This is a genomic window from Streptomyces sp. NPDC008150 (genome assembly GCF_042956945.1).
Lineage (GTDB): Bacteria > Actinomycetota > Actinomycetes > Streptomycetales > Streptomycetaceae > Streptomyces.
On the sequence record NZ_JBIBHJ010000012.1, the window covers coordinates 115,344 to 305,547 of the forward strand.

Consider the following 190,204-nt stretch of genomic DNA (forward strand, 5'->3'; position numbering starts at 1 on the left):
GTCCCCGTGGTAATTCTGTTCTACGCAGCCGAGCGTCTCCTCACCGAGGGGCTCACCAGCGGCGCCGACAAGAGCTGAGGGGATCCTCCGATCGTGACATCGCAGAGCAGCGCGGGCCACCTCTTGCACCTGATCCGCAGCGGAAAGGCGAACACCCGCGCTGCACTGCAGCAGTTGACCGGTCTGTCGCGGTCGACGGTGGGGCACCGCCTGGACCAGCTCACGGGCGCGGGCTGGATCCACGAGGCCGGCTGGCAGGCCTCCACGGGCGGACGCCCCTCCACTCGGCTGGAGTTCGCCCATCGGCACGCCCTCGTCCTCACCGCCGACCTGGAGATCAGCCACTTCCAGATCGCGCTGACGGACCTTCAGGGAAACATCGTCGCCGAGCGCGTGGACCGGCAACTGCTCGCCGACGGCCCCGAGGCAACCCTCGACCACCTGGCCGTCCGCTTCGCGGCACTGCTGCGGGACACCGAGACCCCGCTGGAGAAGATCTGCGGCATCGGTCTCGCCGTCCCCGGCCCCGTCGACTGGGAGACCGGCCGCGTCGTGCTGCCGCCGATCATGCCCGGCTGGGACGGCTACCCCATCGCCGAACGTCTCAGACAGTCCCTCGCCGCACACGCCGGCGCACTCAGCCTGGAGGTGCCCGTCCTCGTCGACAACGACGCCCACCTCATGGCCTACGGCGAACAACGCCAACACCACCCCGATTCGGGCGCGTTCGTCCTCGTCAAGGTGTCCACCGGCATCGGCGCCGGAGTCATCATCGACGGCAGGGTCTACCGCGGCACCGACGGCGGAGCCGGCGACATCGGACACATCCGCCTGCACGACCGGCCCGACGCCCTCTGCATGTGCGGCTCCCACGGCTGCCTCGGCGCCGTCGCCAGCGGACGCGCCGTGGCGGCACAACTGTCCGAACTGGGCCTCACCGCCGAGTCCAGCGGCGACGTGCGCACCCTCCTCGCCAAGGGCCAGCCCGACGCCCTGCGGCTCTCCCGCCTGGCCGGCCGGCGCTGCGGCGAGGTGCTGGTCACCGTCATCACCCTGCTCAACCCCGGCGTCCTCGTGCTCGCCGGAGACCTCGCCGAGGACCAGTTCCTCACCGGCGTCCGCGAACTCCTCTACCAGCGCGCCCTGCCCCGCTCCACCCGCGGACTCCAGGTCGTCACCTCACGGCTCGGCGACCGCGCCGGACTGGTCGGGGCGGGGCTGACCGTGGTCGAGCACCTCTACGCGCCGGACCGCGCCGACGCCCGCCTCCGCGACAGCGCCTGAAGCCCACGGCGCGCTCAACTCGGCCCACGCAAAGCATCTTTGGAGCACCAACGTGAGCAACACCCCGGTAGCCGTCGGCCTGATAGGGGCCGGCCCGTGGGCCCGCACCATGCACGCGCGCATGCTGGCCGCCGGCCCCGAGACCACACTGACCTCCGTATGGGCCCGGCGCCCCGAGGCGGCGGCCGAGGTCGCTGCGGCGCACGGAGCCGTCCCCGCGGCCTCCTTCGACGAACTCCTCGACACCTGCGAGGCCGTCGCCTTCGCCGTCCCGCCCGCGGTCCAGGCCCACCTCGCACCCCTCGCCGCCCGCGCGGGCAAGGCCCTCCTGCTGGAGAAGCCGCTGGGCCCCGACCTCGCCGCGGCCCGCGCGGTCGCCGAGGCCGTCGCAGAGGCGGGTGTCGTCTCACGGATGGTGCTGACCAAGCGCTACCACCCCAGGACACGCGAATTCCTCGCCCAGGCACGCGAGTTGAACGTCACCGGGGCACGGTCCTGCTACCTGCACGGGGCGTTCCTCGGCGGCGAACAGGCAACGGCCTGGCGCCTGGAACACGGCGCCCTCCTCGACCTCGGCCCGCACCTCCTGGACCTGCTGGACAGCGCCGTCGGCCCCATCGCCTCGGTGCACGCCACCGGCGACCCGCGCCGGTGGACCGAGTTGACCTGCGAACACGTCAACGGCGCTGTCAGCCAGGCATCGTTGTCGGGCTCGGTGCGCCTGCCGCGGGCACGCACCCGCATCGAGCTGTTCGGCGACTTCGACGAACTCGTCTACGACACCGCCGAGATCGACCACGAGGAGTGCTGGCCGGTCCTGCGCCGCGAGTTCGCCGCGGCGGTACGCAACCAGGAGCCCGACCCCGGCGCCCCGAACCCCCCACTGGACGCGGCCCACGGCCTGCGCCTGCAGGAACTGCTCAGCCGGGCGCAGAGGGGGAAGTGAGCGGCTGCTCCGCCTCGCGGGGGACGGGGTCGCAGGCGCGGGGCGACGAGAGCCGGCATGCCCGCGCCGCACGAGCGCCCCGCCCTCGTCCACACTCCCCCCGGCCACGCCCGGGCGCGGTCATGCGTGAAGCGTCACGCACTCCCGCAGAAGGGGTTCCAGCCGAAGCTGTCCGTCCTCCCTGTCGAAGACCTGGAGGACGTCGAGACAGGAGATCGCCCACCGGGCCTCTCCCTCGTTCTCCAGACCGGCCACGGCCACCGCCACGGCCGTCACTGCGCTCTCCAGGTCGAACGGGTCCGCCTTGAACTCGGCGGCGAGCGCCTGATAACCCGCGGCGAGCAGGGGGTCCGCGAACACCCCCGTCGCCTCGGCGAAAGCACGAGCCTCGACCCGGTCCATGCGGACACCGGCCAGACGCCGGAGCGCCTCGTCGGGGTCGCCCAGTTCGCCGTGCAGGCGGTGGGCCCGGTCGACCAGAAGAGGCCAGCCGCCGGTCAGTTCGTGGAGCCGGTCGAGGCGATCCTCCGTGTGGAACATCTCCACGCGCTGCGCCCAGCCCCGCAGCCCGTTCCGGTCGTGGCGGCGCAGCACGACGGGCGCCGCCGTGGTGGGCTCGGTGCCCGTCAACAGGCTTCGCCAGAGCGCCAGTTGGTTGGGGTCGGTGACGAGGACGACGGCGCGGGTCACTCCCGGGGTGGCGGGCAGCAGTACCTCGGCCTGGTCGACGGCGTCCCGGCATGCCTCGGGACGTGCCGGGTAGTTGGCGAAGTCGCTGATGACGACGCGTCGTTCCCGGGGCTTTCCGCCCATCAGCTCCTGCCGGTAGACCCGGGCGTTGCCGACGGGCGGCAGCTTCCAGTCCGCGATGCGGCCCGCGACCCTGCGGAGAGTGTCACCGACGTCCCTCACCCCGGTCGCGGTAGTACCGAGGACGACCCGCGTCTGGTTGGACCGCTCGCCGAGCAGGTCGTCGAGCTGGGTGATGGTGAGCGGGGCGGGCCTGCCGTCGGGCAGTTCGGGACGGCCCTCCAGCACCTTGCTCTCCTGGAGTTCACAGTCCTGTTCGGCCCTGAGCAGCCGGGCTTCCACCTCGTGGGAGCTGCCGATCATCCGCAGGGCGCTCGGGCCGCGCAGGTGCCAGCCGAGGCCGTCGTGGTTGGGCGCCAGGATGCCGAGTCCGACCATCTCGGAGAGGTAGGCACGGAACCCCTCCGTGTCGAGCTGCTCGAAGCCCGTGCGCCAGTACGTCTCGCACTCCTCGCGCAGTTCGGTGTCGCTCAGCCGCACCTCCAGGCCACGCTGACGGGCGTGGTAGGCAAGCACGTTGGCGATCACGTCGTAGCGGTGGTCGAGGCTCAGCGTGTCCTTGAAGGCCGCCGAAATGCTGTCCCGGAGGTCGGTGTCGGACTCCACGACCTCGATGTCGGCGAGCTCCACCGCGTACAGCGGTCCCTTCGGTCCTTCAGGCCCGCGCCGTGCCCGCTTGCGGTGCATCACCTCGACCAGCCGGTGGCCGAACATCTGCAGCAGGAAGGGCTGGTACGAGCAATACCCGAGCACCCTGTTGACGAGGTCCAGGTCCAGGAACTCGAAACCGAGGGCACGCATGGGCTCGACCAGAAGCTCCGCGGCGAACTGCGGGGCGAGCGGGCCGATCACCTTGGGGGTCTGCGCGAGATGGCCGAACGGTCCGTTGCTGGCCAGTTTGGAGAACCGCTGCACCGAGTGCAGGCCGGCAAAGACGACCTTGGCCCGGTCCTTGGTGTTGTCCCCGAGTCCCTTGAGTTTCTTGGTCTGGTTGAACCGGGGAGCGTCCGCCTCGAAGAACTGGTCGCACTCGTCCAGCAGGATCAGCAGCCCTCGGCGCGAGTCCCCGTTGGTCCACGCCCGAATACCATCCCGCACCCTGTCGGAGATGTCCTTCACTGCCTTGCGGCTCTGCGGGGGACTCAGCACCTGCGCCTCGGTCAGCTTCCGGTCCAGGACGCTCCACAGGGTCTCCGGCCCGAGCGAACTGCCCTTGCCGATGTTCTCCTGGTCGAGGTTCACGTAGACCGACAGGTAGTAGCCGGGGCGCTGCTCCATGAACTTGTCCCCGGCGTCGGCCAGCAGCGCCGACTTGCCGAGGCCGCGACCGCCGAAGATGACCTGGGTGCCGCGCGGGTCGAGGATGCTCTTGCGCTCGGCATCACGCCCGTAGAACATCTCCCCGCCGATCCGGCCCCGCTTCTCCCTGATGTACGGGTTGACGCCTGAGAACGGCAGCAGGGTCTGGGTGGCGATGCTGATCTGGCGGTTGCCGTGCGCCGCGAGGTAGGCGAGGGCCGCATCGTCCACCACCAGCAGGGGCTGTGACAACCGGCCGGATCCGACGGCGAGTTCGACGCGGGCCTCACGGCTCAGCGTGCCGAAGTAGAGGACGACGAGTCCCGTTCCACTGGTGTCGCGCTCCGCCCAGCTCATGACGACCTTCGCGGGCGGCCGGCCCCAGACCATCATGACCCGCAGGTTGCCGCCCTGTTCGAGTATCTGCGAACCGAAGGCGGGTGCTTTGGCCCGGCCGTTGATCGCCACGTCGGTCGCCTCGAAGAGCCGGTACTCGCGCCTGTGCTGGGACCGATCGTCGAGCTGCCGTGCGCTCTTGGCGTCGTAGCCGAGCAGCTTCAGAAGCGGCGGCACTCGCCGCGTGTAGGCCACGTGGAGCCTGTCCTTCGGCTCGGTCGCCCCCATGAGCCGCCACTCGTCGAGAGCGTCGGCGGCCAGGGCCGCTTCGTCGGTGGACAGTGCGCTGTAGTCCAGCACCGGAATGGCCGGATGCGTTCCGCAGGAGCGGACGAGGTCCACGAGGTTGCGGTCGATCCCTCCGCGCAAGCCGTCGGACACCGCCGGGAAGAACTCGGCCAGGTGCGACTCGCCGTTCTCGATCTCGGGAACGTCCTCGCCGATCTCCAGGAAGTAGACGAGGTCTGCTGCGGTGGCCAGGTCGTTCGTCTCCAGGCGACGCACCACCTGGGCGCGCTGGTCCGCGGTGGTCTCCAGGACGTCGAGCCTGGCGCGGATCCGGTCGGCAGCCTCTTCCCGGAAGGCGGGCAGGCTGCTGCGCACGGTGTCGAGGCCACGCCGTACGGCGACCAGGTCGTGCGTGTCGGTTCCCTCGAGCCGCGCGTGCGCGTCCGCCAGCAGCTCCTGGAGACGCAGGTCCTGGTCGTCGGTCACTGCTCCGTCGGCCTGGGCCCGGTGCAGGTCGGTGACGAGTTCCTTGTGCTCCTTGCCCAACTTCGCACGCCGGCCCGCCTCTTGCTCCTCGATCTCGGCGAGCGCGGGCGGCTGGAACTCCCCGGCCCGCGATGCAGGCAGCACCCCCCGCTCGGCCAGCTCGATGATGGTGCGTACCGCGGTGAAGGCGTCGTGGGCCCGTCGCTCGGTGACGGCGTCCTGCCAGGTTTTCTCGACCGCGGTGAGGAGATCGTCGAGGGACAGTTGGTCGTGCTCCGTGTCGCGGACCTTGAGCAGTTCCGCGTCCAACACGGTCTCGGGGACGAGCGAGCCGCCCAGCCGCATGGGCGCCGCGTCACCGGTCAGCAGGGCGAACAGCTCCTCCATCGAGGCTCGGGCTGCCCACCCCGTGGCGGCGGCCAGCCCCTCCGAACGCCGCGCGATCTCGTCCAGTTCACTCAGAACGCTGTGCCTGCCCTCCAGGAGGGACTGACGCAGGGCGGAGATCTCCTTGACCGCCCGGTTGCGGTCGGAACGGTCGCCCCGGTGCGTGCCGTCGACAACGAGACACCACTCTTTGGCAAGTCCGACCACACGCTCCACGAGGTGCACCAGATCTTGCCGGCCCGCGCCCTGAAGCGGTTTCCCGCTGGGCGAACGGTACTTGCGGTCCATGCGGTCGATCTCGTTGTTGACCTCGGCCAGCTTGGACAGGCGTTCCGCCTGCTCGCGGACGTGCTGGACGGCTGCCCGGTCGTCGTTGACCACCGTGGTCAGCAGCGAGCCGAGCATGCCGCCCTCGGGCGCCAGCCAGCGCTTCGCGATCTCGGTCGCCCGCGCGAACCGCAGCCTCTGCGGTGCCAGCAGTCCGCCGCACTGGTCACGCAACTCGCCCATCCGTGCGTCGCGTTCGGCGTCGTTGGCGATGACGACCAGCGGCGAGGCGATCAGAGCCCCGCTGAGGGCGCGGTCGGCAACGTTCGTCGCCGCCTCGCCGAGCCCGTCGGGCAGGCGGGGCACCAGCGCCTTGAGCTGCGCGCCGGCCAGGTGGTCGCCGGTGATCAACGCAGTGCGCAACAGGGCTGGTAGCAGGAGGAGTTCGCAGCCTTCCGCGTCGCAGCCCGCGTAACTGCCGTAGCTCTCCAAGAGGTCCGTGGTCAGCCGGGCGCCCTGGCTGTCCCCCGAGCTGAGCAATGCGGCGGCACCGGCGAGCCGGAGCGCCGTCGTGTACGCCTCGGGATGACCGGCCGCGCGCGCCACCCGGTGGGCGAGCCCGAAGCGGCGCTGCACGATGAGGCCGGCGAGAGCCCGCTCGGCCACTGCCTCCACCGCGGTCTCGACGGAGGTCTCGACGGCGGCATCCTCGGCACCGTCCCCGTCCGTCGACTCAGTGTCCGCGCCGGCGGAAGGCTCCTGGTCGGAGGCGCCTTCGCGAGCCTCGTCGCGGGCCTCTTCGGGAGCCGGGGGCACCGGTGGCTCTCCGGGCGGGTCCGCGGATACGGCAACGGAGTTGGTCTTCGGTGCCCGTGCCTTCTCCGCGGGCACCGCGAGGTGTTCCCCGGCGGTCTCGCTCGGTGCGGAGGCGGGCGGTTGGGACGGTTCGGGCGCCGTGGCTTCCTGTACGGAGACGGGGTCGGCCAGGGGCTTCGGCGGGTGAGCGGCGACAAGGGCGTCCGCAGCGTCCGGCTCTGCCGCCTCGGCCGGCGGGGTTCCGTTCTCGGGTTCACCGGTCGTCGTCACGTGCGCGTGTTCGGTGGCCGCTGTCCCTGCCTTCGCGTCCGCGTCCGCGTCTGCGTCCGCAGCCGCGCCGTCTTCGTGCTCCGGCTGCGCGAACGAAAGATCGGAGGCGATGACGGCCGCCATGGCGCAGGCGGGCAGTACGCGGACGACCTGCTCCTGGAGCAGGAGGACCTCCGCCGCGGTGTCCGCCTGCCGTCCCAGGCGAACGATCCGGGCCAGCGCGGTGAGGGCGGCGCTCTCCTCCCGTTGCTCCTGCCCCCACACCGGCGTCTGCAGAAGACGACGCGCGGTTTCCCGTGCGGCCTCGGCGGCTGACGCGGCGGTGCTGCCGGACCTGCATACGACGTCCAGCAGTTCGCGCAGTGTCTCCCGCGCCGAAGCGTCGCGTTCGCGCGTCTCCCGGTGCGCGTCCGCAGCCTGCTTCATGTCCTCCAGGCGGCTGGGCACCCCTTTGATCCCGGCTGCGCCGAACGTCGCCTCGGCACGCTCGAAGACGGTGCCCAGGACGGTCAGCCGGGTCAGGTCCTCGTCCGCCGGCGGGCCGCCGGCCTCGACCGCGGCCGACACCTTCTCAGCGGCTTGCCGAGCCCTGTCGAGAGCCGCCTCGACCTCTCGGCAGACCTCGTCGAGCCCCTGCTCCGCCACCTCGGCAGCTTCTGATGTCACGTCGGGAGAAACGGACTTGGGCCCCTCGGGCGCAGTGCCCTCCGGCTCCGATGCCGGCTCGCCGGACCTGCCGGGCTCGAAGTCCGGGTATGCCGCCGTGACCCCCTTCGCCAGGTCACCGACAAGGGTGAAGCGCGCCTTCTCCTCCTCGTCGGCGCTCCCGGCGAACCAGTCCTGATCCGCGGCCCAGGCGAGAACGCGGGCATCTCCCACGGAAGCGTTGCACCAGGCGAAGACCGTGGCCCTGACCAGCGGCGCCCCCCACCGGGACACCGGGTCGGAAGTCTTTTCCCCCTCCGAGGTCCATACGTGCTGGACGAGCTGGCCCATCACGTTCTGGGTGAGTGTTCTGACCGCGTAGGTGCACGCGTTCTGCCGTGCCTCGCGCTGCAGTCTGCCCAGAACGTCCGCGCACAGGGACTTGCTCGCCCGGCGGGGGGCCGCGATACGGATTCCCAGACCGTTGAGGAGCTGCTGCCGGCCTTTGGGGGAAAGGGAGTTGAACGCCAGCTCCACCGCCGTGACCGGAAGGTCGTTCAGGGCGGTGACGGCCGGCGGAGTCAAGGCTTCCAGCGCGTCCGCAAGGGGTTCGAGCTCCTCGGCCGAGACATTCGACGGGGACAACGGTGGCCCCGTTACGACGTGGTAGCGGTCTCGCATCTACACGTACTCCGTTTCTTTGCCAACTCGAAGACAGGTTTTTTTGTTGCCGTGGAACGGCCGATGCGCGACTCAGTGGGGTGTGCGGAGTCGGCCGGTACGTGGAATCGGGGTCCCACAACCCCGGGCGAACGTCTCAGTGACCGCGGGTGTGTTCAGTGACGAACGTGTATCCGTAGGGCAGTTCCCAGCCGTCCGCCTTGCCGAGGCGACGGCAGTACTCGCGGAAGGCAACTCGCTGCACCTGGCTGGGAAAACACCCCGGCCGCAACCGGCGCAGATGACCGGGGACGAACTGGATGCCGCGCAGCTCGCCGCCCCCGTCCGTTCCGCCCCAGGGCCGGATCACCCGGCGCTGGACCGGGCGATAGCCGAGCAGCGGAATGATCTGCTGCCCGTCACGGGCCGGGTGGTGCGGCCGGCCCCAGGCGTCACGGCTGCCGAGGACCGGTTCGAGGAAGCGTTCCGCGAACAGCTCCGCGACGGCCGATTCGAGAGCCGCGGTCTGCGCCGGGATCGGCCGGTGCCCGTAGGCCGCGGTGGGCAGGGCCGCCCGGTCCATCAGTGCATGGCCGTCGGGTGTGAGCAGCCCGCAGCGCCGCACCGTGCGCACGACCAGCTGCCGCGGGCCGAGTCCGGCCGCGCTGTCGCCATGACGGTCGCTGCCCGGAACATCCTCTCGGGTCAGTACGCGCGGGTCGTAGCAGTGACCGGTCTCGCGGTCGCCGAACAGGACGCGTTCGCGCAGTCTCGTGGTGCCCATGTGGATCGTGGAACTGCCCGGTCGCCGCCGGACCTCGACCATCAGGCCGGGGAAGAAGTCCTCCGGCCAGAGAATCCCGGTCAGCCGCGCGAGGTCGTCCGAGAGTTCCACGGTCACGTCCTGCACGCCCTCCTTGTCCTCCAACTCCTGACCAGCGTGGTCGAGTTCGAGGCGCAGAAGGGAACACCGATCGTGCGATCGGCGAAGGTCGCGCACGACGTCCGGGTGCACGGGGAACCAGCCCCCGATGAGATGAGCGAGCCGCAGGGGCGCCCGCCAGACGACGTCATTCTCGTCGTTGCGCACGAGTTCGCCCGAGCCGAGGGAGGAGTCGTCGGCCAGGGGCAGATCGAGGGGCTCGGCGTCCGAGGTGGGTTCAGGTGCGGGGTCGGGCTCCGGGGCGGGCTCGGCGCGAGGCTCCGGCTCCGGTGTCGCGGGGAGCGTGGAGGCCCAGCCGCGCCCGGCCGGGACCAACGGATCTCCGGGAGGTTCTGCGTCCCCGGGGTGGTGGGACCGCCAGATGCCGCCGCCCTCGAAGGCGTCGTCAAGGGTGACCCGACAGCCGTTCTCGAAGCGGCCCTGGTCGCTGTCCCCCTGGACGACATCGGTCAGCGCCAGGTTTGCCCGGCACACCGCGGTGGCGTAGTCGAGCCCGGTCAGCAGGTCCGCCGCCTCGGTGACGGCGCGCAGCCTCGGCCCGATCGCCGTGTACACGGTGTGCGAAGTGGTGTGCGCATAGCGCCGCTTCCCCGGGAGCGCCGCGTGTTCCACCGCTGCCGCAAGGGACTTGAGGTCGTCTCCGCCCAACGGCCCGGTGTCCCGCCAGCACTCGGCCAGGGAGTCCCTGGTCATGGCGTACGAGCCCCACATACGGAGCTCGTCACTGGAACTGAGGATTCCGTGAACGGTGTCGAAGAGGCCGGACAGGCCGGCGCGCAATGCGTCGTCACCTGTGCCGCCGACGAGTTCGGCGAGGGAGACGGGAACGAAGGGGCTCAGCAGCTGTTCCCTTGCGGTGCCCAGCAGATGCTCCGTGTACGACGCCAGTTCGTCACGCCGGGCAGCCTCGGCAGAGGAGTAGCAGACGTCGACCAGAAGATGTCCGTCCGCGTTGATCCAGCGCCGCCGTGTACGCAGGCGGTGAAGCTGTATGGGAGTGAGGCTCAGGGCCGGTCCGAAGGCGTCGAAGTCCGGCACCAGCAGTTCCCTGCGCCGCGGTTCGGTCGCGTGACCCGGTTCGCCCGGACCCTCCGCACCCGCGGGCGCGCCCGACACCCACGGCGGAACGTCGCCGTGCGGGCTCAACTCCGGGTGGGCGCCCTCTCGGTAGACGATCTCGGCGAAGAGCGGATCCGAGCCGGTGGTGACGCAGACCATCGAGCCGACCGGCAGCACCGGAGCGCATTCGCCGAAGGTGATCACCGGGAAGTCCTCGGGGCGCAGCGGGCTCGCTCCGTAGCCCTCGCCCCCGAGGTCGTAACCGAAGTACACGGCGTTGAAGGCGACCGCGGTGTGCACGGGTACTCGACGGGCCGCCACGACGGCTTCGAGGTAGCTGCGCAACCGTTGTCGTTCGCGCTCGGGAACTGACCGGTAACCCGCCGCCATGGCGGGAGTCAGCAGCGCTTCCTCCCCATACGGATCGGGCACCTCCGCTTCATCGCGCGTGCTGCCCGTCCCCGTTTCATCAGGGTCTCCACCCATGACACCTCCGCCCCACCCCGAGCCCGCCCCCGGCTCTTCCGCGATGGGCTCGCAGAATATGCCCACACCTGGCGCCGCTGTGGTGCTTTCTTCACTTTGCAGTGGCCGACGCAGGCACAGTCTGCGCGAGCCCGTTCCGCCGATGACCGCCTCCGCGTTCACAGGCAGACTCACTCGGTGGCCGCTGCAACTTCCGGACCGCCCGGTGTCGGTGGCACGGTCTAGGATTTCTTCCGGGGAATTCAGCAGGGGTTGCCCGAGTCGCACCAGCAGGCTTGCGACCGGCGTTCACGCACATGAGCCGAGACGGGGCAGGAGTCGCATGGAGGATGGCCGGTGGACGACGGTCACCGAGTCCGAGTTCGAGCACGAGCGCCGCGGTCTTGAGGCGATCCGCAGGCTCCTGCCGAACGAGGAACCCTGGCGCGCCTGGTCGAACTTCACCTTCACCGCGAACAGTGGGCACGTCCGCGAGATCGACCTCATGGTCACCGCGCCGGCCGGTGTGTTCCTGGTCGAACTGAAGGACTGGCACGGCTCGGTGAGCGGCGGCGGCAACAGCTGGGTGCAGACGACGCCGGGCGGCTCGCAGCGCCGGCACGGCAATCCGCTGCACCTCACCAATCAGAAGGCCAAGGAACTGGCCGGCCTGATCGGGAACGTCGTGGGCCGTGGCCCCGGGCGGCCGAGGATCTGGGTGGGCGAGGCGGTCTGCTTCACCGACGACAAGTTCCGGGTGAATCTGACGGGCGCCGACCTGAACGGCGTCTTCACGATCAAGGAGCTGGTGAAGATGCTCGCCGCTCCGCCGCAGGACGCCCGGGGGCAGGTGACCGCCGCGGTCTCGCGTCAGGTCGACTCGGCCCTCAAGAAGCTCGGCATCGCGTCCGTCCGCCGTCAGCACGAGGTGGGTTCGTACCTCCTGGAGACGAAGTCGTTCGACTCCGGACCCACGTGGGCCGACTACCTGGGACGTCACACCCAGCTGCACGACCTGGCACGGGTGCGGGTCTTCCTCAGCGAGCGCGGCGCCTCGGACACCGATCGCGCCTCAGTGGAGAAGGCCGCGGCGCGCGAGGCCACGGTGCTCAGCCGGTTCCGGCACCCGGGTGTCGTCCAGCTGAAGAGCTACCTGCCGTCGGGGCATCCCGCGGGTCCGACGATCCTCTTCGACTACCACCCGGAGACCCTCCGACTCGACGACTACCTGGTGGAGCACGGTGAGCGCCTCGGCCTGCCGGGCCGGCTCGCCCTGGTTCGCCAGCTCGCCGAGACACTCCGTTCCGCGCACTCCAACCGGCTCCATCACCGCACGCTGTCGGCGCACGCGGTGCATGTGATCCCGCGCAACCGCGGTCCGCGCGGGCGCGAACTGGGCGAGGAGGAGCGCTGGTTGAGCCCCCGGCTGCAGATCGCGGACTGGCAGATCGCCTCCGGTTACAGCGCCAGCCAGGGCAAGCCGCTGACCCTGGCCACCTCCCATGTGTCCGGTCTGCACGTCTCCCAGCAGGCCGACCCGTATCTGGCGCCCGAGCTGCGGATCCCGAAGGCGGACCCGGTCCGGCTCGACGTGTACGGGCTCGGCGTCCTCACGTATCTCCTGGTCACCGGGCAGGCGCCGGGTGCGACCCAGAGCGAGGTCATGTCCCGCCTGGAGGCGGGTGAGACGCTCGCCCCGAGCGCGCTGGTGGACGGCCTCGACCCCGACATCGACGACCTGGTGGAGGCGTCCACCGCGTACGAGCCGAACCGCCGCCTCTCCACGATCGACGACTTCATGGAGATGCTGGAATTCGTCGAAGAGGCGTTCCGGGAACAGGACTCGTCCTTCGAGGACGCCGCGCAGGGAGAGCAGGCAGCCGGCGCTACTTCGACCCCGGATGCCGACGGAAAGCGGACCGAGCCGGAGAAGGACCCGCTGGAGGCCGTCGCCGGTGACGTGTTCGCCGGACGCTGGGAGATCGTGCGCCGTCTCGGCACCGGCTCGACGTCGCGCGCGTTCCTGGTCCGTGACCTGGCAGGTGAGCCCCGCCGCAGCGGCAGCCTGCCGGTCGCGGTGCTCAAGGTCGCGCTCAGCGAGGCCAAGCACGTGGTGCTCGACCGGGAAGCCGATGTCCTGGCCCGGATCCACCGGGACTCCAGCATCATCGCGCTGTACGAGCGAGAGCCGCTGACCCTCGCGGGCCGCAGGGTGCTCGCCCTGGAGTACGTGGGCGACAGCCGCGCCCTGGACACGGAGAGCACGGGCAAGCCCGCACGCCGACGCGAGGACACCGTCGCCCGTCAGTTGCGGGACTACGGCCGGCTGCGCATGGACCAGCTGGAGACGTACGGGAAGTACCTGTTCGGCGCGGTGGAACACCTGGAGGCCGAGGGCATCTGGCACCGGGACCTGAAGCCGGACAACATCGCGATCCGGATCCGGCCCAACGGCACCCGCCAGCTCGTGATGATCGACTTCTCGCTCGCCGGCTATCCCGCGAAGGAGATCGAGGCGGGCACCGAGGGCTACCTCGACCCCTTCGTCGGGATCATCACCCGCGGTTCGTACGACGGCCACGCCGAGCGGTACGCGCTGGCTGTCACGCTGCACGAGATGGCTTCCCGCGAGCTGCCCCGCTGGGGCGACGGCTCGGTCACGCCCCGGCAGACCGACCCGAAGGACTGGCCCTACCCGCAGCTGGCCTCCGACGCCTTCGACGACCCTGTGCGGGACGGCCTGGTGGCCTTCTTCCGCAAGGCCCTGGCCCGGGACGTCAAGGACCGCTTCCCGGACCTGAAACCGATGGAGCGCGCCTGGAACGCGATCTTCCTGGACGCCCAGCGGACGACGGCGCCGAGCAGTTCCGGCCACGGCAACAAGCCGGTGGCGGTGGAAAGCACCGCGCCGCAGATCGGCCAGGGCGACGATGACGAGATCTCGGCCGAGGCGATCCGCGACGAGCAGGCGGAGCGCGCCGACCGTTCCACGCCGCTTTCGGTGGCGGGCCTGACCCTCGCCGCCCAGTCCCAGCTGTTCGACCTCGGACTGAACACCGTGGGGGACGTCCTCGACTACTCGGTGCGCAAGTTCCTGACCGCCCCAGGCATGGGCGCGCGCACCCGCACGGAGATCCAGAACCGGCAGAAGCAGTGGAACCTGCGGCTGGTCAAGGCGCCGGCGCCGACGAGCAAGGAGGCGCTCAAGGCCGCCCGCGAGGAGACCACCGAGCTGGAGCAGGCGGTCGCCGCATCAGCTCCGGCAGGCGACGGCAGTGTCCGCACGGAAGTGCTGCGCGCGCTGAGCTTGGATGCCCTCGCCTCCCGCCTGGTGCCGCGCCCCTCGGGTGGCAATGCCCGCTCGAACGCGAAGGAACGCGAGGCCGTCCGGCTCCTGCTCCGGCTTCCCGACGAGAACGGCGAACTGCCCGCCGGGTTGCCCTGGGTGCGGCAGACGGACGTCGCCAAGACCCTCGGCCTCACGGTGGGCCGCATCCCGCAGATCGTGAAGAAATCGCGCGAGCGCTGGTACAACGATCCCGCGCTGAGCCTGCTGAGCGACGAACTGGTCGACCTGGTCGCCGAGCGCGGCCGGGTCGTGCCGGTGCTCGAACTCGCCGACGCGCTGATCGGCCGGCGCGCCAGCCCGGCACGCAGCCGACTGCGCGACCGGCGAGCGCTGGCGCTGTCCCTGCTGCGCGCTCTGGTGGAGCGTGAACAGTTCCGGGAGCAGTACGAGCAGACTCCGCCGCGGTTCCGCTACTTCCACGCCCGGCTTCCCAAGGGTGCCGACCCGGTCCTCGGGCTGATCGCCATCGACGTCCGCGACGGAAAGGACGGAGCGGAAAGCGGGGACGGGGCCGACACCCCGAGCCTGCCCGCCCTCCAGGAGTACGCGCTCAAACTGGGCTTCGTGGCCGACGAGTTGGCAGGCGAGGAGTCCCTGCCCACAGCGAGCACGGTCCTCACCAGGCTGGCCGCGGTACGGAAACCGCCGGGGGCGTTCGGCTGGGACGAGCGGCGGACCGCCGAGATCGCGGTCGCCGCTTCCCCCGGCGCCGCGCTCACCCCCCGCCTGGAGATCTATCCGCGCGATCTGGACCTCGTACGCGCGCTGCGGATCACCCAGGCCGGTGTGGTCGCCGTGCAGCCGGGTGTCGAGGAGGAGCGCCAGCCGGGGCTCACCGTCGACGCCCTGCACAAGCGGGTCATGACCCGCTTCCCCGACCTCGGCGAGGACCCCCTCGTCCCGCGCGAACTGCCGGTCGGCAGCGCCCTGGTGCGGTTGCTGAAGCAGGCCGGCTTCGAGCTGAAGCTGGCGACCCGCTACGACAAGACCCTCCGACTCGTCCCGGACCGGCCCGCCGGGGAGTTCACCAGCGGTCTGACGTCCGCGAGTTGGGGTGTCGCGGCATCGGCGACGCGGCGGTCCGCGCCCACGCAGTACGACGCGGATGCGGCGCTCGCAGCGGCGGCGAAGGCCCACCAGCGGCTCAAGCACTCGGCCGGGCAGGACGGGTTCCGGGTCCTGACGGTGCCGAGCGGGAGCGCAGAGAGGGCGGTACGAAAGCTGGCCGGGCAACCGTACGGAGCGACTGCCGTCTCGCTCACCGCACTGTTCCTGGCCGAGTTGCACGGCGTGATCGCCGAGACTCCCAGGCCGACCTGGGAAACCGTCCTCAAGGCGGACGCCGCCGAACCGGGCACACGGTCCCACCAGCAGCTGCGGGTCCGCACGGACAAGGCGTGGGGGCGCGTCGAACCGCTCCTCCGCGAGCGCCTGGCGCAGGGCAGCGGTCCGCTGCTCCTCACCGACACGGCAGCCCTCGCCCGCTACGACGCGTTCGACCTCCTGGGCCGGCTCGCGGAGGCGTCCCGGCACGGCGGCAACCCGCTGTGGCTCCTCGTCGCCCAGTCCGACCCTGCGCGGGCGCCGCGCCTGGCCGGGCAGAGCGTTCCGTATCTGGCAGCGTTCGACGAGTGGATCGTCGTGCCGGACGCGTGGGTGGCGGGGCGGCATCTCGCGCCGGATGCTGCCTGACGTACGGCGGATCGTCCGCCTCCCAGCCTCTTTCGCTTCTCGTCCCTTCTCGCCTTTCAGCCACCCCTTCGGGAGCCGTCCGTGATCGACCGCAAGAGCCTCCTCAGCGACCTGCAGAAGCAGGTCAAGGCGGCAGAGAGCGACCTGGACGCCCAGGTCAAGGCTGTTCCCAAGGTCGGGGCGCAACTGCGAAGCGAATACGACCAGGCGAAGAAGCTGGGGCGCACGGCGGCGACCTGGAACTCCTGGCTCGGTGAGCGGGTCACGCAGGTCGCGGTCGCATGGGTGCTCGGCACGGTCTTCGTCCGGTTCAGCGAGGACAACCAGTTGATCGCGGAGCCGTACATCACGGCACCGGACGTGGCGGGGCGCGAGGTCGCCCAGGCGCGGTACGAGGACTACATGGCCAAGGACGAGGACCCGACGTATCGCGGGTGGCTGGAGACGGCGTTCGCGGAGTTGGGCGCCGGGCAGGCGGGGCGGCTGCTGTTCGACCGGAAGCACAACCCGCTGTACCAGATTCCGCTGTCGCACGACGGGGCGGGAGCGCTGCTGGCGTTCTGGCGGGAGCAGAGGTCGGCGGAGGCGGACGGGGAGGGCGCGGGTGGTGGGTCGGTGCTGGTGCACGACTTCACCGACCCGCTGAGCGAGGACGGCACGAAGGGGTGGGACACCCGGTTCCTGGGCGACCTGTACCAGGACCTGAGCGAGGCGGCGCGGAAGACATACGCACTGCTCCAAACCCCTGAATTCGTCGAGGAGTTCATCCTCGACCGGACGATGACGCCGGCGGTCCGGGAGTTCGGCTTCGAAGAGCTGAAGATGATCGACCCGACGTGCGGGTCGGGGCACTTTGTGCTGGGCGCTTTCCGGCGGCTGGTGCGGATGTGGGGCGAGGAACGGCCGGAAGTGGGCCCGTACGAGCGGGTGCGGGCGGCGCTGGAGTCAGTGCACGGGGTGGACCTGAACCCGTTCGCGGTGGCGGTGGCGCGGTTCCGGCTGCTCGTGGCGGCGATGGCGGCGAGCGGGATGCGGACGTTCGCGGCGGCGCGGGAGTACGAGTGGCCGATCCAGCTGGCGGTGGGCGACTCGCTCATCAAGGACCGGCAGTTGGAGCTGCAACTGGGGCTCGGGGAGGAGGGGGCTCCGGGTGACCCGCTGGCGGAGTTCTCGTACGCGACGGAGGACGTGCAGGAGTATCCGGGGATTTTGCAGCAGGGGCGGTATCACTTGGTGGTGGGGAATCCGCCGTACATCACTGTCAGGGACAAGAAGCTCAACCAGCTCTATCGGGAGCTGTACGACGCGTGCGCGGGAACGTACGGACTTTCTGTGCCGTTTGCTCAGCGGTTCTTCGAGCTCGCCAAGCGGGGTAGTACCGATGTCAAGAGCTACGGCATGGTCGGCCAGATCACGGCGAATTCCTTTATGAAACGGGAGTTCGGTACGAAGCTGATCGAAGACTATTTCGCACACAAGGTCGAATTGACAGAAGTTATCGACACGTCCGGAGCAATCATCCCGGAACATGGAACACCGACTGTGATTCTCATCGGGCGCCCAAGAGAGGGATCAAAACGACAGTCGACGATCCGGACGGTACGAAGCGTGCAAGGGGAGCCAACGGCACCACCAGAGGGCAAGGAAGAAGAAGGGCACGTCTGGAGCGCGATCGTCGACTTGATCGACCGACCGGGCAACGCGGGACCATGGGTATCAGTGGACGATTTGGAGCGCACTCGACACTTCGGGAAGCAGCCGTGGATCCTCACTGATGGCGGGTTGGAGCTAAATGAATCCATCGAGGCTTCGGCACCTAATCGCTTGCGGAGCACCCTGTCTCGGCCAATCGGGTTCGCCAGCTTCCCTGGCCAGGATGATGCATTCATCAGCACACCCGACGCTTTGCAGCGCAGGGGAATTTCTGGTTCCGTAGCACGCGACTTCGTCACCGGCTCAGTGGTGCGAGACTGGTCCGAGAATTGTATCGAGTCTGCAATCACCCCGTACGCCGCAGACTTGAAGCCCCTGCCGTGGGACGAACACACTCCATGGGGGCGAGTCTTGTGGCCGCTGCGATCACAACTGAAATCAACGAAGGACTTCGACGGCACTTCTCATGCCGACTCAGGAAAGGAGTGGTGGGCATGGTATCGATGGGTTCCTCAGCGATATTCCACTCCTTTGTCGTTGACGTTCGCCTCGGTGGCGACGCACAACCAGTTTGCCCTAGATCGCGGCGGCAACGTCTTCAATAGGCACGCACCAGTGATTAAACTGCAGGGTGGGGCAGTCGAAGAGGAGCACGTACAGCTTCTCGGACTGCTTAACAGCTCCACGGCTGGGTTCTGGCTCAAGATGGTGAGCCATGGAAAGGGAAACGGCGGAGTCAACGAGGGATACCGAGGCGCCGCTTGGGAGGAGTTCTTTGAGTTCGCTGGCACCAAGGTCCAAGAGTTCCCCCTGCCCGCAGAATATCCCACCGCTCTCGCCACCTCCCTCGACGCCCTCGCCCATCAACTCACCGCCACCACCCCCACCGCTCTCGCCGCCAAGGCAGCCCCCACCGCCCCCGCCCTCCGTGACGCCGAATCCCACTACGCCTCCACCCGAGCCCGCATGGTCGCCCTCCAGGAAGAACTCGACTGGCAGGTCTACTCCCTCTACAACCTGCACTCCGAGGACCTCCGTCTGCCCGACTCCTCCGCCGTCCCCGAACTCGCCCTCGGTGAGCGCGCCTTCGAGATCGTGCTCGCGCGCCGGGTCAAGGCTGGCGAGGCCAGCGGTGAGTGGTTCAAGCGGCACGGGTCCACCCCCATCACCGAGATCCCCGCCCACTGGCCCGACGACTACCGCGCCCTCGTGCAGAGGCGCATCGACGTCATCGAGTCGAACCGGGCCATCGGCATGATCGAGCGCCCCGAGTACAAGCGCCGTTGGGCCACCGAGGGTTGGGACTCCATGCGCCAGAAGGCCTTGAAGTCCTGGCTGTTGGACCGGATCGAGGACCGCTCGTACTGGTTCGACGAGAGCGGCAACCCCACTGTCACCACCCTCGCCCGTCTCACCGAAAACCTGTCCGCCGACGAGGAGTTCACCTCCGTCGCCGACCTCTACGCGCCCCGCCAGGACCTCGCCAAGACCGTCCGCGATCTCCTCTCCGAGGAGCACGTCCCCTTCGTCTCCGCCCTCCGGTACAAGCCCGCCGCACTCAAGAAGCGGGCAGACTGGGAGCACGTCTGGGATCTTCAGCGCGAAGAGGACGCCGCGTCTGACGAGCCCGCCAAGCGGAAGATCCGGGAGCGGACGCCCGTACCGCCGAAGTACACCTCCGCCGACTTCCTCAAGCCCAGCTACTGGCGTGCCCGCGGCAAGCTCGACGTCCCCAAGGAACGCTTCGTCTCGTACGGCACGGTGAACGCGCAGTCCCCCGAGCTGTACGGCTGGGCCGGCTGGGACCACCTGGAGCAGGGGCTCGCGCTCGCCTCGTACATCCAGACCGCCGGTCTCGGCAACGAAGAGATCGTGCCGTTCCTGGCTGGGCTGTTGGAGCTCCAGCCCTGGCTGGACCAGTGGTACGGCGAGTACGACGCCGAGTTCGGTGCCTCCCCAGCCGCCGAGATCCTCGCGTTCCGTCAGCAGAAGCAGGGTGAACTCGGCCTGACAGACGACGCGTTGAGCGCCTGGCGCCCCTCCCCCGCCACCCGCGCGAAGAAGGCCGCCGCCCCGAAGAAGAAGGCGGCGGCCTCCGCAGAGTCCGACTGAGCGCTGCGTTGGTGGGGCGGCGAATCCGCCGCCCCACTGACGACGGTCAGGAACCCGACACGTGCGCGGTGAATGCCGCCCAGGCGCCGGAGGCAACGGCGAACGAGTCGCGGCCGAGGTCCTTGGAGTCCCGGATGCGGACCACTTCGGCGTCCAGTGCGACCTCGATGCAGTTGTCGCCTTCGCTTCCGCTGTAGCTGCTCTTGAACCAGTCCAGGTCTTCCGTGGTGCTCATAGCGCTCCTCGCATCTGTTCCAGCAAGCTCACCGTAGCCCGGCAATCCAGGGCCTGGGAACGCAGCTTGCCATAGCGCTGCAGGAGCACGCTTACGTCGTTCGGAGCGCTGATCAGGCTGCTACAACGCTGGCCTTCGACGTAACCGATCCACTGGTGGCCAGGCCGCTCAGCCAAGTACATCTGGCCGTCGACGCCGGTGTGATCCTCCTGCCGAAGCGGCATCACCTGGATCTCGACGTTGCGCTGACTCCCGACGACAAGCAGATGGTCAATGACATTGCGAGTGGCTTCGGCTCCTCCCAAGCGGCGTTCAAGGAGCGCTTGTTCGACGACAAAGGTGAAGGCGGTGTTCGGCCGCTGGGTGAGGAGCTGCTGACGGTCCAGTCGAGCAGCGACCTCGCGTTCCAACTGCTCCTCGGTGACGGGCGGGAGCCTGCGGTCGAACACTGCCCGGATGTATCCCTCCGGCTGCAACAACCCAGGAATCCCCCGGCACTCGTACGCATACAGCGTGATCGCCTCTTCCTCGATCCCCGCCCATTGCAGGAACCAGGACGCCAGCCCGGCCTTCCTCCGCAAGCTCTTCGCCGCTGCCGCGAGGACCTTGCCCGCGACCGGCCCCAGCACCTCGGACGTCCGGTCCGGAAGGTTCTCCGGAGGGAATCGCTTGCCCTGCTCGAATTTTGCGACGTACGCCGCCGAGTACCCCACCCGGACCGCGAACTCCTCCTGCGTGAGCCCTCCCGCCTCCCGCAGCGCCTTCAGGACGGCTCCGAACGTCCGCAAACTGTCCGACAGTTCGGCCTCACCCCCCGCCGCCGTACCGCCGCTGCCGTCCTGGTCCGCCGTCATCGCCGCCCCGCTCTCCGTGCCCCGCGCCGTGCGCCCCGTGCTTCGCGTCGGTCAACCTGCCCATGGTCACGGGGAGTCACCCGCCCAGTCCAGTGCGTGAACCAGTACAGACGGATCTGTATGGGCGCCGTTCCTGTCGGCGGCCCAGCCCGGCCGGAAGCCTTGCCCCATGACGACATCGCAGGTCGAACCGCCCCTGGACGTGCACGAGTTCACGCACACCTTTCCCACCACCCGGCTCGGCGCGAGCCTCGCCCGCCTGGCCGCTGTGGCCCAACTCGACGACTGGGGAGTCCCGTTCGGCAGTACGCTCTCCGACACCGTCGCGCTCATCGTCGCCGAGCTCGCGGCGAACGTGGTCCGCCATGGCCGTGTGCCGGGACGGAACTTCGGGCTCCGCCTCCGGTACGAGCGGGCGACGGCCGTCGCCCGCGTCGAGGTGTCCGACACCCACCCGCTCCGGCCCGACCCGGCGACAGTCGTCATGGCCGACGCGGACGCAGACGGCGGCCGGGGACTCGCCCTCGTGGCCGCCCTCGCCGACGACTGGGGCGTCGAGGACCGCACGGGTCCGGGCAAGACCGTATGGGCGCAGACCGGGCCCGCCGACCACCCGGAACCGAGCGAGCCGCACCCCCACGGCCTCCGTCCCGCCCGCCCCGGGACGACGTGCGGAGTGGAGGAACCGAGCAGCGGGGTGCCTGACCGGAAATCTCCCGCTCCCGGTGTCAGTGCCGCCCACTACGATTAATCGGGCAGCTCGATTCGTGATCGGGCTGAAGGACCGGCCGGGCGAGGAGCATCACAGACACCATGGCGTTCATGAGCAGGAACACCCCCCGTCCCGAAGACCGCCCCCTGCTGCGTGAGTTGATCCGCATCCCGGAGCGCGTGTCGACGTCCGACTACGTACTGAAGCTCGGTGAGGCCGTCACGCCCGAGGGCGCCGAGGCTGCGCTGCGGGACTATGTCGTCACCGACCGCCTGCGGGGCAACTTCGACGAGGCGCTGGACCTGATCAAAGCGGCGCTGGACAGCCATTCCTCCAAGGCCGCCTACCTGCACGGGTCGTTCGGTTCCGGTAAGTCGCACTTCATGGCGGTGCTCTACGCGCTGCTCTCCGGGCATCAGGCCGCTCGCATCAAGAAGGACCTCGACCCCGTCCGCGGCCACCACCCCTGGCTGGACGCGGGAGACCGCAAGTTCCTTCTCGTCCCGTACCACATGCTCGGCGCCAAGTCCCTTGAGCAGCGCATCCTCGGCAAGTACGTGGAGCACGTGCGCAAGGTGCACCCCGGCTGCGACCTGCCGCAGGTGTATCTGACCGACGGGCTCTTCGAGGACTTCGCCGCCCACCGCCGTGGCAGCGGCGACGACCGGGTGATCGCGCAGCTCGCCGAGGCGGACAGCGGCGAGGGCGACGCGTGGGGCGAGGCGTTCACCTGGACCACCGAGCTACTCGATCAGGCCGTGGCCGCGCAGGAGGAGCACGAGAACACCAAGGGCTTCGACCTGGACAACCCGACCACCCCGCAGGAGCTGCGGGCCCGGCTCGTCCAGGACCTGACCAAGACGCTCTTCCCGTCCTTCGCGCGCAACGCCTCGGAGAACGCCGACGGTTTCGTCTCCCTGGACAAGGGTCTCGGCATCATCGCCGCGCACGCCAAGTCCCTCGGTTACGACGGACTCGTCCTGTTCATGGACGAGTTGATCCTGTGGCTGGCCACCCTCATCCACGACCAGAAGGCGCTCGGGCGCGAGGCCGGCAAGGTCACCAACTTCGTGGAGGGCGCCGACGAGCGCCGTGCCATTCCCGTCGTCTCGTTCATCGCCCGCCAGCGCGACCTGCGCGAGCTGGTCGGCGAGGAGATGTCCGGCGCCGCTGAGGCCGCGGTGCAGGACACGCTGAAGCTCAACGGCGGACGATACGACTCGATCGTGCTGGAGGACCGTAACCTGCCGACGATCGCGCAGGCCCGTCTGCTGCGTCCCGTCGACGACGATGCCGAGGCGAAGATCGCGGCCGCCTTCGACGAGGCCAAGAAGCTCGGACCGGACGTCTGGCAGACCCTCCTCGGCCACAAGAACTCCACCACCGGCGCGGACGAGGACGCCTTCCGGCGCACCTACCCCTTCCCGCCGTCGTTCATGGACACCCTGGTGCACATCTCGGGGGCGCTGCAGCGCTCCCGCACCGGTCTGAAGCTGATGAGCCAGCTCCTGGTCGACCACCGGGACGACTGGCGGCTCGGCCAGTTGGTGCCGCTCGGCGACCTGTACCCGGCGATCGTCGGCGGCGGCGACAAGGCGTTCAGCGGCGAGACCAGCGTCCACTTCGAGGCGGCGGACAAGCTGTACCGCGAGAAGCTGCGCCCGTACCTGCTGAAGACCAACCAGGTCACCGAGGACGACGTGGAGACGTACCGGCGCCGCCCGGAGACGGTCAACGACCCGCAGCTGAAGGCCCGTTGCCGGGACTTCACCGGTGACAGCCGGCTGATCCAGACGCTGCTCCTCTCCGCGCTCGCGCCGAGCGTCCCCGCTCTGTCCGACCTGACCCTGGCCCGGCTCAACGCGCTCAACCACGGGTCCATCACCACCCGTATCGCCGGAACCGAGATCGGCCGCCTGGAACAGAAGGCGAAGGAATGGGCGGCGACCTTCCCCGAGATCAAGGTCGCCGGCACCGGTCCCGGCGCGGTCGTCCGCCTGGAACTGACCGGTGTCGACCTCGACGCGGTCCTCGCCAACGCGCAGGTCCACAACAACCTGGGCAACCGCCGGACCAAGATGCGCACCCTGCTCAAGGAGTCGCTCGGGGTCACCGACGGGAGCGGCGGGTTCGACCCGTACGACACCCTCGACCTGGTGTGGAAGGGCACCGAGCGGCAGGTCGAGGTGGTCTTCGGGAACGTCGCCGACGTCGACTCGCTCTCCGACGCGGCGCTGCGGCCCAGCCAGGAGGACGCCTGGCGGCTCGTCGTCGACTTCCCTTACGACGAGGGCGCGTACGGTCCGATGGACGACCTTCAGCGGCTGCGCAACCTGCGGGAGAAGACGGGCGGCGACTCGCGGACTCTTGCCTGGCTGCCCACCCACCTCACGGACGCCACCCGCGGCGACTTCGAGCGCCTCGTCGTCATCGACAAGGCACTGTCCGACGAGGCCCGCTTCGACTCCGAGTTCGCGCGCAGTCTCAACGCCGACGACACGGCCCGGGCCAAGGGCATGCTCCAGTCGCAGCGGGAGGTCCTCACCGAGCGGGTCCTGGGCGCGCTGAAGCAGGCGTACGGACTCGCTCAGAAGCAGGAAGGCGTCGTCGACCTCGGCTTCACCAACCACCTGGAGGCCCAACAGCAGGTGGCGGGCCTGCAGTTGCCGATCGGCGCGCAGATGGGCGACGCAGCACGCCAGCTCTGCGGGAAGCTGCTCGCCCACCAGTTCCCCGCGCATCCCGAGCTGGATCCGGAGGGCACCGGGAAGCCGCTGCGGGCCTCCGAGATCAAGACCGTCTTCGAGTACGTGCGCAAGGCCGCCGAGGACCGTGACGGGCAGGTGGAGGTCGAGTCCAAGGACCGTAAGGTCATGGCGCGGATCGCGGGCGGCCTGGGGCTCGGCGTGATGCAGGAGGCGTACTACCGGCAGTCCAACGCCTGGCTGGACCACTTCAACGCACAGGCCCGCCGGGACGGGGTCGCCGAGCCGACACTGGTCGGACTCGGCGACTGGAGCGACCGGCCCGACCCGCGCGGACTGCCCGACTCGCTGCGCCGGCTGCTCGCCGCCGCGTACGCGGAGATGTCCGACCGCGTGTGGGTGCGCGGCGGGGTCGCGGTCGAGCCCGCGCCGCTGCCGGCCGATATGAAGCGTGACTACGCGCTGCGGGAACAGCCGCGGCCCACCGAGGCGGACTGGGAAGAGGCCCGCAAGCGGTTCGAGACCGTGTTCGGCCTGCCCGCACCGCAGTTGCGGCGCGGCCGGATCGTGAACCAATTCGCCGGGGAGATCCGCAAGTCGGCGACCGCCGCCGCCCTCCATGCGGAACGGCTCGTCACCGAGTTGGAGAAGCACCGGGGGTTCCTGCACCTTGACGACGACTCGCCCCGCCTCGTACTCGCCCGGCGGGCAAGGGAGTTGGTGGACGCGCTGCGGGCGGAGAACCTCGGCGCCAAGGCCGTGGTGGACCGGCTCGCCGGCTTCGACCTCGGCGGGTTCACCGCGCAGCGGTACAGCATGTCCCTGACCAGTGCCCGGGCAGTGGCCGATGCACTGCAGGACACGAGCTGGGCCGAACAGCTGGGGCTGGCCGACACCCTCGACCTGGAGGGTCGGGCGATCCTGGAGCGGGTGCGCGACGCCGCGGTCGGCGACCCCGGCGACTACCCCGACCTGCCCGCCGTGCTGAAGAAGGGCAGCCGGGACGTGATGGCACTGTTGCGGTCCCGGCAGAGTCCGCCGGTGCAGCCGTCGCAGCCTGCCGCCCCGCCCAGCTCCGACACGGTTCCCCTGGACGGCGGCTCCGCCCATCCGCAGGTGCTGCCGACGCCGCCGCCCGCGCCGCGCGACCCGGCACTTCCGGTGGTCCGCTCCGGCGGCGGCCGGACGACTGCGGCCAGGGCGGCTGCGGAGCTGCAGGCCGAGATCGCAGCGCTGGCCGCGGCCCACCCCGACGCCACCGTCGAGGTGACCTGGAAGGTCGTCGACTGATGTCCGGCACGATCACCACCGCGTCCGCCGCCGGGCCGGAACCCTCGGCCGCGGGTCCCGCCCGTCTGTCGGTGAGCACGGTCCGCCAGTTCGTCGCCGCGCGCAGCGAGCTCTGCGACGGCACGGTCCGCGTCATGCTGCTGCGGGCCGCCCCGCAGTGGGACGGGGCTTCCCTACAGGCGACGGCGGGCGAGACCCAGGTGCGGGTGAGTGTCGCGCCGTCCGTCCTCGCGGTGCACGAGCAGATCCTGGACCACCTGGAGGCACAGGTCCCGCCGGAGCCGCGCGTCCTCGTCGTCCTCACCGACCGGGAGAACACCGAGCTCGACCCCGGTCTGCTCGCCCGCGTCTACAGTCACCGCATCAGGTCCGTCGACAACTGGGAGGTCGTGCAGGAGGCGTTCGGCGCGAGCGGTATCGACATCCGGCTGCGTGGGGAGACCTGGGCGGCCGAGGCGATCCTGGACGCGGCGGGCACCCGGGGCTGGCGCTCGATCGGCAGGGGCGTTCTCTCCCGCGACGAGGCCCTCACCCGGCTGGCCCGGCGACGTCTGCGCCTCGACGACAGCAGCGGCGACACCTCGGCAGGACGCGTCCCGCCGGCAGAGTCCGACCGGGTCGACCCCGTCACCCTGTTCCGCTGGACCCTCACCCCCGGAGGTCCCGACCTCCTGCGCGGACTGCGCGGACCGGAGAGGGCCGGCCTCGCCCGCTTCCTCGCCGCACCCGAACAGGGCGGCCCCACGGGCAGGGTGATCACCGCCCTGGTCAATGCCGAGCACGGCCCGGACGCAGCCGCGTACGCGGTGGTCTGCGCCGCCCTGTGGGGACACGCGGAGGGCGACCGCGACCTGTACCTCGCGCGGGGCCGGGCCGAACGGTGGCTCGGCGAGAAGCCGCCCGCCCAGGGCGACGAACTCGACCGGCTCCTGGCCTCCTTCGCCCGCAGCGGTGAGGCGTACGTACGCGATCTCATCGACCGCGGGGAGCACCGACTCGCCGACCCGGTCCTGACCCGGGCCGCACAGCTGGTCGCCCAGTTCGGGGCACAGTCAGCCGCCACCGCCAGTCCGCTCCTGCCCGCCGGGCTCGACGCCCGGTTCACCGCGGCCGGTCAGGCGCTGACCGACGGCTCCACCCAGGCGGTCACCGACTGCGTCACCGCGCTCCGCGCGCACGCCCTCGCCGACGGCGACGGCGAGACCCGGGCCCGGATCGAGCGGGTCCGGATGGCCGCCCGGCTGAGGGGGTGGCTGGCCGGGAAGCCGTCGGCCGAGATCGGGTCGGTGGCCGACGGGACGGACCGTCAGGTCCGTGAACTCGGCTGGGCCGACAGGGCACTTGAGCACCTGGAGGCCGGCGGCGACCCCGACTTCGTACTCGCCGGCGCATACAGCCGGATCGGCGACCGGGTGCGGCAGACCCGCCGCGCGCTCGACCACGCCTTCAGTGAACGGCTCGCGGTGTGGACGGCGGACGGCAGCTCCCCCGGCTCCCTGCTCACCGTCGAGTCCCTCCTGACGCGGGTCGTCGCGCCGGTCGTCGCCGAGCCGGGGCGCCGGGTCCTGCTGCTGCTCCTGGACGGGATGAGCGCGGCCATAGCTGCCGAGCTGGGACAGGAACTGCGCGAGCAGTGGGCCGAGTTCGACCCGCTTCCCGGGGCACACGGCGCCCCTGCGCGGCGTGCCGTGGCAGCGGCACTGCCGACCCTCACCGCCGTCTCGCGCACCTCGCTCTTCGCCGGAACCCTGATGAAGGGCGACCAGAACGACGAGAAGCGGCTCTTCCCCCAGCACTCCTGCTGGAAGGGCGCCCCGGCGGCCGTCTTCCACAAGGACGACCTGCGCGGCCCCGACACCGGCTCGCCCTTCTCCACCGCCCTCGTCGAGGCCCTCGCCGACGAGCGCATGCATGTCGCCGTCGTTCTCAACACCGTCGACGACCGGCTCGGCAAGGAACAGAAACTCGGGGACGGCGCCTGGCAGGCGAAGGAGATCGGCGGTCTCGAACCGCTGTTGCGGGCCGCGCGGGCGAACGGCATGACCGTGCTCCTGACCTCCGACCACGGTCATGTCGTCGAACGGCGGGGCAGCAAGCTCGACGCGCCCGCGGACACCATCGGTTCGGCCCGGCACCGCGGCCCCGGCGGCCCTCTCGCACCCTCCGAGATCGCCCTGTCCGGGCCGCGGGTGGTGTGGCCCGAGCCCGGCTCGTCCATCGTCGCGCTGCGCGATCACGATGTCCGGTACACCGCCCTCAAGGCGGGCTACCACGGCGGCGCGACCCTCGCCGAATTCACCATTCCGCTGCTCGCCCTGCTGCCCTTCGGCGCGGAACCACCCAGCGCCTGGCGGGAGTTGGGAGATCCGGCTCCGCTGTGGTGGTCGGACGAGACGGGCATCGGGACGGCTTCCGGCGCCGAGGCCGTCGCCTCGCCCGACACCGCTGCCCCCGTCGCCACACCGACCCGGCCGGGCGCCAAGCAGCCCAGGAAGGCCACGACGCCCGTGGCAGAGGGCGTCATCACTCTCTTCGACGAGGAGGAAGTCGCACCTCCCTCGTCAACGAAGGCCGCCGGCACCGCGCCGGAGACGGCAGCCTCCTCCCCCCGGGCCCCCCTGTCGCCCGCCGCCGCGCTCGTGGAACGTCTCGTCGCCACCGAGCTGTACGCGGCGCAGCTGGACCTGCTCGCCCGGAAGCCGCGGGAACCGTCCGTCCTGCCCAAGGCGCTGGTCGCCCTCGTCGAAGCGGGCACCCTGCCCATGACCGCGCTGGCCGAACGCGCGGGCCAGCCCGTCGGCCGGGCCCCGGGCTTCGCCGCAACCCTGGCCCAGCTCCTCAACTACGACGGCGCCCAGATCCTGGAGATCCTCCCCGACAACCGCACCCTGCGCCTGCACCGGGCCCAGCTGATCGAACAGTTCGGACTGCACACCTCGTGAGGGGGACGGACCGAATCCGTCCGCCGACATTCCGGCGACCTGGCGATCTCCCTGATGGGAGACTGTCCGGGTGAACGCGTTCGGATCCTCAACCCCTCGTCCCGGTACGCCCGTAGGTGCCGTGCGCCGCCGCGCCGTCGTGGACGCGCTGCGGCGCGGCGCCGTCCCCGAGAGCGGCCTCGACCTGCTCGCCACCGGCCTGGGCCGCTTCGAGCAGGCGGTCGACGAGGAGTTGGACACCGTCGCCGCGGGCGGCTCGGTGTTCAAGGCGGTGCGCGGTGAGTACGGCTCCGGCAAGACCTTCTTCACCCGCTGGCTCGGCGAGCGCGCCAAGCGGCGCACCTTCGCCGTGGCCGAGGTACAGGTGTCGGAGACCGAGACCCCGCTGCACAAACTGGAGACGGTCTACCGACGGCTCACCGAACGCCTGACCACCGCGAGCTTCCCGCCCAGCGCTCTGCGGCCCGTCGCCGACGCCTGGTTCTACGCCCTCGAGGAGGACGCTCTCGCCGACGGCGCCGCCGAGAGCGAACTGCCGCAGGCCGTCGACCGGTTGCTCACCGCCCGCCTGGCCGAGGTGTCCCGCCAGGCCCCCGCCTTCGCCACCGCCCTGCGCGGGTACAAGCAGTCCCTGGACGCCGGCGACGAGGCGACTGCCGCCGCGGTGATGGCCTGGCTCGGGGGCCAGCCGCACGTCGCCGCCGCAGCACGTCGCAGCGCGGGGGTGCGCGGCGACCTCGACCACTTCGGCGCCTTCGGCTTCCTGCAGGGCCTGTTGACCGTGCTCAAGGACGCGGGGCACACCGGGCTCGTCCTCGTCCTGGACGAGGTGGAGACCCTGCAGCGGGTCCGCTCCGACGCCCGTGACAAGGCCCTCAACGCCCTGCGCCAGCTCATCGACGAGGTGCATTCCGGCCGCTTCCCCGGTCTCTACCTCGTCATCACCGGCACGCCCGCCTTCTATGACGGACAGCAGGGCGTCCAGCGTCTCGCCCCGCTCGCCCAGCGCCTGGCCACCGACTTCACCACCGACCCGCGCTTCGACAACCCGCGTGCCGTGCAGATCCGGCTCTCCGGATTCACCGAGGAGTCGCTGACCGCCCTGGGCGCCACCATCCGTGACCTGTACGCGGACGGCGTCACCTCCCCCGACTCCGCGGAGCGGATCAAGCGGCTCGCCGACGACGCGTACCTCGCGGACCTGGCACGGGCCGTAGGCGGGGCGCTGGGCGGGAAGGTCGGAGTGGCACCGCGCCTGTACCTGAAGAAGCTGGTCGGGGACGTACTCGACCGAATCGATCAGTTCGACGACTTCGATCCGCGTCAGCACTACCGACTGACCCTCGGCAGCGGTGATCTCACTGCCACCGAACGCAATCTCGCCGCGCCCCCGGCAACCGCGGCCGACGATCTCGACCTCGACCTCTGATCCGTCAGGAAGCCACCGCCGTGCAGGAGCAGCCACCCGGCCCCGACCCGGTCGACCGCCCCGATCCGCTCGACCGCCTCGATCCGGTCGTGCTGCACCACATCGTCAACACGCTGGGATGGCCAGATCTGCGCCCGCTGCAGAAGGCCGCCGTGGATCCGCTGATGGACGGCGAGGACGCGGTCCTGCTCGCGCCGACCGCTGGCGGGAAGACGGAAGCCGCCACCTTTCCCGTCCTGTCCGCCATGCGGGAGCAGCACTGGACCGGCACCTCCGTCCTCTACCTGGCCCCGCTCAAAGCCCTCCTCAACAACCTCGTCCACCGCGTCGACACCTACGCCCAGTGGCTCGGTCGCCGCGCCGCACTCTGGCACGGCGACACCCCGGAGTCCGTACGCCGCCGTATCCGCACGGAGTCGCCGGACTTCCTGCTCACCACGCCCGAGTCGCTCGAAGCGATGCTGATCAGCGCCAAGACTGACCACGCGCACATGCTCGGCCGGGTCCGTGCCGTGATCATCGACGAGGTGCACGCCTTCGCGGGTGACGACCGCGGCTGGCACCTGCTCGCCGTACTCGAACGGCTTGAGGGGCTGACCGGTCACCGGATCCAGCGGATCGGGCTCTCCGCCACCGTCGGCAACCCGGACACCCTGCTCACCTGGCTTCAGGGGGCACGCCCCACCGAACGCCAGGGACAGGTGGTAGCACCAGGCGTCACCCTGCCTGGTATGACCGGTGACGCCCCACCACCGAGGCCCGCGGGAGACGTCGAACTCGACTACGTCGGCTCGCTCGCCAACGCCGCCAAGGTGATCTCCGCCCTGCACCGCGGCGAGAAGCGTCTGGTCTTCTGCGATTCCCGCAAGCAGGTCGAGGAACTCGGTGCGGCGCTCCGGGCCCGCGACGTCACCGTGTTCCTCTCGCACGCCTCGCTCTCCACCGATGAACGGGCGCGCTCCGAGCAGGCGTTCGCCGAGGCACGCGACTGCGTCATCGTGTCCACCTCCACTCTGGAGCTGGGCATCGACGTCGGCGACCTCGACCGAGTCGTCCAGATCGACTCCCCCCGCACGGTCGCCTCGTTCCTGCAGCGGATCGGCCGCACCGGGCGCCGCGCCGACACCTCCCGCAACTGTCTCTTCCTCGCCACCGAACCCCAGTCGTTACTGCAGGCCGCCGGGCTGCTCACCCTCTGGGCCCGGGGCTGGGTCGAGCCCGTCACCCCACCACCGTCGCCCCGTCACCTCGTCGCCCAGCAACTGCTCGCGCTCACCCTGCAAGAGCACCGCATCGGCGACCGGCTCTGGCCGGACCGGTGGAACGGCCTCGCGCCCTTCGACCGGTCGGCGGCCCCACTCCTGAAGCACTTGGTCGACGAGGGCTTCCTGGACAGCGACGACGGCATGCTCTTCATCGGCCCCGAGGCCGAGAAGCACTTCGGCCGCCGTCACTTCATGGAGCTCACCGCTTCGTTCACCGCGCCGCCCGAGTTCACCGTCCTCGCCGGCCGCACCGAGATCGGCACCACCGACCCCACCGTGCTCACCGAGGAACGCCCCGGCCCGCGCCGTCTCCTGCTCGCCGGGCGCAGCTGGCAGGTCACGTTCATCGACTGGGCCCGCCGTCGTGCCTTCGTCGAACCCGTCGAGGACGGCGGTGTGGCCAAGTGGCAGGGCAGCGCGGCGCGCGGTCTGTCGTTCACCCTCGCCCGCGCCATGCGCGACGTTCTCCTCGGCACTGACCCCGACGTCCGGCTCACCCGCCGCGCCAGCGCTGCCCTCGTCGAGTTGCGCACCGATCGCGCCCCCCACGAAGTGCACCAGGCCGGCACGCTCCTGGTGCGTGATGCCGATGCCACTCGCTGGTGGACCTGGGCCGGCTACCGCGCCAACGCGACTCTCGCCGCCTCCCTCGGCAACCTCGCCGATCCCGTCCAGCGGCCTTCAGACACTCATCTCCGCCTGCGCCAGGATCTCTCCCTCGCCGACTGGAAATCCGCCCGCGCCGAGCTCCCGGACTCCCTCACCCTGCCCACGGTCGATCCACGCGCCGTCCGCGGCCTGAAGTTCTCCGCCGCCCTCCCGCCGCGCGTGGCCACCGCCACTCTCGCCGAACGTCTCGCCGACTTCGACGGGGCACTGACAGCGGCACGAGAGCCGGTACGGCTCGACTGGGGAATGTGAACTCCCCTTCTGGCAGAGCGAGTTCTACGACCACCCCGGGTCTGCCCGCCTGGTTTCAGGCACCGCTACCACCTACGCCTCCGCCGGCGAGACCCGCGAAACTCCTCCTGCGCGAGCCCGGCTGGAACATGCGACTCCTCCGAGCGGCTGCGCACTGTCTTCGCCGGCGGCGTGCTGTGCCACGACGTGTACACCCTGGTCTGCGGCCATCGCGGTGAGGCGGGTGGCAGGTCAACAACACCCGTCGCCATAGGACATGGCCGCGGCTGCAAATGACTTTGGGATCGAGCAGATCGGTGGCCCGCTGCCCGGCATTCGGAAGGGTCCAGACCCGTGCCACAGTGATCCTCATGATTCCCGCGCACATCGTCGACGAGCCGCCGCTCACCTACGCCGACAGCTTCGACATACCGGTCTTGTTCCGTAACGGACCTGCGAACAAGCCCAAGAGGCAGTGGCGCACGGCGAAGCATGAGGCGTGGAACGCGTCGGACGGGTTCCCGGCAACCGATGGTTGGTACGCCCCGACCACCACGTGGCGGGAGATCATCAAGGCCGCCACCGAGGTCGGCCGCGACGTCACCCCGCACCTGCAGAACCAGCCCCGTTACGCGCACGGGGAACTCGTCGCCCGAGTCTCTCCGCTGTACGCCTACCTTGGGGCCCACGCCGTCACGCCCCGGCACCCCATACCGGGCGCAGAGGGCCGACGCCTGACCCTGAACCCGGTGTACGAACACGGCACGGAGCGCACCGCGAAGAACGCCGCCGCCTACCGGGTGGGCATGACGATGACCGAGTGGGCGTGCCGCTCCCTGCTGGGTCTCGGACAGACTCACCACCTCGAACTCGGCGGCCCCATCCCCGCCCTTAGTAACACCTTCAAGGACCCGAAGAGAACACTGCCCGACCTGTGGGGGCGGCACGAGGCAGAAGAGATGTACTGGCTGATCGAGGCCAAGGGCGGCAGTGTCGGCGTCGGCGAGCTCCGCAAGGGGTGGGCGCAGCTGGAGGCCGGCAGCAAGATTCTCAGCTCCTACAGGCACCGCATCGTCCTGGTCGGAGCGTCCGTGCGGCCCGGAGACGATCTCTTCCTCACGATCGACCATGACCTGCACTCCGGCGAGGCGCCCCTTCCCCCGGCCGGATCCGGCGCTGGCAACGCAGCGGTCGACCCCGGCAACCTCGAAGACCACGTCGGGGACAGCGACGACGCGCTCATGGGTGCGGCCCGCGCCCAGATGCTCGCTTACCTGGCACTGCGCTCCGCTCCCGCCTCTCAGTTGCGCACGGTACCGGTACCTGTCGACCGTGCTTCCCGCCACCGGCGTTCCGGGCTGACCACCCCCTTGGAAGACGACGACCTCACCCTCGCCATGCGGGCGGACGCCCGCGAAGCGGCGCTCCGCATCGAGTCGCGCACCCTGCGCGCCCAGATCCGCTCCCGGGGGCTCGACGACTTCCTCACCTGCCGCATCCCTGGAACTGAGGTCCACCTCGGCATGTCCAGAGAGCTGTTCGCCGCCTGCGCGCGCCTCCACGAAGAAGATCTGGCCATCGCCCAGCGCACCCCGGGACTGCGCGCCGAGGATCAGCCAGCCCTCGACCAGGGACTCAGCGACGAAGACCAGGAAGTACAACGGCTCACCCTGCGACGCATCTTCCGCGAGCAGCAGGAAAATGCCCGCCCACGACTGCGCCCCCTGCTTCGATACGCCTACGAGCAAGGCGCGACGAGCGACTGGAGCGACCTGCTGCGCCGCCCCCAGGAGCCGAAGCTCGACCTGGAGAACGACGAGGATCTCCTCGAAGCGGCCACGCCGGAAACGTACTTGGCCGTCAGCCGCTACAACCTGCCTCCCGCACGCGCCTAATCCGGCCCTGGCGACGTCCGGGGTGCTGCGTCTGTGGGTGGTCTGCTGTGTGGACGGGCACCGGCCACGGAGCACCAGCGTGGACATGGTCCCCGACCAGGACGTCCTCGCCACCATCGGGTAGCCGGCCGACTCAGAGGATGGCGACTGCTTGGCTGCGCAGCACTACCCGGCAGGCACGTGGTCTAGCAGGCTTCGGCAGTTCCGCGCTCGCGCCTGAAAAAGGCAACGACGGCCCTGCGCAGCTGCGCAGCCAATTTGCGGGCGCCGCGGAGATGACTGCGTGCTGCCTCGGCTTCCTTGTACGTCTTGGTCACCCCGCGCAGCGTTTTCGTCACCTTGTCACTGAACTGGGCGAGATGCTCAAGAAGCTTGATGCATGAGGACACGACGGAGGGGCGGGGTTCTGTAGCCATGCGATCAGTCTTATCGCTTATTAGGCATCTTGTCCGGGCATTACACAAAATAGGTGCTCCAGACTAGCGGGAGTGGAAGCATCGCGTTGAAGAGACGTCAGCACAGCAGCAAGTAGCGCCGGAACCGCCATGAGCGTCATCTCAGCGTCGGCACACGCCCGTAACGCCCACGCCCCACGTACCCGCACACCGCTCGAACCCGCAGGTCAGCCGCCCTTCCCTACGGATTCCAGGATCGCCACGCACTCCACATGGTGGGTAACCGGAAAATTTCAGAAGTGGTGACTCTAGGCGTAATCCCAGGTCAGATGGCATTTGCGACTCCGCAGAAGAGCCCCTTGAACGCTCGGAGGGGTCCGTCAACAAGCGTCAGAGCCGAGATGTGAGCCGCTCCGGGTTCGGTAGAGACTCGATGTGGCGTCTGTGTAGGTAGCGGCGGTTCCTGCGGGAGGAGCACGCCTTGTCCTCGCTCAGGTGTCCCGGCCGGGTGCGCGGGCGCCCCTCGCTCTTGCGGACCATGCGGATGCGTTCGTGCAGGGCGATCATCTGCGGTGCGTCGCCCCACCAGGCGGCCCGTCGCAGTGCGACAGAGTCCGGTGGCCAGATATTTATACCGTTGTGGACGGAAGGGGCGCGGCCCCCCGATTCCGCGCCCCCGGTCCGGTTTTCTCAGAAGAGAACGATCACCACCAGGTCGTGCACTTGGTGGGGGCGCCGTTCTTGAGGTGCCCGCAGGCCCGGAAGCGGTAGTCGGACGAAACGCTCGTGGTCTTGGCGGCGCTCGTCTTGGAGGTCGCCGGTCCGCGGTCGACGGCGAACGGTCCGCACTGGAGCCACGACGTGCCTCCGTTCCGGGTCCAGTCCATCCAGACCTCGTCGCCGTTCACGGTGCTGCCGTTGATCTTGGCCCAGCCGCGCTGCGCTCCGGCGATGAGGCCGTAGTGGAGCGTCACAGTGCGGCCGTACCCCATGTCAATCGTGCGCACGGTGGTTCCGGATGCGTCGTCGGAAATGTCGATGAACGCGTTGCGGCCGCCCGTGCAGTCGGCCGCTGTGGCGTGGGCGGTGGTGGCCGGGGCGGCGATCGCGAGCGCGGATCCCAGTAGGATCGCGGCCATGCCGGCTGTCAGGCGGGGGCGTAAGCGGTTTTCCACGGATGTCCCTTCGTTCTGCCGTCGACAACCGCGACGGCGATAGGCAAGGCGGGGCTCCCGCCCGCCGTGCGGGCCTACGACCAGTCCGGTGGGGCGTGGCGGATGCCGCGGCGAACGGCCTGCCTTTTCCTGCCGGTTCCGTCCGCACCTGTGATGCTTCCGGACGTGCCGCTCTGTCGCGATGCGCTTGGACGGTGTTCGAAATCCCGTGGTGGGACGCGTGGAAACTGTCCCACCACCGGGGCGAGATCCTGCTCAGTGCGAGGAATGTCGCTGGGTGCCGTGGACTAGCTGGGTTCCGAGTTGGGTGGGGGCGTGGTGGGCATGGGGTCCGGCACGGTGGGTGGAGATGAGGCCGGCGTCGCGGAGCGCGGTGGTGTGATGGGAGACCGTCGCCTGCGAAACGCCGGTGCGGTTGGCGAGGACGCTGGTAGTGAGGCCGTGCCCGGCGGTAATGGTCAGCAGCACGGTGGCGCGGGTGCGGCCCAGCAAAGCTGCCAGCGCGTGGGGGTCTGTCCGCGCCGGGGGTTCGTACGTCGGAGCCCAGACAGCGTCGTGGGATAGGGGGAATGCCAGTACGGGCGTGTCGTGGGAAGGCACGATGACCGGTTGGCGACCGCAGAACATGGACGGGACCAGGCGTAGTCCGCGACCGTTCAGGTGCAGGTCGGTATCCAGGTCGGGGCGCACGAGCTCGAGAACCGGCGGTGTCCAGCGCAGGCTGGGGTGCAGGCGGGAGAGCATAGCCCCCACCCCCTCCGCTATCAGAGTTCGCGCCGCGGACAGCCGTGCCTTTTCTGCGTTGTCCCGCAGGTGCGTGCGCACAGGCTCGATCGCTGACCGGTGCCAGTCCCGCAGTGCCTGCCCAACCGCCTCTAACACGCGTGGACTGCCGTCGGCCAGCGGGACGGTCCAGGACGGCAGCGGACGGCTGGTGATGGCCGCGAGTTCCTCCAGTTCTCTTCGCAGGACGGACTTCGGTGTGTACAGCAGCGCGTCCAGGCCCTCGTCCACGCCGGCTGTCTGTACCACCGGCGTCAGGAAATCGGGACATCCTCCCTGCGGGGGCACAAGGACCTGCAGAAGGTGTGCTGAGCTCGGCATCCTGTGGCGCGCCCAGCGCTGCCACGGCCCGAGCGAAGCACCAGGCCTTCTCCGCTGCAGTACCCGCAGACTGATCACGGTCTCGTAGAGGGGATCGTGCCCATCCCCCAGGGACACACGGAGAAGATCCTCACTGGTGAAGTGCACACGGAATGCCATCGGCGGTGATCCTCCGGAGAACGGGCCTGCACGCTCGTACGGATAAGCGTTTTCAGTGTGGCCGCTGATCGGGTGACGGGGCGGTCTGAAGGTCGAGGTACGCAACGGACAGGGCTCCCGTGCCGTTGAGGGAGATGTTCGACGTCTCAACTCAGCAACACGGGAGCCCTGTTGGCTCCGTATCCTGCCGTACTCGACCTGCCTCACGCCTTGGTCGAGTGGGTCACGATGGGCTTGATCCGATTTGACGGACACCCGAGATCAGGGGTTCTGCCCCGGGAGGATGTCCATCATCGATGAGCATGAGGAAGAAGAAGCCTCGGCCTCGCCGTTCGTTTCACGCCGGAGTTCAGGGCCGAGATCGTCAAGCTGCGCCGGCGGGGTGACCGCTCAGTCGGTCAGGTCGCCAGGGACTTCGACCTGACCGAGACCGCGGTGCGGCTGTGGGTCAGCCAGGCCGAGCTAGCGAGCGTCAAGACCCCTCCGAGAGCGTCATTTCAGCGTCAAGATATCGCCCGCAACGCCCATAGTGCACATCACCCGAACCCTCGGCTCAGGCGCCCTTGGCCGCCGGCTCCAAAATCGCCACGCACTCCACATGGTGCGTCACCGGGAACAGGTCGAACGCCCGCAGCGACCGCACCCGGTAGCCGCCCTCGCGGAAGTACGCGATGTCCCGGGCCAGGGCCGCCGGGTCGCAGGCCACGTAGGCGATGCGGCGGGCGCCCAGGGACGACAGGTGCTGGACCGTCTTGCGGCCCGCGCCCACGCGGGGCGGGTCCAGGACGATCAGGTCGGCCTCCGTGATGCCGGTGCGGGGCAGGACCGTCTCGACCTTGCCCTGCTCGACGCGGACGCGGTCGAAGCCGGCCAGGTTGTGCCGGGCGTCCTCCACCGCGCGCTTGCCGGACTCGATGCCGAGCACCGCGCCCTTCTCCCCCACCCGGTCGGCGAGGGCACCGGCGAACAGGCCGACGCCGCAGTACAGGTCGAGGGCCGTGTCGCCCTTGCGCGGGGTCAGGCCCTGCATGACCGCCAGGACCAGCGTCTCCGCCGCCTTCGGGTGGACCTGCCAGAAGCCGCCGCTGCCGACCCGGTAGGTGCGGCCGTCGGCCCGCTCGCGCACGAACGCGCGGCCGTGCACGCGGTGGATGCCGCCGTCGTTCTCCTCCACGCGCATGACGGAGGCGGGGCGGTCCAGTTCGACCAGGGGCAGCCGGGCGCCCGGGTGGGGTTCCAGGATGACCATGCGGTCCTGCGAGCCCGTCGCGGCGATCGCGTCGACCGACGCCATGCCGGACCAGTCGCGCTCCTCGATGCCCAGCTCGTCGACGCCGGGCGCCGCGATCATGCAGTGCTCGATCGGCTCGACCTCGTGCGAACGGTGCTTGCGCAGGCCCGCGTTGCCGTCGGCGTCCACCGCGTACTGCACGCGCGTACGCCAGGCCGGGACCTCGCCGGCGGGCAGCTTGTCGCCCTCCGCGGGCATGACCGTGCCGTCCCAGCCGGCCTCCTCCGGGGTGAGACCCGCGAGCCGCTGGAGCTGCTCGGTGATCACCTCGCCCTTGAGGCGGCGCTGCGCGCCGGGCTTCGCGTGCTGCCAGTCGCAGCCGCCGCAGCGGCCGGGTCCGGCGTACGGGCAGGGGGCGGGCACCCGGTCCTTGGACGCGTCGAGGATCTCCACCGCGTCGGCGCGCAGGAACCGCGCGCCCTCCTCGCCCTCGGTGACCCGCGCCACGACCCGCTCGCCGGGCAGCGTGTGCCGGACGAACAGGACCTGGCCCTCGTCGGTACGGGCGATGCAGTGGCCGCCGTGCGCGACGGGGCCGACCTCGACCTCGTACTCCGCGCCCACCAGCGACTTCTTCTCTCCCGCCAGCGGTTTGTTCTCTTCTGCCTGCATGGCGGGATGACTCCACAACGTCAAGGAAACAGCCGGCGGAACCGGCGGGACGGACAACAGCCCACCAGTCTACGTGGGTGTCGTCCGTCCCTTCACCACGAGCGCCGCGGCGGGCGGAGGCGCGCTCAGTGCGTGCCCGGCCCCGACGGCTCCTTGCTCTTGTCCTGCGCGGCCGGCCCCTGCCGCCCGGCGGCGGCCTGACCGTGACCGTGCCCGTGGGTGACCGGGCCCCGGCGCGCCGCACCCGGCGCGCTCCAGTTCTGGCGCTTGCGGGCCCGGAGGCGGGCCACCTCGGACGACTCCAGCTGGTACGGCACCGACGTCACCATCACGCCGGGCGTGAACAGCAGCCGGCTCTTGAGGCGCAGCGCGCTCTGGTTGTGCAGCAGGTGCTCGTACCAGTGGCCGACGACGTACTCCGGGATGATCACGGAGATCGCGTCGCGCGGGGACTCCTTGCGCAGCCCCTTCACGTACTCGATGACGGGCCGGGTGATCTCGCGGTAGGGCGAGTCGAGGACCTTGAGCGGCACGTCGATGCTGCGCCGCTCCCACTCCTCGCGCAGGGTCTTCGTCTCGGCCGGGTCGACGTTGACGCTCAGCGCCTCCAGGCTGTCCGAGCGCAGCAGCTTCGCGTAGGCGAGGGCGCGCAGCGTCGGGCGGTGGATCTTGGAGATGAGGACGACCGAGTGCAGGCGGGACGGCCGCACGATGTCGTCGGCGGGCTCGTCGGGCGCCGCGATCTCCTCGGAGACCCGGTCGTAGTGCTTACGGATCGCCGTCATCGTCGCGTAGAAGATGCACATGCCGAGCAGCGCGACCCAGGCGCCGTGGGTGAACTTGGTGACCAGGACGACGACGAGCACCAGGCCGGTGAAGAACGCGCCGAAGGTGTTGATCGCGCGCGAGCGGACCATGTGGCGCCGCTTGAGCGGGTCCTTCTCGGCGGCGAGGTGGCGGTTCCAGTGCCGGACCATGCCGGTCTGGCTGAGCGTGAAGGAGACGAAGACGCCGACGATGTAGAGCTGGATCAGCCGCGTCGAGTCGGCGCCGTAGACGAAGAGCAGCAGCGTCGCGGCGCCCGCGAGGAGCACGATGCCGTTCGAGAAGGCGAGCCGGTCGCCGCGGGTGTGGAGCTGGCGCGGCAGGTAGCGGTCCTGGGCGAGGATCGCGCCGAGCAGCGGGAAGCCGTTGTAGGCGGTGTTCGCCGCGAGGAACAGGACGAGCGCGGTGGCCGCGGCGAGCACGACGAACAGGAAGCTGCCCTTGCCGAAGACGGCCTCGGCGACCTGCGAGATCACCGGGTTCTGCACGTATCCGGAACCGATGGGCGAGCCGCCCTTCAGCAGGTCGGACGCCGGGTTCTCGGCCATGCGGACCTTGGTCGTCATGGCGAGGACGATGATGCCGCAGAACATGGTGACGGCCAGCAGGCCCATCATGGCGAGCGTGGTCGCCGCGTTCTTCGACTTCGGCTTGCGGAACGCCGGCACACCGTTGGAGATGGCCTCGACGCCGGTGAGCGCGGCACAGCCGGAGGAGAACGCGCGCAGCAGCAGGAAGACGAGGGCGAAGCCCGCGAGCCCCTGGTGCTCGGCCTTGATGTGGTAGTCCGCGGTGGGCGCGCGCATGGTGTCGCCGAGGACCAGACCGCGGAACGCGCCCCACGCGATCATGATGAAGACGCCCGCGACGAAGACGTACGTCGGGATCGCGAAGAGCTTGCCCGACTCGCGCACGCCGCGCAGGTTCATGACCGTCAGCAGGACGACCACGACGGTCGCGCACAGCACCTTGTGCTCGACGACGAACGGCACGGCGGAGCCGAGGTTCTCGATGCCGGAGGCGATGGACACGGCCACGGTGAGCACGTAGTCGACGAGCAGCGCGCTGGCCACCGTGAGGCCCGCCTTGGGGCCCAGGTTGGTGGTCGCGACCTCGTAGTCGCCGCCGCCGCTCGGGTACGCGTGCACGTTCTGCCGGTAGGAGGCGACGACGGTGAACATCAGCACGACGACCGCGAGGGCGATCCAGGGGCTGAAGTGGTAGGCCGACACGCCCGCAACGGACAGCACGAGCAGCACCTCGCCGGGCGCGTACGCCACCGAGGAGAGCGGGTCCGAGGCGAAGACGGGGAGAGCGATGCGCTTCGGCAGCAGGGTTTCCCCGAGCCGGTCACTGCGCAGTGCGCGCCCGATCAGAATGCGTTTGGGCACGTCGGTCAGTTTGGACACCAGAGGATCGTAAGGCTTCGAACACGGGGTCGCCCACCTGCCACCCGAGATCTGCCTCACGAGTGAAATCCAGGACGCCCCGCGCTGCGGATTCCGCAGGTGGAAGGGGCCTCGTGCCTTCATGTCACAAACCGGTCCCGTGCGCCTCGCGCACACCGCGCCCGCGTCCCCTCTCACCTTCCCCGGAGGCCCCATGCCCGCGACTCCCGTGCTGATCGGCGCCGTCGTGGCCCTTCTCGGCCTCGGTCTCCTCGCCCGCGCGAGCGTGCGCAGCATCGGCCGCCGCTGACCGGGCACCGGCGCCGCGCGCATATCCGTCGTGTTCGCCGCGACGGGCACGAAAACGGATTCGGAAAGAGAAGGGAAAGAAAGAGGAAAGAAAGCGGCACATGCCGTCCCGCCCCCGCTCGGCGCACCGCCGGAGCGACATCTGTCACATCGCGGAGCCCCTTCGCGGCCCTGTTCCGAAGCCTTTCCGGGCCCCGGCGCCCGCCCCGCCCCCGGCCCGCCCGCGGCCCGGCGATCAATGGCCGCACGGATGACAGCAGGAACGCCGATGCGGCTTAAGCTCGTCTCCGGCAACGCCGCATGCCGTTGCCCGTCGTTGCCCCGGCAGACTGAGAGAGAAGAATGAGCAGGGTGTTTTCGCAGGCCGGCCGGTCGACCAGGACTGCGGGGTAAAGCCAGGTGCACATCGTCATCATGGGCTGCGGCAGGGTGGGTTCCGCCCTTGCCCAGACCCTGGAGCAACAGGGGCACACGGTCGCCGTGATCGACCAGGACCCCACCGCGTTCCGGCGCCTCGGCCCCGGGTTCGGCGGACGCCGGGTCACCGGTGTCGGCTTCGACCAGGACACCCTGCGCGAGGCGGGCATCGAGGAGGCCGGCGCCTTCGCCGCCGTCTCCAGCGGCGACAACTCGAACATCATCTCCGCCCGTGTGGCCCGCGAGATGTTCGGCGTGGAGAACGTCGCGGCGCGCATCTACGACCCGCGCCGCGCCGAGGTCTACCAGCGCCTGGGCATCCCGACCGTGGCCACCGTGCGGTGGACCGCCGACCAGATGCTGCGGCGGCTGCTGCCCTCGGGCGCCGAGCCGCTGTGGCGCGACCCCACCGGGGGCGTGCAGCTCGCCGAGGTGCACACCTCGGTCGACTGGATCGGTCACAAGATCAGCAGGCTCCAGGAGGAGACGGGCGTCCGCGTGGCGTTCCTGACCCGCCTCGGCGAGGCGGTCCTGCCCACTTCGCAGACGGTTCTGCAGGAGGGCGACCTGGTGCACGTGATGATGCGCACGGACGAAATCGAGAAGGTCGAGGCGGCGTTCGCCGAGGGCCCCGGAGAGGAGGGCGGTCACTGATGAGGGTCGCCATTGCCGGTGCCGGCGCGGTCGGTCGTTCGATCGCGGGCGAACTGCTGGAGAACGGTCACGAGGTCCTCCTCGTCGACAAGGCGCCGACGGCCATCTCCGTCGAGCGCGTCCCGATGGCGGAGTGGCTGCTCGCCGACGCCTGCGAGATCACCTCGCTCGACGAGGCCGCGCTCCAGCGCTGCAACGTCGTCATCGCGGCGACGGGCGACGACAAGGTCAACCTCGTCGTCTCGCTCCTGGCCAAGACGGAGTACGGCGTTCCGCGCGTCGTCGCCCGGGTGAACAACCCGAAGAACGAGTGGCTGTTCAACGAGTCGTGGGGCGTGGACGTCGCCGTCTCCACCCCGCGCCTGATGTCCGCCCTGGTCGAGGAGGCGGTGAGCGTCGGCGACCTGGTCCGGCTGCTGCGCTTCAGCCACGGCGACGCCAACCTCGTCGAGCTGACGCTGCCCCCGGAGTCGGCGCTGGCCGGCACGCAGGTCGGTGACGTCGAGTGGCCGCAGGACACCTCGCTCGTCACGATCATCCGCGGCACCCGGGTGCTCACCCCGACCCGGGACGACGCCCTGGAGGCGGGCGACGAGCTGCTGTTCGTCGCGGCCCAGGCGCGCGAGACGGAGCTGGAGGACCTGCTGTCGGTGCGTCGCGGGAGCGACGACGCCACCGCCTGACGGGCGGCGCGGGACCGTACGTACGAGAAGGGCCCGGCCGATCGGTGCGAACCGATCGGCCGGGCCCTTCTCGTACGTGCGCGCAGTGGTGCGGGCCGCGGTCAGTCCCGCCGGTGCCGCCCGCCCGCCGCCGCCTCGTCGCCGTCCTGTCCCGTCGCGGGGGCGGAGGAGGCGTCGACGACTCCGGCGGCCGTGGTGCCCGGGGCGATCGAGCCGTGCGCGAGGGCCTCCTTGCGCTCCTTCTCGGCGCGCTCCTCGGCCTCCATCTCGGCGAACACGTCGATGGGCGGCGGGGCCTTCGCGAGGAACACCCAGGTCAGCCAGACCGCCAGCAGGAACGGCGGGATCTTCAGGGCGACCAGCACCCACCCGAGCTGCGCGGTGTTGGCCCACCAGTACAGCGGGAAGAGGATCGCGCACTTGGCGAGCAGGATCAGGCCCCAGGCCCAGCTCGACTTGGCGTAGGCGCGCTTGCGGCCGGGGTTGCGGGTGCGCCAGGAGAGGTTCTCCTTGAACACCGGGCCGAGGATCAGGCCGATCAGCGGCACGCCCGCGATCGTCGTGACGATGTAGGCGACGGCGAGGCCCAGCGTGTAGAGCATGCCGGGCAGGTAGAAGTCCTTGGCGTTGCCCGTCATCATCGCGAAGACGACGCCGAAGGCCACGCCGAAGACGCCGCTGAAGGCGTGCTTGACGGTGTCGCGCGTCGCGAGGCGGACGACCAGCAGGACCAGCGAGACCGCGAGGGCCGCGACGGCGGACCAGTGCAGGTTCTTGTTGATCGTGAAGATGGTGACGAACAACAGGCCCGGCAGCACCGTCTCGATCATGCCCCGCAGGCCGCCGAACGCCTCGAAGAGCGCGGCCTCCGTGACTGCCCGCGCGGCCTCCGCGTCGTCCTGGTGCCTGTCTTCGGTCGGCTTGTCGGTCGGCTTGTCGAGCGAGGACACCGGCTACTCCCGTCCGGGGGGTCGCAGTTCGTACTTCGGGTTGAACAGCACCCGACGGCCGTGGCTCATGGAGATCCGGCCCGATGCGATCAGCTTGCGCCCGGGTTCTATCCCGACGATGGAGCGCCTGCCGAGCCACACCACGTCCAGGGCGGCCGAGCCGTCGAACAGCTCGGCCTCCAGGGCCGGGACTCCCGCGCGCGGTCGCAGGGTGACCGTGCGCAAGGTACCAGTAACCGTGACGATCTGTCGGTCGTGGCAATCGCCGATCCGGGTGCAGCCCGCGGTGACGGTGTCCTCGCGCAGCTCTTCCGACTCCAGGTCCTCCTGGGACGAGGAGAGCCGGTCGATCATGCGCCGGAACCGGCCGACCGGCTTCTCGGAACGGGAGACAGCACTCATGGTTGAAGGGTACCGGGGTGCGCGCACGGGCGGACACTCGCGGGCCCCGGCCGCACCGTCCGCCCCCGCGGCCCCACGCGTGCCCGTGTTCCGCGACCTCCGGCGCCCCGCACGGGCCGCCGCTCCCGGGTCACTTCTCGAACCGGTATCCCATTCCGGGTTCGGTGATGAAGTGCCGCGGGTGGGAGGGGTCGGACTCCAGCTTGCGGCGCAGCTGCGCCATGTACACGCGCAGGTAGTTGGTCTCCGTCCCGTACGACGGCCCCCACACCTCCTGGAGGAGCTGCTTCTGGCTGACGAGCCGGCCCGCGTTGCGCACGAGGACCTCCAGCAGGTGCCACTCGGTGGGCGTGAGGCGGACGTCGCGGCCGTCCCGGTTGACCTTCTTGGCGGCCAGGTCGACGGTGAAGCCGGCGGTCTCGACGACGACGTCGTCCTCGCCGGGCCCGGTGGGCTCGGCACGGCGGACGGCGGCGCGCAGCCGGGCGAGCATCTCGTCCATGCCGAAGGGCTTGGTGACGTAGTCGTCGGCGCCCGCGTCGAGCGCCTCGACCTTCTCGTCGGAGGAGTGCCGGGCGGACAGCACCAGGATCGGCACCCGGGTCCAGCCGCGCAGCCCCCGGATCACCTCGACGCCGTCGATGTCGGGCAGGCCCAGGTCCAGGACGATCACGTCGGGGTGGCGCGAGGCGGCGAGTTCGAGGGCGGTGCGGCCGTCGGAGGCCGCGTCGACCTCGTACTTGCGTGCCCTGAGGTTGATCACGAGGGCGCGCACGATCTGCGGCTCGTCGTCGACCACCAGCACCCGGGTCATGAGGCCTGCCTTTCGGGAGGTGCGGGCCGGGCCGTGTTCCGGGCCCGGAGGGAGTCGGCCCGCGCGGCGGAACGGCTGTCCCACGCGGGGCCGTCGGTCTGCGGAGCGTACGGCTCCCGGGGCGGTGAGGCCGCCGTGCGCAGGCCGAGGACCATGGTGAGACCGCCGCCGGGGGTGTCCTCGGCGGTGAGGGTGCCGTCCATCGCCTCGGCGAAACCGCGGGCCACCGCGAGGCCGAGGCCCACGCCGGCGCCGCGCGGGGCGTCGCCGTAGCGCTGGAAGGGCTCGAAGATACGGTCCTTCGCCTCGTCGGGGACGCCCGGCCCCCGGTCGACGATCCGCACCTCGACGCGGTCGGCGAGCGGGCTCGCGGACACGAGCACCCGGCGGCCGGAGGGGCTGTACTTGACGGCGTTCTCGACCAGGTTGGCCACCGAGCGCTCCAGCAGGCCGGGGTCGACCATGACCATCGGCAGCGTCTCCGGGACGTCGAGCTCGACGCTGTCCTCGGGCACCCCGCCGAGCGCCATCGGCACCACCTCGTCGAGGTCGATCTCGCGGATCAGCGGGGTGACGGTGCCGGTCTGGAGGCGGGACATGTCGAGGAGGTTGCCGACCAGGTGGTCGAGCCGGTCGGCGCCCTCCTCGATCCCGGCGAGCAGCTCCGCCTGGTCCTCCTCCGACCAGGCGACGTCGTCGGAGCGCAGGGAGGACACCGCCGCCTTGATGCCGGCGAGCGGGGTGCGCAGGTCGTGGCTGACGGCGGCGAGCAGCGCGGTGCGGATGCGGTTGCCCTCGGCGAGCATGCGGGCGCGGCCGGCCTCCTCCTGGAGGCGCCGGCGGTCGAGCACGACGGCGGACTGCGCGGCGAACGCGGCGAGCACCCGGCGGTCGGAGGCGGGCAGCACCCGGCCGGTCAGGGCCAGCGCCATGTGCCCGCCGACCGGCATGTCCACGTCGGCGTCCTCGGGGCGGTCCGGCACGGGCCCGACGCCGGCGCGGCCCGCACAGGTCCACGGGGTGACCTCGCTCTCGCGTTCGAGCAGGGCGACCGACTCCATGCCGAAGGTCTCGCGAACACGTTCGAGGAGTGCTTCGAGGGTCGTCTCGCCGCGCAGCACGCTGCCCGCGAGGAAGGAGAGGATCTCGGCCTCGGCGCGCAGCCGGGCCGCCTGGTGGGTGCGGCGGGCGGCGAGGTCGACCACGGAGGCGACGGACACCGCGACGCCGACGAAGATCACGATGGCGACGATGTTCTTCGGGTCCGCGACGGTGAGCCGGTGCAACGGCGGCGTGTAGTAGTAGTTCAGCAGGAACGAGCCGACCGCCGCCGACGCGAGGGCGGGCAGCAGCCCGCCGAGCAGGGCCGCGGCGACCGTGAGCGCCAGGAACAGCAGCATGTCGTTGGCGAGGCCGAGCTCGACGAGGTTCAGCAGCAGCGCCAGGGCGACGGGCCCCGCGACCCCGGTGATCCAGCCCCACACGATCCGGGCGCGGCCGAGCCGCGCGCCGCGCGCGACGGGCAGGCCGCGCCCCTTGGCGACCTCCTCGTGCGTGACGATGTGCACGTCCAGGTCGGGCCCCGACTCGCGGGCCACGGTCGTGCCGACGCCCGGCCCGAACACGTACTGCCAGGTCTTGCGCCGCGAGGAGCCGAGGACGATCTGCGTGGCGTTGACCCCGCGCGCGAAGTCGAGCAGCGCCGCCGGTATGTCGTCGCCGACGACGTGGTGGAAGGTGCCGCCCAGGTCCTCGACGAGGGTGCGCTGGACGGCGAGTTCCTTGGGCGAGGCGGCGGTCAGGCCGTCGCTGCGCGAGATGTAGACGGCGAGCACCTCGCCGCCGGCGCCCTTCTCCGCGAGGCGCGCGGCACGGCGGATGAGGGTGCGCCCCTCGGGGCCGCCGGTCAGGCCGACGACGATCCGCTCGCGGGAGCCCCAGATCGCGGAGACGCGGTGTTCGCTGCGGTACTGCTGGAGGAACTCGTCGACCCGGTCGGCGACCCACAGCAGCGCGAGTTCGCGCAGCGCCGTGAGGTTGCCGACGCGGAAGTAGTTGGAGAGCGCCGCGTCGACCTTGTCGGGCTGGTAGACGTTGCCGTGCGCCATGCGGCGGCGCAGCGCCTGGGGCGACATGTCGACCAGCTCGATCTGGTCGGCCCGCCGCACCAGTTCGTCGGGCACGGTCTCCCGCTGCCGCACGCCGGTGATCGACTCGACGAGGTCGCCGAGGGACTCCAGGTGCTGGATGTTGACGGTCGAGACGACGTCGACGCCGGCGGCGAGCAGCTCCTCGACGTCCTGCCAGCGCTTGGCGTTGCGGGAACCTGGGACGTTCGTGTGCGCCAGTTCGTCCACCAGGGCGACGGCGGGGGCCCGCTCCAGGACGGCGTCGACGTCCATCTCGGTGAAGTCGCCGCCGCGGTAGGCGACGCGGGCGCGCGGGACCTGCTCCAGGCCGTGCAGCATGACCTCGGTGCGGGGCCGGTCGTGGTGCTCGACGAAGGCGACGACGCAGTCGGAGCCCCGTTCCACGCGGCGGTGCGCCTCGGAGAGCATGGCGTAGGTCTTGCCGACGCCGGGTGCCGCACCCAGGTAGATCCGAAGTTTGCCGCGTCCCATGGCCCCATTGTCTTCCGCCGTGCCCACCCCGCGCGGTGTCGCCCGCACAGCGTCGACATTACGGGGGACGGGAGCGGCAAAACGGACGGGCGGCGGGGCGGGCGGGCGTCCTTGACGCAACCCTGATGCCGCCGGGGACCCCGTACGGGGCGGGACGGCGGCGCGCTCGCCGTCCCGCCCCGTACGGGCCGGTGCCGGGTCAGTTCGGGTTGTCGCCGTGGGTCAGGGTCTCCCAGGCGACGAAGAGGTTGTCGCTGCCGGCCGGGCGGTTGCGTTCGGTCAGCGCCTGGGTGTTGGTCATGGCGATGCCGAGGCGGTTGTGCAGGGCGTTGTAGCCGACCTCGGTGACGGGGCCCAGGCCCAGGTTGAGGCTGCCGCCGCACAGCCAGCTCGGGACGGCGGTGCCCAGCTCGTACTTGGATTGGAAGCCGAGCGCCTGGCGCAGCCGTTCTCCGACGTCGGTGCCGTACAGGTCCTGGCCCTGGATGCGGCTGGTCTCGGCGACGTGGGAGATCGCGGAGATGCCGTACCCGGTGTGGGTGAGGTCGCGGCAGGTCTCCTGGGTGAGACCGGTGACGAAGGTGGACTGCCCCTGCCAGTACGAGACGATCTTGGCGGTGGTGTTGAGGTTCTGGCTCGGCACGGTCTTCGGCACGGCGCCGTCGGAGGCGAGGTAGACGTAGGCGGCGGTGCGGGTGCGGAACCTCGCCATGGCGGTGTCGTAGGAGGTGCGGTCCTCCAGGAAGACGGAGATGCCGACGGCGGCCTCCATCATCGACAGTTCCCAATTGCCGTTGCTGTTCGACCCGTTGATCACCTCCGGCAGGTACACGGTGCGCAACATGGTCGCGAACCGGGCGGAGTTGGCCCAGGTTCCGGTGTACGTGTACTTGATGATCTCGGCGGCCCTCGGCCACGAGGAACCGGCCCAGCCGGTCTGCAACGGGGCGTTGCTGTTGGTGTGTTCGCGCAGCACGGCCGACCAGGCGTCCATCAGCTCGATGGACTTCTGCGCGTAGCGCGCGTCGCGGGTGATGTACCAGGCGAGCGCGTCGGTGTACGCCGCGATCGCGTCCTCGCGCTCGTCGGTGCAGCCGTTGTTGGGGTTGGAGTAGGAACCGCACTCCACGGTGGCGCGGGGCTTGGCGGTGCGGCTCAGGCTGGCGTAGGCGCTCGCCGTCATCTGGTCGAAGGCGCCCTTCCAGGGCTGCGCGCCGGCCTGCACCTCGGTGCGGGCGAAGTCCAACTGGGCCCGGGAGACGGTCACTCCGGGGTGCACGAAGGTGGTGGGGGCGGCGTCGGCCCGGTGCGCGCCGGGCCAGGCGAGCAGCGCGGCGACGAGGGCGGCGACGGCCGCGGCGACGACGGCGAGCGGGGCCGGGCGCGATCTGCGGCGGTGTGGAACGGGGTGTTCTGCCATGGGGGGATCCGTTCTCGTATGTGAACGTCACTTGGGTTGCTGAACACGCGCGCTGGCCGGTGACCATAGGTACAGACCAGTTGGGGCGTCAAGGGCCGAGGACGGACCGGCAGGTCAACTGCCGTTCACGGAGGAGAACTTGGGGTTTCGCCGCAGGGCGGTGCGGGGCACGGCGGGCATGCGGAAGGGCCGCACCCGTGCGGGGTGCGGCCCTTCTCGTCCGTACGCGGGGCTAGCGGACCTCGGTGATCTCCGGGCCGCGCTGGAGCTGGCCCATGCCGCCGGAGAAGCGGGAGCCCTCGTCCTGCTGGACGCCCTCCGGAACCATCTGCGCGTCGTTCGGCAGCTTCAGCACGATCGGGTCGCGGGGCGCCATCGGGCCCTCGCCGCGGACCACGACGGTGTCGCGGAAGATCTGCTCCAGCAGGCCGGCCTGCTGCGGCTGCACCGCGCCCTGGCCGGAGATCACTCCGCGCAGGAACCAGCGGGGGCCGTCGACGCCGACGAACCGCACGACGTGGAAGCCGCCCGTGCCGTCGGGGAGCTGCACGGGGACCTGCGCGCGCAGCTCCCAGCCCAGCGGGCCCTCGACCTCGTCGATGATGCCGCCCTGCTGGGTGATGCCGGAGCCGATCTCCTCGCGGACCTCGCCCCAGATCCCCTCGCGCTTGGGCGCTGCGAAGGCCTGGAGCTGGACCGCGCTGTCGCGCAGCACCACGGTCGCCGCGACGATCGCGTCGCCCGCGACCTCGACACGCAGTTCCATGCCGTCGACTCCCGGCACGAACAGTCCGCCCAGGTCGACCCGGCCCTCGGCCGGGTCGCTCACCTCGGTGCTGTCCCAGGGGCCGTCGGGACGGGGCTCGGGTTCGAGCCGCACGCGCTCGCGCTCCGTGCCGTCCTCGTCGTCCGCCTCAGTGTCCACACTGTCGACGACCTGCTCGGCCTCGCCGGCCGCGTCCTCGGCGGCACCCTTCTTGTTGCGACGTCCGAACACGTCACTGTCCTTCCCGGTCGGATACGACCGAAGCGTATCGATTCCCACCCGAAGTGCCGCCGTCGGCGGCTGGATCGCCGGCGCCACCCACAGCGGCGTGGCCACCGGTGGACCCGAAGCCCCCGTCGGCCCGCACCGAGTCGGGAAGCTCCGCGACCTCCTGGAAGCGCACCCGCTCGACCCGCTGCACGACCAGCTGCGCAATCCGGTCGTACCGCTCGAACCGCACAGGTTCGCGCGGGTCGAGATTCACCACGATTACCTTGATCTCCCCACGGTACCCGGCGTCCACGGTCCCCGGGGCATTCACGAGAGCGACACCGCAGCGGGCGGCGAGGCCCGACCGCGGGTGCACGAAGGCCGCGTACCCCTCCGGCAGCGCGACAGACACCCCCGTGGGCAGGACCGCCCGCTCGCCCGGGGCCAGTTCACGGCTCTCGGTCGTCCGCAGGTCGGCGCCCGCGTCACCGGGGTGCGCGTACGTCGGAAGCGGTACGCCGGGGTCGACGCGGCGGATCAGGACGTCCAGGGGGCCGCTCACGGATTCACCTCGAAGGCGCGGGCGACACGGACCTGGTCGGGGTCGTCCAGCACGGCGCGGATCTCCTCCTGGCGGCCGTTGTCGACGAAGTGGTCGACCTTGACCTCCACGAAGAGGGCGTCGGCCCGCACGGCGACAGGACCGTCCGGCCCGCCGACGCGTCCGACGGCGGAGGAGTAGATCTTCCGCCCGGCGACCGCCTTCACCTCGGCCTCCAGGTGCAGCACGGTGCCGACCGGCACGGGGCGCACGAAGTCGGTCTCCAGGCGGCCGGTGACGGCGATCGTGCGCAGCAGCCAGCCCAGCGAACCGAGCGTCTCGTCGAGGGCGCTGACGAGCACCCCGCCGTGCGCGAGGCCCGGGGCCCCCTGGTGGACGGGCTGCACGGTGAACTCGGCGACGACCGAGACGCCCTCGCCCGCGCGCGCCCGGACGTGCAGTCCGTGCGGCTGTTCGTCACCGCACCCGAAGCAGTGGTCGTAGTGCGCGCCGAGGAGTTCCCCGGGCGCGGGCGCGTCGGGGTGCCGTACCGGCGGTACGGCGTCGGCGGGAGGCCTGAGAGCTGCGGAAGTACCACTCACAGCCGCAGACCTTACCCGCGCGTCGGCCGTAGTCGGACACCGTGCCAAGCTAGGTCCCATGGAGCTCTCCCCCGCCTCGTACGAGGAACGCCTGACGACGCCCCGGACCTGGTGGCTGTACAGCTTCCTGTTCGGGTTCGCCGTCGCCCTGGTCTTCCTGCCGTTCGGCACCCTGCCGCCGCTGGCCGGCCTGGTCGGCGGCACCGCCGTCGCCGCGATCGTGGGCAGCTCGTACGGCTCGCTGCGCATCCGCGTGGTGGGGGACCAGCTGATCGCCGGAGAGGCGAAGATCCCGGTCACGGCGCTGGGCGAGGCCGAGGTGCTCGACGCGGCGGAGGCGCAGGCCTGGCGCACCTGGAAGGCGGACACCCGGGCGTTCCTGCTGATGCGCTCGTACATCCCGGGGGCGCTGCGCGTGATCGTCACCGACCCGGACGACCCGACGCCGTACCTGTACCTGTCGACGCGGGAGCCCGAGCGGCTGGCGGCGGCACTGGAGGCGGCGCGGGTGGCGGCCACCGCGTAGCGCGGGAGGGCCGCCCCCGCGGGGCGAATCTTTACCTGTCCGGGTGGATGTCTTGAGCGTCGGCCCGGCCGCGGCACGCGTGCGTGCGCCCCGGGGTGCGCCGGAGTGAACGGCCCGGAGGGCCGCGGCGGCGGCCGTCCTGCCCGTGGCGGGGACTGCCCGAGGGGCCCCGTGGTCCGCTCAGCGCCCGGCGCCGCCCGGTCCCGGCAGGTCCTCGGGCGGGACTCCCTCGATGCTCAGCGGGTCCGCGGGGGCCTCCAGGGGCGGCAGCGCGGGCAGCGCGTCCCAGGGCACCTGGAGCTTGCGCAGGTCCTTGCGGATCCGCGCGGCGAGCTTCTTGGTGTCCCGGCGGTTCATGACCGCGCCGACGGCGGCGCCCACCATGAACGGCATGAGGTTCGGCAGGTCGCGGACCATCCGCTTCATGATCTGCTGGCGCAGTTCGCGCTTCATGTGGCCGCCGAGGGCCGTGTTGAACGTCGACGGCTTCATCACGTCGACGCCGCGCTCACCCGACCAGGAGGCCAGGTAGGCGGTGCTGCGGGCCCGGAGGTCGCCCGGGGGTCGGACGCCGTAGACCTCGTGGAGCTCGGCGATGAGCTTCAGCTCGATCGCGGCGACCCCGGTGATCTCGGCGGCCAGCTCCGTGGGCATGGCAGGGGGAACCGGCAGCATGGCCGCGGCGCCGATGCCCGCGCCGACGGTCGACGTGGCGTTGGCCGCGCCGGACACCAGCTTGTCCGCGAGCTGCTCGGGGCCGAGACCCGGGAACTGACGACGCAGCGCCGCGAGGTCCCGTACGGGCACACGCGGGGCGATGTCGATGATCCGGTCGGCGAGGTACGCCAGGCCGGCCCGCGCGCGGTCGGAGCCCTTGCGGACGCCTTCCCGGGCCCCCCTGAGGACCGCCGACCGTCTCCGGGCGGCGGGCGCAGGGTTGTCCGAGGCCGGGAGGTGGTCCCGGCCGGCCGCCGGTTCGAGCGAGGTCGCGTCCTGGTCGGATGCGCCCCGCTCGTCGCCACGCGCGTCGTGAGAGCCGTCTCGCGGCCCTTCGTCCGCTCCTCCGTCGGGGAAGCGGCGCTTCCATGGAGGGGTCGAGCCTGTCACGGCCGACCCTCCCTCAGTCGCAGTCGCGGCAGATCGGCTGACCGTTCTTCTCCCTGGCCAGCTGACTGCGGTGGTGCACCAGGAAGCAGCTCATGCAGGTGAACTCGTCCTGCTGCTTGGGCAGGACCCGGACCGCCAGCTCTTCGTTGGACAGGTCCGCGCCCGGCAGTTCCAGGCCCTCTGCGGCCTCGAACTCGTCGACGTCGACGGCGGAGGTCGACTTGTCGTTCCTCCGGGCCTTCAGTTCCTCAAGGCTGTCCGAGTCGACGTCGTCATCGGTCTTGCGTGGGGTGTCGTAATCCGTTGCCATGTCCCTCTCCCCCTCTGGGTATTTGCGGTGTCTCCAGCGCACGTAACGCGTGGGAGGCCGGACTTGTGCCCGACCTGAGGCGGAGATTTTGCCTCACATCAAGGTCTGTTACTCAATCGACACCCAACCGGACCCCTCAAGAGTGATCGGCTTGGATGGCGATCGGGACCGTACACGGTTCGAACGCCGCACTCCAAAGGCGCCCCACCGTGTACTTCCCGTAATCAATACCGGCGAAAACCCGGAAATTCCCGGCCCCGAACAGGGTGCATGATCACGGAACGTAGAGGGCCCGAAAGCCGCCCATGTGATCGATCACACATGGACAGCCGGGGCAGGGTGTCAGAAAATTCCGCGCAAAGCGAACAGAGCCGTCGATCGGTGTGTCGCACGTCGCCCCGGATCACATCGGCAACGTGACCCGCATCACCAGCCCGCCGCCCTCCCTCGGCCGCGCCGTGATGTGCCCGCCGTGGGCCCTGGCCACCGACCGCACGATCGACAGCCCGAGCCCGACACCCTTGTCGCTGCCCGTGCGTTCGGTCCGCAATCGCCGGAACGGCTCGAAGATGTTGTCGATCTCGTAGGCCGGCACGACCGGGCCCGTGTTCGTGACGACGAGGACCGCCTGCCCGTGCTGGACCTCCGTGGTGACCTCGACCCAGCCCCCCTCGTGCCCGTCACGGCCCTCGGCGGCGTCCCTGGGTGCCCCCGCGTCGCGCGGGGGGTCCTCGGCCGGGACGTTGTACCGCACGGCGTTCTGGACCAGGTTCAGGGCGATCCGCTCCAGCAGGACGCCGTTGCCCTGGACCATCACCGGCTGCCGGACGCCCTCGATCCGGACGCCCTTGGCCTCCGCCTCCGCGTACGTCTGGTCGACGGCCCGCTCGGCGACCTCCGCGAGGTCCACCGGTTTGCGCTCGACGATCTGGTTGTCGCTGCGGGCGAGCAGCAGCAGTCCCTCGACGAGCTGCTCGCTGCGCTCGTTGGTGGCCAGCAGCGTCTTGCCGAGCTGCCGCAGCTCCACCGGGGCGCCCGGGTCCGAGAGGTGGACCTCCAGGAGGGTGCGGTTGATGGCGAGCGGGGTGCGCAGTTCGTGCGACGCGTTGCCGACGAAGCGCTGCTGCGCGGTGAACGCCCGCTGGAGCCGCTCCAGCATCTCGTCGAAGGTGTCGGCCAGCTCCTTCAGCTCGTCGTCGGGGCCGTCCAGCTCGATGCGGCGGGACAGGTCCGAGCCGGCCACGGCGCGCGCGGTGCGCGTGATGCGGCCCAGCGGCGACAGGACCCGGCCGGCCATCGCGTAGCCGAAGGCGAAGGCGATCACGGCGAGCCCGAGCAGTGCCAGCAGCGACCGGCTCAGCAGGCTGTCGAGGGCGTGCTGGCGCTCCTCGTTGACGCACTGGTTCATCGCGTGGTTGAGCTGCGTCGCGGTGGTCGAGACGGGGAAGTTGCAGGTGTCGCTGGTGACCTGCCCGGTGAGGATCTTGAAGGGCAGTTCACTGCCGACGTTGAGCGCGTTCGCGGCCAGCAGGTAGTTGATCGACAGCAGCAGGATGCCCGCGATCAGGAACATGCCGCCGTACAGCAGCGTCAGCCGTATCCGGATGGTGGGGCGCAGCCACGGGAAGTTCGGCTCGGGCCTGGTGGGGTCCCACGTGGGTTTCGGGGGCGTCTGGGGCGGCGCGGGCGTCGCGGTCACGCCGGCCTCAGATCCGGTAGCCGGAGCCGGGCACGGTGACGATCACCGCGGGTTCGCCGAGCTTGCGGCGCAGGGTCATCACGGTGACGCGCACGACGTTGGTGAACGGGTCGGTGTTCTCGTCCCACGCCTTCTCCAGCAGTTGCTCCGCGGAGACGACCGCGCCCTCGCTGCGCATGAGGACCTCCAGGACGGCGAACTCCTTCGGCGCGAGCTGCACCTCCCGCCCGTCGCGGAAGACCTCGCGGCGGTTGGGGTCGAGCTTGATGCCGGCGCGCTCCAGGACCGGCGGCAGCGGCACGCTGGTGCGGCGGCCCAGCGCGCGCACGCGGGCCGTCAGCTCGGTGAACGCGAAGGGCTTGGGCAGGTAGTCGTCGGCGCCGATCTCCAGGCCCTCCACGCGGTCGCTGACGTCACCGGAGGCGGTGAGCATCAACACCCTTGTGGGCATGCCCAGTTCGACGACACGGCGGCACACGTCGTCACCGTGCACGAGCGGCAGGTCACGGTCGAGGACGACCACGTCGTAGTCGTTGACGCCGATGCGCTCCAGGGCCGCGGCCCCGTCGTACACGACGTCGACGGCCATGGCCTCCCGGCGCAGCCCGGTGGCCACCGCATCGGCGAGCAACTGCTCGTCCTCGACGACGAGTACGCGCACGGCGTTTGTCCTTCCTGTGTCCCTCTCCGACGTGCGTCTCTCGGCGGCACGCGGGCAGGGGTGCGGCGGGGTTGAGGCCTCCATCCTGCCCTTTTCGGTCATAAGTCGGCTGTAAGCGGGCCCCGGTCCCGCTGTGCGGCGGCCCAATGCGGCGTGAGGCGACGATTACGGGCGGGTGAGCCGCCCGGGAACGGAAGATTTCTCGGGTTGGTGAGGTTTCCGTGCACAGACGGGCGGGGAGGACGGCTTTACACCCCGCGATCACGCTCTGCATGTGGCGCACCACCATGCGGCACACTCCTCGATCCGCCTCGGCAGAGTGGGCGTGGGTGTCCGGCACCGTCGCCGCCCGGCACGGTGCGCGCCGGGCATCCGCAGGAGTCGTGATCGCCCCTCATGAACGGCACACCCCCGTGCCACCGACCCACGACCCAGGACGAGGGGGCGCAGCATGGACGCTTTCACCACAGGACTTCTGCAGCGCATAAGGACGACCGAGTCCGACCTGACGCGGGCCCGCGACGAAGGCGACGAGTTCCTCGTCGAGGTCGAGCAGGGCGAGCTGGACGACCTCCGTCGTCTCGCCGCCGAGCACGGCGTGGAGGTCGGCGCGGCCGGCGTCTGACCGACCTTCTGCCCAGCAGGACGGAAGCAACACAGCGGGGCCCCGGCGAATCCAGCGCCGGGGCCCCGCTGCCGTACCAGGAGCCTCAGTCGTGCCAGGCGCCGAAGTCCTCCAGGAGGGCCTGGAGGGGCTCGAAGACGCCGGGGGTGCCCGCGACCGTCAGTTCGCCCGAGGGGCGCTCTCCGGGGCGTCCACCGGTCAGCGCGCCCGCCTCCCGGGCGATCAGCTCGCCCGCCGCGAGGTCCCAGGGGTGCAGGCCGCGCTCGTAGTAGCCGTCGAGGCGGCCGGCCGCCAGGTCGCACAGGTCGACCGCGGCGGAACCGCCGCGCCGGATGTCCCGCAGCCTCGGGATCAGTTTCCCGGCGACCTCGGCCTGGTGGGCGCGGACGTCGGCGACGTAGTTGAAGCCGGTCGAGACGAGCGCCTGCTCCAGCGGCGGGGCCGGACGGCAGGTGAGCCGGCGCTCCCCCACCCAGCCCCCGGTCGCGCGGGCGCCGCTGCCGCGCACCGCGTGGAACATCTCGCCGCGCATCGGGACCGCGACGACGCCGACGACCGTCTCGCCGTTCTGCTCGGCCGCGATGGAGACCGACCAGGTGGGCAGCCCGTAGAGGTAGTTGACCGTGCCGTCGAGGGGGTCGATGACCCAGCGCACGCCGGTGGTGCCCTCCGTGGCGGAGCCCTCCTCGCCGAGCAGGCCGTCGCCGGGGCGGCGGTTGGAGATCAGCCCGGTGATCAGCTTCTCCGCGGCGATGTCCATCTCGGTGACGACGTCGATCGGGCTCGACTTGGTGGCGGCGACGGCGAGATCGGCCGGGCGGCCGTCCCGCAGCAGTTCGCCGGCGCGGCTCGCGGCCTCCTTGGCCAGTTGCAGCAGCTCGATGTGGAGGGGCTCGGACACGGGACTCCTCAGGCGTAGGGGCTGTCGGCGCCCGCCGCCGCGGGGCGGGGCGCGCGGGCCGGGCAGCACCCGGCCGGGCAGAGCTGGTGGCTGGGGCCGAGGGCGCCGAGCGCGCACGGCGTCACCGGGGTGCCGTTCTCGGCGGCGGCGCGCTCCAGGACCAGGTCGCGCACCGCGGCGGCGAACCTCGGGTCGGCGCCCACCGTGGCCGACCGGCGTACCGGCAGGCCCAGTTCGGCGGCCTTGGCGGTGGCCTCCGTGTCGAGGTCGTAGAGGACCTCCATGTGGTCGGAGACGAAGCCGATGGGCGCCATGACGACCGCGGGGACGCCGGCCGCGTGCCGCTCCTCCAGGTGGTCGCAGATGTCCGGCTCCAGCCACGGGATGTGCGGGGCGCCGGAGCGCGACTGGTAGACGAGCTGCCAGGGGTGGTCGACGCCGGTGCGTTCGCGCACCTCGTCGGCGATCAGCCGGGCGACGTCCAGGTGCTGGGCGACGTACGCGCCGCCGTCGCCGTGGTCCTCCACCGGGCCGGAGGTGTCGGCCGCGGCGGTCGGCACGGAGTGCGTGGTGAACGCGATGTGCGCGCCGTCGCGGACCTCGTCGGGCAGTTCCGCCAGCGAGCGCAGCACGCCCTCGGCCATCGGCTCCACGAACCCGGGGTGGTTGAAGTAGTGCCGCAGCTTGTCGACGCGCGGCAGGTCGAGCCCCTCGGTCTCCAGTTCGGCCAGCGAGTCCGCGAGGTTCTCGCGGTACTGGCGGCAGCCCGAGTACGAGGCGTACGCGCTGGTGGCGAGGACCAGGACGCGGCGGTGCCCGTCCCGGACGATCTCCCGCAGCGTGTCCGTCAGGTACGGCGCCCAGTTGCGGTTGCCCCAGTACACCGGCAGGTCGAGGCCGTGGCCGGCGAAGTCCTTGCGCAGGGCGTCCAGCAGGGCGCGGTTCTGGTCGTTGATGGGGCTGACACCGCCGAACAGGAAGTAGTGCTGCCCGACTTCCTTCAGGCGTTCCTTGGGGATGCCCCGCCCGCGCGTCACGTTCTCCAGGAAGGGGACGACGTCGTCCGGGCCTTCCGGGCCGCCGAAGGACAGCAGGAGCAGGGCGTCATAGGGGGTGGCATCGAGCGCGTCTGGCATGGCACCGATCCTGCCACCCGCCGTCGGGCGCCGGGAAACGGCGGGCGGGTACGGAGCCCGCGAGTTGGTTCCGGCCGGAATCGGGGGTGCGCACGGGCCGGGCCGCCCCGTAAGCTGTATGGGCCGACTTCACGCCTTACCAAGGCCCCGCACGCACCGAACGCCCCGCCGAGCCGCCCGGGGCGGCCCGCCGTGTGCGCGCCCGCGGGCGCCCGCACTCCCCGTCGGTGCCGCACCGGAACACCGGGACGTGCCCCTGACGGACCCACCGGAGACCCCCGTGCCGAGCCCCTACCGCGCCCTGTTCGCCGCCCCCGGCGCGAAGAGCTTCTCCGCCGCGGGTTTCCTCGGCCGCATGCCGCTGTCGATGACCGGCGTCGGCGTGGTGACGATGGTGTCGCAGATCACCGGGCGCTACGGCCTCGCGGGCGCCCTCTCGGCCACGATCGCGCTCGCCGCGGCCGTGCTGGGCCCGCAGGTCTCGCGGCTGGTGGACCGGCACGGGCAGCGCCGGGTGCTGCGCCCGGCCGTGCTGGTCGCCGTCACCGCGATGACCGGCCTGTTGCTGACCGCCCACTTCCGGCTGCCGGACTGGGTGTTGTTCGTGTGCGCCGCGGGCCTCGGCTCGGTGCCCAGCGTGGGCGCCATGGTGCGGGCCCGCTGGGCGGCGCTCTACCGCGGCACCCCGCGGCTGCACACCGCGTACTCCTACGAGTCCGTGATCGACGAGGTGTGCTTCATCTTCGGGCCGATCATCTCCATCGGCCTGTCCACCGGCTGGTTCCCGGAGGCGGGCCCCCTGCTCGCCGCCTGCTTCCTGACGGCCGGCGTGCTGTGGCTGACGTCCCAGCGGGCCACCGAGCCGGTGCCGCACCCGCGCGGGCAGCACACCGGCGGCAGCGCGCTGCGCTCGCACGGCCTCCAGGTGCTGGTGGTCACGTTCGCCGCGACGGGCACGATCTTCGGCTCGGTCGACGTGGTGACGGTGGCCTTCGCGGACGAGCAGGGCCACAAGGCGGCCGCGAGCCTGGTGCTCGCCGTGTACGCGGCCGGGTCGTGCGCCGCGGGGGCCGTGTTCGGGCTGCTGCGCCTGAAGGGGAGAGCGGAACGGCGTTGGCTGCTGGGCATATGCACCACCGCCGTGAGTATGATCCCCCTCCTACTGGTCGGGAACCTGCCGTTTCTGGCCGTGGCGCTGTTCGTTGCGGGTCTGTCCATCGCTCCGACGATGATCACGACCATGTCCCTCGTCGAAGAGCACGTACCACGCGCACATCTGACCGAAGGCATGTCCTGGGTGAGTACCGGGCTTGCGGTCGGGGTCGCGCTCGGCTCCTCGCTGGCCGGCTGGGTCATCGACGCGGCCGGGGCGCGGGCCGGGTACGGGGTTCCGGCCGTGGCCGGGGCCGTCGCGGCCGCGGTCGGTTTCCTCGGGTACCGCCGGCTGCGCAGGCCGGCTCCGGGTCGGGGAGGCACCGTTGAGCGGCACAGCGAGCGCGAAGAACGGCACGTGGCGTAACTGGGGCGGCACCGCCACGGCCCGTCCGGTGCGGGAGGTCGAGCCGGCGTCCGTCGAGGAACTGGCCGCCGCCGTACGGCGGGCGGCGGAGGACGGGCTGCCGGTGAAGGCCGTCGGCACCGGCCACTCGTTCACGTCGATCGCGGCGACGGACGGCGTGCTGATCCGGCCGCAGCTGCTCACCGGCATCCGCGCGATCGACCGCGCGGCCGGCACCGTCACGGTGGAGGCGGGCACCCCGCTCAAGCGGCTCAACCTGGCGCTCGCGCGCGAGGGGCTCTCGCTCACGAACATGGGCGACATCATGGAGCAGACCGTGTCCGGCGCGGTCAGCACGGGCACGCACGGCACCGGCCGCGAGTCCGCGTCGATAGCCGCCCAGATCCGCGGACTCGAGCTGGTGACGGCGGACGGCTCGGTGCTGACGTGCTCCGAGAAGGAGAACCCGGACGTCTTCGCGGCGGCCCGGATCGGGCTCGGCGCCCTCGGCATCATCACGGCGATCACGTTCGCCGTGGAACCGGTCTTCCTGCTCACCGCCCGCGAGGAGCCGATGACCTTCGACCGGGTCACCCGCTCCTTCGACGAACTCTGGGCCGAGAACGAGCACTTCGAGTTCTACTGGTTCCCGCACACCGGCTCCACCAACACCAAGCGCAACAACCGCAGCGCCGGCCCCGAACGCCCGGTGAGCCGGCTCTCGGGCTTCGTCGACGACGAGCTGCTCTCCAACGGCGTGTTCCAGGTGGCCAACTGGGTCGGCCGCGCGGCGCCCGCGACGGTCCCCGCGATCGCCCGCCTCTCCAGCCGCGCACTGTCCGCGCGGACCTACACCGACATCCCGTACAAGGTCTTCACGTCACCGCGCCGGGTGCGCTTCGTGGAGATGGAGTACGCCGTCCCGCGCGAGGCGCTGGTCGACACGCTGCGCGAACTGAAGACGATGGTCGACCGCTCGGACCTGCGGGTCAGCTTCCCCGTCGAGGTGCGCACCGCGCCCGCCGACGACATCGCGCTGTCCACGGCCTCGGGCCGGGACAGCGCGTACGTCGCCGTGCACATGTTCAAGGGGACGCCCTACCAGGGCTACTTCACCGCCGCCGAGCGCATCTTCACCGCGCACGAGGGCCGGCCGCACTGGGGCAAGATCCACACGCGGGACGCCGAGTACCTGGCGGCGGCGTACCCGCGCTTCGCCGAGTTCACGGCGTTGCGAGACCGTCTTGATCCTGACCGTCGTTTCCGGAACGACTACTTGCGGAGGGTGCTGGGGTCGTAGCCGTCGCGCTCGGCGTGGGGGCGGTGCCGCTCCCGTCGGAGTCGGAGGAGCCGCCGTCGGTGGCCTCCGGTGTCGGCGTCGTCCCCGAAGTCCCGGACGTCGCGCCGCCGTTGTCGTCGGAACCCTGGCCGGAGCCGGTGCCGGCCGAGGAGTCCGGGTCCGGCGTGGCGGTGCCGGAGGGCGTGCCCTCCTCCTGCCCGCCGGAGCCCGACGGCGTGGACGACGGCGCGGGGGTGTCGTCGTCGGTGGTCGAGGACGACGACGAGGACGTGCCGGTGAAGGCGTCCCCCACGGTGGTCCCGCCGTTGCCGCTGAAGCTGTCGCCGGAGGCGACCTCGTACGTGGTGATGCCGGCCATCGTGACGCCGAACACCAGGGCCGCGGCGATCAGCGGCCGCTTCCAGCTCCTGACCCGCGCCCGGTAGACGGTGGCCTCGGTGAACTCGCCGTGCGCGGGCGGGACTTGGCCCGTCGTACGGCTCTCCGCCCGGACGCCCCGGCGGTCCGGGGCGCGCGGCGCGTCCGGGTCGGCCGGGAACGTGCCCGCCTGCGCACGGGGCTTCGCCGCCACCGTGACCTCGCGGAGCTGTTCGCCGGTGCGGCGGAAGAAGTGCTGGAAGACGGTGCCGCCGCAGGTCGCCAGGATGCTGACGACGCCCGCGCCGAAGATCGTTCCGTAGACACCGAAGTAGGAGGCCAGTTTCGCGGCCACCACGGCCGCCACGGCACTGCCCGCGACCTGGGGGACGCTCAGGTCCACCCGCTTCTTCCTCACCTCCGCCCCGGCGATCGGTTCCGCCTGCGCCTCGTCGTGAGGCTCCGTCCGTACCTCGCCGTGCGGGAGCTCCGTCCGCGCCGGGACTTCGGGCCATGCCCGCGTCTCGGCACGCGGCTCACCGCCGGCTTCGGGCCTTTCACGCATCCCCGGACCTTGCCTGCCTTTCCCGTACTTGTCCGACCGACTGTACGAGAGGGGGACGTGCGCACGAAACCGATAGTTCCGTTTCTGGTGATTACGTGAACTTCGCCACGGCGCACCCCCGGAGATCGCGGCCGGCGCGGAAGAAGGCGCGCCCCCACGGCAAGTTGGGCGGCGTGCCAATCCACGCACGTGGCCCAAATGGAGTACTGTTGCGAGCCCTGAGACCGGTCTCCCGCCGGGGCGTCCGGAAACACGAAGGACCGCGAAGGACCGCCGGGAGGGGGCCAGTTGCTCAGGGTGACGGAGTTGGTCACTTAGCGTTGCGAAAAGGTAACCGTGCCATAACGGCGATCCCGGGCCAGCGCCCGACACGCCGGGCAACTCGGCAAGGTTGTGGCAGGCTGCACCCGGGCAGGCCACACTCGACTAGCGGAAGCAGCGACGCACGTGACGTCGGCAGGCACCACCCGGGAGGTCCCCATGCCCGAACTGCGTGTCGTGGCCGTCTCCAATGACGGCACACGGCTGGTGCTGAAGGCTGCTGACAGCACGGAGTACACGCTTGCCATCGACGAGCGTCTTCGTGCCGCCGTGCGCGGCGACCGTCCCCGCCTCGGCCAGATCGAGATCGAGGTGGAGAGCCATCTCCGCCCCCGCGACATCCAGGCGCGGATAAGAGCGGGCGCGACCGCGGAAGAGGTCGCCCAGCTCGCCGGTATCCCCGTCGACCGCGTGCGCCGGTTCGAGGGCCCCGTCCTCGCCGAGCGCGCCTTCATGGCCGAGCGCGCCCGCAAGACCCCCGTCCGCCGTCCCGGCGAGAACTCCGGCCCCCCGCTCGGCGAAGCCGTGCAGGAGCGGCTGACGCACCGGGGCGCCTCCAAGGACACCGTGCAGTGGGACTCCTGGCGCCGCGACGACGGCACCTGGGAGGTCCTGCTCGTCTACCTGGTCGCCGGCGAACCGCACTCGGCGAGCTGGACCTACGACCCGCCCCGGCGGCTCGTGCAGTCCGTCGACGACGAAGCGCGCTCGCTGATCGGCGAGTCCGAGGACCTCGCGGCGCCCGAGCCCAGCTTCCCGTTCGTACCGCGCATCGCCCGGCTCCCCCGGGACCGTCCGCTGGACCGCGACCGCCCGCTGGACCGCGAGCGGCCGATGCTGCCGCCGTCGGTGCCCGAGCCGGTCGAGGAGAGCGCCGAACGGGACTCGCTGACCAGCCTGCTGGAGGCGGTGCCGAGCTTCCGCGGCGACCTCGTGGTGCCCGAGCGGCCCCCGGTGGAGCCGCCCGAGGAGCCCGTCGACGAGCCCGTCGAGGAGGAGCCGCCGGCTCCCGCGGCCTCGGCCGGTTCCGCCTACGCGGACGTCCTGATGCCGCGTTCCGTGGCCAGTCACCGCGACCGGCTGGTCGGATCCACCGACCGGCAGGCCGAGGCGGACGGGGTCCGTCCCGGACGGCGGGCCGCGGTGCCGAGCTGGGACGAGATCGTGTTCGGCACCCGGCGCAAGAAGCAGGAGTAGTCCGCGTTCCGGCGGGGACGAGGGCGGCAAAGGTGACAGAGCGGGGTCCGCGCCGGTGCGGCGCGGACCCCGCCGTGTACGGGCCCGCCGTGCGCGGTCAGACGGGGTCGGGACCCACCGCGACCGGACGGGACGGGTCCGCCGACCACTGCGACCACGAACCGGCGTACAGCGCGGCCGGGACACCGGCGATCTCCAGGGCCAGCACCTCGTGCGCCGCGGACACCCCGGAGCCGCAGTACACGCCGACCTTCCGGGAACCGTCGGCGCCCAGCGCCCGGAAGCGGGCGGCCAGTTCGGGCGCGGGCAGGAAACGTCCGTCCGGTCCCGTGTTCTCGGTGGTCGGCGCGGAGACCGCCCCGGGAATGTGGCCGGCCGCCGGGTCGATCGGCTCGGTCTCGCCCCGGTACCGCTCCCCCGCCCGCGCGTCGAGCAGCAGGCCTGACCCGGCGAGGGCCGCCGCGCCGTCGGCATCGAGCAGTTCCGTCGCGCCGGGCCGGGGCTCGAAGTCGCCCTCGGCGGGCGCCGGTACGGTCGTTTCCAGCTCGCCGGTCCAGGCGTCCAGGCCACCGTCGAGGACCCGCACGTCCGGGTGGCCCGCCCAGCGCAGCAGCCACCAGGCGCGGGCCGCGGCCCAGCCGAGCCCGCCGTCGTACACGACCACCGGCCGCCCCGCGGACACGCCCGCGCGGCGCATCGCCGCCCCGAACTCCCCGGTGTCCGGCAGGGGATGGCGCCCGCCCGCACCGGGGGGTCCGGCCAGCTCCCGGTCCAGGTCGACGAAGACGGCGCCCGGCAGATGGCCCTTCGCGTACGCGGCGCGGCCGTCGAACGGGGCCGCCTTCGCGAGGGTGAGCTGCCAGCGGACGTCGAGCAGGACCGGCGGGTCGCCGCCCGCGAGGTCGCCGGCGAGTTCTGATGCGGAGATGATGGCGTTCATGGCCCCCATCCTCGCGTACGGGGTGGCCGCGTCGCCCGGCTCCGGCTACTCTGCCCGCCGGGCAGCTCCGGTCACGGGGTGTACGGGAACGGACACATTGTGTACGCCGGACCGACAGTCGCCGGCAGCGGCGGCGGACGGACCGGACGCCGCCCGCGCGGCCCCCGTCGGCCGGTACCGCCCGGGTGGTCCGCGCCCGCGCGCGGCGCGGGACGGACGGTACGCACAGCGGCGCGGGTCCACGGAACGGAAGCGAGGCGGCCACCGCGAGGGGCCGGGGAGAGAGTGACGATGACCGAGGCACGGGGGTCGGCCGGCCCGAACGGCCCAACGCACGACCAGTACGCACCCGGCACGCCCTGCTGGGTGAGCCTGATGTCGCACCGGATCGAGGCGACCCAGTCCTTCTACGAAGCCCTGTTCGGCTGGGAGTTCCGGCCCGGACCACGCCAACTCGGGCCCTATGTGAGGGCCCTGCTCGACGGCCGCGAGGTGGCGGGCATCGGGCAGCTTCCGGACGGGCTGCGGCTGCCGGTGACCTGGACGCCCTACCTCGCCTCGCGCGACGTGGACCAGACCGCCGAGACGGTCCGGCTGTCCGGCGGCACCATCGGCGTCGGCCCGCTGGACGCGGAGAAGGCCGGACGCCTCGCGCTGGGCTCCGACCCCGCGGGCGCGGTCTTCGGCATCTGGCAGGCCTCCGCCCACCTGGGCGCGGACATCACGGGGGCGCCCGGACTGCCCGGCGCGCCCGCGTGGAACGAGCTGGTGACCTACGAGACCGCCGGCGTCGTGAAGTTCTACGAGGCCCTGTTCGGCTACCGCCAGGAGGCGGTGGGCGGGCCGGACCTCGACTACGTGACCCTGTACGTGGAGGGCCGCCCGGTCGCCGGTATCCACGGGCTGGGCGACGCCCTGCCCCACGAGCGCGGCCCGCACTGGATGACGTACTTCGAGGTGGCCGACGCGGACCGCACGCTGGAGCGGGTGGTCGACCTGGGCGGCACCGTCCTCGCCCCCGCGCACGACAGCCCGCACGGCAGGGTGGCCACCGTTGCGGACCTGGAGGGCGCGCGGTTCTCGGTGGTGGAGGACCCGAGCTGAAGCCGGCCCGGCCGGCTGCCGGGCGGCGCCGGGAACGCGCGGGGGGCCGGACCGGAGAGCCGCTCCGGGTCCCGGCGCCGCCCGGCGGTCAGTCCGGCCCGATGGGCAGGACCCCGGGGGACAGTTCGCCGGCGTGGGCGGAGGCGCTGGTCACCCGGCGCAGGTGGTGCCGGCGGCACAGGACCTCGTAACCGACCTCCCCCGCCGCGCGGTTGACGTCGCCGACGACCACCTGGGCGCCCTCGACGACCATCTCGCCGCCCACGGTACGGGCGTTGTGCGTGGCCCTGGCGCCGCACCAGCACAGGGCCTCCACCTGGAGCGCCTCGATCCGGTCGGCCAGCTCGATCAGCCGCTGCGAGCCGGGGAAGAGCTTGGTGCGGAAGTCGGTGGTGATGCCGAAGGCGAAGACGTCGAGCCCGAGGTCGTCCACGACCTGCGCGAGCTGGTCGATCTGCTGCGGTGCGAGGAACTGCGCCTCGTCGGCGATCACGTAGTCGATCCGCCCGCCGTGCGAGAGGTGGTCGACCAGATACGCGTACATGTCCATGCCCTCGGTGGCCTCGACGGCCTCCGAGACCAGGCCGAGGCGGGAGGACAGCTTTCCCTCGCCCGCCCGGTCGTCGCGGGTGAAGATCATGCCCTGGAGCCCCCGCGCCGAACGGTTGTGCCCGATCTGCAGAGCCAGGGTGGACTTCCCGCAGTCCATGGTTCCGGAGAAGAACACCAGCTCGGGCATGGGGAGTCGAACACCTTTCGGCGGGTTGGCGGGGGGATGCCGCGCGGGGCGCAGGGTCAGGAGCGTACTTCGAGCAGCGGGACGAGCTGCTCGGCGGGGGTCATGGAGCCGTGGTTGCCGACCATGGCCGACTCCTTGGGCTCCCGCTCGGAGGCGATGACGAGGACGTCGTCGCGGGCGGCCGCGATCACGTCGCCGAGCCGGTCGTACACCCGGTCCTCGACGTGGGGGCCGAACCAGCCCGCCTCGATCGCCTCGTCCCGCGAGGCCACCCAGAACTGCTCGCCGATCACCTCGCGCCAGCAGGCCAGCACGTCGCCCGCGGCACCGGGCACCGCGTACACGTGCCGGGCCCGGCCCTCGCCGCCCAACAGGGCGACACCGGCGCGCAGTTCCCAGTCGGCGTCGAAGTCGATGCGGTGCTCGTCGTCGAACGGGACGTCGATCATGCCGTGGTCCGCGGTGACGTACAGGGCCGCGCGCGGCGGGAGTTGCTCGGCGAGGCGCTGCACGAGGCGGTCCACGTGCATGAGCTGGCCGCGCCAGGTGTCGGAGTCGACGCCGTGGCGGTGTCCCGCGCCGTCCACCTCGGAGTAGTACGTGTAGACCAACGACCGGTCCGCGGCGGCCAGTTGCTCCGCCGCGAGGTCCATGCGCTCCTCGCCGGTGAGCCGCCCGAGGAAGGTGCCGCCGCTGAGGGCGACCTTGGTGAGCGGGGTGTTGGCGAAGGCGGGCGCCGAGACCTGGGCGGCGCGCACGCCCGCGCGCTCGGCCAGTTGGAAGATCGTGGGGTGCGGCTGCCACGCCTTCGGGTCGCTGTACGGCTGCCAGCGGAGCTGGTTCATCAGCGCGCCGGTGGCCGGGTTGCGCACGGTGTAGCCGGGCAGGCCGTGGGCGCCCGGGGGCAGGCCGGTGCCGACCGAGGCGAGGGAGGTCGCGGTGGTCGCCGGGAAGCCGGTGGTGAGCGGGCGGCCCGTGCCGCCGCGCGAGGAGGCGAGCAGCCCGTTGAGGTAGGGCGCCTCGTACGGGTGGGCGCGCAGTTGCTCCCAGCCGAGCCCGTCGATCAGGAACACGCAGTTGCGGTCGGCGGGGGTCAGCTCGGCGATGGCGGCGCTCGTGCCGGGGACGCCCATGCCGGCGGCCAGCGTGGGCAGCAGGTCCGCGAGGGAGCCGCCGCCGTACTCGGGCAGCGGCGCCGACGCGACGGTCAGGGGTTCCGGTTCGGGCCAGGCGGGCAGGGCCATCAGTGCGCGAGGTTCGCGGTCGCCTCGGAAAGGGCCTGGGCGAACACCAGCGCCTCCCGTACGGTCTCGGGTCCGTCCCCCGCCTCGCTGACGCGCAGGCTCAGGTCGTCCGCCGTGGAGCTGCCCGTGTAGCCGTGGTCCGCCTCGCAGTTGGGGTCGCCGCAGGCCGCGGGCTCCAGGTCGATGCGGGAGACGGCGCCCCAGCCGATGGTCAGCACGACCTCGCGGGGCAGGGTGCCCGGCGTGTACGCCTCGGGGTTGGCGACGACCCGGCTGAGCACCACGGAGGAGATCCGGTCGAGCTTCACGGACTCGGTGGACGTGGTGGCGTACGGCGTCGGGGAGGTGTCGTCGGCGGCCTGTTCGTCGGTGTGGCTGACGATGAACCGGTTGCCGGTGAGCACCAGCACGGTCACGTGCCGGCGTACCTCGTTCTGGTCGAACGTCGTCTCCTGGTGGACCAGGAACGACCGCATGGGCTCGCCGCCGACCGCGGCCTCCACCGCTTCGGCCACGAGAGCCGGGTAGTAACCGCTGCGCTCGATCGCCGTGCGCAGCCCCTGGGTCGTCGTACTGGTCTTGGCCATGACGTCCATCCTAATCCGTGGACGGGGGCGCTCCGGGCCAGAGGGCGGCCGTCCGGTGCCGGTGCCCCGGGGTCCGGGCGGGCCCGTCAGTAGACCGGCAGGGTGCGGGGGCCCAGGTCGTCGCGGGCCGGCGGGGGTGCGAGGCGGACGGTGGCGCCGAGGACGTTCACGCCGTGCGGGGCGACGACGACGGGCTCCAGGGTGACGGCGACGACCTCGGGGTGGTCGTCGACGAGCCGGGAGACCCGCAGCAGCAGTTCCTCCAGGGCGGCGGTGTCGACGGGGGTGGAGCCGCGCCAGCCGAACAGCAGGGGCGCGGTGCGGATGGAGCGGACCAGGGAGGTCGCGTCGCGGTCGGTGACCGGGACCAGGCGGTGCGCGGTGTCCCCGAGGAGCTGCGAGGCGGCGCCCGCGAGTCCGAACGACAGCACGGCCCCGGCCGCCGGGTCGATGACCGCCCGTACGACGGTGTCGACGCCGCGCGGCGCCATCGCCTGGACCACGGGGCGCAGTTCCTGCGGCCTGCCGAACAGCTCGGTCAGCTCGGCGAAGGCGCGCAGCAGCTGTTCCTCGTCGGCGAGGTCGAGGCGTACGCCGCCGAGGTCGGCGCGGTGGCGCAGGTGCGGCGCGGTCGCCTTGAGGGCGACGGGCCAGCCCAGGTTCCGCGCGGCCTCGACGGCCTCGGCGGGCGTGGCGGCGGGCACGGCGGGGCGGACGGTGATGCCGTAGCGGCCGAGCAGGTCGCAGGTCTCCCCGGTGCCGAGGGTGAGGCCCTGGCCGCGCGCGAGCAGGCCGTCGATGAGGCGGGCGGTGCCCTTCTCGTCGATGTCCTCGTACTCGGGCACCCGGCCGGGGTCGGCGGCCTCGCGCCGCCACTGGGCGTACTTGACGGCCTCGCCGAGGGCGCGGACGGCTCGTTCGGCGGCCGGGTAGGCGGGGATGAGGCGTGCGTCGTCGGGGGCGTCGGGTTCCGGGGCGGGGTGTGCGTCCGGCGCGGCGGGGCGGCTGCCCTCCGGTGCGGCGGGCGCGGGGCTCTGGGGCGCGGTGCTCGCGGCGGCGGACAGCGCCTCGGCGAGGCCGCCGAGTTCGACGTGCACGACGAGCACGGGCTTCGCGGGGGCCGCGAGGGCGGCCGAGCGCAGGGCGCGGGCGAGGGCGGCGTCCTCGGCGGAGGTCTCGCCCACCGCCGGGATGGCGGTGACGACGACGGCGTCGCTGGTGTCGTCGGCGAGGGCGGCGGCCAGGGCGGCGCGGAAGTCCTCGGCGGAGGCGGCCGTGGTGAGGTCGCGCGGGGGCTGCGGGCGGAGGCCCTCGGCGAGGCACGCGTCGTACGTCAGCAGGCCGAGCGACTCGGAGTTGCCGAGGATCGCCACGCGGGGTCCGGAGGGCAGCGGCTGTCGGGCCAGCAGGAGCCCCGCGTCGACGAGTTCGGTGATGGTGTCGACGCGGATGACACCGGCCTGGCGCAGCAGCGCGGACACGGTCGCGTGCGGCAGCCGGGTGGCGCGCACGGCGTGGCCCTGCGGGGCGGCGCCGTGCCGGGCGCCCTGGACGACGACGAGCGGTTTCGCGGTGGCGGTGCGGCGGGCGAGCCGGGTGAACTTGCGCGGGTTGCCGATGGATTCGAGGTACATGAGGGCGACGTCGGTCTCGGGGTCGTCGTACCAGTACTGGAGGACGTCGTTGCCGGAGACGTCGGCGCGGTTGCCCGACGAGACGAACGTGGAGACGCCGGTGACCCCGGTGACCCCGCCGCCGCGCCGGTGCAGCCGCGACAGCAGGGCGATGCCGATGGCGCCGGACTGGGCGAACAGGCCGATGCGGCCGGGGCGGGGCATCTCGGGGGCGAGGGAGGCGTTGAGCCGGACCTCGGGCGAGGTGTTGACGACGCCGAAGGCGTTGGGGCCGATGATCCGCATGCCGTACGTCCGTGCCTGGCGCACCAGTTCGCGCTGGCGCTCGCGTCCCTCGGGGCCGCTCTCCGCGTATCCGGCGGAGACCACCACGAGGCCCTGCACGCCGTGTTCGCCGCACTCGGTGACGACGTCGGGGACCTGCGCCGCGGGCACGGCGACGACCGCGAGGTCGACGGGGTCCGCGATGTCGCGCACGGAGCGGTGCGCGGGGACGCCGGGGAGGCCGTCGAGTTCCTTGTCGCCCTCGGGCAGCGCGCTGTTGACGGCGTAGAGGCTGCCGGTGAAGCCGGCGTCCCGGATGTTGCCGAGCAGGCCGCGGCCGACACCGCCGGGGCGGCGGCCGACGCCGACGACGGCGACGGAGCCGGGGGCGAGCAGCCTGCGCACCGAACGGGCCTCGGCGCGCTGCTCGCGGGCGCGCTGCACGGCGAGCGAGCGGTCGGTGGGTTCGAGGTCGAACTCCAGGCGGACCACACCGTCCTCGAAGCTGCGCTTCTGGGTGTAGCCGGCGTCCGTGAACACCTTGATCATCTTGGTGTTGGCGGGCAGCACCTCGGCGGCGAAGCGGCGGATGCCGCGCTCGCGGGCGACGGCGGCGACGTGTTCGAGCAGGGCGGACGCGACGCCGCGGCCCTGGTGCGCGTCCTGCACGAGGAAGGCGACCTCGGCCTCGTCGGCGGGCGCGGAGGCGGGCATGCCGCGGGCATCGATGCGGTCGTAGCGCACGGTCGCGATGAACTCGCCGCCCACGGTGGCCGCGAGGCCGACCCGGTCCACGAAGTCGTGGTGGGTGAAGCGCCGGACGTCCTTGGCGGAGAGCCGGGGGTAGGGCGCGAAGAAGCGGAAGTACTTCGACTCGTCGGAGACCTGTTCGTAGAAGCTGACCAGGCGGTCCGCGTCGTCGACGGTGATGGGCCGGACCCGCGCGGTGCCGCCGTCGCGCAGCACGACGTCGGCCTCCCAGTGGGCGGGGTACTCGTGCCGGTCCGACGAGCTCAGCATGGGCCCAGGGTACGGCTCGCGGCGGACGGTGGCGCGAGGCAGGCTGTGCAGGACACATGTGGAAGACTGGTCTAGACAACTTGGGACACCTGAAGGGCAGCAACACATGGCTGAGCGCCGCGTCAACGTCGGCTGGACCGAGGGCCTCCACGCCCGCCCCGCCTCCATCTTCGTCCGGGCGACCATGGCCACGGGCGTGCCCGTGACGATCGCCAAGGCGGACACCGCCCCCGTCAACGCCGCCTCCATGCTCGCCGTGCTCGGTCTCGGCGCCCAGGGCGGCGAGGAGATCGTCCTCGCGTCGGACGCCGAGGGCGCGGACGCCGCCCTGGACCGCCTGGCCAAGCTGGTCGCCGAGGGCCTCGAGGAACTCCCCGAGACCGTCTGAGCCGACCGCCGCACGGACACCGCGCGTGGCCGTCACCCGGGCCGGGTGACGGCCACGCGTGCGTCGTGGCGCGGGGGTCCGGGACACCGCGGCCGGGCCGTCGTCGCGCGGAATGCGGCGCAATACCGGAGGCATGCGGGACGGCAACGCGGGCATGCGGGGACATTAGGCGCGGCCCGGTTCACGAACCCGCCCGGCACGCGGCCGGTGAATTCCGCGAGACATCGCAAAAAGGGCGCACGGAATTCACTCCCGCCGTTTATCCCTCTTTGTATACGGCCCTCTTGTTAATTGCCCTGGCCCGAAATGTTTACGGGAGGTTGCGAAGTCCTCACACGGTCGGCGCGCTCGGCCCCGCCCGGAAACCGCAGCCGGTGGGCCGCGCTCACCCGCTCGGCGTGCAGCGCGGTGACCGCCCGCGCGCGCTCGCTGTCGCCGCGCGCCACCGCGTCGACGATCGCACCGTGCTCGGCCCAGGACTCCACGGGGCTGGCCGGCGGGTCCACCGCGTACATCCAGGCGACCTTGTGCCGCAGCTGCGACAGCACCGAGGTCAGGGCCTGGCTGCCGCAGGCCTGGGCGAGCGTCTCGTGGAACCAGCCCCCCAGGGAGCGCAGGTCGTCGCTGTTGCCCCTCCTGGCGCGCTCCTGGCCCAGTCTGACCAGTCCGCGCAGCACCTTCAGATGGGCCTCCGTGCGGCGCTGGGCCGCCCGCGCCGCGCCCAGCGGCTCCAGGAGCAGCCGCATCTCCAGGAGGTCGGCGGCCTCCTGCTCGGTGGGTTCCGCGACGCACGCGCCCGCGTGCCGCCGGGTGACCACGAAGCCCTCGGCCTCCAGGGTCCGCAGGGCCTCGCGCACGGGGACGCGGGAAACGCCGTAGCGGCGCGCCAGGAGTTCCTCGGTGAGCCGGCTGCCCCGCTCGTAGACACCGGCGATGATGTCGTCCCGGATCGCCGTGCACACCGAGTGTGCCGGAATGCGCATGACCGACCTCCGCCTTAATCCCCGTGAAACGTCGACGATTGACGTGTGTTCAGTGACTCTATTGCAGGCGGCCGGAATTTCCGACGGGGGGTCGGAATCCATGGATATTTTTTGGACAGCGTGACCGTGAAACACCGAATGCCCCGGCGCGATGCGCCGGGGCACGGGGAAACGGAACCGGTGTTCGGAGGGGGACCGCCCGGCGGTGCGGTCAGACGTCCAGGCCGTGCGAGCGGAGGTAGCCCACCGGGTCGACGTCGGAGCCGTACTCGGCGGTGGTGCGCGCCTCGAAGTGGAGGTGGGGTCCGGTGGTGTTGCCGGTCGCGCCGGACAGGCCGATCACGTCGCCGGGGGTGACCTTCTGGCCGACCGACACCCCGATGGACGACAGGTGCCCGTACTGCGTGTACATGCCGTCGCTCATGCGGATGACGATCTGGTTGCCGTAGGCGCCGCCCCAGCCGGTCTGGACGACGGTGCCCGAGCCCACCGCGTGCACGGAGGTGCCGCTCGCGGCGTGGAAGTCGACGCCGGTGTGCGCGCCGGAGGACCACAGGGAGCCGCCGGTCCGGTAGCCGGTGGAGACGTACGAGCCGGTGATCGGCAGGACGTAGGTGTTCAGGCGCTTGCGCTCGGCGGCGCGGGCCGCGCGGACCTTGGCGGCGTGCGCCTGTTCCGCGCGGGCGGCCGCCTCCTTGCGGGCCGCCGCCTCGGCCACCTTCTCCTCCGCGGCCTGCCGCTGGGCGGCGGCCTGCGCGTCGACCTGGTCGGCGAGCGAGCTGCCGAGGGTGACGATGGGGAGGAGTCCGGTCGGGCCGGCGGAGGGTTCTGCTGCGAGTGCCGGGGCGGCGAGGGTGCCGACGACGCCTGTCGTGGCGAGGGCCGCGACGCCCGCCATGCGGGCGCTGCCGCGTCTGACGCGGCTCGTACGGCGGTGCTTCCCGGTGGCGTGGGTGAACGCCATGGTGATGGGCGGTCCTTTCCTTCCCTCTCGCCTACCGGGTTAGCTGACGGGTTCGGAGCAGGAAGGTCTCCTACGGACTTCCGCACGGCGTGCGCGCGGTCGACCGATTCACCCCAGGGACTGCGTGTTCGCACACGCGCGGGTCCCCGGCTCCCCTGGCTCGCGCCGTACGGGGACTCGGCGATGACTGTCCGGTGCCGCGGTCGCGGCGCACTGCTCTGACGGACAGCCGCGCCGACGCTAATCGGGACAACTTTCCATCCTCAAACCGAACGGGGCTTTTGTAGCGCATGCCACAGTCCAGACGGGCCGACTCTCTGCCAATTCGGGCATAAGGAAACCCCGGTGACGCTCGCGTCACCGGGGCACCTCGCGCGCCTGCCGCCCGAACTCCGGCCGGGCCGCGCCCCGCCGGAGTCCGGACCGGGGGCTATTCCGCCGAAACGACCGTCACCGGGCCGATGTTGAGCGCCTCGACGGGCTCCTTGATCTGGGCGGCGTCGCCGACGAGGACCGTCACCAGCCGGTCCACCGGGAACGCGTTGACGACCGCGGCGGTGGCCTCCACCGTTCCCGTACCGGCGAGTTGGCGGTACAGGGTCGCCTGGTAGTCGTCGGGCAGGTACTGCTCGACCTGGTCGGCCAGCGTGCCCGCCACGGCCGCCGCCGTCTCGTACTTGAGCGGGGCCACGCCCACCAGGTTCTGCACGGCGACGTCCCGCTCGGCGTCGGTGAGACCCTCGGCGGCCAGCGTGCGCAGCACCTTGAACAGGTCGTCCAGTGCCGGGCCCGTGTTGGGGGTGTCGACGGAACCGCTGATGGCGAGCATCGCGGCGCCCGTCGGACCGCCGGGCGCGGGCGGCGCGGAGCGCAGCACCTGGCCGAACGCCCGCACGCCGTACGTGTAGCCCTTCTCCTCGCGCAGCACGCGGTCCAGGCGGGAGGTGAGGGTGCCGCCGAGGCAGTACGTGCCGAGCACCTGGGCCGGCCACACGCTCTCGTGCCGGTCCGGGCCGGTGCGCCCGATGAGGAGCTGCGTCTGGACGGCGCCGGGCCGGTCGACGATGACCACACGGCCGGTGTCGTCGGCGGTGATCGGTGCCACGGGCAGCGGTTCGGCCGTGGAGCCGGTCCACTCGCCGAGGGTGTCGCCGAGCAGCGCGTCGAGGTCGACGCCCGTGAGGTCGCCGACGACGACGGCGGTGGCCGTGGCGGGGCGCACGTGCTTCTCGTAGAACGCGCGGACGGCCGCCGCGTCGATGGCCTCGACCGTCTCCTCGGTGCCCTGGCGCGGGCGCGACATGCGCACGCCGGCCGGGAAGAGCTGCCGGGACAGCTCCTTGGCGGCGCGCCGGGAGGGGCTCGCCATCTCGTGCGGAATCTCGTCGAGGCGGTTGCGGACGAGCCGCTCGATCTCGCTGTCCGCGAACGCCGGTGCGCGCAGGGCGTCGGCGAGCAGTCCGAGGGCCTTCTCCAGCCGGGAGACCGGGACTTCGAGGGAGAGCCGGACGCCCGGGTGGTCGGCGTGCGCGTCCAACGTGGCGCCGCAGCGCTCCAGTTCGGCCGCGAACTCCTCGGCGGAGTGCTTGTCGGTGCCCTCCGAGAACGCGCGCGCCATGATCGTGGCGATGCCGTCCAGGCCCGCCGGTTCCGCGTCGAGCGGCGCGTCGAGCAGGACCTCGACGGCGACGATCTGCTGTCCGGGCCGGTCGCAGCTCAGCAGGGTCAGGCCGCTGCCGAGGCGGCCGCGCTCGGGGGCCGGGAAGGCCCACAGCGTGGGCTCGCCCGCCTGCGGCCGGGGGTGGAACTCCATTGTGGCGAGCTCGGTCACTTGGCCGCCTCCTCGTTGTCGTCGCTGCCGTTGTCGCTGTCGTCGGCACCGTCGTCGGATGTGATCGGCTCGTAGACGAGCACCGCGCGGTTGTCGGGGCGCAGGCGCGCGGCGGCGGCCTCGCGGACCTCCTCAGCGCTCACGTCGAGCACCCGGCCCACCGCGGTCAGCGCGAGCTGCGGGTCGCCGAACAGCACGGCGTAGCGGCACAGTTCGTCGGCGCGGCCGGCGACCGTGCCGAGCCGGTCGAGCCACTCGCGCTCCAACTGGGCCTGCGCGCGCTCCATTTCCTCGTCGGTGGGGCCCTCCGCGGCGAACCGGGCGAGCTCCTCGTCGACGGCGGCCTCGATGACGGGCACCTCGACGTCGCCCGACGTCTTCACGTCGAGCCAGCCCAGCGAGGGCGCCCCGGCCAGCCGCAGCAGGCCGAACCCGGCGGCGACGGCGGTGCGGTCGCGGCGCACCAGGCGGTTGTACAGGCGGGAGGACTCGCCGCCGCCGAGCACGGTGAGCGCCAGGTCGGCCGCGTCGGCCGCGCGCGTGCCGTCCTCGGGGAGCCGGTAGGCGGCCATCAGCGCGCGGGCCGGCACCTCCTCGACGACGACCTCGCGCTGCTCACCGCCCATGACGTCCGGCAGCGAGCCGTCACGCGGGACGGGCTTGCCGTCGTGCGCCGCGATCGAGCCGAAGTACTTCTCCACCCAGGCGAGGGTCTTCTCGGGGTCGATGTCGCCGACCACGGACAGCACCGCGTTGTTGGGCGCGTAGTACGTGCGGAAGAAGGCCCGCGCGTCCTCCAGCGTGGCCGCGTCCAGGTCGGCCATCGACCCGATGGGCGTGTGGTGGTACGGGTGGCCCTCCGGGTACGCGAGCGCGGTGAGCTTCTCGAACGCGGTGCCGTAGGGGACGTTGTCGTAGCGCTGGCGGCGCTCGTTCTTGACGACGTCGCGCTGGTTCTCCATGGACTCCTCGTCCAGGGCGGCCAGCAGCGAGCCCATGCGGTCCGCCTCCAGCCAGAGCGCGAGCTCCAGCTGGTGGGCCGGCATGGTCTCGAAGTAGTTCGTGCGCTCGAAGCTGGTGGTGCCGTTGAGCGAACCGCCCGCGCCCTGCACGAACTCGAAGTGGCCGTTGCCCTTGACCTGCGCCGAGCCCTGGAACATCAGGTGCTCGAAGAGGTGGGCGAGCCCGGTGCGGCCCTCGACCTCGTGCCGCGACCCGACGTCGTACCAGAGGCACACCGCCGCGACCGGGGTGAGGTGGTCCTCGGAGAGCACCACGCGCAGCCCGTTGGCCAGTCGGTGCTCGGTCGCTGTCAGGCCGCCGGAGTCTGCCTCGGCTGTGGCCGTGTGACCCATGGGCATGTACGTCCCTTCGATCGCGGATGCGGCCGTGAGGACCGCGCTTTTCCTGCCGTCGTGCCACTGTATGCAAGCGCGCGGGGCACCGGCGAAGTTCCCCGGTGCGCTACGCCGAGAGCGAGAACGGGATTGACCGCCGCGCGAGGGCCCCTCGCTCCGGACGCCCGCCGGGAGCCCCGGTGAGGTGCGGGAAGTCCCGTTGGGCCGGGTCCTGGTCCGCGGTGTCGGTACCGCGGTCCACAATGGTCCGCGTCAGATCCCGTTCAACGCTTCAGCAAGGAGCCGGCAGCGATGGCCCGCCGCAGCACGAAGACCCCGCCGCCCGACGAGCCGTTCGAGGAGAGGATCCTCGACATCGACGTCGTCGACGAGATGCAGGGCTCCTACCTTGAGTACGCGTACTCGGTCATCTACTCCCGAGCCCTGCCCGACGCGCGGGACGGCCTGAAGCCGGTGCACCGGCGCATCGTCTACCAGATGAACGAGATGGGCGTGCGCCCCGACCGGGGGTACGTCAAGTGCGCCCGCGTCGTGGGCGAGGTGATGGGCAAGCTGCACCCGCACGGCGACGCGTCCATCTACGACGCGCTGGTGCGCATGGCGCAGCCGTTCTCGATGCGCCTCCCGCTGGTCGACGGCCACGGCAACTTCGGCTCCCTGGGCAACGACGACCCGCCGGCCGCCATGCGGTACACCGAGTGCCGGATGGCCGAGGCCACCGCTCTGATGACGGAGTCGATCGACGAGGACACCGTCGACTTCTCCCCCAACTACGACGGCCAGGAACGGGAACCGGTCGCCCTGCCCGCCGCCTTCCCCAACCTCCTGGTCAACGGCGCCTCCGGCATCGCGGTGGGCATGGCCACCAACATGCCGCCGCACAACCTCGGCGAGGTCGTCGCCGCCGCCCGGCACCTGATCCGGTACCCGGCCGCCGACCTGGACGCCCTGATGAAGCACGTCCCGGGACCCGACCTGCCCACCGGCGGCAGGATCGTCGGCCTGTCCGGCATCCGGGACGCGTACGCGAACGGCCGCGGCACCTTCAAGATCCGCGCGACGGTCGCGGTGGAGAACGTGACGGCCCGCCGCAAGGGCCTCGTCGTCACCGAACTCCCGTTCACCGTCGGCCCGGAGAAGGTGATCGCCAAGATCAAGGACCTGGTCGGTTCGAAGAAGCTCCAGGGCATCGCCGACGTCAAGGACCTCACCGACCGGGCGCACGGCCTGCGCATGGTGATCGAGATCAAGAACGGCTTCGTCCCGGAGGCCGTCCTGGAGCAGCTCTACAAGCTGACGCCGATGGAGGAGTCCTTCGGCATCAACAACGTGACGCTGGTCGACGGCCAGCCCCTCACGCTGGGCCTGAAGGAACTGCTGGAGGTCTACCTCGACCACCGGTTCAACGTGGTGCGCCGCCGCTCGGAGTTCCGCCGCGGCAAGAAGCGCGACCGGCTGCACCTGGTCGAGGGTCTGCTCGTGGCGCTCGTCGACATCGACGAGGTCATCCGGCTGATCCGTTCCAGCGACAACTCGGCCGAGGCCAAGCAGCGGTTGATGGACCGCTTCTCGCTGAGTGACATCCAGACGCAGTACATCCTCGACACGCCGCTGCGCCGCCTCACCCGGTTCGACCGGATCGAGCTGGAGTCGGAGAAGGAGCGCCTCACCGCGGAGATCGAGGAACTGACCCGGATCCTCGACTCGGACGCCGAGCTGCGCAAGCTGGTCTCCGCCGAACTGGCCGCCGTGGCAAAGAAGTTCGCGACCCCGCGGCGCACGGTGCTGATGGAGTCCTCGGGCGCGACGGCGGCCATCGTCCCGCTCCAGGTGGCCGACGACCCCTGCCGCGTGCTGCTGTCGTCGACCGGCCTGCTCGCCCGCACCGCCAACGGCGAGCCCTTCCCGGAGGACGCCGACGCCCACCGCGCCAAGCACGACGTGATCGTCTCCGCCGTCCCGGCGACGACGCGCGGCGAGACCGGTGTCGTCACCTCCACCGGCCGGCTGCTCCGGCTGAACGTCGTCGACCTGCCGCAACTGCCCGACACGATCGCCGCGCCGAACCTGTCCGGGGGTGCCCCGCTCACGGAGTTCGTGTCCCTGGCGGACGGCGAGACGGTGGTCTGCCTGACCACCCTCGACGAGTCCTCCCCCGGCCTCGCCCTCGGCACCGAACAGGGCGTGGTCAAGCGGGTGGTGCCCGACTACCCGTCCAACAAGGAGGAGTTGGAGGTCATCTCGCTGCGGGACGGCGACCGTCTCGTCGGCGCGGTGGAGCTGCGCACCGGCGAGGAGGACCTGGTCTTCATCACCGACGACGCCCAACTCCTGCGCTACCAGGCCTCGCAGGTGCGCCCGCAGGGCCGCCCGGCGGGCGGTGTGGCGGGCATCAAGCTCACCGAGGGCGCCAAGGTCATCTCGTTCACGGCGGTGGATCCCGCGGTCGACGCGATCGTCTTCACGGTGGCCGGCTCGCGCGGCACGCTCGACGACTCGGTCCAGACGACCGCCAAGGTCACCCCGTTCGACCAGTTCCCGCGCAAGGGACGGGCCACGGGCGGCGTGCGCTGCCAGCGGTTCCTGAAGGGCGAGGACTGCCTCTCGCTGGGCTGGGCGGGCCCGGTCCCGGCCCGGGCGGCGCAGAAGAACGGCACCCCGGCGGAACTCCCGGAGCACGACCCGCGCCGCGACGGCTCGGGCGTGCCCCTGCCGAAGACCGTGGCGGCGGTGGCGGGACCCGTGTAGCCGGCGGTACCCGTATCCGGACGGACGTGACGCGACGCCGCGCGGTGGGCCCGCCCCGGGAGGGGCGGGCCCGTCTCGTTCCCCGGCGGGGCGGCTACCGCGACGGCGGCCGCGGGAACGCCTCCGCGTCGGGGTCGGGGCTCTGGTCGGGGTCGGGGTCGGGGTCGAGGCTGGGCTCGGGGTCGAGGCTGGGGTCGGGCTCGTCGGGGATCTCCCCCGGGGCGCCCGCGTCGGCTCCGGCGTCGTCCGGTTCCTGGACGTATCGCAGGACGCCCCACATGCCGTGCTCGTCCGGGCGGCGGGCGTCCCGGCCGTTCGTGTCCCGCCCAACTCCCTGCTCGCAGGAGGCCAGTCGGGCGCCGAGCGCGGATCCGTCGATGCCGGACCCGATCAGGACGAGCTGCGTCAGCCGCTCCTCCCCCGCACCCCAGGGCTCCGGGTAGAAGCGCAGGAACCGGCCCACGGCGTGCACCGCGTACCGGTTGACGGGGTCGTGGGCGCCGAAGTCCACGTAACCCTTGATCCGGTACAGCCCGTCGGGCCGCGCGTCCAGGAACTCCATCAGCCGGCGCGGGTCGAGCGGGACGCCGGTGACGTGGGACAGGCTGTCGTAGGCGGCGTGCAAGTGGCCCGCGTGGGCGTGGAGTTCACCCTCCCCGTGGTCGTGCAGGTCGTCGAAGGTGAGCTGTCCCACCCGCTCCCGCGCGGGGCGGCAGTCGAAGAGCAGCTCCGGGTCGACGCGCCCGTACGAGGCGGGGACCACCGCCGCCCCGTCGACGAGCGACCGTACGAGGCCGAGCACGCGTTCTCCGTCCGGCGCCCGGTCGGTCTTGTTGACGACGACGAGGTCGGCGAGGGCGAGATGCCGGTCGATCTCGGGGTGCCTCGCACGCGTGGCGTCGAACTCGACGGCGTCGACGACCTCCACCAGACCGCCGTAGACGACGCGCCGGTCCTCGCCCGCCAGCACCATCCGCACGAGTTCCTGGGGCTCGGCCAGACCGCTGGCCTCGATGACGATCACGTCGATGCCGAGCGCCGGATCGGCGAGCCTGCCGAGGTAGGAGTCGAGTTCGGAGGCGTCGACCGCGCAGCACAGGCACCCGTTGCCCAGCGAGACGGTGGAGTCGCCGAGCGCTCCGGCGACCGCCATCGCGTCGATCTCGACGGCACCGAAGTCGTTGACGACGGCACCGATGCGGCTGCCGCCGCTGCGGTGGAGCAGGTGGTTCAGGAGGGTGGTCTTCCCGGAACCGAGGAACCCGGTCAGCACGACGACCGGAATCTGGTGCGGGGTGGACGGCTTACTCAACGTGCGCTCTCTCTCGCTGCCGCGTGCGCCGGTGCGCGGACCGGCGTTCACGCGAGCCCCGCTCACGCTCCGGCTCCCGGCGGAACGGGTGGGCATTCGGACCGAATCTGAAATGCCGCCCCAGGATACGAGTGGTCGGATACGCCGCTGAGTGAACGATTGTTAGCGGCGCGCACGGGGCACACGTTGGTCAGGGCGCCGGTCGGCACGACCCGCACATCCTTCCGTGCGCCCGCTCTCCGCCTCCCCGTCGATCAGAGCCGCTCGGCAGTCTGGGAGGCGGCAAGCGCCACCCATCGTTCGCCGGTCCCGTTCAGAGCTCCGGACCCAGGGGCTCCCGTCCACCCGCACCCGTACGGCCGGCGCGCGGCTGCGCGATCGGGGGAATTTGACATGGCCACACGGAAACATGGCATCCGCGGACTCGGCCCCGCCGTCGCGGCTGCCCTGGGGGTGGCAGCGGGCGCACTCGCCGCCCGCAAGGCACATCACAACGCCACGGAACTGCTGCGGCTGCGCGTGGAGTGCCTGGAACAGAGCGCGCACAGCCAGCGCCACACGGACCTCGCCAACCAGCAGCGCCTGCACTGGGAGTTGCTGAGCAAGGCCATCGACGACCCCGAACTGGCCGAGGTGCTCGACCTGTTCGAGGCCCCCGTGTCCCCCAGGCAACGCCGCCAGTACCTCTTCGCCAACGCCCTTTACACGAACGCCCTGTTCTACCGGCGCATCGGGAACATCACCCAGGAGGAGTTCTTCGGCTACATCAGGGGCATCCTCCAGAACCCGGTCGTGAAGGAGTACTGGTACGCCACCCGTCACCAGCGGGCCACCATCGCCGACGACTCCGACGAGGCCGAGGCGGGCCGCGTCGTGGACGAACTCCTCACGCAGCTGGAGGAGAACGACGGTGAGGCGTGGTGGGTGGTGGGCGAGCCGCCGACCGACTGAGCGGGCCGGCCCGCCCGGCGGGGACGACCACCGGCCCGGCGCGGCGGAGCGTCCGGCGGCGCCCATGACCGATCGGCCGCCCCTTCGGGCAACTTCGGTGGAAGTTCACTCCCACGGGTCAATAACGAAAGAGCCAAAAACCAGTTGTCCCCTGCGTCACGGGGGTTGACTCGCATGATCGTGAACAGCGACCCCGACTACAGACCGTTGCCCGCGTCGGCGCACGGAGCGGGCAACCCCCCGGGGCTGCCCTGCCTCCATGTCCGGCCGCGTGCACTCACAAGACCAAGGGAAACAACACAGTGAGTCACATCATCCGTCGGATCGGTGCTTCCCCGCGCGCCAGAGGCAGCGTCAGCGGAGCGAACTGCCCCGATATCTTCGAGCTCGCCGACGGAAACTTCGCAGTTGTGGGCACGGATGCCACCGACTCACTCGACCCGAGTCTCCCCGCGGACGCGTCGCGCGCCGACTACGAGCGCATCGTCGTCATCACCCGCGAGACGCTGATCCGCGCGAAGGCGGACATCCCCGACGCCTGATCCGCACCGGAGAACACCGGCCCGGCCGCGCCCCGCAGCCGGGTTCCTCCCTCCAGGCCGTGCCGGGAGGAGTCCCAAACAGCCCCGCTCCGCCGCCCGTTGGGCCGGCGTCTCAGCCCGCGACGGGCACCGGGACCTGCGGCGGCGGGCCCACGTACCGGGCCACGGGGCGGATGATCTTCGAGTCCTCCGCCTGCTCCAGGATGTTGGCGCTCCAGCCGACCACCCGTGCCGCGGCGAAGGTCGGGGTGAACATCTCCCGCGGCAGCCCGCACAGTTCCATGACCACCCCCGCGTAGAACTCGACGTTCGTGTGCAGTTCACGGCCGGGCTTCAGCTCCGCGAGGATCGCCTCGACCCGGCGCTCGACGTCCACCGCGAAGTCGACGCGCGGACCGCCGAAGCCCAGGGCGATCTCCCTGAGCATCCGCGAACGGGGGTCCTCCGTGCGGTAGACGGGGTGGCCGAATCCCATCATCCGCTCCCCCGCGAGCACCCGTTCCCGGATCCAGGCATCGGCCCGGTCGGGGGTGCCGATCGCGTCGAGGGTGTCCAGCGCCCGGCTCGGCGCACCGCCGTGCAGCGGCCCGGACAGTGCCCCCACCGCGGCGACCAGGCAGGCGGCCACGTCCGCGCCGGTCGACGCGACGACCCGCGCGGTGAACGTCGACGCGTTGAAGCCGTGGTCGATGGTGGAGATCAAGTACCGCTCGACCGCCCGCGCCCGCTCCCGGTCCGGCTCCTCGCCGGTCAGCATGTAGAGGTAGTTGGCCGCGTACGAGAGGTCCTCGCGCGGCTCGACCGGTTCGAGGCCGTGGCCCAGCCGGTGCAACGCGGTGAGCAGGGTGGGCACGGCGGCGCACGCCGTGAGGGTGTCCGCGCGGCGGCGGTCCGTGCCGATGTCGTAGACCGGGCGGAAGCCCCGCGCCGCCCCCAGCAGGGACAGCGCCGTGCGCAGACCGGCCAGCGGGCCGGAGGGCGCACTCGCCGCGGCGACGGCGGGCAGCGCCGCGGCGACCTCGGCGGGCAGCCGGCGCAGGGCGGCGGTCTCGGCCGTGAAGGCGGCGAGACGGGCGGGGTCGGGGAGTTCGCCGTGGACCAGGAGGTGCCAGACGTCCTCGAAGCCGCGGGTCTCCGCCAGTTCGACCGCCGAGTACTGGCGGTAGTGGTAGAAGCCCTCCCGGCCGCGGACGTCACCGATCCCGGTCTCGGCGACCACCACGCCTGCCAGCCCACGCGGTACCTCGACGAGCGCGGACGCCGACCTGTCGCCCCTGTTGACGCTGTTCACGCTGTTGACAGCCATGTTGTCTCCCTGGCTTGCGGCTTCTCGCCCCGAACCTTTACTTGATTCGACTGTCCATGCTTGACTGTTCCTCTGTCAATATTGATTGAATCAATATATCCACGATGAATCGAGACCGATCCGTGCGGCTCTGGCGATACGGTGACCACCATGAGTGATCGACGACCCGCCTCGGGGCCGGAGGAACGGCGGCTCAGCACCAGGGAGGCCGCCGACCTCCTCGGGGTGAAGCCCGAGACCGTCTACGCCTACGTCAGCCGCGGCCAGCTCAGCAGCCGCCGCACGGAGGGCGGCCGGGGCAGTACCTTCGACGCGACCGAGGTCGAGACGCTCGCACGGCGCAACAGGCGTGACGGCGGCGGGAGTTCACCCGTACCGGGCGAGCTGTCCGTGCGCACCCGCATCACCCTGATCGAGGACAACCGGTTCTACCTGCGCGGTGTCGACGCCACGGAACTGGCCGCGCGGTACTCCTACGAGGAGATCGCCGAGTGGCTGTGGACCGGCGAGCTGCGCCGTGGCGTCACCTTCACCGCGCCGCCCGCCCTCGCGGCCGCCGCCCGGCGCGCCGTCGCCGCACTGCCGCCCCACGCGGGCCCCGCGGACCGGCTGCGCACGGCGGCGATCGCGGCCGCCGCCGCGGACCCGCTCCGGTTCGACCTCTCCGCGCAGGCGGTGCTGGGCACCGCCCGCGTGCTGATCCCCACCCTGGTCGCCGCCCTGTCATCGGGCGGCCACGGGCAGCCCGACGACGGCCCGCTGGCGCGCCGGCTGTGGACGGCCCTCACCGCGCGCCGCCCCGACGACGCCTCGGTGCACGCCGTCGACACGGCCCTCGCCCTGCTCGTCGACCACGACCTGGCCGCCTCGACGCTGGCCGTGCGGGTCGCCGCCTCCGCGCGGGCCCACCCGTACGCGGCCGTCTCGGCGGGACTCGGCGCGATGGAGGGGCCCCTGCACGGCGCGGCCAGCGGTCTCGCCCACCGTCTGCTGCTCGACGTCCTCCAGCGCGGCGGCGCGGCCCCGGTGATCGCCGACGAGCTGCGCGCGGGCCGCCGGATCCCGGGCCTGGGGCACCGGCTCTACACCGCCGAGGACCCCCGCGCACACGCCCTCTTCCGCCTGCTGGAGGAGGTGCCCGGCGCCGCACCCGCCCTCGCCGCGGCCCGGGACGTCGTGGAGACCACCGCCCGCCACACCGCGCTGCACGCGAACGTGGACCTGGCGCTGGCCGTGCTCACCGTCTCCGCCGAGATGCCGCCGACGGCGGGCGAGACGCTGTTCGCGGTGGCCCGCACGGCGGGCTGGATCGCCCACGTTCTGGAGGAGTACGGCGAACGCCCGCTGCGCATGCGGCCCAGCGGCCAGTACACCGGGCCCCGGCCGCCCCAGGAGATTCCTGCCGCTACGGGGGTAGTCGGAGAGGGCGGCCGAAAGTCGCCGAGCTCCAACTCAGGTTAGGCTCACCTCTGTGAGTACGTGCGCATCCGTCTCCCGTCATCTCGACGAGCCGGTGTCCGGCACCGCCGCCACCGCCTCCACGTGGCTGCTGCTGGAGCAGCCCGGCCCCTGGGGCGTCCACGCGCTGACGTCGAGCCGCCTGGACCCCGTGCTGGGCCGCGCCCTGGAGGCCGCCGCCGAGGGGACGGGCGTACGCATCGCGCTCATCCGCCGCTCCGGCCGCCACCCCGACCGCGGCGCCCCCTCCGTGCGCCGGGTCTACGCCGCGCACACCACGCCCGGGAACATCTGGCTGCACGGCGCCGTCACCGGTGCCCCCGAGCAGCTGCTCGCCCTCGACTTCGCCGCCCTGGGAGCGGGCGACCCCGGGTCCTTCGACGCGATGCTCGACGGCCGCCCGCACACCGGCGACCCGCTCGCCCTCGTGTGCACCAACGGCAAACGGGACCGGTGCTGCGCACTGCTCGGCCGCCCCCTCGCGGCGGAACTCAGCGCCTCGGGGGTGGAGGGTGTCTGGGAGGTCACTCATTTGGGTGGTCATCGCTTCTCGCCGACGGTGCTCGTACTGCCCCACGGATACGCCTACGGCCGGGCCGAGGCCCACGCCGTCAAGGAGATCCTGCACAGCGTGCGGGAGGGGCGTGTGGTCGTCGAGGGGTGCCGCGGCAGCTCGGCGTGGGACCGGCCCGGCCAGGCCGCCGAACTGGCGGTGCGCACGGCAGCCGGCGAGTACACGGCCGAGACCCTGCGGGTCGTCGGGACCGAGGGCGCGGCACCGCGCTGGGAGGTCACCGTCGCGCACGTGGACGGGCGGCGCTGGCGCGTGGTGGTGGCACAGGGCGCGTCCCTGCCGCCCCGCCCGGAAAGCTGCGCGTCGACGGTGCTGGGCTCCCCCGCCCGCATGGACGTGGTGGCGGTACGGGAACTGACGGGGGCCTCGCTGGGGGTGTGACCCCGGGCAGGTCCCGCCGGGTTCGGCAGCGTGATCGGTCCGCTCCGGCGACGGTCACCCGGTGAGGGTCCGGCTGCCTTCGACCTTCGACCTTCGACCTCGTCGGGCCGGACGTTTCGCAGGACAGCGCCCTGCGGACTGAAACCGGTGGCGTCGGTGGCCTCGGCGTCCCCGGTGGCCCGGTGGCCCGGTGGCGCGGTCATGCCGTCGGCTGTGCGCCGCGGTACGCGTGGGGAGGCAGGCCGTACCGCAGCCCCGGTCGGGACCCCCGCCCGGGGTGGGTGCTCGAAGTGGCAGCCCTTCAGGGCCGGTTGACACGCATGCGCGCCGCGGAGCGAGCACCGCGTGAACCCGGGTCGCGCGCGGGCGCTGCGGCGACGATGTCCGCGTCGCCGAAGGAGCCCCGCCGAACTCGGCTTTTTGGAAGACGAGTTGACAGATCCGCCCCTCGACGGCGGCGCCCCTCTCCCCACGGTGTCGTGCACGGCCCCGTACGCGAGAACGGGTACGGGACCGTGCACGACAACGACGCGGCCGTGTCCGACGACCACGCCGCTCCCCCGTCCGCCGCCGCTACACCGCACCCGCTCCGGTGAGTGAACGCACCTCTGTCTCCGCGTGCTTGGCCTCGTCCGGGGCCTCCGGCGAGCTGACCGTGCCGAACCAGGCGGCGAGGAAGCCCAGCGGGATCGACACGATGCCCGGGTTCTCCAGGGGGAAGTACTGGAAGTCGACCCCGGGGAAGAGCGAGGTCGGGCTGCCGGACACCACCGGGGACAGCAGGACCAGGAGCAGCGCGGGCAACAGGCCGCCGTAGACGCCCCACACCGCGCCGCGGGTGGTGAAGTTCCGCCAGAACAGCGAGTACAGCAGGACGGGCAGATTCGCCGAGGCGGCGACGGCGAAGGCCAGGCCCACCAGGAACGCCACGTTCAGGTCGCGGGCCAGCAGTCCGAGCGCGATCGCGACGATGCCGATGCCGACGGCGGCGACACGGGCCACACCCACCTCGCTGCGCTGCTTCCAGCGGGGGCGCCGCAGCGACGCGTACAGGTCGTGCGCGACGGACGCCGACGAGGCCAGGGTGATGCCGGCGACGACCGCGAGGATGGTGGCGAAGGCGACGGCGGCGACCACCGCGAACAGCACGGTGCCGCCGGTGGAGTTGGCGCCGCCGCCCAGGTCGAGGGCGAGCAGCGGCACGGCCGTGTTGCCCGCCGGGTTCGACTCCCGCACGGCGTCCGGCCCGACGACGGCGGCGGCGCCGAAGCCGAGGACGATCGTCATCAGGTAGAAGCCGCCGATGAGGCCGATCGACCACACCACCGAACGGCGGGCGGCCCGCGCCGTCGGCACGGTGTAGAAGCGCGACAGGATGTGCGGCAGACCGGCGGTGCCGAGCACCAGCGCCAGGCCGAGGCTGATGAAGTCGAGGCGGGAGGTCCAGTCGCCGCCGTAGCGCAGCCCCGGGCCGAGGAACGCGGTGCCGTGTCCGCTGCGGTCGGCCGCCGTCAGCAGCAACTGGTCGAAGTCTCCGTGGAACCGCACCAGTGTGAGCACGGTCAGGGCGATCGTGCCGGTGAGCAGCAGCACCGCCTTGACGATCTGGATCCAGGTGGTGGCGCGCATGCCGCCGAGGGACACGTAGATCACCATGAGGGCGCCGACGCCGATGACCGTCCAGGCCTGCGCCGCGCCGCCGGTGCCGCCGAGCAGGAGGGCGACCAGACTGCCCGCGCCGACCATCTGCGCCACCAGGTACAGCACCGACACGGTGACCGAGGAGGTGCCCGTGGCGACGCGCACGGGCTTCTCCCGCATGCGGGCCGCGACCACGTCGGCGAGGGTGAACCGGCCGCAGTTGCGCACCAGTTCGGCGACCAGGAAGAGCACCACGAGCCAGGCGACGAGGAAGCCGACCGAGTAGAGCAGGCCGTCGTAGCCGAAGAGCGCGATGATCCCGGAGATGCCGAGGAACGAGGCGGCCGACATGTAGTCGCCCGCGATGGCGAAGCCGTTCTCCGCCGGGGAGAAGAGCCGGCCGCCCGCGTAGAACTCCTCCGCGGAACCGTGCCGGTTGCGGCTCACCCAGGTCGTGATGCCGAGGGTGACCGCGACGAACGCGCTGAACAGGACCAGCGCGAGCGTCTGGTGGTTGCCGGTCACGAGGCACCGCCCCGCAGTCCGCGCGTCAGTTCCTGGGTGTCCCAGCGCAGGTCGAGCGCGGCCCGGTCCCTGCGCAGCCGGGCGTGCCGGGCGTAGGCCCAGGTGAGCAGGAAGGTGCTGAGGAACTGGCCGAGACCCGCGACCATCGCGACGTTCACGGCGCCCGCCACGTGCCGGCCCATGAACCCGGGTGCCGTCGTGGCCGTCACGACGTACGCGAGGTACCAGGTGAGGAAGACGGCGACCGCGGGGATCACGAACCGGCGGTACCTGCTCCGCACTTCCTGGAAGGCGGCGCTGCGCTGGACCTGGAGGTAGACCTCGGCGGCGCCCCGGGGCCCCTCCGCGACGCTCCCCGCGGGCTCCTCCGCGGCTCGCGCGGCGGGCACCGTGGGAACGGCGGCCGCGGGGGCGGGAATCGTGGCCGCGGACCGGCCCGCCGTGTCCAACTCGCCCCAGCCGGAGGCCAGTGCGTCGTACCAGGGGTCTTCGTACCCCACGGTCCCGGGCACGGCGGCGGGGGCCGGACCGTGGTGTCCGGGGGTCTCGGGCGGGCTCTCGGGACCACCTCCGCCTCCGCGGAAACGATCATTGCTTGACTGCATTACCCAAGCATGGACAGACCGGGAAGATCCCCGACACTTTTCCCGGGACTCTTCACCCCATTAGGTGACTTAAACCCCTGGAGGTCGCACAAGTCCCTTTCCGTACGCGTAACGCACCGCCTGTGCGCGGTCCTTGAGGCCCGTCTTCGCGAAGAGGTTGTTGATGTGCGTCTTCACCGTGGCCGTGGAGACGTGCAGCCGACGGGCGATCTCCTGGTTCGAGAGCCCCTCCGCGATCAGCAGCAGTACCTCGGTCTCCCGCACGGTCAGCCCGTCGGGCGGCTCGACGGGCGCGGGCGGCACGGGAGTTGGCGCCGTGAGCCGTTCCAGCAGCCGCCGCTGGATGGTCGGGGACAGGCCCGCCTCCCCCGACAGCACGCTGTGCACGGCCCGTTGGATCTCGTCGCCGCCAGCGTCCTTGGTCAGGTAGCCGCGCGCACCGGCCTCCAGGGCGGGGAACAGCGACTCGTCGTCCACGTACGTGGTGAGCACCACGACCTGCGTGCCGGGATGGCGGGCGCGAATCCTGCGGGTCGCCTCGACGCCGTCGCACCGGGGCATGCGCAGGTCCATCAGGACGACGTCCGGGGCGAGTTCGGCGACGAGCCGCACCGCCTCCTCGCCGTCGCCCGCGGCGCCCACGACCTCGATGCCGGACAGCAGTCCGAGCAGCATGACGATGCCCTCGCGCACGACGGTCTGGTCGTCGGCCACCACGACGCGGGCGTCCCGCTGCTCCGGCCCTCCCGGTCCCCCGGTCATGCCGGCACCCTCAGCGTCACCGCGAACCCCTCCTCGACCGGTCCGGCGTCCAGGGAGCCGCCGAGCAGTTCGGCACGCTCCCGCATGCCCAGCAGACCGTATCCGGCTCCCGTGCCCGCGAGTTCGCCCGACCCGCCGCCGAAGTCCCTCACGTCGAGCGTCACTTCGCGTTCGCCGTACTCCAGGCTCAGCCGCACCCGCGCCCCGGGGGCGTGCTTGCGGACGTTGGTCAGTGCCTCCTGCGCGACCCTGCGCACGGCCTGCGAGGCCTCGGCGGGCAGGGGGCGCCGTTCACCCGTGACGGCGATGTCGGCACGGTCGGCACCGTCCGCCCGGCCGACGAGCTCGGCGAGGAAGTCCTCCAGCGGCGTCATGTCGCCGCGCAGCGCGGAGAGCGCCTGCCGGGTCTCGGAGAGACCGTCGCGGGCCATGCCGCGGGCCGCGACGACCCGGTCGAGGATCTGCTGCCGGTCCGCGCCCCGCTCGATCAGCAGCCGGGCCGCCTCCAGGTGCACGAGCTGGGCGGAGAGGCTGTGCGCGAGCACGTCGTGGATCTCCCGCGCGATCCTGGCCCGCTCGGCGAGCGCGGCCGACTCCGCCTCCGCCTCCCGCGCGGCCCGCTCCTGGAGCAGCAGCCGGTGGGCGCTGCCCCGGGCCTCCGCGTCCAGCCGCAGGACGTACCCGGCGAGGGCGAGACCGACGCCGGTGGCCACCGTGGTCAGCCAGGCGTCGTCGTTGACCGCCGCGTACGCCGCGAGGGCGGCACCGGCCGCCGGCACGCCCGCCGCGAGGGGCAGCCGTTCCAGGGCGACGACCGTGCAGGCGCACCAGATGACCAGCGCGGGGAGCCGGAAGCCGGTGAGCCCGGCGACGACGGCGACGCCGTACAGCGCGGTGAACAGGCCGAGGGACGGCCACAGACGGTGGTCGAGGGTCGTGCGGGCGAAGGCCCAGGCCGTGCTCGCCGCGACGGCGACCCCGGCGGCCACCCCGAGGGTCTCCCAGCCGCGCACGTCGTTCCCGCTGACGACGACCCACAGGATCGTCCCGAAGATCATCAGCCGTCCGACGACACCGAGCACCCGCCGGGCGCGGGTCAGTCCGATCCGTCCGAGCGCCTCGCGGGAGGGCCAGCGCGTCCAGTCGTTCTCCGTCACACCCGCTCCTTCCACCGGGGCGGCACCACGGGGCCACCGTATGTCCGGGCCGCGCCGCGCGCCGGGGCCAGGGTGGACGAGCGCCAGGTGAGGACCCCGGCGCGGACCAGCAGGGTGACGGCGAGCGCGAGCAGCACGGCCGAGCTGTCCTGCCGGACGCCGAGCGCCGAGCCGAGGGCATAGAGGCCGACGCGCAGCGCTATGCCGACGCCCCAGACGGCCGCGCTCGCCCCGGTGCCCCTGCTCCACACCGAGCCGTCCGCCTCCGCCCAGACCCGCGTCGTGGCCGCCCAGCCGAGGCCGAGCGCGACGGCGACGAGCAGTTCGGCGCCGAGGAGCACGGCCGACGTGGCGCGGTGGCGGCCGTCGAGCAGGCCGGAGCCGGTCAGCGCCGCACCGCCGAGGACGGCGGGCAGCAGCCACCAGCGGCGGTCCGTGCCGAGCCGGCGGGCCCTGAACTGGCGTACGAGCAGCAGCGCGACGACGGCGACCGCGAGGAGCACGTTGACGGGCTGGGACATCACGGGCCTCCGAGGGCGGGACGGGTGTCGGAGACCGGTGCCGCCGACACCCATGACGTTACGGAGAACGGCGTCCGGGCACGTCGGAGCGGGGATGGACGCCGGGTGGATCCTGGCGGCCCGCGGAATCCACCCACGGGTGGAGAGATCGCCCCGGCGGTGACGTGCGCCGCCGGAACGCACGGCGCCGCCCCGGCCCGGCGGAAGAAAGCCGGGCGGGGCGGCGCGGAGTGGCGCGGGAGGCGCCCCGCCGCCGCACGTTCGAAGCAGGCGCTCGAACCGGCTGCGGGCGCCGGTGCCTCAGACGTCGATGCGGGACCGGTCCAGCGTCGCCGCCGAGCCGGAGATGAACTCCTTGCGGGGGGCCACGTCGTTGCCCATCAACAGATCGAACACTTGCTCGGATGCGTCCAGGTCCGAGATGTTGATGCGCCGCAGGGTGCGGTGACGGGGATCCATGGTGGTCTCCGCGAGCTGGTCGGCATCCATCTCGCCGAGGCCCTTGTAGCGCTGGATCGAGTCCTTGTAGCGCACGTTCTTGCGCTGGAACTCCAGCAGCTTCTCGCGCAGCTCGCGGTCGGAGTACGTGTAGACGTACTTGTCCTGGCCCTTCTTCGGCTGGCTCAGCTCGATGCGGTGCAGCGGCGGCACCGCGGCGAACACCCGGCCGGCCTCGACCATGGGCCGCATGTAGCGCTGGAACAGGGTCAGCAGCAGGCAGCGGATGTGCGCGCCGTCGACGTCGGCGTCCACGAGCAGGATGATCTTCCCGTAGCGGGCGGTGTCGAGGTCGAACGTACGGCCGGACCCGGCTCCTATGACCTGGATGATCGCGCCGCACTCGACGTTCTTCAGCATGTCCGTGACGGACGACTTCTGGACGTTGAGGATCTTGCCGCGGATCGGCAGCAGCGCCTGGAACTCGGAGTTGCGGGCGAGCTTGGCCGTGCCGAGCGCGGAGTCGCCCTCGACGATGAACAGCTCGCTGCGCTCGACGTCGTCGCTGCGGCAGTCGGCGAGCTTCGCCGGCAGGGACGACGACTCCAGGGCCGTCTTGCGGCGCTGCGCGTCCTTGTGCTGACGTGCGGCGATCCGGGTGCGGGCGGCGGCGACGGCCTTCTCCAGGACGACCCGGGACTGCTGCGCGGCGTCCCGCTTCGTGCCGGTCAGGAACGCCTTGAGCTCCTTGGTGATCACCGTGTTCACGATCCGGCGCGCCGCGGAGGTGCCGAGGACCTCCTTGGTCTGGCCCTCGAACTGAGGTTCGGCCAGCCGGACGGTGACGACCGCGGTGAGCCCCTCCAGGGCGTCGTCCTTGACGATGTCGTCCTCGGCGACCCGCAGCATCTTCTTGGCGCGCAGGACGTCGTTGATCGTGCGCGTCACGGCCTGCTCGAAGCCGGAGACGTGGGTGCCGCCCTTGGGCGTCGCGATGATGTTGACGAAGGACCGCAGCGTGGTGTCGTACCCGGTGCCCCAGCGCAGCGCGACGTCGACGCCGAGCTCACGGGTGACCTCGGTCGGGGTCATCTGGCCGTGGTCGTCGAGAACCGGCACCGTCTCCTTGAAGGTGCCCTGGCCGGACAGGCGCAGCACGTCGCAGATCGGCTTGTCGGTCGCCAGGTACTCGCAGAACTCGCTGATGCCGCCGTCGAACCGGAACGACTCCTCGCCCTTGCTGCCGCCCTCGCCCAGGCCGTACTCGTCGCGCACGACGATGGTCAGGCCGGGTACCAGGAACGCGGTCTGCCGGGCCCGCTGGTGCAGGTTCTCCAGGGAGAGCTTGGCGTCCTTGAGGAAGATCTGCCGGTCGGCCCAGTACCGCACACGCGTGCCGGTGCGGGTACGGGGGATCCGCTTCGTCTTGCGCAGGCCGCTGTCGGCGTCGAACTTCGCGTCGGGGCCGTCGCCGGCGAAGGCACCGGGGACGCCGCGCCGGAAGCTGACGGCGTGGACGCTGCCGCCGCGGTCGACCTCGACGTCCAGGCGCGCGGAGAGGGCGTTCACGACGGAGGCGCCGACGCCGTGCAGACCGCCGGAGGCGGCGTAGGAGCCACCGCCGAACTTGCCGCCCGCGTGCAGCTTGGTCATGACGACCTCGACGCCGGAGAGGCCGGTCTTGGGCTCGACGTCGACGGGGATGCCGCGGCCGTTGTCCCGGACCTCGACGGAGGCGTCGTCACGCAGGATCACTTCGATGTGGTCGCAGTGGCCACCGAGGGCCTCGTCCACTGAGTTGTCGATGATCTCCCACAGGCAGTGCATCAGGCCACGGCTGTCGGTCGATCCGATGTACATGCCCGGACGCTTGCGCACGGCCTCGAGGCCTTCGAGGACGAGCAGGTGCCGCGCGGTGTAATTGGAACCGTCCCGGTCTGCTCCTGCCAGCAGAGCTGTGGACGGCACGGACGTGTCGGCGGTCACGCGGTTCGCTCCTCGCTGAATTTCAGGTGGGGCCCTTCTGGGTAAGGGCGCGGCTACTGTCGCCGCTGAGAGGGTACCGAGGCCTGGTAGAGCCGTTGTAACGCCACCCTCACTCCGATCTCAGACTAGTCCACGGCCCTCCGCGGTCGTATGCCTGTTCGATCCCTCGATGGAGTGAAGTACATATCACGTTCCCTTCGGGGCATGAACCATTTAGGCTCCGGGCACGTCCTCTTTCACAACCGGCAAGCCGGCCGGGAGGACGTGACCGACCACAGCGCGAACCCGTAAGACACACAGACACGCAATACGGCACATTCGCCGCCAACCGGTAGCAGACAACCGCCTCGGGAACTTTTTTCGAGGAAAAGCCACGAGCGGGAACGTTTTGGGGCTGGTTGGATGTTGACCCTGGTACGACAGCTCGTCGAGCTAGAGAAGAGGCGACGTGACTACTGTTCTGACCCCCGCGAGCCCGCTGACGGCCGCTGATCGCTGCGACCGCTGCGGCGCCCAGGCATACCTGCGCGTCGTCCTGCTGAGCGGCGGAGAACTGCTCTTCTGCGCCCACCACGGCCGCAAGTTCGAGCCGGAACTCAAGAAGATCGCCGCTGAGATACAGGACGAGACGGAGCGGCTCACGACCGTTCCCGCAAGCGCCGACGAAGAAGAGCGCTGACACTTCGCATCCACGACGAGCCATCCGGCGTGTGCCGGTGAGCGGGCGGTCGCCCCTGGTGACAGGGGCGGCCGCCCGTCCTCGTGTCCGGACGGCCCGCCCCCCGCGACTCCCGGCCGGGGCCCGGGGCGCCACCGCAACGCCTCCCCGACGGCCCCAGCCGCCCCGTGACGGCTACTTCGCGGCCGCCGGGGCGGTCATGGCCTCCAGGGCCGCCGCGACGCCGGAGACGCGCGCGTAGACGCCGGGACTGCCGGCGGCGCCGCACCCCGCACCCCAGGACACGAGACCGATCAGGCGCCCCTGGGCGACCAGCGGGCCCCCGCTGTCGCCCTGGCAGGCGTCCTTGCCGCCCCGCGTCTCCCCCGCGCACAGCATGCTGTCGGCGCGGTAGGTGCCCTCGCCGCCGCCCGGGTAGGCCTGCTCGCACTCCGCGTCGGCGAGCACGTGCACGTTCGCGGCCCTCAGGTGGGTCGGGTAGCTCCCCGAGCCGCTGGTGTCGCCCCAGCCGTAGACCGTGGCGGCGGTGCCCGCCCGGTACGCGGGGTCGCCCTCGGGCGCCATGGCGATGACCGACGCGGCGGGCAGGGCCTCGGCGAGGGTGAGGACGGCGAAGTCGCCGGCGTTGCTGGTCTCGTCGTAGGCGGGGTTGATCCGCGCGTCCCGGATCGCGATCTCCTGCCCGTCGGTGGAGAGCAGGTCCGTGCGGTTGGCCACCACCCTGAGGTCGGGCATGTCGTTGGGCGCCCCGCCCAGCACCTCCTTGCTCAGGCAGTGGGCGGCGGTCAGCACAGTGGTCCGGTCGATCGCGACACCCCCGCAGAACTGTCCCGCGCGGGTACGGCCGAACCGGTCACGGCTCGACAGGGCGACCGTCCAGGGGCTCGTGGAGACGTCGACGGGGAAGCCCCCGACGACGACCCCGTCGGCGGCCGCGGGCGGCGAGAGAACCAGTGGTACGGCGGTCGCCGCGGCGGCCAACGCCAGCGGGCGGACCAGCGCCCGGACAACAGGACGGCGCATGCGCGCTCCTCACTCCGTGGTGATCGATGGGAGTCCCACAGTCATCCACCGGTCGTCGCCACGCAGCACGAGGGCCCGGCCCCTCCTCGTGGAGGGGCCGGGCCCGGACGCCGTGCGGAGCGGTCTAGTCGAGGTAGTCCCGCAGCACCTGCGAGCGCGACGGGTGCCGCAGCTTCGACATGGTCTTCGACTCGATCTGGCGGATGCGCTCACGCGTGACGCCGTAGACCTTGCCGATCTCGTCGAGGGTCTTCGGCTGACCGTCGGTGAGACCGAAGCGCATCGAGACGACGCCCGCCTCCCGCTCGGAGAGCGTGTCGAGGACCGAGTGGAGCTGCTCCTGGAGGAGCGTGAAGCTGACCGCGTCGGCGGGGACCACGGCCTCGGAGTCCTCGATGAGGTCACCGAACTCGCTGTCACCGTCCTCGCCCAGCGGGGTGTGCAGCGAGATGGGCTCGCGGCCGTACTTCTGGACCTCGATGACCTTCTCGGGGGTCATGTCGAGTTCCTTCGCCAGCTCCTCCGGGGTGGGCTCGCGGCCCAGGTCCTGGAGCATCTGGCGCTGGACGCGGGCCAGCTTGTTGATGACCTCGACCATGTGCACCGGGATACGGATGGTGCGGGCCTGGTCGGCCATCGCGCGGGTGATCGCCTGACGGATCCACCAGGTGGCGTACGTGGAGAACTTGTAGCCCTTGGTGTAGTCGAACTTCTCGACCGCTCGGATCAGACCGAGGTTGCCCTCCTGGATGAGGTCCAGGAAGAGCATGCCGCGGCCGGTGTAGCGCTTGGCCAGGGAGACCACCAGACGGAGGTTGGCCTCCAGGAGGTGGTTCTTGGCGCGACGGCCGTCCTCGGCGATGATCTCCAGCTCGCGCTTCAGCTTCGGCGCGAGCTTGTCCGAGTTGGCCAGCTTGTCCTCGGCGAAGAGACCGGCCTCGATGCGCTTGGCGAGTTCGACCTCCTGCTCGGCGTTGAGGAGGGGGACCTTGCCGATCTGCTTGAGGTAGTCCTTGACCGGGTCGGCGGTGGCACCGGCGGCGGCGACCTGCTGCGCGGGCGCGTCGTCCTCGTCGTCGTCGGACAGGACGAACCCGGCGGCCTCGGTGCCCTCGGGCTCGTCACCCGTCTTGGGCGTGGTCTCCTCCGCGCCCTCGTCCTCGGCGAGCTCGGCGTCGTCCTTCTTGCCCGCGGTCTTCTTCGCGGCCGTCTTCTTGACGGCCGTCTTCTTCGCGGCCACCTTCTTGGCGGCGGTGGTGGTCTTCTTGGCGGCGGCCTTCTTCGCCGGCGAGTCGTCCTCCACGGACGCTTCCGCGGCGGGGGCCGTCGAGGTGGCGCTGGCAGTGGCCTTGCGGGTGGTCACCGTCTTCGCGGCGACCGTCTTGGTGGCGGTGCGCTTGACCGGACTCTTCGCTGCGACGCTCTTTCGGGTGCGCTTTGGCTCCGCGGCACTGACCATCAGCGTCACACCCTCTTCCTCGAGGATCTGGTTGAGGCTGCGCAGTACGTTCTTCCACTGAGTGGCCGGAATCTGGTCAGCTTCGAAGGCCCGACGCACATCGTCGCCGGCGATCTGCCCCTCAGCCTTTCCCCGCTCAATGAGCGCCATGACAGAGACGGACTCGGCGATCTCAGGCGGGAGCGTACGGGATGTGCTGGCCGACACGAACAACCTCTCGGAACGTTGGAAAACGGCTTCCGGCCCCGCCCACGGGGGGACAGGAACCGACCACCGGCTTGGGGATGGGCCGACGGTGCGGGCTGGGCCGGGAGGTTTCACAGCGCCGTGGCCGGCGCCCCTATTCCCTCCGCGGCTATCACCTCTTAGGTCATCGCACTGCCCGCACGAGCGTTACGCCCAATCTGCGTGGCCCGAGTCACACCCCGTAAGCGGTCAAAAAATGTCAAATGCATGCATAAAGGGCCGTCTCCAACGATCGCACACCCGTCGCGGACCATGCTTGGCACGATCCGCACGATCCGCACGATCCGCACGATCCGCACGATCCGCACGATCCGCACGATCCGCACGATCCGCACGATCCGCACGATCCGCACGGTCCGCCCGGCGGACCGCCGTCGGGGAAACCGGGGGACCGGCCGGCGCCGGGGCGAGTACCGCTGGGGCGACGGCCGGACGTCCGGACGTCGTCCGGCGGGGCCGCGGGCTCCGGCGGGGGCCCGGCGAGGAGCCGGTCCGCCGGCCGGGAGCCGCGGGAGGAGAACGCGCGCCGCGAGGAGACGCACGGGGAGCCGGCCCCGCGCCGGAGCGGGACTCAGTGCTCGCGCGGCGCGGGAACCACCCGCTCCACCTCGGGGTGCACCGTCAGGAGCTGGCGCACCGCGGCCTCGGCCGCCACACCGTCGCCCGCGGCCACGGCGTCGACGATCCGCGCGTGGTGGGCGAGGGCGGCCTCCGTGGGCCGGTCGCAGCCGGTGACCGGCCCGCCGGAGACCTGGAGGGCGGCGGAGACGATCCCGAAGAGGTGCTCCAGCATGCGGTTGCCCGCGATCTGGATCAGCAGGGAGTGGAACTCGGCGTCGGCACGGGAGAAGGTCAGGGCGTCGCCCTGGGACATCGCGTGGCCCATGATCTCGACCATGTCGGCAAGGCGCTGCTGCATGTCCTCGCGCCCGTGCCCGGCGGCGGCCAGGCGGGCGGCGAGGGGTTCGATCGTCCAGCGCAGCTCGCCCAGTTCGCGACGCTGGTCGTCACGCTGCGGGCCGAAGGCGCGCCATTCGATGATGTCCGGGTCCAGGAGATTCCAGTCGCTGACGGGACGCACGCGCGTACCGACGTTGGGCCGGGCACTGACCAGGCCCTTGGCCTCCAGCACGCGGAGCGATTCACGGACGACCGTGCGGGACACCTCGAAACGCTGGCCGATCTCCTCCGGCACCAGCGGGCGGTCCGCGCCCAGGTCGCCGGAGACGATCATCTGGCCGAGCTGTTGGACGAGTTGACCGTGCAGGCCGCGTCCGCGGCTGCCGGCGGCACGGCGGCCGACGCGGCCGAGCTCCGACTCGGAGCCCTCCCACGCGGGTGCGGACACCCGGTCGGGGCCGGGGGTCTCGGCATAGGGGTAGCGGTCGAGTTCGCCAGGACCGACGAGACCGGAGTCTGCGGAACGGGCGGCGGTCATCATGGTGTGCGCAAGGGTACTCACGGATCCTTTGTCGGCGTTGTCTCCAACTCCCTTGAGGGCTTTGGTGAAAAGCACACGAAAGGGTGATCGCTCACCCCGTCGCAATTGACGCCTTATCGGAAAGAAATGGGCGTTCGGCACGGAGTTGTGCACAGGACCCCCCGGAAAGTGCCGCGACGGGGTAGGGGCGACCGTCAGCGAAGCCTGCCGCGCAGGGTCGTGCACACGTAGGCCGCGGCCAGCGTCGCCAGCGACAACGTCAGTGCGGTGGCCACGGGTTGGGCCACGACCCGGGCAGCCGCGACGACGTAACGGTCACCGCCGAAGGGCCACTGGAGCAGCAGCACCTCGCGCAACCGGGCCGGGAATCCGGCCGCCGTGCGCATCTCCGGCCCGCTCAGGCCCCGTTCCAGGAGCGGCACGACGAGGACGGGGACGGCGACGACCGCCGCGAGCCCGGCGGTCGTCGAGCGGAACAGTCCTGCCGCGAGGACGCCCGCGCACGCGCAGCCCGCCACGAAACCGGCCCAACTCGCGCCCATCGGCAGCCAGTCGGCGGGAACCCCGGCGAGCTCCCGTCCGTAGAACAGGTAGAGCGCCGCGGCGTCGCAGCCCACGGCGAGGACGGCCACCGCCAGCGCCACGGCGGAGGCGACGACGAGCTTCGCGGTCAGCAGCCCCAGCCGACGGGGCACGGTGCCGCGGTCCGCCGCGAGCGCGGGATGGCGGAACTCGTCACCGAACGCCAGTGCCCCCACCAGTCCCGCACCCAGCGCGGCGGCGGGCAGCGGCAGTTCCCGTGGCCAGGCGGCCAGCAGCCGGGGCTGCGGGGTGTGCCCGATGCGCGCGGCGATCACGGCGGTGACGACGGAGACGGCGAGAGCGACGGCGACGACGAGGAACCCCGTGCCGGTGCCGCAGGTCCGGCGCAGTTCGTAGCGCAGCGGACGCAGGGGGCCCGGTGCGGAGCGTACGGAGATGGGCGGAGGCAGGGCGGAACCGGAGACCAGGGTGGGAGCGGGGGCCGTGTTGGGGGCGAGGGCCGGGTTGCGGGCGGGGATCGGGCTGAGGGTCGAGGTGCGCGCGGCAGGCGTGTGCGCGACGGCCGGCGAGGCGGCCGGGAGGACTTCCGTCGGGGTGGAATCGGTGTCGCCGCCGGGCGTGACCGCCCCCGTGAGCAGCGCCGCGGAAGGGGACTTGCCGGGCGGGCCGGGCGCGGGCTCCGGCCCCGACCCGAACTCCGGTTCCCGTGCGGCGGATGCCGTCGGCGTCTCCTGCGGGAGATGGGTACCGAGGCCCATGTCACCTGTCTCGTGCGCCAGTTGGTGGACGAGGATGCCGTGCCGGAACGCGGTGTCGCCCACGTCCGCGCAGGTACTCCCGTACACGGAAAGGCGGTTGCCCTGCTCGCGGACCACTTCCACCGATCGGCGCGCGGCGCGGGCCTCCTTGGTCAGCAGCGCCGCGAGCCGGGCCGCGTGCGGGCTGCGGACGGCGACACGGGGGCGCAGCCGGGTACGGGCGAAGTCGACCGCGTCCTGGTCGGCCACGAGCCGGCCCCCGTCGAGGGTGACGACGCGGTCGGCGGTGCGTGCCGCCTCCTTGGCGTCGGAGGTGCTGAACAGGACGGTGCCGCCCTGCGTCACGTGCGCCCGCAAGGTGGCGTGCAGCCAGCCGCTCTCCCGTGCGGCGAGCCGGGCGGTGGGCTCGTCGAGCACGAGGGTGTGCGGATCGCAGAGCAGGGCGCAGGCGAGACCGAGACGACGGTCCATGCCGTGCGACAGGGTGCCGAGCCGTTCCTCCCGGAGGCCGACGAGGCCCACGACCTCGAGGACCTCGTCCGCACGCCGCACCGGAACCCCCGCCGCTGCGCACAGCATGCGCAGGTGCCCGCGGACCGTACGGGCCGGATGTCCCGGGACGTCGCCCAGCAGGACGCCCACCTCGCGCGACGGATGGGCGATGCGGTGCAGGGGGCGGCCTCTGAACCGGGTGATGCCACGGCCCTGTTCGAGTTCGAGCATGAGTCGGAGCAGTGTGGTCTTGCCCGCGCCCGGCGCTCCGAGGAGCGCCGTGACGCGGCCCGCCCGGGCGTCGAAGGAGACGTCGTCGACAGCGGCGGCGGCAAGGCCCTTGCGCGGGATGCTGGTCAGTCCGAAGGCCTGGATCACCCGATGCAAGATAGCGCGCTATGTCCGTTTCGCCGGGCAGCGCGGGGCCTTGCGCGCACGGGGTGGACGGCATGGTCCGCAGCGCGGTGGACGGCGCGTACGGACTCGTGTTCGCCCACCGGAAACGGGGTCGGGGCGCAGGGCGGGCGGGGAGCCGCCGCGGGGAGCCGAGCCGCCCTCGCGGTCAGACCTCGGGGCGCAGCATCGGCGGGTTCAGCAGGGTCGCGCCGCCGGCGCGGAAGAGCTGCGCGGGACGGCCGCCCTGGCGGGTGGTGGTGCCGCCGGTGGGGACCAGGAAGCCCGGTGTGCCCGTCACCTTGCGGTGGAAGTTGCGCGGGTCGAGGGCGACACCCCACACCGCCTCGTACACGCGGCGCAACTCGCCCACCGTGAACTCCGGGGGGCAGAACGCGGTGGCGAGCGACGAGTACTCGATCTTGGACCGGGCCCGTTCGACCCCGTCGGCGAGGATGCGGGCGTGGTCGAAGGCGAGGGGTGCCACCGGTTCGCCGCCCTCACGGCCGGTGCCGCCCTGGAGCAGCAGTTCTTCGACGGGTGCCCAGCGCGCGTTGCTGGCGTCGCCTCCCGCGCGGGGGGCGGGCAGGTCGGGGGCGAGCGCGAGGTGCGCGACGCTGACCACCCGCATCCTCGGATCGCGCTTCGGATCGCCGTAGGTCGCGAGCTGTTCGAGATGGGCGCCGTGGTCCTGGGCGGGACTCGCGGGGTCGTGCGCCTGGAGACCCGTCTCCTCCGCCAGCTCGCGCGCGGCGGCCTGTGCGAGGTCCTCGTCGTCCCGTACGAATCCGCCGGGGAGCGCCCAGCGCCCCTGGAACGGGGACTCGCCCCTGCGTACCGCCAGCGCGTACAGGGCATGGCTGCGTACGGTCAGCACCACCAGGTCCACGGTGACGGCGAACGGCGGAAAGGCTGACGGGTCGTAAGGCATGCCGCGATCATAGTCGTCTGCCTGACGATAAACACTCCCTTCGCAGGTACCGCGCGGGACGGATCGCCGGTGAGCGCCGCCGTCTCACGACGTCTGCCCACGGTCGGCGCCTACCGCGGCGGCCGCGGCGGTCCCTCGACGACGCGGCCGATCGCCGCCGGGCGGGGCGGACCGCCGCCGGGGGACCGACGTGGCCGGCGCCGGGCGGGGCCGGTGCGCGGCCGGGCGCGAAGCCGGGCGATGCGCATGGGCCGCACCGGGCGGAGCCTCGCGGGGCAGGACCGGGCGGTGCGCGGCCGGACGCGAAGCCGGGCGATGCGGATGGGCTGCACAGGGCGCGAGGTTTGGGCCAGGCGCACGGGCCGCACCGGGCGGAGCCTCGCGGGGCCGCCGGACCGGGTGGCGCGCGGCCGGACAGGGCCGGTACGCAGCCGGACGCGAAGCCGGGCGATGCGCACAGGCCGCACAGGGCGGAGCCTCGCGGGGCCGGACCGGACGGTACGCGGCCGGACAGGGCCGGTACGCAGCCAGACGCGAAGCCGGGCGATGCGCACAGGCCGCACAGGGCGGAGCCTCGCGGGGCCGGACCGGACGGTACGCGGCCGGACAGGGCCGGTACGCAGCCAGACGCGAAGCCGGGCGATGCGCACAGGCCGCACCGGGCGCGAGGTTTGGGCCAGGCGCAATCGTCAGGGGGTGCGCGCGCTGGGGCCGACCGGGCGCAAGAACCGGACCGAGCGCAAACGCCAGGGGGGCGCAGAGACCGGGCCGGCGCGAGGCCGTGCCGTGCGCGAGGCCTCGCCGCCGCTCACGCCCCCAGTTGAAGTCCGTCGGCGGCCTCCTCCACCATGGCCAGTCCGAGTCTGCTGATCCGTACGGAGAACGGGGCGCCCGCGACCCGCAGTCCCGTCAGGCTCACCTCGCCGAGTGGCGCCCCGCGCAGCGGCCGCAGGGTGACCGTGCCCGCCGGGGCGTCCGGTCTGATGCCCGCGACGGCCGTCATCAGGAGCACCCCGGCCGCTGCCGAGGTGGCCGAGGGCCGGCACGCCGCCGGATGGGGAAGGGGGACGCCTCCGGCGGTGCGCTGCTCCCCCGCGTACATCTCCGGCAGCCGGTGTCCGAAGGCCTCCGCCGCCGCGAGCAGCCCGGACAGCAGGCCGGCCGCCTCACGCTCGTACCCGGCCGCCCCGAGCCCGGCGACGGCGACCGCCGTCTCGTGGACCCGCACCGCTCCGCCCCGGTGACCGAACGGGTTGTGGCCCGGCTCCTTCGCGCCCAGCCCCCGCAGTCCCCACCCGGAGTCCATGGCGGGCGCGCCCAGCAGACGGGCCAGTTGCTCGGTCCTCACCTTGTCGAGCAGCCCGGCCGCGTACTCACCGGCGCCCAGCAGCCCGGTGTCCAGCAGGTGTGCCGCCGCTGCCCTCAGGTACGGCACCGTGCGGCCGTCGGGTGTCAGGGCCGCCGCGGGCCGGCCGCCGCCCCGGTCCTCCACCCAGAAGCGCTCCCGGAACGCCGCCCTCAGTTCGTCGGCCCACTGTCGCAGCCCGGCGCCGCCGGGCCGTCCGCAGTCGTCGAGCAGATCGGCACCGAGCAGTGCCGCTCGCAGGGCATGGGACTGCGTCTCGCAGCGGACCGGCCCGCCGGGACTCGGATCGCACAGGAACGGACCGTCGCCCACGGTGTTCCTCAGCCAGGCCAGGCAGCGTTCCGCCACCGGCAGCAGCTCCTGCGTGTCCTGCTCCGGCAGCCCCCACCGGCGCGCCTCTGCGAGAAGCACCGGGAACAGCAGCGTCGCCTCCGTGCCGGTGCAGCCCGGCGGCAGGTGAATCCCGGCGTCCCGTCTCGGCCCGGGGATCAGGCCGGCCTGCGGGTCCCGGGCCCCTCGCTGGGTGCGCCCCAGCGCGCGCAGGGTGCCCGCGGCGAGCCGTGTGCCCAGGGGCAGCGCCATGCGGGCCCCGGCCAGCGCCTCCGCCGGTGACATCCCGCACCGCCAGGGCGCACCTGCCGCGAGGTAGACGTCCCCCGGGTGCGCCAGGTCGCGCAGCAGCAGTGCGTGCAGGTCCTCGACGCTGGTGCGCAGCAGCGCCTCGACCGCGGTGGTGTCGCCCTGGGCCCGTGCGGTGGCGAGCGGATTGGTGGCCGACCTGCCCACGGGACGCAGCGGTCCCGCTCCCTCCAGGCGCACCCGCAGGTCGAGTGTCCTGCTGCCGCCCGGGGGCAGTTCGATCTCCCACCGCATGAGTCCCGCGGAGGCCAGCGCGTCGGCCGGGGGCGGCTGCGAAGTGACCGACACGCGCCCCGCGGGAGACGTCCAGCGCAGGCCCGAGTCGTGGACGGTGGCGGCCAGTTCGGGCCCGGGGCGACCGGAGGCGATCGCGCCCAGGTCCGCGAGGTCGGTGGCCAGGGACACCTCGACCGGCAGCCGCAGCGGACGCGGCGACGCGCTGGTCAGGGTGATCCGCTCGGTACCGTCCGCGTGCCGGGTCCGCTCGACGACGAGGTCGGGATCGGGCCCCGCCCCCGGGGAGACCCGCAGGACCCCCACGAACCGGGCCCGGTCCGCACCCGTCGTGCGCCCCTGGACGGCGAGCGGCTCGCGCCCCGCCACCCGCACCTCGCAGCGCGAGAGCAGGCGCCGGCCCGACCGGTAGAACCCGTCCAGTCCGCGGCCCGTCAACTGGCCCCCCTCCCCCGAGATCACCAGACCGGGAAGGGCGACGCCGATCAGCGCGGCGTGGCTCGCCGGAAGACCCGCGGACCGGAACGCACCACCGGGCGGAGGCTGACCGGGGACAACTGCCGCTCTCCCGGCGGTGGCCGAGGGCGGAGTCGGCTGGTGCATGTGCGGCTTCCTCTGCGCTCTGCGTGCCACCGACATGTACGACGGACTGGAGGACTGGTACGGCGGGTGCGACGCGGGGTTCGGACTGGGGGCTCGGACCGGGGCTCGGGCCCGGTCGGGCCGCCGGCGGGGCGGTGGGGCAGGTGAGGACGGTGGACGTCAACTGGCTTGGTTTTCCCGGGCTTTCGGCACGGGAGCGGGACGGGTGACGGTCGCGGAACGGCCGGCCGGTCCGATCCGGTCATGCGTTCCGCCACTCAGGTGAACGGGCCGGGACTGCCCGGGGTCACGCCCACCGCGGCAACGCCGACCGATTGGCGGGGTGGTACGGCCGACGGCCGGGCCTCCTGGCGCACTCCGTCCTGCCCCCTCCCGCTCCCTCGGAGGTGCGCGTGCTCACGACTCCTCCTCGACCCCGGCGACGTCACCGGCCCCCTCCGCTCCCCCGGCAACACCGGCCCCTCCGGCCCGCGGGCGCGGCGCCCCGGCCCGGCCAGCGCCACCGCCGATGCCGCCGGGCGCCTTCGCATCCCTGCGGGCCGCATCGGGGCGGGTGTCACCGTCGGGCCGAGGGCCTCCCGGTCCCTTGCCGCGAGCGGCCGACAGGTTGCGCGACGCGTGGCGGAGGTGACCGTCCGCGAGGCCGCGTCCCCTCCGCCGCCGACGCGAGGAGGGAGAAGGAGAAGGAGAGGAAGGAGACGGTGGCGAGAAGGGCGGGGGCAGGGTGCGGGGAGAGGCCGAATCGGACGGCCCGCGCGACCCCTCACCCACCGGCTCCTCCTCCCGCTCGCCCGGCTCCTCCCCGCCCCTCGACCCGACGCCCGGTTCCCTCCTCGCGCGTTCCGCCCGCAGACAGCGGCGGACGGACTCCGGATCCAGACCCTCGTTGCATGCCTGGTGGAGCAGGCGGGCGAAGAGGTAGTCCGGGTCCGCCCCGAGCGCCATCGCCAGGGCCTCCCTCGCTTCGACGCCGTCGCCCGAGGACCACGCGACCCACCCGGCGAGCGTCAGCGGCGCGGCGGCGTGCTCCCCGTACGGGCCGACGCAGCGGCGCGCTAGGGCCCGCCACAACCGGAGCGCCGGGCCTGCCTCGTCGCCCTCCATCCACTCCGCCGCGCGGTCCCGGGTCGTCCGGTCCTGGAGCCCGAGGACGAGACGGGCCGCGTCGGCGTCACCCAGCAGTTCGTCGTCCTGGCGGTCGGCCCGCGCGGTACGGGGCTCCGGGGGTGCGGCGGCGAGTCGGCCCATGACCCGGCGGGCCATGTCCAGGGTCTCCTCCGCCACCACCCCGCGCTCCGCGTCGTCCAGGATCCGCGGAACCAGTGCGAGGCCGGCCGTGTCCAGCGCCAGTTCCTGGGAGGCGGTGTCCGCGGTGCTCCGGGGAAGCAGCCTGGCCCGCAGTTCGCGCAGGGTGCCGCGGACCTGAAGTCCCGCGTACGTGGCCGCGGCGGCCAGTACGGAGGTGCCCGGCAGTCCCATCGGAATGCCGTCCGGCGGGCAGCAGTCGGCGCTCGGGCAGCAGTACGACCAGAAGCGGCCGTCCGAGACGCACAGCGCCTCGATGACCGGGACGTCGAGCCGTCCGCACTCGGTGCGGATCAACTGGGCCAGCGGACGCAGGCGTTCGACGACCTCCTGCCCCGTCTCCCCCGGTACCGGGTCCTGGCACAGGTAGGCGACCATCTGCTCGGGCCGCGCGCCCCGGCGCTCGCCCCCGGTGACCAGGCCACGCGTCAACTGCCTTACCGCTGACGCCCAGTCGTCCTCGCCCGGCGGAATGCCGAGCCGGGCCCTGCCGCCGAACCGGCCGCGTCCCCCGTGGTCGTGCAGGGAGACCAGCACGATGCTGTCCTCGGGGCGGTACCCGAGTACGTACGGCAGGGCGTCGGCCAGCTCCGCCGGAGTGCGCAGGGTGACCTGGTGCTCCGCGTCCCGTTCGCCGTACGCGACGGACCCCGGCCCGCTCGCGGTCCCGCGTCCGAGCCCCGTCCCCGAACCCACGCCACCGGCCCCCGCACCCCCGCGGCCTCCCGCACCCGCGCAACCGGCGCCCCCGCCGTCTCCCGCACCGGCACCGGCACCGGCACCGGCACCGGCACCACCGTGCACCCCGCGCTCACCCCGCACCCCCTTTCGCCTCTCGATGTCACCGAATTCGCCGCCAAAGGCGCTTGATCCCGTTTCGCCGTGATTCGTCATGCGCCGACCATCCCGCAGATCCCGGCCTCCCGTTTGCCCCTGTGGACAACTCGGGTCAGGGACACATCAATCCGGACGGGTCCGTCCACAGCCGCACCGCGGATGTCCCCGCCGTCCTGTTGGATGGGACGTATGGAGCACACGAGCAACGCGGATCTCAGGGAGGCGGCCGACGCGGTCCTCGCCCGTCTCGTCGGGGACCCCACGGGCACGGCACGGCTGCGCGAGGACCAGTGGCGCGCGATCGAGGCGCTGGTCGCCGACGGGCGCCGGGCCCTGGTGGTGCAGCGCACCGGGTGGGGAAAGTCCGCCGTCTACTTCGTGGCGACCTCACTGCTGCGGGCACGGGGCAGCGGCCCCACCGTGATCGTCTCCCCGCTGCTCGCGCTCATGCGCAACCAGGTGGAGGCGGCGGCCCGCGCGGGCATCCGGGCCCGGACGATCAACTCGTCGAACACGGAGGAGTGGGACACCGTGCGCGGCGAGATCGCGTCGGGCGAGGTCGACGTCCTGCTGGTCAGCCCGGAGCGGTTGAACAACCCGGACTTCCGTGACCAGGTGCTGCCCCAACTGGCCGCCGCCACCGGCCTGCTCGTGGTCGACGAGGCGCACTGCATCTCCGACTGGGGCCACGACTTCCGTCCCGATTACCGCCGGCTGCGCACGATGCTCGCCGACCTCCCCGCCGGTGTCCCCGTCCTGGCGACGACCGCGACGGCCAACGCGCGCGTGACAGCCGACGTCGCCGAGCAGCTCGGCACCGGCGGTTCGTCGGACGCCCTGGTCCTGCGCGGCCCGCTGGACCGGGAGAGCCTGAGCCTCTCCGTGCTGCGACTGCCGGACGCGGCCCACCGGATGGCGTGGCTCGCCGACCACCTGGACGACCTGCCGGGCTCCGGCATCATCTACACCCTCACCGTGGCGGCGGCCGAGGAGGTCACCGCCTTCCTGCGGCAGCGCGGGCACACGGTCTCCTCGTACACGGGCCGCACGGAGAACGCGGACCGGCAGCAGGCGGAGGACGACCTGCTCGCGAACCGCGTCAAGGCGCTGGTGGCCACGTCCGCGCTGGGCATGGGCTTCGACAAGCCCGACCTGGGGTTCGTGGTGCACCTGGGCTCGCCCTCCTCCCCCATCGCCTACTACCAGCAGGTCGGCCGCGCGGGCCGCGGTGTCGAGCACGCGGAGGTGCTGCTGCTGCCGGGCAAGGAGGACGAGGCGATCTGGCAGTACTTCGCCTCGCTCGCCTTCCCGCCCGAGGACGTGGTCCGGCGCACGCTCGACGTGCTCGGCGGCGCCGGACGACCGCTGTCCCTGCCCGCCCTCGAACCGCTGGTCGAGCTGCGCCGCTCCCGCCTGGAGACGATGCTGAAGGTCCTCGACGTGGACGGCGCGGTCAAGCGCGTGCAGGGCGGCTGGATCGCGACCGGGCAGCCGTGGTCGTACGACACGGAGCGGTACGCGTGGGTGGCGCGGCAGCGCGCGACCGAGCAGGAGGCGATGCGCGAGTACGCGCGCACGACCCAGTGCCGCATGGAGTTCCTTCAGCGGCAGCTGGACGACGAGGGCGCGAAGCCGTGCGGCCGGTGCGACAACTGCGCCGGCGCCCGCTTCACCGCCGACGCCTCCGCCACCGCGCTGGACGCGGCGCGGGCCGACCTGGGGCGGGCGGGCGTCGAGGTCGAGCCGCGCCGCATGTGGCCGACCGGGCTCCCGGCGATCGGGGTCGAGCTGAAGGGCCGCATTCCGGCCGGTGAACAGGCCGCCGCCGGGCGGGCGTTGGGGCGGCTGTCGGACATCGGCTGGGGCAACCGGCTGCGCCCGCTGCTCACCCCGCGCACGCCGGACGCCCCCGTGCCGGACGACGTGGCGAAGGCGGTGGTCGGCGTGCTGGCCGACTGGGCGAAGGGGCCCGGCGGCTGGGCCTCCGGGTCGGCGGACGCACCGCAGCGCCCCGTGGGTGTGGTCACCGTCGCCTCCCGCGCCAGGCCCCAGCTGGTGGGCACCCTCGGCGCGCGCATCGCGGAGGTGGGCCGGCTGCCGCTCCTTGGTTCGGTGACGTACGCGGGTGAGGCGCCCGCCCTGCCCAGGAGCAACAGCGCGCAGCGCCTGAAGGGCCTCTACGGCGTGCTCACCGTGCCGCCGGAGCTGGCCGCCGCGCTGGCCGGCAACCCGGGGCCCGTGCTGCTGGTGGACGACTGGACGGAGACGGGCTGGACCCTCGCGGTCGCCGCCCGGCTGCTGCGCAGGGCCGGCGCAGAGGCCGTGCTGCCCCTGGTGCTGGCGGTCCAGGGGTGACCCGGGGGCGACGGCGACCGGGCGGAGGGCTCTTCCTCCCCCGGTCACCGGGCGCCCCGACCCGTCAGCCCCCGGATCTCGGTCTACGGCCCTCCCGGCCCCGGCCCCGCCCCCCGACCCATGGTCGCCGATCCCAGCCCCCGGCCCCGCCCCCCAAGCTCCGCCCGCGTCCCGCGTCCCGCGTCCCGCGTCCCGCGTCCCGCGTTCCCGACCGCCCCGAACCGCCGACCCCCGGATCCCAGGTCTCTGCCCTCCCCGGCCCCCGCCCCTGCTCGCCGACAGCGGTCACCGGCGCCAGTCCCCGGCCCCCTAACTTCCGCCCGCGCCCCCGCTCCTGGCCGCACCGGCCGCACCACGAGCCGTCCGGCGAAGCTCGCGGCGGGGATATATGGCGCGTACCGGCTGTTAAGGGGCGATGATCCCGATTGCTCGTTGCCGCAACCAAGTTCGACAGCGAGAATTGAGGTCCGCTCCCCGCACGGCTCGTCCGTGGTCCGGCAGGGCTTCGCTGCGGTGTGCGCTCCCCCGATTCCGACCTCGCCCGCAGTGTGGGCGCGTAGCCGAAGGGAGGACCGTGACCTTCGGATTCGCTCCGTCCCCGTCCACGTCGACGTCTGCCGACCTGTCCACCGTCTCCGCCACCTCCGTGGCCCGTCTGCTCGAACCCTCGGAGTGGGCCGCCGCCGGAATTCCCCTGCTGCGAAGTCCTCGCGAGGTCGTCACGGGACTCCACTCCCGGCACCGCCCCAAGCCGGCGACGGCGGTCGTGGCGGTGCTCGACCAGGACGAACGGGTGCGGGCGAGCGCCTCGTTCACCCGCCGCCCCGCGCCGGCCGACGGGTGGCTGTTCCGCAACACGCTGCTCGCGCACCTGCGCCGGGTGATTCCGCACGATCTGCGCCGCCGCACCCCGGTGCGCACCGCCGTGCTGCTCTACTGCCGTGACGGCGAGGCGCGCTGGACGGAGGAGGACGGGGCGTGGATGTGGGGCCTGCGCGACGCGTGCACCCTGCACGGGCTGCGCTGCGGGGCGTACATCACGCTCACCCGTGACGGGTGGCAGGTGCTGGGCGAGGGCCGTGGCGGACGGCATCCGAGCGCGGACTCCGTCCCTGAGCCCATCGGGCTGTCCGAGGCACCGCCCACGGTGCCCCGCACCGGCGGCGCGACCTCGGAGGTCCTGCGCAGGGCCGCGGCCCGCTGACGTCGGGGAGGCCGAACCCTCACCGCCGCCCGGCCGCAGCACCGACCGTCCGCCCGGCACGACGGCCAACTCCGCGCGCCCGCCCCGGAGATGACTCACCGCGGGCCGGTGCACGCCGAACCGCCGCGCGCAGCCGGGCGGTTGGCGGACTCGGGCGCGGCCGCGAACACGCGAACAGTCGGGCGGCCGGAAGTCAGGCACGCCCGAACGAACCCGGGCACACCTGAATCACCACCGCGCGAACGGCGCCTCGACCGGCGCCGCCACAGGACCGGGCGGGTCCTGGACCCGCCCCCGGCAGGGCCGGGGACGGCTCAGACGCCCGTGCCCAGAACCGAGTTGATCCGCTGCGAGTCGCCGCAGACGATCAGCAGCGTGCCGGCCCGGCCGAGAGCCAGGGGCAGCGCCGCGGAAACGGCTTCGGCGGAACCGCCGTTGACGGCGACCACGACCACGGGACGGGTCTTCGCACGCGCGGCCGCGGAGGCCCCCACGTAGAAGACGTCGTCGCCCGCGTCGTGCTGCGCCCAGTAGGACGCCTCGCCGAAGGACAGTTCGTGGGCGGCCCACGGGTGCGGTTCGCCGGTGGTGATCACCAGCACGTCACCCGGGGCACGCCCGGATTCCAGCAGCAGGTCGACAGCCTCCTCCGCGGCGTCGAGCGCGCCCTCGGCCGAGGCCGGGACGAGCTGGACCTGCGGGGTGGCCGAAGGCTGGACGGCGGTGCGGGCCGGGCCCGGAGCGGGCTTCGCCGCGTCGCGCGGCGTGCGTTGCACGGGCGGCGCGGGCCGGAGGGGACCCGGACGGCCGGGACGCGGCGGAGCCGCGGGGCGGGGGCCGGGTACGGGACGAGGGGTCGGCGCGATGCGGGGACCCTGGGCGCTCTCGTGAATCTGAGGCTCCTCGGGAATGAGAGGCATGACCTGATATTTATCAAACGTTGGTACGGCTCGCGTCAGCGGGTGGCACCTGAGCGCGAAGGGGAAGCGTCAGAAGTCGAAGCCGAGTTGCCCCTCGATCTTCGGAACGCTCGAATCCGCCCATGCGCGGACCTTCTTGAGGTGCCGCCACTGGGGCAGCGCATCAAGATACGCCCACGACAGACGGTGGTACGGGGTGGGGCCCCGCGTCTCCAGCGCGGCCCGGTGCACGGGGGACGGATACCCGGCGTTGGCCGCAAACCCGAAGTCTGCATGGTCGACGCCCAGTTCGGCCATCATTTTGTCGCGGTGAACCTTGGCGATCACCGAGGCCGCCGCGACGGCCACGCAGGACTGGTCGCCCTTGATGACCGTGCGGACCTTCCAAGGGTCGCCGAGGTAGTCGTGCTTGCCGTCGAGGATGACCGCGTCGGGCCGCTCGGGCAGCCCCTCCAGCGCGCGCACGGCGGCGAGCCGGAGCGCGGCGGTCATCCCGAGGGTGTCGATCTCGTCGTGGGAGGCGTGGCCCAGCGCGTACGCCGTGACCCACGCGCGCAGTTCACCGTCGAGGGCGTTGCGGCGCTTGACGGTGAGGAGCTTGGAGTCGGTGAGGCCCTCGGGGGGCCGCCGGAGTCCGGTGACCGCCGCGCAGACGGTGACGGGTCCCGCCCAGGCACCGCGGCCCACTTCGTCGACGCCGGCAATGATCTTCGCTCCGGTCGTTGCGCGGAGGGAGCGCTCGACGGTGTGAGTAGGCGGTTCGTACGGCATGGCGTTCCTAGCGTACGCCGCCCGGAGACGTCCGCGACACCCGGTGTCCGCGGTGCGCGGCACCCGGTGTCCGGGGCGGCGGCGGCCGGGTCGGGCCGGCAGGTGTCAGGCGGGTCCGTGGCGCAGCAGCGGGACCATCAACTGGTCGATCATCTCTTCCAGGTCCGGGTCGCTCCATTCGCTGCCGCACATCTTGGACCGGTACATCAGCATCGCCGGGATGGCGTCGAAGACGTAGGAGTTCGCCGCGTCGGGCCGCACCTCACCCCGCTCCATGCCGCGGCAGATGACCTCGCGCAGCAGCGCGATCGTCGGCTTCACGACCCCTTCGAGGATCACCAGCTGGAACTGTTCTCCTCGCGCCGCGTCGCATTCGTGAATGACGGAGCGCAGCGCCGCCCCGGAGCGGGAGAACATCGCCTCCCGGGCCTGCCGGCACAGCTCCAGCAGATCCTCGCGGACGCTGCCAGCGTCGGGGGCGTCCTCCAGACTCGGCAGTCCGGCCTGGAGGGCGTCGGCGACGAGGTCCTCCTTCGACGGCCAGCGCCGGTAGACCGCGGCCTTGCCCGTCTGGGCCGCGGTGGCCACGCCCTCCATCGTGAGGGCGTTCCACCCGACGGTGCCGAGCTGCTCCAGGGCGGCGTCGAGGATCGCGCGTTCCAGTACCGCGCCGCGTCGGCGGGCGGAGGCGGCCTGAGCGGGGGCTGCCTCCCGGTGCGGGGTGACCATGTCGTTCTCCAGGGGACGGGGGAAGGGAGCGGGCGGAGCCGGGCGGTGGGGACGGCACGAGGACCGGGGAGCCCTCAACGAACAGTGTGCGTGGACGAGTTGACGGGAGAGTGCCTCCGGCCTGCCCCGGGGGCAGCGAGGGGACACCTTCCCCGGACCGACTTCAAGTGAACGCTTGCGTTCCCTACTTGAGGCTCACTACGGTGGTACCGCGAGTGAACGCGAGCGTTCACTAAAGCCACAGTGGGGGACCCATAGTGACAACCTCTCAGTTGATCTCGGAGCGGAAGCCGGGAGCCGCCAGGCGGCAAGGACATCCCGGTATCGCGCTCGCCGTCATCGCCGCCTGCCAACTCATGGTGGTACTCGACGCGACGATTGTGAATATCGCGCTTCCGCACATTCAGGACGCGCTCAGCTTCAGCACGACCGATCTCACCTGGGTCGTGAGCGCCTACACACTCACCTTCGGCGGACTCCTGCTCCTCGGCGCCCGCGCCGGCGACATCCTGGGCCGCCGCCGGGTCTTCATGACCGGCATCCTGTTGTTCTCCGTCGCCTCGCTGCTCGGCGGACTCGCCCAGGAGCCCTGGCAGTTGCTGGCGGCGCGGGCCCTCCAGGGCATGGGCGGCGCCATCGCATCGCCGACCGCGCTGGCCCTGATCACGACCACGTTTCCCGAAGGACCCGAGCGCAACCGGGCGTTCGGGGTCTTCGCCGCGGTCTCCGCGGGCGGCGGCGCGCTCGGCCTGCTGGCCGGCGGCATGCTCACCGAGTGGCTCGACTGGCGCTGGGTGCTCTTCGTCAACGTGCCCATCGGCGTACTGATCGCGGTGCTCACCCCCCGCTACATCAACGAGTCCGAGCGGCATCCGGGCCGTTTCGACGTCGTCGGCGCGCTGACGTCGACCCTCGGCATGGTCGCCCTCGTCTACGGCTTCATCAGGGCGGCGGGCGAGGGCTGGCGCGACGGGCTGACGCTGGGTTCCTTCGGCGCCGCCGTCGTCCTGCTGCTGGCGTTCGTGCTGACGGAGAGGCGTGCGCCGGAGCCGATCACCCCGTTGAAGATGTTCCGCGACCGCAACCGCTCCGGCACCTACGTGATCATGCTGTGCCTGGCCGCCGCGATGTTCGGGATGTTCTTCTACATCGTCCTGTTCGTGCAGAACGTGCTCGGCTACAGCCCGATCAGGGCCGGGCTCGCCTTCCTGCCGGTGACCGTGGCGATCGCGGTGGGCGCGGGGCTCTCGCAGCGCTTCCTGCCGGTGCTCGGACCGCGGCCGTTCATGCTCGCGGGCGCCTCGCTCGCCACGGTCGGCCTGACCTGGCAGTCCTTCATCAGCCCCGACAGTTCGTACGTGGGCGGGGTGCTCGGCCCGATGCTCGTGTTCGGCTTCGGCATGGGGCTCAACTTCGTGACGGTGACCGTGACCGCGGTCGCCGGTGTCGCGCCGAGCGAGGCGGGCGCGGCCTCCGGGCTGCTCAACGTGACGCAGCAGGTGGGCGGTTCGCTGGGGCTGGCCATTCTGACCACGGTGTTCGGCTCGGCCAGCAGGGACGAGGCGACCAAGCAGGTGCCGAAGTTCCTGGCGAACGGTTCGGCTCAGCAGAAGGCGGAGTTCGCGCGGACCCACCAACTGCCCGGCTCCTGGGGCCACGAGGTGCTCGCGCAGGGGATCTCGACCGCCTTCGTCCCGGCGGCCGGCGCCGCCCTGATCGCCGTGGCCACCGCCCTGCTGGTGATCCGTGTCCGCAAGAGCGACCTGGAGGCACTGTCCGGGACGGCGTCGGCGGGACCGGCGGTCGTCTGAGCGGCAACCGGTCCGGCGCGTCGTCACCGCGCGCGCGTCCCTGCCGCGGGCTCCGAGCCCGCGGCAGGGACGCACGCGCGGCCGGCCGGGCGCGGCCCCGCTCAGGCCGCCGCCGGCACCCAGTCCGGCAGTGCCTCGGTCTGTCCCACCCAGCCGGCCGGCGGCGCCCCGGCGGGACCCGCGCCGAGGACGCCGCCCACGATGGCGCACGTCGTGTCCACGTCGCCGCCGACCTGCGCGGTCGTCCAGAACGCCTGCTCGAAGTCTCCGAGCGACCGCGCGGCGGACCACAACGCGAACGGCACGGTGTCGTGGGCGGCGGTACGGCGGCCGCAGCCCAGGACGGCGGCCACGGTGGCGGGGTCGGCGTAGTCGAGCATGTCCCGGGCACGCCGCAGCCCCGCGGTGACCGCGCTTTTCGGCAGCAGCGCGACGACGCCGTCGAGCAGCGCGTCGGGAGCGGGGGCGCCGCCGGGCGTCCCCGCCATGGCGGCGGCCGCGGCGACGGCCATGGCGCCGACGACGGCCTCGCGGTGCTGGTGCGTGGTGTAGGCGCTGATCTCGGCCTGGTGGGTGGCCTGTTCGGGGTCGTCGGCGTACCAGGCGCCGAGCGGGGCGATGCGCATCGCGGCCCCGTTGCCCCACGATCCCAGGCCGTCGAAGAGCCCGGCGGCCTGTTCGCGCCAGTCGGCACCCTCGCGGACGAGGCGCAGCATGCGGTTGACGGCGGGGCCGTAGCCGCGGTCGAAGTCGTGGTGGTCGGCGAACGCGTGGGCGAGGGCGTCCTGGTCGATCCGCCGGTGCGAGCCGAGCACGGCGACGACCGAGCAGGCCATCTCGGTGTCGTCGGTCCACTGCCAGGGACCGTCCGGCACCTCGCGCCGCCTGAGCAGCGGAAGGTTCGCCGGAACGAAGTACTGCGACCCGAGCGCGTCGCCCACGGCAAGCCCCCGCAGACTGGCCAGCGCCCGGTCCAGACGCTCGTCGGTGTTCATCGTGCCGCTCCCGCTCCTGTCGTGTCCTCGTCGCGGACCGGCACCGGTGGCCCCGGTGTCCGAACCGGTCGCCCCGGTGTCCGTCCCCGTCATCCGGTGGCCCAGAACGGCGACGGGTCCCGCCATTGGTCGAACGGGCGGTCGAGAGCGTACTTGCCGTCGTCCCCGAGCACGAGCATCCGCATCTCCCCGTTCCCGGGGTTGGACAGGGACTCGAACTCGCCGACCGTCCAGTGGAACCACCGCATGCAGAACAGCCGCATGGCCAGGCCGTGGGTCACCAGGAGCACGTTGGGCGGGTGGTCCGGGGCCTCGAAACTGCGGAAGAGGCTCTCCAGGAAGCCGCCCACTCTGTCGTACACGTCCGCGCCGGACTCCCCCTGCGCGAAGCGGTAGAAGAAGTGGCCGTAGGCGTCCCGGTACGCCTTCTGGAGCCGTACGTCGTCCCGGTCCTGCCAGTTGCCCCAGTCCTGCTCGCGCAGCCGGGGCTCCTCGCGCACGCGCACCTGGCCGGGGTCGAGGTGGAAGGCGTGGAAGGTCTCGTGGGTGCGGCGGTACGGGGAGACGTACACGCTGACGCCCTCGTGGCCGAAGGTCTCGCGCAGCCGTCTGCCGGTCGCCTCCGCCTGCCGTCTGCCGAGCTCGGTGAGGGGCAGCGCGTGGTCGGGCTCCCGCTCGTACACGGTGTCGTCGAGGTTCCCGGTGGACTCGCCGTGCCGGACAAGGACGATGCGCCGTGGTCGTGCCATGCCAAGAACCCTAGTTCGGGACACGCCCCGACGAGCACTCGGGCGGCCTCCATACGGCGTAGGTCACACGCCGGCGCGACGGCACGGACGGGCCCACGCCCTCCCCCTCGGCCCCGGCTTCGCGAACGGCTCCGTCCGGGACCGCGGGCGGCCCCGGGCACCGGTCAGACCGTCCAGCTCGGCTCCAGTTCCACGATGTCGCCGGTGAGCGCGGCGACGTCGGTTTCCGTCTGGGCGCGCAGGGCGAGCCGTTCGACGCGCTCGGCGCGGTACTTGCCGTGTTCGGCGGCGACCTGCCACATCGACAGCACCAGGAACTCGTTGCCGGGAGCCTCGCCGAACAGGCCGCGGATCATGCCGGGGGAACCGGCCATCGCCGGGTTCCAGACCTTCTCCTGCATGAGGGTGAAGTGCTCGGCACGCTCCTCGTGGACCCGGCAGTGCGCCACGCGGACGAGGTCGCTCTCGGTGAAGCGCGGTTCGAAGCCGGTCTTCACGTCGAAGCGGTGGTCGAACAGCTTGACCTGCGCGTCCTTGAACGTGCCGGCCTGGGAGGCGGCCAGCCGGTCGTGGGAGCGGGCCATGAAGGAGTCGTAGAAGGCCCGGCTCTCCCAGAAGGAGAAGACGTGGGCCACACCGGGCCGCTGCCGGCTCCACCCACCGCCCTGCCCCCGGAAGCCCGGTTCCCCCGGCAGCCCCGCCCACTTCCGCTGTCCGCGTTCGAAACCGCGGCGGTCGACCACGGTGCAGCGAATCCACTTGACCAGCACCGCGCCATCGTACGGCCCAGGGCGTGGCCTTGGTCACTGTCCCGGGCAGAGCGCTCCGCGCAAGCGTCGACGCGTACATGGCACGATGGTCAAGTTGCCCCCGCCACGCGGTGGTTGGGGTACCGCGGCGGACACGGACCGGTCGGCGCACGACGGCCGTCCCGGTGCGGGTCCCGGGAACGCGGGAACGCGGGAATCCAGAGAAGGGGACAAGCCGGTGAACGGCCTCAACAAGGGGATCCGCAAGGTCGAAGTCGCGCTGAAGTGGGACCCCAGTCCGGCGGGTGAGCCGGACACCGACCTCGACATCGTCGCGGCGACCTACACGGCGGACGACTCGCACGGCGATCCGTCCTACCTCGTCTACTTCGACAGCCGTTCGCCCGACGGCACGATCTACCTGAACCGCGACAGCAAGGACGGCAAGGGCTTCGGCTGGGACGAGGTCATGACGCTGGAGCTGGACCGGCTGGGCGAGCGGTACGTGCGCGTGGTCGTCGGCGTCGTGATCCAACAGCAGTCCACGCACCGGACGTTCGTGAACGTCCTGAACCCCGGTGTGCGCATCCGCGAGGGCTACACGGTGCTGGCCGAGGAGGACTTCGGCGCGTTCCTCGGCTCGACGGCCGTCACGGTCGGCGAGTTCGAGCGGGAGGGCGCCGGAAGCTGGACGTTCCACCCCTACATGCGGGGCTCGGAGGACGACCCGACGACCTTCACCCGCAACATGGGCCGCGAACAGCGCCCTTGAGGGCCGAACCCGCCAACACCACGCAACGCGGAGGGCGGTGGGACCGGAAATCCGGTCCCACCGCCCTCCGCGTTCGCCTCACGCCCTACGGGCGCGGAACGTCAACCGCTCAGCTGCAGCCGCTCGTCGAGCCGCAGCCCTCGCAGATGTAGCAGGAGCCGGCCCGCTGCATCTTGGTGCCGCAGGAGAAGCAGAGCGGGGCGTCGGCCTGGATGCCGAGCTGCATCTCGACCAGCTCGGCGCTGGTGTGCGCCTGCTGCGGGGCGGGCTTGGCCGCCTCGGTCCTGGCCTTCGGCGTGACGACGGCCTTCAGCTCCTTGGCCGGGGCGAGCGGCGCCGACTGCGAGAAGCCCTCGACGTCGACCTCCTCCTCGACCAGGTCCGGCTCGTAGGAACCGGTGTCCAGGTGGCGCTGGCGCTCCTCGGCGGAGTGGATGCCGAGCGCGGACCGCGTCTCGAACGGCAGGAAGTCGAGCGCCAGGCGGCGGAAGATGTAGTCGACGATCGACTGCGCCATCCGCACGTCGGGGTCGTCCGTCATGCCGGCCGGCTCGAAGCGCATGTTGGTGAACTTCGAGACGTACGTCTCCAGCGGCACCCCGTACTGGAGGCCGACCGAGACGGCGATGGAGAAGGCGTCCATCATGCCCGCGAGGGTGGAACCCTGCTTGGACATCTTCAGGAAGACCTCGCCCAGACCGTCGTCCGGGTAGGAGTTGGCGGTCATGTACCCCTCGGCGCCACCGACCGTGAAGGACGTGGTGATGCCGGGACGGCCCTTGGGCAGACGCTTGCGGACCGGGCGGTACTCGACGACCTTCTCGACGGCCGAGCGGATCGTCTCCTCGGTGCGCGCGGTCACCTCGGTCTTCTCCGCCTCCTTCTTCTTGGCGGAGAGCGGCTGGCCGACCTTGCAGTTGTCGCGGTAGATGGCGAGCGCCTTGACGCCCATCTTCCACGCCTCGAAGTAGACCTCCTCGACGTCCTCGACGGTCGCCGTCTCCGGCAGGTTGACCGTCTTGGACAGGGCGCCGGAGATCCACGGCTGGATGGCCGCCATCATCCGGACGTGGCCCATCGCGGAGATGGAACGCTCGCCCATCGCGCAGTCGAAGACCTCGTAGTGCTCCGGCTTGAGGCCGGGGGCGTCGATCACGTTGCCGTTCTCGGCGATGTGGGCGACGACCGCCTCGATCTGCTCCTCCTGGTAGCCCAGGCGGCGCAGGGCCTGCGGGACGGTGCCGTTGACGATCTGCATCGAGCCGCCGCCGACCAGCTTCTTGAACTTGACCAGCGCGAGGTCGGGTTCGAGGCCGGTGGTGTCGCAGGACATCGCGAGACCGATTGTGCCGGTCGGGGCGATGACCGAGGCCTGCGCGTTGCGGAAGCCGTTGGTCTCGCCGAGGCGGACCACGTCCTGCCAGGCCTCCGTCGCCGCGGCCCAGATCGGGCTGTCCAGGTCGTCCATGCGGACGGCCGTGGTGTTGGCGTCGGCGTGCTGCTTCATGACGCGCTGGTGCGGCTGCGCGTTGCGGGCGTAACCGTCGTACGGGCCGACGACCGCGGCGAGCTCGGCGGAGCGCTTGTACGAGGTGCCGGTCATCAGGGAGGTGATGGCACCGGCGAGGGCGCGGCCGCCGTCGGAGTCGTACGCGTGGCCGGTCGCCATCAGCAGGGCGCCGAGGTTGGCGTAGCCGATGCCGAGCTGGCGGAAGGCGCGGGTGTTCTCACCGATCTTCTCGGTGGGGAAGTCCGCGAAGCAGATCGAGATGTCCATCGCGGTGATGACCAGCTCGACGACCTTGGCGAAACGCTCCACCTCGAAGGACTGGTGGCCCTTGCCGTCGTCCTTGAGGAACTTCATGAGGTTCAGCGAGGCGAGGTTGCAGGACGTGTTGTCCAGGTGCATGTACTCGCTGCACGGGTTCGAGCCGTTGATGCGGCCGGACTCCGGGCAGGTGTGCCAGGCGTTGATGGTGTCGTCGTACTGGATGCCGGGGTCGGCACAGGCCCAGGCGGCCTCCGCCATCTTCCGGAACAGCGACTTCGCCTCGACCTCTTCGATGACCTCGCCGGTCATCCGGGCGCGCAGCCCGAACTTGCCGCCCGCCTCGACCGCCTTCATGAACTCGTCGTTCACGCGGACCGAGTTGTTGGCGTTCTGGTACTGGACGGACGTGATGTCGTCGCCGCCCAGGTCCATGTCGAAGCCCGCGTCGCGCAGGGCGCGGATCTTCTCCTCCTCCGAGACCTTGGTCTGGATGAAGTCCTCGATGTCGGGGTGGTCGACGTCGAGGATGACCATCTTGGCCGCGCGGCGGGTGGCGCCGCCCGACTTGATCGTCCCGGCGGACGCGTCGGCGCCGCGCATGAAGGAGACGGGACCGGAGGCGTTGCCGCCGGAGGAGAGGAGCTCCTTGGAGGAGCGGATCCGCGAGAGGTTCAGGCCGGCGCCCGAACCGCCCTTGAAGATCATGCCCTCTTCCTTGTACCAGTCGAGGATCGACTCCATGGAGTCGTCGACGGCGAGGATGAAGCAGGCGGAGACCTGCTGGGGCTGCGGGGTGCCCACGTTGAACCACACGGGGCTGTTGAAGCTGAAGATCTGGTGCAGGAGGGCGTACGCCAGCTCGTGCTCGAAGATCTCGGCGTCGGCGGGCGAGGTGAAGTACTTGTTGTCCTCGCCGGCCTTCCGGTAGGTCTTCACGATGCGGTCGATCAGCTGCCTCAGGCTGACCTCGCGCTGCGGGGTGCCGACGGCCCCGCGGAAGTACTTGCTGGTGACGATGTTGACCGCGTTCACCGACCAGAACTCGGGGAACTCGACGCCACGCTGCTCGAAGTTCACCGAGCCGTCGCGCCAGTTGGTCATGACGACGTCCCGGCTCGCCCACTCCACCTCGTCGTACGGATGCACGCCGGGGGTGGTGTGGATGCGCTCGATCCGCAGGCCCTTGGCGCTCTTGGTGCCCTTGGTACGGGAACCTCGTGCCGGACCGCTCGCCGTCTCTGTCATGCCGCCTCCCTCTACGGGCGAAAACGCCCTGAAGTGCCCCGATGTTCCCGGTGGCACGTGCTCTGTCATGTGTCGCGGGTCTTCCTCGCTGCCACCCGCGACAGGTCTTCTCGCCGCCGCACGGCGGGGCCCGGACACGCCTCCGGGCCGTCCGCCGTCAGTCGGCGGCACCCGCGGGCACGGGGACCTCGGGGGTCCCTCCGCGTCCGCGGTCGTCTTCCTGGTTCCCCGGGTCCGCGTCGCCGTCGGCCGCGCCGGGTTCCTGTGCCTGTTCCCGCAGTTCCGTGATCGCGGCCTCGAAGTCGTCGAGCGAGTCGAACGCCCGGTAGACGGAGGCGAACCGCAGATACGCCACGAGGTCGAGTTCCTGGAGGGGGCCGAGTATGGCCAGCCCGACGTCGTGGGTGGTCAGCTCGGCGCTGCCGGTGGCCCGGACCGCCTCCTCGACCCGCTGGCCCAGCAGGGCGAGCGCGTCCTCGGTGACGGGACGGCCCTGGCACGCCTTGCGCACGCCGTTGATGACCTTGGTGCGGCTGAACGGTTCGGTGACCCCGGACCGCTTGACCACCATGAGCGAACACGTCTCCACGGTCGTGAACCGACGGGAGCAGTCCGGGCACTGGCGGCGCCGGCGGATGGACGTGCCGTCGTCGGTCGTACGACTGTCGACGACACGGCTGTCGGGGTGCCTGCAGAAGGGGCAGTACATGGCTCTCCCAACCCTCCTCACAGCAGACTCGATGGCCTCGAAAGACCTCACGGGCCCCTCGAAGCAGCCCCAAGCATAGGCGATGCTCTCGGGCCTCAGGACCCGGGTCACCACAACTTCTGGGCCGCTGCGGCAATCCAACCACTACATGTGGGGATTGGCGCATGCAACACACCGAACGCGCCCAACGCCCGCGTCACACCGGGGGGCCGCGCCGACGGCCGCGCGGGCCACCCTTCGCCGCAGCAACACCCCGGGCCCCGGGGGCCTGATTGCGGAGATACGGTGAGCGTCCCGCAGCGGGCGCGCGGACAGCGGGATCCGGGGCGCGGCGGCCCCGGGGCCGGATGACAGACTGGCCCCGCGCCCCCTCCGAGGGGGCGCGTCCCGGCGGTGAAGAGTACAGCAATGGGCCTTTTGCCCGGCCGGGCACCGTACGGGCGTTACACCCGGACGCGTGATCGCGACAGGCCGTTCGTGTTTTTTCACTCGAACGTGTGTTTGGCGCAACCTTTCGAAAGCTACTACCGTTTGTCCAGCAGGGAGACCATCGAGAGGGGCCGACGTGACCACCACCGCAGACAGTGCCGCCATCAGTGCCCAGGACCGCTCCCAGGGCCGACTGGAGCCGGTACACGCGATGAACGAAGCCACGAGTCCCGAGGGGCACAAGCGCTCCCTGCCGGGCCGACCTCCAGGCATCCGTGCGGACAGCTCGGGACTCACCGACCGGCAGCGCCGGGTGATCGAGGTGATCCGGGACTCCGTGCAGCGGCGCGGCTACCCGCCGTCGATGCGCGAGATCGGACAGGCCGTCGGCCTCTCCAGCACCTCGTCCGTGGCGCACCAGCTGATGGCCCTGGAACGCAAGGGCTTCCTGCGCCGCGACCCGCACCGCCCCCGCGCCTACGAGGTGCGCGGCTCCGACCAGGCGGCCTCGGTGCAGCCGACGGACACCGCGGGCAAGCCGGCCGCGTCGTACGTCCCGCTGGTCGGCCGGATCGCGGCCGGTGGTCCGATCCTGGCGGAGGAGTCCGTCGAGGACGTCTTCCCGCTCCCCCGTCAACTCGTGGGCGACGGCGAGCTGTTCGTGCTGAAGGTCGTCGGCGACTCGATGATCGAGGCCGCGATCTGTGACGGCGACTGGGTCACCGTCCGCCGCCAGCCCGTCGCGGAGAACGGCGACATCGTGGCCGCCATGCTGGACGGCGAGGCGACGGTGAAGCGCTTCAAGCGCGAGGACGGCCACGTCTGGCTGCTCCCGCACAACTCGGCCTACGAGCCCATTCCCGGCGACGACGCGACGATCCTCGGCAAGGTGGTGGCCGTACTCCGCCGCGTCTGACCCCGCCCCCCAGACCGGGCCCCGGAACCACTGCGCCGGTTCCGGGGCCCTGCGCATGCCCTCACCGGAAGCCCCTCCGGGGGAAAGCCGACGACGGCGAGGAGGGGACGTGCCGGAGGTGTGCGCCCGGAGCGGCCGGTGCGTCAACCCCCGTCACAATCCAGGGCCTTGCCGAGCCGCACCGGTCCGAGGACGTACACCCCCGGCGCGGCCCCGCCCCCCTTACTCCCCCGCGAGCACCCCCGTCTCTTCCCCCGCCTCCTCCTCGACACCCACCGCGTCCGCCTGCTCCACGGTCTCGGCGGCGACCGGCGCCGCCTCCTCGCCGGCCGCCACCGCGGCCGCCTCCTCCGCCCTCGCCGCCGCGTCGATCGCGGACAGCGACCGCCGCACCTGGTTGCGGTCCGTCGTGTACCAGAAGTCGGGCAGCGAGGCCTTCAGGTAGCTGCCGTACCGGGCCGTCGCCAGCCGCTGGTCGAGCACGGCGACCACGCCGCGGTCCGCGGACGCCCGCACCAGCCGCCCCGCACCCTGGGCCATCAGCAGCGCCGCGTGGGTGGCGGCGACCGCCATGAACCCGTTGCCCCCGTTGTCCTCGACCGCCTTCTGCCGCGCGCTCATCAGCGGATCGTCGGGGCGCGGGAACGGGATCTTGTCCATGACCACCAACTGGCAGGACGGGCCCGGCACATCGACGCCCTGCCAGAGCGACAGGGTGCCGAACAGGCACGTCTTCGGGTCGGCGGCAAAGTTCTTGATCAGCTCGCCGAGCGTCTCCTCGCCCTGGAGCAGGATCGGGAACTCCGGTACGCGGGAACGGAGTTCCTCCGCGGCGAGCTGCGCGGCCCGCATCGAGGAGAACAGGCCGAGCGTCCGGCCGCCGGCCGCCTGGATCAGCTCGGTGAGTTCGTCGAGCATGTCGGCGCGGTCGCTGTCCCGCGCGGGACGCGCCAAGTGCTTTGCCACGTACAGGATTCCCTGCCGCGGGTAGTCGAACGGCGACCCGACGTCGACGCCCTTCCAGCGCGGCACGTCCTCGCCCTGCGTGCCCTCCGGGGAGAGGCCGAGGGAGGCGCCCACGCCGTTGAAGTCGCCGCCGAGCTTCAGGGTCGCCGAGGTGAGGACCACGGAGCGGTCGGTGAACAGCTTCTCCCGCAGCAGCCCGGACACGGACATGGGGGCGACGCGCAACGACGCCCCGAAGCGGTCGTGCCGCTCGTACCAGACGACGTCCCACTCCGAACCGTTGGTGATCCGCTCGGCGACGTCGTGGACGCTCTCCACGGAGGCCAGGGCCTGCTTGCGGACGGCGTCCTCGTCCTGCACGGACTTGTCGCGGGTCGCGCCGATGCCGGAGATGACCGTGCGGGCGGCGTCGCGCAGCGCCATGAGCGCGTACCCGAGGTCCTCGGGGATCTCCTCCAGGCGGCCGGGCAGGGCCAGCTCCATCAGCCGCTCGAAGCCCTCGGCGGCGCTCTGGAGCTGGTCGGCGGCCTTCTCGTTGACGAGCCTGGCCGCGCGCCGGACGGCCCGGTTGACCTGGCCGGGAGTCAGCTCGCCGGTGGCGACGCCGGTGACCCGGGAGACCAGTTCGTGCGCCTCGTCGACGATCAGCACCTCGTGCTGCGGCAGTACGGGGGCACCCTCGATGGCGTCGATGGCGAGCAGCGCGTGGTTGGTGACGACGACGTCGGCGAGCTTGGCCCGCTCCCGTGCCATCTCGGCGAAGCACTCCGCGCCGTACGCGCACTTGGAGGCGCCCAGGCACTCGCGGGAGGAGACGGAGATCTGCGCCCAGGCCCGGTCCGAGACGCCGGGGGTCAGGTCGTCGCGGTCGCCGTTCTCCGTCTCCTGCGACCAGTCGCGCAGGCGCAGCAGGTCCTGGCCGAGCTTGCTGGTGGGCGCCGCCGCCTCGAACTGGTCGAAGAGGCCCTCCTCCTCGTCCTGCGGCATGCCCTCGTGGAGCCGGTGCAGGCAGAGGTAGTTGCTGCGGCCCTTGAGCATCGCGAAGTCCGGCCGCCGGCGCAGCAGCGGCTGGAGCGCGTCCACGGTGCGGGGCAGGTCCCGCTCCACGAGCTGCCGCTGGAGCGCCAGGGTGGCGGTCGCGACGACCACGCGCTCCCCGTGCGCGAGCGCGGGCACGAGGTAGCCGAGGGACTTGCCGGTACCGGTGCCGGCCTGGATCAGCAGATGGGAGCCGTCGTCGACGGCCGCCTCCACCGCTTGGGCCATGGTCACCTGGCCGGGGCGCTCCGTGCCGCCGACGGCGGTGACGGCAGCATGCAGGAGTTCGGGGAGTGAGGGCTTCGTCATAGCGCGACCACCCTACGGCCCGCCGCCGACAACCGCCGGACGGAGCCCGGGAACCCCCTGAACGCGGTACGTGAGGTGACGGCGACGCACGGTGGCCGGCCGGGCCGCCCGCACCGTCCCCGCCGGGCGGTGCCTCGCCGGTGGACGGCGCGGGTGTCCGGCCGGGGGCCGCCGGACGCGGCGAATGTCACCGCGCGGGCCGGGCGGACCGTTCGCGGATCATCAGCGCGGCCCGCTTGTCCGGCAGGTCCAGCTCGGCGGAGCGGCGGAAGCCCGCGCCGAGGAAGGCGGCCACGGACGACGTGTTGCGGACGTCGGGTTCGGCGACCACCCGCGTGCAGGCCGGACGCCTGTCCAGCACGAGGGCCGCGACGGCCCCGAGCAGCGCCGTGCCGAGCCCCCGGCCGCGGTCGGCGGCGTCGCCGAGGAGAAGGTGCACGCCGGTGTCGTGCGGCCGGGCGGGATAGTGCCGGGCGAGTGGGTCGAGGTCGGCGCGGTAGAGCTCCCAGTAGCTCATCGGCCGCCCGTCCAGGACCCCGAGGCACGGCACGCTGCGCCCGTCGCCGTCGAGCTGGGCGCGCACGTGGTCGAGGGTGCGGCTCCCGGGGCCGTCCAGTTCCCAGAAGGCGGCGACCGCCGGATCGTTCATCCAGCGTGCCAGCAGGGCGAGTTCACGTTCGGGGACGACCGGCACCAGGCGGAGGGCACCGGCCTCGGAGATCACCTCGCCCCAGTTGCCGACGTCGTCGAGCAGGTCCGCAGCGCCCGTCCCGCTCGCCGGGCGCCCGAACCCGCCCGGCGGCAGCAGGAGTTCGAGGGTGTCCTCCTCGCCGCCCCGCGGCTCCCCGACGTCCGCCGGCTCCGCGCCGTCGCCGCCGGGGAGGGGCGGGCGTCCGGGGGCGGTGCGGTGGTCGGTACCGGTGCTGGGGGCGGCGGCGGGCTGCACGGTGCGGGCTCCCTACGGAGGGTCGGTCGGCGAACGGGGCTGCGGGGAGGGCGCGTTCAGGCACGCAGCGGATTGGCGACGGTGACGTAGACGGACTGGGTGTCGACGGGGCCCACGAGTTCGTCCAGGCCGCACAGCCGGGTCAGCAGGTTCGCCTTGCAGCGCAGCGTGGGCGAGTCGAGCAGCCTGGCGGCCAGCGGCGTGCGCAACTCCCGTGGTCCGCAGGCGACTTCGCCCAGGAACCGGCGGAAGGCGGCGAGCAGGAGACACTCGTCGGCGAGGCCCTGCGAGCCGAACGCCCCGATCAGGCCGCACACGTTGTTGAGGGCGAGGTAGTAGGCGAAGCGTTCGTCGGTCACGTCGTCGGAGACGAAGGTCTCGCTGCGCCCGCCGATGCCCGGCAGCAGGGCGTCGAGTTCGGCGCGGCGGGAGGCGCGGAAGTAGTAGCCCTGGTTGTCCCGGTACCGTCCGCCGCACGGCCAGCCGTCGGGGTCGAGCAGCACCAGGGTGTTCTGCTGGTGGGCCTCCAGCGCGATGCCCGCCTCCGCGTCCAGCCAGAGGACGGGCCGCACGACGTGCTCCAGGTAGCGCAGGAACCACTCCGCGGCGACCGCGCCGCGCGGCCGTCCGGTCCGGGCCGCGAGCCGGGTGACCACCTCGGCCAGCCGGGACCGCAGCGCTCCCGGTCCGGCGTCCGCGGGCCCCGGCCGGGGCGAGACCAGTCCGGCGACGCAGGACACGTCGTCCGAGGGGCGGAACGGGTTGTGCCGGATCACCACGTCCAGGCCGGGCACGGGGACGCCGTCGGGGTCGTCGACGGCCAGCCACGCCGGGTCGCGGACGATGTCGAAGCCGGGGTGGGCGGCATGCCACCGGCGGGCCAGCCCGCCGCGCAGGAGGCGGTGGACCTCCACCCCGCGGTGCAGCTCCTTGCGGAGGTTCTCCCGGCGGGAGTTGGTGATGCGCAGGCCCAGCGACAGCTTCAGCATGGCCGGCGCGTCCGGCCGGTGGACGGTGCGCACGGAGGACGTCGGGTACCAGGGAGCGCCGTGCCGGCCGAGGTCGCGCAGCAGCCCGGCGTCGAACAGGGCGGCCACGGAGGCCCGTTGGCGCACCTCGCGGAGCTGCCAGGGGTGCATCGGCAGGGCGGTGAACCCGGCGGGCAGCCGCATGTCGGCCCCGGCGGCCGGCCGCGCCGCGAGGAGGTCGGCGGGGACGCGTCGGCCGCGTTCGGTCCAGGCCGAGTCGGCGGCGACGAGGGAGGGGTCGACGCCGAGCCAGTGCAGTGCGAAGGATCCCCGCAACTCCGGTGAGTACAGCGGGCCTTCGGCCTCCGAGAGGCCCTCGCGGCTCTTGGGCGCGGGATGCAGCGGGTGGCCGAGCACGAGTGCCTGTTCGGCGGCCAGGAAGCGGTCGGGCGAATCGGTGCGGTCCCCCCGGCGCTCGCGCAGGAACACGGCGGTACGGCGTACGGAGTCGGTGACGCGGGCCGCGAGGTCCGTGACGTCCCCGCGGGTGACGGCACCGGGGGCGACGTCCGCGAGCCCGGCGCCCGGCAGGGCGTCGAGGGCCGGGGCTCCCTGGTGGACCGCGAGACGGCTCGGGGGTCCGGCCGCGTCCCCCCGGGCGGTGAGGGTCTCGCGGCCGAGGAGGGCGGCCACCGTCACCGCGTCGGCCGTCGCCGCGTCGGCGGGTGCGTACGCGAGCCGGGCGGGGCCGAAGCGGTGCAGGCCGGTGGGCGACCAGTAGCGGACCGGGACGAGGAGGGCGGTACCGCTGGCCGGGAGCGGCACGCGCAGAGTGCCCTGCTCGGGCTCGGGCAGCCCGGTCTCCCGCACCCAGCAGCGCAGCAGGTTCTCCACGGCCGCCGCCTGCGCCGCGGTGTGCGGGTCGGGGTGCTCCACGGGGTCGGGGCCGTGGAGCCGCTCGGCGAGCGCGGTCCTGCGCTGCTGGCGGGGCACGGACTCCGGGTGCCGACGCGGGGCGGCGGCCCGGCCGGGGGCGCTGAGCTCCGGCGCGGCCGGCCACGCCGGGGCGGGGGCGGGATCGGGCGCGGAGGCCGGGGCGGAAACGGGGGCGGGGGCGGGGGAACAGCCGTCGGATGCGGCGATGGCGTTCAAGGTGATTCCTCGGAGGGTCAGTGGCCTGCGGCGTGTGGCCCGCGGTGTGCGATCGGTTCGGTCGTGCGAGGACCGGGCGCAGGCGGCAGGCCCCCCGATCCTTATCAACAGCGCGCGGGCCGCCGGGTTACGGGCCCGTCCAAGATCCTTGCCGTGACGCAACCGTTGCTGTTCCGTCGACGCCCACCCACAGCGAACGCATAAGGTGTGGTGCCGTTCCCGGACACCGCAGGGCAGTTGGACCGGAGCCGGAACAACGCCCGCCAGGCCCACCATCGTTGACAGCAGGGGGAAACAGAGCATGCCCTTCATACGGCCGACCCGCGCAGCCCGCCGATCACGGCGCGCGCGTCGCGGAACTCCTTCCGCGCTGGCCGCGGTTGCTCTCGCGTCCGCGCTGGCTTTCACCGCCACCGCCTGCAACTCCGACGACTCCGGGACCGACAGCAAGGCGTCCGTCACGCCGGAGCCGGTCACGAGCAGCGACGGCAAGATCAAGATCCCGGACGACATCAGGGACAAGCTCAAGGAACACGGCATCGACATCGACAAGTGGAAGGGCGGTGCCTGGAAGAACTGGGACAAGGACGACTGGCTGCGCGAGGCCGACGAGTTCATCAACCCGATCATCAAGGGGCTGTGGGGCCCTTCCCGGATGCGCGACGCCGACGACCCGGACAAGGGCGTCGACACCAGCGACCTCGCGGGTGACCAGGGCGTGACCGATCCCGAGCCGGGGAAGGTCGACGCGCAGGCCGTGCGTCCCGCGTACCACGACAACGCGGCCACGGCGGGCAAGGTGTTCTTCGACGCCCCCGAGGGCACGATGGTCTGCTCGGCCACGGTCGTGGAGGACCCGGCGCACCCGGGCAAGTCCAACCTGGTCTGGACGGCGGGCCATTGCGTGCACGCGGGCAAGAGCGGCGGCTGGTACCGCAACATCGCCTTCGTGCCCTCGTACAACGACAAGGGCGAATCGACGTCCGAGCTGGAGGACGCCACCCGGGACGAGGTCGCCCCGTACGGCGTCTGGTGGGGCGACGGGGCGCTGACCTCGCAGCAGTGGATCGACGGCGGCAGTTCGACGGGCGGGGCGGCGGCGCCGTACGACTTCGCGGTCATCCACGTCACGCCGGAGTCGGGCAACGGCGGCAAGTCCCTTGAGGAGACGGTCGGTTCGGCGCTTCCGGTGGACTTCTCCGCCCCGGCGGTCCCGGACGTCACGAGCATCACGGCGACGGGGTACCCGGCCGCGCCCCCGTACGACGGGCAGACGCTCTACCAGTGCAAGGACAAGCCGGGACGGCTGTCGATCGACACGACGGCCCCGACGATGTACCGCATCGGGTGCAGCATGACCGGTGGTTCCTCCGGCGGCGGCTGGGTCGAGACCGGTTCCGACGGCAAGCCCGCGCTGGTCTCCAACACCTCGATCGGCCCGGTGACTTCGGGCTGGCTGGCGGGACCGCGGCTGGGACCGGTGGCCAAGAAGGTGTACGACTCGGTGAGCAAGGAGTTCGCCGGGCAGTAGCCGGACACGGCGAGGGGCCCGGAGCATCCGTGACGGATGCTCCGGGCCCCTCGTCGTGTCAACGAGCCCGGCGGGCCGCCCCGTCGGGAGCGGCCGCCCGTGCTCAGGCTGCCGGTGCCGGTACGTACGGCGCCAGGTCGGCGGCCAGTTCCTCGTGCACGCGGGCCGTGAGCAGGGTGCCCTCGGCGGTGTGCTCCTCGGAGACGACCTCGCCCTCCGTGTGCGCGCGGGCGACCAACTGGCCCTGCGTGTACGGAACGAGCGCGACGACCTCGACCGAGGGCCTGGGCAGCTCGCGGTCGATCAGTTCGAGCAGTTCGTCGATGCCCGTGCCGGTACGGGCCGACACGGCGATGGCGTACTTCTCGTTGCGCAGCAGCCGCTGGAGGACCAACGGGTCCGCCTTGTCCGCCTTGTTGACGACGACGATCTCGCGCACGCCGGTGGCGCCGACGTCCCGGATCACCTCGCGCACGGCCGCCAACTGCTCCTCCGGGACCGGGTGCGAGCCGTCGACCACGTGCAGGATCAGGTCGGAGTCGCCGACCTCCTCCATGGTGGAGCGGAACGCCTCGACCAGGTGGTGCGGCAGGTGCCGGACGAACCCGACGGTGTCGACGAGCGTGTACAGCCGCCCGCTCGGCGTCTCGGCCCGGCGCACGGTCGGGTCCAGGGTCGCGAACAGCGCGTTCTCGACCAGGACGCCCGCGCCGGTGAGGCGGTTGAGCAGCGACGACTTGCCCGCGTTGGTGTAGCCGGCGATGGCGACCGAGGGCACCTTGTGACGCCGGCGCTCCTGCCGCTTGATGTCGCGGCCGGTCTTCATGTCCGCGATCTCGCGGCGCATCTTCGCCATCTTCTCGCGGATGCGGCGCCGGTCGGTCTCGATCTTGGTCTCACCGGGACCGCGGGTGGCCAGGCCACCGCGACCGCCACCCATCTGCCGGGACAGCGACTGGCCCCAGCCGCGCAGCCTCGGCAGCATGTACTGCATCTGCGCGAGCGCGACCTGCGCCTTGCCCTCACGGGACTTGGCGTGCTGGGCGAAGATGTCGAGGATCAGGGCCGTGCGGTCGATGACCTTGACCTTGACGATGTCTTCCAGATGGATGAGCTGGCCGGGGCTGAGCTCACCGTCGCAGACGACGGTGTCGGCGCCCGAGTCGGCGACGATGTCGCGCAGCTCCAGGGCCTTGCCCGAGCCGATGTAGGTGGCCGCGTCCGGGCTGTCACGGCGCTGGATGACGCCGTCGAGCACCAGCGCACCGGCCGTCTCGGCAAGGGCGGCCAGCTCCGCGAGGGAGTTGTCCGCGTCCTCGGCGGTGCCGGAGGTCCACACGCCGACGAGCACGACCCGCTCCAGACGGAGCTGCCGGTACTCGACCTCGGTGACGTCCTCCAGCTCGGTGGACAGACCGGCCACGCGGCGCAGGGCCGCGCGCTCGGAGCGGTCGAGCTGGTCGCCGTCGCGCTCCCCGTCGATCTCGTGGCTCCAGGCGACGTCCTCTTCCATCAGGGCATCGGCCCGAAGACCGTCGGCGTAGGCGGGCGCGGAGCGCTGGGTGTTCTCGGAACGCTTCGAGTCCTGGGAAGGGGAAGAAGAGGAGGTCATTGGATCCTTACGTCGATGAGGAATGCGGCTGACGGTCCGGCCCGCCGCCGCTGGGGCGGGAAACTGCCGTCAAGGGCGACAACGTCCCGGGACGCGGTGGGATTCCCCGCCCCGGGCGACGCCGACCCCACGATGGTCCCACGGCCCCGTCCGCCGCGTCACCCGTGTTATCCGCGGGCGCCCGGTGGAACGGGCGCCCGCTCCGCCGGCCCCCTACTGCGCGATGGCCGACGTGTGGGTGGGCTGCGGGGTCTTCGCCGGCTTCCAGTCCGGGTGGCCCGGCATCGGCGGGGTCTTCGCGCCGTACAGCCACGCGTGGAAGAAGGCGTCCAGGTCGCGGCCGGAGATCCGTTCGGCCAGGCGCCGGAAGTCGGCCGTCGTCGCGGTGGAGTCCCGGTGCACGCGCACCCAGGTGCGTTCGAGCCGGTCGAAGGCGCTCTCGCCGATCTCCTGGCGCAGGGCGTAGAGGACGAGGGCGGCACCGTCGTAGACGCTGGGCCGGAAGATGCTGATCTTCTGGCCGGGCGCGGGCGCCTTCGGCGCGCCGGGCGGGCCGCCGGCGGTGCGCCAGCGGTCGGAGGCCGCGTACGCGGCCTTCATCCGCGCCGCCATGGGCCGGTCGGCCTTCTCCTCGGCGTACAGGGCCTCGTACCAGGTGGCGTGCCCCTCGTTGAGCCACAGGTCGGACCAGGTGCGGGGGGTGACGCTGTCGCCGAACCACTGGTGGGACAGCTCGTGGACCATGACCGACTCGACGTACCACTTGGGGTAGGCGGGCTCGGTGAACAGGTCGCTCTCGAAGAGGGAGAGGGTCTGCGTCTCCAGTTCGAAACCGGTGGTGGCCCGTGCCATGAGCACGCCGTACGTCTCGAAGGGGTAGCGGCCGACCTTGCTCTCCATCCAGGCGAGCTGGTCGGGCGTCTTCGCGAGCCACGGTTCGAGGGCCGCGCGCTGCTCGGCCGGCACGACGTCGCGTACGGGCAGACCGTGCGGCCCGGTGCGGCGCAGCACGGCGGAGCGGCCGATGGAGACCTGTGCCAGCTCGGTGGCCATGGGGTGCTGGGTGCGGTACGTCCACGTGGTGGCGCCGCCGGCCCGTTCGAGACCGGCGGGCAGGCCGTTGGCGACCGCCGTGTAGCCGTCGGGCGCGGTGACGCGGATGGTGAACCGGGCCTTGTCGGAGGGGTGGTCGTTGCACGGGAAGACGAGGTGCGCGGCGTCGGCCTGGTTGGCCATGGCGAGGCCGTCCGCGGTGCGCACCCAGCCGCCGTCCTGCCCGTCGACCGGCACCGGGTCGCTGGTGTGCCGCACCGTGATCCGCATCCAGCTGCCCTTGGGCAGCCGCCGGCCGGGGGTGACGACGAGGTCCTCGCCCGCGGTGGCGAACGCGGCGGGCTCGCCGTCGACCTCGACCGAGGAGACCTTGCCGTGGCCGAAGTCGAGGTTGACGCGGTCCAGGGCGGCGGTCGTCCACGCGTCGATGGTGGTGACGGCCTCCAGCGGCTTCTTGTTGCTGCCGGAGTAGGTGAACGCGAGGTCGTACGAGGCGACGTCGTAGCCGGGGTTGCCGAGGTACGGGAAGAGACGGTCGCCGACGCCGAGGGGCACGGCGGGGGCGTTGGCGGCGACGAGGCAGACGGAGACGGCGGAGGCGAGGAGACCGGCCTTCAGCCGGCGGGTGACACGGGGTAGCGGGCCCCGGGCGCGGGAGGTGAGCAGCATGCCCCACCGCTATCAGCGCGCGCGTACCGCGCGTCGCCGACTCGCGCCCGGCCCACCCGAACGTGTGGGACCGGCGGCCCGGAGTGCGGGCCCGTCAGGCGGTCGGGGCGTGCGGCTGGGCGCGGCGGACGTCGTACACGCCGGGCACGTCCCGCATCGCGCGCATCAGCGCGGGCAGCCGCGAGGAGTCGGGCATGCGCAGCGTGTAGGTGTGCCGTACGCGCTGCTGGTTGGGCGACTCCACGGTGGCGGAGACGATGGCGACGTCCTCGACGGCGATCGCCTCGGTGAGGTCGGCGAGCAGGTGGGGCCGCCCGAAGGACTCGGCGACCAGCGTGACGCGGGCCTCGGTGGCGTCGCCCCAGCGCACGAGCACCTCGGAGCGGCCGGCGGCCTTCATGTGCGCGACGGCGGAGCACTCGACGCGGTGGACGGTGACCACTCCCCCGCGCACCAGGAACCCGGTGGCCTCGTCGGGCGGTACGGGCGTGCAGCAGCCCGCGAGGCGGACGGTGGCGTCGGGGAGGTCGACGACGGTGGTGGCGCGGCGCGCGGGCCGGTCGTCGGCGTCGGCGGGCGCGGCGCGCTCCGCGCGGGCGGGGCCGTCGGCGGCGGGGCGGGGCGCGGGGGTCCCGGCGGCGGGCTGCGCCTTCTCCTCGGCGTCGGCGCGTGCCTCGTGCTCGGCGGGCGCCGGGTGGGCGGACAGCCAGCGCTGGATGGCGATGCGGGCGGCGGGGGTGCGCGCGTGCTCCAGCCACTGCCGGGACGGCTCGGAGGCGGGGTCCTGACCCATGAGGAGCTGCACGGCGTCCCCGTCGCGCAGCACGGTCGACAGGGTCGCCAGGCGGCCGTTGACGCGCGCCCCGATGCAGGCGTGGGCGTCCTCGCCGTACTGCGCGTAGGCGGCGTCGACGCAGGTGGCGCCGTCGGGCAGGCCGATGGTGGCGCCGTCGGGGCGGAAGACGGTGATCTCGCGGTCCTGGGCGAGGTCGGCGCGCAGGGTCGACCAGAAGGTGTCGGGGTCGGGCGCGGACTCCTGCCAGTGCAGCAGGCGGGAGAGCCAGCCGGGGCGGGTCGGGTCGACGCGCTCGCCGTCGGCGCCGGTCTGCTCCTCGGCGGGCGGGGCGTACGGGTTGCCGAGGGCGACGACACCGGCCTCGGCGGCCTTGTGCATCTGGTGCGTGCGGATGAGGACTTCGGCGACCTGGCCGTCACCGCGGGCGACGGCGGTGTGCAGCGACTGGTACAGGTTGAACTTGGGGACGGCGATGAAGTCCTTGAACTCCGCGACCACGGGCGTCATACAGGTGTGCAGCTCGCCCAGGACGGCATAACAGTCGGCGTCCTCGTTCACGAGCACCAGGAGGCGGCCGAAGTCGGTGGGCCGCAGCGTGCCGCGCTTGCGGGAGGCGCGGTGCACGGACACGAAGTGCCGCGGCCGGATGAGGACTTCGGCGGACACGTCGGCCTCGCGCAGGACGGCGCGCACCTCGTCGGCGATCTCGGCGAGCGGGTCCTCCGCGAGGGCCGCGTTGTCGAGGATCAGTTCACGGGTGCGCGTGTACTCCTCGGGGTGGAGGATCGCGAAGACGAGGTCCTCCAGCTCGGTCTTGAGCGCCTGCACGCCGAGGCGCTCGGCGAGCGGGATCAGCACGTCCCGGGTGACCTTGGCGATGCGGGCCTGTTTCTCGGGCCGCATGACCCCGAGGGTGCGCATGTTGTGCAGCCGGTCGGCGAGCTTGATCGACATGACGCGGACGTCGTTGCCGGTGGCGACGAGCATCTTGCGGAACGTCTCGGGCTCCGCGGCCGACCCGTACTCGACCTTCTCCAGCTTGGTGACGCCGTCGACGAGGAAGCGGACCTCGGCGCCGAACTCCTCGCCGACCTGGTCGAGGGTGACGTCGGTGTCCTCGACGGTGTCGTGCAGCAGCGAGGCGGTCAGCGTGGTCGTCTCCGCGCCCAGTTCGGCGAGGATCAGGGTCACGGCGAGCGGGTGCGTGATGTACGGCTCGCCGCTCTTGCGCATCTGCCCGCGGTGCGAGGACTCGGCGAGGACGTACGCGCGGCGCAGCGGTTCCAGGTCGGCGTCCGGATGGTGCGCGCGGTGCGCCTCGGCCACATGGCCGATCGCGTCGGGCAGCCGGTCGCGGGCCGCCGGGCCGAGCAGCGCGGCCCGTCCCAGCCGGCGCAGGTCGATCCGGGCGCGGGCCTTCCTGCGGGGCACGGCAGGTGTCATCGCACCTGCGGTCACAGGGTTAGTGGCCTCCGCACTCATGGGCACCTCCGGCTGCGTCGACCGGCGGACGCGTCCCCATGGCGAACGCGGCTCGGGGGATGTGGCATTCCCCCGTCCGGACCGGTGCTTGATGCTATCGAGCCCACCACGTGCGACTGACCGCCTCTCGCCGAGCGTGAAACGGATCACCCATTCGAGCGAAGGTTTGGAGGTTTACGGTTGGATTCCGTACGACTCGCCTCGCCCATGGTTTCGATCCGGGCGCTCTCGTTGCGCCGCCGTTCGAGTGAAGGAGCCGCGGCACGGGGCGTGCCGCGGCCCGTCGTGCGCGTCAGCCGAGCGCGGCGGACAGCCACTCGGCGTCGATGACGCCCTCGGCGACGATCACCGCCGGGCCGGTCATCTCGATCTCCCCGTCGGGCCGCTCGGTGATCACCAGGGTGCCGCCGGGCACGTCCACCGTGTACGTCACCGGCGTCCCGGTGACCGCCGGGTCGGCGCCGTCCCGGCGGGCGGCCGCCACGGCGACGGCACACGCGCCCGTGCCGCACGAGCGCGTCTCGCCGGAGCCCCGCTCGTGGACCCGCAGGGCGACGTGGCCGGGGCCGCGGTCGACGACGAACTCGACGTTGACACCGTCCGGGTAGGCGGCCTCCGGCGCGTACTGCGGGGCCGTGCGCAGGTCGCCCGCGTGCGCGAGGTCCTGGACGAAGGCGACGGCGTGCGGGTTGCCCATGTTCACGTTGCGCGCGGGCCAGCCGCGCTCGCCCACGCGCACGGTGACGTCGCCCTCGGGCAGCTTCGCGCGGCCCATGCCGACGGTCACGTCGCCGTTCTTGGCGAGGTGCACGGTCTTCACGCCGCCCCGGGTCGCGATGGCGAGGTCGCCCTCGCCGACGTGCCCGGCGCGCTGGAGGTACCGGGCGAAGACGCGCACGCCGTTGCCGCACATCTCGGCGACCGAGCCGTCGCCGTTGCGGTAGTCCATGAACCACTCCGCCTCGGCGGCCAGGTGGGCGGCCTCGGGGTGGGCGGCGGACCGCACGACGTGCAGCAGTCCGTCGCCGCCGATGCCCGCCCGGCGGTCGCACAGCACGGCGACGGCGGCGGGGGTCAGCGCGACGGCGTTCTCCGGGTCGGGGACGATCACGAAGTCGTTCTCGGTGCCGTGGCCCTTGAGGAAGGCGATCGGAGTGCTCATTCCTCGATCGTACGAGGTGGCCCGGGTCCGGCGGCCAGGGGCCGAGGTCCCGGACGCGTCCCCGGGGGGCGCGGGCACCCGCGGGCGTCAGCGCAGGCGCGCGACGCGCCAGACGGCCAGGACCGCCACGACGACGACCACGAGCGCGTACGCGAGCACCACGCGCCAGTCGGGCCGGCGGCCGGAACCGCGCTGGGGCAGGCCGGGCAGCGCGTAACCGACGCGGCGGGCGGCCATCATGCCCCAGCCGGCCGCGCACGCGCAGATGAGCAGGCCCAGCATGGCGATCACCGCGCCGCTGTCGCCGAAGTCGAAGGCGAGCGGGAAGGCGAACATCAGGGAGCCGAGCACGGCGAGCGCCACGATCGGCGCGAGCTGCCAGATGCGCAGCCGGCGCTGCGGGCGCAGTTCCACCTCGACCTCGGGCCCGGGGAACAGCTCCTCGGGCACGGATCCGTCGACGCCGCCCTGGATCTCGTCGGGGCCGTCGGGGCTCAGCCCGCCGTCGTCGTCCTGGTCCGCGTCACCCTGGTCGACGGTGATGCGTTCGCTGCCTGCTGCGGTGTCGCGAGGGCCGGCCTCCATCGCCACGCGCCCTCCCAACTCGGACTCCACTTTGGTCGATCGAAGCTCGATGATGGCACGGCCCCGGAGGCCGGGATGACGGCCTGGGCGTCCCGATGCCATGACGTGATCAGGCTGTAACCGGCCGTTCCACCAACGCCAGCGCCACCTGCGGAAGTTCCCCGAGGTCCGCGGCGGCCCCACTTACCCAGTGCACCCGGGGGTCGCGCCTGAACCACGAATCCTGACGGCGCGCGAAGCGTTTGGTGGCGCGCACGGTCTCCGCGCGGGCCTCCTCCAGCGTGCACTCGCCGGCCAGTGCCGCCAGTACCTGCTGGTACCCGAGCGCGCGGGAGGCGGTGCGCCCGGCGCGCAGTCCGCGCGCGTCCAGCTCGCGGACCTCGTCCACGAGGCCGGCGTCCCACATCCGGTCGACGCGGCGGGCGATCCGCTCGTCGAGCTCGGGGCGGGCCACGTCGACGCCGATCTGCACGGTGTCGTAGACGGAGTCGTGGCCGGGCAGGTTGGCCGTGAAGGGGCGGCCGGTGATCTCCATGACCTCCAGGGCGCGCACCACACGCCGCCCGTTGCTCGGCAGGATCGCGCGTCCGGCGTCCGGATCGGCGGCCGCCAGGCGCGCGTGCAGCGCGCCGGGGCCCCGCAGCGCGAGCTCCTCCTCCAGCCGGGCCCTGACCTCGGGGTCCGTGCCGGGGAACTCCAGGTTGTCGACGGCTCCGCGCACGTACAGGCCGGAACCGCCGACCAGGACGGGCCAGCGCCCGGCGGCGAGCAGCGCGTCGATGTGCTCGCGGGCGAGCCGCTGGTACTCGGCGACGGACGCGGTCACGGTGACGTCCCAGACGTCGAGGAGGTGGTGCGGCACCCCGCCGCGCTCTTCCGGGGACAGTTTGGCGGTGCCGATGTCCATCCCCCGGTAGAGCTGCATGGAGTCGGCGTTGACGACCTCGCCGCCGAGCCGCTGGGCGAGGAAGACGCCGAGGTCGGACTTGCCGGCCGCGGTGGGGCCGACGACGGCGACGACGCGGGGGGCGATGGATGCGCTGCTCACCGCCCCAGTCTCGCAAACCCGCGGCCCCGGACCGTACCGAGTTCCGCAGGAGGAAGGATTCCGCGGATCGCGGGAACCCGCTCGTTGCCCCGCTCGCCACCGCGAACGGCCGAACCGGACGGGACGAGGAGCGGGGTGCCCGAGTACCGTGTGGATTTGATATGGGCGTTTTCGTACGATTTGAGCATCGGTAGCAGCGTGGTGAAGGCGCCCGCCCACCACTGGCCCGCGAGGGAAGGTGACCCCATGGGTCTCATGGACAATTTCAAGGCCAAGCTCGGACCGGCCAAGGAGAAGGTGTCGGACCTCGCGCAGCAGCACGGGGGCAAGATCGAGCAGGGGCTCGACAAGGCCGCCAAGGCGGTCGACGAGCGCACCAAGGGCAAGTACAGCGACAAGATCCACGCGGGCACGGGCAAGGCGAAGGACGCCGTGGACAGGCTCGCGCAGAAGGACGGCCCGGCGGCGGACGGCGGCACGGGCAGCGGCCCCGGCGGGACGCCCACGCCGCGCGACATGCCGACGAAGCCGACCCCGCCCGCTCCGCCCGCCCCGCCGGCCTCCTGACCGGCGCGGGCCGCTTCTCCACGACGGCCGCGGACCGCCCGGGGCACCCGCCCCGCGGCGGTCCGCGGCCGTCGCCGCGCGTGCGCGCGTGCGCGCAGCCGTCGTTGTGCGCGCCCGCCCGCCGCCGTCAGGACCAGGCGGCGACCACGTAGCCGACGCCGTACGGGGCGTCCTCGTACAGCGGGGTGCCGTCGAGGGCCGCGCTCTCGGCGGCGCCGGCGAGGACCTGCCAGGGTGCGCGGCCGGACGCCCTCAGCTCGTACGCCAGCTTCTCGTCCAGCGCGGCGACGGCCGCCACGTCCGCGGTGCCGAGCGCGCGGGCGGCACCGGCGTCGAACGCCTCGGCCCGCTCGTCCAGGTACCCGGGCGCCTTGAGGGAGCGGCAGGCGCTGCCGTCGCCCATGACCAGCAGCGCGGTGCGGCCCGGCTGCGCCGCGATCAGCCGCCCGGTGTCGAGGCAGCCGTCGGCCGGGAAGGCCTCCCCCACACCGAGTCCGGTCACCGGGGCCGCCGACCACCCGGCGCTCTCCAGCAGCCACGCGCCGACCGCGAGGGACGGCGGCAGTTCCCGCCCGGCGGGATCCGCGCCGGGCCGCCCCAGCCGTACCGCGAGGTCGACGCCGAAGCCGCGGAACGAGCCCGGGGTGCCCTCGGCGTGCGGTCCCCGTCCGCCGCGCGCCGCGGGGCCGACCACGACCAGGCGGTCGGGCCGCGCCGCCGCCAGGACGCCCAGCGCGTCGGCGCACGCGGCCCGCGCGGCCGCCAGTTCGGGAGCGGCACCCGCGGCGACCTCGGGCACGAGGAGCGGCGGGCAGGGGCACACGGCGGCGGCGACAAGCATGGTCGGCAGGTTAGCCCCGCCCCCGCCCGCCGCGACGCACGGGTACGCGGGCGCGTACCCGCACCGGCCGGCGGGGCCTAGTCGCAGCCGCAGCCGCTGCCCGTCGCCACCGGCAGCGGCGCGGGGACGCCGATCCCCGGGAGCCCCAGCATCACGCCGGCCGGCTCGGCGGCCGGGGCCGCGTTGCGCTTCTCCCAGGCATCACCCGCGCGCGTACGGCGCACGTTCAGCACGGGGCCCTCGGCGAGGAGGTGGTGCGGGGCGGCGTAGGTGACCTCGACGCTCACCATGTCGCCGGGGCGCACGTCCTGGTCGGGCTTGGTGAAGTGGACCAGGCGGTTGTCGGGGGCGCGGCCGGACAGCCGGTGGGTGGCGCCGTCCTTGCGGCCCTCGCCCTCGGCGACCATCAGGTCCAGGGTGCGGCCGACCTGCTTCTTGTTCTCGTCCCAGGAGATCTCCTCCTGGAGGGCGACGAGACGCTCGTAGCGCGCCTGCACGACCTCCTTGGGAACCTGCTGGTCCATGTCGGCGGCCGGGGTGCCGGGGCGCTTGGAGTACTGGAAGGTGAACGCCGCCGAGAAGCGGGCCTCGCGGACCACGTGCATGGTCTGCTCGAAGTCCTCCTCCGTCTCGCCGGGGAAGCCCACGATGATGTCGGTGGTGATCGCCGCGTGCGGGATGGCGGCCCGCACCTTCTCGATGATCCCGAGGTAGCGGTCCTGCCGGTACGAGCGGCGCATCGCCCTGAGCACGGTGTCCGAGCCGGACTGCAACGGCATGTGCAGCTGCGGCATGACGTTCGGCGTCTCGGCCATGGCGGCGATGACGTCGTCGGTGAAGTCGCGCGGGTGCGGCGAGGTGAACCGCACGCGCTCCAGGCCCTCGACGTTCCCGCAGGCCCGCAGCAGCTTGCTGAACGCCTCGCGGTCGCCCATGTCGGAGCCGTACGCGTTGACGTTCTGGCCGAGCAGGGTGATCTCGCTGACGCCCTCGGCGACCAGGGCCTCGACCTCGGCGAGGATCTCGCCGGGACGGCGGTCCTTCTCCTTGCCGCGCAGCGCCGGGACGATGCAGAAGGTGCAGGTGTTGTTGCAGCCGACGGAGATGGAGACCCAGGCCGCGTACGCGCTCTCGCGCCGGGTGGGCAGCGTCGACGGGAACGCCTCCAGGGACTCGGCGATCTCGACCTGCGCCTCCTCCTGGACGCGCGCGCGTTCGAGCAGGACGGGCAGCTTGCCGATGTTGTGCGTGCCGAAGACCACGTCGACCCAGGGCGCCCGGCGCACGATGGTGTCGCGGTCCTTCTGCGCGAGGCAGCCGCCGACCGCGATCTGCATGCCGGGGCGGGTGGCCTTGCGCGGCGCGAGCCGGCCGAGGTTGCCGTAGAGGCGGTTGTCGGCGTTCTCGCGCACCGCGCACGTGTTGAACACCACGACGTCGGCGTCGCCGTCGGCGCCGTCGGGCGCGCGCACGTAACCCGCCTGCTCCAGCAGCCCGGAGAGCCGTTCCGAGTCGTGGACGTTCATCTGGCACCCGTAGGTGAGTACTTCGTACGTGCGCGTGCCGCCCACTGCCTGGCTACGGTCGGTCCGGCCCCGGTCGATGCTGCTCATGCGACAAGGGTAGGCGCTGCCGGAAGCGGTTTTCGTACCGGATCCGGGGCCGGGGGACGGGCGCCCGGCCGCCGGGCCGAACCGATCATGGTTCGACGAGGCCCGCCCTGATCGCGTAGCGGGTCAGCTCCAGGCGGTCGCGCATGCCGAGCTTGTGCAGGAGGTTCGCGCGGTGCCGTTCGACGGTTTTCGCGCTGATGAACAGCAGCTCGCCGATCTCCTTGGATGTGTGCCCCTCGGCGACCAGCTTGAGGATCTCCTCCTCGCGGTCGGTGACGGCCCGCTCGGGCAGGGTGTCGCCGCGGTGCAGCCGCTCCAGGTACGTGCGCACCAGGGCACGCTCCGCGCCGGGGTAGACGAACGGCTCGTCGCGCATCGCCGCCCGGCACGCCTCGACCAGGTCGCGGTCGGCGACGGACTTGAGCACGTACCCGGAGGCGCCGCAGGCCAGCGCCTCGAAGAAGTACTGCTCGTTGTCGTACATCGTCAGGATCAGGATGCGCAGGCCGGGCAGCCGCCGGGAGAGCTCGCGGGCCGCCTGGAGGCCGGTCGTGCGGGGCATCGCGATGTCCAGGACGGCGAGGTCGACACCGCCCTCCCGCGCGCGGGCGACGGCCTCGGCGCCGTCGGACGCCTCGGCGACCACGGTCAGGTCGTCCTCCCCGTCGAGGATGAGCCGCACACCGCGCCGTACGAGCGTGTGGTCGTCGGCGAGCAGTACGCGCGTGGGGGCGGCGCGCCTCGGCGCGGCGGCCGGGGGCGGGGTGGCCATCAGCGTCCTTCCCCGGTCGGGGCGCCCGGCACGGGGATGCGCAGGCGTACGTCGGTGCCGCCGCCGGGGGCGGCGGTGAGGGTCAGGGTCGCGCCGACGAGCAGGGCGCGCTCGCGCATCCCGCGGACGCCGGTGCCCTCGCGCGTGCCGGCGAGGCCCTTGCCGTTGTCGCGGACGAGGAGTTCCACGCCGTTCCCGGCGGGGCCGAGGGTGAGTTCGGCGCGGTCGGCGCCCGAGTGCCGGGCGGCGTTGGTGAGGCCCTCTTGGGCGACCCGGTAGACGACGAGTTCCGTCTCGCCGGTGAGCGGCGGCAGTCCGCCGCGCACCTCGCGGCGAACGGGCAGCCCGTGGTCGGTGAACTCCGCGGCCAGCGACCGCAGGGCGCTGAGCAGTCCCAGCTCCTCCAGCACTCCGGGCCGCAGCCGGCCGGCGATGCGGCGGATCTCGTCGAGGCTGCCCCGGGTCGCCTCCTGCGCCTGGCGCACCTCGGCGCGCAGCTCGCCGGGGGCCCGGTCGGCGACCCGCTTCAGCTGGAGCAGGACGGCGGTCAGCGACTGCCCCACCTCGTCGTGCAGTTCGCGCGCGACGCGTCCGCGCTCGCCCTCCTGCGCGGACAGCGCGCGCGCCGCGCTGGTGGCCCGTTCGGCCTCCAGCCGGTCCAGCATCGTGTTGTACGTGGTGATCAGCGCGGCGGCCTCCGCCGGGCCGGCGACGGCCGCACGCGCGCCCGGCTGCAGCAGGTCGGCGGTGGCCATGGCGCTGCCCAGCCGGGCGAGCGGGGCGAGCCCTATGCGCAGCACCGCCGCGTTGGCCACGAGCAGCGCCACGAGGCCCGTGCCGACCACCACGGCCTCGCCGGACGTGACGGGCGTGGACACGGTGACCGGACCGAGCAGCAGCGCGGCGGCCACGACGAGGCCGGCCGCGTTGAGCGAGAAGATCCGCCAGAACAACGACACGTTCCTGAACCCGTTCCCTCCGGCCCCGGAGGGCGTTTCGACATCGGCGGCGAGCATGCGGCCCGCGGGCTGCGCGGCCGCGGTCCGAGGCGGCGGCAAGGCGGTACCCCCACCAGCATCTCCGCAGGTCGGGGGTGGTGTCCATCCGTCATGACACCCATGTCGCCACCCTGCGGACGAATGGCACCATGACCCCTTTACGGGCGTCTCGGCACCCGTGCGGACGGCGTCGGCGCGGGCCGCCCGCCCAGTGCCGGGCCCCGCGTCCGGGCCGGGCGACGAATGCCGCCAACCGTTGAAGAACAGCACGAAACAGCACGCGACAGCAAGGGGAAGAAACGTGTCCGCTCCACGCCTCCGGGCGACTCCGCTGCCGGGCATCGGAGTCCAGTACGACCTCGTCACCCGTGAGCACCGCCACCTGTCGGTGGTCGCCCACCGGGACGGGGCCCGCACGGTCAGCGTCTACCAGGCCGACGACCCGGACTCCTGCGCCCAGTCGCTCCGGCTGTCCGGCTCGGAGGCGGGCTCGCTGATCGACGCGCTCAAGCCGTCCCACCACAGCGCGAGCGTGCTCTACACCACGGACCTGGGGCTGGTCGCCGAGCGGATCGAGGTGGCCGCCACCTCGCACTGGAACGGGCGCGTACTGGGCGAGACGCGGATGCGGACCGACACCGGTGCCTCGATCGTGGCCGTGCTGCGCCGTGCGGAGGCGATCCCGTCACCGGCCCCGGACTTCCGGCTCGCGGGAGGGGACGCGCTGATCGTGATCGGTACGCGCGAAGGCGTGGACGCCGCCGCCTCGATACTGGGGCGGGAGTGAACAGGTGCACTCCGCGGTCCTGCTGATCGAGTTCGGTTCCATCATTCTCGGCCTCGGCCTGCTCGGCCGGATGGCCGCCCGGCTGCGGTTCTCCCCCATCCCGCTGTACCTGCTGGCCGGTCTCGCCTTCGGCGAGGGCGGACTGCTGCCGCTCGGCGCCAGCGAGCAGTTCGTGGCGACCGGCGCGGAGATCGGCGTCATCCTCCTGCTGCTGATGCTCGGCCTGGAGTACACGGCGAGCGACCTGGTCTCCAACCTCAAGGCGCACTACCCGTCGGGCATCGTCGACTGCGCGCTCAACGCGCTGCCGGGCGCCGCCGCCGCGCTGCTCCTCGGCTGGGGGCCGGTGGCCGCCGTGGTGCTGGCCGGCGTCACCTGGATCTCGTCGTCCGGGGTGATCGCCAAGGTGCTCGGCGACCTCGGCCGGGTCGGCAACCGCGAGACCCCGGTGATCCTCAGCGTGCTGGTCCTGGAGGACCTCGCGATGGCGGTGTACCTGCCGATCGTGACCGCCCTGGTGGCCGGTGCCGGGCTCGCGGCGGGCAGCGTGACCCTGGCGGTCGCGCTCGGCGTCGCGGGGCTCGTGCTGTTCGCGGCGGTGCGCTACGGGCGGCTGATCTCGCGCTTCGTGTCCACCGACGACCCGGAGAAACTGCTGCTGGTGGTGCTGGGCCTGACCATCCTGGTAGCGGGCATCGCCCAGCAGCTCCAGGTCTCGGCGGCCGTGGGGGCGTTCCTCGTGGGCATCGCGCTGTCCGGCGAGGTGGCCGAGGGCGCGCACACCCTGCTGAGTCCGCTGCGGGACCTGTTCGCCGCGATCTTCTTCGTCTTCTTCGGGCTGCACACGGACCCGGCGAGCATCCCGCCCGTCCTGGTGCCCGCCCTGGCGCTGGCCGCGGTCACCGCCGCCACGAAGATCGGTACCGGCTACTGGGCCTCCCGGCGGGCCGGCATCTCCGTCAAGGGCCGCTGGCGGGCGGGCGGCGCGCTGGTGGCCCGCGGCGAGTTCTCGATCGTCATCGCGGGCCTCGCCGTCACGGCCGGCATCGAGCCGTCCCTGGGCCCGCTCGCCACCGCGTACGTGCTGATCCTGGTGGTACTGGGCCCGCTGACCGCCCGCTTCACGGAACCCGCGGCGGCGGCCTGCGCCCGCCTGACGGCCCGGTGGCACTCCTCGCGGGCGACGACGCCGCGCGAGCGGCCCGACGCCGGCACGGACGCGCGCGTGGCCCCCGCTCCCGGCCCGCCCGACGACCTCTCCCCCGCCGAGACCGAACGGGACGGCCTCCCGGCCCCGGACGCCCCGGTGCGGCACGCCCGCACGGCGCGGGAGCAGCCGGCGGCGAGGGACTGAGCGCGGACGCTCCGCCCGCGCGGCGGCGCCGGTACGCCCGTACCGGCGCCGCCGCGCGGCACGGGCATGCGCGAACGCCTTGCGCGGGCTGGCTCGTTGGCCGCCCCGTCCGCCAACTCATCATCAATCAGCTCCTGTTGACGTCACGTCACATTCGCGCCGCGTCCCCGCCGCCCTCCGGGGCCCATCCCTGCGCCCGCAGCACGCCGGCGACGTCGGGGGCCTCGTAGTGGTCACCCTTGAGGATCTTGCCGTCGGCGCGGCGGGCCACCCGGCCGTCCGGGCCCCGCTTGGTCATGTTGGAGCGGTGGATCTCGGCGATCACCGCGTCGAGGTCGATGCCGTGGACGAGGGCCGTGCCGTACGCGACGTAGACGACGTCCGCGAGTTCGTGCGCGAGCCGGTCCAGGGGCGCCCCCGACGACACCTCGACCACCTCGGCCGCCTCCTCCGCGAGCAACTCGCCCCGGTGGGCGCCGAGTTCGGGCGACACCTCGGTGGGGACGGTGCGGGCGTCGAGCCCGCAGGCGTCGTGGAAGGCGCGGACCAGGGCGGCGGGAGAGGAACTCATGGTCCCCGACTGTAGCCAGCGGGGGGCGCCCGGGGCCGGGCGCTGGTCAGCGGGGCGGGCGGGCTGGCAGGATCACGCGCATGGTCATGGTCATACCCGGCGGGCGCCGGACCCTGCAGGGCACCGCGGTCGGCGTCGTCGTCCTCGGCCTGCTCCTGTGGTGGCTGCTCCCCCTGGGCGGCGCCCCGCCGAGCGGGACGATCACGTTCAGCACCGGCTCGCGCAGCGGCGTGTACCAGAAGTACGGCGACCTGCTGAGCGCGGCGCTCGACAAGGACATGCCCCACCTGAAGGTCAAGCTCCAGATGAGCCAGGGCTCCCAGGAGAACGTGGCCCGGGTCGCCACCGGCAAGGCCGATTTCACCATCGCGGCGGCCGACGCCGTGGACACGTACGAACTGAACGACCGGCCGGGCGCCTCGAAACTCCGCGGCGTGGCCCGCCTGTACGACGACTACGTGCAGCTGGTGGTGAAGCGCGACTCGCCGATCACGTCGGTGGCGGACCTGCGGGGCGAACGCGTGGCGATCGGGCCGCCGGACTCGGGTGTCCGGCTGATAGCCGACCGGGTGCTCAAGGCGGCGGGAATCGACCCGGCCAAGGACATCGAGCCCGCCTCCGACGGCATCAACACCGGCCCCGAGCGGCTGAAGAAGGGCACGATCGACGCGTTCTTCTGGTCGGGCGGGCTGCCCACCGACGGGCTCAAGGAGATCGCCTCGACCGCGTCGTTCCGGTTCGTCCCGATAAGTGCCGCCCTGGTGGCGAAGCTGCACGACGAGGGCGGCGCCACCCGCTACTACCGGTCCACGAACATGCCCGAGTCGGCCTACCCCAACATCCAGAACGGCTCCCCGGTGCCGACGATCGCCGTGTCCAACCTGCTCATGACGCGCGCCGACGTGGACCCCCGGCTCACCGAGTGGCTGACCCGCACGGTGATCCAGAGCCGGGACGACATCGGGGCGCACGTGCACTCCGCGCAACTGGTGGACCTGCGCACCGCCATCTACACCGACCCGCTGGTGCTGCACGAGGGCGCGCGGCGCTACTACCGCTCCGTCAAGCCCTGATCCGACCGGGCTCCGCACGGGGCGACCTGACGCACTGTCAGGTCGCGGTCGCCGGCACCGGCGCCGTGCGCGGCACCGTCACCGTCACCGTGAGCCCGTGCGGCTCGTGGTGGCCGTAGTCGATCGAGCCGCCGCCCGCGGCGAGCAGCGCCCGGCAGATGGACAGGCCGAGTCCCGAGCCCTTGATGTTCTGGTGGTGGGCGCTGCGCCAGAACCGGTCGCCCACCCGGGCGAGTTCGTCGTCGGTCAGGCCGGGACCGAGGTCGGACACCACGATCGTCGACGTGCCGCCCTCCGAGGCGACCCGCACCTCGACGAGCTCTCCGTCGGGCGTGAACTTCAGGGCGTTGTCGATCACCGCGTCCAGGGCACTGGAGAGCGCCACGGGGTCCGCCCAGGCGGTGACGGGAGGGCAGTCGCCCACCAGCCGCACACCGGCCGCGTCGGCGACGGGCGTCCAGGAGGCGACCCGGTCGGCGGTGAGCGCGCCGATGTCGACGATGCCGAGATCGGCCTCGGCGTGTTCGGCGAGCGCCAGGTCGAGCAGGTCGTCGAGGACGGACGCGAGGCGCTTGCCCTCGGTGCGCACCGACGCGATCTCCTCGTTGTCCTCCGGGAGTTCGAGGGCGAGCAGCTCGATGCGCAGCAGCAGCGCGGACAGCGGGTTGCGCAACTGGTGGGAGGCGTCGGCGACGAAGGCCCGCTGCTGTTCGAGGACGTCCTCGACGTTGTCCGCCATCTCGTTGAACGAGCGTGCCAGCCTTCGGAGTTCGGGCGGTCCTCCGGCGGCGGCGACCCGGGACTTGAGCCGTCCGGTGGCGATGTCGTGGGTGGTGGCGTCGAGGACCCGGACCGGCCTGAGCACCCAGCCGGTCAGCCGCAGGGCGGCGCCGACGGCGAGCAGCATCGCGGCGGACTCGCCCGCGACGATGGTCAGCCAGCCGTGCAGGATGCGGGAACGCATCATCCCGGTGGGCGAGTCGGTGACGACGACGGCCACGACGTCGCCGTCCCTGATGACCGGTGACGCTACGACGAGCCGCCCCCGCTGCCACGGCCAGACCTGCTGGGGGTCGTGGCTGCGGCGGCTCAGCAGCGCCTCCTCGAAGGCGTCGCGCAACTCGCCCTCCTGGGGGAGGAACCACTGCGCGGGGGCGTGCGCCATGGGGGTGTCGGTGCGGTAGAAGACACCGGCCCGGATGCCGTACACGTCGTAGTAGCTGGTCAGTTCACGGCTGAGGGTCTGGAGACGTTCGTCGGTGTCCGCGCTGCGCGAGGTGGTCGGGCTGTCGGTGACGTACTGGGCGAGCGCGGCGAAACGGGCCGTGTCGTCGATGCGGTCGACGACGACCTTCTGCTGCTGGGCGCCGGCGACGCTGACGGCCAGCGGGATGCCGAGCGCGAGCAGTACGGCCGCCAGCAGGACGATGAGCAGCGGCAGAAGACGTGTGCGCACCGGACCCCGTCACGCGTCCGGGGCGACGAGCCGGTAGCCGACACCCCGCACGGTCTCGATCAGCGCCGGCATGCGCAGCTTGCCGCGCAGCGACGCGACGTGCACTTCGAGGGTGCGCCCGGTGCCCTCCCAACTGGTGCGCCACACCTCGGAGATGATCTGCTCGCGGCGGAACACCACGCCGGGGCGCTGGGCGAGGAGCGCCAGCAGGTCGAACTCCTTGCGGGTCAACTGCACCACGGCACCACGCACCGTCACCTGACGGTTCGGCAACTCGATGCGGACGGGGCCGAGATGGACGTCCGCCTCCGTGGTGCCGGGCACCTCCGGGTGGGTGTTGCGCCGGGCGACCGCGTGGATGCGGGCCAGCAGCTCACCGGGGTCGTACGGCTTGACCACGTAGTCGTCGGCACCGAGGTTCAGGCCGTGGATGCGGGAGCGCACGTCGGAGCGGGCGGTCACCATGATCACGGGCAGGCCGGGGGTGCGCTTGCGGATCCGGCCGCAGACCTCGTAACCGTCCGTGTCCGGCAGGCCGAGGTCGAGCAGCACCACGCCGAAGCCGGCGTCCTCGGGCACGAGCGCGCGCAGCGCCTCCTCGCCGTTGCGGGCGTGGGTGACGTCGAAACCGTGGCGGGCCAGGATCGCGGACAGCGCGGCGGCGACATGGTTGTCGTCCTCGACCAGCAGAAGTCTCATTGCAGCCCCCTCCGGTTCATCCGTCGCTCCTACCGTGGCGGGGCGTCCCGTCCGGGAGACACGACCTCCGCGCGCGTGCGTCACCGCCAGTCACTCCGATGGTGAAGGACGGCGTCAAGAGCCTCCGGGTCGCGGAGGTCATCCGTTATCCAGCCGGTACACGGCCGCGCGTCGATGGCTACGACACGTGTTCGGAGCCTCCCCGATCGTGATGCTCAGATCTCGCTCAGATGTAATGACGCTGGTCATACGGCGTCACTACTGTCCTCCGCAACCGAGGAGGACGGAGTCCCATAGCGATGACCGAAGTATCGGATGCCAAGGTCGACTTGGGCGCGACCGGCGACCTGGTCGTCCTGAAGAACATCAACAAACACTTCGGAGCGCTGCACGTGCTCCAGGACGTGGACCTGACGATCGCCCGCGGTGAGGTCGTCGTGGTGATCGGGCCCTCCGGGTCCGGCAAGTCCACGCTGTGCCGCACCATCAACAGGCTGGAGACGATCGACTCCGGCAGCATCACCATCGACGGCAAGGCACTGCCCCAGGAGGGCAGGGAGCTGGCGCGGCTGCGGGCCGACGTCGGCATGGTCTTCCAGTCGTTCAACCTCTTCGCGCACAAGACCGTGCTGGAGAACGTGATGCTGGGCCAGGTCAAGGTCCGCAAGAGCGACAAGAAGGCGGCCGAGGAGAAGGCCCGCGCCCTGCTGGACCGGGTCGGTGTCGGCACCCAGGCGGACAAGTACCCGGCACAGCTCTCGGGCGGCCAGCAGCAGCGTGTCGCCATCGCGCGGGCCCTGGCCATGGACCCGAAGGTCATGCTCTTCGACGAGCCGACCTCCGCCCTGGACCCCGAGATGATCAACGAGGTGCTGGAGGTCATGCAGCAGCTCGCCCGCGACGGGATGACGATGATCGTCGTCACGCACGAGATGGGCTTCGCCCGGTCCGCGGCGAACCGTGTGGTCTTCATGGCCGACGGACGGCTGGTCGAACAGGCCACGCCGGACCAGTTCTTCAGCAACCCGCGCAGCGACCGCGCCAAGGACTTCCTGTCCAAGATCCTCCACCACTGAGGCAGCCGACCGCACGTCACCTCCGGTCGCACGTCGCGACAGGTTCCGGTACTCCGCCGGTCAGGCAACCCCGACAACGGCCTGGAGCCCCGAACAAAAGGGCCGCCCGAGTCCCTCGGACGCCCCTTGTGCTCGGAGCCCGCAGGCCGGCCCGCACGAGCCGCACCCGCACTTCACGGCCCGCATCACACCCATCACGCAAAGGATGTCAACGATGAAGCTCCGTCAGGTCACCGTCGCCTCGGTCGCCGTCCTCGCCCTCGCCGCCACCGCCACCGCGTGCGGTTCGAGCGACGACGACAGCTCGGGCGGCAGCGGCGGCAGCAAGAAGATCACCATCGGCATCAAGTTCGACCAGCCCGGTCTGGGCCTGAAGAAGCCGGACGGCACCTTCGCCGGCTTCGACGTCGACGTGGCGACCTACGTCGCCAAGCAGCTCGGTTACACCGCGAAGGACATCGAGTTCAAGGAGACCCCGAGCGCCGACCGCGAGACCGCGCTGCAGCGCGGCGACGTGAAGTTCATCGCGGCGTCCTACTCCATCACCGACGAGCGCAAGGAGAAGGTCGACTTCGCCGGCCCGTACCTGCTCGCCCACCAGGACCTGCTGGTCCGCAACGACGAGAACATCTCCAAGGCCACGGACCTCAACGGCAAGAAGCTGTGTTCCGTGACCGGTTCGACCTCGGCGCAGAACATCAAGGACTCCATCGCCCCCAAGGCGCAGCTGCGTGAGTACGGCACGTACTCCGAGTGCATCGACGGACTCGCGAGCGGCGCGGTCGACGCCCTGACCACGGACGACTCGATCCTCGCGGGCTACGCGTCGCAGGACCAGTACAAGGGCAAGTTCAAGCTCGCCGGCCTCAAGCTGAGCAACGAGAACTACGGCATCGGCGTCAAGAAGGGCGACGCCGCGCTGGAGAAGAAGATCAACACCGCGCTGGAGAAGATGGTGTCGGACGGCTCCTGGCAGAAGGCCGTGGACGCCAACTTCGGCCCGGCCAACTACAAGAACGAGCCCGCGCCGAAGATCGGCGACATCGTCAAGTAGGCCATCGACACCGGGGTGGTGCGCCGCGTCGCGGCGGCGCACCACCCCGGCCACACGCGGAGGCGCGGGAGATCGTGTTCGACTTTCTTGAAGGCTACGACGTCCTCGGGGCGTTCTGGATGACGGTGAAGCTGACGTTCTTCGCCGGCATCGGATCGCTGGTCTGGGGCACCCTGCTCGCCGGGATGCGGGTCAGTCCGGTGCCGCTGATGCGCGGCTTCGGAACGTTCTACGTGAACACCGTCCGGAACATCCCCCTCACCGTCATCATCGTTTTCTCCTCGCTGGGCCTCGCCGACGTGTTCGGCGTGACGCTCGGCGCGAAGAACGACTTCGACGAGCTGTCGTACCGGCTCGCCATCCTCGCGCTGATCGCCTACACGGCGTCGTTCGTGTGCGAGGCACTGCGGTCCGGCATCAACACCGTCCCGGTCGGGCAGGCCGAGGCGGCACGCGCGCTGGGCCTGAGCTTCACCCAGGTACTCACCCTCATCGTGCTGCCGCAGGCGTTCCGCACGGTGATCGGGCCGCTCACCAACGTCCTGATCGCGCTGACCAAGAACACCACGGTCGCGTCGGCCATCGGCGTCGCGGAAGCGGCACTCCTGATGAAGGAAATGATCGAGAACGAGGCGCAGTTGGTGCTCATCTCGGCGATCTTCGCTCTCGGTTTCGTGGTTCTGACCCTGCCCACCGGCCTCCTGCTCGGATGGCTCGGCAAGCGCCTGGCGGTGAAGCGATGACATCGGTCCTCTACGACGCGCCCGGCCCGAGGGCCAAGCGCCGCAACATCCTCTACACGGTCGGCTTCCTCCTCCTGCTGGTGCTGCTGCTCTGGTGGATGATCGGCGAACTGGACGACAAGGGCCAGCTCACCTCGGCGAAGTGGCACCCGTTCGTGGTGTCCACCTCGTGGACGACCTATCTGCTGCCGGGTCTGGTCAACACCCTGAAGGCGGCGGGCCTTTCGATGGTCATCGCGCTGCCGCTCGGCGCGGTGTTCGGCATCGCCCGGCTGTCCGACCACAAGTGGGTGCGGGTGCCGGCCGGCGTTGTCGTGGAGTTCTTCCGCGCCATCCCGGTCCTGATGCTGATGATCTTCGCGAACCAGCTCTACGTCAGCGCCGACGGCATCAGCAGCGACATACGCCCGCTCTACGCGGTCGTCACCGGCCTGGTGCTCTACAACGCGTCGGTGCTCGCGGAGATCGTCCGCGCGGGCATCCTGTCGCTGCCGAAGGGCCAGGCGGAGGCGGCGCACGCGATCGGTCTGCGCAAGACCCAGGTCATGACGTCGATCCTGCTGCCGCAGGCGATCACCGCGATGCTGCCGGCGATCGTCAGCCAGCTCGTCGTCGTGGTGAAGGACACCGCGCTCGGCGGCGCGGTGCTGGGCTTCGGCGAACTGATCAACTCCCGCAAGACGTTCGCGGCGAACTACGCCAACGTCATCCCGAGCTTCATCGTGATCGCCGCCATCTACATCGTCCTCAACCTGATCCTCACCACGTTCGCCGCGTGGCTGGAGCGCAGGCTGCGACGCGGCAAGAAGTCGACGGGAGCGGTGCTCCCGGCGCTCGACCCGGCGGGCGGTGCCAGCACCGGCACCGGCGCCTCGGCGGGCCTGGTCTGACGGGCCGTCGCGCCGAACCGGTGGGGCGCGAGCCGCACCGCACGCCCAGCGGGGCGACACGGAGGCAGTGGCATGATCGCCACTGCCTCCGTCACTTGACGCAAGCACCCGCAATGGGTTGCATACGTTCTGTGATCGCGCACCCTGTTCCACCTCCTTGTTCCCCTCCTTCCCGGCAGCCCCGGACCAGCCCGGAATCGCCGCGACGGGCAGGGGGCACCGCACCGTGGACCCGGTGATCGTCGTCGGAGCGGGGCCCGTCGGGCTCACGCTCGCCCTGGCGCTGGCCCGCCAGGAAGTGCCGTGCGTCCTCCTCGACGAGGGGCCCGGCAAGGACGAGGCGCGCGCGGCGAGGACCGTCGTCCTGCGCGACGACACCGCGTCCCTCGTGGAGCGGCTCGTCGGGGTCTCCCTGGACGGGGCCGGCTGCCGCTGGGCCGGATGGCGGTCGATGCGCCGCAAGCAGGTGATGCGCGAGTTCACGTTCGACGACACCGTCCCCGCCCCGCTGCACATCGCCCAGCACGTGCTGACCACCCACCTGCGCACCGCGCTCGCCGCCGAGCCGCTGGCCAAGGTCGTCACGGACAGCAGGCTCGACGGCGTCGAGCAGGACCGGGCCGGCCTGACGGCCCACACCCGCGGCCCCAACGGCACGTGGTGGCGCGGCAGTTACCTGGTCGGCTGCGACGGCCCGCGCTCGACCGTCCGCAAGCTCCAGGACATCCGCTTCCCCGGCCGAACCGCCGTGGAACGGCACGCCGTTGCCGCGCTGCGCACCGAACTCCCATGGCCCGAGCAGGCGTTGCTGCACCGCTCACCGCCGTGGCGCACCTCGGGCCCCTCGGCCGGCGAGATCACCGGACGCCCGCTGCCGGACGGGGTGTGGCGGCTGGACTGGCTGCTGCCGCCCGGCAAGGACCTGGTGACGCCCGACCTGCTGGTGGCCCGCGTCCGCGAGACCCTCGCGGGCTGGAACGAGGGCTCCACTCCCCCGTACGAACTCCTCGACGCCGGCGTGCACATCGTCCACCACCGGCTCGCCCGCCGCTGGCGCTCCGGCCGGGTCTTCGTCGCCGGGGACGCGGCCCACCTGCTCGGCGCCCTCGGCACCCAGGGGCTCGACGAGGGCCTGCGCGACGCCGACAACCTCGCCTGGAAGCTGGCGGTGGCCTGGCACCAGGGGCCGCACGAGGCACTCCTCGACAGCTACCAGAGCGAGCGGCGCGCGGTCGTCGCCGCCCGGCTGCGCGCCGCCGACCAGGCGCTGCCCCTGCTGCGGGGCGGCGGCGGCCTGCGCGCCTACGTCCCCGGCGCCGCCCGCGGCCACGACGGCCTTCTCGCCGACGGCCACCTGGGCCAGGGCCCCCTCGGCGCCCCGGCCACCTACGCGTCCTCGCCGCTCGCACCGCGCCACCTGGAGGCCGAGACCCCCGTCGACACCCCGCCCGGGGCACCGGTCGCCGACGTGCGGGTCACCGCGGAGGACGGCACCTTCGTCCGGCTGCGGTCCCGGCTGGGCCGACGGGCACTGCTCGTGGTGCTGGTCGCACCGGGCACGGGCGTGTGGGAGCGCAAGCACTGGGTGACCGCGGGCATCATGCCCCGGCTGGCGGCGGCGGTGGCGGCCCTGCCCCACCCGGCCGAACTGCTCGTCGCCGAGAGCTACCCCGGCGCCGCGGCCCACACGGTCCTGCTGGTCCGCCCGGACGGCCACCTGGTGACGGCCCTGACCGGCGTCCGTCCCGCCGACCTGTACGCGGCGGCGGAGGCGGCGCTGGGCGGAACCCCCGAGACGGCGCAGACCGGGGCGGAGGCCGGCGCGGGGGCGGGCTGAGGCGCGGCGGGGGCGGGACCTCCGGGCCGCGGGCGGTCCACGAGCGGGACAAAAAAAAGGGGGCACGCGCGGGCGCGGAACCGCCACACGGCGAACCGATCGAGTCGCATTCCGCTTCCGCTCCGCGCACGCTCCGGCACGCCTCCGTCCGGCCTCGATCACGACGCGTCCGGGGCGGCCCGGGAGGGGCGGGAAGAGGGAGACAGGCCGGTGTCCACATAGTGATGGACGGTTGACCGACCTGCACTGTCGTGGTGTACTCCGAGCCATGACCGACACCGATGTGCACCTGTGGCGGAGGGTCCATATGGACCTCGTCCGGTACGCGGGCTGCGTGTGTCGACTGTCCTGCTGAATTCGCACTCCGCTTCCTTCCTCCGCGCGCGTCACCACTGGGTGCCGTGCGCATCTCGCGAACGCACATCAGGACGGTTCCCGTGTCTGTCACTCCCTCTGTCGTACCCTCCGCGCCCGCGACCGCCACGGCGCCGACGCAGGCCGAACTCCTCGACTTCGTACGGCGCACCGCCGCCGACGCCGAACTCGTCGCCTCGCTCCCCCTCGACCCGGAGGGCCGCACCTGGGTGCGGCTCGACGGCCCCGGTGGCAGCGAGGCCTGGCTGATCGGCTGGCCGCCCGGCACCGGCACCGGCTGGCACGACCACGCCGACTCCGAGGGCGCCTTCCTCACCGCGTCCGGCACGCTCAAGGAGAACTCCCTCGCCGCACGGCTGCCCACCGACGGCTGGCAGACCCTGGAACTGACCGAGGGCGTCGACCGCGAGCGCCGGCTCACCGCGGGCAAGGGCCGCGCCTTCGGCCGTCACCACGTCCACGAGGTGCTCAACGAGTCCACCGAGGAGCACGCGATCTCGGTGCACGCGTACTACCCGCCGCTGCCGCAGATCCGCCGCTACAGCCGCACCGGCCAGGTGCTGCGCCTGGAGCAGGTGGAGCGGCCCGAGGACTGGCAGTGAGCACCGGCACCAACGGCGGGAGCACCGGTCAACAGCCGGTCGGCATCGACGAGTTGCTGGAGCGCGTGCGGGACGGCTACACCCGCGTCGAGCCCCGCGACGCGTACGAGGCGGCCCGCGCGGGCGATGCCCTGCTCGTGGACATCCGCTACGCCGAACTGCGCGACCGGGACGGGCTGATCCCCGACGCCCTGGTCGTGGAGCGCAACGAGCTCGAATGGCGCCTCGATCCGCAGGGCAGCCACCGCGTCCCCGAGGCCACCGGCCACGACGTGCGCGTGGTCGTCGTCTGCAACGAGGGCTACGCGTCGAGCCTCGCGGTCGCGTCCCTGCGGCAGTTGGGCCTGCACCGGGCCACCGACCTGGTCGGCGGCTTCCAGGCGTGGCGCTCGGCGGGACTGCCCGTCACGAAGTGAGGACCGCCGCACGGTCGGGGCGGCGCAGGGCCCTGACCGGCGTCGTCCGATGAGCGCCGGTCGGCCGCCGGGCCGCCGGGCCGCCGGACCTCTCAACCGGCAGGGGCGGTGGGGTTGTTGCCGCCGTTCCGGCGACACCCCCACCGCCCTTCTCTCCCTCTCCTTACCGCGCGTCAGGTCGTCGGGCAGTACAGCGGTGCCGTGTCGGCGTTGCCCTTCGTCACGAGCCGGATCGGCGTCTTGTCGATCTTGTCGACCTTGTCCTTGCGCAGCAGACCGACCACGTTCGTGACGGCCAACTGTCCCGTGTCGTTTGCCGAGTTGGAGACGGTGGCGGCCAACCGTCCGTCCTTGAGGGCCGCCAGCCCCTCGTCGGTGCCGTTGACCGACACGATCTTCACGCCCGTCGCGCCTGCCGCGTCGAACGCCTTCCGTGCGGCGAAGGCCATCTCCTCGTTGGCCACGAACGCGTAGTTGAGGCCGGGGTGGGCCGCGATCATCTTCTGCGCGACGGCCTTGGCGGTGGCGTCGTCGTACATCCCCGGCTGGTTGTCGACCACGTCCGCGGTGGACGGCAGCGCCTTCGTGAAGCCGCCGACGAGCAGGTCCGACGCGGCGCCGGGCGCCCCCGCGATGACGCCCACCTGCACGCTGCGGCCCCCCGCGTCGCCGGCCACCCACTGGGCGTCCAGCTTCCCCACCTCGTTGAGGTCGACCGTGACGGCGCCGAGGATCTTGCTGGGCTCGACACTGACCGACGTCAGGAAGATCGGGATCTTCGCCTTGTTCGCCAGGGCGATGTCGTCCTTGAGGGCGTCGGTGTTGACGGTCTGCACGATGATCGCGTCGACGTGCCGCTTGATCATGTCCCGGATGTTGGCGAGCTCCTTGTCCGCGTCCTGCCGGGAGTTGGCGGTCACGAGCTTCGCGAAGTTGCTCTGCGCCGCGTCCGACACGGCTTGTTGCAGACAGGTGTGGAACTGCGTGCTGCCCCCGTTGACGAATCCGATCGTGACGGGACCGTCGTCGGTGGCGGAGTCCGCGGAACTGCTGGTGTCGAGACCGCAGCCGCACAGGAGCAGGCCGGCGCCTACGAGCGAGGCGACCAGCGCTCTTCGGGGGCGGGCGGGCAGGGACATGGGTGGAGCCGCCTTTCGTGGCACGTGCGGGGGAGTCGGGAGAGCGGTGCCGACCGCCCGGCTCGACCGCGGACCCGCCGCGCGGTCGTACGCGCACGCACGCGCGCGCGAACGGGACCGCGGGGCCGCGGTGGCCGCCGGTCCGGACCGGACCGGGACATGCCGCGGCCCGACGCGGCGGCCGAACGGCCGTTCCGGGCAGGCTGGTTGACCGGGCGTACCGGCTGGGCAGAGGGAATGGACCCGTGCGGGTGAGCACGGGCGGAGCGGTGTCGCGGGGCGGGGAGGTGCCGCCGGGACAGGAGGGCGGAACGACGGACAGGCGGCTCGTGACAGGTCCGGTGTACGTCGCGCTCAGCTGCGGCGCGCTCGGGCTCCGCACTTCTGTCGGAGCGTCTCGTGGGCACGCCGGAGGATCGGACTCAAGGGCTCGGCTGCCTTTCGGTGGGTGGCAGAACTGTCCGTGAAGGTCTTATGACGGGCAGGAAGCTACTCCTGAGCCAAACATGCTCACCCCACCGGGAATGCACACTAAGCATGCACACCATGCGCCCCTCGTGCCTCACCAGCACCTCTGACCTCGGCCAACTCGACTTCTCCGAACGGCAGTCGAGCACCCGTCGACGACAAAACCGCAGGTGACCGTTGCGTTGACGGACGCGCACCACCCGCCCGATCCAGCCAGGCACGCCTGCCGGGGCCCCCGGAAGGAGGGCCCCGGCCGGGATCCCACGGCATGAGAACCCGGCAAGAATTCGGCAAGAGGCCAACGGAAGCACCCGCCCACCCCGAACCCGGCACCCTCGCGGCACCACTCGCCACGGGTGACCCGCACGGGTGCGGGGAGACGGGCGGGGGCAGCGGGGGACGCGGCGCGGGCGGCACACAGGGGCCGCCGTGGGGTCGAGTCCAGTGGTGGGCGAGGCGCGGGAGGCGCGGGAGGCCCAACTACGAGCTGCGTGCGCCCCGGCCGGTGGTCCACTGCTGGCGCTGAAGGCCCACCGCGTGCGCGCTGTCAGGCACGCCGGCGATGCGGGACACAGAAGCAACACAGGGCACAAGGCGCGAACCGGCGGTGCGCGGCGCGCGAAGCGCGAGCGGCACCCGCCCCACGAGCTGCCCATGCACCCCGGCCGGTGATCCACTGCTGGCGCTGAAGGCCCCCGGGTACGCGTCCGCCCGCTCACAGCGAGGCGCGAGGGCGACGCAAGGCGGCGAGGGCGAACCAGTGGCGCGCCCGGCACGTGGAGCACGGCGGGCGGACCGACTGCGGCTCGCCTGGGGTGCACCGCCGGAAGCCCACCCCGTGTGGGACGGCAGGCGCGAGGCGCAGAGTCCGAACCAGTGGCGCGCACGGTGAGCCGAAGGCTCGACCACGACGCGTCTTGCGCAACCCCGGGCCGGAGGTCCGACCGCCAGAAGCCCACCGCACGCGCACGGCAGGCACAAGGGCGATGCAGGGCGCGCGGCGCCGCAGGGTGACCGGGGGTCAGAAACCCTCGTCCGCGAGGAACTCCGTGTCCTCGCCCTCTTCCTCCAGTGCCTGCCGGACCACCCGCAGGGCCACGCCCTCGGAGTAGCCCTTGCGCGCGAGCATCCCGGCGAGGCGGCGCAGCCGCTTGTCCCGGTCGAGGCCGCGGGTCGAGCGCAGCTTGCGGTCGACGAGTTCGCGCGCGGTCGCCTCTTCCTGCTCGGGGTCGAGCTGGGCGACGGCCTCGTCGATGAGCGCGCCGTCGACCCCCTTGGTCCGCAGTTCCCGGGCCAGTGCGCGGCGCGCGAGACCGCGGCCGTGGTGGCGCGACTCCACCCACGCGTCCGCGAACGCGCCGTCGTTGATCAGGCCGACCTCCTCGAACCGCGACAGGACCTCTTCGGCCGCCTCGTCCGGGATCTCCCGCTTGCGCAGGGCGTCGGCGAGCTGCTTCCGGGTGCGCGGGGTGCCGGTGAGCAGGCGCAGACAGATCGCCCGCGCCCGCTCGACCGGGTCCGCCGGAGGTTCTTCCCGCCCGGCTCCCCGCGAGGAGAGGCCGCCCGGGTCTTCCGGAGCGCCCGGCTCCCCCTCCCCGCCGAATGCCTCGTCGGCCCCCCGCCGACGACGCCCCCGGCGCCCGGACGCGCCGTCCGCCCGACGGCGCCCCTCGCCGAAGGAGCGCCCTCCCCGGCGCGCCCCGCCGCCGAACGGCGGTCCGTCGCCGGTGCCGTCACCGGGTTCGGCGAGCCCTCCGCCGGTCTCGCCGGCGGTCGCTGCCGCCGCCGGGACGGCGGGCCACGCCTCCTGCTCGGTCCAGTCGGTTCGTCGCGTCACGGGTCAGCTCTTGGCAGCCGCGGCCTTGGGCTTGGTGGCCTTGGCCGGTGCGGGAGCGGGCACGGTCTGCGCCGCGCCTGCCGCGGCGGGGGCAGCGGTGTCCGTGCCGGCCTCGGCAGCCGCCGGCTCTTCCTTCTTCACGCCGACACCCAGCTTGTCCTTGATCTTCTTCTCGATCTCGTCGGCCAGGTCGGGGTTGTCCTTGAGGAAGTTGCGCGCGTTCTCCTTGCCCTGCCCGAGCTGGTCGCCCTCGTACGTGTACCAGGCGCCGGCCTTGCGGACGAAGCCGTTCTCCACGCCCATGTCGATCAGACCGCCCTCGCGGCTGATGCCCTGGCCGTAGAGGATGTCGAACTCGGCCTGCTTGAAGGGCGGCGCGACCTTGTTCTTGACGACCTTGACGCGGGTGCGGTTGCCGACCGCGTCGGTGCCGTCCTTCAGCGTCTCGATGCGACGGATGTCGAGGCGCACCGAGGCGTAGAACTTCAGCGCGCGGCCACCGGTCGTGGTCTCCGGCGAGCCGAACATCACGCCGATCTTCTCGCGGAGCTGGTTGATGAAGATCGCGGTGGTCTTCGACTGGTTGAGCGCGCTGGTGATCTTCCGCAGGGCCTGGCTCATCAGCCGGGCCTGGAGACCGACGTGGCTGTCGCCCATCTCGCCCTCGATCTCCGCGCGGGGCACGAGCGCCGCCACGGAGTCGATGACGATGAGGTCGAGGGCACCGGAGCGGACCAGCATGTCCACGATCTCCAGGGCCTGTTCGCCGTTGTCCGGCTGCGACAGGATGAGGTTGTCGATGTCGACGCCGAGCTTCTTCGCGTACTCGGGGTCGAGGGCGTGCTCGGCGTCCACGAAGGCCACCTGGCCGCCGGCGCGCTGCGCGTTCGCCACCGCGTGCAGCGTCAGCGTCGTCTTGCCGGAGGACTCCGGTCCGTACACCTCCACGACACGGCCGCGCGGCAGACCGCCGACGCCGAGGGCCACGTCGAGCGCGGTCGACCCGGTGGGGATGACCTCGATGGGCTCGTTCGGCCGCTCGCCCAGACGCATCACCGCGCCCTTGCCGAATTGCCGTTCAATCTGTGCGAGCGCGGCGTCGAGCGCCTTCTCGCGGTCGGTTCCTGCCATGGGTTCCACCCGATTTGCTTGAGTCGATCGCTTCACGTCAAAGACGCTAACGCCTGCCACTGACAACGCGCCCCGACGCCCGCCCGGCCTGTGGACAACTCGGGCACTTCCCGTACGAAAACCCCTCGAAAGCCTCGCCGAGACTTCCCGGAGTTCCCGTCGCGGGCCCTGCCGGAGATTTCATGAGAATGGATGTTCGATTTTGGTGTCAAGCGCACCACGCCGCACACACGCACACCGAGCCTACGTCCGCGCCCGGCGCCGGACGGGGTCGTCCGGCAGGGTTCACCCCGAGCCGGAGGGCCCCTCGTCCGTGTCGGTGTCAGTGTCCGTCCCGGTCCCGGTCCCGGTGCCGGTGCCGGTGCGACCGCCCCCGTCCCCGTCGCCGTCCGCGGGACGCGTCCCGCGCTCCCCCCAGCGGCCCCGCGCGCGGGCGAGTGCGCCCGGCTGCGCGGTGCGGCGGGTGCGCCGCCCCAGGACGCGGGGGTCGTCCATCACGGCGTACCGCTTCACGTACGCGCCCAGGAACGCCTGCAGCGTGGCGACGACCGGGATGGCGATCAGGGCGCCGACCGCGCCGAGCAGGGCGGTGCCCGCGATGACCGAGCCGAAGGCGACCGCGGGGTGGATGTCCACGGTCTTCGCGGTGAGCTTCGGCTGGAGCATGTAGTTCTCGAACTGCTGGTAGATCACGACGAAGACGAGCACCCACAGGGCGTACCAGGGGTTCACCGTGAACGCGATCAGCATGGGCAGGGCGCCCGCGAGATAGGTGCCGATCGTCGGGATGAACTGCGAGACGAGGCCGACCCAGACGCCCAGTACGGGCGCGTACGGCACGCCGAGGGCCTGGAGCAGTATGTAGTGGGCGACCCCGGAGATGAGCGCCATCAGGCCGCGCGAGTACAGGTAGCCGCCGGTCTTGTCGACGGCGATCTCCCAGGCGCGCAGCACCTCGGCCTGCCGGGCCGGCGGCAGGACGGAGCACAGGGAGCGCCGCAGCCGCGGCCCGTCGGCGGCGAAGTAGAAGGAGAACAGCGCGAGCGTCAGCAGCTGGAACAGTCCGCCGAGCACCTGCGCGGACACGTCGAGGACACCGGCGGCGCTGTTCTGCGCGTACTTGCGCAGCCAGTCGGAGTGCAGCAGCCCCTCCTGCACGTCCACCCGTCTCAGGTGGGTGTGGAAGTGGGAGTTGATCCAGTTGATGACGGAGTCGAGGTAGTCCGGGAAACCCTCGACCATCTTGATGATCTGCCCGGCGAGCATGGAACCGAGCAGGGTGATGAAGCCCGCGACGAGGATCATGACGGCGAGGAAGACGAGGCCGGTGGCCAGTCCGCGGCGCATGCCGCGCGAGGCCATCCAGCTCACCGCGGGCTCGACGGCGAGCGCCAGGAAGAACGCGATGAGGATGTTGATCAGCAGCCCGGTGAGCTGGTGGAAGGCCCAACTGCCCAGCTGGAAAACGGCGATGAGGGCGAGCGCGAGCACCAGGGCGCGCGGGAGCCAGCGCGGCATGCGCGCCTGGCCGCCACCACCGCCGGACGCCTGGGGCCCCGCGGGGGGCGGGTCGTTCGGGGTGCCCTCCTGGGGGCGCTGCGCGGTCTCGTCAGTGGGTGCCACGGAGCAAGTCTCGCCCACCGCGCCGACAATGTGCCGCCGTCCCGCGTTCGTTGTGACCGGTCAGCGCTTTTCTCCCGGAACGTCCATGACGCCGCAGACCACCCGCCAGACCTCCTTGGCCTCCCAGCCGTCGGCGAGGGCCTCCTGGACCGTGCGTCCGCCCAGTTCCGACATCACGTGATCGCGCGCGAAGGTTTCGGCGTTCCCCGCACCGAAGTGCTCCGCCATCCGCTCCCAGAAGACCGTCAACCGCATGCCCCCAGTATTCCGCCCCCTGAAGTGGGACGGAGACCGGGACCGCCCGCTGCGCGCCCCCGCGCCCCCTACGGTCTGTCGCATGGCCGACTCAGGAGCTTCCCCACTCCCCCGTACGTCCTCGGAGAACGCCCCGGCGGTGCGCGCCGAGCGGTTCCTCCGGGACTCCGCGCGCGTACTGGAGCAACGGCTGTTCGCGCACCACTTCCGGGACGGCGCCCCCGCTCCCGTGGAGGCCGCGGTGGACGCCCACCTCGACGACGACGGGGGCTACGGCTGGGCGCTGGAGCCCGGTCTGCGCGGTCCGGCGGGCAGGACCGCGCACACCGCACGCGCGCTGTACGTCCTGGACGCGGTGGGGCGGCTGGGCGGCGGGCGCGCGGAGCGCGTGTGCCGCTGGCTGACGTCCGTGTCCGCCCCGGACGGCGGGCTGCCCGCGCCCGGGACCGCGGCGCACGCCCCGACGGCCGCGCACGCCTTCGCGCCGCCGCGTGCCGCGGAGCGCGGGTCGCTGCTCGTCACCGGGCCGGTGGCGGGCCTCCTGCACCGCGGCCGGGTGTGGCACGCGTGGCTGTTCCGGGCCACGGACTTCTGCTGGGGCGCGGTGGAGTCGCTGGCGGCCGGGTCGCCGGAGGGCACCGGGCCCGACCTGTCCGAGGTCGAGGCGGCCGTGATGTTCCTGGACGCCGTCCCGGACCGTGCCCGCGCGGAGGCGGCCGCCGCGCGCCTCGGCGCCCTGGTGCGCGAACGGCGGCCCGCGCCCGCCTTCGCGCCCGCGCCCGCCCTCGCGCCCGTGCCCGTGCCCGCCGACGCGCCCATGCCCGTCGCCGCGGCCGTCCCGGGCGCCCCCGCCGCGGCCCCCGTCCCCCGTACGGAGTCCCCCGCCGTGTCCGTCGCGCACGTCCTCGCGCGCACTCCCGACTCGCCGGCCCGCGCCTGGTTCACCCGGGACGAGATGGCGCACTCCCTGGACGTCCTCGCGGCCGGGCAGCGGGCGGACGGCGGCTGGCCGGAGCGCCGGGCGCCGTGGTCCCCCGCGGCCGGCCCGGGTTCCCGCCCGGCCGCGACGATCGACGCGCTGCGGACGCTGCGGGCCCACGGCCGCCCCGTCGGCTGATCCCCGGCGCCCGCCGGGCCGCCGCGACGTGCCCGGCGGGCGCGTCCCGCCCCGGGGCACGTTGTCGGTGGCCGGGTGCAGGATGGGTCCATGGTCAGCTCCGCACACCGAGCCCTCGACGGCTTCTCGCCCGCGACCCGCGGCTGGTTCACGGGGGCGTTCTCCGCGCCCACCGCGGCCCAGGCGGGCGCGTGGCAGGCGCTCGGCGAGGGTTCGGACGTGCTGGTGGTCGCCCCGACCGGCTCGGGCAAGACGCTGGCCGCGTTCCTCGCCGCCCTGGACCAGCTCGCCTCGGCACCGCCGCCCGCCGACCCGAAGAAGCGCTGCCGGGTGCTCTACGTGTCGCCGCTCAAGGCCCTCGCGGTCGATGTCGAGCGCAATCTGCGCAGCCCGCTCACCGGCATCCGGCAGGAGTCCGTGCGGCTGGGGCTGCCCGAGCCCGAGGTGAAGGTCGGCATCCGCTCAGGCGACACCCCGCCCGCCGAGCGCCGCTCCCTGGCCACGCGCCCGCCGGACATCCTGATCACCACCCCCGAGTCCCTGTTCCTGATGCTGACGTCGGCCACGCGCGAGGCGCTGACCGGCGTCGACACGGTGATCCTCGACGAGGTGCACGCGGTCGCGGGCACCAAGCGCGGCGCGCACCTCGCGCTGTCCCTGGAGCGGCTTGACGAGCTGCTGCCCCGCCCGGCCCGCCGGATCGGCCTGTCGGCGACGGTCCGTCCGGTCGACGAGATCGCGCGCTACCTGTCGCCGCGGCGCCGGGTGGAGATCGTCCAGCCCGAGTCGGGCAAGGAGTTCGACCTCTCGGTCGTCGTCCCCGTCGAGGACCTGGGCGAGCTGGGCGGCTCCCCGGTCGCCGACGGCTCCGAGGGCGCGGAGAAGCCGTCGATCTGGCCGCACGTCGAGGAGCGCATCACCGACCTCGTCCAGGCGCACCGCTCGACGATCGTCTTCGCCAACTCCCGCCGTCTCGCGGAACGCCTGTGCAACCGGCTCAACGAGATCGCCTACGAGCGCGCGACCGGCGAGCCGCTGGACGAGCACCACTCGCCCGCCGAGCTGATGGGTGGCTCGGGCGCGGCCCAGGGCGCGCCCGCGGTCATCGCCCGCGCGCACCACGGATCGGTCTCCAAGGAGCAGCGCGCGCTCGTCGAGGAGGACCTGAAGGCGGGCCGGCTGCCCGCGGTGGTCGCCACCTCCAGCCTGGAGCTCGGCATCGACATGGGCGCGGTCGACCTGGTCGTGCAGGTGGAGTCGCCGCCGTCGGTGGCCTCCGGCCTCCAGCGCGTGGGCCGCGCGGGACACCAGGTGGGCGCGGTCTCCACGGGCGTGGTGTTCCCGAAGTACCGGGGCGACCTGGTGCAGGCCGCGGTGGTCACCGAGCGGATGCGCACGGGCGCCATCGAGTCCCTGCGGGTGCCGACGAACCCGCTGGACGTCCTGGCGCAGCAGATCGTCGCGATGACGGCCCTGGACACCTGGCAGTTCGACGACCTGCTGGCGACGGTGCGCCGGGCGGCGCCGTTCGCCTCACTGCCGGAGTCGGCGTTCACCGCCGTCCTCGACATGCTCGCCGGGCGGTATCCGTCCGACGCGTTCGCCGAGCTGCGCCCGCGCGTGGTGTGGGACCGGGTGACCGGCACGATCACCGGGCGTCCCGGCGCGCAGCGCCTCGCGGTCACCTCGGGGGGCACCATCCCCGACCGCGGTCTGTTCGGGGTGTTCCTGGCGGGCTCCGACCCCAAGAAGGGCGGCGGCCGGGTCGGCGAGCTGGACGAGGAGATGGTCTACGAGTCGCGCGTCGGCGACGTCTTCACCCTGGGCACCAGCTCGTGGCGGATCGAGGACATCACGCGCGACCGGGTCCTCGTGTCGCCCGCGCCGGGCGTGCCGGGCCGGCTGCCGTTCTGGAAGGGCGACCAGCTCGGCCGGCCGCTCGAACTGGGCCGCGCGGTGGGCGCGTTCCTGCGCGAGGTGGGCGCGCTCTCCGCGGAGGACGCCCGGCTGCGCCTGCTGACCGCAGGCCTCGACGCGTGGGCCGCGGACAACGTCATCTCCTACCTGGCCGAGCAGCGCGAGGCGTGCGGCCACATCCCCGACGACCGGACGATCGTCGTGGAGCGCTTCCGCGACGAGATGGGCGACTGGCGGGTCGTCGTACACTCCCCGTTCGGCGCCCAGGTGCACGCCCCGTGGGCGCTCGCGCTGAACGCGCGCCTGTCCGAGCGGTACGGCCTGGACGCGCAGGTGATGCACGCGGACGACGGCATCGTGCTGCGCCTGCCCGACGCGGACGTGATGGGCCTCGACCTGCTCGACCAGGAACCGACCCGGGCGGGCCGCGAGTACGACGGCGAACAGGCTCCGGTGGGCGCGGCGGACGTCGCCTTCGACAAGAGCGAGGTCGACCAGGTGGTCACCGAACAGGTCGGCGGCTCCGCCCTGTTCGCGTCCCGGTTCCGCGAATGCGCCGCCCGCGCGCTGCTGTTGCCGCGCCGCAGCCCCGGCCGCCGCACCCCGCTCTGGCAGCAGCGCCAGCGCGCCTCCCAACTCCTCCAGGTGGCAAGCGAGTTCGGCTCGTTCCCGATCGTGCTCGAAGCGGTCCGCGAATGCCTCCAGGACGTCTTCGACGTGCCGGGACTCACCGAGCTGATGGGCGACATCGAGTCCCGCCGGGTCCGCCTGGTCGAGGTCACCACCCCGGAGCCGTCCCCGTTCGCCCGTTCCCTGCTGTTCGGCTACGTGGCGCAGTTCCTCTACGAGGGCGACTCGCCGCTCGCCGAACGCCGCGCCGCCGCCCTGTCGTTGGACTCGCACCTGCTGGCCGAGCTGCTGGGCCGGGCGGAGCTGCGCGAACTGCTCGACGCGGACGTCCTGGCCGAGCTGGAGAGCGAGCTCCAGTGGCGCACGGAGGACCGCCGGATCAAGGACGCCGAGGGTGTCGCCGACCTGCTGCGGATGCTCGGGCCGCTCACCGAAGCCGAGTTGGCCGAGCGCGGCGCCGATCCCGCGTGGGCCGGGGAGCTCGCGCGTGCCCGTCGCGCCATCCAGGTGCGGATCGCCGGGGCCGACCACTGGGCGTCGATCGAGGACGCGGGGCGGCTGCGGGACGCCCTCGGCACCGCGCTCCCGGTGGGCGTCCCGGAGGCCTTCACGGAACCGGTCAAGGACCCCCTCGGCGACCTGCTCGCCCGGTACGCCCGTACCCACGGCCCGTTCACGTCGACCGCGGCGGCGGCCCGGTTCGGCCTCGGCGTGGCGGTCACCGACGGCGCGCTGCACCGGCTCGCCTCCAACGGCCGTGTCGTGCAAGGGGAGTTCCACCCCGCGGGCATCGGCCAGGAGTGGTGCGACGCGACCGTGCTGCGGCGGCTGCGCCGGCGTTCGCTCGCCGCCCTGCGGCACGAGCTGGAGCCGGTGCCGCCGCCCGCTCTCGCCCAGTTCCTGCCCCAGTGGCAGCACATCGGCCCGGGACACGGGCTGCGCGGGGCCGACGGACTGGTGCGCGCCGTCGAGCAGTTGCAGGGCGCGTCCGTCCCCGCGTCCGCGCTGGAACGGCTGGTCCTGCCCTCCCGCGTCGGCGGCTACACGCCCGCGCTGCTCGACGAACTGACCGCCGCCGGGGAGATCGTCTGGGCGGGCGCGGGGTCGCTGCCCGGCAAGGACGGCTGGGTCTCCCTGTACGTGGCGGACACGGCACCCCTGCTGCTGCCGCCCCCGCACCCGCTGGAGCCGACGGCCCTGCACGAGTCGGTGCTGGGCGCGCTGCGGGGCGGGTACGGCCTGTTCTTCCGGCAGATCGCCGACCAGGTCCGCGCCACCACGCACCCGGACGCCACCGACCCCCAACTCGCCGACGCGCTCTGGGACCTGGCCTGGTCGGGCCGGCTCACCAACGACACGCTCGCCCCGCTGCGCGCGCTGCTCGGCTCGGGCCGCACCGCCGGTTCCACCGCGCACCGCGCCCGCCGCACCGTGCCGCGCGGCCGGTACGGCACCCTGACGGCCGCCGCCCGCACGGCCTCCCGCACGGGGCCGCCGACCGTCGCAGGCCGCTGGTCACTGCTCCCGGAGCGCGAGCCCGACCCCACGGTCCGCGCCCACGCGCTGGCCCGTACCCTCCTCGACCGGCACGGTGTGGTGACCCGGGGCGCGGTCGGCGCCGAGGGCGTGGAGGGCGGCTTCTCCGCGGTGTATCGCGTCCTGTCGGTGTTCGAGGACAGCGGCCAGGCACGCCGCGGTTACGTGGTGGAGGGGCTGGGCGCGGCGCAGTTCGCGATGGACGGCGCCGTGGACCGGCTGCGCGCGGTGGCCACCGCGCGGGAGCGGGGCACCGTCGCGCCTCCGCCCGAGCCCGAACCGGCGTTCGGCGGCGGCAGCCCCGACGGCTTCCCCCTCCAGGACTTCGCCGGGCCCGGCGCCGGCTCCTGGGCGCGGGGTTCCGCCTTCACGGACGACTTCGCGGAGACCGCCGCAGCGGGCACCGCCCCCGACGAGGCCCCCGGCGGCAGTGCGCGCCCGCCCGCCCCCTGGGAGTCGCCCGCGCGGCGAGGCGGCGGCGACCGTTCCGGCCGTACCGCCGCGGCGTCCCGCGCCGTCGTCCTCGCCGCCGCCGACCCCGCCAACGCCTACGGCGCCGCGCTCCCGTGGCCCGAGTCGCCGACGGAGGCCGGGCACAAGCCGGGGCGCAAGGCGGGCTCGCTCGTCGTCCTGGTCGACGGCGAGCTGACCCTGTACGTGGAGCGCGGCGGCAAGACCCTGCTGGCCTGGCCGGCCGACCCGGACGGCGCGGCCGGCGACGACCCGCGTCTCGGGCCGGCCGCCGAGGCGCTGGCGGCGGCGGCCCGCGCGGGTTCTCTCGGCACCCTCACCGTGGAGCGCGTCAACGGCGCCTCCGCGCTGAACGCCCCGCTCGGCACGCTGCTGGAGGGCGCGGGATTCGTGGCGACTCCGCGCGGCCTGCGACTGCGCGCGTGAGGCATCCGCCGGGCGGTGAACTCCCGTCGCTTCAGGGCCGGTTCGGCGTGCGCCGACGGGCACCGGGACTCAGAGGTCCAGGCGGTACTCGTGCGCCGTGTGCGTCGGCCGGTAGCCGAGCAGGTCGTTGACGCGCCGCATCCGGTGGTTCACGTCGGCGGTGTCGGCCAGCAGGCCCGCGAGGTCCGGGTACCGCTCCCGCGCCCCGCTCACCGACGCGGCCTTCATCCACAGCGCGAGTCCGTGGCCGCGGTGGGCGGGCAGGACACCGGTGCCGTAGTGCTGCGCGTCGCCCGTACCGTCGCCCGGCACGACCAGCTCGGTGAAGCCCGCGATCGCCCCGTCCGCCTCGTGGACGGCGGCCACGGTGTGCAGCAGGTCGCCGCGCTTGGCCACCGTCGCGGCGGCGTCGCGGACGCGCTCCAGGTCCCAGACCGTCGGGACGTACCCGGTGTCCCCCATCGGCATGTCGTCCATGGCACCGCGGGACTCCACGAACGTGCCGGCCAGCTCGTCCGGGACGGTGCCCTGCCACGACACCAGCCGGTAGCCGGGGTGCGGCCGGTCGACGATGCCCGCGAGGGCGTCGAGAGCGGCCGGGTGGGCCTCCGCCCCGGTCAGGGGGAGCCGGGCGTACAGCAGGGTCAGCGCCCTGCGGAAACCCCGCGCGGACAGGAAGCGGTCCCCGGGCGAGCCGTCCTCGGCCTCCGCCCCGAGCAGCGCCGCCCCCTCGGCCCGGCCCGCCGCCACCGCCTCGTCGAGCAGCCGGGTGCCGATGCCGGCCCGGCGTTCGGCGGGGTGGACGTGCAGTTCGAGCCCGGCGACCCGGTCGGGGCCGGACCGCGCGGGCACGCGCAGGAACGCCGACCCGACGGGCGCGCCGTCGCCGTCGGAGGCGAGCCAGGCGAGGCGGCGGCCCGAGGGCGCGACGGCGGGATCGGTCAGGGCGGTGACACGGAGGGACAACGGGTCTCCAGGCGGTACGGGAGGGCGGCCGGCCCGCGCGGTCCCGGCACTGCGCCGAGGCCCGGCGACGCTACCGCCCGGGACCGCCGGTGCCCAGGCATTTTCCGCAGCCCGCGCGACGGACGCCCCCGCCCCCGACGCCGCGACCCCGACGTGCGCGACCCCGACGTGCGCGCCCCCGAGGCCCCGCATCCCGGCAATCCCGCACCCCGCGACGCCGCACCCCCTCGACCCCGCGCGACGGACGCCCCCGCCCCCGACGCCGCGACCCGACATCCCGCCCCCCGGGACCCCGCACCCGGCAATCCCGCACCCCGCGCAGCCGCATCCCCGCGACCCCGCGCAGCCGCGACCCCGCGCGCCACGCCCTCCCCGCCGCCGCGTCCCCCGCCGTGCCACCCTTGTCCCATGCCCGAAGGTGACACGGTCTGGCGGACCGCGAAGCGGCTGCACGGCGCCCTCGCCGGTCAGGTGCTGGTCCGCGCCGACCTGCGCGTCCCCAAGTTCGCGACGGTGGACCTCACCGGCCGCGCCGTCCTCGACGTCACACCGCGCGGCAAGCACCTCATGACGCGGATCGAGGGCGGCCTGACGCTTCACTCGCACCTGCGCATGGACGGCGCGTGGAAGGTGTTCGCGAACGGCGAGCGCTGGAGCGGCGGCCCCGCGCACCAGATCCGCGCGATCCTGGAGAACCCCGACCGCACCGCCGTCGGCTACCGGCTGCCGGTACTGGAACTGCTGCGCACCGCCGAGGAGGACACCGTCGTCGGCCATCTGGGCCCCGACCTGCTGGGCCCCGACTGGGACCAGGACCGCGCGCTCGGCAACCTGCTCGCCGACCCCGGGCGCCCGCTCGGCGAGGCCCTGCTGGACCAGCGGAATCTCGCGGGCATCGGCAACGTCTACAAGAGCGAGTTGTGCTTCCTGCTCGGCGTCACGCCGTGGCTCACCGTGGGCGCCCTGCCCGCCGACCGGGCCGCCCTGCTGCCGCCGCTCGCCAAGAAGCTCCTGGAGGCGAACCGCGACCGCGTCGTCCGCAACACCACGGGGCTGCGCGCCCCGGACGTCTTCGTGTACGGGCGCGCGTCCCGCCCATGCCTGCGCTGCCGCACCCGCGTCCGGGTCGCCGACCAGGGCGACGGCTCGCGCGAACGCCCCACCTACTGGTGCCCCGTCTGCCAGTCCGGCCCCGCGCCGGAACCGGGATCCCCGGCCGCCCGCCGGGCACGCGGCCGCACACCCGGCCGCCCCCGCTGACCGCACCCGTCCCGCCGCGGCCCCAACTCCCGTCAGACGCCGCGGGGTTCGTCCCACTCCTCCGGTGGCGGCCTGAGTTCACCGGGCGGCCAGTCGACCACCGCGTCCTCCGCGCCCGCCATGTCCTCGCCCTCGGCTCCCGCTCCGGCGGCTGCGACCGCGCCCGTCGTGACGGCGGGCCCCTTGCCCGCGAGGGCCCTGCGCCAGCGTCCCGTCTCCAGCGCGCCGGCCGCCCGGGACTTGGCGACGCAGTGCACCGGCAGCAGGCTCAGCCCCCAGCCCCCGGCGGCGACCGTGCCCTCCAGCGTGCCCGCGCCGGGGGCGAACAGCAGACGCAGAACGGCCCACCACCACAGGGCGGCGAGCCCGATCAGCGGAACGCGTCGCACCGCGTGTCCGGTCCTGGCCACGGTCACCTCCAGCCCGGCGCGACACCCTGACGCAACGCGACCCGGCCCCGGGCGCCCGCGGGCGCACCCGGCCACCGCCGGGCGTGCCCGGCGTCGTCCGGGGCCCGGTCCACCGCGCGGGCCTCAGCCGTTCTCCGCCTGGAACATCCAGTGGTGCTTCTCCAGGTCGGCGGTGATGCCGATGAAGAGGTCCTGACTGACGGGGTCCGGGTCGGCGGTCGCCTCGATGCGCTCACGCATGCGGGTGATCACGGCGCCCAGCGCGTCCACGAGCGTGCCGACCGCGTCGGTGTCCTTGACCCAGCCGTCCGCGACCTTCGCGATGCCGCTGCTCGCGGCGACCGTCGCGGCACGCCCGTCGGGCGAGGAACCGAGGGCGGAGGAGCGCTCGGCGACGGTGTCGGAGTGCGTCCGGGCGGAGGCGACCACGTCGTCCAGCTGAAGATGGACCGAGCGGAAGCGCGGCCCGACGATGTTCCAGTGGACCTGCTTGGCCACCAGCGACAGATCGACCAGGTCGACGAGCGCACCCTGCAACGCCTCGGAGACGACTTTCAGGTCCGCGTCGGACAGCGGGCTCTTGACGGCGTTCATGCACATCCTCCGGTGACTGGTCGAGCAGGTCCTTCCACGATGAAGGCCAGGACCATTACCGGCAAACGGACCGATACCGGTCACCCGATGCGGTACGGCCCTCCCCTCCCGGCACGCGCGGCACCAACCCCGTGACCGGCCTGCGACCGCCCGCAGCTCCCCGAGACCGCCCCGAGACCGCCCCGGCAGACAGAAACCCCGGTGGGCCCTCCCGTTCTCGGGGAGGGCCCACCGGGGCCTGATGCACCGGTTCCTGGTGGTCGCGTCGGCTCGGACGGGGTGGGGGCGGCCGTCAGGCCGCGACCACGTCCACGGCTTCCGCGGGGGCCTTGATGGTCACGCGCTCGGGCTTCACGCCGGCCACGGAGACCGCGCCCAGCATGGGGCGGACCGGCGTGGGCACGGGTTCGGGGGCCGCGGCGGACCGGGCCAGTTCGGCGAGGGCGAGCTCGTCGCTCACTTCCCGCATCAACTCGGACATCCGTACGTCCAGCGCGTCGCAGATCGCGGAGAGCAGCTCGGAGGACGCCTCCTTCTGCCCCCGCTCCACCTCGGAGAGATAGCCGAGTGAGACTCGGGCGGACGAGGAGACTTCGCGCAGAGTACGGCCCTGGCGTTGGCGCTGCCGACGCAGCACGTCACCCAGCAGGCGACGGAGCAGAATCATCGGTGGCTCCCTCCTCGGACCGCGTAGCCGCATCCTTCACGCCCCACCGTACCGCCTCGCGCTGCGGCCGTGCGGGGAGCGATGTCGTGTTCACTCAGGGCTGCAAACATCAAAACCCCCCGTTCTGTTCCGTATCCTGTGCCCGCTCATTCCCGGGGTGTTCGCTCGCAAGCTCCTGGAGAAGCAGTGCGAGTACGCTCCGTACACTCTCCATACGAATTTCCGCCCGGCCGCCGTTCAACCGCAGTGCGGCGACTTTCCCGCCCTCGGGGGCCGCCGGATCAGGGGCGAAGGGGCCGTCCACGGCGACGTAGACCGTGCCCACGGGCCGGCCGTCCTGGGGGTCGGGGCCCGCGACTCCCGTGGTGGCGATGCCCCAGTCCGCGCCCAGTGCCCCGCGCACGCCGGCCGCCATCTGCGCGGCGACCTGCGGGTCCACGGCGCCCCGCTCGGCCAGCAGGGTGGCGTCGACGCCGAGGACCTCGTGCTTGAGCACCGTCGCGTACGCGGTGACCGAGCCGCGGAACACCTTGGAGGCGCCGGGCACGGCCGTGATCTCCGCGGCGACGAGGCCGCCCGTCAGGGACTCGGCGACGGCGAGCGTCTCGCCCCTCGCCCCGAGCAGTCGCACCACTTCCACGGCCGTCGCGCTCACGCCGGCTATCCCTTCGACGCTGCCGCCGCCCTGCGCTCGGCGATCCCCTGCCGCCGCAGCACCACGGCCTGTCGTACGTAGTCGAGTCCGGTCGCGACCGTCAGGACGACCGCCACCGCCATCACCCACCACCGCAGGCTGGCGAGTGGTCCGGTGAGCACCAGCACGTACATGCCGACGGCCACGCCCTGGGCGAGGGTCTTCAGCTTGCCGCCCCGGCTCGCCGGGATCACCCCGTACCGGATAACCACGAAACGCAGCAGCGTCACGCCGAGTTCCCGGCCGAGGATCACGATGGTGACCCACCAGGGCAGGTCGCCGAGGGCGGAGAGACAGATGAGCGCCGCGCCCATGATCGCCTTGTCGGCGATGGGGTCGGCGATCTTGCCGAAGTCCGTGACGAGGTTGTAGGTGCGCGCCAGATGGCCGTCGAAGAGGTCGGTGATCATGGCGACGGCGAACGACGCCCACGCGAAGGACCGCCACGCGGGGTCGTACCCGCCGTCGGCGAGCATCAGGAGGACGAAGCCCGGCACGAGGACCAGCCGGAGCATGGTCAGCAGGTTGGCGACGTTCCAGACGCTGGCCTGGTTGACCGCGGCCGCGGTGATCTTGCCGCCGCGCGGCGGCCTGCCGTCGTCGTGCGCGTCCGGGGCACCGGCCGGGCCGGAGCCCTGCACGGCGGCCGCCTTGTCGGAGCCCAGCGCGAGGGCCGCCTTCTCCGCGGCGCTCCCGCCCGCGTCCCGGGCGGCGTCGGCCGCCTCGCCGGTGGCGGCACTCCCGGCCGGGGAGGGGCCGCCCGCGGCGGATGCCGGGACTCCGGTCATCTGCCCGCCTCCTCACTACACGCGAGCGAGCCGGTCAGCGGCTCGGCCACCAGGTCGACACCCTCGGTGCCGACCACCTTGGCCTCGACCATACGGCCGACCACGAGACCCTCGCCGCTCGTGAGCAGCACCTGGCCGTCGGTCTCGGGGGCCTGGTGCTCCGCGCGCCCGTACACGCCCTCGGTCCCGTCGACCGACTCCACCAGAACGGTCACCGTCTCGCCGAGGCGCTCCTCGGCGCGCTGCGAGACCAGTTCCTCCGCGAGCCGGGAGACCCGGGCGAGGCGTTCGGCGACGACCTCCTCGGGCAGCTTGCGGTCGTACGTGGCCGCCTCGGTGCCGTCCTCGTCGGAGTAGCCGAAGACGCCGATGGCGTCGAGACGCGCACCGGTGAGGAAGCGTTCCAGTTCCGCCAGGTCGCTCTCCGACTCGCCGGGGAAGCCGACGATGAAGTTGGAGCGCACGCCGGCCTGCGGGGCCTTGCCGCGGATGGTTTCGAGCAGTTCGAGGAAGCGGTCGGTGTCGCCGAAGCGGCGCATCGCGCGCAGCACGTCCGGCGCGGAGTGCTGGAAGGACAGGTCGAAGTAGGGCACGACCTTGGGCGTCGAGGTCAGCACGTCGATCAGGCCGGGCCGCATCTCGGCGGGCTGGAGGTAGCTGACCCGGACCCGCTCGATGCCGTCGACGTCGGCGAGGTCCGGCAGCAGCGACTCCAGGAGCCGGATGTCCCCGAGGTCCTTGCCGTACGAGGTGTTGTTCTCGGAGACGAGCATGACCTCCTTGACGCCCTGTTCGGCCAGCCAGCGCGTCTCGTTCAGGACGTCGCTGGGGCGGCGCGAGATGAAGGAGCCGCGGAAGGAGGGGATGGCGCAGAAGGAGCAGCGGCGGTCGCAGCCGGAGGCCAGCTTCACGGACGCGACCGGGGACCCGTCGAGCCGGCGGCGCAGGGGTGCGCGCGGTCCGGACTGCGGGGCGAGCCCGTCGGGCAGGTCGCTGGGGGCGCCGTGGCCGGGCAGCGCGACGTCGGAGGCCGACTGGCGCTCGGCGGGGCTGACGGGCAGCAGCTTGCGGCGGTCCCGCGGGGTGTGGGCGGCGTGGATGCCGCCGCTCAGGATCGTCTGGAGGCGGTCGGAGATGTCCGCGTAGTCGTCGAACCCGAGCACGCCGTCGGCCTCGGGCAGCGCCTCGGCGAGCTCCTTGCCGTACCGCTCGGCCATGCAGCCGACGGCGACCACCGCCTGGGTTCTGCCCTGTCCCTTGAGGTCGTTGGCTTCCAGGAGGGCGTCGACCGAGTCCTTCTTGGCCGCCTCGACGAAGCCGCATGTGTTGACGACGGCCACGTCCGCGTTCTCGGCGTCCTCCACGAGTTGCCAGCCGTCCGCCTCCAAGCGGCCTGCGAGCTCCTCCGAGTCCACCTCGTTACGGGCGCAGCCGAGAGTGACGAGTGCGACGGTACGGCGTTCAGGCATGGGCTCAAGACTACTTCGTCCCGGCGACGTCCCACGTCGACGGGGTTGGCGATCATCGCGGAGCGCCCGCGGAACGCACTGCGGGCCGGCCACCGGGGAGCGGGTCCCCGGCGACCGGCCCGCGAGGGGCGCTCCGCGGTCAGCCGACCTCGGGGTCGCCCTTGGTGTAGGTCAGGCGTTCGACCTGGCCGGACTCGAAGTCGTCGTCGATCTTCTTGCCGTTGACGAAGAGCTGGACGGCGCCGGCGTCGCCGAGGATCAGGTTGACCTCGGTGGAGTCCTGGAAGGACTTCGACCGGCCCTTCTCCAGCACCCCGTCGTAGAGCACCTTGCCGTTGTGGTCCTTGGCGGAGATCCAGCTGCGGCCGTCCTCCGCGCTGACCTGCACGGTGACCTTGTCCTGCGGGGCCGCCGCGATGGCGCTGTCGGACGGTTCGGGCTTGGGGTCGGCGGGCTTGCTCGTACTGGGCTTCGGGCTGGTGGACTTGGCGGACGACGGGGTGGAGCCCTCGGCGACCTGCGCGTTGGACGCGCTGTCGTCGTCGCCGCCCTTGACGGCGGTGAAGCCGACGAAGGCGATCACGGCGACGATCGCCGCGACCATGGCCGCGGTCCAGTTGGGACCCCGGCGCTCGGGGCGGATACGTTCCGCCTCGAACAGGGGCGCGGCCGGAGTGGGTGCGGGCCGGTTGCCGCCGTGGTCGGCGCCGAACTGCGCGAGCAGCGGCTCCGGGTCGGTGCCGACGGCCCTGGCCAGGGTCCGGATGTGCCCCCGGGCGTAGACGTCGCCGCCGCAGGGCGCGAAGTCGTCGGCCTCGATGGCGTGCACGATGGCGGTGCGGACCCGGGTGGCCGTGCTGACGTCGTCGACGGTCAGCCCGGCCGCGATGCGCGCCTGCTGGAGGACGCGGCCGACGGAGATACGGGCTTCCTCGTGGTCGTCTTCGAACGGACGCTCGTTTTCAGGGGAGTTGCCGTTGGACACGGGGGCGCCTTTCGAGCGTGTAGCCACCTGTGCTGGGGATTCAGTTTAGGGGGGGTGCAAAAGGGTGGGGCAACCGGGCGACGGGACTTTGTACGCCATCGGTATGGCGACGGGCCCCGCTGCCGCGACGGGTGCGGACGTGCTGGTGGAAGCCGCGTCCGCCCTCCCGGAAAGGTTGACGTGCGCCGAGGGGGAACAGTTGCGCGACGTTGTCTAACGAGTGCGTCACGCCGGACAACGAGTGCGCCACGGTCGCCCCTCCCCTCACCGAGCGGCCGGCCCGGGGCGTGGACCCGCTGTCGTGCGGATGCCCGGACCGGGCTCCCTTCAGACTCCCCGTACATCACGAAGGGACTACAACCGGACATGCGTGCGGGGCGGCCCAACTGGGCCGCCCCGCACGCATGTCCGACCGGATCGGCCGCCGTCCGCCCTCGTCGCGTCAGCCCTCGCTCTCGCCCCGGATCACCGCGAGGACGCCGTCGAGCTCGTCCGCCTTGACCATCACATCACGCGCCTTGGAGCCCTCGCTCGGCCCGACGATGCCTCGCGACTCCATCAGGTCCATCAGCCGCCCCGCCTTCGCGAACCCGACCCGCAGCTTGCGCTGGAGCATCGACGTCGACCCGAACTGGGTGGAGACGACCAGCTCGGCCGCCTGGCACAGCAGGTCGAGGTCGTCGCCGATGTCCTCGTCGATCTCCTTCTTCTGCTTGGTCCCGACGACGACGTCGTCCCGGAAGACCGGTGCCATCTGGTCCTTGCAGTGCTGGACGACGGCCGCGATCTCCTCCTCGGTCACGAACGCGCCCTGCATACGAGTCGGCTTGTTCGCACCCATCGGCAGGAACAGCCCGTCGCCCTTGCCGATCAGCTTCTCCGCGCCGGGCTGGTCGAGGATGACCCGCGAGTCGGCGAGCGAGGAGGTGGCGAACGCCAGCCGGGACGGCACGTTGGCCTTGATCAGGCCGGTGACGACGTCGACCGACGGGCGCTGCGTGGCGAGCACCAGGTGGATGCCGGCGGCGCGGGCGAGCTGCGTGATGCGCACGATGGAGTCCTCGACGTCGCGCGGCGCCACCATCATCAGGTCCGCGAGCTCGTCGACGATCACCAGCAGGTACGGGTACGGGTGCAGCTCCCGCTCGCTGCCCTCGGGCAGTTTCACCTTGCCGTTGCGGACGGCCTCGTTGAAGTCGTCGATGTGCCGGTAGCCGAACGCCGCCAGGTCGTCGTAGCGCAGGTCCATCTCGCGCACGACCCACTGGAGCGCCTCCGCGGCCCGCTTCGGGTTCGTGATGATCGGCGTGATCAGGTGCGGGATGCCCTCGTACGCGGTCAGCTCCACGCGCTTGGGGTCGACGAGGACCATCCGCACGTCCTCGGGGGTCGCGCGCATCATGACCGACGTGATCAGGCAGTTGATGCAGGACGACTTGCCGGAGCCGGTCGCGCCCGCGACCAGCATGTGCGGCATCTTCGCGAGGCTGTGCATGACGTAGCCGCCCTCGACGTCCTTGCCGAAGGCGACCAGCATCGGGTCGTCGTCCTCGGCGGACTCGGCGAGCCGCAGCACGTCCCCCACGTTGACCATCTCGCGGTCGGTGTTGGGGATCTCGATGCCGACGGCGGACTTGCCCGGGATCGGGCTGATGATCCGCACGTCGGGGCTGGCAACCGCGTACGCGATGTTCTTGGTGAGCGCGGTGATCCGCTCGACCTTCACCGCCGGGCCGAGCGCGACCTCGTACCGGGTGACCGTGGGCCCGCGGGTGAAGCCGGTGACGGCCGCGTCGACCTTGAACTCGGTGAACACGGTCGTCAGCGAGGCGACGACCGCGTCGTTGGCCGCGCTGCGCGCCTTGCCGGGGCCGCCGCGGGTGAGCAGGTCCAGCGAGGGCAGGGAGTACGTGATGTCACCGGCCAGCTGGAGCTGTTCGGCGCGGGGCGGCAGGTCGCGGACCTCGCTCGGCGGCGCCTTGGTGAGGTCGGCCACCGTCGACGTGGGCTGCGCGGGCTTCTCCAGGGCGCCCGGCACGGCGTTCCTGGTCCGCTGCGGGCGCGCCTCGGGCACCGGGGTCTTCGTGCGCTCCACGGGCGCCGCGGTGTCCTCCTCCGGATCCGCGGCCCGCACCCCCTGCGTGAGGTCGGCGACGACGGGCGAGGGCGGCATGCCGTGCAGGATGACGCCGTCGAGGTCGGCGGCAGCGGCGGCGGCCACGTCCACCGCGTCCATCCCCCGGCCCCCGCCCGGCTGCGGCAGGGCGGCACGGCGCGGACGGCGCCGGGCGAGCGCCTCCTGCTCGGCACCGTCCGGGTCGTACGCGCGCGGTCCGGGGCCGCCCGCCCGCCGGGCACGGGCGGGCCGCTCCTCGCGCCACTCGTCGTCGTAGGCGGCCTCCTCGGCGGCACGGATGTCCTCGGGCGAGGGATGGACGATGCCGAGGCGGACGCCGAGCAGCCGCAGCCGCTGCGGGATGGCGTTGACCGGGGTGGCGGTGACGACGAGGAGCCCGAACACGGTGAGCAGCACCAGCAGCGGCACCGCGAGCACCTCGCCCATCGTGTACGTCAGCGGTGTCGCGGCCCCCCAGCCGATGAGACCGCCGGCGTCCCTTATCGCCTGCATGCCGTCGCTGCGGGCGGGCGAGCCGCACGCGATGTGCACCTGCCCGAGCACGCCGACGACGAGGGCGGACAGCCCGATCACGATGCGCCCGTTGGCCTCGGGCTTCTCCGGGTGCCGCACGAACCGCACGCCGACGAGCGCCAGCAGTATCGGTACGAGCAGGTCGAGCCGGCCGAAGGCGCCGGTGACGAGGATCTCGACGAGGTCGCCGACCGGGCCGCTCAGATCGGCCCAGGTACCCGCGGCGACGACGAGGGCGACACCGAACAGCAGCAGCGCGACGCCGTCCTTGCGGTGTGCCGGATCGAGGTTCCGCGCGCCCTGCCCTATGCCGCGGAACACCGCGCCGACCGAGTGGGCGACACCGAGCCACAGCGCGCGCAGGAGCCGGTAGACACCGCCGGTCGGGCTGGGCGCGGGACGGGCGGGGGGCTTGCGCGCCGGCGCCCGCTTGGCGACGGGGGCCTTTTTCGCGGGAGGTTTCCTGGCCGGTGCCTTCGCGGGAGCGGCAGCCCTCTTTGCGGGCTGCTTCTTGGCTGCGGAGGGACGTGAGGCCATAGGTGCGAGGTTACCGGTGGAGACGCGAAGGGACACGTGCGAGTGCCGCTTCACCCGTTCGTGTCGCTCTTGCGGTGACAGCGAACTGACGCCGGATCACCAACACGGGCATACCGGACAACTGCTCGACGCCGACACCCCGCGGCCCGACCGCTACCGGCGGCCGGGGGCGGTCGAGGCCCCAACTCCCGCTCGGCGCAGGCAGGATCGGAGGACCCCGGGGCGCCTCAAGGCTGCGACGGCACCGACGAGTTGTTGCCCGCACCCGGTTCGAGCGCGTCGAGCGCCCGGCGCAGGCCGGTCAGTTTGCGTTCGAGATGCGCCGCCGTCGCCACCGCCGCGGCGTCCGCGGACTCGTCGTCGAGCTGCTTCGAGAGCGCCTCGGCCTGCTCCTCGACGGCCGCGAGCCGCGCCGAGAGTTCGGCGAGCAGACCCGCCGGCTCCTTGTCGCCGACCGCCGCACGGCCGCCGTTGCCCTCCAACTGGAGCCGCAGCAGCGCCGCCTGCTCACGGAGCTGGCAGTTCTTCATGTACAGCTCGACGAAGACCGAGACCTTCGCGCGCAGCACCCACGGGTCGAAGGGCTTGGAGATGTAGTCCACCGCGCCCGCCGCGTACCCCCGGAAGGTGTGGTGCGGGCCGTGGTTGATCGCGGTGAGGAAGATGATCGGGATGTCCCGGGTCCGCTCCCGCCGCTTGATGTGCGCGGCCGTCTCGAAGCCGTCCATCCCCGGCATCTGAACGTCCAGCAGGATGACCGCGAAGTCGTCCGTGAGCAGCGCTTTGAGCGCTTCCTCCCCGGACGATGCCCGCACCAGCGTCTGATCGAGCGCCGAGAGGATCGCCTCCAGCGCCAGCAGATTCTCCGGCCGGTCATCGACCAGGAGGATCTTGGCCTTCTGCACCATGGCCCGCCCTCCTCGCCCCGGCTTGGGGCCGCCCCTGTCCGCAGGATTCGGGACGACACCGACAGGCGCCGCCCCGGCGGACGACGGCTCCCTTGCGCCGTCCGTCCTTGTGCCGGTCATCGTAGCCGCACCCCGCTCGTCGCCACACCCTGTCACCGCGATGTCACTGTGCACGTAGCAGAAACGCGGTGGGAGACCAGAAGGTTCCCCGATTCCCGCCCCGCTACACGGCTGCGGGCACACTCAGTCAGCAACTCCCGGGCGGCGCGGATGGTTCCCGCCACGGACGGCCCGTGCGCCGCGCCCCGCGAGGACGCGCCGCACCGCCGCCGCACCACTGCCGCCCCGCGCCGTCAGCCGTTCATCCACTGCTGCATGACCGACAGCAGGTGGTCCGAGTCGACCGGCTTCGTGACGTAGTCCGAGGCGCCCGACTCGATGGCCTTCTCCCGGTCGCCCTTCATCGCCTTCGCGGTCAGCGCGATGATGGGCAGCCCCGCGAACTGCGGCATCCTGCGGATCGCCGACGTCGTCGCGTACCCGTCCATCTCCGGCATCATGATGTCCATCAGCACCACGGCGACGTCGTCGTGCTGCTCCAGGACCTCGATCCCCTCGCGTCCGTTCTCCGCGTACAGCACCGAGAGCCCGTGCTGCTCCAGGACGCTGGTGAGCGCGAAGACGTTGCGGATGTCGTCGTCGACGATCAGCACCTTCTCGCCGCCGAAGCGCACCCCGCGCCGCGGCGCGGACGCCTGCTGCACCTCGGCCCACGGCTCCGGCGCCGAACTCCGCTCCCCGCCCTGCCCGTTGCCGTTCCGCTCGGTCTCGGTGACCGTGCGGCGGCGGCGCCGGAACAGCGCGGCCGGCCCGTTCTGCGTCTCCTGGTACGACTTGACCTCCGCCGGCGTCACGATCCGCGCCTCGGCCAGCTCCGACTCCGACGCGAGCAGCTCCCCGGCCTCCAGCGCGGTCGGCGCCTGCTGGTAGCCCTGCGGCGGCAGTTCACTGGGGTGCAGCGGCAGGTACAGCGTGAACGTCGAGCCGCGGCCCGGCTCGCTCTGCGCGTGGATCTCACCGCCGAGCAACTGCGCGATCTCCCGCGAGATCGACAGCCCCAGGCCCGTACCGCCGTACTTGCGGCTGGTCGTGCCGTCGGCCTGCTTGAACGCCTCGAAGATCACCCGCATCTTGCTGGCCGCGATGCCGATCCCGGTGTCCGTCACCGAGAACGCGATGAGCTGCGCGTCCGGGTCGCTCAGCGAACCCGCCTCCAGCAACTGCTCCCTGATGCCCAGCGGGACGTTCTGCCCGGCCGGCCGGATCACCAGCTCCACCGAGCCGGAGTCGGTGAACTTCACCGCGTTCGACAGCAGGTTGCGCAGCACCTGGAGCAGCCGCTGCTCGTCGGTGTGCAGCGTGGCCGGCAGCTCCGGCGACACCCGCACCGACAGGTCGAGCCCCTTCTCCGTGGTCAGCGGACGGAACGTCGCCTCCACGTAGTCGACGAGCTGGACCAGGGCGATCCGCGTCGGCGAGACGTCCATCTTGCCCGCCTCGACCTTCGACAGATCGAGGATGTCGTTGATCAGCTGGAGCAGGTCGGAGCCCGCGCCGTGGATCGTCTCAGCGAACTCGACCTGCTTCGGCGAGAGGTTCGCCTCGGCGTTGTCGGCGAGCAACTTGGCAAGGATCAGCAGGGAGTTGAGCGGCGTACGCAGCTCGTGCGACATGTTCGCCAGGAACTCGCTCTTGTACCGCATGGACACCGCGAGTTGCTCGGCGCGCTCCTCCAGGACCTGCCGCGCCTCCTCGATCTCCGTGTTCTTGACCTCGATGTCGCGGTTCTGCTGGGCCAACAGCTCGGCCTTCTCCTCCAGTTCGGCGTTGGAGGACTGGAGCGCCTTCTGCCGCTGTTCCAACTCGGCCGAGCGCTCGCGCAGTTGCTCGGTCAGTTCCTGCGACTGCTTCAGCAGCACCTCCGTCTTGGTGTTGACGGAGATCGTGTTGACGCTCGTCGCGATCATCTCGGCGATCTGGTTGAGGAAGTCCCGCTGGATCGCCGTGAACGGCGTGAACGACGCCAGCTCGATGATGCCGAGCACCTTGCCCTCGAACAGCACCGGCAGCACGATCACCTGCGCGGGCGGCGCCTCCCCCAGCCCCGAGGAGATCTTCAGGTAGCCGCTGGGCGCGTTGTCCACGACGATCGAGCGCTTCTCCTGCGCCGCCGTCCCGATCAGCGCCTCCCCCGGCCGGAACGACGCCGGCATGGAGCCCGTCGAGTAGCCGTACGAGCCGAGCATCCGCAGCTCGTAGTCGTCGTCCTTGGCGTTGCCCGCGTCCCGGCCGTCCAGCAGCGGCATCGCCAGGAAGAACGCCCCGTGCTGCGCGGACACCACCGGCGTCAGCTCGCTCATGATCAGCGAGGCGACGTCGTCCAGGTCGCGCCGGCCCTGCATCAGCGCGGAGATGCGGGCGAGGTTGCCCTTGAGCCAGTCCTGCTCCTTGTTGGCGATCGTGGTGTCGCGCAGGTTGGCGATCATCTTGTTGATGTAGTCCTGGAGTTCCTGGATCTCCCCGGACGCGTCCACGTCGATCTTCAGGTTCAGGTCGCCGCGGGTCACCGCCGTCGCCACGCGCGCGATGGCGCGCACCTGCCGGGTCAGGTTCCCGGCCATCTCGTTCACCGACTCGGTCAGGTCCCGCCACGTGCCGTCGACGTCCCGCACCCGCGCCTGCCCGCCGAGCGCCCCCTCGGTGCCCACCTCGCGGGCCACCCGGGTGACCTCCTCGGCGAACGAGGAGAGCTGGTCGACCATCGTGTTGATCGTGGTCTTGAGCTCCAGGATCTCGCCGCGCGCGTCGATGTCGATCTTCTTGGTCAGGTCGCCCTTCGCGATGGCCGTCGTGACCATCGCGATGTTGCGCACCTGGCCCGTCAGGTTCGACGCCATCTGGTTCACCGACTCGGTGAGGTCCTTCCACGTGCCGGCCACGCCCACCACCCGCGCCTGACCGCCGAGGATGCCGTCGGTGCCCACCTCGCGGGCCACCTTGGTGACCTGGTCGGCGAACGAACTCAGCGTGCGCACCATGGTGTTGAACGTCTCCGCGAGCTGCGCGACCTCGCCGCTCGCCTCGATCGTCACCTGCCGCGTCAGGTCGCCGTTCGCGACCGCCGCCGCGACCTGCGAGATGTTGCGCACCTGGACCGTCAGGTTGTTCGCCATCAGGTTGACGTTGTCGTTCAGGTCCTTCCAGATGCCGGTGACGCCCGGCACGTGCGCCTGACCACCGAGGATGCCCTCCGTGCCCACCTCGCGGGCCACCCGGGTCACCTGCTCCGCGAACGAGGAGAGCTGGTCGACCATCGTGTTGACGGTCGTGACGAGTTCGAGGATCTCGCCCTTCGCGTCGACCGTGATCTTCTTCGACAGGTCACCCTTGGCGACCGCGGTCGTGACCTCGGCGATGTTGCGCACCTGGATGGTCAGGTTGTTCGCCATGAAGTTCACGGACTGCGTGAGGTCCTTCCAGGTGCCGGAGACCCCCTGCACCTCGGCCTGGCCGCCCAGGATGCCCTCGGTGCCCACCTCCCGCGCCACCCGCGTGACCTGCTCGGCGAAGTTCGAGAGCTGGTCCACCATCGTGTTGAGGGTGTTCTTCAGCTCCAGGATCTCGCCGCGCGCGTCCACGTCGATCTTCTGCGACAGGTCACCGCGCGCCACCGCCGTCGCCACCTGCGCGATGTTGCGGACCTGCGCGGTGAGGTTGCCAGCCATGCCGTTCACCGAGTCCGTCAGGTCCCGCCACACGCCCGCGACGCCCGGCACCTGCGCCTGACCGCCCAGCCGGCCCTCGGTGCCCACCTCGCGGGCGACCCGGGTGACCTGGTCGGCGAAGGCCGAGAGCTGGTCGACCATCGTGTTGATGGTGTTCTTCAGCTCCAGGATCTCGCCGCGCGCGTCCACGTCGATCTTCTGCGACAGGTCGCCCCGCGCCACCGCCGTCGTGACCTGCGCGATCTGCCGCACCTGCGACGTCAGGTTCCCCGCCATGAAGTTGACGGAGTCGGTCAGCTCCTTCCAGGTGCCGGACACCCCGTCCACCCGGGCCTGACCGCCCAGCCGGCCCTCCGTGCCCACGTCGCGCGCCATCCGCGTCACCTGGTCCGCGAACGACGAGAGCTGGTCCACCATCGTGTTCACGGTGTTCTTGAGCTGGAGCATCTCGCCGGAGACGTCCACGGTGACCTTCTGCGACAGGTCGCCGTTGGCCACCGCCGTCGTCACCTGCGCGATGTTGCGCACCTGCCCGGTGAGGTTGCGGAACGCCGTGTTGACCGAGTCCGTCAGGTCCTTCCACGTCCCCGCCGCGCCCGGCACCTGCGCCTGACCGCCCAGCTCGCCCTCGACGCCGATCTCCCGGGCGACCCGGGTGACCTCCGCGCCGAAGGACGACAGCTGGTCGACCATGCCGTTGACGGTGTTCTTCAGTTCCAGCATCTCGCCGGCCACGTTCACCGTGACCTTCTGCGACAGGTCGCCGCTGGCCACCGCCGTCGTCACCGCCGCGATGTCCCGCACCTGCGTCGTCAGGTTCCGGAAGACCGTGTTGACGGAGTCCGTGAGGTCCTTCCACGTGCCCGCCGCGCCCGGCACGTTCGCCTGCCCGCCGAGCTGTCCCCCGGCGCCGACCTCGTTCGCCACGCGCGTGACCTCGTCCGCGAACGTGCGCAGCGTCTCGGTCATCTCGTTGATCGTCTCGGCGAGCTGCGCGACCTCGCCGCGCGCGGACACCCGCACCTTCTGCGACAGGTCGCCGTTCGCGACCGCCGTCGTCACCTGCGCGATCCCGCGCACCTGCGCCGTCAGGTTGCCGGCCATCAGGTTCACCGAGTCGGTGAGGTCCTTCCAGACCCCCGCCACCCCCGGCACCTGCGCCTGACCGCCCAGCTCGCCCTCGGTGCCCACCTCCCGCGCGACGCGGGTCACCTCCGACGAGAACGACGAGAGCTGGTCGACCATCGTGTTGACGGTGTTCTTCAGTTCGAGCATCTCGCCGGCGACGTGCACCGTCACCTTGCGCGACAGATCGCCCTTGGCCACCGCCGTCGTCACCAGCGCGATGTCCCGCACCTGCGCCGTGAGCCGGTACGCCATGGTGTTGACGGAGTCCGTGAGGTCCTTCCACGAACCCGACATCCCCCGCACCCGGGCCTGCCCGCCGAGCTTGCCCTCCGTGCCCACCTCGCTGGCCACCCGCGTGACCTCGTCGGTGAACGTCGACAGCTGGTCGACCAGGTTGTTGACCGTCCGCCCGACCTTCAGGAACTCGCCCCGCAGCGGATGCCCCGCCCCGTCCGCGGCCTGCGTGCGCAGCTCCATCCGCGGCGACAGATCACCCTCGGCGACCGCCGACAGCACCCGCCCCACCTCGGACACGGGCCGCACCAGGTCGTCCACCAGCGCGTTCGAGGCGTCGATCGCCGTCGCCCACGAGCCCTCGCTCAGCCCCGTGTCGAGACGCTCCGTGAGTTTGCCCTCACGGCCCACCATCCGCCGCACCCGCGACAGCTCGCCCGTGAGATGCAGATTGCGGTCGGCCACCTCGTTGAAGACCGCCGCGATGTCCGCCATGACACCGTCGCCGGACACCGTCAGCCGCTTGCGGAAGTTGCCGTCCCGCATCGCCACCAGCGCGGCCTGCAACCGGTTCAGCGCGGCCGAGTCCACCGTGGTGGTACCGCCGCGCGCCGCGCGCCGCCCGTCCGGGGCCGGTCCGCCCTTCGCGCGCGTCTTCGTGCCCCGCGTCGCTGCGCCAGACTCCACTGTGTCCCTCCCGCAGGGTCGACCGTTACCGCTGTGCTCGCGTGCTCACGCCCGGCTTACCAGTACAGCCACTGCCGCCGCTCGCCGCCGCGCCTTCCCGCCCCGGTGCCGGCCCGTACCGCGCCGAACCCCCGCCGTGCGCGGGACGCTCGGACCGGTGCGGTCCACCACCAGAAGCCTGCCCAGTGTTTCACCCCGACCGAACCAGGCCATAACAGTTCGGCAGCTTGGCACACGGTCCGCACACCCTCCCGACGGAAACACTGCTGACCGGCCTCCGCGCGGACCGCGAAGGTAAGTAACCTTGGCAGCGGCTGTCCGGCCGTGCCGACCCGTTCGGTCCGGACGGTGCGACACGTACGAGCGGGCATCGGAGGGGCGGCCGCAGGATGACCACCGGAGTGATCCCGGGAGAACAACAGCCCCCGGACGACCGGCCGACCGACGCGCGACCGCCCCACCAGCGCGGCAGCCAGGACGGCAGCACAGCCCAGCCCGCCGAGAACAGGCCGAGGAGTTCCGTGATCACCGCCAGAGCGGCCGCCACCTTCGAGCCCCTGGGACGATCGGTGGCGACCGCCCGGTCCTTCGTACGGGACACCCTCCAGGGCTGGGGCTTCGCCGACATCATCGACGACGCCGTCGTCCTCACCAGCGAACTGGTGACCAACGCCGTCGTCCACGCGGGCACCGCCGCCGAGGTCCTCTGTCTGCGCAGCGACGAGGGCGCCCGCATCGAGGTCGCCGACCGCTACCCGGAGCGCGAGATCCCGCTCCAGGACGTCGCCGTCAACATGGGAAGCCCCGACCGCGAGGGCGGACGCGGCCTCCAGCTCTGCGCCGCGCTGGCCGGCCGCTGGGGCGTCGAGTACACCCCCACCCACAAGACGGTCTGGTTCCAACTCGACCTGCCCGCCCGCCCGGTGGGCACCCGCACCGCCGGCCCGTCGCTGCCGGTGGCCCTCCTCCCCCTCACCGACGGCCGGGTCCGCGTGGCCCTCGTGCAGATCGACCGCAACGGCGCCGTGTCCGTGTGGAACGAGGACGCCGAGGAGCTGTTCGGCTACCCCGCCGACCAGGTCGTCGGCAAGCCGCTGACCGACTTCACCGCCTGGCCGCACACCCCGAGCACCGGCACCGGCGTCGCCGAGGCCCTGCGCCTGTCCCGCTGGGAGGGCAGCTACGGCATCCGCGACACCGACGGCCGCGTGGTCCCCGTCTACGCCTCCCACCTGCGCGTACGGGACACCGAGGGCGAGCCGTCCACGGTCTGCCTGCTGGTACGCGACCACGAACGTGCCGTCCTCCAGTCACCGCAGCGCACCCCCTCCGTCGACACCGCGGCCGCCGAGGGCCAGAGCAGCGACCCCTTCGAGGTCTTCATCGGCTCCCCCGCGCCCGACGACCTCGACGGCCTGCTCCAGCGCACCGTCGAACGCGCCCGCGACATGCTCGACGCCGACTCCGCCTTCCTGCTCCTGGCCACCGACGACGAGACGGAACTGGAGGTCCGCGCCTCCACCGGCCTCCCCTCCGCCCGCCAGCGCTTCGCCCGCGTCCCCGTCGAGGCCGGCCCCGGCCGCTACGGCTCGGCCCGCATGCCCGCCGTCCACGAGGACCTCACAGCCGTGCCCGGCGCGGTCCCGCTGCTCGGCGGCACCGGCATGCGCTCGGTCGTCACCGTCCCGCTCAAGGTCGAGGGCCGCCTCACCGGCTCCCTCGGCGTCGCCGCCGAAGCCCCCGGCCGCTACTCCAACGAGGAGGCCCTGCGCCTCCAGTTCGCCGCCGACCGCATCGCCCTCGCCGTCGAGTCGGCCCGCCTGGGCGAACTGGAACGCCTGCGCCGCGGTTCGCTGAGCTTCCTCGTCGAGGCGTCCGACCTGCTGGCCGGTACCCTCGACCGCGACCAGACCCTCGCCCTCATGGCGCAGATGACGGTCCCGACCCTCGCCACCTGGTGCGCGGTCTACACGATCGCCGACCAGGCCTCCGACCCGTACCTGTCCTACGTACTGCACGAGGACGAGGAACTCATCGACGGCATCAAGGCGTTGCTGTCCAAGATCCAGCCGCCCGACCCCGTGCCCACCCCCGGCGCCCGCGTCTGGTCCGCGCCGGCCGAGGCCGCGCACCAGGCCGCGCTGCGCACCTCCATGCGCAGCCTGGGCCTCGGCGAACCGCTGCAACGCGGCCCGTCCGGCATCGGCCCGACCCTGGCGACGGCGTCCGCGGTGGGCGGCGAGACGGTGGTCCTGCCGCTGGTCGCGCGCAACCGCGTCATCGGCATGCTGACCCTCGGCAAGCCGACCGACGAGCACTTCCGCCAGGAGATCCTGGAACTGGCCGAGGACCTGAGCCGCCGCGCCGCCCTCGCCCTCGACAACGCCCGCCTCTACTCGGAACGCACGGCGATCAGCCAGTCCCTCCAACGCAGCCTGCTCCCCCCGGAGTTGCCGCACGTCCCGAACGTCGAGGTCGAGGTCATCTACCGCGCGGCCGGTGAGGGCAACGAGGTCGGCGGCGACTTCTACGACCTGTTCCCCATCCACGACGACGCCTACGGCTTCGCCATCGGCGACGTCTGCGGCACCGGCCCGGAGGCCGCCGCGGTGACCGGCCTCGCCCGGCACGCCCTCAGACTCCTCGCCCGCGAGGGACTTGGCGGCCCGGCGGTCCTGGAACGCCTCAACTCCGCGATCCTGGACGAGGGTTCGCGCAGCCGTTTCCTGACCCTCCTGTACGGCGAGCTGTGGCCCCAGGAGGACGGCAGCGCACTGCTGAAGGTGGTCTGCGCCGGTCACCCCCTGCCGCTGCGGCTGCGCCCGGACGGCACGGTCGAGTCGGCGGCCGAACCCCAGCCGCTGCTGGGTGTGATGGACGACCTGGAACTGTACGAGCAGACGGTCACCCTGGACCCGGGTGACGTCCTTCTCTGCGTGACCGACGGCGTCACCGAACGCCGCGAGGGCACCCGCATGCTCGGCGACGACGGCCTCGCGGACGTCCTGACGACGTGCACGGGCCTGACGGCGGGCGCCGTCGCGGCACGCATCATGCGCGCGGTGGAGCGCTTCGCGTCGGACGCCCCGTCGGACGACATGGCGATCCTCGCGATGCGCGTCCCCGCACTGCAGACGAACTGAGGGAGTTCGGCCGACAGGCCGAACTCCCTTTGGGGACAACGAAAAAGACCCCGCCCGAATGGGGCGGGGCCTTTCTCTTCCGCTGGGGCCCCCAAACGGAATCGAACCGTTGACCTTCTCCTTACCATGGAGACGCTCTACCGACTGAGCTATAGGGGCCTGCCGCCACTTGGACGTTTCCGCCGTGGCAACGGAATAGATCATACCCCGAACACAGCCGTGTTCCCAACCGTGTTCGGGCCTCGGGAAACCAGGATGCGGAATGCCGTCAGAACGCCGGCTGGAGCAGCCCGCCGAGGGCATTGCACGCGGACACCACCCGCTGCATCTCCCGCTTCGTCAGGGCGGCGTCCACCGGCAGAGCCAGCGTCTCGTCGGCGGCCCGCTCCGTCTCCGGCAGGGAGACGCAGCGCCGGAACTCGGGCATGCGGTGCACGGGCGTCTTGACCGGCACCCGGCAGTCGACGCCCCGTCCGCGCAGGGCCCGCGCGAAGGCGTCCCGGTCGGGCCGCCCGTTGCCCGGCACCCGCACGACGTACTGCTGGTAGGTGTGCCCGTCCCCGCCGTCGGGGGTGCGCAACCCGCGCAGCCGGTGGTCGAGATAGGAGGCCCGCTGCCGACGCTGCGCGACCTCGTCGTACGGCGCCTCCGACTCCGCCTGCTCCAGCACCAGGAGCCCGTGCCTGCGGCCAACGGCGTGGAGCGTCGACAGGTCGGCGAGCCGGCCGAAGCGGTGCACGGCGATCACGGCGGACACACGGGGCGTCACGGTCGCGGCCACGGAGGCCGCGTCGAGGCAGTACGTCAGCGGGTCTATGTCGGCGAACACCGGAAGCGCGCCGACCTGGATCACAGCGTCGGTGACCTCCACGTTCCCGAACGCCGGCACGACGACCTCGTCGCCGAGTCCGATGCCCGCGGCCCTCAGGAGTGCAGCAATAGCCATGCCTGGATGCTGCTTGCGTAAAGTGAACTCCAAGTAACGCAAAGCAAAAAAGGGTTGGTCCCGAAACCGAAGTTCCGGGACCAACCCTTTTGAATAATTGTTCGGCGGCGTCCTACTCTCCCACAGGGTCCCCCCTGCAGTACCATCGGCGCTGAAAGGCTTAGCTTCCGGGTTCGGAATGTAACCGGGC

At 72.2% G+C, this 190,204-nt stretch carries 137 protein-coding genes, 1 tRNA gene, 1 rRNA gene, 2 pseudogenes and 1 riboswitch (1 of these 142 running past the window's edge); of the genes and pseudogenes, 49 read left to right on the forward strand and 92 right to left on the reverse strand.

Annotated elements, in window-relative coordinates:
* The 3 genes in view from ACFZA0_RS26890 to ACFZA0_RS26900 are tightly spaced (at most 52 nt apart) and all read left to right on the forward strand, a layout consistent with a single transcriptional unit that may run on beyond the window.
* Nucleotides 1-78, forward strand: the final stretch of a protein-coding gene (locus ACFZA0_RS26890) for an ABC transporter permease subunit (RefSeq protein ID WP_391021571.1). Its footprint begins 792 nt before the window's first position; only the last 78 of its 870 coding nucleotides appear in the window; the start codon falls outside the window, past its left edge; it ends in the stop codon at nucleotides 76-78.
* Nucleotides 79-90: 12 nt separating this feature from the next.
* Nucleotides 91-1,284 carry an ROK family protein gene (locus tag ACFZA0_RS26895; protein WP_391021834.1) on the forward strand — a complete coding sequence of 398 codons (1,194 nt, stop codon included), beginning with the start codon at nucleotides 91-93 and terminating at the stop codon, nucleotides 1,282-1,284.
* A 52-nt stretch (nucleotides 1,285-1,336) separates the two neighbouring features.
* Entirely contained in the window at nucleotides 1,337-2,230 is an 894-nt protein-coding gene (locus ACFZA0_RS26900; RefSeq protein ID WP_391021573.1) for a Gfo/Idh/MocA family oxidoreductase, read from the forward strand.
* A 120-nt stretch (nucleotides 2,231-2,350) separates the two neighbouring features.
* On the opposite strand, the gene ACFZA0_RS26905 is transcribed toward ACFZA0_RS26900, so the two are convergent.
* Nucleotides 2,351-8,479, reverse strand: a complete 6,129-nt coding sequence (locus ACFZA0_RS26905; RefSeq protein ID WP_391021575.1) for a hypothetical protein — start codon at nucleotides 8,477-8,479, stop codon at nucleotides 2,351-2,353.
* A 172-nt stretch (nucleotides 8,480-8,651) separates the two neighbouring features.
* A complete protein-coding gene (locus tag ACFZA0_RS26910; protein ID WP_391021577.1) occupies nucleotides 8,652-10,928 on the reverse strand; it encodes a hypothetical protein in 2,277 nt (758 codons plus the stop codon).
* Between the two features lie 376 nt (nucleotides 10,929-11,304).
* On the opposite strand from ACFZA0_RS26910, the gene pglW reads away from it, so the two are divergent.
* Entirely contained in the window at nucleotides 11,305-16,002 is a 4,698-nt protein-coding gene (gene pglW / locus ACFZA0_RS26915; RefSeq protein ID WP_391021579.1) for a BREX system serine/threonine kinase PglW, read from the forward strand.
* Between the two features lie 81 nt (nucleotides 16,003-16,083).
* Entirely contained in the window at nucleotides 16,084-19,767 is a 3,684-nt protein-coding gene (pglX, locus tag ACFZA0_RS26920) for a BREX-2 system adenine-specific DNA-methyltransferase PglX (protein ID WP_391021581.1), read from the forward strand.
* 46 nt (nucleotides 19,768-19,813) lie between these two features.
* Here the strand turns inward: pglX and ACFZA0_RS26925 are convergent, their stop codons facing one another.
* Together ACFZA0_RS26925 and ACFZA0_RS26930 are read right to left on the reverse strand one after the other, a co-directional pair.
* Complete coding sequence (locus ACFZA0_RS26925; RefSeq protein ID WP_391021583.1) at nucleotides 19,814-20,002, reverse strand: DUF397 domain-containing protein; 189 nt, start codon at nucleotides 20,000-20,002, stop codon at nucleotides 19,814-19,816.
* Entirely contained in the window at nucleotides 19,999-20,856 is an 858-nt protein-coding gene (locus ACFZA0_RS26930) for a Scr1 family TA system antitoxin-like transcriptional regulator (RefSeq protein WP_391021585.1), read from the reverse strand. Before ACFZA0_RS26930 ends, ACFZA0_RS26925 begins: the two co-directional genes overlap by 4 nt.
* Nucleotides 20,857-21,025: 169 nt before the next feature.
* Between ACFZA0_RS26930 and ACFZA0_RS26935 the strand changes: the two genes are divergently transcribed.
* From ACFZA0_RS26935 to ACFZA0_RS26960, 6 genes are all read left to right on the forward strand, one after another.
* Complete coding sequence (locus tag ACFZA0_RS26935) at nucleotides 21,026-21,607, forward strand: ATP-binding protein (RefSeq protein ID WP_391021587.1); 582 nt, start codon at nucleotides 21,026-21,028, stop codon at nucleotides 21,605-21,607.
* A gap of 62 nt (nucleotides 21,608-21,669) precedes the next feature.
* Nucleotides 21,670-25,563, forward strand: a complete 3,894-nt coding sequence (locus tag ACFZA0_RS26940; protein WP_391021589.1) for a phage resistance protein — start codon at nucleotides 21,670-21,672, stop codon at nucleotides 25,561-25,563.
* The gene (gene pglZ, locus ACFZA0_RS26945) at nucleotides 25,563-28,505 is read left to right on the forward strand and encodes a BREX-2 system phosphatase PglZ (protein WP_391021591.1); all 2,943 of its coding nucleotides are present in this window, start codon (nucleotides 25,563-25,565) and stop codon (nucleotides 28,503-28,505) included. The genes ACFZA0_RS26940 and pglZ overlap by 1 nt, the downstream gene beginning before the upstream one ends.
* A 70-nt stretch (nucleotides 28,506-28,575) precedes the next feature.
* Nucleotides 28,576-29,934: a BREX system ATP-binding protein BrxD gene (gene brxD, locus ACFZA0_RS26950; protein ID WP_391021593.1), complete on the forward strand. Its 1,359-nt coding sequence runs from the start codon at nucleotides 28,576-28,578 to the stop codon at nucleotides 29,932-29,934.
* Nucleotides 29,935-29,954: 20 nt separating this feature from the next.
* A complete protein-coding gene (locus ACFZA0_RS26955; RefSeq protein WP_391021595.1) occupies nucleotides 29,955-32,120 on the forward strand; it encodes a DEAD/DEAH box helicase in 2,166 nt (721 codons plus the stop codon).
* Between the two features lie 350 nt (nucleotides 32,121-32,470).
* Complete coding sequence (locus ACFZA0_RS26960) at nucleotides 32,471-33,994, forward strand: gamma-glutamyltransferase (protein WP_391021597.1); 1,524 nt, start codon at nucleotides 32,471-32,473, stop codon at nucleotides 33,992-33,994.
* A 185-nt stretch (nucleotides 33,995-34,179) separates the two neighbouring features.
* On the opposite strand, the gene ACFZA0_RS26965 is transcribed toward ACFZA0_RS26960, so the two are convergent.
* The 4 genes and pseudogenes from ACFZA0_RS26965 to ACFZA0_RS26980 form a co-directional block, all read right to left on the reverse strand.
* Entirely contained in the window at nucleotides 34,180-34,410 is a 231-nt protein-coding gene (locus ACFZA0_RS26965) for a hypothetical protein (RefSeq protein ID WP_391021599.1), read from the reverse strand.
* 390 nt (nucleotides 34,411-34,800) lie between these two features.
* Nucleotides 34,801-34,974: pseudogene (locus ACFZA0_RS26970) on the reverse strand (IS5/IS1182 family transposase); the annotation flags it as partial.
* A gap of 119 nt (nucleotides 34,975-35,093) precedes the next feature.
* Complete coding sequence (locus ACFZA0_RS26975; protein WP_391021601.1) at nucleotides 35,094-35,528, reverse strand: hypothetical protein; 435 nt, start codon at nucleotides 35,526-35,528, stop codon at nucleotides 35,094-35,096.
* Between the two features lie 291 nt (nucleotides 35,529-35,819).
* Complete coding sequence (locus ACFZA0_RS26980) at nucleotides 35,820-36,578, reverse strand: ArsR family transcriptional regulator (protein WP_391021603.1); 759 nt, start codon at nucleotides 36,576-36,578, stop codon at nucleotides 35,820-35,822.
* A gap of 594 nt (nucleotides 36,579-37,172) precedes the next feature.
* On the opposite strand from ACFZA0_RS26980, the pseudogene ACFZA0_RS26985 reads away from it, so the two are divergent.
* Nucleotides 37,173-37,301, forward strand: a pseudogene (locus tag ACFZA0_RS26985) (transposase); the annotation flags it as partial.
* A gap of 79 nt (nucleotides 37,302-37,380) precedes the next feature.
* Here the strand turns inward: ACFZA0_RS26985 and ACFZA0_RS26990 are convergent.
* Both ACFZA0_RS26990 and ACFZA0_RS26995 read right to left on the reverse strand, forming a co-directional pair.
* On the reverse strand, nucleotides 37,381-38,730 hold the full coding sequence (locus tag ACFZA0_RS26990) for a TRAM domain-containing protein (protein WP_391021605.1): 1,350 nt from the start codon (nucleotides 38,728-38,730) through the stop codon (nucleotides 37,381-37,383).
* 125 nt (nucleotides 38,731-38,855) lie between these two features.
* Nucleotides 38,856-40,964 (reverse strand): amino acid permease, encoded by a 2,109-nt coding sequence (locus tag ACFZA0_RS26995; protein ID WP_391021607.1) that lies wholly within the window; start codon nucleotides 40,962-40,964, stop codon nucleotides 38,856-38,858.
* A 687-nt stretch (nucleotides 40,965-41,651) separates the two neighbouring features.
* Between ACFZA0_RS26995 and ACFZA0_RS27000 the strand changes: the two genes are divergently transcribed.
* Entirely contained in the window at nucleotides 41,652-42,323 is a 672-nt protein-coding gene (locus ACFZA0_RS27000) for an NAD-binding protein (RefSeq protein ID WP_391021609.1), read from the forward strand.
* Entirely contained in the window at nucleotides 42,323-43,006 is a 684-nt protein-coding gene (locus ACFZA0_RS27005) for an NAD-binding protein (protein ID WP_391021611.1), read from the forward strand. Before ACFZA0_RS27000 ends, ACFZA0_RS27005 begins: the two co-directional genes overlap by 1 nt.
* Nucleotides 43,007-43,107: 101 nt before the next feature.
* Here ACFZA0_RS27005 and ACFZA0_RS27010 read toward each other — a convergent pair whose 3' ends face one another.
* The 8 genes from ACFZA0_RS27010 to ACFZA0_RS27045 all read right to left on the reverse strand — a co-directional run bounded on the left by ACFZA0_RS27010 (nucleotide 43,108) and on the right by ACFZA0_RS27045 (nucleotide 51,332).
* Nucleotides 43,108-43,956 (reverse strand): DUF3159 domain-containing protein, encoded by an 849-nt coding sequence (locus tag ACFZA0_RS27010; RefSeq protein ID WP_391021613.1) that lies wholly within the window; start codon nucleotides 43,954-43,956, stop codon nucleotides 43,108-43,110.
* Nucleotides 43,957-43,959: 3 nt separating this feature from the next.
* The gene (locus ACFZA0_RS27015) at nucleotides 43,960-44,358 is read right to left on the reverse strand and encodes an OB-fold nucleic acid binding domain-containing protein (RefSeq protein WP_391021615.1); all 399 of its coding nucleotides are present in this window, start codon (nucleotides 44,356-44,358) and stop codon (nucleotides 43,960-43,962) included.
* Nucleotides 44,359-44,488: 130 nt separating this feature from the next.
* Nucleotides 44,489-45,172, reverse strand: a complete 684-nt coding sequence (locus ACFZA0_RS27020; protein ID WP_391021618.1) for a response regulator — start codon at nucleotides 45,170-45,172, stop codon at nucleotides 44,489-44,491.
* Complete coding sequence (locus ACFZA0_RS27025) at nucleotides 45,169-47,793, reverse strand: ATP-binding protein (RefSeq protein ID WP_391021620.1); 2,625 nt, start codon at nucleotides 47,791-47,793, stop codon at nucleotides 45,169-45,171. The genes ACFZA0_RS27020 and ACFZA0_RS27025 overlap by 4 nt, the downstream gene beginning before the upstream one ends.
* A 199-nt stretch (nucleotides 47,794-47,992) precedes the next feature.
* A complete protein-coding gene (locus ACFZA0_RS27030; protein WP_391021622.1) occupies nucleotides 47,993-49,213 on the reverse strand; it encodes an alginate lyase family protein in 1,221 nt (406 codons plus the stop codon).
* Nucleotides 49,214-49,445: 232 nt separating this feature from the next.
* Entirely contained in the window at nucleotides 49,446-50,210 is a 765-nt protein-coding gene (locus ACFZA0_RS27035) for a DUF3710 domain-containing protein (protein WP_391021624.1), read from the reverse strand.
* Nucleotide 50,211: 1 nt separating this feature from the next.
* Entirely contained in the window at nucleotides 50,212-50,751 is a 540-nt protein-coding gene (gene dut, locus ACFZA0_RS27040) for a dUTP diphosphatase (RefSeq protein ID WP_391021626.1), read from the reverse strand.
* A complete protein-coding gene (locus ACFZA0_RS27045; protein ID WP_391021628.1) occupies nucleotides 50,748-51,332 on the reverse strand; it encodes a hotdog domain-containing protein in 585 nt (194 codons plus the stop codon). The genes dut and ACFZA0_RS27045 overlap by 4 nt, the downstream gene beginning before the upstream one ends.
* Before the next feature lie 58 nt (nucleotides 51,333-51,390).
* Between ACFZA0_RS27045 and ACFZA0_RS27050 the strand changes: the two genes are divergently transcribed.
* Nucleotides 51,391-51,858, forward strand: coding sequence for a DUF3093 family protein (locus tag ACFZA0_RS27050; RefSeq protein WP_391021630.1), 468 nt, complete (start codon nucleotides 51,391-51,393; stop codon nucleotides 51,856-51,858).
* A 180-nt stretch (nucleotides 51,859-52,038) separates the two neighbouring features.
* Here the strand turns inward: ACFZA0_RS27050 and ACFZA0_RS27055 are convergent, their stop codons facing one another.
* From ACFZA0_RS27055 to ACFZA0_RS27070, 4 genes are all read right to left on the reverse strand, one after another.
* Complete coding sequence (locus tag ACFZA0_RS27055; RefSeq protein WP_391021632.1) at nucleotides 52,039-52,965, reverse strand: hypothetical protein; 927 nt, start codon at nucleotides 52,963-52,965, stop codon at nucleotides 52,039-52,041.
* 13 nt (nucleotides 52,966-52,978) lie between these two features.
* Nucleotides 52,979-53,275 (reverse strand): DUF4193 domain-containing protein, encoded by a 297-nt coding sequence (locus tag ACFZA0_RS27060; RefSeq protein ID WP_005481602.1) that lies wholly within the window; start codon nucleotides 53,273-53,275, stop codon nucleotides 52,979-52,981.
* Between the two features lie 403 nt (nucleotides 53,276-53,678).
* Nucleotides 53,679-54,974 carry an ATP-binding protein gene (locus ACFZA0_RS27065; RefSeq protein ID WP_391021634.1) on the reverse strand — a complete coding sequence of 432 codons (1,296 nt, stop codon included), beginning with the start codon at nucleotides 54,972-54,974 and terminating at the stop codon, nucleotides 53,679-53,681.
* 7 nt (nucleotides 54,975-54,981) lie between these two features.
* Nucleotides 54,982-55,635 carry a response regulator gene (locus ACFZA0_RS27070; RefSeq protein ID WP_391021636.1) on the reverse strand — a complete coding sequence of 218 codons (654 nt, stop codon included), beginning with the start codon at nucleotides 55,633-55,635 and terminating at the stop codon, nucleotides 54,982-54,984.
* 451 nt (nucleotides 55,636-56,086) lie between these two features.
* Between ACFZA0_RS27070 and ACFZA0_RS27075 the strand changes: the two genes are divergently transcribed.
* Nucleotides 56,087-56,260, forward strand: a complete 174-nt coding sequence (locus ACFZA0_RS27075) for a hypothetical protein (protein WP_391021638.1) — start codon at nucleotides 56,087-56,089, stop codon at nucleotides 56,258-56,260.
* Between the two features lie 85 nt (nucleotides 56,261-56,345).
* On the opposite strand, the gene ACFZA0_RS27080 is transcribed toward ACFZA0_RS27075, so the two are convergent.
* Together ACFZA0_RS27080 and ACFZA0_RS27085 are read right to left on the reverse strand one after the other, a co-directional pair.
* The gene (locus tag ACFZA0_RS27080) at nucleotides 56,346-57,161 is read right to left on the reverse strand and encodes an inositol monophosphatase family protein (RefSeq protein ID WP_391021639.1); all 816 of its coding nucleotides are present in this window, start codon (nucleotides 57,159-57,161) and stop codon (nucleotides 56,346-56,348) included.
* Nucleotides 57,162-57,169: 8 nt separating this feature from the next.
* Nucleotides 57,170-58,297, reverse strand: coding sequence for a ferrochelatase (locus ACFZA0_RS27085; RefSeq protein ID WP_391021641.1), 1,128 nt, complete (start codon nucleotides 58,295-58,297; stop codon nucleotides 57,170-57,172).
* 280 nt (nucleotides 58,298-58,577) lie between these two features.
* Here ACFZA0_RS27085 and ACFZA0_RS27090 point away from each other — a divergent pair, with 280 nt between their 5' ends.
* Together ACFZA0_RS27090 and ACFZA0_RS27095 are read left to right on the forward strand one after the other, a co-directional pair.
* The gene (locus tag ACFZA0_RS27090; protein ID WP_391021643.1) at nucleotides 58,578-59,816 is read left to right on the forward strand and encodes an MFS transporter; all 1,239 of its coding nucleotides are present in this window, start codon (nucleotides 58,578-58,580) and stop codon (nucleotides 59,814-59,816) included.
* Nucleotides 59,776-61,095, forward strand: a complete 1,320-nt coding sequence (locus ACFZA0_RS27095) for a D-arabinono-1,4-lactone oxidase (protein ID WP_391021645.1) — start codon at nucleotides 59,776-59,778, stop codon at nucleotides 61,093-61,095. Before ACFZA0_RS27090 ends, ACFZA0_RS27095 begins: the two co-directional genes overlap by 41 nt.
* Here ACFZA0_RS27095 and ACFZA0_RS27100 read toward each other — a convergent pair.
* A complete protein-coding gene (locus ACFZA0_RS27100; protein ID WP_391021647.1) occupies nucleotides 61,019-62,017 on the reverse strand; it encodes a hypothetical protein in 999 nt (332 codons plus the stop codon). The two genes, ACFZA0_RS27095 and ACFZA0_RS27100, sit on opposite strands and share 77 nt — an antisense overlap.
* Nucleotides 62,018-62,497: 480 nt before the next feature.
* On the opposite strand from ACFZA0_RS27100, the gene sepH reads away from it, so the two are divergent.
* Nucleotides 62,498-63,535: a septation protein SepH gene (gene sepH, locus ACFZA0_RS27105; RefSeq protein WP_391021649.1), complete on the forward strand. Its 1,038-nt coding sequence runs from the start codon at nucleotides 62,498-62,500 to the stop codon at nucleotides 63,533-63,535.
* A 97-nt stretch (nucleotides 63,536-63,632) separates the two neighbouring features.
* Here the strand turns inward: sepH and ACFZA0_RS27110 are convergent, their stop codons facing one another.
* Nucleotides 63,633-64,475: a rhodanese-like domain-containing protein gene (locus ACFZA0_RS27110; RefSeq protein ID WP_391021651.1), complete on the reverse strand. Its 843-nt coding sequence runs from the start codon at nucleotides 64,473-64,475 to the stop codon at nucleotides 63,633-63,635.
* A gap of 291 nt (nucleotides 64,476-64,766) precedes the next feature.
* Here ACFZA0_RS27110 and ACFZA0_RS27115 point away from each other — a divergent pair, with 291 nt between their 5' ends.
* Nucleotides 64,767-65,579, forward strand: a complete 813-nt coding sequence (locus ACFZA0_RS27115) for a VOC family protein (protein ID WP_391021653.1) — start codon at nucleotides 64,767-64,769, stop codon at nucleotides 65,577-65,579.
* An 88-nt stretch (nucleotides 65,580-65,667) separates the two neighbouring features.
* Here the strand turns inward: ACFZA0_RS27115 and ACFZA0_RS27120 are convergent, their stop codons facing one another.
* From ACFZA0_RS27120 to ACFZA0_RS27135, 4 genes are all read right to left on the reverse strand, one after another.
* On the reverse strand, nucleotides 65,668-66,318 hold the full coding sequence (locus ACFZA0_RS27120) for a thymidine kinase (protein ID WP_391021655.1): 651 nt from the start codon (nucleotides 66,316-66,318) through the stop codon (nucleotides 65,668-65,670).
* A gap of 56 nt (nucleotides 66,319-66,374) precedes the next feature.
* A complete protein-coding gene (locus tag ACFZA0_RS27125) occupies nucleotides 66,375-67,562 on the reverse strand; it encodes an alkaline phosphatase family protein (RefSeq protein ID WP_391021657.1) in 1,188 nt (395 codons plus the stop codon).
* Nucleotides 67,562-68,158, reverse strand: a complete 597-nt coding sequence (locus tag ACFZA0_RS27130; protein ID WP_391021658.1) for a DUF5998 family protein — start codon at nucleotides 68,156-68,158, stop codon at nucleotides 67,562-67,564. Before ACFZA0_RS27130 ends, ACFZA0_RS27125 begins: the two co-directional genes overlap by 1 nt.
* 77 nt (nucleotides 68,159-68,235) lie before the next feature.
* Entirely contained in the window at nucleotides 68,236-71,067 is a 2,832-nt protein-coding gene (locus tag ACFZA0_RS27135; protein ID WP_391021661.1) for a GNAT family N-acetyltransferase, read from the reverse strand.
* A 106-nt stretch (nucleotides 71,068-71,173) separates the two neighbouring features.
* On the opposite strand from ACFZA0_RS27135, the gene ACFZA0_RS27140 reads away from it, so the two are divergent.
* Nucleotides 71,174-71,455 (forward strand): HPr family phosphocarrier protein, encoded by a 282-nt coding sequence (locus tag ACFZA0_RS27140; protein ID WP_391021663.1) that lies wholly within the window; start codon nucleotides 71,174-71,176, stop codon nucleotides 71,453-71,455.
* A 287-nt stretch (nucleotides 71,456-71,742) separates the two neighbouring features.
* On the opposite strand, the gene ACFZA0_RS27145 is transcribed toward ACFZA0_RS27140, so the two are convergent.
* The 4 genes from ACFZA0_RS27145 to ACFZA0_RS27160 all read right to left on the reverse strand — a co-directional run bounded on the left by ACFZA0_RS27145 (nucleotide 71,743) and on the right by ACFZA0_RS27160 (nucleotide 76,594).
* On the reverse strand, nucleotides 71,743-72,438 hold the full coding sequence (locus tag ACFZA0_RS27145) for an FCD domain-containing protein (protein WP_391021665.1): 696 nt from the start codon (nucleotides 72,436-72,438) through the stop codon (nucleotides 71,743-71,745).
* Between the two features lie 211 nt (nucleotides 72,439-72,649).
* Nucleotides 72,650-73,402 (reverse strand): peptidoglycan DD-metalloendopeptidase family protein, encoded by a 753-nt coding sequence (locus ACFZA0_RS27150; RefSeq protein ID WP_391021667.1) that lies wholly within the window; start codon nucleotides 73,400-73,402, stop codon nucleotides 72,650-72,652.
* A 13-nt stretch (nucleotides 73,403-73,415) separates the two neighbouring features.
* Nucleotides 73,416-73,595, reverse strand: a riboswitch (cyclic di-AMP (ydaO/yuaA leader).
* 237 nt (nucleotides 73,596-73,832) lie between these two features.
* Nucleotides 73,833-75,233 (reverse strand): insulinase family protein, encoded by a 1,401-nt coding sequence (locus ACFZA0_RS27155; RefSeq protein ID WP_391021669.1) that lies wholly within the window; start codon nucleotides 75,231-75,233, stop codon nucleotides 73,833-73,835.
* A complete protein-coding gene (locus ACFZA0_RS27160; protein WP_391021671.1) occupies nucleotides 75,230-76,594 on the reverse strand; it encodes an insulinase family protein in 1,365 nt (454 codons plus the stop codon). The genes ACFZA0_RS27155 and ACFZA0_RS27160 overlap by 4 nt, the downstream gene beginning before the upstream one ends.
* Before the next feature lie 288 nt (nucleotides 76,595-76,882).
* Between ACFZA0_RS27160 and ACFZA0_RS27165 the strand changes: the two genes are divergently transcribed.
* Nucleotides 76,883-79,339, forward strand: coding sequence for a DNA topoisomerase (ATP-hydrolyzing) (locus ACFZA0_RS27165; protein WP_391021672.1), 2,457 nt, complete (start codon nucleotides 76,883-76,885; stop codon nucleotides 79,337-79,339).
* 94 nt (nucleotides 79,340-79,433) lie between these two features.
* Here ACFZA0_RS27165 and ACFZA0_RS27170 read toward each other — a convergent pair whose 3' ends face one another.
* On the reverse strand, nucleotides 79,434-80,651 hold the full coding sequence (locus tag ACFZA0_RS27170; protein WP_391021674.1) for a GTP-binding protein: 1,218 nt from the start codon (nucleotides 80,649-80,651) through the stop codon (nucleotides 79,434-79,436).
* Between the two features lie 393 nt (nucleotides 80,652-81,044).
* On the opposite strand from ACFZA0_RS27170, the gene ACFZA0_RS27175 reads away from it, so the two are divergent.
* Both ACFZA0_RS27175 and ACFZA0_RS27180 read left to right on the forward strand, forming a co-directional pair.
* Nucleotides 81,045-81,602 carry a DUF6082 family protein gene (locus tag ACFZA0_RS27175; RefSeq protein ID WP_391021676.1) on the forward strand — a complete coding sequence of 186 codons (558 nt, stop codon included), beginning with the start codon at nucleotides 81,045-81,047 and terminating at the stop codon, nucleotides 81,600-81,602.
* 302 nt (nucleotides 81,603-81,904) lie between these two features.
* The gene (locus ACFZA0_RS27180) at nucleotides 81,905-82,144 is read left to right on the forward strand and encodes a hypothetical protein (RefSeq protein ID WP_391021678.1); all 240 of its coding nucleotides are present in this window, start codon (nucleotides 81,905-81,907) and stop codon (nucleotides 82,142-82,144) included.
* Between the two features lie 112 nt (nucleotides 82,145-82,256).
* On the opposite strand, the gene ACFZA0_RS27185 is transcribed toward ACFZA0_RS27180, so the two are convergent.
* A complete protein-coding gene (locus ACFZA0_RS27185; RefSeq protein ID WP_391021680.1) occupies nucleotides 82,257-83,450 on the reverse strand; it encodes a citrate synthase in 1,194 nt (397 codons plus the stop codon).
* A gap of 150 nt (nucleotides 83,451-83,600) precedes the next feature.
* On the opposite strand from ACFZA0_RS27185, the gene ACFZA0_RS27190 reads away from it, so the two are divergent.
* Both ACFZA0_RS27190 and ACFZA0_RS27195 read left to right on the forward strand, forming a co-directional pair.
* Nucleotides 83,601-84,911 carry a citrate/2-methylcitrate synthase gene (locus ACFZA0_RS27190; protein ID WP_391021682.1) on the forward strand — a complete coding sequence of 437 codons (1,311 nt, stop codon included), beginning with the start codon at nucleotides 83,601-83,603 and terminating at the stop codon, nucleotides 84,909-84,911.
* A 10-nt stretch (nucleotides 84,912-84,921) separates the two neighbouring features.
* The gene (locus tag ACFZA0_RS27195) at nucleotides 84,922-85,863 is read left to right on the forward strand and encodes a sucrase ferredoxin (RefSeq protein ID WP_391021684.1); all 942 of its coding nucleotides are present in this window, start codon (nucleotides 84,922-84,924) and stop codon (nucleotides 85,861-85,863) included.
* Between the two features lie 573 nt (nucleotides 85,864-86,436).
* On the opposite strand, the gene ACFZA0_RS27200 is transcribed toward ACFZA0_RS27195, so the two are convergent.
* From ACFZA0_RS27200 to ACFZA0_RS27225, 6 genes are all read right to left on the reverse strand, one after another.
* Entirely contained in the window at nucleotides 86,437-88,029 is a 1,593-nt protein-coding gene (locus tag ACFZA0_RS27200; protein ID WP_391021686.1) for a cation acetate symporter, read from the reverse strand.
* Nucleotides 88,026-88,634, reverse strand: coding sequence for a DUF485 domain-containing protein (locus tag ACFZA0_RS27205; RefSeq protein WP_391021687.1), 609 nt, complete (start codon nucleotides 88,632-88,634; stop codon nucleotides 88,026-88,028). Before ACFZA0_RS27205 ends, ACFZA0_RS27200 begins: the two co-directional genes overlap by 4 nt.
* A gap of 69 nt (nucleotides 88,635-88,703) precedes the next feature.
* On the reverse strand, nucleotides 88,704-89,396 hold the full coding sequence (locus ACFZA0_RS27210) for a response regulator (protein WP_391021689.1): 693 nt from the start codon (nucleotides 89,394-89,396) through the stop codon (nucleotides 88,704-88,706).
* On the reverse strand, nucleotides 89,393-90,553 hold the full coding sequence (locus tag ACFZA0_RS27215; protein ID WP_391021691.1) for a histidine kinase: 1,161 nt from the start codon (nucleotides 90,551-90,553) through the stop codon (nucleotides 89,393-89,395). The genes ACFZA0_RS27210 and ACFZA0_RS27215 overlap by 4 nt, the downstream gene beginning before the upstream one ends.
* Complete coding sequence (locus ACFZA0_RS27220) at nucleotides 90,550-91,074, reverse strand: DUF1453 domain-containing protein (protein ID WP_391021693.1); 525 nt, start codon at nucleotides 91,072-91,074, stop codon at nucleotides 90,550-90,552. Before ACFZA0_RS27220 ends, ACFZA0_RS27215 begins: the two co-directional genes overlap by 4 nt.
* Before the next feature lie 300 nt (nucleotides 91,075-91,374).
* Nucleotides 91,375-93,498 carry a DNA gyrase subunit B gene (locus ACFZA0_RS27225; RefSeq protein ID WP_391021695.1) on the reverse strand — a complete coding sequence of 708 codons (2,124 nt, stop codon included), beginning with the start codon at nucleotides 93,496-93,498 and terminating at the stop codon, nucleotides 91,375-91,377.
* A 448-nt stretch (nucleotides 93,499-93,946) separates the two neighbouring features.
* Between ACFZA0_RS27225 and ACFZA0_RS27230 the strand changes: the two genes are divergently transcribed.
* A complete protein-coding gene (locus ACFZA0_RS27230; protein ID WP_391021697.1) occupies nucleotides 93,947-94,177 on the forward strand; it encodes a hypothetical protein in 231 nt (76 codons plus the stop codon).
* Nucleotides 94,178-94,351: 174 nt separating this feature from the next.
* Here the strand turns inward: ACFZA0_RS27230 and ACFZA0_RS27235 are convergent, their stop codons facing one another.
* From ACFZA0_RS27235 to ACFZA0_RS27265, 7 genes are all read right to left on the reverse strand, one after another.
* Nucleotides 94,352-95,200, reverse strand: coding sequence for a trypsin-like serine protease (locus ACFZA0_RS27235; RefSeq protein WP_391021698.1), 849 nt, complete (start codon nucleotides 95,198-95,200; stop codon nucleotides 94,352-94,354).
* Nucleotides 95,201-95,324: 124 nt separating this feature from the next.
* Nucleotides 95,325-96,866, reverse strand: coding sequence for an RNA polymerase sigma factor (locus ACFZA0_RS27240; protein ID WP_391021700.1), 1,542 nt, complete (start codon nucleotides 96,864-96,866; stop codon nucleotides 95,325-95,327).
* Nucleotides 96,867-97,476: 610 nt separating this feature from the next.
* Nucleotides 97,477-98,367, reverse strand: coding sequence for an FCD domain-containing protein (locus ACFZA0_RS27245; protein ID WP_391021702.1), 891 nt, complete (start codon nucleotides 98,365-98,367; stop codon nucleotides 97,477-97,479).
* A 173-nt stretch (nucleotides 98,368-98,540) separates the two neighbouring features.
* Nucleotides 98,541-100,517: an ATP-binding cassette domain-containing protein gene (locus ACFZA0_RS27250; protein ID WP_391021704.1), complete on the reverse strand. Its 1,977-nt coding sequence runs from the start codon at nucleotides 100,515-100,517 to the stop codon at nucleotides 98,541-98,543.
* A 184-nt stretch (nucleotides 100,518-100,701) separates the two neighbouring features.
* Nucleotides 100,702-101,463 (reverse strand): NUDIX domain-containing protein, encoded by a 762-nt coding sequence (locus tag ACFZA0_RS27255; protein WP_391021706.1) that lies wholly within the window; start codon nucleotides 101,461-101,463, stop codon nucleotides 100,702-100,704.
* 808 nt (nucleotides 101,464-102,271) lie between these two features.
* Complete coding sequence (locus ACFZA0_RS27260; RefSeq protein WP_391021708.1) at nucleotides 102,272-104,305, reverse strand: glycogen debranching N-terminal domain-containing protein; 2,034 nt, start codon at nucleotides 104,303-104,305, stop codon at nucleotides 102,272-102,274.
* Nucleotides 104,306-104,701: 396 nt separating this feature from the next.
* Nucleotides 104,702-106,306 (reverse strand): DUF4192 family protein, encoded by a 1,605-nt coding sequence (locus ACFZA0_RS27265; RefSeq protein WP_391021709.1) that lies wholly within the window; start codon nucleotides 106,304-106,306, stop codon nucleotides 104,702-104,704.
* A gap of 330 nt (nucleotides 106,307-106,636) precedes the next feature.
* Between ACFZA0_RS27265 and ACFZA0_RS27270 the strand changes: the two genes are divergently transcribed.
* Together ACFZA0_RS27270 and ACFZA0_RS27275 are read left to right on the forward strand one after the other, a co-directional pair.
* Complete coding sequence (locus ACFZA0_RS27270; protein WP_391021710.1) at nucleotides 106,637-108,802, forward strand: RecQ family ATP-dependent DNA helicase; 2,166 nt, start codon at nucleotides 106,637-106,639, stop codon at nucleotides 108,800-108,802.
* A 574-nt stretch (nucleotides 108,803-109,376) separates the two neighbouring features.
* The gene (locus tag ACFZA0_RS27275) at nucleotides 109,377-110,006 is read left to right on the forward strand and encodes a hypothetical protein (RefSeq protein WP_391021712.1); all 630 of its coding nucleotides are present in this window, start codon (nucleotides 109,377-109,379) and stop codon (nucleotides 110,004-110,006) included.
* 314 nt (nucleotides 110,007-110,320) lie between these two features.
* Here ACFZA0_RS27275 and ACFZA0_RS27280 read toward each other — a convergent pair whose 3' ends face one another.
* From ACFZA0_RS27280 to ACFZA0_RS27290, 3 genes are all read right to left on the reverse strand, one after another.
* The gene (locus ACFZA0_RS27280) at nucleotides 110,321-110,926 is read right to left on the reverse strand and encodes a hypothetical protein (RefSeq protein ID WP_391021713.1); all 606 of its coding nucleotides are present in this window, start codon (nucleotides 110,924-110,926) and stop codon (nucleotides 110,321-110,323) included.
* Nucleotides 110,927-110,995: 69 nt separating this feature from the next.
* Complete coding sequence (locus ACFZA0_RS27285; RefSeq protein ID WP_391021715.1) at nucleotides 110,996-111,697, reverse strand: ribonuclease HII; 702 nt, start codon at nucleotides 111,695-111,697, stop codon at nucleotides 110,996-110,998.
* A gap of 105 nt (nucleotides 111,698-111,802) precedes the next feature.
* Nucleotides 111,803-112,426, reverse strand: a complete 624-nt coding sequence (locus ACFZA0_RS27290) for a TetR/AcrR family transcriptional regulator C-terminal ligand-binding domain-containing protein (RefSeq protein ID WP_391021717.1) — start codon at nucleotides 112,424-112,426, stop codon at nucleotides 111,803-111,805.
* Between the two features lie 257 nt (nucleotides 112,427-112,683).
* Here ACFZA0_RS27290 and ACFZA0_RS27295 point away from each other — a divergent pair, with 257 nt between their 5' ends.
* A complete protein-coding gene (locus tag ACFZA0_RS27295) occupies nucleotides 112,684-114,237 on the forward strand; it encodes a DHA2 family efflux MFS transporter permease subunit (protein WP_391021719.1) in 1,554 nt (517 codons plus the stop codon).
* A 101-nt stretch (nucleotides 114,238-114,338) separates the two neighbouring features.
* On the opposite strand, the gene ACFZA0_RS27300 is transcribed toward ACFZA0_RS27295, so the two are convergent.
* The 3 genes from ACFZA0_RS27300 to ACFZA0_RS27310 all read right to left on the reverse strand — a co-directional run bounded on the left by ACFZA0_RS27300 (nucleotide 114,339) and on the right by ACFZA0_RS27310 (nucleotide 116,751).
* Complete coding sequence (locus ACFZA0_RS27300) at nucleotides 114,339-115,232, reverse strand: ADP-ribosylglycohydrolase family protein (RefSeq protein ID WP_391021721.1); 894 nt, start codon at nucleotides 115,230-115,232, stop codon at nucleotides 114,339-114,341.
* Nucleotides 115,233-115,321: 89 nt separating this feature from the next.
* Nucleotides 115,322-115,981 (reverse strand): histidine phosphatase family protein, encoded by a 660-nt coding sequence (locus ACFZA0_RS27305; protein ID WP_391021723.1) that lies wholly within the window; start codon nucleotides 115,979-115,981, stop codon nucleotides 115,322-115,324.
* Between the two features lie 164 nt (nucleotides 115,982-116,145).
* On the reverse strand, nucleotides 116,146-116,751 hold the full coding sequence (locus tag ACFZA0_RS27310; protein WP_391021725.1) for a DUF4937 domain-containing protein: 606 nt from the start codon (nucleotides 116,749-116,751) through the stop codon (nucleotides 116,146-116,148).
* 217 nt (nucleotides 116,752-116,968) lie between these two features.
* Here ACFZA0_RS27310 and ACFZA0_RS27315 point away from each other — a divergent pair, with 217 nt between their 5' ends.
* Complete coding sequence (locus ACFZA0_RS27315; protein ID WP_391021727.1) at nucleotides 116,969-117,502, forward strand: TerD family protein; 534 nt, start codon at nucleotides 116,969-116,971, stop codon at nucleotides 117,500-117,502.
* Nucleotides 117,503-117,611: 109 nt separating this feature from the next.
* On the opposite strand, the gene ACFZA0_RS27320 is transcribed toward ACFZA0_RS27315, so the two are convergent.
* Nucleotides 117,612-120,518, reverse strand: a complete 2,907-nt coding sequence (locus ACFZA0_RS27320; protein ID WP_391021729.1) for a vitamin B12-dependent ribonucleotide reductase — start codon at nucleotides 120,516-120,518, stop codon at nucleotides 117,612-117,614.
* Between the two features lie 157 nt (nucleotides 120,519-120,675).
* The gene (gene nrdR, locus ACFZA0_RS27325; RefSeq protein ID WP_391021731.1) at nucleotides 120,676-121,227 is read right to left on the reverse strand and encodes a transcriptional regulator NrdR; all 552 of its coding nucleotides are present in this window, start codon (nucleotides 121,225-121,227) and stop codon (nucleotides 120,676-120,678) included.
* A 565-nt stretch (nucleotides 121,228-121,792) separates the two neighbouring features.
* Here nrdR and lexA point away from each other — a divergent pair.
* Nucleotides 121,793-122,572 carry a transcriptional repressor LexA gene (gene lexA / locus ACFZA0_RS27330; protein WP_391021733.1) on the forward strand — a complete coding sequence of 260 codons (780 nt, stop codon included), beginning with the start codon at nucleotides 121,793-121,795 and terminating at the stop codon, nucleotides 122,570-122,572.
* Between the two features lie 222 nt (nucleotides 122,573-122,794).
* On the opposite strand, the gene ACFZA0_RS27335 is transcribed toward lexA, so the two are convergent.
* The 3 genes from ACFZA0_RS27335 to ACFZA0_RS27345 all read right to left on the reverse strand — a co-directional run bounded on the left by ACFZA0_RS27335 (nucleotide 122,795) and on the right by ACFZA0_RS27345 (nucleotide 127,951).
* Nucleotides 122,795-124,885 (reverse strand): helicase C-terminal domain-containing protein, encoded by a 2,091-nt coding sequence (locus ACFZA0_RS27335; RefSeq protein WP_391021735.1) that lies wholly within the window; start codon nucleotides 124,883-124,885, stop codon nucleotides 122,795-122,797.
* A 187-nt stretch (nucleotides 124,886-125,072) separates the two neighbouring features.
* Nucleotides 125,073-125,831: a GNAT family N-acetyltransferase gene (locus ACFZA0_RS27340; RefSeq protein ID WP_391021737.1), complete on the reverse strand. Its 759-nt coding sequence runs from the start codon at nucleotides 125,829-125,831 to the stop codon at nucleotides 125,073-125,075.
* A 56-nt stretch (nucleotides 125,832-125,887) separates the two neighbouring features.
* Nucleotides 125,888-127,951 (reverse strand): IucA/IucC family protein, encoded by a 2,064-nt coding sequence (locus ACFZA0_RS27345; protein ID WP_391021739.1) that lies wholly within the window; start codon nucleotides 127,949-127,951, stop codon nucleotides 125,888-125,890.
* A 301-nt stretch (nucleotides 127,952-128,252) separates the two neighbouring features.
* Between ACFZA0_RS27345 and ACFZA0_RS27350 the strand changes: the two genes are divergently transcribed.
* Nucleotides 128,253-129,482 carry a trypsin-like serine peptidase gene (locus ACFZA0_RS27350; protein ID WP_391021741.1) on the forward strand — a complete coding sequence of 410 codons (1,230 nt, stop codon included), beginning with the start codon at nucleotides 128,253-128,255 and terminating at the stop codon, nucleotides 129,480-129,482.
* A gap of 103 nt (nucleotides 129,483-129,585) precedes the next feature.
* Here the strand turns inward: ACFZA0_RS27350 and hflX are convergent, their stop codons facing one another.
* From hflX to miaA, 6 genes are all read right to left on the reverse strand, one after another.
* Nucleotides 129,586-131,094, reverse strand: coding sequence for a GTPase HflX (hflX, locus tag ACFZA0_RS27355; RefSeq protein ID WP_391021743.1), 1,509 nt, complete (start codon nucleotides 131,092-131,094; stop codon nucleotides 129,586-129,588).
* Nucleotides 131,095-131,307: 213 nt separating this feature from the next.
* On the reverse strand, nucleotides 131,308-132,816 hold the full coding sequence (locus tag ACFZA0_RS27360; protein ID WP_391021745.1) for a M1 family aminopeptidase: 1,509 nt from the start codon (nucleotides 132,814-132,816) through the stop codon (nucleotides 131,308-131,310).
* A 94-nt stretch (nucleotides 132,817-132,910) separates the two neighbouring features.
* On the reverse strand, nucleotides 132,911-135,055 hold the full coding sequence (locus ACFZA0_RS27365; RefSeq protein ID WP_391021747.1) for an HD domain-containing protein: 2,145 nt from the start codon (nucleotides 135,053-135,055) through the stop codon (nucleotides 132,911-132,913).
* 331 nt (nucleotides 135,056-135,386) lie between these two features.
* Nucleotides 135,387-136,256 carry a diaminopimelate epimerase gene (gene dapF, locus ACFZA0_RS27370; protein ID WP_391021748.1) on the reverse strand — a complete coding sequence of 290 codons (870 nt, stop codon included), beginning with the start codon at nucleotides 136,254-136,256 and terminating at the stop codon, nucleotides 135,387-135,389.
* Nucleotides 136,257-136,343: 87 nt separating this feature from the next.
* A complete protein-coding gene (locus ACFZA0_RS27375) occupies nucleotides 136,344-136,841 on the reverse strand; it encodes a hypothetical protein (RefSeq protein WP_391021836.1) in 498 nt (165 codons plus the stop codon).
* Nucleotides 136,842-136,950: 109 nt separating this feature from the next.
* Nucleotides 136,951-137,889: a tRNA (adenosine(37)-N6)-dimethylallyltransferase MiaA gene (gene miaA, locus ACFZA0_RS27380; RefSeq protein WP_391021750.1), complete on the reverse strand. Its 939-nt coding sequence runs from the start codon at nucleotides 137,887-137,889 to the stop codon at nucleotides 136,951-136,953.
* A 246-nt stretch (nucleotides 137,890-138,135) separates the two neighbouring features.
* Between miaA and ACFZA0_RS27385 the strand changes: the two genes are divergently transcribed.
* Entirely contained in the window at nucleotides 138,136-138,456 is a 321-nt protein-coding gene (locus ACFZA0_RS27385) for an Rv0909 family putative TA system antitoxin (RefSeq protein ID WP_391021752.1), read from the forward strand.
* Nucleotides 138,457-138,583: 127 nt separating this feature from the next.
* On the opposite strand, the gene ACFZA0_RS27390 is transcribed toward ACFZA0_RS27385, so the two are convergent.
* The 4 genes from ACFZA0_RS27390 to ACFZA0_RS27405 all read right to left on the reverse strand — a co-directional run bounded on the left by ACFZA0_RS27390 (nucleotide 138,584) and on the right by ACFZA0_RS27405 (nucleotide 142,641).
* Nucleotides 138,584-139,297, reverse strand: coding sequence for a class III extradiol dioxygenase subunit B-like domain-containing protein (locus tag ACFZA0_RS27390; protein WP_391021754.1), 714 nt, complete (start codon nucleotides 139,295-139,297; stop codon nucleotides 138,584-138,586).
* Nucleotides 139,298-139,374: 77 nt separating this feature from the next.
* Complete coding sequence (gene miaB, locus ACFZA0_RS27395; RefSeq protein WP_391021756.1) at nucleotides 139,375-140,910, reverse strand: tRNA (N6-isopentenyl adenosine(37)-C2)-methylthiotransferase MiaB; 1,536 nt, start codon at nucleotides 140,908-140,910, stop codon at nucleotides 139,375-139,377.
* Nucleotides 140,911-140,995: 85 nt separating this feature from the next.
* A complete protein-coding gene (locus ACFZA0_RS27400; RefSeq protein WP_391021758.1) occupies nucleotides 140,996-141,682 on the reverse strand; it encodes a response regulator in 687 nt (228 codons plus the stop codon).
* The gene (locus ACFZA0_RS27405) at nucleotides 141,682-142,641 is read right to left on the reverse strand and encodes a histidine kinase (RefSeq protein WP_391021760.1); all 960 of its coding nucleotides are present in this window, start codon (nucleotides 142,639-142,641) and stop codon (nucleotides 141,682-141,684) included. Before ACFZA0_RS27405 ends, ACFZA0_RS27400 begins: the two co-directional genes overlap by 1 nt.
* Nucleotides 142,642-142,981: 340 nt before the next feature.
* Here ACFZA0_RS27405 and ACFZA0_RS27410 point away from each other — a divergent pair, with 340 nt between their 5' ends.
* Together ACFZA0_RS27410 and ACFZA0_RS27415 are read left to right on the forward strand one after the other, a co-directional pair.
* Complete coding sequence (locus ACFZA0_RS27410; RefSeq protein WP_391021762.1) at nucleotides 142,982-143,467, forward strand: TrkA C-terminal domain-containing protein; 486 nt, start codon at nucleotides 142,982-142,984, stop codon at nucleotides 143,465-143,467.
* A 4-nt stretch (nucleotides 143,468-143,471) separates the two neighbouring features.
* Nucleotides 143,472-144,821, forward strand: a complete 1,350-nt coding sequence (locus ACFZA0_RS27415) for a cation:proton antiporter (RefSeq protein WP_391021764.1) — start codon at nucleotides 143,472-143,474, stop codon at nucleotides 144,819-144,821.
* A 148-nt stretch (nucleotides 144,822-144,969) separates the two neighbouring features.
* On the opposite strand, the gene ACFZA0_RS27420 is transcribed toward ACFZA0_RS27415, so the two are convergent.
* Nucleotides 144,970-145,392 carry a MazG nucleotide pyrophosphohydrolase domain-containing protein gene (locus ACFZA0_RS27420; protein ID WP_391021766.1) on the reverse strand — a complete coding sequence of 141 codons (423 nt, stop codon included), beginning with the start codon at nucleotides 145,390-145,392 and terminating at the stop codon, nucleotides 144,970-144,972.
* Nucleotides 145,393-145,472: 80 nt separating this feature from the next.
* Between ACFZA0_RS27420 and ACFZA0_RS27425 the strand changes: the two genes are divergently transcribed.
* Nucleotides 145,473-146,465, forward strand: a complete 993-nt coding sequence (locus tag ACFZA0_RS27425; protein WP_391021768.1) for a TAXI family TRAP transporter solute-binding subunit — start codon at nucleotides 145,473-145,475, stop codon at nucleotides 146,463-146,465.
* 37 nt (nucleotides 146,466-146,502) lie between these two features.
* On the opposite strand, the gene ACFZA0_RS27430 is transcribed toward ACFZA0_RS27425, so the two are convergent.
* Complete coding sequence (locus ACFZA0_RS27430) at nucleotides 146,503-147,921, reverse strand: ATP-binding protein (RefSeq protein ID WP_391021769.1); 1,419 nt, start codon at nucleotides 147,919-147,921, stop codon at nucleotides 146,503-146,505.
* Between the two features lie 9 nt (nucleotides 147,922-147,930).
* Nucleotides 147,931-148,620: a response regulator gene (locus tag ACFZA0_RS27435; RefSeq protein ID WP_391021771.1), complete on the reverse strand. Its 690-nt coding sequence runs from the start codon at nucleotides 148,618-148,620 to the stop codon at nucleotides 147,931-147,933.
* A 299-nt stretch (nucleotides 148,621-148,919) separates the two neighbouring features.
* Between ACFZA0_RS27435 and ACFZA0_RS27440 the strand changes: the two genes are divergently transcribed.
* From ACFZA0_RS27440 to ACFZA0_RS27475, 8 genes are all read left to right on the forward strand, one after another.
* On the forward strand, nucleotides 148,920-149,696 hold the full coding sequence (locus ACFZA0_RS27440) for an ATP-binding cassette domain-containing protein (protein ID WP_391021773.1): 777 nt from the start codon (nucleotides 148,920-148,922) through the stop codon (nucleotides 149,694-149,696).
* Between the two features lie 214 nt (nucleotides 149,697-149,910).
* Nucleotides 149,911-150,750 carry a transporter substrate-binding domain-containing protein gene (locus tag ACFZA0_RS27445; RefSeq protein ID WP_391021775.1) on the forward strand — a complete coding sequence of 280 codons (840 nt, stop codon included), beginning with the start codon at nucleotides 149,911-149,913 and terminating at the stop codon, nucleotides 150,748-150,750.
* Nucleotides 150,751-150,824: 74 nt separating this feature from the next.
* On the forward strand, nucleotides 150,825-151,493 hold the full coding sequence (locus tag ACFZA0_RS27450) for an ABC transporter permease subunit (protein ID WP_391021777.1): 669 nt from the start codon (nucleotides 150,825-150,827) through the stop codon (nucleotides 151,491-151,493).
* Nucleotides 151,490-152,383, forward strand: coding sequence for an ABC transporter permease subunit (locus ACFZA0_RS27455; RefSeq protein ID WP_391021779.1), 894 nt, complete (start codon nucleotides 151,490-151,492; stop codon nucleotides 152,381-152,383). Before ACFZA0_RS27450 ends, ACFZA0_RS27455 begins: the two co-directional genes overlap by 4 nt.
* Before the next feature lie 226 nt (nucleotides 152,384-152,609).
* Nucleotides 152,610-154,220 (forward strand): FAD-dependent monooxygenase, encoded by a 1,611-nt coding sequence (locus tag ACFZA0_RS27460; RefSeq protein ID WP_391021781.1) that lies wholly within the window; start codon nucleotides 152,610-152,612, stop codon nucleotides 154,218-154,220.
* A gap of 268 nt (nucleotides 154,221-154,488) precedes the next feature.
* A complete protein-coding gene (locus ACFZA0_RS27465) occupies nucleotides 154,489-154,575 on the forward strand; it encodes a putative leader peptide (protein ID WP_391021837.1) in 87 nt (28 codons plus the stop codon).
* Nucleotides 154,576-154,657: 82 nt separating this feature from the next.
* Nucleotides 154,658-155,197 (forward strand): cysteine dioxygenase, encoded by a 540-nt coding sequence (locus ACFZA0_RS27470; RefSeq protein ID WP_391021783.1) that lies wholly within the window; start codon nucleotides 154,658-154,660, stop codon nucleotides 155,195-155,197.
* Entirely contained in the window at nucleotides 155,188-155,613 is a 426-nt protein-coding gene (locus ACFZA0_RS27475; RefSeq protein ID WP_391021838.1) for a rhodanese-like domain-containing protein, read from the forward strand. Before ACFZA0_RS27470 ends, ACFZA0_RS27475 begins: the two co-directional genes overlap by 10 nt.
* 173 nt (nucleotides 155,614-155,786) lie before the next feature.
* On the opposite strand, the gene ACFZA0_RS27480 is transcribed toward ACFZA0_RS27475, so the two are convergent.
* The 5 genes from ACFZA0_RS27480 to ACFZA0_RS27500 form a co-directional block, all read right to left on the reverse strand.
* Complete coding sequence (locus ACFZA0_RS27480) at nucleotides 155,787-156,752, reverse strand: substrate-binding domain-containing protein (RefSeq protein ID WP_391021785.1); 966 nt, start codon at nucleotides 156,750-156,752, stop codon at nucleotides 155,787-155,789.
* Between the two features lie 1,489 nt (nucleotides 156,753-158,241).
* Entirely contained in the window at nucleotides 158,242-159,057 is an 816-nt protein-coding gene (gene recX / locus ACFZA0_RS27485) for a recombination regulator RecX (RefSeq protein WP_391021787.1), read from the reverse strand.
* A gap of 3 nt (nucleotides 159,058-159,060) precedes the next feature.
* Entirely contained in the window at nucleotides 159,061-160,188 is a 1,128-nt protein-coding gene (recA, locus tag ACFZA0_RS27490; RefSeq protein ID WP_391021789.1) for a recombinase RecA, read from the reverse strand.
* A gap of 285 nt (nucleotides 160,189-160,473) precedes the next feature.
* Nucleotides 160,474-161,811 (reverse strand): AI-2E family transporter, encoded by a 1,338-nt coding sequence (locus ACFZA0_RS27495; protein WP_391021791.1) that lies wholly within the window; start codon nucleotides 161,809-161,811, stop codon nucleotides 160,474-160,476.
* Nucleotides 161,812-161,871: 60 nt separating this feature from the next.
* Nucleotides 161,872-162,066, reverse strand: a complete 195-nt coding sequence (locus ACFZA0_RS27500; RefSeq protein ID WP_391021793.1) for a DUF3046 domain-containing protein — start codon at nucleotides 162,064-162,066, stop codon at nucleotides 161,872-161,874.
* 82 nt (nucleotides 162,067-162,148) lie between these two features.
* Between ACFZA0_RS27500 and ACFZA0_RS27505 the strand changes: the two genes are divergently transcribed.
* Nucleotides 162,149-163,183 (forward strand): hypothetical protein, encoded by a 1,035-nt coding sequence (locus ACFZA0_RS27505; RefSeq protein WP_391021794.1) that lies wholly within the window; start codon nucleotides 162,149-162,151, stop codon nucleotides 163,181-163,183.
* Nucleotides 163,184-163,273: 90 nt separating this feature from the next.
* Nucleotides 163,274-168,163 (forward strand): ATP-dependent helicase, encoded by a 4,890-nt coding sequence (locus ACFZA0_RS27510; RefSeq protein ID WP_391021796.1) that lies wholly within the window; start codon nucleotides 163,274-163,276, stop codon nucleotides 168,161-168,163.
* Nucleotides 168,164-168,232: 69 nt separating this feature from the next.
* Here ACFZA0_RS27510 and ACFZA0_RS27515 read toward each other — a convergent pair whose 3' ends face one another.
* Nucleotides 168,233-169,129 (reverse strand): GNAT family N-acetyltransferase, encoded by an 897-nt coding sequence (locus ACFZA0_RS27515; protein ID WP_391021798.1) that lies wholly within the window; start codon nucleotides 169,127-169,129, stop codon nucleotides 168,233-168,235.
* Nucleotides 169,130-169,537: 408 nt separating this feature from the next.
* On the opposite strand from ACFZA0_RS27515, the gene ACFZA0_RS27520 reads away from it, so the two are divergent.
* Nucleotides 169,538-170,389: a DNA-formamidopyrimidine glycosylase family protein gene (locus ACFZA0_RS27520; RefSeq protein WP_391021800.1), complete on the forward strand. Its 852-nt coding sequence runs from the start codon at nucleotides 169,538-169,540 to the stop codon at nucleotides 170,387-170,389.
* A 32-nt stretch (nucleotides 170,390-170,421) separates the two neighbouring features.
* Here ACFZA0_RS27520 and ACFZA0_RS27525 read toward each other — a convergent pair whose 3' ends face one another.
* The 10 genes from ACFZA0_RS27525 to ACFZA0_RS27570 form a co-directional block, all read right to left on the reverse strand.
* Nucleotides 170,422-170,799: a hypothetical protein gene (locus ACFZA0_RS27525; protein WP_391021802.1), complete on the reverse strand. Its 378-nt coding sequence runs from the start codon at nucleotides 170,797-170,799 to the stop codon at nucleotides 170,422-170,424.
* A gap of 123 nt (nucleotides 170,800-170,922) precedes the next feature.
* Nucleotides 170,923-171,393 (reverse strand): ferritin-like domain-containing protein, encoded by a 471-nt coding sequence (locus ACFZA0_RS27530; protein WP_391021804.1) that lies wholly within the window; start codon nucleotides 171,391-171,393, stop codon nucleotides 170,923-170,925.
* Nucleotides 171,394-171,685: 292 nt separating this feature from the next.
* Nucleotides 171,686-172,060 carry a helix-turn-helix domain-containing protein gene (locus ACFZA0_RS27535; protein ID WP_391021806.1) on the reverse strand — a complete coding sequence of 125 codons (375 nt, stop codon included), beginning with the start codon at nucleotides 172,058-172,060 and terminating at the stop codon, nucleotides 171,686-171,688.
* A gap of 109 nt (nucleotides 172,061-172,169) precedes the next feature.
* A complete protein-coding gene (locus ACFZA0_RS27540) occupies nucleotides 172,170-172,715 on the reverse strand; it encodes a nicotinamide-nucleotide amidohydrolase family protein (RefSeq protein ID WP_391021808.1) in 546 nt (181 codons plus the stop codon).
* 5 nt (nucleotides 172,716-172,720) lie between these two features.
* Nucleotides 172,721-173,542 carry a CDP-diacylglycerol--glycerol-3-phosphate 3-phosphatidyltransferase gene (gene pgsA, locus ACFZA0_RS27545; RefSeq protein ID WP_391021809.1) on the reverse strand — a complete coding sequence of 274 codons (822 nt, stop codon included), beginning with the start codon at nucleotides 173,540-173,542 and terminating at the stop codon, nucleotides 172,721-172,723.
* Nucleotides 173,539-175,011 carry a 30S ribosomal protein S12 methylthiotransferase RimO gene (rimO, locus tag ACFZA0_RS27550; protein WP_391021811.1) on the reverse strand — a complete coding sequence of 491 codons (1,473 nt, stop codon included), beginning with the start codon at nucleotides 175,009-175,011 and terminating at the stop codon, nucleotides 173,539-173,541. Before rimO ends, pgsA begins: the two co-directional genes overlap by 4 nt.
* Before the next feature lie 139 nt (nucleotides 175,012-175,150).
* The gene (locus tag ACFZA0_RS27555; protein WP_391021813.1) at nucleotides 175,151-175,996 is read right to left on the reverse strand and encodes a RodZ domain-containing protein; all 846 of its coding nucleotides are present in this window, start codon (nucleotides 175,994-175,996) and stop codon (nucleotides 175,151-175,153) included.
* Nucleotides 175,997-176,438: 442 nt separating this feature from the next.
* The gene (locus ACFZA0_RS27560; RefSeq protein ID WP_391021815.1) at nucleotides 176,439-179,183 is read right to left on the reverse strand and encodes a DNA translocase FtsK; all 2,745 of its coding nucleotides are present in this window, start codon (nucleotides 179,181-179,183) and stop codon (nucleotides 176,439-176,441) included.
* A 227-nt stretch (nucleotides 179,184-179,410) separates the two neighbouring features.
* Nucleotides 179,411-180,091 carry a response regulator gene (locus tag ACFZA0_RS27565; RefSeq protein ID WP_391021816.1) on the reverse strand — a complete coding sequence of 227 codons (681 nt, stop codon included), beginning with the start codon at nucleotides 180,089-180,091 and terminating at the stop codon, nucleotides 179,411-179,413.
* 353 nt (nucleotides 180,092-180,444) lie between these two features.
* A complete protein-coding gene (locus ACFZA0_RS27570; RefSeq protein WP_391021817.1) occupies nucleotides 180,445-185,925 on the reverse strand; it encodes a HAMP domain-containing protein in 5,481 nt (1,826 codons plus the stop codon).
* Between the two features lie 389 nt (nucleotides 185,926-186,314).
* Here ACFZA0_RS27570 and ACFZA0_RS27575 point away from each other — a divergent pair, with 389 nt between their 5' ends.
* On the forward strand, nucleotides 186,315-189,068 hold the full coding sequence (locus tag ACFZA0_RS27575; protein WP_391021819.1) for a SpoIIE family protein phosphatase: 2,754 nt from the start codon (nucleotides 186,315-186,317) through the stop codon (nucleotides 189,066-189,068).
* A gap of 83 nt (nucleotides 189,069-189,151) precedes the next feature.
* Here ACFZA0_RS27575 and ACFZA0_RS27580 read toward each other — a convergent pair.
* The 3 genes from ACFZA0_RS27580 to rrf form a co-directional block, all read right to left on the reverse strand.
* Nucleotides 189,152-189,227: transfer RNA gene (locus ACFZA0_RS27580), tRNA-Thr, on the reverse strand.
* 109 nt (nucleotides 189,228-189,336) lie between these two features.
* Nucleotides 189,337-190,014 carry a DegT/DnrJ/EryC1/StrS family aminotransferase gene (locus tag ACFZA0_RS27585; protein WP_391021821.1) on the reverse strand — a complete coding sequence of 226 codons (678 nt, stop codon included), beginning with the start codon at nucleotides 190,012-190,014 and terminating at the stop codon, nucleotides 189,337-189,339.
* Nucleotides 190,015-190,113: 99 nt separating this feature from the next.
* Nucleotides 190,114-190,204 (reverse strand): 5S ribosomal RNA (rrf, locus tag ACFZA0_RS27590); the annotation flags it as partial.

What these genes read in the sequence shown, in the direction of transcription:
- sepH (WP_391021649.1), top strand. Translation starts at nt 62,498, where the DNA reads ATGCCCGAACTGCGTGTCGTGGCCGTCTCCAATGACGGCACACGGCTG.
- ACFZA0_RS27365 (WP_391021747.1), bottom strand. Translation starts at nt 135,055, where the DNA reads ATGACACCTGCCGTGCCCCGCAGGAAGGCCCGCGCCCGGATCGACCTG.
- ACFZA0_RS27110 (WP_391021651.1), bottom strand. Translation starts at nt 64,475, where the DNA reads ATGAACGCCATCATCTCCGCATCAGAACTCGCCGGCGACCTCGCGGGC.
- ACFZA0_RS27185 (WP_391021680.1), bottom strand. Translation starts at nt 83,450, where the DNA reads ATGGCTGTCAACAGCGTGAACAGCGTCAACAGGGGCGACAGGTCGGCG.
- ACFZA0_RS27480 (WP_391021785.1), bottom strand. Translation starts at nt 156,752, where the DNA reads ATGTCCCTGCCCGCCCGCCCCCGAAGAGCGCTGGTCGCCTCGCTCGTA.
- ACFZA0_RS27115 (WP_391021653.1), top strand. Translation starts at nt 64,767, where the DNA reads ATGACCGAGGCACGGGGGTCGGCCGGCCCGAACGGCCCAACGCACGAC.
- ACFZA0_RS27140 (WP_391021663.1), top strand. Translation starts at nt 71,174, where the DNA reads ATGGCTGAGCGCCGCGTCAACGTCGGCTGGACCGAGGGCCTCCACGCC.
- ACFZA0_RS27565 (WP_391021816.1), bottom strand. Translation starts at nt 180,091, where the DNA reads ATGGTGCAGAAGGCCAAGATCCTCCTGGTCGATGACCGGCCGGAGAAT.
- ACFZA0_RS27350 (WP_391021741.1), top strand. Translation starts at nt 128,253, where the DNA reads ATGCCCTTCATACGGCCGACCCGCGCAGCCCGCCGATCACGGCGCGCG.
- pgsA (WP_391021809.1), bottom strand. Translation starts at nt 173,542, where the DNA reads ATGACCGGAGTCCCGGCATCCGCCGCGGGCGGCCCCTCCCCGGCCGGG.
- ACFZA0_RS27125 (WP_391021657.1), bottom strand. Translation starts at nt 67,562, where the DNA reads ATGGCCCTGCCCGCCTGGCCCGAACCGGAACCCCTGACCGTCGCGTCG.
- ACFZA0_RS27270 (WP_391021710.1), top strand. Translation starts at nt 106,637, where the DNA reads ATGGAGCACACGAGCAACGCGGATCTCAGGGAGGCGGCCGACGCGGTC.
- ACFZA0_RS27060 (WP_005481602.1), bottom strand. Translation starts at nt 53,275, where the DNA reads ATGGCAACGGATTACGACACCCCACGCAAGACCGATGACGACGTCGAC.
- ACFZA0_RS27290 (WP_391021717.1), bottom strand. Translation starts at nt 112,426, where the DNA reads ATGGTCACCCCGCACCGGGAGGCAGCCCCCGCTCAGGCCGCCTCCGCC.
- ACFZA0_RS27535 (WP_391021806.1), bottom strand. Translation starts at nt 172,060, where the DNA reads ATGATTCTGCTCCGTCGCCTGCTGGGTGACGTGCTGCGTCGGCAGCGC.
- ACFZA0_RS27085 (WP_391021641.1), bottom strand. Translation starts at nt 58,297, where the DNA reads ATGCCAGACGCGCTCGATGCCACCCCCTATGACGCCCTGCTCCTGCTG.
- ACFZA0_RS27440 (WP_391021773.1), top strand. Translation starts at nt 148,920, where the DNA reads ATGACCGAAGTATCGGATGCCAAGGTCGACTTGGGCGCGACCGGCGAC.
- rimO (WP_391021811.1), bottom strand. Translation starts at nt 175,011, where the DNA reads ATGCCTGAACGCCGTACCGTCGCACTCGTCACTCTCGGCTGCGCCCGT.
- ACFZA0_RS26975 (WP_391021601.1), bottom strand. Translation starts at nt 35,528, where the DNA reads ATGGCCGCGATCCTACTGGGATCCGCGCTCGCGATCGCCGCCCCGGCC.
- ACFZA0_RS27130 (WP_391021658.1), bottom strand. Translation starts at nt 68,158, where the DNA reads ATGGACGTCATGGCCAAGACCAGTACGACGACCCAGGGGCTGCGCACG.
- ACFZA0_RS27210 (WP_391021689.1), bottom strand. Translation starts at nt 89,396, where the DNA reads ATGACCGGGGGACCGGGAGGGCCGGAGCAGCGGGACGCCCGCGTCGTG.
- ACFZA0_RS27510 (WP_391021796.1), top strand. Translation starts at nt 163,274, where the DNA reads ATGGTCAGCTCCGCACACCGAGCCCTCGACGGCTTCTCGCCCGCGACC.
- ACFZA0_RS26960 (WP_391021597.1), top strand. Translation starts at nt 32,471, where the DNA reads ATGATTCCCGCGCACATCGTCGACGAGCCGCCGCTCACCTACGCCGAC.
- ACFZA0_RS27455 (WP_391021779.1), top strand. Translation starts at nt 151,490, where the DNA reads ATGACATCGGTCCTCTACGACGCGCCCGGCCCGAGGGCCAAGCGCCGC.
- ACFZA0_RS27075 (WP_391021638.1), top strand. Translation starts at nt 56,087, where the DNA reads ATGGACGCTTTCACCACAGGACTTCTGCAGCGCATAAGGACGACCGAG.
- nrdR (WP_391021731.1), bottom strand. Translation starts at nt 121,227, where the DNA reads ATGTACTGCCCCTTCTGCAGGCACCCCGACAGCCGTGTCGTCGACAGT.
- ACFZA0_RS27520 (WP_391021800.1), top strand. Translation starts at nt 169,538, where the DNA reads ATGCCCGAAGGTGACACGGTCTGGCGGACCGCGAAGCGGCTGCACGGC.
- ACFZA0_RS27030 (WP_391021622.1), bottom strand. Translation starts at nt 49,213, where the DNA reads ATGGCAGAACACCCCGTTCCACACCGCCGCAGATCGCGCCCGGCCCCG.
- recA (WP_391021789.1), bottom strand. Translation starts at nt 160,188, where the DNA reads ATGGCAGGAACCGACCGCGAGAAGGCGCTCGACGCCGCGCTCGCACAG.
- pglZ (WP_391021591.1), top strand. Translation starts at nt 25,563, where the DNA reads ATGTCCGGCACGATCACCACCGCGTCCGCCGCCGGGCCGGAACCCTCG.
- ACFZA0_RS27145 (WP_391021665.1), bottom strand. Translation starts at nt 72,438, where the DNA reads ATGCGCATTCCGGCACACTCGGTGTGCACGGCGATCCGGGACGACATC.
- ACFZA0_RS26925 (WP_391021583.1), bottom strand. Translation starts at nt 20,002, where the DNA reads ATGAGCACCACGGAAGACCTGGACTGGTTCAAGAGCAGCTACAGCGGA.
- ACFZA0_RS27025 (WP_391021620.1), bottom strand. Translation starts at nt 47,793, where the DNA reads ATGGGACGCGGCAAACTTCGGATCTACCTGGGTGCGGCACCCGGCGTC.
- pglW (WP_391021579.1), top strand. Translation starts at nt 11,305, where the DNA reads ATGGAGGATGGCCGGTGGACGACGGTCACCGAGTCCGAGTTCGAGCAC.
- ACFZA0_RS27425 (WP_391021768.1), top strand. Translation starts at nt 145,473, where the DNA reads ATGGTCATGGTCATACCCGGCGGGCGCCGGACCCTGCAGGGCACCGCG.
- ACFZA0_RS27100 (WP_391021647.1), bottom strand. Translation starts at nt 62,017, where the DNA reads ATGCGTGAAAGGCCCGAAGCCGGCGGTGAGCCGCGTGCCGAGACGCGG.
- ACFZA0_RS27260 (WP_391021708.1), bottom strand. Translation starts at nt 104,305, where the DNA reads ATGCACCAGCCGACTCCGCCCTCGGCCACCGCCGGGAGAGCGGCAGTT.
- ACFZA0_RS27255 (WP_391021706.1), bottom strand. Translation starts at nt 101,463, where the DNA reads ATGCCTTACGACCCGTCAGCCTTTCCGCCGTTCGCCGTCACCGTGGAC.
- ACFZA0_RS27160 (WP_391021671.1), bottom strand. Translation starts at nt 76,594, where the DNA reads ATGCCCATGGGTCACACGGCCACAGCCGAGGCAGACTCCGGCGGCCTG.
- ACFZA0_RS27220 (WP_391021693.1), bottom strand. Translation starts at nt 91,074, where the DNA reads ATGTCCCAGCCCGTCAACGTGCTCCTCGCGGTCGCCGTCGTCGCGCTG.
- ACFZA0_RS27505 (WP_391021794.1), top strand. Translation starts at nt 162,149, where the DNA reads ATGGCCGACTCAGGAGCTTCCCCACTCCCCCGTACGTCCTCGGAGAAC.
- ACFZA0_RS27435 (WP_391021771.1), bottom strand. Translation starts at nt 148,620, where the DNA reads ATGAGACTTCTGCTGGTCGAGGACGACAACCATGTCGCCGCCGCGCTG.
- ACFZA0_RS27500 (WP_391021793.1), bottom strand. Translation starts at nt 162,066, where the DNA reads ATGCGGTTGACGGTCTTCTGGGAGCGGATGGCGGAGCACTTCGGTGCG.
- ACFZA0_RS27585 (WP_391021821.1), bottom strand. Translation starts at nt 190,014, where the DNA reads ATGGCTATTGCTGCACTCCTGAGGGCCGCGGGCATCGGACTCGGCGAC.
- ACFZA0_RS27005 (WP_391021611.1), top strand. Translation starts at nt 42,323, where the DNA reads ATGAGGGTCGCCATTGCCGGTGCCGGCGCGGTCGGTCGTTCGATCGCG.
- miaB (WP_391021756.1), bottom strand. Translation starts at nt 140,910, where the DNA reads ATGAGCAGCATCGACCGGGGCCGGACCGACCGTAGCCAGGCAGTGGGC.
- ACFZA0_RS27530 (WP_391021804.1), bottom strand. Translation starts at nt 171,393, where the DNA reads ATGAACGCCGTCAAGAGCCCGCTGTCCGACGCGGACCTGAAAGTCGTC.
- ACFZA0_RS27020 (WP_391021618.1), bottom strand. Translation starts at nt 45,172, where the DNA reads ATGACCCGGGTGCTGGTGGTCGACGACGAGCCGCAGATCGTGCGCGCC.
- hflX (WP_391021743.1), bottom strand. Translation starts at nt 131,094, where the DNA reads ATGACCTCCTCTTCTTCCCCTTCCCAGGACTCGAAGCGTTCCGAGAAC.
- ACFZA0_RS27360 (WP_391021745.1), bottom strand. Translation starts at nt 132,816, where the DNA reads ATGCTGCTCACCTCCCGCGCCCGGGGCCCGCTACCCCGTGTCACCCGC.
- ACFZA0_RS26935 (WP_391021587.1), top strand. Translation starts at nt 21,026, where the DNA reads ATGACGACATCGCAGGTCGAACCGCCCCTGGACGTGCACGAGTTCACG.
- dapF (WP_391021748.1), bottom strand. Translation starts at nt 136,256, where the DNA reads ATGAGCACTCCGATCGCCTTCCTCAAGGGCCACGGCACCGAGAACGAC.
- ACFZA0_RS27560 (WP_391021815.1), bottom strand. Translation starts at nt 179,183, where the DNA reads ATGGCCTCACGTCCCTCCGCAGCCAAGAAGCAGCCCGCAAAGAGGGCT.
- ACFZA0_RS27135 (WP_391021661.1), bottom strand. Translation starts at nt 71,067, where the DNA reads ATGCTGAGCTCGTCGGACCGGCACGAGTACCCCGCCCACTGGGAGGCC.
- ACFZA0_RS27465 (WP_391021837.1), top strand. Translation starts at nt 154,489, where the DNA reads ATGACCGACACCGATGTGCACCTGTGGCGGAGGGTCCATATGGACCTC.
- ACFZA0_RS27190 (WP_391021682.1), top strand. Translation starts at nt 83,601, where the DNA reads ATGAGTGATCGACGACCCGCCTCGGGGCCGGAGGAACGGCGGCTCAGC.
- ACFZA0_RS26930 (WP_391021585.1), bottom strand. Translation starts at nt 20,856, where the DNA reads ATGACGGCGGACCAGGACGGCAGCGGCGGTACGGCGGCGGGGGGTGAG.
- ACFZA0_RS27375 (WP_391021836.1), bottom strand. Translation starts at nt 136,841, where the DNA reads ATGGAGGCCGGCCCTCGCGACACCGCAGCAGGCAGCGAACGCATCACC.
- ACFZA0_RS27335 (WP_391021735.1), bottom strand. Translation starts at nt 124,885, where the DNA reads ATGACGAAGCCCTCACTCCCCGAACTCCTGCATGCTGCCGTCACCGCC.
- ACFZA0_RS27390 (WP_391021754.1), bottom strand. Translation starts at nt 139,297, where the DNA reads ATGCTTGTCGCCGCCGCCGTGTGCCCCTGCCCGCCGCTCCTCGTGCCC.
- ACFZA0_RS26990 (WP_391021605.1), bottom strand. Translation starts at nt 38,730, where the DNA reads ATGCAGGCAGAAGAGAACAAACCGCTGGCGGGAGAGAAGAAGTCGCTG.
- ACFZA0_RS27385 (WP_391021752.1), top strand. Translation starts at nt 138,136, where the DNA reads ATGGGTCTCATGGACAATTTCAAGGCCAAGCTCGGACCGGCCAAGGAG.
- ACFZA0_RS26940 (WP_391021589.1), top strand. Translation starts at nt 21,670, where the DNA reads ATGGCGTTCATGAGCAGGAACACCCCCCGTCCCGAAGACCGCCCCCTG.
- ACFZA0_RS27150 (WP_391021667.1), bottom strand. Translation starts at nt 73,402, where the DNA reads ATGGCGTTCACCCACGCCACCGGGAAGCACCGCCGTACGAGCCGCGTC.
- ACFZA0_RS27420 (WP_391021766.1), bottom strand. Translation starts at nt 145,392, where the DNA reads ATGAGTTCCTCTCCCGCCGCCCTGGTCCGCGCCTTCCACGACGCCTGC.
- ACFZA0_RS27120 (WP_391021655.1), bottom strand. Translation starts at nt 66,318, where the DNA reads ATGCCCGAGCTGGTGTTCTTCTCCGGAACCATGGACTGCGGGAAGTCC.
- ACFZA0_RS27400 (WP_391021758.1), bottom strand. Translation starts at nt 141,682, where the DNA reads ATGGCCACCCCGCCCCCGGCCGCCGCGCCGAGGCGCGCCGCCCCCACG.
- ACFZA0_RS27015 (WP_391021615.1), bottom strand. Translation starts at nt 44,358, where the DNA reads ATGAGTGCTGTCTCCCGTTCCGAGAAGCCGGTCGGCCGGTTCCGGCGC.
- ACFZA0_RS27175 (WP_391021676.1), top strand. Translation starts at nt 81,045, where the DNA reads ATGGCCACACGGAAACATGGCATCCGCGGACTCGGCCCCGCCGTCGCG.
- ACFZA0_RS27280 (WP_391021713.1), bottom strand. Translation starts at nt 110,926, where the DNA reads ATGCCTCTCATTCCCGAGGAGCCTCAGATTCACGAGAGCGCCCAGGGT.
- ACFZA0_RS27320 (WP_391021729.1), bottom strand. Translation starts at nt 120,518, where the DNA reads ATGACAGAGACGGCGAGCGGTCCGGCACGAGGTTCCCGTACCAAGGGC.
- ACFZA0_RS27165 (WP_391021672.1), top strand. Translation starts at nt 76,883, where the DNA reads ATGGCCCGCCGCAGCACGAAGACCCCGCCGCCCGACGAGCCGTTCGAG.
- ACFZA0_RS27300 (WP_391021721.1), bottom strand. Translation starts at nt 115,232, where the DNA reads ATGAACACCGACGAGCGTCTGGACCGGGCGCTGGCCAGTCTGCGGGGG.
- ACFZA0_RS26965 (WP_391021599.1), bottom strand. Translation starts at nt 34,410, where the DNA reads ATGGCTACAGAACCCCGCCCCTCCGTCGTGTCCTCATGCATCAAGCTT.
- ACFZA0_RS27305 (WP_391021723.1), bottom strand. Translation starts at nt 115,981, where the DNA reads ATGGCACGACCACGGCGCATCGTCCTTGTCCGGCACGGCGAGTCCACC.
- ACFZA0_RS27050 (WP_391021630.1), top strand. Translation starts at nt 51,391, where the DNA reads ATGGAGCTCTCCCCCGCCTCGTACGAGGAACGCCTGACGACGCCCCGG.
- ACFZA0_RS27235 (WP_391021698.1), bottom strand. Translation starts at nt 95,200, where the DNA reads ATGCGCCGTCCTGTTGTCCGGGCGCTGGTCCGCCCGCTGGCGTTGGCC.
- ACFZA0_RS27285 (WP_391021715.1), bottom strand. Translation starts at nt 111,697, where the DNA reads ATGCCGTACGAACCGCCTACTCACACCGTCGAGCGCTCCCTCCGCGCA.
- ACFZA0_RS27575 (WP_391021819.1), top strand. Translation starts at nt 186,315, where the DNA reads ATGACCACCGGAGTGATCCCGGGAGAACAACAGCCCCCGGACGACCGG.
- ACFZA0_RS27205 (WP_391021687.1), bottom strand. Translation starts at nt 88,634, where the DNA reads ATGCAGTCAAGCAATGATCGTTTCCGCGGAGGCGGAGGTGGTCCCGAG.
- ACFZA0_RS27445 (WP_391021775.1), top strand. Translation starts at nt 149,911, where the DNA reads ATGAAGCTCCGTCAGGTCACCGTCGCCTCGGTCGCCGTCCTCGCCCTC.